This is a genomic window from Bacillus sp. FSL M7-1020 (genome assembly GCF_038050415.1).
Taxonomy (GTDB): Bacteria; Bacillota; Bacilli; order Bacillales; family Bacillaceae_G; genus Bacillus_A; species Bacillus_A toyonensis.
In genome coordinates, this window is sequence record NZ_JBBOTW010000001.1 from 4,621,822 (window position 1) to 4,852,507 (window position 230,686).

Below are 230,686 nucleotides of genomic sequence, written 5' to 3' on the forward strand. Positions count from 1 at the left end.
TAACTGAACGTTAGAAATTAATTGATTCCAGTCCCCGCCCATTATTACGTAATCACCATTTTTATAATGTTTGTTCATATATTCTTTTAAATACTCCACTTGTTGCTTTCTAATTTTTCCGCCTTCATCATAAGCAGACAAATGTAAATTTACGAGTCTAACAAATTTTCCATTATTAACAGGAATTTTATGTTCAACAATCGCTCGGTCTAAATCAAATAAACGCTTTGGCCACGGCTCCATTCCTGGTAATTGGAACCTCTTCGCTGTTTGAACTGTATATTTAGAAAACGTACTTAGTCCAGCATCAGCATATCCCATTGGACTTGTGATTGGCACCGGAACCCATTTTGTATCATAGTTCTTTCCGAACGAAGAAGCATAATCAGGCAGTCCTTTTTTCAAAAATTCATGCCCATTTATATCAAATGATCTCATTGATTTTATATCTACTTCTTGTAATAGCGTAAAATCACTATTCTCATTTTGTAAAAACGAAAGCATATTCTTTAAATTCGTTTCCGTTTGTTCTTTACTACTTGAACCAGACCCTTTTCCCCCATCCATAAAGAAGTCTTGATCCTTATCTAGTCCAGCATATCCAATATTAAACGTTGTAACTTTAAATTCATTTCCCTGCGCAATTACGCGCTCCTTATTGTTTTCCACCTTCAAGCTTATAACATCAGCTGGCTGTTCTTTTGTAAGTGTCATATACGCTAAAAACCCACCTACAACTCCCACACCTACTAAAATACATATAAGTACTATTTTTAATAACTTTTTCAAACAAACGACTCCTTTTCTAAAACATACGATTTTACTTTTCTTTATTTTCAGTCAAATAAAAAATGACAGATATACGAAACATTTTATCACACTGAAAACCTTATATCACTATATTTAGTTTATAAGTAATGATTCCCTATCTTAAACGATTAGAGAACTACAAAATACACCAACTTCTTCACTGGAAATCAAACGCAATCTTTAGTACACTATATGTAATAATTATAGGCGATGGAGTTCGCCATAACCGCTGCTTAGCTAATGACTCCTACCAGTATAACTACTGGTAGGAGTCTATTTTTTTGAGCAAGCTATTTAAAGAGGTGAGGAATTTGATTTATATTATCGTCGGTATAGCTGGTATATTAGGAGCCCTTTCTCGTTATTATTTAGGTCTTACTATTCATGAATTTTGGCATCATTCATTTCCATTAGCTACATTACTCATTAACTTAATCGGCTGCTTCTTATTAGCATGGCTGACTACATATGTTGCACGGCTAAACATCTTACCTTCGGAGGTTATCACAGGCATCGGTACTGGATTCATCGGTTCTTTTACGACGTTTTCAACATTTAGTGTAGAAACCATGCAATTAATTAATCATTCTGAATGGAGCATGGCTTTCTTATATGTATCATGTAGCATACTTGGCGGTCTCATTATGTCTGGACTTGGCTATACACTAGGTGATTTCTTAATTAAGAAATCAGTTACGGAAGGTGATCACTTATGATGGAAGCTTTATTAGTGGCAACTGGAGGTTTTTTCGGTGCGATTACACGATTTGCAATTAGCAATTGGTTTAAAAAAAGAAATAAAACATCCTTTCCAATTGCTACATTCCTTATTAATATAACAGGAGCATTTTTACTCGGATATATAATTGGCAACGGAGTCACTACAGGCTGGCAATTATTATTAGGAACTGGATTTATGGGCGCATTCACAACGTTTTCGACGTTTAAATTAGAATCCATTCAGCTTCTCAATCGCAAAAAAATTTACACATCCCTTTTATATGTAAGTACTACTTACATAATCGGTATCCTCTTCGCATTCCTTGGAATGAAGCTCGGTGGAATATAAAAAAGCGACTCTATTGAGTCGCTTTCTTTCATAAGAAGTAAGTCCCGCCATATGGAATGGAAAGTAAACCCGCTGGATACACATCATAATGCACACTTTGCATTGGAAATTGTGAGTATTGCATATACTGTCCTTGCATCATTTGTGCAAAATATGCTTGTTGCTGCATTTGAATCACTTGATTCACAGCATGAATTGTCCCCTGTGCCCCGGCTAGGGTTATAGCCGCACCTACTTGTCTACCATTATAAAAATAATGATTCATCATTATTCAGCTCACTTATTATTTTTCTTCCATATGGTATGTTTCTATTTCATAGTGAGTATTTTGTCCGGATTGGGGAATCCATCACTAATTAAGCTTCACTTTATCTATTACTTTTTCTCAGCTTTGAAGTAATACATCCAAATAGTAATACACCAATACCACTAAAGAACAATACATAACTTACCGGTACTAGGAAAAAGAAAGGTTCTTCAAGAAATCCATCCGCTCCAACTTTACTGTTTGAAGCATGTATAGTTAAAGAAATAATCGCTAAGATCATGAAAGAAATAGCTACTACGTATTTATTTTTCATTTTACATTCTCCTCTATTCATATAATTCTTCTTAATTAACATCATATTATCCAAAACAAAATCATTAGTCAATAATATTTTATCGTTTTACAATAAATTATTATTGAATAGAATGGAAATAAAAGGTTTATGAAGCATCTTAAATTGCCTCACAAACCTTTTATAGACAATAAATATTTACACTTCAAACTTCCTGCTTAATACAACATACATTGCGCAAAATAGTACGAATATCCCAGCATAAATTAACAAAACCTCTACACTAAACACATCAGCCAAAGGACCAAATATAATCATCCCTAAAGGTAAAGCACATGAATTTGCAATCTGTACGAGGCTAAACATTCTGCCATGCATAACTGGATCTACTTTCTCCTGCAATAACACAGTAACTGGCGTATTAAAACATGGCATTGTTATACCAATTAAAAAATTAAAGACTAAATACATAATAAATACCGGTGCAATTCCTAGTCCTACCATAAGCAGACCATATAACGCACAGGCCAACGCTGTTGTATGCATACGATTACGGAAACCACCCCATGCTGCAATCAGTACGCCACCAGCTGCTGCACCAGCACTAAAGGTCATCTCACTAGCAGTAAGTCTCCACATTTCCGCCCCGAAGGAACGAGTCACCATTAAAGGTGTTAAAAAGGCGGCTGGACTTATTAAAATCATAATAATGATTAATAAAACGAGTAGCCTTTTCATACATACATTTTCTTTTAAATAAGCAAACCCTTCTTTTATACCTTGTAGATTAGATTTTTGCTTAACCCCTACATTCGCATGTCCTTCCACTTGAATGATAAACATAATACTAATTCCGATTATAGCTGTAATAACATCAATAAAAAATGTCGTTTCAATGCTAGTAACAGAAAGAATTACGGCACTTACCGCCGGTGAAAGAAACATAATTAAAGATGTAATACTACTATTTATCCCATTTACTTTCATAAGATAATCTTTCGGAACAATTTGTGGAATTAACGCATTCACAGCCGGCGTTTGTACACCTGTACCAGCTGAGCGAATGAGTAATACTATAAACAGCATCCAAATACTTTTATATCCTGTTAAAAATAAAATTGCCAAAATTAACGTAGCAATCGCTATAATTCCATCCGATAACATAATCATCTTTTTACGGTCATAACGATCAATCCACACACCAGCAAATAAAGATATCGCAATTTGTGGTAGAAAACCGCAAACAGTTGAAATGGTCAACATCGCCCCTGATGATGTTGTAAGGGTGATATACCATATAATCGCGTATTGCACGAGAGATGAACCGAACAACGAAATAGTTTGAGCGGTTAAAAATAATATAATGTTCATTCTCCAATTATTTTCATTCATATATTTCACACCCCCTTAACTAATCCCGTCTCTATATTGAAAATACTATCCGCCCAATCAAGATAAAAACTCGCTTCATGAGATACGAGTATAATGCTGCCCTTAAACTGTATTAGCGCCTTTTGCAAAGCTTCCTTCGCTTCTGCATCTAAATGATTTGTCGGCTCATCTAAAATTAAGAAGTTACAAGGTGATAGTAATAATCCACACAGTTTCACCTTCGATTGTTCACCACCACTTAACGTACGAATTTCTTGCGAGACATGAGTATCTTTCACACCACACGCAGCTAAATGATGACGTATTTCCTTCATATTCAATGTAGGAAACTGTTCCGAAATAATTTGAAGCGGAGTTAAAGAATCATTGCTCCAATTTAAATCTTGCTCATAATATCCAATCTTTATTTGCTCTGAGAAGTGAAATTCTCCAGCAATACTAGCAATAGTGCCAACAATTGTTTTTAATAAAGTAGATTTCCCTACTCCATTGAATCCTATAATAACAAGTTTTTTCCCACCCATTACTGAAAAATTCAATTTTGGTAAGAGAGCAAAGTCATAACCAACTTCGAGATTATTTACCTCAAGAACTGTTTGAACTGAAATAGGAAGTTCCCGAAAATGAATAGACGGTTTATGGGTAAAACTTGGTGGCACAATTCTTTCCATACGTTGCAACTGCTTTCTACGTCCTTGTGCTATTTTTGAATTCACTCCAGCAATATTTCTACGAATATACTCTTCCGTTTTTTCAATTTTCTTCTGTTGTGCATGGTATTGGCGAATATAATCTTTTCGCAAATGCTCCTTTTGTCTTACAAAATCTGAGTATTTTCCGTAATACTTCTTAACTGTTCCAAACTCTACATCACATATGCAAGAAGTCACCTTTTCCAGAAAATCAAAATCATGTGACACTACAATAAACGCCCCTTCAAAATTCATTAAATAATTAGCAAGCCACTCCACATGCTCCTTATCAAGAAAATTCGTCGGTTCATCTAGTAATAAAATAGTCGGCTCTTCTAATAAAAGCTTCGCTAAAATTACCTTTGCACGTTGTCCTCCGCTTAATTCACCAATAATACGATCCATCCCGATAGCATCAATACCTAAACCAGCTGCCACCTTATTCGTTATACTGTCTACCGAATAAAAATCACGAGCCTCAAGCTGTTCTTGAATCTCTGCCGCTTTTAATAGTTGATTCTCATCTCCAGTCCTAGCACTTTCTTCATATAACTTGTTCATTCTATCTTCCATTTCATACAAATCATAAAAAGCTTTCTTTACATATTGTGAAATGGTATAGCCCCCATCAATTTCTGCGTATTGATCCAGATGTCCAATTTGAATATTAGGTTGCCACTTTATATCTCCTTTATCAGGAATGATTTCTCCAATCAATATTTTCATTAACGTGCTTTTTCCTGCACCATTCTGTCCAACAATTCCCATATGTTCTCCTTTATGCAAACTAAAAGAAGCATTTTCATATAAGGCTTTATCTATAAAACTATGTGATAAACTTTCAACTTTAAGTAAACTCATTCGTATTCCTCTTTTCCTGAAATTTAAAAAAACAGAGAGATAGCGTCATTCGACACTAGCCCTCTGCTTCGTGGTTTTTCCTATACTACTCCAATTTATAGTAAAAGCTCATTGGAATAATATACACAAAGGGCCATAGACAAAGCATTGTCTATGGCCCTTAATCTATTTTATACATCGACTTACAAACCGTAACCAAATAAGCATAGATAAACTATACTTTTTTAGAAAAGTTATTCAGCCGATGAATATAGGGAATTTATGCCCCTTGATTAGGCTCCGTACAACGCTTCACCGTATACATTTGTGCGGAGCAAAGTTTTCTAATGAGTTTTACAAATTTTATATAAAGCATGTTCTACACCTTCCTTAATACTTAAAAGGGATTTTAGCATACGGTTTTGCGAAGCGTCAACATTACTTCCAAATCATTCAACTACTTACTTTCAAAATATTGCTTCTGAAACATACACATTCTTATCGCATTATGATAGTTACCATCAACGAAAAACTCGTCGAGAAGCTCACCTTCTACCATAAATCCAACCTTTTTATAAACATGCACAGCCTTTTCGTTTTCTTTATCGACAACTAAATATATCTTATGCATATTTAAGACAGCAAAGGCATAACCCATCGCTAAACGCGTCGCTTCTGCTGCGTAACCATGCCCCTGATAATTTGGATCAATAATAATTTGGAATTCTGTTCTTCGGTGAATATAATCAATCTCCACTAACTCAACCAATCCAACCATTTCATTATCTTTCTCAACGATAAATCGGCGTTCACTTTGATCGTGTATATGTTTATCATACAAGTCCTGCAATTCTACAAAGGCCTCATAAGGTTCTTCAAACCAATACGACATAATATGCGCGTTATTATTCAGTTCGTGTACAAACTTTAAATCTTCTCGTTCTAATGGACGTAACTTCAATTCCTGACTCATTTCTATAACCTCCAAGTAAAAGAAACCTCTTCACTTAATTTCTCAATTTTTTTCAATTTCAAACGCCCTAATTTCATTGTAAACTTTCAAGTAACTTGAAGGTCAAGGTGAAAAAAGTAGTGCAAACTTATGTCTGCACTACTACTCTTTTCTCAAATCTCTCATATTCGATATGTATAAAGCAATGACTAAAACAAGAATGGATCCCGCATATAATAACGTCTCCATCGGTTCCTCATGAGATACAATAATTAACCGAATTAATGCCGTAATTCCGATATAAATAAAATAACGTAACGGGAAATGATAGTTCGATTTAAAATACTTAATAATTAATGCAATAAACTCGAAGTATAAGAAATATACGATGATACTTTCAACCAATTTATACGATGTATATTTCTTTGTTGAAAAGATGTATTGAATAAATGTGATTGTCTCATTAATTAAAAAGATAGATAAGACAATGGATAATATAATTAGCGCTATATTTAATATCCATTGCAAAACACTAGCTATAAGATGATCGATATTAAATGACTTCATTTTCTCTTTAAACTCCCCTTCGTATACGTACGTATTTATTATAGCAAAATTACGATTGGAAAGAAGTTAAATCATATATTCGTCCTTTGTTGTTGCCAGTGTAGGGAAGATTTAGTGTGTGGAGAATTCTGTTTACAACCATACCCGACGAAACATGGAGAAACTCTTTCAAATTACCGTTTGTACATGTCGTACTAATGAGCAATGCATAATCTCGTATAGCATCCTCATGTGCCACTTTTGAAAAATCTTTACAACTTGTACAACACCAACCCTTCTTCACTTTAACCATTGGAATAACTAAGCATTTCTCACATTGTACTCCCTTTAACAACTCCTCTTTTTCTATTTTATATTGCTCAAGTATATTTTGTTGAAGTGGAGAATGCTCCGTTATTATTTGATGAATGAGCCTATCTACATTATCTATAACTTTTCTTTTATATTTACTTTCAAACCACTTTATTTTATGAGGTAAATTTGCACTATGAATAATTGTATGAAGAAGATTGTCATCTGAAGATTTTATAATGGTACGAGGCGAGCTAATAACAACAAGGGACTCAATTGGAAGACTAGAAGAAAATCCATGTAAGCTTAACCATCTCTTTATTTGTATTTCTTGCCTTTTTATTTGTAAAACCGGATCTGGAAATCCCTCTGAATTTCCTTCTGTTATTCGGATAAGTTGATTAAACTTTGTATCAAATATTAATGTACCTGCTATATTTTTTATCTCAAGAAAAAGAAGAAACTTTGTGGAAAGGATAATAGTATCAATTTGAAAGTATTTATCATAATTAGATAAACGAATATCATGTAAAATACTATACTCTTTCTCAGAAATAAAACTAAGTGGATAATCAATCGATTGCTCCCCTTTATATCCCGCCATGTGTTTTGCCAAGTTTTCTCCAATTAAATTTCGTTTCGGATGATGTACAGGTAACCTTCTAAGAAGTGCTTCTAACTGCCTTATATAAATCGGCATTTTTCTTTCTTTCACAATCACCTCAAACACCCCTTTACAAATATATCAACGATTTTTTCAATATATCTATCATAACTCACAATATATCAACGATTTTTCCAATATATCTATCATAACTCACAATATATCAACGATTTTTCCAATATATCTATCACAACTCACAATATATCAACGATTTTTCCAATATATCGATTGGTCGACAATATCCGACACTACCTCACTCCAATCACTCACAGCATATCCTAGAAAAACACCTTCAGCAAAAACTTAAAATCGCATTTCCGCATAAAAAAACATAACCTGCTCCTCCAGCAAAGTTATGGTTTTTACCTTATAATGCCACTCTACCTATAACTTTACCGTGAATTCCACAAAATCCATTTGTACTTATACCAACTTTCACTTTTTTCACACTGAAACTATATACCTCAAAATCGTTTCATAATGTTATTACTTCAGCATAGCTACAATTTATATAATAACGGTACAGTACAAATAACGTGCTGAATCACTAAGTATGGGGGAATAACGATGAACGAAGCATTACTATTAGTCGACATACAAAATGATTACTTTAAAGGCGGCAATATGGAATTACATCTACCTGAAAAAGCCATCCAAAAAGCGAAAGAAGTATTGAGAGTGTTTCGTGAAAAACATAAAACAATTATTCATGTACAACATATTGCGAACAATGAAGGAGCTACCTTCTTCCTCCCCGAGACAGTAGGTGCTCAAATTCATGATGATGTACAACCGATCGCTAATGAAAGAGTCATACAAAAACACCACCCTAACAGTTTTTTAAGAACAAATTTATTACAAACATTAAAAGAAGAGAAAATAGACCAACTAGTCATTTGCGGTATGATGACTCATGTATGTATTGATGCAACAGTACGGGCTGCCAGTGATTTAGGATTTCAATGTATTGTAATTGAAGATGCTTGTACAACAAAAGATTTAGAATTCCAAGGAAATCTAATCCCAGCAGTACACGCTCATCAATCGTTCATGAGCGCATTAGAGTTTGGTGATATTTACGCAAAAGTCATGTCAGCAAGCTGTTTTATAAATAAAAACAAATAAAGAATTACAGTTCCATATGAAAAAAGAAAGGATAAATATCTTATTCTTTCTTTTTTTCCATTGTCTTAATGACAGTATTTATACGATAATCACCATAATGTAAAACATCTGCAAGCGTCTCTTCTAATTGCTGATGCGAAGATGTGTGAAGAATCATGATATAACACCCATCGCCACTTATACGATACATTTCAGTGATTACGTCTGTTTTTTCGAAAAAACTTTGAATTTGATTATGATAATGTGGTGCATGCAAAAATAGCGTAACAAACGTCATAATGGATCCTTCCAGCTTAGCTCTGTCGATATCTATCGTATATTTTTGAATGACACCTGCCTCTTCTAATTTGTTAATTCGTTTTCCAACGGCTTGGCCAGTCAAATGTACTATCTCTCCAATTTCCCTCCAGTTCATTCTAGCGTTTTCTTGTAGTAACTGTATAATTTTAAAATCTGTTGAATCAAACATGGACATCCCCTTCCTATATGAAGCGACTTCTATAAAATCTTCATTTCCCATACAGTTCAGCTCAAAAATTTTGCACTACAATCGATTAACTCTATTAGGAATTACATTATTGTTAACGGCTTTCCTTCTTCTTTACAATGTATTTTTTTGATTACTCGTAGGCATCAGAAACAACTTTGGTAAATATTCGAAAGATCCCTGCTGCAAGCTAGCGATTGCTTTTTTATAAATATGAAAATTTTTTAGGAATTAGTTTATCTTTTTTTAATGTTTTATTTAGAGGGAGTTTATACTCTGAGATTAACATAATAAACGTAGCAACTAAGTTCATTGATTCAACCTAAATCTTTTCATATAACAAAGATTCAGAAGGATGAACTACTACTATAATCACAAACCGCACTACTTAAAACCATGTGAATAACATGAAAATCATACAATGAGGAGACGATAAAAAATGAACAAAAAAACGAAAGCACTATCATCAATACTGCTCGGATTCACATTAGCATTAACAGGGTGTGCTGGTACTAAAGCCGAAGAAAATCATGGTAAACAAAAACAAGAACAAGCTGCTAAAGAGACGAAAAAGGAACACAAGTTAACGAAAGGCCAAAAAATGGCTAACATTCTTAGCGATACTAATTGGCAAGGTACAAGAGTATATGACAAAGATAAGAATGACTTAACAAAAGAGAATGCAAACTTCATTGGCCTTGCAAAATATGATGCGAAGTCCGGCAGATATGAATTCTTTGATGCTAAGACAGGTGCAAGTCGTGGCGATAAAGGAACTTTCTTTGTCACAAATGATGGGAAGAAGAGAATATTAATTTCAGAATCAATGAAGTATCAAGCTGTTGTTGACATGACAAAACTAAATAAAAATGTATTTACTTATAAACGAATGGGGAAAGACGCTAACGGTAAAGATGTAGAAGTTTTCGTTGAACATGTTCCATATAAAGAAAAAGAACTTTCTTTCACTGATCCGGACAAGCAACTGAACACTACTACAGGCGATATTGTTAAAAATGGTGATGGAGATAAAATTTTAGGCGGCACCCTTTGGCATGGAACAAAGGTATTAGATGAAGCTGGTAATGATGTAACACAGTTTAATTCTAATTTTATAAGTCTAGCAAAATTTGATGACAAGTCTAATAAATACGAGTTCTTCAATAGCGAAACAGGTCAAAGCCGCGGTGACTATGGTTACTTCGATGTTGTACACGAAAATAAAATAAGAGCTCATGTATCAATTGGAAATAATAAATATGGTGCGGCTCTTGAACTTACTGAACTGAACAATAAGAAATTTACGTATAAAAGAACTGGTAAAGACCAATCTGGTAAAGACATAACTATATTCGTTGAACATGAACCTTATAAAGGTAATGTTAAACCACAATTTAGTTTTTAATTAGTTTGATTAAAAATCCTGTACTGAACTACAGGATTTTTCTTATGAGTCTACTTTTTATATTCGAAACATGAATTAGCTGTAAAATGAAATAGGATCATGCCCTCAAATAAGTAATAATAGAACCCCCTGTTGCATACAGCGCAGGGGTTTTGATGTTAAAAAATTCCCCTTCACTAGTCAAAGGCAAATAATGAAAAAAGAAAAATCAGATGTAAAATAATCAATAATTATTAAAAACAAATAAAAGGAGTATCTCTTATTTAATAAGAGATACTCCTTTTATTTTTGGAAACATGTCTTAGCCACAAGCAAAAGGAACCATAAACTTACATAAAGTTTATTTTAACTTCCCTATTGATAGGTTAACACGGTAATTCCCATACTTTAATAGTCGTCCTAGAAAGTTATCCAATTCTTCATTGGAAGCAAAATGTGTTTTTAATAAATAACATCCGTCACCACTTATACGATGTACTTCAGAAATCCCTTCTTCTCCTTGAAAGAAATTCATAAACTCTTGATGGTTAGCTGTTGTTACGAACAAAGTAACAAACGCAGTCACTACTTGTCCTAATTTGATTCGGTTTATTGCGATTGTGTATTGCTCAATAATCCCTAAATCCTCTAACCTTCGAATTCGATTTCCTACCGCCTGTCCCGTCATATGTATTTTTTGACCAAGTTCTTTCCATTGTATTCTTGAGTTTTCTCCTAATAATTTCAGTATCTCAAAATCTGTTTGATCAATGATATAAACCAATCCTTTCACCGTGAAAGTAGAAAGCCAGAAAGTGTTTCGCCAGCTTATTCTGCTTATCGATACAATTCACTATACTTAGTTTATCCTCTTACATCACATTGTTTATCAGTTATATTCACTTATAACATAGAGGACGCAACAAAAAATACATCTAGATTTAAAGGAGGTTACAAATATGTTATTACAAGAAATCCTATCGTTCAATGAACAATTTGTAGAAAATAAGGAATACGCTCCTTTTGAAGCGACAAAAATGCCTAAAAAACGTATGGTTGTTGTTTCTTGCATGGATGCTCGTTTAATTGAGCTACTTCCAAAAGCTTTAGATATACACGATGGTGATGCAAAAGTTATCAGAAATGCAGGTGGTAAAATTGCTTCTCCTTTCGATAGCGTTATGCAAAGTGTTATAGCATCAGTATATGATCTAAATGCAGATGAAATCTTTCTTATCGGACACCATAAATGTGGTGCAAGCCAAACTAATCCAAAAGGAACACTTCAAAAAATATTAGATCGTGGAGTAGCTTCATCCGAAATTTTATCAGCAATTGAATATGCTGGTGTTGATCTTGAAAATTGGTTATTTGGATTCGATGATGTCTGCGACTCAACTCAAGCTAATGTTGATTTAGTAAGAAATCATCCACTTATTCCAAAAGATGTTCCTGTACATGGTTTAGTCATTGATCCCCACACAGGTAAATTAGATTTAGTAGTTGATGGATATAAAACATTAAATGGTATGAAAAATTAATTATTACTCAAATGAAGGGAAGTTATTAAGTATGAATAGACAAGAAGCTACACAAAAAATTATGGAAGCAAAAATTGCAAAAGGTTTAACATGGGAAGAAATTTCAAAAGTAAGCGAAAACTCCGAGACTTGGGTTGTAACAGCATTATTAGGACAAGCTACAATGACACGTCCGGAAGCAGAAAAAATCGGTAAACTATTAGAATTAGATGAGGAAGTGGTTCAGGCATTAACAGTAGTTCCACTTAGAGGTCAAGTAATGCAAATGCCTCCTACTGACCCAATCTTATATCGATTATATGAAATGATGTTACAATACGCACCAACTCTTAGAGAATTAATCTTAGAAAAAGCTGGCGAAGGTGTAATGAGTGCAATTAACTTCAATCTAGGTGTGAATACACAAGAAGATCCAAAAGGTGGCGATCCTCGTATCGTTATTACACTTAACGGTAAATTCTTACCATTCCGTACATGGTAATTAATTTTAAATCTATATATATAATTAAAATAATTTTATAGATTTACAAAATCCATCCTTTTTAATCTAACTGTATAGAAAGGATGGATTTTTACTATGAGATTCTTTTTCGACAAAGGAGAATAATATGAACAAAAAATACTTTAATACGAGCTTTAGTATTCTACAGTGGTTTGTGTTTCTATTAGCAAATGCAATTGCATTGCCTATCATTATTGGTGGCATATTTCATTTATCAATAGAAGATATCTCAACATTAATGCAGCGAACTTTTTTAGTCGTGGGAGTAAGTTCATTTATACAAGCATGGTTTGGGCATCGCTATCCCATAGCAGATGGTCCAGCAGGTTCATGGGTAAGTATATTTGTCATACTGGGACAAGTATCTATGCATCAGGGACAAAGTGCAAAAGACGTGTTGCAAATTTTAGAAGGCGGGTTAATTATTGCAGGTATATTACTCTTCGTACTTGGTATAACAGGGCTTGTACATCGAATCTTACGTTTATTTACCCCTTTAGTTACAGGAACTTTTCTTTTAATCTTAGCACTTCAGCTTAGTGGTGTGTTACTAAAAGGAATGATGGGATTACAAGGATCTGTAACTCACCCTGATTATACAACAACTACTATTGCACTCTTTGTTTTTACCATGATTACCTTCTTATCAATTAAAGGGAAAGGCTGGATGAAAAGTTACGCTGTGTTACTTGCCATTTCATTTGGTTGGCTTTTGTATGCTTTATTAGAAAAATCGTCTCATATGCCTTCACACACACCGTTAGTTAAGTTACCACAGATATTTGCTTGGGGCATGCCTAGATTCGATATTGGAATGACTCTAACTGCAATTTTATTTACATTTCTTTTAGTTGCAAATACGATTGCTGCTATTTCGGCTGTAAAACAAGTGGCTCCATTATCTAAAGAAAATGAAAAGCAAACACTGAACCGTGGTATATGGGTCGGAGGTATATCACATATTATCTCGTCGTTGTTTTCTACAATTGGAATTGTACCATTACCTGCATCAGCTGGATTTATTCAACTAACAGGACAAAGAAAAGTGAAGTCATTCCTTATAGCAAGTCTCATATTAGCAGGAATTTCTTTTATCCCCTCAATTGTAAGCTTTATATCCTTACTTCCAGGCCCTATTGCTAATGCTGCACTTTTAGCAACATTTGTCCAAGTAATAGGCATTTCATTTCAATCGATTTTACGTGAAGAATTAAATCAACGCCGATTAACTATATTAGGAATTACATTATTAATCAGTTTAGGAATAATGTTCCTTCCAGAAGGTGCATTTAGCGGTATTCCTTCTTCCTTACAATATGTTTTAAGTAACGGATTACTCGTAGGCACTATGATCAGTATTCTGCTAGAACAGTTTTGGAAAGAGTAAAGGGTTTATACAATGCAATAATACTCCTTGCTCAGTCCTAACAAAAAGGGATCACACCAGACGGTTGATCCCTTTTGTTTTATAATAATCTCTCTTATTTTCCTACAATATCTTTTGCTTATAAAGCTTTATGTTAACACAGCTATTGGTTAGCTTGTCCTGACATATTATGAATTTCCGTTCAATTTATCTAAGATACTCTTATCTATTTTTGTTTGATCCACTTTAGCTATTTTAGAAACAATCCCACGGCGATCTTCCCAATCAATCAAATAATATTGATTTTTTTCCAATTTATTTTGCACGGAAATTTTCAGTTTTCTTTCTTCCCCTTTTTTATCGTACACCTTCTCATCGTAAACATGATACGTAAGAATTTCTCCATTACTCAATTTTTCGTTTTCTACTGTAGAATCAGTCATTACCTTTACATAATATTCTTTAGTTGAATAGTACCCATTACCTGATTTCAGATAGTAGAAAGCACCTCCTATTATAGCTAATAACACAAAAATCCTAATGATCCATTTCATATGATAATACCTAACCTTTCTATCCTACTTGTAAAATTTATATTCATTCACATATAAATCTTCCTTACTTTAAGTATGCTTTATCTAAAAAGAGGGTACAATCCAGTTTCCTTACACCCACATTACACTTTTGTAATCCTATCATTTTGGATTAAAACATTTTTATCATTTTACAAAGCAAGCATAATTTTTTCGCAAACAAAAGAACCATACCCCTGCCAACCTGGAAAAGTTATGGTTCTTATCATATAAAATTGTAATTTGAATATTATTGCCGTAAACGCCAATCTCACAGGATTATTTGCATAAGGTGTTCAGCAATTTTGTCTCCACTTATCTTTTTATTTTTTTCTTTTCTACCAGGGCTGCCGCCCACATTTTAACGAAAATATACGCTAAGGATTATCTTGCAGCGTAACAAGCTACTTCTCCCTTACATGTAGACACACTATACCGAATCCTAACTACATCACAACTTCTTATATGAGAACGGACGAGACCTACTTTGTCTAACACAATTGTGTTAGCTTATGAGTGGATAACCAAACCAGAATATAATGATTCCCTTACATTCACCGTCCGAGTGTTCAACACGTCGCAGGACTGGGAGTAATGACATATCTGTGGAGCTATTACCAACAGCCAGAAAAATTAAGAGTTATCACGATGGGCAATCGCATAAAAAAAGCTGCTGCCCATAAAATACAGACAGCAACTTCAACTAGAGTAGCTAGCATAATTTACGCAAGCTACAGTATACATTTTGTAACTAATAAACAGCGATTGGCCCATAAGGACCCTTGATAATTTCTATTTTTGTTTCAAAAATATCTGTCAAAAGTGTTGGATCCATTACCTCTTCTACTGTTCCAAAAGCAGCAATTTGACCATCTTTCATAGCACAAATTTTGTCAGAGTACTTAGCCGCAAAATTTATATCATGCATAACTGTCAAAATTGTTCTTCCAAATTCATTAGCTGCACGTCTCAAATGCTCCATCATTTGAACAGAACGAGCAACATCAAGGTTGTTCAGAGGCTCGTCCAAAAGTACATATTCCGTCTCTTGGCACAATACCATCGCTACATATGCCCTTTGTCTTTGACCACCAGAAAGTTCATCTAAATATCTATTCTCTAAATTAGTTAAATCCAAAAAATCGATATATTTAGAAATAATAGATTCATCCTCTTTCGTTAATCTTCCTTTTGAATAAGGAAAGCGCCCAAATCCAACTAGTTGTCTAACAGTAAGCCTAGTTACAAAATGATTTTCTTGTCGCAATATAGTCAAAACTTTTGCTAAGTCTTTTGATTTGGATTCAGAAACATCCATATTTGCTACTTGAATGTGACCTTCATCCATATCTAAGAGTCTTCCAATCATCAAAAGTGTCGTGGACTTTCCAGCGCCATTTGGTCCAATTAAAGAAGTAAAGCCTGCTTTTGGTATTTCAATATCCAAAGGTCCTATTTTTACCTTATCACTATAGAACTTTTTAACGTTATCAATTTTTATCATAAAGCCCTCTTCCTTAAAACTATAGTTAAGAATATGATTCCACCAAATAATTCAATAATAACTGAAACTACACCTTGAGCATGGAATACATGATACATTAAAAAGTATGCACTCGTCATTATCAAAAATCCTATTGCAAAAGCCATTGGAAAAATATATCTATGATCATAAGTTGACGCCGCCTGATAACTCAAAGTTGCTACTAAAAAGCCATAGAAAGTAAGTGGCCCAATTAGAGCTGTTGAGATGGACATTAAAATAGCTACTAATACAAGCGTATAAATTACACTAGGTTGATATTTAACCCCGAAAGAAGTAGCAACATCCTTTCCTAGTGACAAAACATTCAAATTCTTAGAATGAGCAAAAATTAATACTGCTACAATTATGATCATAGGAATTACAATAGGAAAATATGCAGGATCTGCATGATTAACAGAACCAAATAATCTTGCTTGTAAAATATCAAATTCTGAAGGCGCAAGTAGTTTTCTCATAAAAGTTGACACAGAATTTAGCCCGGTACCAATAATAATTCCAACTAAAAGCATAAGTTGTAAATTCCCGTATTTACCGGAAAGTAACCATCCATAAAGTATCAAACTCATGAAGACCATAACAACAACTTGGAATAAAAATGATCCAATTCCATTAAAATTTATTAACGCACTAGCACCAAAGAAGAATACTGTACTCGTTTGAATTGCTGAATAAAGTGATTCGAAACCTAAAAGTGAAGGAGTAATAATTTTATTATTCGTAATAGATTGGAAAGCAACTGTCGACAAGCTATGGCAAACCGCAGCAATAATCATTGCAACAATAGCTACTATCCTTCTCTTAACAACTGGGATAAAAGATGGTGAATCTATCGGAACTGGATTGTTATACACTAAAAGTCCATATGAAGAAAGGAGACCTAAACCAATCAATGTTATCAGTAAAATCCAATAACGTCTTGCTTCCTTCTTAGAACGAAAAGCGCTAGCTGATCTACTTTCATTATGAAGGCTAGAATCGATTTCGACATTTTCTTTTTTTCTATATTCTAATGTGATCATCGTAGCCTCCTTGGTTTTCTTTGTCTCAATAAAATAGTAATAAACACGACTGCTCCCACTGTTGCAAGTATTAAAGAAACAGGTAATTCAAAAGGCTGTATAATTGTTCGAGAAATGATGTCACAGGCAGTTATTGATCCCATTCCGATCACACAAACCCAAGGTAAATTACTCCTAAGATCATCACCTCTAAACATTGAAACGATATTTGGCACAATTAATCCTAAGAAAGGTAAGTGTCCAATAACAGCTGCAACAATTCCAACTGCAACAGAGATAAGACCAGTCCCAAAAAGAACAATTCTATTGTAATTAACTCCAAGGCTTGTTGCGACATCTTCTCCTAGTCCAGCTAAAGTCAATCTATTAGCATACATAAAAATAAGAAAAGTAATGATAACAATCAGCCATAAATATTCATATCTTCCCACCTGAATGTTAGCAAATGAACCTACGAACCAAGTTTCAATACTTTGTGTCTTTTGAAAAAGGAGTCCCAAAAAAGTAGACACTGCAGAAATAACTGCTCCAAGCATCAATCCAATAATCGGGACAATTAAAGACGAACGAAGTTTAACTCTTCTTAAAAATAAAAAGAAAATCATAGTTCCTATAAAAGAAAAAATGATTGCACCAGTCATTCTTTGCACTAAAGTCGGGGCAGGGAATAATAAATATACAAAAAGCAGGCCTAAGCCTGACCATTCAATAGTCCCCGTTGTAGTAGGTTCAACAAAACGATTCTGTGTAATAAGTTGCATGACGAGCCCTGCCATCGCCATTGCAGCTCCAGTAAGCATTAATGCAACTGTTCTCGGAACACGAGTTATGAAAAACATCTCCATTCCGTCCTCTTGTCCACGTATATCATAAACTCCAGTAAACAGTGATATAATCCCTAAAATTATAACAACTATAATCGCTATTATAAAAGATTTTGTCCATAATTTATTGTGATTATAAAACTGGGGTTGAGAAATATTCTCAACCCTAGAAATTATATTTTTTGACACTGTTTCGTACTCCTTTACACTACTTAGCTAAAGTTTTTGCAAGATTTCCAAACAACTCTATATAAGTCTGAATTGATTCATTTGTGTAAGTATCTTCTGGTGCATAAACAACTTGTTTTTTAGAAACAGCAGTTGTGTTTTGAAGAGCTGGTGATTTAGAAATAACATCCTTAGCAGGTGTTGAAGTAGCTGCATCAGATGTTGCAGCATCACGATCTAATACGAAAAGCCAATCAGGATTTGTTTGTGCAATAGCTTCAACAGAAACGTCATCACCTTTATGACCTGCAGTAGAATTTGAAACTTCTAGTGCTGGAACCCAACCGAAAATTTCATACATTGGTCCCCAAACACGACCAGAATGTGGAGCAGCAAAACCAATATTCCCACCAGTAACGATAACACTCATAACTTTATCTTTCCCGTTATAAGCAGATTTTGCAGTTTCAATAGATTTATCAAAATCAGCCACTAATTTTTTAGCTTCTTTATCTTTATCAAAGATTTTCCCTAAAGTAATTGTAGAATCTTTAAGTCCTTTTACTAAGTTTTTCCCAGGCGTAGTAGATTTCTCAGAAACATCAAAATTAAGATCAATAACAGCTGCTTTTGGCACTAATTTTTTGATCTCTTCGTAATGATCAGCAAATCTTTGACCAACGATTACAAGGTCAGGGTTTGCAGCTGCAATAATTTCTAGATTTGGTTCACGGTGATTCCCAATATTTTGAACTTTTTCATCCTTTTTATATGCTGAATCAGCAGGCATGATATCCTTTGGAGCAGCCGCTAATTTAATTCCCCAATCAGATAAAGTTTCAAAAGTTCTGTTATCCAAAGCAACTACATTCTTTGGGTTTACAGGGACTTTAACAGTTCCATGAGCATCAGTGATTTCAACCGTTTTTGGCTTATCACTACCATTATCTTTATTATTAGCCTTCGAAGTTTCTTTACTTGAATCTGAGCAAGCTACTAACATTAAAGTGAAAACTGCTAGAATACTCACTAATTTTAAAAGCATAGATTTTTTCATATGTATACTCCTTATAGTGTGATTTATTTCGAAAATGATGACATCCATAGATTGAATTAGAAGGTAACTTTTATTCAATTGAATCGCTATTGATAATCATTTTCATTTGAACATCCTGTTAATTAGTATAGTCATTAATTCTGTGAAAATCTTGTGAATGGTGTGAATTCATAAAATCAGGCATAAAAAGTAATATGTGACGTCAGGCGTGTTGATTAACCATGATTTCCTCTACAAAACACGCTCATTAATAGCTAATATTTTCATAATCCATTTTTTTACGTCTTTTAATACTTCTAAGAAACTATTTGATTATCACATTTAATAAAAAAACGAGTAAAACGGAATGAAATAGTTTTACTCGTTTTTTATTATCTTATTTTTATCAGTCAATCATTGAATAGCCTCTGCCATGTATCGTTTGAATATATCTGTCTTTCTTCTCGCACTTTAACTTTTTTCTTACATACCCAATATATAAATCTACTACATTTGGATTTACTACTACGTTATATCCCCAAACTTGATTCAAAAGCATCTCACGGCTCAATATTGTGTTTTTGTTTTTAATTAAAAATACAAGTAAATCATACTCGCGCTTAGTAAGTGAGAGATTTTCGCCACCTTTTTTCACAATATTGCTAGATGCATCAACAAAGAGATCTTTAAACTGAAAAAAATTCATCTCATTTTGCTGGATATAGTCACTTCTCCTTAAAATTGCTTGAACCCTTGCTACTAATTCTTCTTTCACAAATGGTTTTCTTATATAATCATCTGCTCCTGCTTGTAGCCCTGCTATGCAATCCTTACTAGAAATATTGTCGGTCACAATAATGATCGGTGTCGTTTTAACAAGTCGTATTTGTCTGCAAATTTCTGGTCCCGATATACTTAATGAGTCCCAATCCAATATGATAATATCCCAATCTTGTTCATATATTATATTTAAACCTTGGTTTTCATTGTGAAGTTTTAAAATGAAATAGCCTTCTTGCGTTAGACCGCTTACAATTTTCTTTGCTGAAGACCGTTCATTTTTAATCACCAACACCTGCTTCACCGATGGTTCACCTCTACTTCAATATAACTTATTTAGATAAAAAATTATCCCCAAAAAACAATTTAAGATTTATAAATTTAAAACCCCTAATTAATCCACTAAAACAGTTTATTAGGAGAACTCTATATAATCTTACAATAGGTATGGATAAAAACACAAAACATATGAAGATTCAAATAAAGCGAAGTGTTAATTAAATAGAGATGTTCATCCCCCACTGCTTATGAGTCCTCACCAATCAGGCTTTTACTGGATAAAATTGTGATAGTTAAGGGATAACACACAAGATGCATTGATGATGTAATTGAAAGAACCAAGAAATTAGATACATTCTATTTTTAGAACCATAACTTTGCCACAAACAAAAAGAACCATAACCTCGCCAACCTGGCAAAATTATGGTTCATATCACAAAAATAAAAAAACCACCAAATATGTATTGGTGGAGACGGTGGGAGTCGAACCCACGTCCAAAAATATCGGCACTTAAGCTTCTACGAGTGTAGTCGATATATTAGCATTTCGCAAACTCTTCGGCCTATCGACAGGCTTCCAAGTTGCTAGTCTGATTGTTCTCTTCCTTCGCCCTCAGACGGCGAACTCCGGCGTAGTCCACTTAGTTTGAGTCCCTTATCCTACCACATGGACGATGGAGGGAGGAACCTTTAGTGCAATTAAGCAGCTAAAGAAAGATTGTTTTGTTTGCCAATTATAGGCTTTGACGTTTTAACGAGGCCGATCCCCTCGACTCGCAACCTAAGCTCGAACTATCCCTGTCGAATCCGTAACGTCCCCATGATAAAAATGGAGCATACGAAGAAAATATCGTGATAGCTACTAAGAGCTGTTTTTCAATGTGCAATAACCTTACATAAGTTATTATATCATACGCGCGCCGTTTTACAAATGTAAATATCTGTATTACATCTTTTGGCGATCACGGAACACGCGTGCAATTTCACGTTTCGCTTCTTTCTCTTTTAAATCATGACGTTTATCATATTGTTTCTTACCTTTTGCTAAACCAAGTGCCATCTTTGCAAATCCATTTTTCAAATAGATTCTAAGTGGAACTAATGCGTAACCTGTTTCTTTTGCAGCTCCCGCTAGTTTATCAATTTCTTTTTTATGAAGAAGTAATTTTCTCGTGCGAAGCGGATCATGGTTGAAACGATTCCCTTGCTCGTACGTATTAATATGCATATTATGAACCCATACTTCACCATTATGTATACGTGCAAACGCATCTTTCAAGTTCACGCGACCAGCGCGAATCGACTTAATTTCCGTTCCTTGAAGGACAAGCCCTGCTTCGTATGTTTCTTCGATGAAATAATCATGAAATGCTTTTTTATTTTGTGCAATAACCTTACCTGTACCTTTTGGCATATAACGTCCCTCCTCTATTTTTACTATTGTAACAAATGTAAACAAAAAGCGAAAGTGGCTCGTTCAGAATGTGAGGTGGATGGAGCTTCTGACCTTGAGGCGCCCTTTGCCTCTGGGGAAGAAGCGAAGTCGCCAAACATTCTAGCCACTGTAGCTGGATTACACAAAAAGCGAAAGTAGCTCGCTCAGAATCTTTGGACATTGGAACTCCCGACAGAGAAGCGCTTTTTGCTTCGTTCGAGGGAGTGAAATGACCAATAAAAAGAAAAACGGCCCCGCTTTTCATCAAAGCGAAGCCACTCTTTTCTTACTTACGCTTTTTCTTTTTCTTCTTGAATCCTGGTACGTTTTCAAAAAATCCTTTTTTCTTCTTGCCATTACCATCTTTTTTCCCTGGCTGACTAGCGGACGTGGATGCTGATGCGGATCCTCTTCCTGTGCTGTTACCTTTGCCACCACGGTCAAATTTTCTACCTGTACCGCGTTCGCCGCCGCGCTCATTACTGCGCTCGCTACGTCCACCCCGTTTCTTTCTGCCTGTTCTTGGCTGTTCGATAACGACTGGACGATCTTTGAACTTACGGCGAGGTGTACCTTTCATGCCAACGATTTCAAAGTCAATTGCGCGCTCGTCTTTGTTTACGTTAATAACACGAATTGTAATTTCGTCACCGATGCGGAATACGTTACCTGTACGTTCTCCGATCATTGCGAAATGCTTCTCGTCGTAACGGTAGTAATCATCCGTTAAGTAACTAACATGTACAAGACCTTCAATTGTATTTGGAAGCTCTACGAATAAACCGAAGTTTGTTACAGAGCTAATCATACCGTCATACTCTTCACCGATCTTATCGACCATATACTCTGCTTTTTTCATTTCGTCTGTTTCACGCTCTGCTTCAACAGCACGACGTTCCATATTAGAAGAGTGCTCTGCAATCTCTGGTAAGTTTTCACGCCATTTCGCTTGTGTTTCACTGTCGACTTTACCGTTAATGACGTATTCACGAATCAATCTATGAACGATCGTATCTGGATAACGACGAATCGGCGATGTGAAATGCGTGTAGAACTCAGTTGATAAGCCGAAATGTCCTAAGCTTTCCGAATCGTAACGTGCTTGCTTCATAGAACGAAGCATAACCGTTGAAATTACTACTTCTTCAGGCTGTCCTTGAACCATTTCAAGAATTTGTTGCAATGCACGAGGATGTACTTCATTCGCACGTCCTTTTACCGCATATCCGAAGTTCGTTACAAACTCGAAGAATCGCTCTAACTTATCTTCTTTCGGATCTTCATGGACACGGTACATGAATGGTACGTTCATCCAGTGGAAGTGTTCTGCTACGGTTTCGTTCGCAACAAGCATAAATTCTTCAATTAACTTTTCTGATACAGAACGATCACGCATTACAACATCAGTCGGTTTTCCTTCTTCATCTACTAATACTTTTGCTTCTTTAAAGTCAAAGTCGATTGCACCACGGCGCATACGCTTTTCACGTAAAATTTGTGCCAATTGGCCCATCTCTTTAAACATTGGTACTAACGGTTCATAGCGCTTGATTAACTCTTCGTCCTCATCTTCTAAAATGCTTCTTACGTCAGCATATGTCATACGCTCTGTCGTTTTAATCACACTTTGGAAAATCTCGTGTTTGACAACATCACCTAAGTTGTTGATTTCCATTTCACAAGACAGTGTCAGACGGTCTACTTTCGGATTTAATGAACAAATACCGTTAGATAGACGATGTGGAATCATTGGAATTACACGATCAACAAGATATACACTCGTCGCTCTTTCCGCTGCTTCAACATCAATTGGAGAACCTTCTTCAACGTAATGACTTACATCCGCAATATGAACACCAAGCTTGTAATTACCGTTCTCAAGCTTCGTTACTGTAACAGCATCATCTAAGTCCTTCGCGTCTGCACCATCAATCGTTACAATCATTTGGTCACGTAAATCACGGCGATCTTTCAAGTCTTCTTCTGAAATCGTTTCTGGTACACTGTTTGCATGCTCCATCACTTCCTCAGGAAATGCTAAAGGTAAATGATGTTTATGGATGACCGATAAAATATCTACTCCTGGATCATTTTTATGACCTAAAATTTGAATAACTTCACCTTCCGCACTTAAACGATTCTCTGGATAGCTCGTAATTTTAACAACTACTTTATGGCCTTCTACAGCACCCATGGATGCGCTTTTCAAGATGAAAATATCACTTGTCCAACGCTTATTGTCAGGTATAACAAACCCAAAGTTTTTCGATTCTGTATATGTACCAACTAGTTCTTTCGTTCCACGTTCTAAAATGCGTACAATTGAACCTTCTTGACGTGAACCACTTGATTGTGAACTTAGGCGTGCTAATACTGTATCACCGTGAAGTGCACCGTTTAATTCTGTAGGAGGAATGAAAAGATCATCATCTCCCGTTTTCTTCTCTTCTGGCACAACGAAAGCAAAGCCACGCGCATGTCCAATTAACTTACCACGCACTAAATTCATCTTTTCAGGAAGACCATAACGATTGCTACGTGTACGAATAACAAGTCCCTTCTCTTCCATCATTACAAGTGCCTTTACAAAATCTTTAAAGCCCTCAGAACCTTCAATTCCAAATGCCTCTTCTAACTCTTGTATCGTTAACGGTTTATACGCTTCTTCTCTCATAAATAATAACAACTTATCAATATTTTCTTGTATGATTTCTTCCAAGCAAAAATACCTCCTTTAAACCCTTATATTATTTAGTGTATCCGAAAGATGGGGGATGTATAAAGCGAAAATTCAATACTCCCCTAATGATTTTTTTACAGTTTCCATAAAAATTTCCTTATGAAAAAAAGAGGCAACTAGATCTTACCAATCTAGTTGCTCCAAGAAGTTATATACATCCTCATGTAGCTCGTCACGTTGCTTATCAAGTGTAATGACATGCGTAGAGTCTTCATACCATTTAATGTCCTTTAACGTTGATTCTACACCGTTATAAATAATGTTAGCACTATCCGTATTAATCATTTCATCATGACGCGCTTGTACAACAAACGTCGGTGCATAAATCATATCAACATTATTACGTACATCAGCAATTAGCTCTTGTAATGCTTTTAATGTATTCATCGGTGTCTGTTGGAATTCCAACATTTCTTGTTCAATTTGCTCTGGTGATTTTTGCTCACGCTTTTTATATTCGCGAGCATATGCCAATATACCTTGGTACATTGTTTCTTCACTCTTAATATACATCGGTGCACACATTGGTACCACACCTAAAACAGGGATTGTATATGCTAATTTCAGAGAAAATACTCCGCCTAGTGACAAACCAACGACAGCAATTTTCTCAAAGCCTTTATCTTTTAAAAGCTGATATGCCTCCGTTACATCTTGCCACCAATCTGTAGGACCTGTATGAACAAGTTCTTCTGGTGGTACGCCGTGTCCTTTATAAATTGGCGCATGACAAGTATAGCCTTTCTTTTCTAAGAAACGCCCTAACATACGTACATCAGCTGAGTTTCCTGTGAATCCATGTAGTAATAAAACAGCGCGGTCTCCACCCTCAAATGTAAATGGTTTCGGAGATGCTAATTTCATCATGTACTTCTCCTCTTTCTCTTCTGTAATCTAGTCGTATTCTTTCTATATCTTAGTGTACCATATTTATATTTCTATAATCTAATTAGAAACTTTTTTCAAATAACAAAATAAAAAAAGAAGAACCATTAGTACAAACTACTAACGCTTCTTCTTTCAATTCTATAAGTTTAAGTACGTAACAGCAATTGTTAATACAAAGAACAATACAGCTAAAACAATTGTAATACGGTTTAATACCGCTTCAATTCCACGTGCTTTTTGCTTACCAAATAATTGCTCTGCACCGCCGGAAATTGCACCTGAAAGGCCTGAGCTATTACTAGACTGCATAAGTACCATAACAATCATTAAAATCGATACAATAATAAGTAAAACGGATAATAACGTATGCACTTGGCGTACCTCCTACAAAGATTCAGTTATTTTAACTGTAGCATAAATCCTATAGAAAAGCGAGAGCTATAGAGTCGCTCTCGCTTTTCTTCTATTACATAAACATCATTGCAAATAACGGTCCGAGCAAACATGTCAAAATTGCTGTTAATGTCATTGTTACCGATCCAATAACACCTTCATGTTCGTTATTTTTCATTGCTCTCATAACACCCATAATATGAGAAGCACATCCAAATCCGATACCTTTACCAACCGAGTTTGTAACGCGGCTCCATTTTAATAAAATTGGACCTGTAATCGTTCCAGTAATACCTGCGATAACTACGAATGCCGCTGTTAAGGATGGAACACCACCAACTTGTTCAGAAACGCTCATCGCAACCGGCATTGTCACTGATTTTGGTAATGAAGATAAAATTAAACTTTTATCTGTTCCCATAAGTGAGGCAATAGCAAAATCACTCGCAATCGCAACTGTTGTACCTACTAATACTCCGCCCGCAATCGGTACAACATATTTTTGCAGCACATGACGTTGTTTGTAAAGCGGGATTGCAAATGCTACAACACCTGGTCCAAGTAACTTCGCAATCCAGCCACCACCACTTTCCATATAATGTTGATATGGTATATCAAGCACAATAAATAAGAAAGCCATTAATCCTGTCGCTACAAGCATTGGAATAGTAAATGGTGTTGGAAATAATTGATAGATTTTTTTAGATAATTGATATAATAGCACCGTAAAAAGAACCCAACCGATTCCGATTAATATTTGACTCATCACGACTCCCTTTCCTTTCTATTCGCAAGATATTGCCCTGTATGTCCTGCGACAATGATAATTAAAAACGTACTCGCTACAACTGTAATGAAAAGAGAAATTCCTTTACTCATAAAAAAAGCACCGTAATTCATTAAGCCAAGCGTTGGCGGAATTAATAAAAACGGCATAATAGCGACGAGTGTTTCCGCTCCTAAATCAAACCATTTCACTGGAAGTACTTTTAGGCTAAGTAAAAAAAGTAAAAGAAACATCCCAATCAAGCTTCCTGGAATTGGAATATTCAACATTTCTTGCACCCAAGTTCCAACCATATAAAACACATAAAGAGCAGCAATTTGGACAAGGATCTTTGTAAATTTCATGTTCATCATCCCTCATGTTTATACGATCTTCTGTTAATATCTTTATCATAGTATAAATTGTAAAAAGCTGCAATTTATCAACTTGACAGCAAAAACAGCCTATGTTATACGCTTACAACCTTGATATGACTGCATTTCCAAACAAAAATTACGTCAAAAACATTGACCTAATATAAAAAGTTTTTATTTTCTGAATTTACGATACTATTATTTCAATAAAATAATCTTTTTATCCTTAAACTTACATATATATAAAGTGAAACTTTAATCAATGAGGGTGTCCTCATCCCTATTGATTATTAGCCCTCACCAAGCAAGTTTGTACGGGATAAACAAGATAGGTGGTGAACATATGCCCAAAAAAGTTCTCATTTTTTGTGATCCTGGGATTGATGATACGATGGCTCTCCTCTTAGCATTCTTTATCGATGAAATAGAAATAGTCGGTATCGTTGCTGATTACGGCAATGTTCCAAAAAAAATGGCCGTAGAAAATGCTCATTTTCTTACAAACGAAGTAGAGGGTAGAAATATCAAAATCTTTGGTGGATCAGAACGGCCAATTACTGGTGCCCCTCCTGCTTTTTTTACAGATGTACACGGGAAACAGGGACTCGGCCCAATTATTCCAAAGGAGAATGTGACTAACGAAGAAATGGAGAATTTTTTTGAAGTTATTCCTCTTATTGAACAGTATAAAGATGAATTAATCATCGTAAGTTTAGGAAGGCTTACCTCCCTAGCAATTTTATTTATCGTATGTAAACAATTAATGGAGCAAATTAAATCTTTCTACGTAATGGGCGGTGCTTTTCTCCATCCTGGTAATGTTACCCCTATTTCCGAAGCAAACTTTTATGGCGATCCTACTGCCGCTAATATAGTCCTTCAATCCGCAGCTAACATGTACATATACCCATTAAACGTCACCCAATACTCCATCATTACACCAGAAATGGCCGAATACATCGAGGCAAAAGGAAAAGCTCCACTTGTCAAACCGTTATTCGATCACTATTACTACGGATATTATAAAGACGCCCTACCACATTTAAAGGGCAGCCCCTTCCATGACACAATACCAATACTCGCTTTACTTGATAACGCTATGTTTACATATCACAAATCACCTATCGTTGTCATGACAGAATCTTATGCACAGGGGGCAAGTATTGGAGAATTTCGCTCTTTAGGAGAATCTAAACCATTTATTGATTGGCCGAGTCATCAAATAGCAATTGATTTTGATTATAATCGCTTCTTCAAACATTTCATGTCACTTATGACGGGCGAACAATTTTAGCATAAAAAAACAGACCGTGATTTCTCACGGTCTGTCGTTTATTTTCTACAATTATCGTTTGATGTTATAGAAAGATTTGATGCCATCGTAAACAGCGATTTCGCCTAATTCGTCTTCGATGCGTAATAATTGGTTGTACTTAGCAATACGGTCAGTACGGCTCATAGAACCAGTTTTGATTTGGCCAGCGTTAGTTGCAACTGCGATGTCAGCGATTGTAGCATCTTCAGTTTCACCAGAACGGTGAGATACAACTGCTGTGTAACCAGCACGTTTAGCCATTTCGATAGCTTCGAAAGTCTCAGTTAAAGTACCGATTTGGTTAACTTTAATTAAGATTGAGTTAGAGATACCTTTTTCGATACCTTCAGCAAGTTTTTGAGTGTTAGTTACGAATAAATCGTCACCAACTAATTGTACTTTATCACCGATACGCTCAGTTAATAATTTGTGACCATCCCAGTCGTTTTCGTCTAAACCATCTTCGATAGAGATGATTGGGAAGTCTTTGCAAAGCTCTTCGTAGAAATCAACCATTTCTGCAGAAGTTAAGCCAGTACGGCCTTCGCCTGCAAGGTCATATTTACCAGTTTCTTTGTTGTAGAACTCAGAAGAAGCAACGTCCATTCCTAAGAATACGTTCTCGCCAGCTTTGTAACCAGCTTTTTCGATAGCTTCGATGATTACTTCTAGAGCTTCACGGTTAGAACCAAGGTTTGGAGCGAATCCACCTTCGTCACCTACTGCAGTATTAAGACCTTTGTCATGTAATACAGCTTTAAGTGCATGGAATACTTCAGCACCCATACGGATTGATTCTTTGAATGTTGGAGCACCAACTGGTAAGATCATGAACTCTTGGAAGTCTACGTTGTTATCAGCGTGAGAACCACCGTTGATGATGTTCATCATTGGAGTTGGTAATTGTTTTGCATTGAATCCACCAAGGTAACGGTATAATGGAAGACCTACGAAGTCAGCTGCTGCATGAGCTACTGCCATAGATACACCAAGGATAGCGTTAGCGCCTAGTTTACCTTTGTTTGGAGTGCCATCTAATTCGATCATAGCACGGTCGATACCAGCTTGGTCAGTTACATCGAAACCAGCGATTTCTGGAGCGATAATTTCGTTAACGTTGTTTACTGCGTTAATAACACCTTTACCAAGGTAACGAGATTTGTCACCGTCACGTAATTCTACTGCTTCGTGCTCACCAGTAGATGCACCACTTGGTACGATAGCGCGTCCGAAAGCGCCGCTTTCTGTGTAAACTTCTACTTCTACAGTTGGGTTACCACGAGAGTCAAGGACTTCGCGAGCATAAACATCAATAATTGTTGACATAATAAATTCTCTCCTTTTTATATAAGCAAATTATTTAATAATTGTTTTACCTGTCATTTCTTTCGGTTGTTCCACATTTAAAAGTGTAAGCATTGTTGGGGCGATATCTCCTAAAATACCACCTTCACGAAGCTCTACATCATTTTTTGTAACGATGAAAGGAACCGGGTTAGTTGTATGAGCTGTCATAGGCCCGCCATCAGCAGTTAACTCCTGATCAGCATTACCATGGTCAGCAGTAATAAGTGCTACACCATCTTTTGCAAGAATCGCTTCTACAACTTTTCCTAAACATTCGTCAGTTGCTTCTACTGCTTTAATTGTTGGTTCCATCATCCCAGAATGGCCAACCATATCACAGTTCGCAAAGTTAAGAATGATAACATCATGTTTATCATTTTCGATTTCATTTACTAAAGCGTCCGTTACTTCGTAAATGCTCATTTCAGGTTTCAAATCATACGTTGCAACCTTTGGTGAGTTAATTAAGATACGCTCTTCTCCTGGGAATTCAGCCTCACGACCACCGCTAAAGAAGAATGTAACGTGCGGATACTTTTCAGTTTCCGCGATGCGAAGTTGCTTTAATCCCGCTTGCGCAACAACTTCACCTAAAGTGTTATCAAGGTTCATTGGCTTAAATGCCACGTAACCATCTACAGTTTCACTGAAGTGTGTCATACAAACGAATTCAGGAATGTGAGGTACTTTTTCACCACGATCGAACTCACGGAAGTCTTCGTTTGTAAATACACGAGCAATTTGAATTGCACGGTCTGGACGGAAGTTATAGAAAATAACTGCATCATCATCATTGATTGTTGCAACTGGCGTGTTATCTTCGTTAACAATTACAGACGGCAATACGAATTCATCATAGATACCGTTCGCATAAGAGTCTTCTACACACTCTTCTGCTGATTTATAAGTAGGGCCTTCACCATTCACCATAGCACTGTAACATTTTTCTACGCGATCCCAACGCTTGTCACGGTCCATGGAGTAATAACGACCAGAGATAGTCGCGAATTGTCCTACACCTGTTTCTTTAATTACTTCATTTGTTGCATCGATATAACCTTTTGCTGTTTGTGGTCCAACATCGCGGCCATCTAAGAACGCATGGATATAAACTTTCTCCACGCCTTCTTTTGCTGCTAAGCGAAGAAGAGCAAACATATGGTTCATGTGACTGTGCACACCACCGTCAGAAAGTAAACCGAATAAATGAAGAGCAGTACCTTTTTCTTTCACGCTTTTAATTGCATTTTGGAATGTTTCGTTCTGATCGAACTCACCTTCACGAATTGCAACGTTTACGCGTGTTAAGCTTTGGTATACGATGCGGCCAGCACCGATATTTAAGTGACCAACCTCAGAGTTACCCATTTGACCTTCTGGAAGACCTACTTCCTCACCACAAGCTGTAAGCGTTGTATGAGGGAATTTGTTCCAGTAACCATCAAAATTAGGTTTCTTAGCTTGTGCTACAGCATTCCCATGAGTTTCTTCACGAAGTCCGAAACCGTCAAGAATGATTAAAGCTGTTGGCTTTCTCATTTTACCGCCCCCAGAAGACCTAAGAACGAAGCAGGCTCTAAGCTAGCACCGCCAACTAAAGCGCCGTCGATGTCAGATTGTGCCATATACTCTTTAATGTTTTCTGGTTTTACGCTACCGCCGTATTGAATACGAACAGCTTCTGCAGCTTCTGGAGAAACAGCTTCTGCAACAACTTTACGGATGTGCGCACATACTTCGTTTGCATCTGCAGAAGAAGATGATTTACCTGTACCGATAGCCCATATTGGCTCATAAGCGATAACAGTTGCTTTAACTTGCTCTTCTGTTAAACCTGCAAGTGCTTTTGTCACTTGACCTGCTACTAGATCAAATGTTTTTCCGCTTTCGCGCTCTTCTAAAGTCTCACCACAACATACGATTGGTGTTAAACCATGTTCAAATGCTGCAAGAGTCTTTTTGTTTACTGATTCGTCTGTTTCAGCAAACATTTCACGACGCTCAGAGTGGCCAAGTACTACGTAGCCTACTTTTAAGTCGCTAAGTGCTACTGGGCTAATTTCGCCAGTGAATGCACCATTTTTTTCGAAGTGCATGTTTTGTGCACCTACTTGTAAGTCAGTTCCTTCAGTTGCTGCTACTAAGCGCTCTAAGAATAGAGCTGGAGAGCAAACTACTGCATCAACAGCTGAAGCTGCTGGGATTTGACCTTTAACTTCCTCTACGAAGCTAACTGCTTCAGATAGAGTTTTATTCATTTTCCAGTTACCTGCGATAATTGGTTTACGCATGCTTTGCACCGTCCTTTTTCTTTGGCTGCTACTTATTTGTCGTTAAGACAAACTACACCTGGAAGCTCTTTACCTTCCATGAATTCTAATGACGCACCGCCGCCAGTAGAAATGTGGCTCATTTTATCAGCCATACCGAATTTTTCAACAGCTGCTGCAGAGTCACCACCGCCGATAACAGAGTATGTATCTTCTGCATCTGCTAATGCTTGTCCTACTGCTTTTGTACCTTCTGCGAATGGAGTCATTTCGAATACACCCATTGGTCCATTCCATACAACAAGCTTAGAGTTTTTAATTACATCTGCATAAATTTCACGTGTTTTAGGACCGATGTCCACACCTTCCCATGTAGAAGGAATAGAGTCGATACCAACGATTTGAGTTGTTGCAGTTTCAGAGAATTCCTCTGTGATTACAACATCAACTGGCATGTAGAAGTTTACGCCTTTTTCTTTTGCAAGTTGCATAAATTCTTTAGCTAGTTCAATCTTGTCGTCTTCACATAGAGATAGACCAATTTCATGACCTAAAGCTTTAACGAATGTGTAAGCAAGTCCGCCACCGATGATTAAGTTATCTACTTTGTCTAATAGATGACGAATTACACCGATTTTATCTTTTACTTTCGCACCACCAATGATAGCTGTGAATGGACGTTCTGGGTTAGAAAGTGCTTTACCAAGTACATCTAACTCTTTTTCCATTAATAAACCAGATACTGCTGGTAGGTAGTCTGCGATTCCTGCTGTAGAAGCGTGAGCACGGTGAGCTGCACCGAATGCATCGTTTACGAAGATGTCAGCAAGAGCTGCAAATTCTTTCGCAAGTTCTGCATCGTTCTTTTCTTCGCCCGCATAGAAACGTACGTTTTCAAGAACTAATACGTCGCCTTCGTTCATTGCTGCAACCATTTCTTGTGCAACTGGTCCGAATGCTTCGTCTGCTTTTTTAACATCTTTACCAAGAAGCTCGCCTAAACGTGCTGCTACTGGAGTAAGACGTAATTCTTCTACTGCTTGACCTTTTGGACGGCCTAAGTGGCTTGCTAAAATAACTTTCGCACCTTGCTCTACTAAATATTGAATTGTAGGAAGAGCTGCACGGATACGAGTTTCATCTGTAATTTTACCTTCTTTCATAGGTACGTTGAAATCAACGCGGCAAAATACACGCTTACCTTTTAAATCTACGTCACGAATTGATTTTTTGTTCATTGGATTTCCCTCCGACTACTAGTTAGGATTGACAAAACCCATTCAAAAGCTTAACACATTTGCTTCTAAAACGAAAGAAGAGAGAGAGGGAACAAACCCTCTCCCTCGTTTTGTCATTGATTGCTTATATACTTAAGAATTAAAGACCTTTAGAAGTCATGTATGCAGCTAGGTCTACTACGCGGTTAGAGTAACCAGTTTCGTTATCGTACCAAGAAAGTACTTTAACCATGTTACCTTCCATTACCATTGTAGATAATGCATCGATTGTAGAAGAAGCTGTACATCCGTTATAGTCGATAGATACTAATGGCTCTTCGCTGTATCCAAGGATACCTTTTAATTCGCCTTCAGCTGCTGCTTTGAATGCTGCGTTTACATCTTCAACTGTTACTTCTTTGTCAAGTTCAACAACTAAGTCAACAAGAGAAACGTTAGCAGTTGGAACACGTACAGCGCCACCGTTTAATTTACCTTTAAGTTCTGGTAATACTAATGCTACAGCTTTAGCAGCACCAGTAGATGTTGGGATCATGTTTTCAGCTGCTGCACGAGCACGACGTAAATCTTTGTGTGGTAAGTCTAAGATTTGTTGGTCGTTAGTGTAAGAGTGAATTGTTGTCATCATTCCGCGTTTTACGCCGAATTTTTCGTTTAATACTTTAGCGAATGGAGCTAGACAGTTTGTAGTACAAGAAGCGTTAGATACTACATTGTGGTTAGCTGCATCGTATTGTTCGTGGTTAACACCCATAACTACAGTGATATCTTCGTCAGAAGCTGGAGCTGAGATGATAACTTTCTTAACTGATCCACCTAAGTGTTTCTCAGCGTCTGATTTTTTAGTGAAACGGCCAGTAGATTCTACTACTACTTCTACTCCGTAGTCGCTCCATGGTAATTGAGCTGGGTCACGCTCAGCGATAACTTTAATTTCTTTACCGTTAACAACGATGCTGTTTTCGTTAGCAGATACTTCTGCATTTAAAGTTCCGTGAACTGTGTCATATTTTAAAAGGTGAGCTAATGTTTTAGCATCTGTTAAGTCGTTGATTGCTACTACTTCTACCTCAGAGTTGTTAAGAGCTGCGCGGAATACGTTACGTCCGATACGTCCAAATCCATTAATACCAATTTTAGTCATTTGAATTTCCTCCTTGGGGGATTATATTAAAGGGTAATACCCTTTGTTAATTGTTTTGCTGCACCTTCATCTGTAATTAGAATTGAAGTGTGCCCTTGCTTTATTACAGCTTGTATTGCCTTTGCCTTTGAAGAACCTCCAGCGACTGCAACAACGTGAGATACATTTTGTAAATCTTCAAGTTGCATACCAACTGTTCTTACTTTATGAACAACATTTCCTTGTTCATTAAAGTAGTAACCGAAAGCTTCGCCAACTGCTTCGTTTGCTTGAATCTTTAACCAATCTGCTTCCGAAGTACTTCTGCGACGTGCCATTGTTAACGCATCACCGATTCCATGAATGACGATATTGGAAGATCGAATCAACTCAAGAACTTCTTTCACGGAGGGCTCTGTCACAATAGACGCATATGCTTCGCTACTAACATGGTCTGGAACATACAATAAGCGATAATTACTCATCGTATTTTGCGCCATCTTGGCACAAATGGTATTGGCTTCTAATTCAACACCTTCTCCAATTCCACCACGTGCTGGGACAAATAGCATATGTAAATCTTTGCAATCAAGTTGCATCATGTCCGCAGCAGCAGCTAGCGTAGTTCCTCCAGCCACAGCAACGATATTATTCGCTGTCAGACGGTCTTTTATACAAGTCACACAAGCACGGCCCATCTCCAGTTTGACCCACGGCGATTCATCACTATCACCAGGAACAACGAAAACTTCATCCAAGTCTAATGTTTCCTTAAGTTGCTTTTCTAAAACCTTTAACCCGGAAATTTCTTTCATAAAGTCTTCCAAAGCAAGAACTAAAGCTGTTCCTTCTTCTGTCAAAGTCATTCCAGAAGAAGCGACGTGAACTAAGTTTTGTTCTTTCAAAACTTGAACTTCACTTCGCAATACTCGTTCTGTCATACCGAGACTTGCTGATAAGTTTCTTCTTCCAATCGGCTGCATGAGCCTAATGTATTGAAGAATTTGCATTCTCGTTTGCATAACAGGTAGCAGATCAGGTAATAATTTTTTTGTGTTCTGAATCCATGAGCGCATATCTTTTCTCCTCACTACATTGGTTCATTTTTCCTTTGTGGTCACTTTACGTCCCGTAGTGACATTTTGTGTCCCACATAGGTTAAAAAAATAATCCCTGCTACGTGTATTATTGTAACAGGAGATAGAAACTTATTCAACTCTTAACTGCATTCTTTATATAGTTTATTATGACACCTTTGTGAATGTTACCATATTCTACTTGTTTTCCGCCTATTTCTACAACCGGAATCATTAAATGATATTTTTCTAAAAAGTCATTATCTTCATATATATCTATTTCCTCGATTTGAAAAGAATATTCACATTGTACTTCTTGTAAAACTTGTTTCGCCTGCACGCAAAGACCACAATCTACTTTTGTATATAATACAACTTTCATCTTCTTCACCTATCCGATCGTTTTTCGTAATGATGAAGCTGGGATATGCATTTGTTCTCTATACTTCGCCACTGTTCTTCGAGAAATAACAATTTCATGCTCTTCTTCTAATAATTTTGAAATCTTTTGATCTGAGAGTGGCTTTTTCTTGTTCTCTGCTTCCACAAGCGTTTGAATAAACTGTTTCACTCGCTTCGTTGAAACTGCCTCATCCTCTGTCGTCGAAACTGCATTACTAAAGAACGATTTCATCTCAAATAAACCGTGTGGTGTTTGCACATACTTATTTCTTGTTGCACGACTAATCGTAGACTCATGCACACTTAGCTCTTCCGCCACCTCTTTTAAAGCGAGTGGCTTCAAATACGCTGGACCTTCCCAAAAGAAATCACGTTGTTTTTCCATAATAATCGTCATCACTTGCAGAAGTGTTTGTTTTCTCTGTTTCAAACTGCGCATAATCCATTGCACATGCTGATACTTTTCTGAAACGTAAGATGCTACTTCACTTTCACTATTATTAAGAAGTGCACTGTACTCAGAGTGAATTTCAATTCTCGGCATATTTCTCTCATTCATCTGTAAAACGAGGCGATCGCCTTCTTTTTTCACTGCCATGTCAGGCACAATATACAGTGGTTTATCCGAAGAATACGCAAGGCCTGGTTTCGGCTGCAATGATGTAATACAGTTCACCGCCGATTGTAATTCTTCATTACTACACTTCAGCACATGAACGAGCTTTCGCCAATCCTTCTTCACGAAATAAGCAAAGTGCTCCTCTACAATATCTTCCGCTAATCCATCCCTTCTTTGTAAGCGCTTCAATTGTAAAATTAGACATTCCTGAATATTACGTGCTCCTACCCCTGCCGGCTCAAGTGATTGGACAATCTCTACAGAGCGATCGACTACATGAAGCGGTGCAGAAAGGAGATCTGCTAACTCTTCATTCGTTTCTTGTAAATACCCATTTCCATCCATGTTCATAATAATGAAAGAAGCTACTTTTCGCTCTTCTTCTTCTATTTTATAATACTGTATTTGATTTAATAAATGTTGCTGAATCGTCATGGAATCCACACTGTAGATTTCCATCTGATTATCGACTTGTTTGCTGGTACTTTTACTTTTGTTAGAGCTCTTCTTCTTCTTCTCCCTCTCAAAACCACCTAACTCAATAAGGGGATTCTCTAACGATTGCTCATACAAAAACTCCGATAATTCTTGTACATTATACTGAAGCATTGTAATCGCTTGCCTTAACTCTTGTGTCATTGCCAAACGTAAGCTTTGTTCTTGTAAAAGACTTGCCTTCAAACTAATCTCCCCCTTGTTTCTATTGTACAATAAGTTTGGTAAAAGGAGAATCCTATCGCAGACACCCGTTCCAAAATATTATTAATTTATATGTATTAATGAGATTTACAACTTACAACCGAAATTTGAATAATATTGAAAGAAAATAATAGTGCACAAAAATTAGAACCACATACTAATAGTAAATCTTATCACTAGATATAACAATAGGGAAATAAAAAAAGAAGATAGAATACAACTCTATCTTCTCGTGTATAAAACAATAAAATTTCATAGAAAACAACAAATCTTTAACTATAAATATTGAAAGAACTAAATTTATAACGTAAAATTTTCCATTATATACAACAATTAGAACGGGAGATGAATCATGCAAAAAATACTTCGAAGTATACCTTCATTAGGAGTTAACCTGGCATCATGTATCATTCTGCTAATCATGTGTTGGAGTATCTTTCAACAACAAGATTTGGCATTTAGTCCTTTTATCATCTTTGGGATATGTGCTTTCATCATTTTCATATATGCCCTCGTTTTCTTAACAAGAAATATAAGCACAAAAAAATACGTCTATACGATAAGCATCGTTTATCTACTGATATCTATCATAATTATTAAATTAGTCCCTTCGTCTCCAATTTCTGATTTTCAGTACATGTTGGATGGAGCTAAAGAATTAGCCGCTGGCAACATGAAAGCCATTAAGGATAATCAGTACTTCTTTTGGAATACTACTCAGTTGGGCTTTACAATTTACGAGGCACTTGTTCTTACATTAACCTCACATAGTTACTTTGCCTTACAGTTCTTAAATATTGTGTATACATTGCTAACAGGTTTAGCTATTTTTCACATAGCTAAACACCGATTAAACAATGAAACCTTCGGGCGATTTGGTTTCATTTTATACGTAACATCTATTAACTTATTTTTACTAGTCCCTGTGCTCACAAATCAGCATCTTTCTATGATGTTGTTTTCTTGGGGAACGTATCACCTATTAGCACGCGATGAAAATAAAAATTACATAAATATGGTTTTTGGTGGTCTGCTATTCGCTTTAGGAAATATTATTTATCCTATTGGGATCCTATTTTTAATAGCTGCCGGGCTTTTCCTTTTATTCTTTCACAGCAATATTTTAAAAAGGAATTTTATTTCTTCTATAACATTTATTTCTACATACTTAGTTATCTTATATACTTTAGCCTATATTCCTGTAATGCTTAATATTTCACATAACCCAATAACCAATGCGGATTCTGGCTGGAAATTTGTTATAGGCTTGAATAAAGAATCTAACGGCCAATATTCCTTAGAGGACTTCGCTAAATTAAGACAAAGTATTGTCGATTTTGATATAGAGGAACATAATCGAATTCAAAAACAATTAATTAAAGAAAGAACCGAAAATTTAACCGACCTTATCCCTCTTATGAACAAAAAAAATATTATTATGTGGGGTAGTCCAACAGATTCTTATGCATATATCCCTATAAATGATATCGCCAGAAATACTATCAACGATGTTTCATTTATAAAACTAGACTTTATACACTATGTATCGATTATGTTGCTGAGCATGGGTTCTGTCTTTATTTTTCTTTTCAGTTCTCCATTTAAAAATTTAAACATGAAGTATTTTCAAATTCTGATTATCGGTGCTTTTCTCATTTACTTAGTGACTGAAGTTCAAATTCGTTATCGCTATTTCTTCTTCCCGATCTTCATTATACTTGCAGCCTTTACTTTGCAATATATAATGAATTTATCATTATTTAAAATGAATAAAGCGCAATCTGGTTCAACGGCATCCACTGATTCATAACCCTTACCAATCTGGTATTTACGGGACAAACAATACAATTATGAATAAAAAAACCCCTAACTTACAACGATGTAAGTTAGGGATTTTTAACGCGCCCAGAGGGATTCGAACCCCCGGCAGACGTGGTACCGGAAACCACCGCTCTATCCGACTGAGCTATGGGCGCATGATTATAAAATATACTTCATTTTCTCTTCATAATAATAGCAATAAAAACCATTTAAATCAATAAAAACTCTTTGATAACACATTGTACATACGCTTTTTCCTGCATAAAAACGCCCCCTAATTTCTACATTTAGGAGGCAATTCTTAACCATCTTATTTATCTAGTTTCTTTTTAATCCCTTTTGGAATTTCATTTGGCTGTACTTCTTAGTATGTTTCAATATATTCACCTTTTGTTTTAACCTTTACATATGCCCCTTCTCTAAGTCCACGCGGCGCATAAAACTTAACATCTCTTTCTTCACCCGAAGCGGATTAACCAGTAAATTTATAGTCTCCAGCTACCTCTCCAACTGTGGATAATCGGCCGGATTCTTTCGCTTTTACATATACAAAGTCTTCTTTCACAAGCGGATTATATCTATCAATCACCTCATTATGAGAAAAGCTTGCCACACCAATAACTAATATAAAAATTCCAATTAAACCCGTTTTCCTCTCCTTAACATATCCTTTTAACTTGCTTTACATTCTTTATTCTATGAGAAAAAGTTTTTCCACTATCGCTTACCCTTACGTATTCATTACAAAATTGTAATCTACACGTGTAATACACCTAAATTTTCCAATCATAAATTCACCTCAACTCACAAATTATAAACTTTGAATTGATATTCCAAAGGGGGCTTCATTCAATGACTGTAATTACAAAACTAAAGCAAACTGTTTCTGGATTAAAAAGTGCACAAGCTAGCTTAGAGGGATTCGCTCTTGATACGGATAACCAACAAGCAAAGCAACTTTTCCAAACAGCTGCAGAGCAAACGCAAACTATTATTGATTCTTTAAACCCACGCGTTGAAGAAGTCCAACAAGAAGAACCACAATATTCACAGCAATAACCGAAAGTACCATTTCATCTAATGGTACACAATTTGAGAAAAAGGGTGATATGCAATCATCCTTTTTCTCACATTACATAATGCAGATAGAAATGGAATGATTATAATGCGAAAACTCGGAATCATAACCGCGTTATTTATGCTGCTATTCGGTTCACTTACCGGATGTGATAATAGCCCGTTAGATAAAAAGGTAAAGAAAGAAGAAGCGAAGCGAACAGATGAGAAAAAAGGTCCTAAATTAACAAAAATGAGTACAGAATCCTTTAATCAATCTATATCGCAAGACGCTAAGAAAAGAGCTCTTGCTATGGAGGGAATTATAGAAGCTACCGCAGTTAATACAAATTTAGATCTTTACATAGCCATCAAACCTGAACATCACGAAAGATTTGGTTTAAAACCTTTACGAAGTAAATTAAAAAAGAAACTAAGTGATGAAAATCCTACTTTTGATATTCATGTAAGTACAGACAAAAAGATCTTTATGCTCATAGAAGAACTTGAAAACAAAATTAAGAAAAAGAAAGTAAGTAACGACGGCATCAAAAAACAATTGAAGCTCATTCAATCAGAAATGGGATCTAATATTTAAGCTTTCTAATAGAGAAGGAAGGATTCAAATGTCTAGTAAAGATAAAAACTTAACACCTGTACAACAAGAATATAAAAAATTCGAACAACAGCGCGAACCGAAGCGCCCCGTTTTAAAAAATTGTATAAAAGCTTTTTTCGTCGGCGGATTCATTTGTCTAATAGGCCAACTGATTTCTACCTTTTATATTACGTATTTTGATTTCACTGAGCGCTCTGCCGGGAACCCTACCGTTGCAACTCTTATTTTTATCTCCATGCTACTTACGGGATTTGGCGTCTACGATCGCCTTGGACAATTTGCTGGTGCTGGTACCGCAGTTCCCGTCACTGGATTTGGTAATTCTGTTATTGCCGCATGTATTGAACACCGTACAGAAGGATTCGTTCTCGGCGTTGGTGGTAACATGTTTAAACTAGCAGGATCAGTCATCTTATTTGGCGTATTTTCCGCTTTCGTCATCGCACTTATTAAAACGATTCTCGTTCAATGGGGAGGGTTATAAATGTTACAAGGACACCGAACATGGGTATTCGAAAACAAGCCAGTTATTATTTCAACAGGTGTAATCGGTGGCCCCTTTGAGGCAAAGGGAAAAATCCCTGAAGACTTCGATACCCTTCATGAAGATTTATGGCTCGGACAAGATTCCTACGAAAAAGCACATAAAATTTTGTTTGAAGAAGCTTGTAGCCGTGCTACAGAAAAAGCGAGACTTAGGAAAGATGATATTCAATTCGTTCTCGCTGGAGATTTAATTAACCAAATTACGCCTACTAGCTTTGCATGCCGCACACTTGGCACACCTTATCTCGGATTATTTGGCGCTTGCTCTACTTCTATGGAAGGTTTAGCGCTCGGTGCAAGTATCGTAAATGCAAAAGGCGCAAAATATTTATTAACTGGAGCTTCAAGCCATAACGCTGCCGTGGAAAAACAATTTCGTTATCCAACTGAATATGGTGGTCAAAAACCTCCTACGGCCCAGTGGACAGTAACTGGTGCGGGCGCAGCTATTTTAAGCGATACAGGACATGGCCCAAGAGTAACTTCCGCCACAATTGGGCGCATTGTTGATATGGGATTAACTGATCCATTTAATATGGGAGGTGCAATGGCCCCTGCTGCTGTCGATACAATTGAAGCTCATTTAAGAGAAAGAAATCTTGATGCATCTCACTATGATTTAATCGTAACAGGCGACCTCGGACATGTTGGACGCGAAATTGCTTATGACTTACTACATAAACATGGAACAGAAGTAACGAGTGAACAATTTCAAGACTGCGGACTACTCATTTATAGAGAAGGTGAACCTGTAATAGCCGGCGGAAGTGGTCCAGGCTGTTCAGCGACAGTCGTATACGGTCACTTATTAAACCGAATGAAAAGAGGAGAATTCAAAAAAATACTTGTCGTTGCGACAGGCGCTTTACTATCTCCACTTACATTCCAACAAGAAGAAACGATTCCGTGTATCGCCCACGCCGTTTCGATTGAATTTGGAGGTGCAACGCAATGATTTTCTTCTGGGCTTTTGTAATCGGTGGACTTATATGTGTAATTGGACAACTTATGTTTGATGTCGGCAAACTAACACCAGCTCATACAATGGCAACACTCGTTGTTGCTGGAGCTATATTAGACGGATTCAATTTGTATGAACCACTAATTGATTTCGCCGGAGCTGGGGCAACTGTACCTATTACAAGTTTTGGAAATGCCCTCGTTCACGGCGCGATGGAAGAAGCTGCAAAACATGGAATCGTCGGCGTAATTACTGGTATGTTTAAAGTAACGAGCGCAGGTGTATCCGCAGCGATTATTTTCGGCTTCATTGGAGCATTACTATTTAAACCGAAAGGATAAGAGGTGTTTGCATGACTGTTATCGCTAGCGTAAAAACTTGTCTTGCTAGTTTAAGGGGTGCTCAAGCAAGTTTAAGTTCCCTTTCATTAAATTCACAGGATGAAGAATCAAAACGCGTATTTCATGAATGTATGTTAGAAATGGACAGCGTCATCGCTGATGTTAAGGATAGAGTTTCAGTATTAGAACGTGAAGAACCTCAATATAAAGGGTTTTAAGCAGACTGGAGGAAATCGCTATGTCTCACCTACCTGAATGGACACTTGTCATTCTCCGTTCTGTTTTTATATTAATCATGTTATTCGCTATTACAAAATGGTTAGGGAAAAGACAAATCTCCCAACTTTCCTTTTTTGAATACATAGCTGGAATGACGATTGGTGACATCGCTGCCCAAGTATCTACAGGGCTCGATCAAAAATTTTTCCATGGCGTCTTTGCGATACTCATTTTTGCTGCGGTACCCTTTTTCACAGGAATCCTCTCTTTAAAGAACAAAACAGCTCGAGATTTTTTTGAAGGGAAGTCTACCGTATTAATAAAAGATGGAAAAATACTTGAAGATAACTTAAAGAAAGAAAAATATACAAGTGACGAATTACTTGAACTACTCCGAGGAAAAAATGCATTCAGCGTAGCGGATGTTGAATTTGCTGTACTAGAACCGAGCGGTGAATTAAATGTATTATTAAAGAAAGATCGCCAACCACTTACAGCAAAAGACGTAGGTTTAAAAGTACCAAACGAGAAGGAACCACAAACTGTTATTATGGATGGAAATGTACTAGATGAACCTCTGTCATCAAGCGGGCATAACCGCGCTTGGCTACATTCAGAATTAGAAAAGCTCGGCGTTGTCATTGAAAATGTTTTTCTCGGTCAAGTTGACTCGTACGGGCAACTTACTATCGACATTTATAATGACAAACTCCAAATGCCTTCTCCTCAAAACAAACCTTTATTATTGGCATCTTTAAAAAAATGTCATGCTGATCTTGAGCTATTTTCTTTAGAAACAAAATCGAAATCAGCAAGCGAAATGTATAGTAAAAACGCGAAACAAATCGAAAAGATTTTAAATAGAGTAACCTATCTTTTAAAAGAATAAATATCGAAAGAACGCTTCAATCAAAAGGCGTTCTTTTCTTTTTTTCTACAGTTTTCATGACGTTTAAATTTATGTAATTCGGTTATGATGTTGAAGATACATAAGCAGGGAATTTCAAAAACATAGCGAATATTTCATGGTACAACTACATATTTTTTTGATTTAAAGTGGTTTCGTTTGACCTTTATTGACCATAATTGTATTATAAGACTAAGAAAGCTTTAGAAGGAGGAAATAACAGATGAATTTAATTCCTACAGTAATTGAACAAACAAATCGTGGAGAACGCGCTTACGATATTTACTCTCGACTATTAAAAGACCGCATCATTATGCTTGGTAGTGCAATTGATGACAACGTAGCTAACTCAATTGTTTCCCAGCTTTTATTCTTGGAATCTCAAGATCCAGAAAAAGATATTCACATCTACATCAATAGCCCTGGTGGTTCTATCACAGCAGGTATGGCAATTTACGATACAATGCAGTTTATTAAACCACAAGTATCAACAATCTGTATCGGTATGGCTGCATCTATGGGTGCATTCTTACTTGCAGCAGGTGAAAAAGGAAAACGTTTCGCTCTTCCTAACAGTGAAGTAATGATTCACCAACCACTTGGCGGAGCACAAGGTCAAGCGACTGAAATCGAAATCGCTGCAAAACGTATCCTATTCTTACGTGAAAAATTAAACCAAATTCTTGCTGACCGCACAGGTCAACCACTTGAAGTACTACAACGCGACACAGACCGCGACAACTTCATGACAGCAGAAAGAGCTTTAGAATACGGCTTAATTGATAAGATCTTTACAAATCGTTAATAGATTTAAAGCGGAAGCGGCTCGTTTAGCTCTGACTGGCTAAGGTTCTTTCGCGTAAAAGGCGCTTTTTGCCTTCTTATGCGGAAGGTTCTTAGACACGAAGAGCTAGCCGCCGGAGCTGGATACACTTAAAAGCAGAAGCGCCCTATTACAGGGCGCTTTTTTATTATCATGCCCTCCGTCTGTATACCCATCCTGGTATCCCCCTAAATATATCAACGATTTTTCAATTATATCGAACAAAACTCAAATTATATCAACGATTTTTTTAATATATCAACGGTTCGACACAACATATCGATTTACCGACAATCTACGACAAGGACAAACCAGCTACATACCCCCTATCCCGCAAACTCCCCTTAAGTAAACAGCAAAAACAAAAAAGCTATCGCACATGCGCGATAGCCATTTTATTGTACATATGCAGCTAATGCTTCTAAAGCCTCTTCTGCATCTGAACCTTCTGTTGTAATTGTTATCATGCTACCAGTTCCGATTGCTAAGCTCATAATCCCCATTATGCTCTTTGCATTTACTGTCTTTCCATCTTTCTCGATAAAGATATCTGCATGAAAGCGATTTGCCTCTTGTACAAACAACGCAGCCGGACGTGCTTGCAAGCCGTTTTTTAATGAAACTTTAACCTGTTTTTGAACCACAGCTCCATTTCCCCTTTAACCTCTTATTTTTTTGCTATCGTTTCCCCCGCGCGTAATTTCTCTGCAATATCATCGATTTTACGCAAACGATGATTAATACCCGATTTACTAATTTTCCCCCCGGATACCATCTCACCTAACTCTTTCAATGTTACATCTTGATAATCTCTTCGTAGTTGCGCAATTTCTCTTAGTTTATCTGGCAAAATATCTAGACCAACTGACTCATCAATATAGCGGATATTTTCAATCTGCCTTAGCGCTGCACCAATTGTTTTATTTAAATTAGCTGTTTCGCAGTTCACTAGTCGATTCACTGAATTACGCATATCACGAACAATTCGAATATCTTCAAATCTTAAAAGTGCGTTATGAGCACCTATAATATTTAAAAATTCCGTAATTTTTTCTGCTTCTTTCAAATACGTAATGTACCCTTTTCTTCTTTCCAACGTCTTACTATTTAAATCAAATCCGTTCATCAGTTCACATATAGCATCATTATGTTCCTTATATAACGAAAAGATTTCTAAATGATAAGATGATGTTTCTGGGTTATTTACTGAACCACCTGCTAAAAATGCACCTCGTAAATACGATCGTTTACAACATTTCTTCTCAATTAATTCTTGTGATATATTTCGAATAAATGAAAAGTCGTCCCGGACAATATGGAGATCTGCTAATATTTCACGAGACTTCTCAACAAGCCGCACAATATATACATTATTTTTCTTCAATCGCATTTTTTTACGAACAAGTAATTCTACCGTTACGTCATATCCTTTTTTCAAAAGCGTATAAATCCTTCTTGCAATTGCCGCATTTTCCGTTTGAATATCGATAGATAGACGACGATTTGAAAAAGAAAGCGACCCGTTCATTCGAAGTAATGCTGATAATTCTACTTTCTCACAGCATTCCTTCACCTCAAGATTCGTCAACTCTTTCTTTGTTTCCGATGCAAATGACACAGTCAACACCTCCTTATACGATTATTATGGAACAAAAATCTTGTCCTATATGAATGAGGAGCGTTACCTCAAAACGAGGTAACGCACATTTATAACAGTGAATATAAAATAGAAGCTAACTTTAACGTATCATGCCTTACAACACGCTCATCATACTTCGCTAATCTATCTTGAATGACATCAATATTATTTTCAGTAAAACGCTCTTCATCCACTACAACTGGTGTCGACATTTCTTCCTCATATAACTTGCGTAATTCACAAGGAATATCACGATTATTTACAATTGCAGTATCGATAAATGGTTGCCCTAAATGATCATGTAACGCCTGCACATGATCAAACGCAGTATACCCCATCGTTTCACCCGCTTGTGTCATAACATTACATACATATACCTTCTTTGCTTTTGCAGCAAGAACAGCGTCCCCAATTTTATTAACAACTAAATTCGGCAATATACTCGTATACAAACTTCCTGGACCGAAAACAAGTAAATCAGCTCGTTTAATCTCAGCTAACGTTTCATGTAACGGCTCTACATCTTCTGGAGTTAAAAAGACACGGTTAATCTTCTTTCCGAAATACGGAATCTTTGATTCACCTGTTACAATTTCTCCATCCTCTAGTTCCGCATGCAGTACTGCACTTTGATTCGCTGCTGGTAATACACGTCCTCTGACATTTAATACTTTACTCGTTTCTGTAATTGCATGGAAAAAGTCTCCTGTAATCGAGGTCATACCTGCCAATAACAGATTTCCTAACGCATGACCTTTCAGTCCGTCTCCCGTTGTGAAACGATGCTGAAATAAAGCTTCCACCAGGGGCTCTACATCCGACAGTGCAACAAGTACGTTACGAATGTCACCTGGGGGTGGAATTTCTAGCTCATCACGTAATCTACCTGAACTGCCACCATCATCAGCGATTGTAACAACTGCTGTAATATCAACAGGATATTGCTTTAATCCTCTTAATAAAACAGAGAGTCCAGTTCCTCCTCCCATGATGACAATTTTAGGTTTTCTCTCTTTTTTCATCCCCTAATGGCCCTTTCTCTTCTCCACATCACGATGAGATACATGAACGCTATACTCTGGTTTCAAATGTTTCCCAAGGTACTCTGTAAGCGTAACAGAACGATGCTGTCCACCTGTACATCCAATTGCAATTACAAGTTGACTTTTGCCTTCTCTTTTATAATGAGGCAGCATGAAAGTAATGAGATCTATCAGTTTCTCTAAAAACTTATGTGTCTCATTAAATTTCAGTACATACGACGAAACTTCTTCATCTAGTCCTGTTAATGGCTTCATATGTGGAATGTAATATGGATTTGGTAAAAAACGAACATCAAATACTAAATCTGCATCAATTGGAATACCGTACTTAAATCCAAAGGACATAACATTTACACGAAATGCTTGCTCAGTTTCAGTAGAAAACAAATGAACAATTTTTTCACGTAATTCTTTCGGTTTTAAATCCGATGTATCAAGCACAATATTCGCTCGTGCCTTCATATCTGTTAATAAACTACGCTCCGCTTCGATTCCCTTTAACGGCAAACCAGTCGGCGCAAGCGGATGCGAACGTCTCGTTTCTTTATAACGAGTTACAAGCGTACTATCTTTCGCATCTAAAAATAAAATATGAGGAATAATCCATGTACGTTCTGATAAATCATCAAGCGCTCCCCATAAATGTTCGAAAAACTCTCGGCCACGTAAATCAACGCCAAGCGCTACTTTATTCATTTTCCCTTTTGAATCCGACATAAGCTCAATAAACTTCGGCAATAACATCGGCGGTAAATTATCTACACAAAAATATCCTAAATCTTCAAAACTTTGTAAAGCTACTGTTTTTCCGGCTCCAGACATTCCTGTAATAATCACCATTTTTATATCATTATTCTCTGTCATCGTATCCTCTCCTTGGCAATTTAACTCGGATCTAATCGATATGAAAGCAGCTCAAAATCTGGGGTATATACAAATGTACCGTAGATTATACCATTCCCTTTAATTAAATAATCAATAATGTGATAATCTCCTGGCGCCATTGCTAAATCATCAATCTTATCAAATGTATGCCAACCAATGATGCCTTCTTCGCTCTCTAGTTTGTTTTCTCCTGCAAAATCTGTCGCTAAAAAGGAGAACATCATCCATTCAGAAACAACTTTATCACCTTCTTGGATGACAAAGGTGAAGACCCCTTTTAACGCTGGGTTCTTTAAATAAATACCTGTTTCTTCACGATACTCGCGAACAACGGAATCTCTTACTGTCTCACCACGCTCCATCTTCCCGCCTGGTGCAACCCACCAATTTCGGCGAGGTTTTTGGAGTAAGAGTACTTCATTATCTCTAATTAACACACAGTTTGTCACTCTTTGCATGTTTCTTCACCTCAGCTACTTGCAGCAAAATTTATCACTGCATACTCATTTCATTATACTATCAAAAACAGTTTGCTACAACGAAGGAGCCAGTCCTCTTTCGCTAAACACATAGTCCTCAACAATTGTAAAAAAGCTTTCTATAACAAGCAATCTAAATGCTTGCAATTACAATGAATCACACATAAAAATCCCCTTAACGATTTTTATCGCTAAGGGGATTACATTCTTTATTTCTTACCGAAATAAGTAACAATCGTAAATCCTAAAATGAAGGTAATGATCGAACTTACAATTGAAAATCCGCCAGTTGGAATACCAGGGAAAACAATTACAATCGAACCGATAACAAGTCCAATAATTACTGCAAATGTCATATTTTTATAACGATCTAATAAAAAGCTAATTCCTTTACTACTTACAACAAATCCGACCATAACACCAGCACCAATAACCATAATTAATGGTAAATTAAGTGTAGTTAAAGCGTTAATTGCCGTTGGATAAACACCAATAATTAATAAAATAAACGATCCGCTAATTCCAGGAAGGAGCATAGCCATACTAGCCATCCATCCTGCGAAAAATAAACCGATTGCATTTAAAATTGTTAACGTCGTAATTGGATCTGCTGCCTTATCTGGCTTAAAGAACGCTGTTATCGCAACAAGAATAGCTGCAATTATTAATAAAGCGATGTGCTTACCTTTAAACGTCGCCTTTGCATCAGCTTCTCTCATTAACATCGGTAATATACTAATAATTAAACCGAGGAAGAAAAATTGAGTCGGTTCATAATGATTTGCAAGTAAATATTTAATAACGTGACTTAACGTTAAAAACGCTGCCGCCACACCAGCTGCAAGGGGAATTAAAAATCCTAAATGTTTTTTCCATTCACGACTAAAGAACCCGCTAATTGCCGCAAGCAATTGTTCATAAATCCCTAACACTACAGCGATTGTACCGCCGCTCACACCAGGAATTAAATCACTAACTCCCATACAAAATCCACGATATATATTACGCCATTCCATACTGAATAAATTCCTCATTTCTTATAGTGATTTTTTCCGTAAAGTCCAGTATATCAATAAGAAAGCTTATAATCCTAATTGTTTTTGACAAAACTTTGACATTTTTACATAAAAAAAGAAAGCTCCTATCGGTAGCTTTCTTCTCAAAAGGAGTATTACCCCTTATTTTTCTGTTACAGTTTTTAATTCCTCTAATAATTCTTCTACGTAATGTTGTGCACTTTGTGCAGCAATACTACCGTCACCTGTTGCCGTTACAATTTGACGAAGCATTTTTTCACGAACATCACCTGCTGCGAAAATACCAGGAACTTTCGTTTCCATACGCTCGTTCGTTTCAAGGTAACCATTTTCATTTGTAATACCTAGTTCAACAAATGGTTTTGATAAAGGTAACATACCGATGTATACGAAAACGCCATCAGTTTTTACTTCTTTCTCTTCTCCACTATTTACGTCTACAAGTGTTACACTTCCTACTTTACCATTTGCATCATTAATTTCTTTTATAGTGTGATTCCAAATGAAATCCACTTTCTCGTTTTGGAATGCACGATCTTGTAAAATTTTCTGTGCACGAAGAGTATCACGACGGTGAACGATTGTTACTTTTGATGCGAAGCGCGTTAAGAACACACCCTCTTCAACAGCTGAATCTCCGCCTCCAATAACAACGAGTTCTTTTCCTTTAAAGAATGCCCCATCACATACTGCACAATATGATACACCGCGGCCGCCAAGCTCTGTTTCACCTGGCACACCAATTTTTTTATATTCTGCACCGCTTGCAACGATAATTGCACGTGCTTTATATTCTTTTTTACCAGCAATAATTGTTTTATATTCTTTACCATCGATGACTGCTTTCACATCACCATATGCATATTCAGCACCAAATTTCTTCGCATGCTCGAACATTTTATTTGATAAGTCCGGTCCTAAAATAGACTCATAACCTGGATAATTTTCTACATCTTCTGTGTTTGCCATTTGGCCACCTGGAATACCACGCTCAAGCATTAATGTGCTTAAATTCGCACGAGATGTATATACTGCAGCTGTCATACCAGCTGGTCCTGCACCAATAATAATGACATCATAAATTTTTTCTTCTGACACACCATTCACTCCTATCCATTCCTACACAATTAAGTTACCCTCATTATACTGTTAGCATCATTTTTTTCCCAATGATTTGCTTATACTATGTGTGCGTACGCTTAACAGCTTGCACATACTTTCGAACAGTCGCTACAGATACATTATATACATCTCCAAGCTCCGACTGTGTCATCTTATTTCCTTGTTCGCCGCGCACAATATATTCAATTGCCGCCGACCAACCGTACACGTTTGTAAAAACAGACCCGGATGTATATAAACGTATGAACGTACAAAACCAAAAGTGTAAACACTCTTCGATTAGTTCATCGTCCTTTTTCGTATAATTATATAATGCGTCCGCGATTCGCGCGCATTGTTCAAATTGCTGTAAATCAGCAGGAATACCTTTATGACTATTAAGTAAAAAGAAATACTTTGCAAGTTGCGATACAATTGGAACACCATTTTTCACTTGCGTTACATCAAAAAAGAATCCGACCTTCTCTGGTGTTGACAATTCATTCATTAAATATAAAGCTAGCATTTGCTCCTCTAGCGTCGCACTTTGCTGAAATGACTTTTGTAATTCTTCAAACAACACGTTTTGCCCTTCATCCGCTAAATTTAGTGCGTTCCACGGCTCTTTTCCTTTTTTATCAGGGTGCAATTCTACTACATGTTGCCACATTTTTTCAGCTACTTGCTGATTTTTCACCATATACGCAGAATACGCAAACCAATAATAAAAACTTACGTCTCCCTCATATCCTTGACGCTTTAATACTTTGAACCACTTATATGCATGCTCGAAATAACCAATTGTTGCAAGGGTCGTTCCAAGTTTCAAACGATGTTCAAATGAAATCGGATATACTGAAACTAGCTGTCCCGCTAATGCTTCTACTTGTTTATGTTCCCCAATTGAATATAGAAAAATAAGCGTATTACAAAGCGCATGTATATTACCAGGATTTTTCTCTAAAATCATTTCCGTTAATTTCAACGCTTTGTCTACATTACCAGATTGAAAATGTGCGATGGCTAAATTATTATGACCCGACCAAAATTCCGGATAATCTTTCGTAACAATTTCTAATGTAGCAATTGCTTCTTCTAATTGTCCATTACGAATATAACGATTTGCCTCTTCTTGCATAACAATTAAATCATCTTCATCCTCAATCTCTTCCGCACCCATTGCTTCTTCTTCCATAATCTCAAGCAATTCTAATGTATCTTCTACAAATTCCTTCTCTTTCGCAACTTCTAAATATCGATCCGCATACTTCTTCGCTTGTTGAAATAAACCCATATATGCATAATTATTTGCAATAAAATAATAGCATTGTTCAAGTTCAGGGTTGGATCTAGCAAGCTTTAGAAATATCTGATTCGACTCTTGGTATTCACCAGCCTCAGATAACGCTATTGCTAATTGGCATAAAATAAACGGCTCCTTCTCGCTTTGTGCCGCTCTTCGAAAATATTTAATTGCATCTTGCAATTTTTGCCCTTTGTAAGCCCTCATCCCTTTTTTATAAAAGAAGTCCGCTAATTGGTTAAAAGAGATAACTTGTCCGTTCTCCTTATATATCCTTTGATTTTTCCCCATATATCCTCCAGTTTTTTGTTTTCTTCGCTCACACATTCTTCTATCTATAAGTATAAACGATTCCGTAAAAAACAAAACAGTATATTATACTCAATTATTTCCTTTTTATTCATAAAAAAAGAAAAGAAATGTTACATTTTTAGCATCAACCTTCTCGAGCCGCCATTTCCTCTTTCGTATAAATAATACGCATTGGATTTCCACCTACGAAAGCGCCGCTCGGTACATCTTTATGGACAAGTGTTCCAGCCGAAACAATGGCGCTATCTCCAATCCTTACCCCCGGTAAGATTGTCGTGTTCGCTCCAATCATCACTTCATTTCCTATGACAATCTCTCCAAGTCGATATTCACGAATCAAATATTCATGCGCTAAAAGCGTTGTATTGTATCCGATAATTGAATTGTCACCCACAGTGATTTTTTCGGGAAACATAATATCGGGCATAACCATAAGTGCAAATGATGTTTTTTCTCCTACTTTCATTCCTAAAAACGTACGATATAACCAATTCTTCACAGATAAAAATGGTGTGTAACGTGCAATTTGAATAATAATAAAGTTTTTCATTACCTTCCAAAAAGACACGGTTTTATACACATTCCATAATGAATTCTCTCCTGAAACAGGATAGCGCGTTGTCCGTCGCACTTAATCCTCTCCTCTACTTATGATCGGTTAATACCGGACAAAATCGGCAGTAAATCACTCATTTTATCTAGCATAAAGTCTGGTTTGTAAGATTCTAGATACGCTCTACCTTTCAACGTCCATGAAACCGCAGCTGTTTTCGTACCCGCATTTTGTCCGCCGACAATATCATGGTGATTATCCCCAACCATCACTGTTTCTCCTGGTTTCGCATTTAATAACTCGAGCGCTTTTTGAAGTGGTTCTGGATGTGGCTTCACATGTTCCACATCATCAATTGTCACGACAACATCAAAAAACTCATCAAGCTTTGACAACTTTAATCCCATCTCAACGGTTTGTCTCGCTTTCGTTGTAACAATACCAACTTTATAACCTTGTTTTTTCAACTCTTGAACTGTTTCGTATACAGTTTCATATTCTTCTACTAATTCATCATGATGCTCATGGTTAAATTGACGATAACATGTAATCATCTCTTCAACTTTATTTTCATCAATCTTGCTGAAAGTATCATGCAAAGATGGACCGATAAATGGCAGCACATCTTCACGCTTATATTGATCTGGATAATATGTATTTAAAGTGTGTAAAAAAGAAGAAATAATAAGTTCGTTTGTATTAATTAAAGTTCCATCTAAATCAAATAACACTGTATTTATTTGCATCGCCCTAGTCCTTTCGCTTTCCTGAATATGAAAGAAGCAGCATCTTATAATAAGATGCTACTTGTCTCTAATTTTCTGAATATCTTTTATCAGCTTGCCCCATTTTTCGTCTCACAATAATGAAAATAATAGAAATAACAACAAGTCCAATTGACATTACTTGTGCAATACGAAGTGGTCCTAGCATTAAACTATCTGTACGTAAGCCTTCTACGAAGAAGCGCCCTACTGAATACCAAATTAAATATGTAAAGAATAATTCCCCGCGTCGTAAATTCACTTTTCGTAGTGCGAGTAATAAAATGACACCTGCAAAATTCCATAATGATTCATATAAAAACGTCGGGTGATAATACACACCCTCGATATACATTTGATTAATAATGAAATCTGGTAAATGAAGACCTTCTAAAAACTGTCTCGTTACTTCATCACCATGCGCCTCTTGGTTCATAAAGTTTCCCCATCGGCCAATTGCTTGTCCTAATAAAATACTCGGCGCAGCAATATCCGCCAACTTCCAGAATGAAAGCCCGCGTCGTTTTGCAAAAAGAATACCTGTAATAACAGCCCCGATTAAACCACCATGAATCGCCAAGCCACCTTGACGAATATTAATAATTTGACTCGGATTTTGCGCGTAATATTCCCATTCAAAAATAACATAGTACATTCTCGCAAATAGAATAGCGATCGGTACTGCAATTAATACAAGGTCAACAAATGTATCTTTTGGAATACCTAGCCTTTCTCCCTCACGAGTTGCTAGCCAAAGACCTAATAGCACACCTGTACCGATAATAATCCCATACCAATAAACAGGAAACGGCCCAAGTTGGATGGCTACGCGGTCAAGCTGTGGTACAGAACCTAACAGCATATGTATGACCTCCCTCTCCAATGTTTACTCCTGATTCCCTAACTCAATCGCACTCATTAATCGTTCAGAAAACTGTTGTGCCGCATTCACTCCCATACGTTTTAAACGGAAGTTCATTGCTGCTACTTCAATAATAACAGCCAAGTTTCGACCAGGGCGAACTGGAAGTGTAATCTTCGTAAGTTCTGTATCAATAATCTTCATCTTCTCTTCATCAAGACCTAAGCGATCATAATTTTTCTTTTGATCCCAAATTTCAAGATTAATAACAAGTGTAATACGCTTATAATTTCGCACTGCCCCTGCACCGAATAACGTCATAACGTTAATAATGCCTAGACCACGAATTTCTAATAAATGCTCAATTAAATCTGGTGAGCTTCCTACTAATGTGTCTTCATCTTCTTGGCGAATTTCTACACTATCATCCGCAACAAGGCGATGGCCACGCTTCACAAGTTCAAGAGCTGTCTCACTTTTACCAACACCACTTTGACCTGTAATTAAAACACCAACACCGTAAATATCTACTAATACACCATGAACAGCAGTTGTTGGTGCTAACTTACCTTCTAAATAATTTGTTAAACGACTTGATAATCTCGTTGTCGTTTGAGAAGAACGTAATAAAGGCATGCCTGATTCACGTGATGCTTGTAATAACTCATCTGGTACATCTTGATTACGAGTTATAATAATACATGGCGTCTCCTCGGTACAAAGCGCTTTCATTCTCTCTTGTTTTTGCTCTGTCGTTAACGTATCAAAGAACGTAAGCTCCGTTTTTCCAAGAAGCTGCACGCGATCAGCTGGATAATATGTAAAGAATCCTGCCATTTCAATTCCAGGTCGTGATAAATCACTTGTATCAATCGGACGATGAATTCCTTCTTCACCACTTATTAACTCCAATTGAAATTGTTCAATTAAATCTTTTGTCCTTACTTTTGGCATATGTATAAACCTCCACTCCGCTGCGGGTTCAGTCTCGTTTGATGTAAAATTCCATTCTACCGGATATTGTACCATTTTTTTCTGGAAACAAGAAATACGGTTTCTCATAAATAGAAAAAAACATTTCATACGAATGATGAAATGTTTTTCTTTTTGTCATTTTCTCTTTTTTTCATATAACGGTTCAACAATTGCCTTTTCAATTATCATATTAAAAATAGAAATACAAATTGCCGCAATAATTGCTACGCCAAACCCTGTTATATTAAAAGCATCTCCTAATAATGAATCTGTTATTTTTAACGTAATCGCATTAATAACAATTAAGAAGAACCCGAACGTTACAACAGTAATTGGTAGCGTAATTAAAATTAAAAATGGTTTTACAAACACATTTAAAACCGCCAATATAATACTCGCAATAATTGCAGTTTGTATATTTGCTACGTAAAACGCGTCTGGTGCAATCCCTTTTAAAAGTCCCGATACAGCGATTAACACAACGCTATTTACAAGAAGTGATACAATCCATCTCATTTTCTTACACATCCTTTTGACATATATATTTCATCATACGCTAATAGACAATAAACGCAAGTATCATACAAACACGTATATCAACTTATTCTCCCCTTCATGCTTGTATACCTACTAACATCTCCTAGTAAAATAAGGACCACACCATCTATGTTCATGAGTTTTTACAAAAGTCCAAGTGAAATCTTTATCTACAATATATATATCACCTTTATACATATCATCTGTTTCACGTAATATATCATCCATACTTAATAAACTCGCATCTTTTATTAGTAGTACATCATTACAGTGTTGATAGAAGATACAGCACTCCTTTTTCACTTCATTATGAAACGCGTTCTCCGCTTCTTTCCCCTCTAAACACTTCTTCTTCTCATAACTAAATATGTGCCAAGATACCCACAGCCATACTTATCTCCATAAAGGAAAATGTCTTCTTTTTCTTCATCACTTAAATGGTTTGCAAAATGCTCCTCCCAGCGCTTGCGAAAATAAACACCCCAATTTTGAAACTCTCTTACCTTCATATTTTTCTTTCTTAAAATATCTATAAACTCCATTTTCTCCCCCTATGAACGAAAAACCGAGTGTCATTTCCACTCGGTTTTTCGTAATAAACTTATTGCGATAGCTCTACTTCTTTTATTTTCTCTTTCATTCTTGCTTTATCACGATTTAAAATCTCTTTTAAATACTTACCTGTATACGAGCGTTCTTCTTTTACTACTTGCTCTGGCGTTCCAGAAGCGACGATTTGTCCACCTTTGTCCCCGCCCTCTGGTCCAAGGTCAACGATATAATCAGCTGTTTTAATTACATCTAAATTATGTTCAATTACAAGTACCGTCTCACCACTCTCTACAAGACGTTGCAACACTTCTAGAAGACGTGCAATATCATGTGCATGTAAACCCGTCGTTGGTTCGTCTAAAATGTATAACGTACGCCCTGTAGAACGACGGTGTAATTCAGAGGCTAATTTCACGCGCTGTGCTTCACCACCTGATAACGTCGTTGCCGGCTGTCCTAATTTCATATAACCTAGCCCAACGTCTACAAGCGTTTGAAGTTTACGCTTAATTTTTGGGATATTAGCGAAGAACTCTACCCCATCTTCAATTGTCATTCCTAATACTTCAGAAATGTTCTTATCTTTATATTTCACTTCTAACGTTTCACGGTTGTAACGTTTACCATGACAAACTTCACACGGCACGTATACGTCTGGTAAGAAGTGCATTTCGATTTTAATAATTCCATCACCACGGCACGCTTCACAACGTCCGCCTTTCACATTAAAGCTAAAACGTCCTTTTTGATATCCGCGCACTTTCGCTTCATTCGTTTGAGCAAACACATCACGAATATCATCGAATACACCTGTATACGTCGCTGGGTTAGAACGTGGTGTACGACCGATTGGCGATTGATCAATATCAATTACTTTATCTAAATGCTCAAGACCTTTAATCTCTTTATGAGCACCTGGCTTCGCTTTCGCTTTATATAACTTTTGCGCTAACGATTTATATAATACTTCATTAATCATCGTACTTTTACCTGATCCAGATACACCCGTTACCGCTACAAACGTACCAAGTGGGAATGACATCTTCGCATTCTTTAAGTTATTCTCTTTTGCACCGACAATCTCCACTTTACGTCCGTCACCTTTACGTCTTTCAAGTGGAACTGGAATAAACTCTTTACCGCTTAAATATTTTCCTGTTAACGAATTCTCATCTTGCATAACTTCAGCTGGTGTACCTGCTGATACAACTTGACCACCATGAATACCTGCACCAGGTCCGATATCAAGTAAATAATCAGCAGCCATCATCGTATCTTCATCATGCTCAACAACAATTAACGTATTTCCTAAGTCACGCATTTCCTGCAATGTACGAATAAGACGATCATTATCGCGCTGATGTAAACCGATAGAAGGCTCATCAAGGATGTAAAGTACGCCAGTGAGTCGAGAACCAATTTGTGTTGCTAGGCGAATACGTTGTGCCTCACCACCTGATAAAGTACCAGCCGCACGACTTAACGTTAAATAATCTAAGCCAACGTTTACTAAGAAACCTACACGTTCTTGAATTTCTCTTAAAATTAAATGAGCAATTTTTTGTTGTTTCTCCGTTAACTCAACATTTGAGAAGAATTCCTGTACTTCTTGAACAGAATATTTCGTTACGTCAGCAATCGTTTTATCACCAACGAAAACAGCTAAACTCTCAGGCTTTAAGCGTCCGCCTTTACACTTCGGACAAGCTTGCTCCGCCATATATTTCTCCATTTGTTCACGAACATAATCAGAACTCGTCTCACGATAACGACGCTCTATATTCGGAATAACACCTTCAAATAAAATCTCATTTTCCTTTACTTGACCAAATTCATTTACATAGCGGAAATAAACTTTCTCTTCACCGCTCCCGTACAACACTTTATCAAATAAATCTTTCGGTATATCTTTCACAGACATATCCATGTCAACGCCGTAATGATTACACACAGATTGTAAAAGTTGTGGGTAATATTGTGAACTTGTCGGTTCCCAAGGAGCAATCGCATGTTCATTTAATGTTAAATCCCAGTTCGGAATGACAAGCTCTAAATCTACCTCTAACTTTGAGCCAAGTCCATCACAAGAAGGACATGCACCGAACGGACTGTTGAATGAGAACATACGTGGCTCTAATTCACCAATTGAAAAACCACAATGCGGACATGCATGATGTTCACTAAATAGAAGTTCCTCTTCTCCCATAACATCGATTAACACTCGTCCCCCGCCAAGCTTTAATGCACTTTCAAGAGAATCCGCAAGACGACTCGCAATTCCTTCCTTTACAACAATACGGTCAATTACAACTTCAATAGAATGCTTTTTATTTTTATCTAACGTAATCTCTTCTGACACATCTAGCATTTCACCATCAACACGTACACGAACATACCCTTGCTTCTTAATATCTTCAAGTACTTTCACATGTGCACCTTTACGTCCAGACACGATAGGAGCTAACACTTGTAATTTCGTACGTTCAGGATATTCAAGAACACGGTCTACCATCTGTTCCACTGTTTGTGATGTAATTTCAATTCCGTGATTTGGACAAATCGGCGTACCAATTCGTGCGAATAATAAACGTAAATAATCATAAATCTCCGTCACTGTCCCGACAGTTGAACGTGGATTACGACTCGTTGTTTTTTGATCAATCGAAATCGCTGGTGACAACCCTTCAATCGTATCGACATCCGGTTTATCCATTTGTCCTAAAAATTGGCGTGCATACGCAGATAACGATTCTACATATCTGCGCTGCCCTTCTGCATAAATTGTATCAAACGCTAATGATGATTTCCCTGAACCAGACAATCCCGTTACAACAACAAGCTGATTTCTCGGAATGGTTACATCAATATTTTTTAAGTTATGTGCTCTAGCACCTTTTACAACGATAAAATCCTTGCTCATGCTCACTCTTTTCACCCTTCCGCTTTTAATTCTAATAGTAAATCTCTTAATTCAGCTGCACGCTCGAAGTCTAACGCTTTTGCTGCTTCTTTCATCTCTGCTTCGATCTTAGCGATTGTTTTCTCACGTTCTTTCTTCGTCATCTTCTTAGCAGGAGTTGCTTCATATGTTTCCGGTTCTTCGGCCGCTGTCGTTGCACGGATTACATCACGAACGCCTTTTTGAATCGTTTTCGGCGTGATACCATGCTCTTCATTGTAAGCTTCTTGTATAGTACGACGACGCTGCGTTTCTTCAATTGCAATTCCCATCGATCTCGTTATGCGATCTGCGTACATAATAACGCGGCCGTTTTCATTACGCGCCGCACGACCAATCGTTTGAATTAACGAACGTTCTGAACGCAAGAATCCTTCCTTATCTGCATCTAAAATAGCTACAAGTGATACTTCTGGAATATCTAATCCTTCTCGTAATAAGTTAATACCGACAAGTACATCAAACTTACCAAGGCGAAGGTCACGGATAATTTCAATACGTTCTAACGTTTTAATTTCAGAGTGAAGATAGTTCACTTTAATTCCTACATCTTTTAAGTAATCCGTTAAATCCTCTGACATTTTTTTCGTTAAAGTCGTAATTAATACACGTTCATTTTTTGCAATGCGATCTTGAATTTCTCCTAATAAATCGTCAATTTGACCTTCAATTGGTCGTATATCAATTGGTGGATCTAAAAGCCCTGTTGGACGAATAATTTGTTCTATTACCTCCGGTGACTGCTCTAATTCGTATGGTCCTGGCGTTGCCGAAACGTAAATAACTTGATTCGTTTTCTCTTCAAACTCATCGAACGTGAGCGGTCTATTATCTAAAGCTGATGGCAGACGGAATCCATGATCCACAAGTACTTGCTTACGTGCTTGGTCCCCGTTATACATTGCTCTTACTTGCGGCACTGATACGTGCGACTCATCCATAACAATTAAGAAATCCTTCGGAAAATAGTCTAATAACGTATACGGCGTTGCACCCGCTGGACGAAGTGTTAAATGACGGGAATAGTTTTCAATCCCTGAACAAAAGCCCATCTCGCGCATCATTTCTAAATCATAACGTGTACGTTGCTCTATACGCTGCGCTTCTAACAACTTACCATTATCATTTAATTCTTTTAAACGCTCTTCTAATTCTTTTTCTATATTTTCAATAGCAACCTTCATTTTTTCTTCACGTGTAACGAAGTGAGATGCTGGGAAGATTGCTACATGATCACGTTCTGCTAATACTTCACCTGTTAACGCATTTACTTCACGAATACGATCGATTTCATCACCGAAAAATTCAATTCGAATACAATGCTCGTCAAGTGATGCCGGGAAGATTTCAACTACATCTCCGCGCACACGGAATGTCCCACGCTTGAAATCAATATCATTACGTCCGTACTGTACATCAACAAGTTCACGAAGCAATTGATTGCGGTCCTTTTCCATACCAACTCGAAGTGAAACAACTAACTCGCGGTATTCTTCCGGAGAACCTAAACCATATATACACGAAACACTCGCAACGATAATTACATCGTCCCGTTCAAATAATGCAGACGTTGCTGAGTGACGCAATTTATCGATTTCATCATTAATTTGCGCATCCTTTTCTATAAAAGTATCCGTTTGCGGTACATACGCTTCTGGCTGATAATAATCGTAATAACTAACAAAATATTCAACTGCATTATTCGGAAAAAAATCTTTCAGCTCACTATATAATTGTCCTGCTAACGTTTTATTATGAGCCATCACAAGTGTTGGCTTCTGTACTTCTTTAATGACATTTGAAATCGTAAATGTCTTACCCGTCCCTGTCGCTCCAAGCAACACTTGCTTTTTCTTTCCACTATCAAGTCCCTCTACAAGCTTCTCTATAGCTACCGGCTGATCACCTTGCGGGGAATACGCTGAGATAATTTCAAATTGATGTTCCAAGTAAAATCCGACCTCCTCATAAAAATCTGTATTATTATTTTACCACGAATGCCCATAAAAAACCTAAAAAAACGAACGGACATTCGGTAAAATTTTCGACAATATATATGGAAAAAGGAAGGATTTACACTAACTCCCTCATTAAAACCTCATTTTAAAGAGACATATAAAACTAGCTCTTTTCCTACTGTCATCCTCTCCTATACAAACTATTGGTATACCAGAAAAAGCTACCTTCCTCTATGAAAGTAGCTTTTCTTTCCCTTCCTCCTTCTTCGGAAAAATAACATATGAAAATGAAATTGCTGTATCAACTAAAAATATAATTGCCCACACTTGGCTCACTCGACTCGCAGTTTTATTTAAAACGATTCCTGACTCTAACCAATTGCCCCATTGTTCAAATGGAATAAGCCCATACGCGAAGAAAAAGAAAGTATGCACAACAACGAATAAAACAAGATGTAATACCCAATTTTTTATTTCCTGCTTTGCATAGGCCATACCTGTTAATTCTATATGTTCTTCAATAACAGGCGCTGGTTCATTCCGCCATTTCGCAGCTAACTTTTGCACAAATATATCAAGCTTCTTCAAATCCTTTTTCCCGTAGAAGACCGCATACAATAAAATGATCACGGTAATAATCTGAAAGTTAGAAAACTTTCCTGTTTGATAATAGTCCACTACCCCTAAGGTTAAAATGAACACTTCATTTACGAGTAGTACAATCCCCATAATAAAGCTTGCCTTCTTCAAACGGAATCCGTAACGAAGTAAAAAGAAACCGATAGCCGATAACCAAAATACAATCTCTGCCCCAATTAAAAAGTACCAACGATATTCTGCGAGTATACTCATTTATCCTTCTCCTTTTCATCATATATACGAAAAGCTTCATCCATATATAATAAAAATTCTTCTTCGATTGGATACATGCTCATTTTCTGTGAATCTTCCTTCGATTTTCTAACTTCCCATAACTTATCTAAAAACGCTTCATCACCATTGGCCATTTCTAAACACTTCTGCATTAATCTCTTCATTGCCCCTTGCACCTCATCACTTGCAGTTTCTTTACCGTCTTTCATAAAAGTGCGTAATTGCTTTAATAAATCTACCCACTCTAACACATTGGGATCTTCCTCACTCATATTTGGCAAATTATGAAGCAACTTTTGTTCTTCCTTTGAAAATACTTCATTTTGAAATATTTCACGTATACGAGAAGACTGTTTCGAAAGCTGGATCAGTTCAAACATAACTTTCCAATCGAGCTCTCCCTCCACATCCACCGAATAAACAACTGCTTGTAAAACGCGCTCCATTCGATTGAATTTCTTTTGTTCTTCCTGTACAAACCGAAGTTGTTTTTCAAGCGAATCCTTTAAGTTAAGCTCACCTTTTACTAACATATTCGCAGACTCTTTTAGTGAAAATCCCATTTCTTTTAAAAATAAAATTTGTTGGAGACGTATTACGTCAGCTTCACTATATAAACGATGCCCGCCTTCTGTTTTCCCGCTCGGCTTTAATAAATCTATTTGATCATAATAACGTAATGTACGTACTGTTACCCCTGTCTCTCTCGTCAATTCTTGTATTGAAATCACTGCCATCACCTCTTCCCCTTCATTATAAAAGATGACGTTACGTAACTTTCAAGACTTTTGTAAAAAAATACAAAAAGCTGTTTATACTCATTGTATAAACAGCTTTTACGGAAATAATCCTTTTTGTACAGCGCGCCCACAAAATAAAATAAGCGCTCCAACAACAACAACAACAACAACAACAACACTTGTTGCTGTTTTATGGTAATGAGTTGAAACTAATAAATAATACGATAAACCAACAGTACCAATCATAATACAAATACTTGGCACTGGATTACGAGAGAAATTTTGCATTCCCCAAAGAAGTGCAAAAATAGCTGTAGCGACACATAACACCGGTAATCCCATTCCGCTTCCCCTTTATATATCTATTTGCTAGTCTTTGTTAATACGCTCATTGATAACATACTAATTAATACCCCAAAACCAGTCCTTATATATTTAAACGTTTAATCTAATTGAAATCTCTCAAACTTATCATGTATTTCCTCTCCCCTTACTCCAGCGTAAAGATTTCCTCCACCTTCATCCCAAAATATTTGGCGATTTTTAGGGATAACTCTAGACTCGGATTGTAATGGTGATTTTCAATCGCTATAATCGTCTGACGCGTTACCTGCATCACCTTTGCCATTTCAACTTGTGTTATATGATTTTGCTTTCTTAATTCTTTAATTTTATTTTTCACACCCATAGGATCCACCTTCAAAAGTAAAGATATCTTTACTTGAATTATAAATATTTTCCAATTACAAGTAAAGATTATTTTACAAATTTTAGAAAAACATTCCACTGAACACCTTCTCTAACAAAGTACGATAGTAGTTAAGTTTATATCGGCGATTTTCTAAATATATCAGCGCAACTCCATTTATATCGGCGATTCTCCCAATATATCGACTTACTAACAAATACTGAAATCCATAGCGCTATAATCATAAGAAAAAGCTGTCCCAAAATATCTTTTGGAACAGCTTTCTCCTCTACTACATAAATCCTAATACCCATACAAGAACATATCCAAGAATAGAAAGACAAACCGAGCCAATCAGCCCCGCCACGAATGCTTTGCTTCCTAACTTACGGAACGTTTTAAACTCTACATTTAAACCGAGACCTGCCATCGCCATTGCGATAAGCATGTACGCAATTATTACAATATAGCCGGCAACAACTTCGGGGATAATCCCGAGTGAATGCACCGCACTCATCGCTAAAAATCCGAATATAAACCAAGGAATCGGAAGCTCCTTCCACGATTTCTTTTCTTCGCTTCCCTCGCTCTTACCAAACCATAACCCAATTAAAATCGCTACTGGTACAAGCATCGCAACGCGCGTTAATTTCACGATAACTGCGATGTCGACAGCCGTGCTACCGCCTGGTGCCGCAGCCGCAATTACGTGAGCAATTTCATGCAGCGTCGCTCCCGAGAATACACCGTAACCGTACGGAGATAAGCCAAGCACTGGATATAATAATGTATAAATAAGCGTAAATATCGTGCCTAAAATAGCAATAATTGCGGCACCAACCGCCGTTTCATCGTCCTTTGCTTTCACTTGTGGTGCAATTGCCACGACCGCTGCCGCACCACAAATCGCCGTTCCACACGCCGTTAAAATCCCAAGTTTCTTTTCTACTTTAAATACTTTTGTCAATCCATATACAACGAAAATGGTGAATGTAATAACTACCGCTGCGATGACCAATACTTTCGGCCCAGCCTTCGCAATATCAACCAGATTTAATCGCATTCCAAGTAAGATAATCCCAAAGCGAAGCAACTTCTTACTCGCAAAGTTCGTTCCCGCTATCGCTTCTGGAGGGACTCCAATCGCTGCGCGCCAAATCATCCCAATTAGAATAGCAATTACTAATTGTCCCATAATATTTAAAAATGGAAGCTCCGCTAAATATTTCGCAGCAATGGCGATTAATAATGTAATCCCAATACCTTGCGAAAATCCAAAGCCCTTTTTCTTTTGTATAACAAGTGTTTGTTCCACCTTGTACCACCCCAATAATCGTATTGGAACATGCATGTTCTTTCTACTTACATTATAAGAGAGTTTTTATAATAAGTTTAATATCAATATTCAATCTCTATCATCAGAAATACTTATGATAGAATAAAAACAAAAATAAAGGGGCCTAACAAATGAACGTCGACATTTTGAAAATCTTTGTGACTGTCGTTGAACAGAAACATTTCTCTCGTGCAGCAGAACTTTTAAACCTTTCACAACCCGGTGTAAGCATGCACATTCGCAACCTGGAAAATGAATTTGGAACTACACTCATTCAGCGCTCCCCAAAGCATGTACAAGTTACGGAAGCTGGAAACATATTATACATACATGCAAAGCAAATGCTCTCTCTTTATGATGATGCAAAACAGGAAATTAACGAATTACATAACGTTGTAACAGGAACACTTCGCATCGGTGCTAGTTTTACAATTGGCGAATACTTACTTCCCAAAATACTCGCTAACTATGCCAATGAAAATCCGCACGTCGAAGTTCATACCCTTATCTCTAATACAGAAGAAGTTTTGCAAAGCCTTCGCTCTAATCAAATTGATATCGGCTTAGTAGAGGGGCAAGTCGTATATGCTGACGTAGAAGTTGAAGCGTTTATGCAAGATGAAATGAAGCTCGTCGTCCCTCCAAATCACCCATTACTTCACATCAAGGATATAAACGAAGCTACTCTCCAAGACCAAGTATGGGTATTAAGAGAAAGTGGCTCTGGGACACGTGCCTATAGCGATCGTTTTATTCATCAACATCATTTAAAAATGAAACGATTCTTTACATTTAGTAGCATTCAAAGTGTAAAGGAAGCCGTCGCTGCCGGGCTTGGCATCGCTATACTTTCTGATTGGACCGTGCGGAAAGAACTACTAGCCCAAGAACTATTCCACGTCGAAGTTCCAACTGAAAAACTAATTCGTCCATTCTCCATCGTGCGTGGCAAATATTTCATTCCATCTAAAGCCATTCAAGTGTTTTTAAATCATGTAGATTCTTTTGCGAAAAAACAGAGTTGACCTTCACATTAGTGTGAAGGTTTACAATACATGTAAAAGGAGTGAAATGCAGTGCGAATTGGAGAGTTATCAAAAGAAACTGGCGTTAGCGAAAGATCACTAAGACATTATGAAGAAAAGGGATTGCTCCCTTCAAATCGCCTCACAAACGGCTATCGTGATTTCGATAAAAGTGCCATTGAAAAAGTAGAGCTTATCCAAATGTACTTACAGCTCGGCTTAAATTTAGAAGAAACCGCAAGAATGCTGCGCTGCCTCGAAATCGAACCACATCTATACGAAAATCCATGCAGCAGTATCCTTGCACTTTACGAAGATAAGCTCAATGAAGTAACAAGGCAAATCTCATTACTTTCCAACATTCAAACGAATTTACAAAAACACGTTTCACTCCTAAAACAAGAAAAAGAAAAGGGATGATTGCATGTTTGTTATACACGGCAGTTCAAGACAAAATGGGAATACGGAAGCCTTAACATATATGATGATTGATGGAATGAAAGCAGAACAAATTTATTTACGTGACCATACCATTTACCCTATTACAGACCAACGCCATGATACTGAAGGATTTCAACCTGTAAATGATGACTACGAGCAATTAACCAAACGCATGCTAGAGCACGACACGATTATCTTTGCTACACCACTATACTGGTACGGAATGAGCGGCCATATGAAAAACTTCGTTGATCGCTGGTCACAAAGCTTACGTGATACCTCTCTTCATTTCAAAGAGAAAATGAAAGGTAAAAAAATGTACGTCGTCATCGTTGGCGGAGACAATCCGAAACTGAAAGCATTGCCACTTATTTCTCAATTCCAGTATATCTTTGATTTTGTTGGTTCATCATTTGAAGGGTATATTATCGGGGATGGGAATGGATTGGATGAAATCAAAAATGATGCTGAAGCACTTACAAAGGCACAACTGTATAATAGCAAATTTAAAAATAGCCAACAGAAATAAGTTTGACAAACCCATTTGTATGCGCATACAATAAAAATAATATTATGAAAGGAAGGTACTTTGACCAATGAAGTTCTAATTCTCTTATTTATTTCATCCATCACAAATAGTGAACAAAAATGATGAAAACTAGCAGGGGATTAGTCTGTCCATTTGTCGATACTTTCTTTCGAGACGATCATGTGAAAAATCGTTTATTTATGTACGATTTTTACATTGAAGGGCGACGTTTATCCTCTCTAGTGAAACTAGGGAGGTTTTTTTATGACTATTTTATTCGCACGTAATATTGAAAAGAGCTTTGGTGACCGTACCATATTTACGTTACCATCACTAGAAATTCACGCACACGATCGCATAGGAATCGTTGGAGTCAACGGAGCTGGAAAATCTACGTTGTTGCAAATATTAAGTAAAGAAATAGAAGCTGACAAAGGGACAGTAACTCATCATAGTTCTATCGCCATCATTCCACAGCTTAGCGATACAATACTGGAAACCGCTTCTTCTCTTGCAAAAGGAAAATGGAGTATTTCAAACGTCGCAAATTCAATGAGCGGCGGCGAACGAATGCGCCTAAAGATTGCCCATGCTCTCGAACAAGATGCAGGCATTTTATTCGCTGATGAACCAACGAGCCACTTAGATATGGCTGGTACAGAGCAATTAGAAAAAGCACTTTTATCTTATAAAGGGGCACTTGTTTTAATATCGCACGATCGTGATTTTTTAGATAATATATGCACAAAAATCATTGAAATTGAAGACGGCATGATTCAAGAGTATAAAGGAAACTATTCCAACTATCGAAAGCAAAAAGAACGTGAACGAATACAAAAGCAAGCAGAGTATGAGCAATATATACAAGAAAAAAATCGTTTAGAGCAATCAATTTCACAAAAAAAACAACGTGCTTCTAGCATGACAAAAATCCCAACTCGGTTCAGTTCATCTGAATCTAAACTTTATAAGTTAAGCGGGGCTCATGGGCAAGAACAGGTTAGCAAAGCAGCCAAAGCATTAGAAACACGTCTCGAAAAACTAGAAAAGAAAGAAAAGCCAAAAGATCTTTCTCAGGCTCAGTTTGACGTGCAATACCATACACCCATTCATAGTAAAGTGGCAGTACAGTTCAATAAAGCAACAAAGAAAATAGGCGACCGCACACTATTTAAAAATATGAATGGAACTATTGCCCCTGGTGCAAAATTAGCTATTTTAGGAGCAAACGGAAGTGGCAAAACAACTTTGTTCAATATGCTTCTCACAAACGAACGTGGCATTCAGCTTTCAAAAAGTTGTAAAATTGGATACTTTGAACAAGCACTATCCATTTTAAAAACAGATAAAACCATTTTAGAGAACGTTCTAGAAGAAACCAACTATACAGAAGCATTCGTTCGCACAATACTTGCCCGGCTTCTATTCCGTCGTGAAGATGTTCATAAACCTGTGCACGTTCTAAGCGGGGGTGAACGAATGAAGGTTGCACTCGCAAAAGTATTTTTAGGAAACTATAATATGCTCCTGCTCGATGAACCGACGAACTATTTAGATTTAACAACACAGGAAGAATTAGAAAACATGTTACAAGAGTATCCTGGCACTATACTCTTCATTAGCCATGACCGTGCCTTTATTCGTTCTGTTGCAGACCATATTCTACAAGTAGATGAGAGCGAACCAAGAATATTCTATGGCAATTACGAGCAATACATTAAAAGAACCACTCAAGCTTCCGTAAACGTTACTGAACAAGAATTATTGCGATTACAAACGAAATTAACAGAAGTCATCAGCCGGATTTCTATACCCAATCATCAGGATGACATCACATTTCTTGAACAAGAATATGAAAAATTATTAGTTCAAATTCAGCGGTGTAAAGAAGCGCTCTAATGTCTTCCCTATATATCGACGGGGCCTTCCACATTTCCCAAGAAATATCGCGGCTTCGACATAAAGATAATATTAGACATCACAATAACAAAAAGCCGTGCACCAGCACGGCTTTTCACTTTATCTTGCTACTTGTGGGCATTAAATGCCCAGTTTGTGATGGCTAATAACTAGCCGGGATGCCCCCACTGATTAAAGTTTCACTTTATATACGGACAGCAGTCCCACTCACCGCAACCATTAGCATTCCTTCGCGAACTACTTCGTAATCCACGTCAATACCAACGATGGCATTCGCATTTTTTTGCCTTGCGAATGTTTTCATCTCTTCCATTGCGATGTCGCGCGCTTCTTTTAGTTTGCTTTCATAAGCGCCTGCACGGCCGCCGACAACGTCACGGACAGATGCGAAAAGGTCACGAACAATATTCGCACCCATAATCGCTTCTCCATTCACGATATCAATATACTCAATAATTTCTTTCCCTTGAATTGTAGATGTTGTTGTTACAATCATGCTTTATAGCCTCCCATATAAGATTTCCACTTACTTATGGTGCACGAATTCAGCAGAAATTATATTTACGAACTAAACTGTGCTTCGTATAATCGGCTATACCCTCCGCCTCGCTCAATTAATTCCTCATGCGAACCTTGTTCTGCAATACCATCTTTATTTACAACGACGATACGATCCGCATTTTTAATAGTTGCAAGCCTGTGAGCAATAACTAATGTTGTACGACCGACAGCTAGTTCTGCAAGTGATTTTTGAATAGCAAGTTCCGTCTCTGTATCTAATGCAGAAGTCGCTTCATCTAATATTAAAATTGGCGGGTTTTTCAAGAACATACGAGCAATTGCTAGACGCTGCTTCTGTCCCCCGGAAAGTTTCACACCACGCTCACCGATAACTGTATCTAAACCGTCTGGTTGCGAGTAAATTAAATCCTCCAACTGGGCACGTTTTACCGCCTGCCAAATTGCAGCCTCTGAAGCCTGTAAATTTCCATAAGCGATATTTTCGCGAATCGTTCCTGAGAATAAGAATACATCTTGCTGTACAATTCCAATTTGTTTACGAAGTGACGATAAAGTCATCTCTTTCGTATCAATGCCATCAATTTGGATTGACCCAGATTCCTGCTCATAAAAGCGTGGTAATAAACTACATAACGTTGTTTTCCCTGCCCCTGATGGCCCAACGAACGCAACTGTTTCACCTGCGTGTATTTTCAAGCTAATATCATTTAAAATCGGTTCTTTATTTTCATATCCGAACGTAATGTTGTTATAGTGAATATCACCGTGTACATGCTTTACTTCTATCGCATCTTTAGAATCCACAATATCAGGCTCTGTTTCAAGAAGTTCTACATACCTTTTAAAACCTGCGATTCCTTTCGGATAACTTTCAATAACTGCATTAATTTTCTCAATTGGTCGGAAGAAAATATTCGTTAATAAGACGAATCCGATAAATCCACCATACGTTAACTCACCTTGCAGAACAAACCATGTGCCACATATTAATACGAAGAGCGTTACGAGACGCATGAGCATATAACTAATGGATGAGTTTAGCGCCATAATTTTATACGCCATTAATTTCGTTGTACGGAAACGAGCGTTGTTCACAGCGAATTGGTCTTTCTCAAACTTTTCATTTCCGAATGCTTGTACAACGCGAATACCACCGACGTTATTTTCGATACATGCATTAAAATCAGCAACATCTGAGAATAAACGTCTAAACGTACCCGTCATTTTTTTATTGAAGTAAAGCGCCAACCATAATAGGAATGGAATTACAAAGAATGTTAGAAGTGCTAACTTCCAGTTAATCATCATCATAAATGAAAATGCCCCAACTAAAGTCATTACGGCGATGAATAAATCTTCTGGCCCGTGGTGAGCAATTTCTCCAATTTCCATTAAATCGTTCGTAAGACGTGAAATTAGATGACCTGTTTTATTATTATCAAAAAATCTGAATGATAGCTTTTGAATATGATCAAATAATTTCTGCCTCATATCTGTTTCAATGTTAACTCCTAGCATATGCCCCCAGTAGGTAACAACATATTGTAAACCTGCATTTAACATATAAACTGCAAGTAAACCAAAACAAGCCCATAAAATAAGCGTCCAGTTTTGTCCTGGTAATAACTTATCAATAAATTGATTTACGATAAGCGGGAAACCAAGTTCCAGTAATCCTGCGATAACCGCGCAAGAAAAATCGAGTATAAATAAACCTTTATACGGTTTATAGTAAGAAAAAAATTTACGTAGCATATATTTCCTCCCTTTTCCAAATTAAAAGACTCCCTAAATGATAACCATTATCAAATAATTATTCAAGTTATTCGACTACGAAACTGCAAATAAGGTTTGCGATATTTGTTGTTTTTTTCCAGAAAGTCGATATATTTTAATAATCGCCGATATAAATTTCATGTACTGCTGCTCCCAATCAAACAAAAAGGGTGTCACCTAGTGGTAACACCCTCATTTTTATTACATCGCTTCCGAATCCCACTCGTGCTCTTGCTGAACAAATACAACGCCTAACTCATGATGTCCTCCAGCATATAATGCTGTTTGAGCAAGACGAAGCTCACCATTTGTATCTACCACTTCTAATTTACAAAAAGCTCCTGTTGTTTTGGTTTGAAGTGCATCATAAAATTCTTCGGCACTCCTTGGAACGACTCCATTTACTTTCGTAATTATTTCTCCAGGCAGTAAATTCAGCTCGGCCCCAATTGTATTTGGAATTGTATCTAACACAACAAGTCCATCATTGCGTGCAGCGAAATATGCTGGTCTTGTCTCATCTACAATTTTTTCTTGCATCGAAATCGTAAAACGTCCAAGCATTGCGACTCCCATTGCAATAATAGCAAGTACGTGCCACCAATAACTCGCGACCCCTAAAACAAGTACAAGACCAGCTAATCCATAAACACGTCTTCCTGTAAAGAGTAAAGCTTCCGTCGGCTCATAACTTCTAATCTTTCGCATAAATCCAATTAAAAATGGAACGAGGAATAAAGAATATGTATTTGCCCCTATTGAAACGACAGGCCACCATGAAATAAACTGGGTTACCGCATCACCTGGTACAAGAATAAAAATCGGCACGATCCATAAACGCTTCGATTCGTGTAAACCAATCTTGAGCCCACGTTTCCCCTTCCTAATCCTCGGTGTAGAATATCTTACCGCGTTTTTAGAAATCAATAAGCCCTCCACAACAAGCATGATGCCTAGTAAAATAGCAAGAGATACAATCGTACCCTCTTCACCTTCTCCAAGCTGTAAGAAGGAAACTGGCAGCTTAGAAGATAATAAAACACATACAATTGCGATACTGAACGTATAAGCTGCCGATAAATATCGATACATAGCAGTTAATCCAAATAATAATGTCCAAAATAAAATGGCCCATAAGCTCGCCTTGGAAACAACAAGTCCAAGCCCAATCGTAATAATAGATACGATTAATCCATATCCAAGCCCTGCAAATAGAGATGTTCGCAATTCAAACCAAATATCATAAACTTTAAAAGAAAAATCTTTTCGTTCTCGTAATATACGTAAATATCCAACGAAGATACTACTTATTAAAAATACATAGACAGCAGGGTGCAAGAAAAAACGTCCAACTGCCCGCATTATTTCAAAAATCCATGCCTCCACGAACTCATTCACCACCATTTATATCATTCTTTCTTTTTATATTATCATAACTGGACAAACGTTTGTTTAACACAAAAAAATACAGGCAATAAAATGCCTGTATTTCTTCTTATTTCGCTATTAATTTTAATGCTGCCTGTAATTGTAGATCATTTTCTCCAGAACGGATTTTTTCAATGATTTTAGTTTGAATTGCCTCGGCTGTCTTTTTATCAAGCTGTCCTGTCGCTTCCATCTCATTCGCATTTTGGAATGCTTTCAGTGCTGATTCTGTCTCTTTACTAAAGTAGCCATCTTCACGCCCCGGTACATAACCTAAGCTTTTCAGCATCTCTTGTGCATGCTTCACTTGCACATCATTTGAATTGTATGAAAGTGTTTTTTCAATTTGAATTGGCGTCGCATGGTAGTAATCTGGTTGTTTCACTTCTACAGTTGGCTTGATTCCCTTTTTATGAATCCAGTTTCCATCTGGAGTTAACCATTTGAACATCGTTAATTTAATGTTACTGCCATCTTTAAACGGAACGGCTTGCTGAACAGTTCCTTTACCAAATGTTGTTTCACCAATTAGATCGTAACCTTCTCCTTCTTTCAATGCGCCAGCTAAAATTTCCGAAGCAGAAGCACTTCCTTTATCAATCAATACTGAAATTGGATATGGCTTCCTCTCTTTCAGCTCTGTAGAGATTTGCTTTTTCTCACCATTTCGCTGCTCTACTTGTAGCATCGGCTTTTTGTTCGTCATAATTTCTCCTAGTATATCTTCTACACTATTTAAATAGCCACCAGGATTACCACGAACGTCAATAACTAAACCTTTTATGTTTTTCTTCTCTAACTCTTTTAACTGATCCTTAAATTCTTTCGCTGTATTTTCAGCAAAAGAAGTAATTTGCATATAACCGATATCTTTTCCATTCTCTTGTTTCACAGTACTAACTACCGTGAAGATTGGGATTTTTTCACGCTTAATTTTGAATACAATCGGATCAGTTACTCCTGCACGTTTAATTTCAATCGCGACAGTCGTTCCCTTTTTACCACGAATTTTTAATACAGCTTCTTCACGCGATAAGTCTTTTACACTGTTTCCATCTACAGATAAAATTTGGTCATTCGGCTTAATTCCAATCTTTTCTGCTGGTGAACCTTTAATTGGCGATACGATAATAAGCTTACCGTCTGTTTTGTTCACCTCAGCCCCAATCCCCTCTAACTCAGGATCAAGTGATTCACTAAACTGTTTGGCTGTTTCTTTATCCATATACGTGGAATAAGGGTCCTTCAGCGTAGACAACATGCCTTGTATTGCACCTTCAACTAACTTGTCATCTTTCACGTCTTCCACATAACGTGAATCAATTAGTCCATATGCCTCATTAATTTTTGCCAAATTCCCTTGCGTCGTGCTAGCGTTCCCACTCGAAATTGTTTGCGTTACTTCTGCTGGGTTAACCCCAAATACAGACATTCCTGCAAACATTCCGCCAGCACCAATTAAAAATGCAACAACCATTCCAATAATTGCAACTCTACGTTTCAATGCGGAATTCCCCTTTCCAAAACACACAGGTGGTGTAGCAAAAGGCATCACACAGCGTGTGATGCCTTTACCTATTTCTACTATATGATAAGCTTGTACGAATTATGTTTGCAACTTTTTATACTTTTAAGAAGCGACGAATTGACATTACACTTCCCCACATACCGATTAACGCACCGATTAACACTAATAAACCAGCTAATTGGAATACGAATGGGCTGTATGGTAAAAGCTCGAAAATTGTTCCGCCAAGTTTTTCATTAAACACACTTTGCAGTGAATTATACGTAACTAGAATTAGACCAATTGGAATAATTGATCCTAATACTCCTAGGAATAATCCTTCTAGCAAGAACGGCCAACGAATAAACCAGTTTGTTGCACCTACAAGTTTCATAATTTCAATCTCAGTACTACGAGCATAAATTGTAATTTTAATTGTATTAGAGATTAAGAACATCGCTGTGAATAAAAGACCTGCAATTAATGCAATCCCGATATTACGTCCTGTTTTTACAGTATCAAATAATTTTTCAACTTGACCTTTACCGTATTGAACGTTACTTACAAACTGCATTTTTTCAATCTTTTTCGCAATTTGTGCTGTATCAGTTGGCTCTTTCGCTTTTACAATAAATACGTTTTTCAGTGGGTTATCTTGCTCAAATAACTCGAACGTTTTTCCACTATCGCCTAAACTTTTAATTAAACGTTTCAATTCTTCTTCTTTAGAAGAGTATTTAATAGAATCTACTTTCGCGACCTTACTCATATCTTCTTCTAATTTCTTTTGATCAGCTTCTTTTGCTGCTGGATCAATGTGTACACGAATTTCTACATCTTGCTCTACTTTTGTAGCAAAATGGTTCATATTCATAATCGCTGTTAAAAAGACACCTACAAGTAATAATGTAACTGTTACTGCACTTACAGAAGCAAATGTCATCCATCCGTTACGGGATAGATTTTTTACACCTTCTCGCAAATGTCGACTAAGGGTTTTAGCCTTCATATCCGTATCCTCCCTCAATCTCGTCTCGAACAATTTTTCCGCCTTCAATCGCGATTACACGATGACGGATTGTATTTACGATATCTGCATTATGCGTCGCCATAACAATCGTTGTACCACGCTCATTAATGCGTGTAAAGATCTTCATAATATCAAGAGCTGTTTCAATATCTAAATTACCAGTTGGCTCATCGGCAATTACAACCTTTGGTCTATTAACAATCGCTCTTGCAATAGCCACACGTTGCTGCTCTCCACCTGAAAGTTCACTTGGAAGTGCGTCTGCACGATCGTCTAGACCTACTAGTCCTAACACTTCAGTAACACGCTCACGAATCGCATCTGGTTCTTCTTCAATTACTTCTAAAGCAAACGCAACATTCTCATATACCGTTAATTTAGGTAATAATTTAAAATCTTGGAAAATCACGCCTAATTGACGACGGAAATATGGAACATCTCTTTCTGCCAATGATTCGATAGTAAGTCCATTTACATTAATAGATCCTGTAGTTGGCTTTTCTTCACGATACATCATTTTAATAAATGTAGATTTTCCGGCTCCACTCGGTCCAACTACGTATACGAATTCACCTTGTTTAATGTTAACTGTGAGACCAGCAACGGCTTTCATACCATTCGGGTACTCCTTATAAACATTCGTCATTTTTATCATTATTTATCACCCAATGCTTAATGATTTTTTTTTCGAAATACTTTTCTGTACATGTGAAAATAAAAAGGAATCCTTTATTTTCATTTAACCATTCTTGTTGAAGGCAGCTTACTTACATGCTTTTTATTCGCACCGCTACTCTATGTAATATATTTCAGCAAAATTCTACAAACCTCATTGTAACATCAAACGGTTTCCAGTTCGGATACATTTTTGTTACAGTTATGTTACATCCCAGAAAAAGGAGACGAGTTGTTATAACTCTTATCCAAAGTCATTTTTAGATAAGATTATATAATCAACTCGCCCATTTTTCTCTTTTTATTTATGTTCAGCTAACCACTCAGCTACTTTTTTCGCATCTTCACCTTGAATAATTCCCGGTGACATTGAACCGCGACCTTTTTCAATAATCTTTTCAATCTCTGCTGCATCATATTTCTGCCCTACTTTTCGTAAATCCGGTCCAGTTGCTCCTGATAAATCTTTCGCATGGCAGCCTATACAACTTTTTTGATAAATTTGCTCTGGGCTATCTGTGCTTGCAGATTGTTTCGAAGGCTTACTCTCTTCTTTATTTCCACATGCTCCTAAAGCAAAAACGACTGATGTACCTAGTGCAATAGCCAACAATTTCTTTTTCAATTCTATCGCTCCCCATTGTTGATATTCTTTTCATTCCTAACACACTCATTTTTATTATAAGCATTATCTTTATATAGAAAAACTAAGGTATATTTCATATTCTTGAAAAATACAGTGAGAACCCTGATAAAATAAAGCTTCCATAATTTGTTTCAATTCTGTGAACAACGTAAAAACTTCTATAAAGAATCTTTTTAAAAGGCAAATCAAAAAAGTTCTTTATAAAATCTTACTCTATTGCCGCTCTGTTTTACTATTCTCTACTTTTTACAAAACAATATACAACATTGTATTCTGCATATAACCCCATCAAAAAGAGAAGTTGTCGTTTCCAACTTCTCTTCCCCTGTACTTCATCCATATAAATAAAACGTTGTATATCCTCTATTTTCTCAGCATGGGCCAACAATTTTGTTGGCTTTTTCTCTTATCCCACTATTTACTGGGTAGTAAGACCCCTACCTCAAAATTCAACAAAAGCAAAGAAGTTAGGTGAGGGTCGGGCTGCCCGTAAAAGTCAGATTTGTTAAAGCTAATAATCAGTGGGGATTCCCCCACTGGTTATTAGATGCGAGAACGTAAGTAAGCATCAATAAATGGATCAATTTCTCCATCCATAACTGCTTGTACGTTACCAACTTCTGTATTTGTACGATGGTCTTTTACAAGAGAATACGGGTGGAATACGTAAGAACGAATTTGGCTGCCCCATCCAATTTCTTTTTGTTCCCCGCGGATTTCATCTAATTGTGCTTGTTGCTCTTCTAATTTCTTTTGATATAATTTTGCTTTTAACATTTTCATCGCATGCTCACGGTTTTTAATTTGAGAACGCTCCGACTGACACGTTACAACCGTATTTGTCGGTGTATGTGTAATACGAACTGCTGAATCTGTCGTATTAATGTGCTGTCCACCAGCTCCACTTGCACGGTACGTATCAATTTTTAAGTCTTCTGTACGCACTTCAATTTCAACTTCATCATTGAACTCAGGTACAACTTCACAAGATACAAATGATGTATGACGACGGCCTGAAGAATCGAACGGTGAAATACGTACAAGACGATGTACACCTTTCTCTGCTTTTAAATAACCGTAAGCGTTATGACCTTTAATTAATAAAGTAACACTCTTAATACCAGCTTCATCACCTGGTAAGTAGTCAACTGTTTCTACTTTAAATCCACGTTTTTCAGCCCAGCGTGTATACATACGTAATAACATAGAACCCCAGTCTTGTGACTCTGTTCCACCTGCACCTGGGTGTAATTCTAAAATCGCATTATTTTTATCATAAGGATCACTTAATAGTAATTGAAGCTCATACTCATTCATTTCTTGAATTAAGCCTTTTACTTCCGATTCTAATTCCTCATGTAAATCTTCATCATATTCTTCTTTTAAGAGTTCATGCGTTACTTCTAAGTTTTCGAACGTCTCGTCTAACTGACGGAACTTTCCAACCATATCTTTTAACGCATTTGCTTCGTTAATTACAGTTTGAGCGCCTTGTTGGTCATCCCAAAATCCTGCGCCCATCATTTTTTCTTCTAATTCTGCAATTTGTTTCTCCTTAGTAGGGAGGTCAAAGAGACCCCCTAAAAGCCGCTAATCTCTTAGCCATTTTCTCTAATTCCTGTCTAATTTCTACTAATTCCATTTCCTTCACCTCTATGTAATTGCTATTACTTTCGTATGAAAACAAGGGAAACTCTCTCCACTTATTAGGGAGAGAGTTTAATCCTTTTTATTATAATTTGCAAAACAAGCTGAATTCAACAGCCGCAGTTTTTATTAGCTTACAATGCCACAGCAGTTTTTATATTTCTTGCCACTACCACATTTGCATAAATCGTTACGGCCCACTTGATCACCTTTTACAACAGGCTTTTTCTTCGCTTCTTCGCCATCGCTAGATGGATGAACAGCTTCACCTTGAACAACTTCTTGACGCTCTAAGTTTTGTTCAATTTCAGCTTTCATAATGTAACGAGAGATTTCCTCTTCAATAGAAGCAATCATTGACTCGAACATTGCGAATCCTTCCATTTGATACTCACGAAGTGGATCGATTTGACCGTAAGCACGTAAATGAATACCTTCACGAAGGTGGTCCATCGCATCAATATGCTCTGTCCATTTCGTATCTACTACACGGAATACAACAACTTTTTCGAACTCACGCATTTGCTCTTCTGGCATAAGCTTTTCTTTGTCGTTGTAACGCTCTATTAATTTCGCGATAATCGGCTCGCTCATTTCTTCTGGAGCAAGACGACGTAATTCTTCTTCTTTTATATCGCCTTCTTGCAGAAGGTTTGTATTTAAGTAGTCAACAAGACCTTTAATATTCCAATCTTCTTCAATTTCCTCTTGTGTATGAAGCGCAACAGCACGTTCTACTGTAGATTTCATCATACCTTCAATAATACTACGTAAGTTCTCAGAATCCATTACTTCTTGACGCTGTTTGTAAATAACTTCACGTTGCTGACGAAGCACATCATCGTATTGTAATAACTGCTTACGTGCATCATAGTTATTTCCTTCTACACGTTTTTGCGCAGATTCTACTGCACGAGAAACCATTTTACTTTCAATCGGCTGTGAATCATCCATACCAAGACGATCCATCATCGCTTTCATATTGTCAGAGCCGAAGCGGCGCATTAGTTCATCTTCCATTGATAAATAGAACTGCGTTACACCAGGGTCCCCTTGACGACCAGCACGACCACGTAACTGATTATCAATACGACGGCTTTCGTGACGCTCTGTACCGATAACCGCTAGACCGATATTTTTAATATCATCGCCTAATTTAATATCCGTACCACGACCAGCCATATTCGTCGCAATTGTTACAGCACCTTTAATACCAGCTTCTGCAATGATATCTGCTTCACGCGCATGGTTTTTCGCGTTTAAAATATTATGGCGTACACCTTTACGTGTTAACATTTTTGAAATAAGCTCTGACGTTTCAATTGCAACTGTACCAACAAGTACAGGTTGTCCTTGTTTATGACGATTTACAATATCCTCAACAACTGCATTGAATTTACCTTCCATTGATTTGAAGATTAAATCAGCACGGTCATCACGAATAATATCTTTGTTCGTTGGAATTACGATAACATTCATATTATAAATATTACGGAATTCTTCTTCTTCCGTTTTCGCTGTACCAGTCATACCAGATAACTTTTCGTACATACGGAAGTAGTTCTGGAACGTAATTGTCGCAAGCGTCATGCTTTCATTTTGAATTTCTACGCCTTCTTTTGCTTCAATCGCTTGGTGTAAACCTTCGCTATAACGACGCCCTTTCATAAGACGACCAGTGAATTGGTCTACAATTACGATTTCACCTTCTTGTACAACATAGTCTGTATCACGGTGCATAACAACATGCGCACGAAGTGCCTGATTAATATGATGAAGAAGTGCAACATGTTTTAAATCAAATAAGTTTTCAATATGGAAAGCTTTCTCTGCTTTCGTAATACCATCTTCAGTTAACATTACATTTTTCGTTTTCACATCGAATGAATACTCTTTTTCATTTTCTAATGTACGAACGAATGCATTTGCAAACATGTATAGCTCTGTTGATTTTTGAGCTTGTCCCGAAATAATAAGCGGCGTACGTGCTTCATCGACTAAAATAGAATCGACTTCATCGATAATAGCAAAATGAAGTGGACGCTGAACGCACTGCTCTCTATATAAAACCATATTGTCACGTAAGTAATCGAATCCAAGCTCATTATTTGTGCTATACGTAATATCAGCAGCATAAGCCTCTTGCTTCTCTTCGCGTGACATACTATTTAAGTTAATTCCTACTGTTAAGCCAAGGAACTCATGAAGTTGTCCCATTTCGCTCGCATCACGTTGTGCTAAGTATTCATTGACTGTAACAACGTGAACACCTTTTCCTGTTAAAGCATTTAAATATACAGGTAATGTAGATGTTAACGTTTTACCTTCACCCGTTTTCATCTCAGAGATATTCCCTTCATGTAAAGCAATACCACCCATTAACTGCACGCCATACGGACGCATTCCAAGAACACGAGTCGCAGCTTCGCGAACAACCGCAAAAGCTTCAGGAAGTAGATCATCTACTGTCTCACCTTTTGTTAGACGTTCTTTAAACTCAAGCGTCTTTCCTTTTAATTGTTCATCTGTTAGTGGCTTAATAGATGATTCTAATGCATCAATTTGCTCAACTGTCTTCTGCATACGTTTAATTTGGCGTTGATTTACATCAAATACCTTTTTTAAAATACCGATCATAGGAAATACGCTCCTCTTTTTTATTAAAATAAAACTTCCGATTGTTTTTTCTTTTTCTATTACAATCAGTCGTTATAAAAATCAAATGTATGTTATGCCAATTTTTCTCCTAATTAAAAAAACTAAAATGTATATACCTAATGATAATTGTAACACTTGTCTTATAACTATGACAACAATCGGCCGAATGTCTCGTTCTAAATTAGGAAAAGTTTTTTAAAAATCTATTTTCAGCAAAAAAAGCGCAGCCTCTTTCGGCTGCGCTTTCGAATTATTATTTAGTTTCGATTAAACCATATTTTCCGTCTTTACGGCCATATACAACATTAGTTTCATTTGTATCAGCATTTGTGAAGACGAAGAAATTATGCCCTAGCATATCCATTTGCAAGATCGCTTCTTCAACGTCCATCGGTTTTAAATCGAATCGTTTTGTACGTACAAGTTCTAATTCATCCTCTTCTACCTCATCCAGAACAGCTACTGCTTCTGGAAGAATAAAGTTAGTTTTCACAGAACCTTTCTCACGTAACTTACGATTTACTTTTGTTTTATGTTTACGAATTTGTCGCTCAATTTTATCAACTACTAAATCGATAGCAGCGTACATATCGCTATTAGTTTCTTCTGCACGAAGTAATAAATCAGTAAACGGAATTGTTACCTCGACACGTTGCTTGTCAGAGTATACTTTTAAATTAACTTTAATCTCTGGGAATGTATCAAAATAACGCTCTAACTTACTTAGTTTTTTCTCTACATATTCCTTTAATGCTGGAGTTACTTCAATATTTTCACCACGAATGTTGAATTTCATAGATGAATTCCTCCTTTCAAGCCTATGTACTATAATTTCGACATCGGCTTAAAAACTCCTTCTAACTTTTTTAAAAAAATTAGTGGAATTGCGATTTTTTTATCGTTTTTTGTTGAAATGAAAAGATGCATCGTTTCTACCTTTATTTTATCCTATTAACATCGTGAGTAACGAATATAACTGTGGACAATTCGTTACAGAAAAGAAACAACTTTTTGACAATTCACCCCATAACAAAAACCTCTTGCGAAAAACAAGAGGTTCTACTATATATAACGTTGCCACAAACGCAGCTTTCTCTTCCCAAAAACAATATCCCTACAGTTTCACAACATTAGCTGCTTGTGGTCCACGTGCTCCATCTACAATATCAAACTCCACTTGTTGCCCTTCTTCTAATGACTTATACCCATCTTGTTGAATAGCAGAAAAATGAACAAACACATCCTCACCATCTTCACGCTCAATAAACCCAAATCCCTTTTCTGCATTGAACCATTTCACTTTTCCTTGCATGTTCATTCCATTCCCTTCACTCTAAAAATCAGGGCATTCGCCCCATATTCTGACTATAACGAATGACAACTTACGAAGTCAAAGAAGACTTATCGTCTTTTTATTATCTCTTTCGACAGTTACAGATTAACTTCTACAGAGCGTCAAACTAGAAACTTCATTTGCCCCTCTATCATATAAAAGACTCCCAATTTGCCTAACTGTAATACCTGTCGTATACACATCATCAACGAGTAAAATATGTTGCCCATGAAACATCTCTTCACCCTGAAAATAAAAAGGATTGCTTCCCAACATCCTTTCTTTGCGCGTCTTCTTACTTTGTTTTTCTGTTTCCCTTCTTCTTAATGACGGATAAGAAAGACCAACAGGCAAACAAGCTGCTAATAGCTCAGCTTGATTAAAACCACGTTCATATTCCCTTTCCTTACTAAGCGGAACAGCGATAACGGTTGAAACGTTAGCAAAATACTGTTGAAATAAACTTCGAAAAGGAAGATGAAAAATACGAACTAACTCAGCATCACCACGAAACTTAAACTGCGCTAGTATTCCTTTCATCTCATTATCGTACATGTATAATGAACGATTTTTTAAAGGTCGATAACTCTCCACATTCATCCATCGTACACAATCCTTGCAAATGTCACCTTCTTTATATTCAGCTGGCAATGGATCTAAAGACCGTCCGCACTCTCTACAAATCTCTCCTATAATATAGGAAATCTTTTGCTCACATCTCTCACATATATACTTTTTGTGAGCCTTAACAAAAAAATTGCACCAACTAATCGCGTATGAAATATCCTCATCACAAAGTAAGCAATGCATTAATCGATCAACCCTTGTTCTTTCGCATTTTTGTTCATACTTCGAATGTGTTTTTTCGCGCGCACCATCGCCTCTGTCTTACCATAATGAAAATAAATGACCTCTCCATACGGCTCTTCAAAACTACGACCTACCCGGCCTGCAATTTGTACGAGTGCACTTTCTGAAAATATTTCTTCTTCCGTCCCTAAAACCGCAACTTGCAAATTTTTCACCGTTACTCCTCTCTCCAAAATCGTCGTTGTAACTAATAAAGGAATTTCTCCCTTTCTGAAAGCTGCAACTTTTTCTTTTCTCATTGGATCTTCTGCATGCACACCGGCAACTCTATCGTCTAACAGCTTCAATAACCGACTCATTTTTTCTATATATCGCACATGGGGAACAAATAAAAAAATGGGGTGCTTTTTATTTAAGTATACTTTTAACCATTGTAGTAAAACTTGAGGAATTCTTTTATTGATGAGGCTTTTCTTCCAGTTTCCGCACCAGCAAAATTTGGGGACTGGCAACGGATGACGGTGATACCGTCCAGAAACAACGATACCTTTTTGTTTCCCCTTTCTAAGGTTACGCTTCCACTCTTCATCTGGAGTTGCAGTTAAATAAATACATGCCGCCTTCTCTTTCATCGCTTGTTTTACCGCATACTGCAACATTTGATCTGCATGGTATGGAAAGGCATCTATTTCATCTACAATCATGACATGAAACGCTCTATAATAACGCAATAGCTGATGGGTGGTCGCAACGACTAACGCTGCATCTTTTTCCCGATCTAAACTTCCACCGTATAAAGCAGCTACATTTATATTCGGAAATACTTCTTTCAATCTCGGTGCTAATTCAAGTACAACATCCGTTCTCGGCGTTGCGATACAAACTCTTTCTCCTTTTTGAAGTGCCTCTGCAATACCATAAAACAACATTTCTGTTTTTCCAGCGCCGCACACAGCCCAAATAAAAAACGATTCTTTCTGTTTAACAGCCTCCATAACACCTTGCGCAGCCAACTCCTGGCCAGTAGATAAATTTCCTTTCCACTGTAACGGATTTACATCCATTTCTCCTTCTTTTTCGGCAATTCCGCGAACAAGTACAGCACATTCACTAACTCTCCCCATCGTTATGCACTTCCGGCAATATGTGCAGACTTTACTACACCTTTTACACAAAAATGACGAAAAGAGTCTTTGTGCTATATTTCCGCAACGCTGACACATATATGTAGAAGCCTTATTTTTTACACCTTGTACACATACGACCTCTCCCTTCTTCTTCAAATCATCTAAATTATCCCGTACGTCTGTAGAGAGTTCTTCTAATAATAACTGTTTCCCAGATAACATGGACCATCACCTCTAGCACACTATAAACCTTTCCCGTAATTTCGTAAAAACACAAAAAAGCCGATAACCTACTTATAAAATAGTAAGCTATCGACTTTATACACGTGTTTTATTCGTTTATAAATCCTAGAATCGACCGTATCCTAAGAAATGTTTTTTGTTGTATGAACTGTTAATATCACCGTACGCAATTCCTTTATCACTAGCATGAATCATTTGGCCATTACCAACGTAAATACCGATGTGAGATGGACCTGCTTTATAAGTACCTTGGAAGAATACTAAATCTCCAGGTTGTGGGCTACTTACTTTAGAAACTGAGTTCCAGTAACCGTTAACGTCTTGACGACCTACACCAAAGATGTAAGAAATGAATCCACTACAATCAAAACCACCTTTTGATGGAGATGCACTTCCCCAAACATATGGCATACCTAAGTATTGTTGTGCTTTACCAATTACGCCACCCGCATTTGAAGCTGGAGCTGGCTCTGGTTGTTTCTTCTCTTGTTTAGGTGTTTCTTGTTTAGGTGTTTCTTGTTTAGGTGCTTCTTGTTTAGGCTCTTCTTTTTGAGCTTGTCCACCGTTGTTCGCTGGTGCAACTTGTTGAGCAGGCGCTTGCACTTCTTTAGCAGCTTGTTCTGCTTGTTTTTGAGCAGCGGCTTCTTGTGCAGCTTTTGCTTGTGCTTCCTGTTCAGCCATACGTTGTAATTGTAATGCTTGTTTTTCAAGCTCTTTCAATTGATCTTCCGTACTTGTCATCGTCGTTACAACTGTATCCATTTTACCACTTAAATCGTTTACTGCTGTTTCTTTTTTCGCTTTTTCAGCGTCAAGTTCTTTCTTAGCAGTTTCAATTTGAGCTTGTGCTTCTTTTAATTCTTTTTGTTTTTCTTTTACTGTTGCAACATCCTTTTTCACGTTCGCTTGATCTTCTTGTTGTGTTTTCATGATATCTTCGTCAGACTCAAGAATTTTAGAAACAGAAGTTAAACGATCAACTAAATCTGCAACGTTTTTAGAGTTTACAAGAACTTCTGTTACAACGTTCGTATTCGGCTGTTCTTGAAGCGCAACTAAACGTTTTCTTAATAAGTCTTCACGTTTTGCGATTTTCGTTTGTAGTTCCGCAATGTCTTTATTTTTCTTTTCGATTAATTGCTCAGTATCAGCAACTTTTTTCGTTGTTTCATCAAGCTTTGAAGAATTTTCTTGAACAGACTTATCTAAACCTTGAATTGTTTTATTTAATTCGTTCATTTGTTTTTGTAATTCATCACGTTCTTGTTGTTGTTTATGTAAAGTGTCATTTTGTGTATTAATTTGTGATTTCACGTCAGAAATATTATCTTCTGCAAATGCATTTGGTGTTAATCCTGAAAACATTAACCCTGCAACTAATGCGCAAGACGCCATTTTTAGCTTTTTCATTTTATTTTTTACACCGCTTTCTTTTTCTTTTTTCCGTATATAACCTATAAAATTTATACCATAATTCGGGATTTTTTTTGCCAATGTTACGTTTTTGTAAAACAAATGTAATATTATATGTGCATCTAGCGCAAAATACGTATATTTTTGTATGTATGTGTAGAATTTTTTAATTTTTCCTCAATGTTATAAACAAAGAAAAAACGCAAGGTGTCCCTTACGTTTTATTAAATATGCAAATGCAAATATAAATGAAATTGAAACGCTATTTCATCCATTTCTCAGCCCAATTTTGGACTTCATCCATAACACTTTCTAACGCTTTTCCTTTGTCAGTTAAGCCATACTCGATTCGAACTGGTACTTCTGGATAAACATTACGAACTACAATGCCTTCGCTTTCCAATTCCTTTAAACGCTCTGACAACATACGATCGCTCATATTCGGTATAATATCTGCGATTTCTCTAAAACGTTTCGGCTCTTCTAGCAAAGATTTAATGATTAAGCCAGTCCATTTTTTACTAAGCAAAGTAAAAGCTGACTCAAACTTTGGACATAAACAAGAATTATGCTCCATATGTTTCACCTCTCTTCTATTATAATATAGTTTCTTGTAAAAAGTAAGTTATAAAACTTTCCTCATATTTTATTTTACGTACATTTTATCATTTCCAAATATTAACTTGTCAACTATACGTAACATTTCCGTAAAAAAACCCTCTTCAAAAAGAGAGCCTTTTCTATCTTATTACTTCGTATACCATCCAAGACCAAGTGCACCTTCACCTAAATGTGTACCAATTACAGCACCAAAATAACCCGTGCGAATTGCGACATGAGGATATTTTGCTTCTAATTCTTGCTTCCATTCATTCGCTTCCTCTTCACGTTGCGCATGAATGATAACTGCTTCCATAGGTACACCTTTACTTGCTTGTTCATCAAAAATTTCAACGATACGTTTTAGCGCTTTTTTACGTGTACGAATCTTTTCAAATGGAATAATGACTTTCTCTCTAAAATATAAAACTGGCTTCACTTGTAGCAAGCTACCGATGAAAGCTTGCGCACTATTTAATCTTCCACCACGTTGTAAATGATGTAAATCATCCACTACAAAATATGCGTCCATCGTTTGCTTCATTTCATCAAAACGAGCGGTAATTTCTTCTGGTGTTTTTCCTTCACTTGCTAATTTCGCGCCTTCACGTACATAAAATCCTTGTACTTCACAACTAATTTCAGAGTCATACGTATATACTTCAATACCCTCTACCATCTGTCCAGCTGTCGTCGCTGTTTGGTATGTACCACTAATTCCACTTGAAAGATGAATACTAATAACTGCATCATATTCTTTAGATAATTCTTCGTATAACTCTAAAAACTTTCCAATCGCTGGCTGCGAAGTTTTCGGAAGTTCTTCCTGCTCACGTACTTTTACATAAAAATCATCTACTGAAATTTCAGCTTCTTCTTGATAAGATTCTGTTCCAAATACAACGTTTAATGGAATCATATATATATTTAGTTCGTCACGAATATGCTTCGGTATATATGCTGTACTATCAGTAACAATAGCTGTTTTCATTCTCGTACCTGCCTTATAAAAAATTTTTATCCCCTAATTTTACACGAAAACTAAAAAAGGTGCATCCATACATAAAAATACCGGTTGAAAATTATACTCAGCATCTCGACAAATTACAACAAAAAGATAAAATACCCATCAAAAATTTCAGCTTATTTATAAAAAATGTTTGAATATAAAAACGCCCGCTTTTAAAATGTAAAGTACTAGTCATTTTGACAGATAGGGGCGTATACCATTGTTATTACAATATTTAACAATAAAAGACTATGGCGAACACGAAATTGTCATTCAAAAATCAAGATTTATTTGTTATGTAAATAGAGCTACAACTGAAGAAGAAGCGCAAGCGTTTATACAAAAAATAAAAAAACAGCATTGGAATGCAACACATAACTGTTCAGCGTATTTAATTGGCGAACAAGATCAAATTCAAAAAGCGAACGATGACGGTGAACCGAGCGGCACAGCTGGTGTACCTATGTTAGAGGTATTAAAAAAACGAGGTTTAAAAGATACTGTTGTTGTCGTTACACGCTATTTTGGTGGCATTAAACTCGGTGCAGGTGGATTAATTCGCGCATACGGAAAATGTACAAGCGAAGGTATTAATCACGTCGGCATTGTCGAACGAAAACTAGTGCGGGTTATACAAACCGGGATTGATTACACTTTACTTGGCAAGTTAGAAAATGAATTACGCCATTCAAAATATGTCATTAAAGATATACATTATTTAGAAAATGTCACATTTGATACGTTTGTAGAAGAAGATGGGAAACAAGCATTCACAGATTGGATGATTGAATTAACAAATGGGAAATGTACAATTACAGAAGGAGATATGTTGTACTTAGAGCAAGATCTTATCTAAGAATAATGAAATTATCACCTTTAAAGATTAATGTAGTGAAGAACTTCTCTACAATGAACTAAGGAGATTATATATGGAAGAACGTTATCATCATCTCCAAAATCGCAGAATAAAAAAGAAGCGAAGAAGAAAACTTTTCTACTTCTTTATTTTCGCATTTTTATTTGGCAGTGTAGGAGTCTATATATTAAATTCCTACACTTCTCTTATGGGGATGTATAGTGGATTTAGTCGTGAAAAATCAGATTTAAGAACTAAAGATGTAGAAATTACAAAGGAACCTTTTACAATCCTCATTATGGGTATAGAAGATTATGCAACAGATGGTCAAAATGGGCGTACAGACTCATTAATGTTTGCGACAGTCAATCCGAAAACTCAAAGGATTTCACTTATGAGTATTCCTCGGGATAGTCGCGTTCCAATTGTCGGAAAGGACAAAGAAGATAAGATTAACGCTGCGCATGCTTATGGTGGAGAACAAATGGCAATCAAAACTGTCGAAGGTTTTCTAAAAGTTCCTGTAGACCATTATATTAAAATTGATTTCCAAGGCTTTAAAGGTATCGTTGATGCTGTTGGCGGTGTTACCGTTGATGTCCCTTTCGATTTTTGGGAGCGCTCTGACGTGGATTACTACAAAAAAATCCAATTTAAGCAAGGGCAACAAAACTTAAACGGTGAAGAGGCACTCGCTTACGTCCGTATGCGAAAGCAGGATCCAAACGGCGATTATGGCCGAGCCGCTAGACAAAGACAATTGCTAGCCGCTGTTGCTCAAAAACTGAATTCTGCCTCTACTGTATTTAAAATTAAAGATTTAACGACTGTCGTTGGAAAATATATAAAAACCGACATTCCTATTTCAGACGGACTTGCTCTTTACAATAAACTTTCTGGTTTTGATCCTTCTACAATACAAACGTTAAAACTTGAAGGAGAAGACAAAAAAATAGGCGGTATTTATTACTTCCTTCCGGATCCAATCGGTGTAGAGACGGTACGTAATGAAATAGAAAAAGAACTAGGGGAAAAAGCAAAAACTCCAACAAATCCAAATACAAAAACCGATTCATCAAATCCTGACTCAAATTCTAACTCTAACGAAAAAGCAAAGAAAGAAACAAACCCGAACAAAACACCAACTGAGCCGCCCCCTTCCACAAATGCTCATGCAGAGTGGATTATGAGAAATCAGGAATAACAAAAAGAGCCAACTCTTATACGATTTGGCTCTTTTTTATTTACTTATTAAAGTGTTGTAAAATTGATTCAACAATACGCTCTGATGCACGACCATCACCGTAAGGGTTAGATGCTTGCGCCATCTTATCATGAGCTTCTTTATCAGATAGTAACTCATCAGCAAGATTAAAGATTGTCTCTTCATCTGTTCCTGCTAATTTTAACGTACCTGCTTCAATACCTTCTGGGCGCTCTGTTGTATCACGTAGAACAAGAACTGGCACGCCAAGTGATGGTGCTTCTTCTTGAACACCGCCAGAATCAGTTAACATTAAGTATGAACGAGCTGCAACATTATGGAAATCAATCACATCTAGCGGCTCGATTAAATGAATACGGCTATGTTCTCCTAAAATATCATTTGCTGTTTCACGAACAACAGGGTTCATGTGAACAGGGTACACAACTTGCACATCTTCATGTTTATCAACAAGGCGCTTAATTGCACGGAACATATTACGCATTGGTTCACCTAAGTTTTCACGGCGATGCGCTGTCATCAGTACAAGGCGATTATTTCCAAGCTTCTCTAGTACCGGATGACTATATGTTTCTTTTACAGTCGTTTTCAGTGCGTCAATCGCTGTATTTCCTGTTATGAAAATGCGTGACTCATCTTTATTTTCTCTCTGTAAGTTCGTTGCTGATTTCGCTGTCGGTGAGAAATGAAGGTCTGCCATTACACCTGTTAATTGACGATTCATCTCTTCTGGATATGGAGAATACTTATCCCATGTACGAAGTCCAGCTTCAACATGACCTACTGGAATTTGATTATAAAAAGCAGCTAAGCTAGCAATAAATGTTGTTGTTGTATCACCATGTACAAGGACGATATCAGGCTTTGCTTCTTTCATTACTTTGTCTAAACCTTCTAAACCGCGCGTTGTAATATCAATTAAAGTTTGACGATCTTTCATAATATTCAAATCGAAATCTGGCGTAATTCCAAAGATGCTTAATACTTGATCTAACATTTGACGATGTTGTGCTGTTACAGTCACAATTGATTCGATTTTTTCTGGATGCTTTTGCAACTCTAATACAAGAGGTGCCATTTTAATTGCTTCTGGACGTGTCCCGAAAATTGTCATTACTTTTAAACGTTCAGTCATTTTATTGCCTCTTTTCTCTCACTAGTTACAGTTTCTATTATGACGTATAAGAATAAACAAGGAACTTGCTCTTTTTATCGAATAGTAGCAACATGATTATTACAAACATTCTTTCGTCCCACTGAGTAGTAATCTATCCCTTGCTTTCTAGCATCCTCATTAGTATAACAATTTCTCCCATCAAATAGAATAGCCTCCCCCATAAGTTGTACATACTTTTCTAATGGATATGTTCGAATAGATTCCCATTCCGTTACGATAAAAACTGCACTCGCGCCTCTAATCGATTCATCTATACATTCAGCATATTGTATCGTCTTTCCAAATGTTTGTTGTACATGCTGAATTGCTTTCGGATCGTATACAACTACATCCGCACCTATATCAATCAATTCTTGTATGATAATAAGAGATGGTGCTTCTCTAATATCGTCTGTATTCGGTTTAAATGCTGCTCCAAGAACTGCAACCCGTTTCTTATTCATATTTATTACTTTTTTCGCTTTTTCAACTAATAACAACTGCTGCTTATTATTCACTTCAATGACCGCTTTTAACAAACGAAAATCATGAGAAACATTTCCTGCCATTTGCACAAGTGCTTTCGTATCTTTCGGAAAACACGATCCCCCATATCCAATGCCCGCCTGTAAAAAATGGGTACCAATTCTCTTATCCATCCCCATTCCTTTTGCTACATCTAATACATTTGCTCCTACCTTCTCACATATATTTGAAATTTCATTAATAAAGCTAATTTTTGTAGCCAAGAATGCATTAGACGCGTATTTAATCATCTCTGCACTCTTAATATCTGTAATATACGTTTGCAAGCATAATGCGCTATACAAATCCTCTACTTTCCGTGCAACTTTCTCATCATCCGCTCCAATTACAATACGATCACCATGGAAGAAATCATAAATACCGGAACCTTCTCGTAAAAACTCTGGATTCGATACGACATGTAATTTGTGCCTCCCTTGTAACTTCGCCTCAATCCATCCCTGCATCGCTTCATTTGTACCTACAGGAACTGTACTTTTCGTAACAACAATAATATCGTTATGCACGTATGTCCCAATATCCTCACACGCACGCTTAATATACGTTAAATCAGCTCTCCCATTTGCTAATGATGGTGTTCCAACCGCAATAAATATAAATTCAGCATTTTTAAAAGCTTTTAATTTACTTGTTGTAAAAGTTAACTTTGCACACTTATACGCATCATGTATTAATTCATGTAAGCCACATTCATAAATAGGTAAATCCCCTTGTTTTATCCGTTCAATTTTTTCATAATCTATATCAAAACATGTGACCGAATGTCCCAGTTTTGCCAAACCTACTCCTGTAATTAATCCAACATATCCAGTACCAATTATCGTAATTTTCATTTCCCCTTCGCACAGGAATATACAATAGAAAATATACGAATACATAGAATTCCCCTGTGCTTCCTCCTCTCATATTAAAAATGAGAAAACATTTTACTTCTCTATTATATGAATTACCTTTTCCATACTTTTTTAAGTTTTTGTAAAATTACATAAGAGAATATAAATTACCATATTTTAACACGAGACTTACTCATTTCTACGTGTAACACTTATAATACTGAAATAAAAATACTCACTATAGGAGAGGCGCGAAAATGGTCTATTATAAATACCAACAAACGCAACCTTCTTAAATGAGCTAACATTCCATATACAATTGTCATATCTTCTATTCACTTCCACTTACTACAAAAAGAAAAAAAGATTGAATTCTAATCTTTTTGTGATACCATATGTTATGAGCCTGCAAATAAACATCATAATTTTCAGATAAATAAACTAAAAAATTATGTTAGACTATAAAAAGGTGGGGTATTAATGGACTCACAAGTGATTTATGCCATTTTGGCATCTTTCATCACTGTACTCGTCGTTACTCCTTTAGTTATTAAATTAGCTTTTAAAATAGGAGCAACAGATAAGCCAAATGCGCGTAAAGTACACCAAAAGATTATGCCTCGTCTTGGCGGATTAGCAATATTTATCGGTGTAGCTGTAGGATTTGTTGTTGGCGGGTTATATGAACAAAGAATGTTATCGATAACATTAGGTGCGATTATCATTGTAATCATCGGGATTTTAGATGATATGTACGAACTATCTGCGAAGGTAAAATTCGGTGGACAACTATTAGTTGCAGCTATGATTGTAAAAAGTGGATTATTAGTGCAAGTATTATATATTCCAATCCTCGGGGATACTGAACTTGGATGGCTTGCTTATCCAATTACAGTGTTTTGGATTGTAGGTATTACAAATGCAATCAACTTAATTGACGGATTAGATGGATTGTCCGCTGGAATTTCATCTATCGTACTTGCAACGCTGGCATATATGGCCTTCACTAGCCCATGGGGTACTGGAACAGCTATCATTTTGCCTCTAGCACTAATTGCACTTGCAAGTACACTTGGATTTTTATTCTATAACTTCCATCCAGCAAAAATTTTCATGGGAGATACAGGAGCACTATTTTTAGGATACTGTATTTCTGTCATATCGTTACTTGGATTATACAAAAGTGTAACGTTATTCAGCTTCATCGTTCCAGTTATCATTTTAGGTGTACCTGTATTTGATACGGCATTCGCAATTATCCGCCGTATCGTAAATAAAAAACCTATTTCAGCACCAGATAAATCGCATTTACATCACCGTTTGCTTGCAATGGGATTCTCTCATCGTAAAACGGTACTAATTATATACGCATTCGGTATCTTCTTTAGTGTAAATGCCATTATTTTCACTAGTGCAACATTATGGTTATCCATTATTCTTCTTTTCATTTTAATCTTCTTCACAGAAATCATTGCTGAAATAATCGGCCTTGTACACGAACGTTACAAACCAATTATTTCCTTCTATAAAAAAATGAAAAAACGCGAAGACTAATTGTAGTATAGCCTTTACAATTATGAAATATTCAAATAGCATCCTCTTTCTTTGAAGAGGATGCTATTTTTTATTTTTTTACTCCTTATTTGACATTTCCAAAATATAGATTGTTTGAGAGTCCCTTTATTGGAGAAAGATATACATAATAAAAAAAGTATCAAATTTTATTTTTTACATCTTGATTGTCAAACTGAGGGTGAATGTTATGATCAAGCGAGTATTTCAATGTATCATTTTATTTTTCACAATTACTATATACACGTCATCTAATCCTGAAGCAACTACAATTATTCCTGCTGAACATCATCCAAATGCTGAAACGACCTCTCCTACACAAAAGATTGCGTATTTAACATTTGATGACGGACCAAACAAATATACGATGCAAATTTTAAACATTTTAAAAGAAAAGAATGGAAAAGCAACCTTCTTTGTTATTGGCGGAAAAGTACCGCATTACCAAAAGACGATGCAGCGATTAATTAAAGACGGACATTATATTGGACTTCATAGTATGTCACACGATGTAAAACGCCTTTATACTGGCGATCCTTCCACTTTAATTACAGAAATGGAACAAACTCAAAACATTGTCCAGCAAGTTACAAAATTAAATACACACCTCGTCCGCGTTCCATACGGTAGCATGCCTTACTTAAAAAAAAATTATCGTGATGCTCTTGTATCAGCTCGATATAAAATGTGGGATTGGACAATTGATACATATGATTGGAAAAGCTATGACAATCCTTCTGCCATACTAGAAAGAGTACGTAATCAAAGTGATGAACAAGTCGAAGTTATTTTAATGCATGATTCAAGTGTCACTGTACAAATACTGCCAAAAGTAATCGATTATTTACAGTCACAAGGATACAAACTTCTTCCTTATAATCCCTCTTCCCATCTCGAAGTTAATTTTTGGAAAGACACAAGATTGTAACAGCTTTAGTTCCTATATGCTAAAGCTGTTTTATTTTTCTCTTCCCACCCTTCTCATTTTTGTGTAAAATTTTAAATAGTGATGAAGTTTCGAGGTGAATAGAAATGAAACGAATAGATCTCATTTTTAACGCAATACAAGAAGGAAATTATACAGAAGGTATAACCGCATTAGAACTCGCTACCCTGTTGCAACTAGATCGTGCCAATGTAAGTAGCGATTTAAACAAACTTGTAAAAGATAAACGTTTATTAAAAACAAATACGCGCCCTGTTCGTTTTTATATAGAAACGAACACTTCGTTGGAAACGCATTCAAAAGACGTGACTTCACTAGATACATTTGCAATTGAAAATACGAGCCTTAAAATCGCAATTGAAAAGGCGAAAGCTTCTATTCTCTATCCTCCAAACGGTATGCATACTTTACTGCTAGGAGAAACAGGAGTCGGAAAATCTATGTTTGCTTCTTTAATGCACGAATATGCAATTGAAGTTGAGCAGCTTCCAAAAAAGGCACCATTTATCGTCTTTAACTGTGCTGATTATGCAAACAATCCACAGCTACTACTTGGACAGTTATTTGGGATCAAAAAAGGAGCTTACACAGGTGCGAATGATCAAAAAGGGTTAATTGAAAAAGCACATGAAGGAATTCTTTTCTTAGATGAAGTACACCGCCTTCCTCCAGAAGGACAGGAAATGCTCTTCACTTTTATTGACCGCGGAGTATATCGCCGCCTAGGAGAAACAGAAAACGAGCGTAAAGCACAAGTATTAATCATTACTGCAACAACAGAAGAACCAAATTCATTTTTATTAAAAACATTTACAAGACGTATACCGATGACTGTCACGCTTCCACCACTTCGTGAGCGTACACATAAAGAACGCTTTGCTTTACTACAACTATTTTTCACAAACGAAGCAATTCGGCTAAGGAAAGAAATTCATGTTAGCCCGAACGCAATGCGTGCTTTCGTCTTTTACAATTGTCCCAATAACATCGGTCAATTAAAAACAGATGTACAAATCGCCTGTGCGAAAGCTTATTCTGATTTTGTAACAAAGAAACGTGATTCTGTCTATGTTTCAAGTACAGATTTACCTTGGTATATGAAAGAAGGGCTATTTATTGAAAGAAAGAGCCGTCATCTATACCAAATACCAAATGAAACATTTGTATTTACGGGAGATGAAGGTTGGAGTAAACATAAAGCAGAAGATGAAAAACGGTCTTCTATTTACGACTATATTGATTATAAATATGAAGAACTTCAAGCACGCGGTATTGAAGAGGAAGAATTAGAATTACTAATAGAAAATGATATTCAAAGCTTTTTCGTACAATATTTTAACCAAATGTCCAAAAAGACAAGTCATGAAAATGTTTTTAAAATTGTTGATCGTAACATCGTTTCCGTATGTGAAAAAATTGCGGAGCTCGCTGAAAAACATTTATCTAAGACGTTTGATGAAAAAGTCTTTCTCGCATTAAGTTTACATGTACAGACAACTCTACAACGTTTACAAAGCGGGAAGCAAATTCATCACCCACAATTGAATCAAATTCGTACGAAATATAAAGAAGCTTTTTCCGTAGCTATGCAATGCATTCAACTACTGGAAGAAGAATTACAAATAACCATGCCCATGGATGAAGCTGGCTTCTTAACAATGTTCTTCGTTGTTGATCCAATTCCTGCTTCCCAAACAGAAGTAAAAGTATTAATATTAGCGCACGGTAATGGCATCGCAACAGAAATGGCAAACGTTGCAAATGAACTCCTCGGTATTGATGAATTGACCGGTATTGATATGCCGCTACATGAATCACCGAAAGATTTTTTAGAACGGGTTAAAGTGTATATGAAAACACTTCAAAATGTAAACGGGCTTCTCTTACTTGTTGATATGGGGTCTCTTGCCTATATCGGTGATATATTAGAAACTGAATTCAAAATTCCTGTACGTGTCCTTTCCATGACAAGTACTCCACACGCACTAGAAGCAGCTCGAAAAGCTCAGCTCGGCTATTCATTAGATGCACTATATGAAACAGTAAAGAACTTAACGCCGTTCTATTTAAACGTACAAGAAGAAAAGAAAAAGCCACTATCACCAATGAAGTCTGTTATTTTAACAGCTTGTTTAACTGGTGAAGGAAGTGCCTTAGCTATTCAAAAAATGTTAGAGAACTATTTACGATTTGATAAAGACTTAATTGAGATTATTCCAATTAGTATCGTCCATGAAAAAGATTTAACGAAAATGATTGAGAACATAAAAAAAGAGCGTAATATCATTTGTATCGTTACAAATTTCGATGTGCAAGTTCCATGTTTAACATATCATTTCCAAGATATTGTGAACTACACAGCGATTCAGCCAATTCAAGAATTAATTACGTATGAAGAAACATATGCGAAAATGGCCGATATTCTTGAACAACAAATGCAGCGTAACGACGGGGCATTACTAATTAAAACAATTCGTTACGCACTAAATACAATTCAAGAATTAATTTCCTTGCAGCTAACTCCTGATAGCTTAATGGGTGTTATTTTGCATATGAGCTGTATGGTTGATCGTCTTCAAAAAGGAGAAAAACTTCTTCCTCATCCTGATAAAGAAAAAAGAAGACAAGATGAGTACTGGATGTATATGAAAGTGAAAAAAGCATTACAACCAATTGAAAATACATTTGAAATACAAATACCAGATGATGAAGTATTTTATATCATGGACTTCTTTATTAAAAATCAGCCTGTTAAAAGTTAAACAAGTAACCTTTAGCGACACTCCTTCGAATAAAGTGAAGGCTTTTACGGGCAGTTAATGCAGGATAAATTTATATCGACGATTTTCAAAATATATGAATGTATCGTCAATACACATCATCCTATCTAATTCGAAAAGGCTGTTCCAATTTTTTGGAGCAGCCTTTTCATTTACTTCTTTACCTTTCTAATCCGCCCTCTTATTTCTCCTTTTTTATGTGATTTCGTATGAATATTTACATATACATTAGCTTGAATAATTTCTTGGAGAAAATGAACAAGGGATTTTCCTTGTAAAGGCCCTTCGAATTCCTCCACATTTACGGCACCAGTAATGCTTCCCTCATTCAAACTAATCCCTTGCTCTAGCGGACCGTATAAATAGAAAACAACGGGACCAATCTGACTGGACTTCCCTAAATGAATTTGACACGATGTGACCTTTTCTATATTTTTTAATATTACCCTGTAATGCAACTTCGTTAAATCATCACTAAAAATAAACTCTGCTACCCCAAAAGCTTCTGTATTTACAGGAGGCAATTCCCTCTTCCCTGTTAACCTAGCAAAAAAGTGTGTTGTCATAGGGCATTCTCCTTATATCAATTTCCCAGCACTTCTTTTACTACTTTATGGTTTACACATAATCATTTATGACTTTTTCAACTTTTAATTACGAAGAAAAGATTCACAAAATCTTTACATAAGAATCATTTCTTTTGCTTTACCGCCTCTTGTATAATGCACATAGAAAAAACTTTCTAGGAGGTTACTTTGAAAAATAACAACTATTCTTTTCGATTATTAGTCGAGATTTTTCTCGTCTCATTTAAATTAGGACTTACTTCATTCGGCGGTCCTGTCGCTCATCTTGGTTATTTTCATCATGAATACGTGCAAAAAAGAAAATGGATGGATGAAAAAAGTTACGGAGACTTAGTAGCACTGTGTCAATTCCTTCCTGGTCCCGCTAGTAGTCAAGTCGGTATGGGCGTTGGATTATTAAGGGGCGGGCTATTAGGAGCAATTATCTCTTGGATTGGTTTCACCCTTCCCTCTGTTCTCGTTTTAGTCTTTTTTGCTTCATTCCTTAATCAATTCGAAATTGGAAGTACAGGATGGATTCATGGACTCAAACTTGTAGCAGTCGCAATTGTCGCTCATGCAATATGGGGAATGGCTCAAAAGCTAACTCCGGACCGAAACCGTGCAACAATCGCCATTGTAACTGCCGCGATTGCCTTGTTATGGCCAAGTAGCTGGACACAAATCATTCTCATTTTACTTTCAGGGCTGATCGGCTGGCTTTTATATAAAACTCCTCAAAACGCCCAAGTCTATAAAATACAAATTTCTATTTCAAAAACGATGGCTAGTTCTTGTCTCATTTTATTTTTCGGACTATTACTATTGCTACCAATACTGCGACCGCTCTCTCCTCATATCGCATTATTTGATAGCTTTTACCGTTCTGGTTCTCTCGTATTTGGCGGAGGGCACGTCGTACTCCCTCTTCTTGAAAGTGAGTTTGTACAGAACGGGCTGATGACAAAAGAACAATTTTTAGCTGGATACGGATTAACACAAGCGGTGCCAGGGCCTCTCTTTACATTTGCTTCTTATATAGGGGCAGTGCTAAACGGAACCACTGGAGCAGTAATCGCAACAATCGCTATCTTCCTTCCTGCCTTTTTGCTCGTTATTGGTGTTTTACCATTTTGGGACAGTGTAAGAAAGGTACCCGCTATACAAGGCACATTACTCGGTGTTAACGCCGCAGTTGTCGGTATTTTAATTGCCGCTTTTTACGATCCAATTTGGACGAGTACAATTATGAATGCTTCAGATTTTGTCTTTGCATCTCTTCTTTTTGGCTTACTAACTTTTTGGAAAACACCGCCTTGGATTATCGTTATACTCGGGGCTTTTGGTGGATATGTTATATCTATTTTATAAATATAAAAAACGACGGCCACTTAGCCGTCGTTTTCCTATTAAAACTTCACAAGCTCTATTCCTTCAGGTAACTCACTCTCCGTTAAAATACGCAATTCTTTCACACGATCCATTACGTAAGAAGAACGTTTCACAAGCTCTGGATCAATATACGCTGGATGTACCATAATTTCTATCGTTTGTTCATCCTTCACTCTTCCTTTTAACTTGGAAAAGTAATCTTCCGTCACACCATCCGCGTAAAAATCGCTATAAAACACATCAGAAAATGGGCGCACTGCTCTATCTTCCTCACAACGACGAATCGGAACGTTATATTTACTTGCTAACATCTCAAGAACATCGTGTAAAACCTTTAATCCATGCACATGATGATGACTATCTAAATGAGTTGGTGTTAATCCGTAAGATAAAAATTTCTCAATTTGAGCAGTCCATTCTCTCTCAACTTCTTCAGGATTTATATTCCCTTCCCTTACAACACGTTGTTTATGGAACGCCCCATCTTTCCCTACAAGGGATGGTACATCCTTTAAAAGTGGTTCTCCTGCCGTTAATACGAGATGCACACCTACTCCTAACGTTTTATAATCTTTCGCTAAGCGTACGGCATGTTCTGTTCCTGGCATATTCATCATCATTGTCGTTGAATTTACAAGTCCATTTATATGTCCATCAATAATACCATAATTTGTACCTTCTGTAAGACCGAAATCATCTGCATTTACAATCAACTTAATCATCATAATACCTCCTAATAGAATAAAAAAAGCGGGCTAAATAGCGCCGCTTTTTACTTCTCTACCTTTTTAAAGAACTGTGGAAGATATTCTTTATGTGCTTCCAACATTTCATCTAAAATTTGTTTTGCAACTTTATCTGACGGTACAAGTGGATTAATTGTCATAGCAAGCAGCGCCTTATGATAATCCCCTGTAACAGCAGCTTCAATTGTTGTGCGCTCGAATGATTTAATTTGTTGTACTAAACCGCGAACTGGTACTGGAAGATCTCCCACTGCAATTGGTTTTGGACCTTCTTTCGTAATAATACAGTTCACTTCAACAGCAGAATCATGTGGTAAACTTGCAATTGTTCCGTTGTTTCTTGTATTAACAGGCTGGATATCGCCTTTATTATTGTAAATAGATGTAATTAAGCTACATGCTGCATCACTGTAATAAGCTCCGCCACGTTTTTCTAATTGTGGTGGCTTAATATCTAAATTCGGGTCTTTATATAACTCGAATAAATCATTTTCTAATTGTTTTACTACTTCTGCACGTGTACCTTTTTCAATTGAAGCTTCTTTCTCTTCTTCTAACATTTCACGTGTTTTGTAGTAATAACGATGATATGGACATGGAATTGCGCGAAGACCGCGAATAAAGTCTGGCTCCCAATTAAGAGCAGCGATATTTTCCATCGTAATTTGCTTTTCTGGATCTGTTACAAGCTCTAACACTCGATCCATTACACTTACGCCATCTAAATATACGTCTAATCCGTATACCATATGGTTTAAACCTGCGAAATCAACATGTACACGACTTGCATCTACTTCAAGTAATCTCGCAAGACCCATGCGAATTCCGATTGGAACGTTACATAGACCAACTACTCTTTGAATATTTGTATAGCGAAGGACAGCTTCTGTTACCATACCTGCTGGGTTAGCAAAGTTAATTAGCCATGCATTTGGACAAAGTTCCTCCATATCTTTACAAATATCTAAAATAACAGGAATCGTTCTCAGCGCTTTAAATAAACCACCAGGACCATTCGTTTCCTGACCGATTACATCATATTTTAACGGAATTGCTTCATCTTTTGCACGTGCTTCTAATAAACCAACGCGAAGTTGTGTTGTTACGAAGTCAGCATCTTTTAATGCCTCACGGCGATCAAGTGTTAAATGCACTTCGATTGGTAAACCTGATTTTTTCACCATACGTTTCGCTAAATTACCAACGATTTCTAACTTTTCTTTTCCTGCCTCAATATCTACTAACCAAATTTCACGAACAGGAAGCTCATCATAACGTTTAATAAATCCTTCAATTAACTCTGGTGTATAACTAGATCCACCGCCGATTGTAGCAATTTTAATTCCAGTCATGCTTTATTCCCCTTTCGCTTCAAGCTTTTTATAAAGATCGATAAACTCTGCTGCTAATTCTTTCACTGTAATCGCATTCATTAAATGATCTTGTGCGTGAATTAAAAGAACACTAATCTCTGTTTTTTCTCCTCTTGCTTCTGATTGTATGAGCTCTGTTTGGAAATGATGCGCTTCATTGATCGCTTCTTTCGCCTTTACCATCGCTTCATCTGCTTCTGCCATTTTCCCCTGTTTGGCAAATTGAAGTGCCTCCATCGCAAAGCTGCGTGCGTTACCACTATTTAAAATCAATTGGAATGGAATTTGTTCTGCTGTAGTCATCATAATTACCGCCCTCTCTATAAGGTTCAACCGATTTAAATACCCCTTCAGTTCGAACATGTCTATTAAATTATTATTTTATTAATGATAGTTTGGTGTTCATATAGATGTTTTTCATCTTTTTGAACATGATATAAAGGTAATTGTTCTGACGAGCTATACAAACTCGTCAGAACAACACTTTTTAAAGTGATACTGAATTGTCGTTTCCTTTTGTTTCAGCTTTCGCAGCTTGTACATACGTACGGTCACACATTAATACGAATGGATAGTAAATAACTACCGCAATTGCAAAGTTTACAAGCTGTAGTACAGCACCAGCAATACTTCCGCCCGCTACAAGATAACCACTAAAGATTGGTGGCATTGTCCATGGAACTAAAGCAACTGTTTTTGGTACCCATCCTAAAGAAATTGCTGTATAAGAAGTAATTACTAATACAACTGGTGTAAGTACGAATGGAATGATTAACGCTGGGTTTAATACAATTGGTGTACCGAAAATAACTGGTTCGTTAATATTGAAGAAACCAGGACCGATAGATACGCGACCTACACCACGAAGTTGCGCACTTTTTGCAACAAGCATTACCGCTACTAAGAATGCTAATGTTGCACCTGATCCACCGATGTATACGTATACATCAAAGAATGGCTTTGTGAAAATGTGCGGTACATCATATGCAGACATACCATCGTTAAATAATTTAATGTTCTTTTCTAGTGCTGGTAAATAGATTGGGTCGATAATACCACCGATAATATTAGGACCATGTAATCCGAAGAACCATAATACGTGAATAAGTAATGCGATAATAATTGCACTTGGTAACGTACCTGCTAAACCTTGTAATGGTAATTGAATTGTTTCAAATACGATTTTATGAATACTTGTTCCCGCTAATTTCACAGCTAATTGAATACTTGCTGTTGCGATTAAAATAACGAATGCTGGAACTAATGCTGCGAAGGATTTCATTACTGCTGGTGGAACACCATCTGGCATCTTAATTGTAATATCTCTTTGAACAAAGAACCTGAATACCTCGGTTACAAGAAGAGCTACAATGATAGAAACGAATAAACCTTGTGATCCTGTCCAAGCTAAATCAATACCGCCTTCTTTTGGCGTTGTCGGAGATATAATAATTAATGCACCGAATGTAATAATTGCTGCTGACAACGCGTCTACACCGTAAGATTTCGCTAAATTATAACTTATTCCAACTGCGGCTATGAGAGCTAATATTGCAAAGGACCCTGTCCACATACCACCGCCGATATCTTTCCAAACATCCCCAAATGCACCCTTCATAAGTTTTTGGAATGCATCAACTGGTAGATTATTTATAAGTACTGCAAACGATCCAACTAAAATAAGAGGCATAACTGCGATAAAACCATCACGGATTGCAACTAAATGACGCTGCGATCCGATTCTTCCTGCGACTGGAACTAAATATTTCTCCATAAATGCAATAAATTTTTGCATTTCGCTTCCCCCCTAATTATTTTTTAAGTGTTAGTGCGTGATCTAAAACTGCTTCTCCATTCATCATGCCGTAGTGCATTGGATTAATAACATCAATTCCAACGTTTTTCTCATCAGCAAGCGTTTTCATTGAAGAGAGCATGTAACGAACTTGTGGTCCTAATAATAGTACATCTGCTTGATCGATATTGTTTTTTACTGCATCCCCAGATACAGCCCAAATCTTTCCTTCTAAACCGCGAGCTTTTGCAGCCGCTTCCATTTTTGTAACTAGTAAACTTGTAGACATCCCTGCTGAGCAACATAATAAAATATTCATTTGAAAATCCCCCTTGTGTAGTATAAAAAGTTTATGTTATTTATTTTTCTTTACGCTATTTATTAATGCAATTAGCGTGCCAACTTTTTAAAATCACTAAAATCAGCGCTTTTTCGAGCATTTTCTTTGTGTGTTAACGCTTTCAATTAGTGTGTCCCCCAAAATAACACACAGTGTGTTATAAAACAACACACTTTTAACACATAACTGTATGAAAATAGATTAGTGTTTAGTTGTCTAGTTGTATTTAAAATAAAAAACACTAAAAAATTTTTTCAGCTTGAAAATCCAGTAAAAAAATAAACCTCTCTTGAACACACTCTTCTATCTATTGTCCAAGCAAACTCTACTAAATTACATAGAATAAAATAAAATAACACAATTCGAAAGGGGATTCCTATGCCAAAACATAGAAAACAAAGCAAAATAAAGATTTATAGAATAACAAGCTATAAAAAAGACGAGCGCTCTGAATTAGACTCTGACAAATTTGAACTAGAACAGCAGGAAATAGAAAATAAGCAGGACAAGCACGACAAACAAGACAAACAAGACAAACAGGACAAACAGGACAAACAGGACAAACAGGACAAACAAGACAAACAGGACAAACAGGACAAACAAGACAAACAGGACAAACAGGACAAACAGGACAAACAAGACAAACAGGACAAACAGGACAAACAGACAAACAGGACAAACAGGACAAACAGGACAAACAAGATAAACCAGGTAAACCAGATAAGCACGACAAGCAGGATAAACAAGACAAACAGGACAAGCACGACAAACAGGACAAACAGGACAAACAGGACAAACAAGACAAACAGGACAAACAAGACAAACAGGACAAACAAGACAAACAAGACAAACAGGACAAACAAGACAAACAAGACAAGCAGGACAAACAAGACAAACAAGACAAACAGGACAAACAAGATAAACCAGGTAAACCAGGTAAACCAGGTAAACCAGATAAGCACGACAAACAGGACAAACAGGACAAACAGGACAAACAGGACAAACAGGACAAACAGGACAAACAGGACAAACAGGACAAACAGGACAAACAGGACAAACAGGACAAACAGGACAAACAAGATAAACAAGATAAACAAGATAAACAAGATAAACAAGATAAACAAGATAAACAAGATAAACAAGATAAACAAGATAAACAAGATAAACAAGATAAACAAGATAAACAAGATAAACAAGATAAACAAGATAAACAAGATAAACAAGATAAACAAGATAAACAAGATAAACAAGATAAACAAGATAAACAAGATAAACAAGATAAACAAGATAAACAAGATAAACAAGATAAACAAGATAAACAAGATAAACAAGATAAACAAGATAAACAAGATAAACAAGATAAACCAGATAAACAAGATAAACAAGATAAACCAGATAAGCCAGATAAGCAAGACAAGCACGTACAATCGGAAAATGTAGTCATAGTACCCACAGATTCACACAGCTTAGATATATGGGATGAAATTTCTCTAAAAGAAATACAAGCTGGGGAACACACAAATTTATTTGAAGAAAAAAGTAATTATCAAAATATTAATTTAGTACAAGTCAGCGATGTTCGCCTCTATTTGGACAAACAACTACAATTTAGTTCCGTTGATGAGCAAATTTATCATGAAGCACTTGTGCATCCGATTATGTCAAAGGTAATTGATCCAAAACGTGTTCTCATATTAGGCGGTGGCGATGGTCTTGCCTTACGAGAGGTATTGAAATATGAAACAGTACTACATGTAGACCTTGTTGATCTAGACGAGGCAATGATTAATATGGCGCGTAACGTTCCTGAATTAGTTTCTTTGAACAAAAGCGCATTTTTTGATAATCGTGTGAATGCACACGTATGCGATGCAAAAGAGTTTTTGAATTCTCCTTCCTCTTTATACGATGTAATCATCATTGATTTCCCTGATCCAGCGACAGAGTTATTAAGTACTTTATATACAAGCGAACTTTTTGCTCGTATAGCTACATTCTTAACAGAAGATGGTGCTTTCGTCTGCCAATCTAATTCACCTGCTGATGCACCTCTTGTATATTGGAGTATCGGTAATACAATTGAAAATGCCGGCTTAATTATAAAAAGCTATCATATAATTGTTCCTTCTTTCGGAACTGACTGGGGATTTCATATTGCAGCTAATTCTGCCTATGTACTCGATCAAATTGAGCAATTATACGTAGTACCAACTCCTCGAACATTACCTTCTCTTCTTTTTCCTTTATTTCAATTTAAAGAAGAACATTTAGATCACCGTAATCTCGTTCTTCTAAACTCAGAATCCAATCTTATCCTACATCAATGTTACAAAAAGGAAATGGAGTTTTGACGATATTATAGTAAGGAGTGCTAACCTATGGAATATTCTACTTTCGGTAAACATATAATAGTAGATTTGTGGGGAGTGGATTTTTCCCTCTTAGATGATATTCACTTTTTAGAACGCCATTTAGTTGTCGCTGCCGACCATTCTGGCGCACATGTTTTAAATGTAAGTACAAAAGAATTCCATCCTTATGGCGTTACAGTATTAGTGTTACTATCAGAGAGCCATCTTTCTATTCACACTTATCCAGAAAAAAACTTTGCAGCAATTGATTGCTATACATGCGGTACAACTGTTGAACCACAAATGGCGATTGATTATATCGTAAATATATTAAAACCGGAGCAGATACAAATAAAAAAATTGATTCGTGGTATAGGAGAAATTGTTACTATCGATTAACTATTTCTCTTACTCATCCGTAAAAAGGAGGATTGCAACTACCATCAGTGGGATGAACACCCACTGATGGTGCGGGCAAATACATAAAAAAACCTTGCATACGCAAGGTTCATTCATTCACTGACATCTTCCTATATAACTCTACAAATTCACTCGCTAATTCCTTTACTGTAATCGCATTCATTAAATGATCTTGCGCGTGCACCATCAGTAAGGTAACCTCTGTCTTTTCGCCACCAGCCTCTTTTTGTATAAGCTCCGTTTGTACACGATGCGCCTCTTTTAATTCTTCTAGTGCTTCTTGTAATTTGGCTTCCGCTTCTGTAAACGCCCCACGCTTCGCGCAATCAATTGCTTCCATTGAACAACTTCTTGCATTTCCCCCATGCAAGATTAGATGAAAAGCTTTCGTCTCTATCGTATCCATTTTAGTTCTTTACTCCCCCTTTTCTTCTGCTAATTTTTGTTTATCCCATATTTTTAAGAATGGTAAGTAAATAAAGAATGCTAGTGCAAAGTTAACAAGTTGCAAAATAACCCCTGAAATTTTCCCACCCGATCCTAAATATCCACTAAAAAGAATAGGTGTCGTCCAAGGTACAGCCGCTCCGCTCGGACGAGCAACTAATCCCCATTCCATCGCAAAGTAAGAAACAAGCGTTAACACAACTGGAACTAATATAAATGGAATAAGTAAAAGTGGATTCATTACAATCGGCATGCCGAACGTCACCATTTCATTAATATTAAAAATACCAGGTGCAATGGACAATCGACCAATACTTTTTAATTGCTGACTTCGTGCAAACAATAACATTCCTACAACTAAAGCAAGTGTTGCACCGGAACCGCCCATATAAATCCATAAATCAAAAAACTGTGCGGTAATCGTATTTGGTACATCTTGCCCTGCTTGAAAAGCAACTCGGTTTTGATCCATTAACGATAACCAAATCGGGCTCATTACACCACCAACAATTGCAGCACCATGAATTCCGCACGCCCAAAGAACATGGACAATAATAACTGCAATTACAGCGCCCCAAAGACTAGCACCAAGTACACTAAGTGGCTCTTGTAGCAGCTTCCCTACAACATTATGAATACTTCCGAAAGTTGTGTGTTCAAAAATCAATCTAATGATCCAAACAACTGTCACAACAATAAATCCTGGAATAAGAGCAGCAAATGAACGTGTTACTGCAGGTGGAATTGTCTCAGGCATCTTTATAATCATTTTTTTCTGTACAATAAATCGGTATATTTCAGTAGATATAATTGCAATAATCATCGCTACAAATAAACCTTGGCTTCCCATTAACGCCGCTGGGATTGCTCCATCTACAATCACACTTTCCTTCGTGCTTGGTATAATATATGCAACTTGAAATGGAGTCGCAAGTAAAAATGTCACAAGCGACAATGCCCCGGATGCTAAAGCATCCACTTTATAATACTCTCCAAGTCTGTAAGCGATTCCAAAAACAGCTATTAAAGCCATTATATTAAAAGTTGCACTAACTGGATACCCCAAAGCTTTCTGCCAACTCTCACCAAACAACCCTGCCATAAAATCATTATAACCTGGTATTGGTAATGCACTAATAATAAGAAAAAATGATCCAATAATTAAGAAAGGCATCGTTAAAATAATTCCATCACGTATAGCTTGCAAATGCCTCTGCTCTGCTACCTTTCCTGCTATTGGCATTACATATTTTTCTAAAAACCGTATCATCTATCCCACTCTCCTCATGGTTTCATTGACAAAGCTGCTTGCAAGATAGCCTCCCCATTACAAAGTCCGTAATGGACGGATTGAATGACATCAACAGGTATCCCTTTCCCCTTACATAGTTCTTTCATTTTCGGTAATAAATAACGTACTTGCGGTCCAAGTAAAAGTACATCTGCTTCATCGATGTGACTATTCACTTCAGAACCTGATACAGCCCAAATCTTTACCTCTATCCCTTTTGCCTGTGCTGCTTTCTCCATTTTTGTAACAATCAAACTGGAAGACATTCCCGCTGCACAGCAAAGCAAAATATTCATCCCGCATCCCTCCCCTTTTTTCTAAACCTAAGTTATGGTACATCCCTTGCTACCACTAGGTTACAAATATATATGTCTAGATTTCTAACTGTATGCCGAGCTTAAAAACAAAAATTTCTCGGTTTTCACGCTATTCCATCTATCGGTATTTTCCTAGTAAAGGGGACTCTAACTCGCTATAATAATTCAGTATGATTTTTTTAATTGATAGGAGGATATATTTATGAAGGCATATCGCTTTCCACTTATTTTATTATCTTCTATCCTAATTGGTGGTTTCATTGGTTATTTCATGGGTGCCGATGCAGTTGCTTTAAAGCCGCTTGGTGACATTTTCTTAAACTTAATGTTTACGATTGTTGTACCGTTAGTGTTCTTTAGCATCGCGTCATCTATTGCTAATATGGATGGATTAAAACGTTTCGGTAAAATTATGTCTAGTATGGCTGGGACTTTCTTATTTACGAGTATTTTAGCTGCTATTTTTATGATTATTGTCGTGAAAGTATTCCCGCCAGCACAAGGTGTTGTATTAGAATTAACACAACCTGACAAAGCTGAAAAAGCAGTTAGTGTTGCAGATCAAATCGTCGGTATTCTAACAGTATCTGACTTCTCGAAGTTACTATCTCGTGAAAATATGTTAGCTCTTATTTTCTTCTCTATTTTAATGGGGATTGCAACTTCAGCAGTTGGTGAAAAAGGAAAACCATTCGCTACATTCTTACAAGCTGGTGCAGAAATTTCAATGAAAGTCGTATCTTTCATTATGTACTACGCTCCAATCGGACTTGCTGCTTACTTCGCAGCATTAGTTGGCGAATTCGGACCACAACTTCTTGGAACTTACTTCCGAGCAGCAATGGTATACTATCCAGCATCTCTAATTTATTTCTTTGTATTCTTCACTTTCTATGCATACCTTGCAGGTCGCAAACAAGGTGTTCAAATATTTTGGAAGAACATGGTCTCTCCTACAGTTACATCTCTTGCAACTTGTAGCAGTGCCGCAAGTATTCCAGCGAACTTAGAAGCAACGAAAAAAATGGGTATTTCTTCAGACGTTCGTGAAACAGTTGTCCTTCTTGGATCTACACTTCATAAAGACGGCTCTGTTTTAGGCGGGGTATTAAAGATTGCTTTCTTATTCGGTATTTTCAACATGGAATTTGAAGGACCAAAAACATTAGCAATCGCACTTGTCGTTTCTCTATTAGTAGGAACAGTAATGGGTGCTATTCCAGGCGGAGGTATGATTGGGGAAATGTTAATCGTTTCTCTATATGGATTCCCGCCAGAAGCACTGCCAATTATCGCAGCAATTAGTACAATTATTGATCCTCCTGCAACGATGTTAAACGTAACCGCAGATAATGCTTGTGCCGTAATGACAGCTCGCCTTGTAGAAGGTAAAAACTGGATCAAAAATAAATTTGCTTAATAAATAAAAAGAGGATGCTCTAAACGAGCATCCTCTTTTTGTCGTTATTTGTTGATAAGTCGATATCCCTTGTCGAAACGTCGATATATTGAAAAAATCGTTGATATATTTGAAGTTATGATAGATATATTCGAAGAATCGTTGATATATTTGAGGTTATAATAGATATATTCGAAAAATCGTTGATATCTCCTCTTGCCACAAATTTGTTAAAATCTTCACAAATATTCCACACCTCTCATCCTTACTCCGTACTATAATCATGTATGGAAAAGGAGATGGAAACAATGACACAAAGCGCACCGGAATTTAAAGTTTTGCAAAGCATTGCATTTCTTGCTGTCGTTTTGCAAAGTTCCTTATTATATACAATGAATCAAGGAAATGTCTTACTTGAACAATCCCTCATTATGGGTATGCTATTTAATCTCGCAAAGTTTTCAGCACCTGCATTCATATTTATCGTTGGGTTTCACCTAATTCGTCACTATACAAAGCAATTAGTATACAAAGAATATATTTCTGAAAAAGCCACACACCTACTCATTCCTTATTTCTTTTGGTCTATTCTTTACTTATTAACAACAAACGATATTATGACATTACAAGGCGGGATAAAAAGTTTACTACTCGGAACAGCCGCACCGCATCTTTGGTACGTTATTATGATGTTCCAAATTCATTTATTATTCCCTTTACTATGCACACTATTTTATTGGTTTCAAAAACGAACAGAAAATAAAAAAGACATATATAAATATATGACCATCTTTGCTTGTCTATATTTCCTTTTAATGTGGTACTCCTCTCACTACATTTTTAATGGAGAGAAATTGACTAGTTCAACCATTTTACATTATACAGATCGTTCCTTCTTCTTCTACTCGTTCTATTTCGTTATGGGCGGAATCGCTGCTGTATCATTAAAAACTTGGCGTATATTTGTCATGAAACATATCCCGCTTATCACAATATTATTTTTCATCTTATTTTTATTCATCAATTATGAGTTATTTAGTTTTTACGGAGCAAACTCTATTCATTTAACCGTTTCTACTTATTTAAAACCGTCTATGTTTTTATATATCGTTTGTGAAATTATGATACTGTACGTGCTATCTATTACAATCGTACAGCGACGCGGTTTCTTATATAAAGCTTTACAATTTATCGGAAATTACACGTATGGTGCTTATTTAGCTCACTTTTTCTTCTTGCAACTATGTACAAAATTCCTTTCTTTATTCACACTGCAAGAAAACACAATATTATATAGCCTATTATTATTTACAATAACGGCTACAATCTCGATTTCAGCAATGGCCATTTGCAGTACACTACCACTTCATACGTGGATTACAGGACCTTCTCCTACAACAAATATAAAGTGGGCGAAGATCATACTTCGGAAAAATCACGAAAAAGTATGCAAACCATATCTTTGATATAATAGAATTCCATACAAGAAAAGAAAGTAGGATACACCTATGATTAATCAAATTGGACAAATTATGTTATATGTAAATAATCAAGATGAAGCCGTACAATTTTGGACTGAGACAGTAGGATTCCAAATTATTGCGGAAGAAAATAACGGAAAAGGATTCCGCTGGATTGAAATTGCACCGGCGAAAGAAGCAGGAACAAGCATCGTCCTTCACGATAAAGCGTTAATCGCGAAGATGCAACCTGAACTAAATCTTAATACACCTTCACTTATGTTCTTCTCAAATAACTTAGACCGTCTATATAAAGACCTTTCTAAGAAAAATGTCACAGTTGGACAAGTTGTAAATTTACCTACTGGTAAAGCATTTAATTTTGCTGATAATGAAAATAATTACTTTGCGGTAATGGAACGAAAATAAAAAAGAAGCTATCCGAAAAAATCGGATAGCTTCTTTCATTTTAAGAAACTTGTTCTGTATTCGTTTCTCTATGCTGTATATGACTCGTAATCCAAGCAATTCCACCAGCAACAACGAGGTAACATAACAATATTAAAATTTGTATTCGTAATTGCGACCAATCCCCTAAAGAAATAACATCTTGTAATCCTCTAAGAGAATGTGACATTGGAAGAAACTGTCCGATTTTGCTAAGAACAGCTACGTTTAATTCTCCTGGGAAAGTCCCCCCACTCGTCGCTAATTGCAAGACGAGAAGTGTTACTGCCGCGAATTTCCCAACAAGACCAAATACCGTTACTAACATAAGAATAAACGTCATGAACGTAAAGGAAATAACAATACTTGATAAAACAAAGAGCGGTACACTTGCAACTTCTAATTTCATGGCTCCTAGCACAACAACATCTACAAGTAGCGCTTGAATGAGCCCAATTAAATATACTAATCCTAGTTTATTAATAAAGTGTACCGTTCCACTTACCTTCATATTTTGTCTACGGCCAAGCGGTAAAATATTTGATGCCATAATTCCGCCGACATAAAATGCAAGTGATAAGAAATATGGTGCAATACCTGAACCGTAGTTAGGTACGTCAGAAACTGTTGACTTCACTAATTGAACTGGCTCCGAGAACATCGTATTGCGTGCATCATCATTGCGAACATCCGCTATCTTCTCTGCGCCCTCTCCTAATTTCATAGCAAGTTCTTTCGCACCGTCGTCAAGTTTAACAAGGCCATTCACTAACTTGCCAGCGCCATTATTCAGCTCTGTTCCACCACTCGCAAGCTGATTTACACCTTCTTGTAATGATGTAAATCCATTGCCCCACTTCGTAAATCCATCAGCTAGATTTGCCGCACCATCTGCTATCTTTTTCGTTCCAGCAGTAGCTTCATTTAACTTAACTCCGAATGTATTCATGCCTTCTTCAACTTTAAGCTGACCGTCAGCAAGCTTCTTCGCGCCTTGTGTCAATTGTTGTTGGCCATTATTTAAAGTATTTGTTGCTTTAGCTAACCCATTAGAAGTAGCAACGATTTTTTGAAAAGCAGGATCTTGCTGTGCTTCTGGATGACTTTTCATGTACTCCTCTAATTGCTTCTTCACACTACTTGCCGCATCATCCGCTTTCACTTGTCCCTCAGCAAGTTTCTCGCTTCCGTTCACCCATTCATTTGTACCAACACTTAATTCACTAACTCCTGATTGTAAAGTTCCTTCACCTTGCGCTAGTAATTCCAAACCACTATGAAGTGATGTCGCTCCTTGACTTAGCTCATTTGCTCCCCCGGTTAAAGCAGATTGACTGGATGCAAGCTTGTCACTTCCCTCTTTCAATTTCGATGTCCCGTCACTTAAACGATCAATACCATCCGCAAGCCGATTTGCTCCATTTTTTGCATCGGTCGTTCCTTCATGTAACTTCTCAGCCCCATTACTTGCATCACTCAATCCTTGTGCCAAATCTTGAAACTTTGAAAAGACACCTTCTGTATAAGATTTCGTAATACTGTTTGAGATTTTTGTTTTCATATTTTCCACAGCTGTCGTTCCAATTTGAGCTGCTACAAAGTTTTTACCTGGATTTACTTTGTAATGCAATTGTGCCGGTTCTGGTTTCTCATCCATAAGTGTACTTACTTTTTTAGAGAAATCTTCCGGAATCGTAACAACCATATAATACTTATCTTCTTTTAACCCTTCATCAGCATTTTTTTCTGATACGAAATGAAAAGCCAGTTCCTTATTCTCTTTTAAATTTTTAACAAAGTCGTCTCCTGCATGAATTGTTTTTTCATCCATTGCAGCACCTTTATCTAAATTCACAACTGCAACAGGTAATTTATCTAATCGTCCGTATGGATCCCAATATCCAGCTAAAAAGAATCCCGAATAAATTAAAGGAACGATTAACAAAAAAATTAAAGCGATACGTCCATGTTTATGGTGCCACATCGCTTTCCAATCTTTAAATACAAGTTGAATTCCCTTCATGAAACATACTCCTTCTCCGAATTTAACACCATTAGAATGGTTTAACAGATTTACTATACACGTCCATTTTCATACTGTATAATACATCTTTAATTATCAATCCATTCCTTTTGGTCTATAGAAAGGAGAGTCAAAATGGAACTTCTTCAACTAAAATACTTTCAAACAGTTGCACGATTAGAACATATGACAAAAGCCGCTGAAGAATTGCATATCGCACAGCCTTCGCTCAGCAAAACAATTGCTAGACTAGAAAAAGACTTAGGCGTCCCGTTATTTGATCGCCAAGGTCGACAAATTACATTAAACTCTTTCGGGAAAGTATTCTTAAAACGAGTAGAGCGCATTTTTCATGAATTAAGTGAAGGCGAACGAGAAATTAAAGATTTAGCTAACTTACAACAAAGCTCTATTACGCTGGCCGTTTCTATTCCAAGAATATTACCAGAACTACTCGGTTCTTTTTTACTAGAACATCCTAACGTTCGGTTCCAACAATTTCTCGCATCTACTCCTTCTATGAAACGACAACTAGATAATATAGAAATTGACTTTTGCATTTCTTCTGTGCCAATTGAAGGCGAGGAGATTATTTGGGAACCACTTATTACAGAAGAAATTTTCTTAGTCGTCCCTTCAGGCCACCGTTTATCAGGACGTGAAAATATCTATCTTCATGAAGTAAAGAACGAACCGTTTATTAGTATGAACACTGGTTATGGATTTCGACACTTAACAGATGAATTTTGTAAAGAAGCTGGCTTCACTCCACATATCGCTTTTGAAGTAGATGAACCAACCGTGATTAGCGACCTTATTAAGCAAGGTCTCGGCATCGCTTTTGTACCAAGTTTAACTTTATTAAAAAACTCTACTTTAGCATTAAATAAATTACGTATTATTGAACCGAATTGCGAGCGAACCATCGGCTTAAGTTGGTCGAAGAAACGCTATCTATCAAAAACTGCCCAGCAATTCCGTGAATTCGTGATTGACTACTTCTCCAATATTAGGTCATAAAATTATATCGATCATAACTTCAAATATATCGACGTTTCGCCAAGAAATATTGATTTATCAACAAATAACGACACAAATAGAAGGTGCCACCCCCATAGGGTGGCACCTTCTATTTCTTACTCTTCTCTAATTCCATTTCAGCTAAAAGTGGTAGTACATTATCAAAAATATGCGTATTATTATTTTCGCCTGTTACGTACCCACCGTAATATCTACTAAATACATTATCATTTCGGAATGTGGCCATATGTTCATACAATTCCGTCGCAAACTTTGTATCACCTGTTTGTAGTACGTACAAAATCGTTAATCCGTAAGCAGCTGGTGATTCATAATCCACAGTTTGTTTTCCCGTTTCTAAATTATAACGGCCGTATAACTTTCCGTCCTTCTGGAACTTCTTCTTTATGAATTCCAAATAAGCATCTGATGAAAGCCCCCCTAAACTACGATGATATGCAACGTATGATTGGTCAATAAGATTCACTTCTTTATCGTACGTAAATGTACCATCTTCCTTATACTCTTTCGGGAATACCCAGCCATGCCTTGGATAATTCGCTAGAAATTGAACCACTTCTTGATACTGCTCAGCAGAAACTTTTCCATACTTTTTCATGTACGAGAATGCATGCGGATTTATGTATGATGTTGTTGCAAAACCACTTTGCTTCCCTGCATCCGCGTCATAATAATCAACGTAATAATTATCTTTCTTATTGTAACGAAGTACAGCATCACTCAATTGATCTGCAAGGTTTTTATAACGATCTTCCTTATACATTTCATAAGCACGATATAATTGTTCTATAATACGAAGATCATCTATAAGTGCATTTGTAGCTGACTGCATTTCTCCCTTTTCAGAGACTTTCCATAAAACGATACGATCCTTATGTACAAAGTTATTTTGAACGACCTTTACTTGTTCATCAAATAACGCTTGATCATCTTTATCCAATGTATATTGTAGCCATAGCCCTGCCGATTCTGATAAAGCTTCACGGCCTTTCGCTTCCCCAGTACCTGCCTTTGTATCTTCTAAACGGTAGGTGGCAAGTGTCCCATTTTCATTCACCATATGTCTTAAAATAAAATGTTCCGTACGGTTTCCTTGTAAGGCTGACCAAAATACAATTCCACCTAAGGCGATTAAGAGAATAACTCCAATCCCTATATATAAACGTTTCCGCAATCTTTTCACCTCCCTAATAAGGCTAACCTTAATTTTACCAGAACATACGTAAATTAAAAAAGACAATCTATTAGATTGTCTCCCGCATTTCTACCCCTCACAAACCTCTTTAGAAGGTCTATATAGTGATTCCACAAGTCGGTCATATTCACGACGTGTAATTTCTTTATTATACAACTTCAATAATAAATCTCTATGCTCTTTTGAAAACGCCATCTTTTTAATGACTTCAGGATACATAAAACACCCTCTCCATTTCACATAAACTTCTCCAACCACAAAATGGAACTTATGTTCGCATAAAAGATTATAAAATATTCCTAGATAAAAAACAAACAAAATATTATTAAACGTTAATTTCTTTCTATTTATAATATTCAAACATCATATTACCATATTCACTTTTTAAATACATATATATTTTTGGCAGTTTATTGAATAAATCTTCCAATTCAATCAGAAAATAATGGCAAAAAAGAAGAGGAGTATATATATGGATACCGTAACATTAGCAAGAGCGTTTTTTGGTTCTTCATTAGCATTCCACATTATCTTTGCAACACTTGGAGTCGGGCTATCTTTGATGATTTTTATAAGTGAGATACTCTATCACTGGAAGAAAGATTCCGACTATGCCATTATGGCAAAAAGATGGACAAAGGCTTTTGCTATTCTTCTCGGTGTAGCAATTCCAACTGGAACAATTGTTGGTGTACAAATCTCACTTCTTTGGCCTGGTTTCGCCAAAATTGTTGGGCAAGTTATTTCTGTTCCCTTTCAAATTGAAATTTTCGCCTTCTTTTTAGAAGCTTTATTCATGTCTATTTATGTATATGCGGCTGATAAATTACCTCCATTCATGAGATTAATCTCACTCTTTTTCGTCATGATTGGTGCCACGGCATCCGCCGTGCTTATTACATCAGCAAATACATGGATGAATACACCCGCAGGCTTTTCCATGGGGCCAGATGGATCGGTTTTTAACGTTGATCCGTGGAAAGCTTTCTTTAATCCGAGCTTTGGCACAAGCGCATTCCACGTCGTTATTACAGCCTATGCGACTGGAGCAGCCGTCATTGCCTCTATCGCTGGATTTAAATTATTAAAGAAGAATGTAAGTGAGCGTGAAGTGGCTTATCATAAAAAGGGACTACTGTTAGGACTCGTCGTGACATTTATTACAGGTGCTACGATGTGGCTTTCGGGGCACGAATCAGCAATCGCCTTACATAAGCATTCACCTGAAAAACTTGCATCTGCTGAAGCTTTATTTGAAACGACATCACATGCTCCCTTATCAATTGGCGGGGTTGTGGATCCTAACACACTTGAACTAAACTATGCGCTGGAAATTCCGAACATGCTTAGCCTTTTAGTGGGACTAGACCCTAGCACCGTCGTAAAAGGTTTAAAGGAATTCCCACAAGAAACATGGCCACCATTTTACACACATACGCTGTTCAACTTAATGGTCGGCACCGCTGCCTTTACCTTTGCAGTTGCAGCAATCGCTCTCTTATATTGGTACTTCGTTTACCGAAAAAAAGGAACCGAGTTACCGAAGTGGCTTCTTTTGGGAGCTGCCGCATGTGGACCAGTTATGATGCTCGGTATTGAATTCGGATGGATTTTCAGCTGTAGCGGTCGTCAGCCGTGGACAATTTATGGTATGCAGCGTACAGTCGATGCTTCTACACGCGCTGATTTCGTCGGTCCTTTATTTATTCTATTCATTATTTTATATATCGGACTCGGTATTTTAACAGTCTTTGTACTACGGACATTCTTTAAGAGACATCCGCTAAAGAATGATTTACATCACCAAGGAGGCGATTCTCGTGCATGAGGAAAGCATTGCAATCATCATCTTATGGGCTCTTATTTTCGTATACAGTATATTAGGGTCCATTGATTTTGGAGCGGGTTTTTGGGGCATGGTATATGCGAAACATCCAACACTTGCTGCCAAGCTTGCCAATCGATACTTATCACCAACTTGGGAAGTAACAAATACGTTTCTTGTCTTTGTCGTTGTCGCTTTCCTTGGTTTCTTTCCGAAAGCAGCCTTTACCCTTGCAACCGTTATGTTCGTACCAGTCATGCTAATTCTAGTACTCGTTGCAATTCGTAGTACATTTATGGTATTTGCTTACTCTCTGCCGAAGTACCAACATCTTCTTCGGATTATTTCAGGTATTACAGGGCTCTTAATTCCAGCCCTATTAATTACCGTTTTACCTGTTACAGAGGGTGCCTACATTACAATGGCTGAAGGAAAAGAAGTACTCCTTTACGGAAAACTTCTTTCTAGTCCTGTTATTTATTGTTATATGCTATTCGGACTAACTTCGGAACTGTTTCTATCTTCTCTCTTTCTCGCGGATTTTGCGAGAGAGCAAGGTTCAGAAGATGCATATAGAATTTATAGAAGAAATGCCATCATACTTGGTCCTGCAACGCTCGTTACGGCAATTATAGCTCTCGTTGTAATGGACCCACAAACACACTGGCTAATGCAAGGATTAATAAAGCAATTCCCATGGTTTACAGTCTCTATCATTTTATTTGTTATCGGCTATTCCTCCCTTTGGTGGACAAATAAGAAATATAGCACACTAGGGTTTCCTCGCATTGCAGTTTTAGCTGTCGTCGCTCAATATGCATTTGCAAGCTACGCTTACGGCGTCGCTCATTTACCGTATATCATTTACCCGGACGTAACTGTATTTACAAGCTTTACAACGGTCGAAACATTCTATGCGCTTCTTATCCTCTACGCAATCGGGATTGCAATTTTACTACCCGGATTCATTTTCTTCTGGAATTTATTCTTGAAGGATCGAACTTTTTTGAAGGAAAAATAACAAAGTAAAACTTTAATCAGTAAGGGTTTTGTTCATCCCCACTGATTATTAACCTTCACCAATCAGGCGTTTACGGGCAGCAGGACTTCCACCTAACTTCTTTGCTCCAGCCGAATTTTGAGGTAGGAGTCTTACTGCCCACAAATAGCGGAATAAATGAGGGGCATTCGTACATAGAATGCCCCTCATTTATTAGACTCCTCTCCTAATAGTTATTTCACTAGTATGTATACTTGTCCTATAGCTTGAAAAACACATATTCACTTTCTTCTATTATACGTCTAGTTCCTCTTATTCTTTTTCGAATATACTACCAATACAGACCTTGAGACAAGCTACATTGATTCAAGGAAAAATAGAAAGGTAGGTAAAATATGAGCATTGAGATATGGATTACTATTATTGTATTCTTCTTAACGATGATTGTTATCTTTTGGCGACCTCGTGGCTTAAATGAGGCATGGCCAGCAGCAATTGGCGCTGGTATTATCCTCATTACTGGACTTGTCTCAAGGCCAGATGTCATAGACATTATAAGTAAAATCGGAGGCGCTTCCATAACGATATTGGCGACCATCGTTATGGCAGTTATATTAGAAAGCTTCGGCTTCTTCCATTGGGCTGCAGCAAAACTCGCAAATTTAGCGAAAGGTTCTGGACGCCGCCTATACTGGTATATTCAATTACTATGCTTTCTTATGACTCTTTTATTTAATAATGACGGTAGTATTTTGATTACAACCCCAATTCTAATCCTTCTTCTGAAAAATCTTCAATTAAAGCCTCATCAACAAATTCCTTATTTATTAAGCGGTGCTTTAATCGCCACTGCTTCTAGTGCACCAATCGGTGTAAGTAATATCGTAAACTTAATCGCATTAAATATCGTTAATATGACTCTTTATATGCATACTGCTATGATGTTTGTACCTGCAACATTAGGATTATTGTTTATGTCATGGCTCATGTACACTGTTTTAAAGAAAAAATTACCAGAGAAATTACCGGTTTCTTCATATGATATTGAAGAAATTTTCTTCACGAAAAACTTCCATCCGTTAAAAGGAAACAATTCTGTTGATACGAAACAAAAACGTACAAAATTCATGTTAAAAGTATTAGGTTTTGTCTTCCTTATGCGCTGTCTTCTGTTCGTTGCATCCTTCTTATCTATCCCAATCGAAATCGTTGCAGTGCTAGGTTCCCTCGTTCTTCTTATCTGGAGATGGTACTACTTACGAACAAACCCTGTCGATATTTTAAAAAAGACACCGTGGCACATTTTAATCTTCGCCTTCTCTATGTACGTCATTATTTACGGGCTTCACAACGCAGGATTAACAGCCGCACTTGTGCAATGGCTCGAGCCACTTGTAAGTCAGCATTTACTCTATGCTAGCTTTGCAATGGGCGGACTTGTATCCATCCTCTCTAACGTCTTCAATAACCACCCTGCCCTTATGATTGGTACAATCACATTAACAGAAATGGGGCTAGATCCAGTCACATTAAAAACAATCTACCTCGCAAACATTATTGGTAGTGACATCGGTTCACTATTATTACCAATCGGTACACTAGCTTCCCTCATCTGGATGTATATTCTGAAACAAAACAAAATTAAAGTAAAATGGAAAGATTATTTAAGCGTATCTCTCATCGTTATTCCTCTCACAACAGTCGTCACATTATTCCTCTTATACTACTGGGTACACCTCTTCTTTGCCTTATAAAGAAAACAGAAGCCCCCTTTGCTACCGTCTTAGCAAAGGGGGCTTTTTCTATAATTAAGTTAGGTACTACAGTGTGATCAATCAAGTAAAGAGGTGTAACGTGTTATTGGTATAAATGACTACCAGTATCTTTAAATTCTTTCGCCTTCTCTTTCATTCCTTTTTCAATTGCTTCTGTCGTTTCTAAGTCATTTTCTTTCGCATATTCACGAATATCATGTGAAATTCTCATACTACAAAACTTCGGTCCACACATTGAACAAAAATGAGCTGTTTTCGCTCCTTCTGCTGGTAACGTTTCATCGTGATACTCCATCGCACGTTCAGGATCTAAAGACAAATTAAATTGATCGCGCCAACGAAATTCGAAACGTGCTTTTGAAAGTGCGTCATCACGCTGATGAGCCGTTTTATGCCCTTTCGCAAGATCAGCCGCATGTGCTGCAATTTTATACGTAATAACCCCTTCTCGAACATCATCTTTATTTGGTAAACCTAAATGTTCTTTCGGCGTTACATAACAAAGCATCGCCGTTCCAAACCAGCCGATCATTGCTGCTCCAATTGCGGATGTAATATGGTCATATCCTGGTGCAATATCTGTCGTTAGCGGCCCAAGTGTATAAAATGGCGCGCCCTGACAAATATCAAGTTCTTTCTCCATATTTTCTTTAATTAAGTGCATCGGTACATGTCCAGGTCCTTCAATCATAACTTGCACATCATGTTTCCAAGCGATTTTCGTCAATTCACCAAGCGTTTCAAGCTCCGAGAACTGCGCTTCGTCATTTGCATCTGCAATCGAACCTGGACGTAATCCATCTCCAAGCGAGAATGAAACATCGTACTGCTTCATAATTTCACAAATCTCTTCAAAATGAGTATATAGGAAGTTTTCTTTATGATGGAATAAACACCACTGCGCCATAATCGAACCACCGCGTGAAACGATACCTGTCGTACGTTTTGCAGTAATTGGAATGTAACGAAGTAATACACCAGCGTGAATCGTAAAGTAATCAACGCCTTGCTCCGCTTGCTCAATTAACGTATCACGGTACACTTCCCACGTTAAATCTTCTGCAATTCCGTTTACTTTCTCAAGCGCTTGATAAATGGGCACAGTTCCAACCGGTACAGGAGCATTACGAATAATCCATTCGCGCGTCGTATGAATATTTTTACCTGTAGATAAATCCATAATCGTATCTGCACCCCAGCGCGTTGCCCATGTCATCTTCTCTACTTCTTCTGCAATAGAAGAAGATACAGCAGAGTTTCCGATATTTGCATTTACCTTCACATGAAAGTTACGTCCGATAATCATCGGTTCTGCTTCCGGATGGTTAATATTCGCTGGTAAAATCGCACGACCTTCTGCAATTTCCTTACGAACAAACTCAGGCTCCACTCCTTCACGAATCGCAACATACTCCATCTCAGACGTAATAATGCCATTACGCGCATAGTGCATTTGCGTAACATTTGCACCTTCCTTCGCTCTAAGCGGCTTACGATCCATTTGCGGGAAAACAGGTGTATGTTTCGAAGCCACTTTCACACCGTCATCCTCTGGTTTTACTTCACGCCCTTCGTATGCCTCTACATCCCCGCGCTCCATGACCCAAGAATGACGCGGCGTTGGAATCCCCTTTTCCAGCTCCACTTTATAGGCCGGATCCGTATAAGGACCACTCGTATCATACACACGGATGGGCGGATTTTGGACACCATTCGTATCGCTTTGTGCAATCTCACGCATCGGTACTTTCATACCTTCCCGTGGTCCATCTACATACACTTTCTTACTTCCTGGTAAACTCGATTTCAATTCAATTTGTTCAGCTGAAACAGATTGTTTCATAACCTTTGTTGCCCCCCTGTACGTGACAAGGACGAGATATGGCCAGCGTATGCCAAAACAAAAAGAGCCAGGTCCATAAAAAAATAAGGACCTGGCTCATAAAAGACATCATTATGTAAAGCCGCTAACTTCCCTACGCTGGTACGAGCCAGATCAGGTCCAAAGGGTTAAGAAGTTCACGCGCTTCTCTCTCAGCCTACGCATACGTTAGGCACCCCTAGTTTATCACTGATTTAATTTTCAATACTTTCTCATCATACACGATAATCTGAAAAATGAAAAGTTTATTTCTTTTATTGTTTATGGAATCATCCACGTTAAATAATATGCCTGTACATACGTCATAATACCAACGATAATAACGAAGAACAAACTATGCTTCACTGTAAAACGGAACAAATCCGACTCTTTTCCGGCAAGTCCAACTGCAGCACAAGCAATTGCAATCGATTGCGGAGAAATCATCTTACCTGTTACACCACCTGTTGTATTTGCCGCAACGAGAAGTACTTCAGATACGCCAACTTGCTGCGCCGTAATTGCTTGTAAATTCGAGAACAGTGCGTTCGCTGACGTATCGGATCCTGTTAAGAATACACCAATCCAACCTAGGAATGGTGAGAAGAAAGGGAATAGTCCGCCAGTTCCTGCTAGCGCTAGCGCTAATGTAGAAGATAGACCAGAATAGTTTGCGATAAATGCGAATCCTAATACGAATCCGATAGATAGAATTGGCATCTTAAGTTCGTTTAACGTTTCTTTAAATGTCGCTACTGCATCTTTTGCACTCATTTTCAAAATAAAGATAGAAATAATACAAGCAATTAAAATTGCCGTTCCAGTCGCTGATAAAACATCTAATTTCAAAATTGCTTCATAAGGCGTTGGTTTATTTACTATCGGCTCTGCTTTCATTACTAAATTGTGTAAGCCTGGAACTTCAAACTTAAATACAAGACTTTCTAAAGCGCCTCCTGGAGCAAATAAAGATTTAAAGAAGCTTTGGCTCCAAACAACTACCATAACCGTTAAAATAATGAACGGAGACCATGCTTTCACTACTTTTCCTATTGTGAGTTTTGGCATAGATGTCGTCGTTGTTGCCGCTACTTCACTATTTGCTTGTTTAGATTGATAGATTTCTTTCGGCTGCCAAACTTTTAAGAACAGCGCTAAACTCACTAAACTTACAAGTGCTGACGTAATATCCGGAAGCTCCGGCCCTAGAAACGTTGCTGTAATAAACTGTGTAATTGCAAATGAACTACCTGCTACAAGTAACGCAGGCCACGTTTGTTTTACCCCTTTAAACCCATCCATTAAAAATACGATGAAGAACGGAACAAATAATGATAGAAACGGTAACTGATGTCCAGCCATTTGTCCGATTTTATGTGGATCAATACCCGTTACTTGTCCAGCAACTGTAATCGGAATTCCCATCGCTCCAAATGCTACCGGTGCAGTATTTGCGATTAAACAAAGACCAGCCGCATATAAAGGATTTAATCCGAGACCTGCTAGAAGCGCTGCCGTGATTGCTACTGGTGCACCGAATCCCGCAGCCCCTTCTAAAAATGCTCCGAATGAAAAACCAATTAAAATAACGAGTAAACGGTGATCATTTGTAATAGATAATACAGATGCACGAATGACATCGAATTGACCTGTTTTTACGGAAATTTTATACAAAAATACCGACATAATGATAATCCAAGCAATTGGCCATAGTCCGTATAAAAAACCGTATCCGGTTGCTGCCATCGCCATCGTAAACGGCATTTTATAAGCGAATAACGCTACTAAAATTGTAAGTACAACTGTAATAAATCCTGCCACATACCCCTTCATGCGGAAAACTGCTAAAGCTAAGAAAAAAAAGATGATTGGAATAAGTGCGACTGCTGCCGAAATCCAAATGTTACCGAACGGATCATAAACTTGTGTCCATGTGTTCATTGTTCTCTCCCCCTAAAGAATCCCCTTTTAAATAGAATAACCTCATCAATAGACTATCAGGTCATCATACCTTTAAGTCTAAAAATAAAAAACGTTCAAGAAAACGTTTTCATCTAATCCCATTTATACTTTATCACAGCGTTTTCCATAAAAAAAGATTTTTTTGAAAATTTTATTATTTAAAGAAAAAATCTTACAAAATCGTCACGTTCTTGTAATGTTCATCGATAGTAAGCTTGTAAAAATTACTGCATAATAATAGTATAACAACGGAAATTATTTATGAGGTGATATATATGAATGGAAACAAAATACTAGCTGCTTTATCATACTTTAGTGTACTATTTGCCCCTATCTTATTCCCAATCATCGTTTGGATTGTGGGGGATGCTGAAACAAAGCCACATGCAAAACGTGCTCTATGGACACATATCATTCCAAGTATCGCTACATTTATCGGCGTAGCTATTTTAGGAATTATGGGCATCGGATCGGACCAACCAGATGTAACACTTGGAATTGGAGCAATGATTGTCTTAGCTATTTGCGGAATCATCAGCTTATACTACTTCATCTGGAACATTGTAAAAGGAATTAAAGTGCTGAAAGCTTAATTTTAAACAAACGTTTGTTTAAAAAAGGACACTTGCAATTTGCAAGTGTCCTTTTCCCGATTAGTGTGAGCTAATAATTAGCGGGGGATGCCCCTACTGATTAAAGTTTCACTTTATCTTCTTCGTTTCTTCTTTTTTCTCATCATTTTCTTTCGGCGCGTATTCGTTTTATCCGCTATAATGTGAAGCGTGCTCGCCACAACAATTCCCATTAGGAACGTTTTAATTTCCACCTCATGTTTTTTCGCAATTTCTATTAAGTTCCCGTCCAGTGCTATTACATTTAATAGAAATAAAAACGGAGAAAATACGATTAACATGTATGCAATACGAATTACATCACCAAGTATAATCGTATGTGTAAGAAAGGAACGATGTGGCATTACTTTCTTATACGGATACCAAAATATACGCAGGAATCCCCATTTATTATACGCATTACTGTACGTATCTAAATCAGGTGTTAAAAATGAAGTACCTACTAAAAAGCCAATTGCAAAAGTTAATAAAAAATCAAAATTTGTTAATCCATACGAAAAGAGCAGAAACAAAACAACCGGAAGGGATATTAAGTTTATTTTCGTATGCGTTTTTCCTGATGGCATAATGCACTTCCTCGCTTACGTTCGCCCTGTCACTCTATGACAGTTCTCACCTATTGATCTAATTTCTGATCGATAAATGATGTGTCTATATCCGAACCAAACCATTCTGCCAACTTCACTCGTGCCTTATCTTTCACATCTTCATTGACATATAATGACGCCTGTATTAGTGCCGCCGTTAATGCCCCTAAATCGTCCGTATAACCAACTCCAGCAATGAAATCTGGGATGGCATCAATCGGTGCAATAAAATAAGCAAGTGCTCCAATTACAATAATTTTCACCCGCTTTGGAACATCAGGTCTTTGCAAAACGTAAAACAGTAATAAACTGGCATAAATGACCGACTGTCCGGCTTGCTTTGCAACATGTTTTACTTTTTTCCAAAACGCTTCAACTGAAAATTTTTGTTTCATGTAAAAGCCCCCCTATTTTTCAAAAGAAATAAGCTACAATATATTACCAGTAAAAGTTCATCAAAATTACACATAATCTATCAATGAATTTTTATTTTAACAAACAAACCTAAAAAGAACAAGTGTTCGTTAATTTTCATACCCTTTCCTTCATATAATAGTTTTCTAGACAAACCATTACATATTTCCATTTCTTATTTCTCAACCATGAAAATTTTCACTTTCACTTAACATTCTTCTCTATCTTTGTTATATTTTCTAGTTGACGGACATATAAACGAATGATAAAGTTTTCTCTGGTAGTGACAAAACACATACAAAAAATGTAAAATGTTATAGTGTTTCTCAGAAATGAATTTTGTTGTATAATACAGAAATGACGTTATACTTATGAGCAGCAAAAGAAACCAAAAAAGGGTATGCATAGTTAAAGTCGTATATGGGTGAATATAGAAGCTCTAATTATGGCAAAAGAAACTATGTATTTTTTATTTTAGCATTTTTCGCTCCAAAATCGACCAAGCCTGATAGAGAAAGGGTGGAAATGAATGAAAGAAACCTTGAAATCACAATTTCAAAATGTGCGTTTCACTTTATTCGTAGCTTTAGCCGTATGGCTGAAAACCTACATTATTACACGCACAAGCTTTGATTTAAAACTTGAATCTTTCATGCAAGAATTCATTTTATTCATTAGTCCATTAGCAGCATCATTACTGTTTGTGGGACTTGCATTATTTGCAAAAGGAAAAAAACGTAACTATATAGCACTTGGAATTAATTTTGTTTTAACGTTCATTCTTGTTGGTAACGTAATGTTCTACGGATTCTACAATGACTTCGTTACTTTACCAGTACTAGGGCAAACTTCTAACTTTGGAAGCTTAGGTTCTAGTGTGAAAGAATTATTTAACTACAAAATTATCCTTGCATTTGCGGATATTATCGTATTCTTCATCTTACTAAAGAAGAAGAAAAACTTTGCACCGACAGAGCGTGTAGCACGTCCGATGCGTTCTCTATACTTCGTGTCAACAGTTGCTATTTTCTTCGTAAACCTAGGGTTTGCAGAAGCTGAACGTCCAGAACTATTAACACGTTCATTCGACCGCGTTATGCTTGTTAAAAACTTAGGATTATATGTACACCAAGCATACGATCTTGGCTTACAAGCGAAGTCAAGTTCACAAAAGGCATTTGCAGACGGTAGTAAATTACAAGAAACAGAAAACTATGTGAAAACAACACAAAGTAAACCAGATCCAAATATGTTCGGTACTGCAAAAGGAAAAAACGTAATTGTTGTCTCTCTTGAGTCATTACAAACATTCTTAATTGGCGCAACAGTTAACGGACAAGAAGTTACACCATTCTTAAACCAATTTACGAAAGAAAGTTATTACTTTGATAACTTCTTCCATCAAACTGGGCAAGGTAAAACATCTGATGCTGAATTCTTAGTAGATACTTCTTTATATCCACTAGACCGTGGTGCTGTATTCTTCACACACGGTAACAACGAATACACAGCAACTCCAGAAATTTTACGTCAGCAAGGGTACCACACATCGGTATTCCACGCAAACAACGCAACATTCTGGAACCGTAACATTATGTATCCGGCACTTGGTTATGATCGTTACTACAACGAGCTTGACTACAAGATTACGCCAGAAACAAAATTAAATTGGGGATTAAAAGATATCGAATACTTCGATCAATCTATCGATATGTTAAAAGAAGTGAAGCAACCGTTCTACACTCGCTTCCTTACTTTAACAAACCATTACCCATTCACTTATGATGACAACACGAAATTAATCGATGAATATAATTCTGGTGATGGCGTGTTTGACCGTTACATGGTAACTGCTCGCTATTTAGACGAAGCAATGAAACATTTTATTGAGCGTCTAAAAGCAGAAGGCATTTACGACAACTCTGTGATCGTATTCTACGGTGATCACTATGGTATTTCTGAAAACCATAACCGTGCAATGGCACAGTTCTTAGGAAAAGAAGAAATTACTGCATTTGACCATATGAACTTACAAAAAACACCGATGTTTATTCACGTTCCAGGTCAAAAAGAAGGTAAAACAATTTCAAAACCAACTGGTGAAATTGATATTAAACCAACTATTCTAAACTTACTTGGTGTAGATTCTACGAATCAAATTCAATTTGGCCATGACGTATTCTCACCTGATAATAAAGGATTCGTTGTTCTTCGTGACGGTAGCTTCATTACAGATAAGTACATGTACACGAACAGTACATTCTACGACCGTGCTACTGGCGAAGTTGTACAATTACCGAAAGAAGAATCTCAACCACTCATTGATCGTGCCCAAAATGAATTGAACATGTCAGACAAACTCATTGAAGGTGACTTACTTCGCTTCTCTGAAAGTAACAAGATTAAAACTGGTGAAGTAAAAACAGCTATTAAAGAAGAAAAGAAGAGCGCTGAGTAATCTCAGCCTCTTTTTTATTTTCCGCTATCCTTCTTCTCCTATTCATTAACTTTAAAATTACATAACCTTTACCAAATATTCACACCACATTAACGAAACATCTCTATAATAAAATATGTAAACGAGGTTCTACATATTTCTTATCTCTCATCTTCAATAAGATCCCTTAAAGAAATATGCGAACCGTTTGTTTTCTACTTTCTTTTAATTGTCTTTTAAAGTGTTTTGTTCTCATGTACAAAACCTTCAATAAGATGATATCCCTATGAAAGATAGCTACCCTCCTTTTGCAGCATTCCATATGAATGTTGCTTTTTTTTATTTATAGGCAGGATTCTTATTTCTTATTTTCGAATTTGTATATACAAAATGCTATAAATCTCTATTACTTCCCTATTATTTACAAATACATATACGTCATATGTAGAGTATTGCTTACATAAAAATTACTATAGCGATTTTATGCCGCGTTAACTAGCAATAGGAATCCCACTTCAAAATTTGGCCGGATTCAAAAATCATATGGGTGGTCTAACCGTATAAGCTCGATTAATCAAAGTTTCACCTTACTTCAGTACTTACGAAAGGATGGGATGGAAATTGGCATATGAAAGATTTGTACTTTGGAATGATGCAGTTATTGATACAACAAAACAAAAAACATACATAGAACTAGAAGAAAGAGGCTTGCAATTTGGAGATGGTGTCTACGAGGTAATGCGGCTCTACAACGGAAACTTTCACTTATTAGATCCGCACATAACAAGACTATATCGCTCCCTAGAAGAAATAGAATTATCGCTCCCTTTCTCAAAAGCAGAGCTCATCACCTTACTGTACAAACTCATTGAAAGTAATAATTTCTACGAAGATGGAACCATTTATTTGCAAGTATCTCGCGGTGTACAAGCTCGTACTCATGCATTCTCATATGACATTCCCCCGACAATCTATGCCTATATCACAAAAAAGGAAAGACCGGCTTTATGGATTGAATATGGTGTACGTGCTATATCAGAACCAGATACTCGCTGGCTTCGCTGTGATATTAAATCATTAAATTTACTACCAAATGTATTAGCTGCTACGAAAGCTGAACGCAAAGGTTGTAAAGAAGCCCTTCTCGTACGAAATGGTATTGTAACTGAAGGTAGCCGTTCCAACTTCTTTTTAATTAAAAATGGAACACTCTACACACATCCAGCCAATCATCTTATTTTAAATGGAATTATTCGTCAGTATGTCCTTTCTTTAGCTAATACTCTTCACATTCCTGTACAAGAAGAACTTTTTAGCATTCGTGACGTTTACCAAGCTGATGAATGTTTCTTTACAGGAACAACGATTGAAATCTTACCGATGACTCACCTTGATGGAGCTGCGATTCGAGATGGTCAAGTTGGCCCCATTACAAAAACAATACAAAAATCCTTTTCTCAAAGCCTTTTAAAATCAAACACACCATCTTCTTAAATACGAATAATTACCATTTCCTATAATGTTAATATATGTATTTAAATCAAAATCAAGGTAGAAATTCATACCTTGATTTTTTCTTGTAATCTTTTTGTCACATTCAGTTTCCCGCATAAGTCTTGACAGTAATCGACATGCCTTTTAGAATTTTTAATAGTTGGTAAATTTTTCTTCACTACATTACAGACAGAAAGGAATCGACAAACTATGAAAAAATACCTTGCCGGTCTTGCCGCAGTGTCTGTAGCAGGAGGAGCAGCACCTACACTTGATAGTGTGCAAGCTGCCCCGGAACAAAATACACAAAAAGCTGCTACACAAACTGTACAAGCTTCTGCACCTAACACTTCATCTTACACGGTAAATGCTGATGTATTACATGTTCGTGCAGGATCAAGCACTTCTCAAGATATCATCTCTCGTGTTTATAACGGTCAATCATTAAACGTGATTGGCGAAGAAAATGGTTGGTTCAAAATTAACCATAATGGAAAAACTGGCTTTGTCAGTGGCGAATTTGTATCAAAAAAGGGAGCAACTAATTCCAATGTAAGTACAACAGGTGGAAAGAATAAAGTTACTGCCGATGTATTACGTGTACGTACAGCTCCTAACACTTCCAGTTCCGTTTCAGGACGTGTGTATGAAGGACAAACATTAAACGTAATTGGTCAAGAAAATGGTTGGGTGAAAATCAATCACAATGGACAAACTGGTTATGTTAGTGGTCAGTTCGTATCAGGCGTTTCTGCAAATACAGGAGCTACAAACGATACGAATCAACAAACTGTACAACCAGCAAGCGGAAACTATACAGTAAATGTATCTTCCCTTCGTGTTCGTACAGGCCCTAGCACTTCTCATACAACTGTAGCTTCTATTACAAAAGGACAAGTAGTACAAGTCGTTGGCGAAGTTCAAGATTGGTTCAAAATCAATTATGCAGGACAAGCTGCCTACATAAGTAAAGACTACGTAACAAAGGGCGGTTCTAACGAAAACGGTTCACAAGGCAACAATCAAAATAATAATCAAAACAATAACGTAACTGTTCAAACTGGTGGTACTTACGTTGTTAACGCAACGTCTCTACGTGTTCGTACAGGCCCTGCTGCTTACCATAGTGTAATTGGCGGCGTGTTAAATGGTACAACATTAAACGTAGTTGGATCTGAAGGTAGCTGGTTTAAAGTTAATTACCAAGGAAAAACTGGTTTTGTGAGTGGCGAGTTTGTAAAATTCGTTAAAGGTGGCACTGCTACTCCTGAACAACCGAAACAACCTGAAAAGCCTAACCAAGGTGCAATTGGTGATTACTACATTAATGCTTCTGCACTAAATGTACGTAGTGGCGAAGGTACAAATTATAGAATCATAGGGGCACTTTCGCAAGGACAGAAGGTGCAAGTAATCTCTGAAAACTCTGGATGGAGTAAAATTAACTACAATGGCCAAAATGGTTATATCGGAACACGTTTCCTATCTAAAACACCAGTTGGTGGTGCAGTAGATAAGCCTAACAACAACAATAATAATCAAAATAACAACAATCAAAACAACAACAATACAGGCAACAACAATACAGGCAACAACAGCGGTGACACTTCTTCTCTACTTGCATACGCGAAATCTATGCAAGGTGTACCATACGTTTGGGGCGGTACTTCTGCTAACGGTGTTGACTGCAGTGGTTACATCTACCACGTATTTAAGAAATTTGGTCATAACATTAGCCGTCAAAGTGTTGCGGGATATTGGAGCAGCTTACCGAAAACTTCAAGTCCACAACCAGGCGACTTAATTTATTTCCAAAACACTTATAAAGCAGGTCCTTCTCATATGGGAATTTACCTTGGGGGCGGATCATTTATCCAATCTGGAGATAAAGGGGTAGCAATCGCTTCATTAAGTAACTCTTATTGGAAGAGCCACTTCTTAGGTTATACGAAAGCACCTTAAGTTATAGTTTCAGAGCCTTCTAGATTACTAGAAGGCTCTTTTTTAAAGAACTCAATATAGTAATCCCCTTTCGTTCTCTCTCCACACAAAAATTATGCGTTCATTTTCCTATTTCGTACACTATATTCTATAAAAATCACTCAAAACGTTATCACAATGAATATATTCCCACAAAAAACATAACCTATTTCATGTCTATTCATTTCATATGTGTTTTTTTGAAGAATTTTCTTTTTATTTAAACTTTTCGTTAGACGTTTGACCTCCGATGTCCATTATGATAAGTTACTTAAGATGTTATATTCGCAAAAGTATAGACAACTGGTTTATACACTTTTTTACTATGAGGAAGGAGCATACACTGCATGAATCTTTTATGGGGAATTGGCGGCGTGATTGGAGTATTAGCAATTGCTTTTTTACTATCTTCCAACCGCAAAGCTATTAATTGGCGCACAATTTTAATCGCGCTAGCATTACAAATGTCATTTTCATTTATCGTATTACGCTGGGATGCTGGTAAAGCAGGTTTAAAACACGCTGCTGATGGTGTTCAAGGATTAATTAATTTTTCTTACGAGGGAATTAAGTTCGTTGCTGGGGATTTAGTCAACGCAAAAGGCCCTTGGGGATTTGTCTTCTTTATTCAAGCACTACTTCCAATTGTATTTATTAGTTCATTAGTAGCAATCTTATATCATTTCGGTATTATGCAGAAATTTGTTAGTGTCGTTGGTGGTGCATTAAGTAAACTTCTTGGAACTTCTAAAGCAGAAAGTTTAAACTCAGTAACAACTGTATTTTTAGGACAAACTGAGGCACCAATCTTAATCAAACCTTACTTAGCACGCTTAACAAATAGTGAGTTCTTCACTATTATGGTAAGTGGTATGACGGCTGTTGCCGGGTCAGTTCTTGTCGGCTATGCAGCGATGGGAATTCCGTTAGAACACTTATTAGCAGCAGCAATTATGGCAGCTCCATCAAGTTTATTAATTGCAAAACTAATTATGCCAGAAACAGAAGAAGTAGATAATAACGTTGAGCTTTCTACAGAACGTGAAGACGCAAACGTTATTGATGCAGCTGCACGTGGTGCATCTGAAGGTATGCAACTTGTTATTAACGTAGCAGCAATGTTAATGGCTTTCATCGCATTAATCGCTTTATTAAATGGATTATTAGGATGGGTTGGTTCTTGGTTCGATATTAAACTTAGCCTAGATTTAATCTTCGGTTACTTATTATCACCATTTGCAATCTTAATTGGGGTTTCTCCAGGTGAAGCTATACAAGCAGCAAGCTTTATCGGTCAAAAACTTGCAATCAACGAATTCGTTGCATATGCAAACTTAGGACCACATATGGCAGATTTCTCTGCAAAAACAAATCTGATTTTAACATTCGCAATCTGTGGATTCGCAAACTTCTCTTCTATTGCAATTCAATTAGGTGTAACTGGAACGTTAGCTCCTACTCGCCGTAAACAAATTGCACAATTAGGGATTAAAGCAGTTATCGCTGGTACACTAGCGAACTTCTTAAACGCAGCAGTTGCAGGTATGATGTTCCTATAAATTTATATCAACCCTCCTCTTTCCATAGAGGAGGGTTTTTTGTATGTGTAAATGTATTTTTTATATATACGAAATACTTTATGCTTAAATATCAAAACATTATGATACAATAATTAGTAAGTCTGTTTATTTTTTCTTGTGCAAGGGAGATACTACTTCATTTTGTTCTATTAAAAAAGAATTGCAGTTACATGGTCTAATTCTTATTAATTGCGCATACTACAAGTATCCTTGCCTGAATTACCTTTAAGGAGGAAAGTTTTGTGAAAAATAATTTCTATAAAGTCTTCTCTATGTGGATTTTACAAATTTTATTTTATTTTACAACTGTACATGTGACGCATTATGAGCATGCTCTCATTTTTACAATTATATATGTAATCGTTAATGTACTATTTCTATTTTTGCCTGATAAAACCGCATTTGTTTTCTTCATATTGGGAACCATTATTTCGGTATTCTATTTATTCTATCAAGCGTGGCTTTACTTATGGAGTACATCAGATCAATGGGAGTACATTATTACTCACTTCCTGATGGTAGCAAACTTCTTCATTGTTTATATCTCAACACATCTATTAAAGAAAGTTATTCATGAGAATAAAGAATTAACTGAGCGTGTGAGAACGCTAGAACAATACATTGGAGAATCAAAATTATTAACGAGACAAGAATTCGAAAGAAGACAAGCATTATTAATAACTGCAATGAATCGTCGCAATGAATCAGGTATTATCATATACTTCGATTTCGCTTCCTTTAGTAAATACACGAAAGAAAGCGTCATGGACCGTGTAGCTTCATTATTAGTTGAAACGGTAAGAAATGACTTTGACCTTGCTGCTGAATACGATAGCAATACACTGGTTATTTTACTACAAAACACAAATGAAGCCGGTGCTAACATTGTAATGAACCGCCTACAGCCAAAAATGGGGCAATGGCTTGCTGCTGAAGCAATTCAAGATATAAAAATTTCGCGAGAGCAAATCGGAAGTAAAGGACCGACATTATTATGATGACGCTTGTTATACTCCTTTTATTTCTTTTATTCTGTGTACTCGTTTTTTGGATTAGCATCGCATTTTCAATTAAATACGTACTTATTTTTACAGCCTTTCTATTCTCTGGCTTACTCGTTTATTATTCTTTCTTAACACTCGCAGGCTTAATTCACCGAAATAGTAAACGAAAAGATCGTACGCTAGAACATTATCCGAGCGTTGATATTTTAATACCCGCCCATAATGAAGGGGTCGTTATTAAAGATACATTAGAGGCGATGGCAAAGATTGAATATCCAGGCAAACTAACTGTTTATTTATTAAACGATAATTCTCAGGATGAAACACCTGAAATTGGTGATGACTTTGACAAAGCTTATGCTCATATCCGTCACATTCGTGTCCCGCCTGGTGAACCAAAAGGAAAATCACGTGTATTAAACTATGGGCTTAGTATTTCGAATGGTGAATATTTCTGCGTTTACGATGCGGACAATCAACCTGAACCACATGCTCTGCGAATGCTTGTCGAACATGCTGAAACAACCAAAGATGCCGTTGGGGCTGTTGGACACGTTCGTACAGTCAATGAAAACAGAAACTGGCTGACACGAATGATTTCACTAGAGTTTCAAATCTTCCAGCTCCTTATGCAATCTGGACGCTGGTTACTATTCCAAACAGGTTCACTAACAGGAACGAACATGCTTCTTCGTCGCTCTGCCTTAGAAGAGCTTGGTGGCTATGATCCTTATGCAATTGCAGAAGACGCTGAATTAACATTACGAATTACACAAAAAGGCTATCTCTTACCAATCGTTCCAGAATCGATTACATGGGAACAAGAACCTGAGCATTTAAAAATTCTTATTAAACAACGTACACGTTGGCTCCAAGGAAATCTCTATATTTTAGAAAAGATGTTTTCTTCATTAAGTTTCTTTAAAGGGAAACTTCTTGTCCATTCCTTACAGCAAGTGTTAGTGTATGTCGTATTTTGGCTATTTTTAATCATTTCAAACGTTTGGTTTGTCATTGGACTACTCGGGATATTCCAGATTCAATATAGTATTCCGTTACTATTTATGTGGTATGTTGCATATATTACATATGTTTCGCAATTATTTAGTGCCCAGAGCGTCGAACGAACCTTTACACCGACGAATATTTTTATTAGCGTCATCATGTACTTTACGTACGCACAGCTCTTCACGTATTTATTTATTCGCAGTCTAATCTTATACTTACGTGCAAAGAGCAAGAAACAAGTCATCGGCTGGGATAAAACCGTTCGATTCAAAAAAGATAAATAATAAAAATAAGCACAGAGCGCCGTATGCTCTGTGCTTATTTATTGCCGTATAAATTATATATCAGACAATACCCCTTAGCTGAAAGTAATTTCACGTCCATCCCCCAACGAACGATCGACCTTCATTTATATACGAAAAAGTGATTGCTATTTTTGTAGAACCAATTGCTTCTCTTGCTGATCTTTGCGCGTTTCAGTCTTAGGTTCCGTGCTTTCTTGCACATTTCGATGTGCCACACGTTTCAAACAAATATGCTTCCACTTTCTTTCGTAACGTTTCATTATTCTAGATGTCCCCCTTGAATGCGCTTTAAAACTATTTGAAATCGCTTACAGGAAATAATATAGCACATATACATAAAAGTGACAACACATTTCCGACATATTTTTGACAAAAATATGAATAGAATTCATAAAATATCGAATGTTGTCGAAAGTTATCATTTTTTCTTCGTATAAAAGGCATACTACTTATATAGTACAGTATTTTATTTCCCTGATTTGTATTTAAAATCTCTTCTATATAAAATGAAACTTTAATCAGTGGGGCTTTATTCATCCCCCACTTAACTTCTTTGCTTTTGCTGAATTTTGAGGTGGGTGTCTTACTGCCACAAATAGAGGGATAAAAAAGGGCTGATATGAAATCAGCCCTTTTCCTTCTATTATTTATGTTGCTTCATACGTCCTTCTTTTTGCAATTCTTTAAATAATGCTGCCATCATAAAGAAAATAACAAAGACGAATGGGAATGCCGCAATAATAGCTGCCGTTTGCAATGCTTCTAATCCACCAACATATAATAAGGTAGAAGCTATCGCGGCTAGAACGATACCCCAAACCATTTTAATGCGGTTCGGTGGATTTAAACTACCATGCGTCGTTAACATTCCTAAAACAAACGTCGCAGAATCTGCTGATGTAATAAAGAATGTTGCAATAAGTAGAATACCTAAAACTGATAAAGCTGATCCAAAGCTACCCATCTGATCGAACATAGCGAATAATCCTACTTCTGTTCCCATCTCTTTCACTTTGTCGAAGATATGCGCATCACCAAACAGCTCCATATGAATACCAGTCCCGCCGAAAACAGAGAACCAAAGTGCACCAATTACGGTCGGAACAAGTAACACACCAATAACAAACTCACGAATCGTACGCCCTCGTGACACACGAGCAATAAATGTACCTACGAATGGTGACCATGCAATCCACCATGCCCAATAGAAAATTGTCCAAGACTGGATCCATTGATTTCCGCCTTCATCCAATGGACTTAAACGGAAACTCATGCCTGGCAATTCCTGAATGTAAGAACCAATCGTTGAAGTGAAGTAATTCATAATAAAGTTTGTTGGACCTGCAAATAATACAATTATCATAAGTGCAAATGCCAAAATAATGTTCGTATTACTTAAATATTTAATTCCTTTATCAAGACCGGTTTGCGCAGATAACATGAAAAGAACTGTTACGATTGCGATAATAACTAACTGTGTCGTTAATGAATTAGGGATAGATGTTAAATAGCTAACACCACCTGCAATTTGTTTTGCCCCTAGACCTAATGATGTCGCAACACCAAACACAGTCGCGAACACAGCTAACACATCAAATGAATGAGCAATACGCCCATGTTCCCCGCCCTTAAATAACGGACCTACTGTCGCACTAATTGTACTTGCTTTTCCTTTTCTAAAAGTGAAGTACGCAATACATAACGCTACAAACGCATATAGTCCCCAAGGATGTAATCCCCAATGGAAAAATGAAAAACGCAGTGCAAGACGCGCACTTTCCTCAGTTGCACCATCTCCAAACGGAGGTGCGTATAAATGGTTTAATGGTTCCGCAACACCCCAGAAAACTAAACCGATACCCATACCAGCACTAAATAACATAGCAAACCATGTCATATAACTATAATCAGGTTCGTCATCATCTTTACCTAAACGAATAGAACCGTATTTCGAGACAATTAAAAAGATGGACACACCTAAAACGATAGAAACAGAAATAATATAAAACCATCCAAACTTACTAACTAGTGCAGTTTGAATTGCAGTTGTTACATTTCCTAGGCTACCTTGTCCAATAATAGATTCGGGAATAATCCCCCAAATTGTAAATGCAATACATAATGTTAATGAAACGATGAATGTCTTTGTCAGTTTCCTCATCAAATCCCCCTTCGTAGGTTTCACTTTTGTAAATAACATAAATTCCGATATGTTAAATCGGATAGAAAACTATAATTTTTGCGGTGATTTTCTTTCAAATCTCTTACTTTCACCTTCACCAATTAGAATTCTTATAGACAGCCTTACCTTCCGTATAACCTTTTCACTCTGCAAGAGCTACAAGGTAGAAATACTGCTGCCAAATTGTGCGAGAAAAATGCGGATGGGAATGTATTTTCCCAAAAAAGGATGTGTTACATATGTAAAAAAGGGCAAATTCCTTCCTTGCAACCTTTTCTTCTTGTAACAATTATGCGGTTTTTTTACTAGTATATAGCACATGTTTATAGCTTCACAAACGAAATGTTTATGTTTATATAACTATATTACCCATAAAACGGTAAAATACTCAAGGAATGTAACTGTATAGTAAACGTTTTGTAATACTGTCGTAACATTTTTATTTACGACGAAAAAAATATGTTGTATTAAATATTTTGAATATAACTAGAAACCTACTAATCATATAGAATGAAAAACGCTTTCCTATATTTTTTGTTATATTACAGGATGTTAACGACTGATTACGAATGGTTTGTAATTGTGTGTTTTCCCCAAATCCGAAAAAATCTGTTGCTATAATGAGGACACGAAAACAAACGCAATGGAGGCTATCATGAAAAAATTAATTGGTATAGCAACAGCAGCAGTTTTTGGTCTTGGGATTTTCACATCATCTGCCAATGCAGAAACTGTTGTAACAACAGACGTACTAAACGTACGCGAAAACCCTACTACTGAATCAAAAGTTGTCGGTAAATTACTAAACGGTAATAAAATAGATGTTCTAAATACAGAGAACGGATGGTCAAAAATCACTTTAGATGGTAAAGACGCATTCGTAAGTGCAGAGTTCACAAAAAGCATCTACTACGTAACAGCTAACGTATTAAACGTACGTGCTGAAGCGAACACAAACTCAGAAATTCTTGGAACGTTGAAGAAGGACGATATGATCGAAACAACGAACCAAGTACAAAATGAGTGGTTACAATTTGAATATAACGGGAAAACAGCTTATGTTCATGTTCCTTTCTTAACAGGTACAGCACCTGTTATTGAGAAACAAGAAACACCAGCTCCTGCTAAAGCTGCAGCACCAGCTAAAGCTCAAGCACCTGTAGCACAAGCAAAACCAGCTGCTAAGCCTGCTGTGAAAGCTGCTGAAACTAGCGAACCTTCTGGTGGTCGTGAGTTAACAGTTGTAGCTACAGCATATACAGCTCACCCGAGCGAAAACGGTGGCACATATGGCGGCCGTGTATTAACTGCAATGGGTCATGATTTAACTGCGAATCCAAACATGAAAATGATCGCTGTTGATCCGAAAGTAATCCCATTAGGATCTAAAGTATGGGTTGAAGGTTATGGAGAAGCTATCGCTGGAGATACTGGCGGTGCAATTAAAGGTAACCGTATCGACATTCTACTTGGATCAGATAGCGCTGCCCAAAAATGGGGACGCAAAACTGTTAAAGTGAAAATTTTAAAATAACCAATGAATGCTAAATTACAGCCGGTTCTCTTTGTTGAGAGCTGGCTTTTATTTATTTATAATAGCTATGAGGAGGCTATTATCATGAATGTACAAGCAAAAGTAGACTGGATTGGCACACCAAAACCTTATATATATAAAGACGAAGTAACATATGATGCTACTTCCATTGATTTTTCACTCGCCGGCGATGACAATCGCTATAAATTAATTGTGCTCGGCCATGAAGGAAATATACATTACAAAATTGTACAATACGGGATAAAACCAGGCTCACAAAAGCCATTTCCTATCGATATTCCATTCGAACAAGCAATGCTACCGCTAGTCGAACAAATAGTAAAGGATCCGTATGTACAAGCGACATTAAAGCAGACACACTTCTGACCGCAAAAAGACTATCTCAATTACAAGAGATAGTCTTTCTTACGTTAACGAGTCGGACCAGATACTTCCCCTGGTTTCAACGTATTATTTGTACCAAGAGAATGATACAGCATCTTCCCATTCACAGTTACGATATGATAATCTAAATTTCATTTTTTCTGTTTTGAGCATTTTTTGTTTATAATGGTAAAGGAAAGAAATATGTGTACGGAGGAATATTATGCTGCAACACTCAATTACGAAAGATGAAATTATGATGATTGCGAATGAGTTCGTTCAAGGACTAGATCCACAGCAAACAGCTGATCAGGAACATGTCGCTACAGCTCGGCACCTATATCGTAGTGGTGTTGTCTACAACGTTGACTTTGATGGTTACACGCTATCAGGAACTGTAGATGCTGAAGGCAGCGTATATAGCGTTCATATCCCGATTCGTAACGTCGCTGAAAGCTATTGCGATTGCTTCGCACCAACGCAATGTGAGCATATGCTCGCTGTGTTACTATCTGCAGCGTCTAGTTTCGGGCAAGTAGGAGATGTATTAACTTTATTTAAAAATAATACGAAACCTTCTCTTCCTCCTATTCGAACTGCAAGACAAGTATTGCAATCATCAGCTTTTGAAGAAACGGATTATAAAAGTTGGCAATCATATTTTGACAACGAATATGAATCATTTAAAAAAGAACAAGCTCGGCTTACTTATAAACAAATGTATTTTCTTATGAGTATTTTTACAGACTTCTATACGAAACTCGAGCGGAAAGCTCCGCGTATCATTGCGATACATGAATTGTTCAGACTACACGCGGCACTTTATTGCTTTCAAAAATTATTAGAAGAAATTCAGGCATTCGAAGTAAATAAAACGTATTCTTATCACCAACCTGTTAACGTCGTTCGCCTATTTGTGGATAAAGTGGAATCCATCGTTCGGGACCTACAATCAGAAGCGATTCCTTTAGAGTCTGAATCAATTTTACAAGAAACTGCTCGTCTCGTTCACGAAGTATTCTTCTCCACTGATGCCTATACACAGGAGAGATTTTTTATTTATCGTCACATATGGAGTGAACTGTTAAACAATAAAAATCAACTGCAAGAAGAAGAAAAACGAATTGACACGAAAATAAATCCACTTTCCAAAGCATTAGCATCTTCTCATCTATTCTTTTTAAATGACGAAGACCTACTAGCAATGGACTTACTAAAAAAACAGCCTGCTTCTGTTGTAAGTCTTTATTTCTATTGGTTAGAAGAGCTATTAAGCGCCATGCAGTGGGATCGCGGAAAAAACTGGCTTTCGTTTACGTATAAACAAGTAAAGAAAACCATACATGAGCACGAGGATACAATCTTCATAAAAGATATCGTTCGGTTATTTGTAATCATGTACGAAACATATGCAACGCATACAAATGAACAAGCTGGATTCGAAATGATTTTACAAGAACTATTACCGTATAGTTTCACAAACTACGAACAATACGTACTCGCGAAGAAGCAGTATCGTACATGGTCCGAACTTCATCTCTTATATGGATTTGAAGCAATTGAACTATTGAAAGAGCCATTGAAAGATATTGAAAAAGAAGCGCCAGAAGCGGCACTTCCTCTTTATCATCTTGCTGCTGTAGAGGCCATTGAAGAACGAAACCGTAAATCATATAGACGTGCAGTTCGCTACTTAAAGAAATTACGTACATTATATAAACGTTTAAAACGCACCAATGAATGGGATGCTTTCATTATTCATATCGCCAATCTACATTCACGCCTTCGTGCACTACAAGAGGAATTACGGAAAGGAAAATTAATCGATGATCAATCAAACTGAAGTAACAATTAGGCTCCAGCATGTTAGTCAAGGTTGGTTCCTTTGGGGCGAAGATGACAGCGGTACTCCATTATCCGTAACAAGTTGGAAACGAAATGCATTTACATGGCACGCCACTTCCTTCTATGGCACGTTTCTAAAAGAAGCAACCTTTGAAGGGAAACAAGGTGTTATGCTAACAAACGCACAAGCATTTGAATACATCGCAAACAAACCGATGAACTCCTTTGCACATATTCAAATGAACGATCCTATTACAGCACTTACGAAAGATGCAAATGAATTATGGGATGCCTTCGTAAGCGGTAGCTTCGTACCCGATATGGAACGTTGGTCCAAACAACCATCTTGGAAAGTTCAAAATACACCAATCGAAGATGACACATTAGCAACGCTTTTCTCAACCTCGGTAAATGAAAGTATATTGCAAGATAACCGATCAAATGACGGATGGGAAGATGCAAAGAGACTATACGAACATTACGACTTTACGAAAAGACAGCTGGAAACAGCGCTACATGAAGAAGATTGGCTTCGAAAAATCGGTTACATTGAAGATGACCTTCCCTTTACAATTGGACTAAGACTGCAAGAACCACAAGAGGAATTTGAAATGTGGAAGCTTGAAACGATTGTGGCACCAAAGCGCGGGGCACATCGCATATATGTATATGAAAACATCGATTCCTTACCGAAAAGATGGCACGATTACGAAGAGCGTATTACGGAAACGCAAGAAGGCTTTAGTAAGCTCGTACCGTGGCTAAAAGAAGAGGATACGTTCAGAAAAGAACTGTTTGAAACGGAAGCATGGAATTTCTTAACAGAAGCAAGTGACGAGTTACTTGCAGCTGGTATTACAATTTTATTACCATCATGGTGGCAAAATTTAAAAGCAGCAAAACCGAAGCTGCGTGTACAGCTGAAGCAAAGTACAGCACAAACACAATCTTTCTTCGGCATGAATACGCTCGTTAACTTTGATTGGCGCATTTCAACGAACGGAATTGATTTATCGGAAAGCGAATTTTTCGAACTCATTGAACAAAACAAACGATTATTCAATATAAATGGTCAATGGATGCGACTGGATCCAGCCTTTATTGAAGAAGTAAGAAAACTAATGAACCGTGCCGATAAATACGGACTAGAAATGAAAGATGTCCTCCAGCAACATTTATCAAACACTGCTGAAACAGAAATTGTGGAAGAAGATAGTCCGTTTACTGATATTGAAATCGAACTAGACGGATATTATGAAGAGCTATTCCAAAAGCTACTCCATATTGGAGATATTCCAAAAGTAGATGTCCCTACTTCACTAAACGCAACACTTCGTCCGTATCAGCAACACGGCATTGAATGGTTATTATATTTACGACAACTTGGATTTGGGGCATTATTAGCGGACGATATGGGACTTGGGAAAAGTATTCAAACGATCTCTTACTTACTATATGTAAAAGAAAACAAGCTCAAAACAGGTCCTGCATTAATCGTGGCGCCGACATCCGTTCTTGGAAATTGGCAAAAAGAATTTGAGCGTTTCGCACCAAATTTACGCGTTCAATTACATTATGGAAGTAACCGCGATAAGGGAGATTCATTTAAAGATTTTCTTCAATCAGCAGATGTTGTATTAACGTCTTATGCGTTAGCTCAACTTGACGAGGAAGAACTTACTTCGTTATGCTGGGACGCTGTTATTTTGGATGAAGCACAAAATATTAAGAACCCACATACGAAACAGTCGAAAGCAGTACGCAACTTGCAGGCAAATCATAAAATTGCTTTAACTGGTACACCGATGGAAAACCGACTTGCCGAGCTTTGGTCCATTTTCGACTTTATTAATCATGGATATCTTGGCAGTTTAGGACAATTCCAACGCCGCTTCGTCACACCGATTGAAAAAGACCGTGATGAAAGAAAAATCCAACAAGTCCAACGCTTTATCTCACCATTTTTACTGCGTCGAACGAAGAAAGATCAAACAGTCGCATTAAACTTACCAGATAAACAGGAACAGAAAGCTTACTGCCCACTAACTGGTGAACAGGCTTCCTTATACGAGCAACTTGTTCAAGATACATTACAAAATGTTGAAGGGCTAAGCGGGATTGAACGTCGCGGGTTCATATTACTAATGTTGAATAAACTAAAACAAATTTGCAATCACCCTGCTCTTTATTTAAAAGAAACAGAACCGAAAGATATCGTTGAACGTTCTATGAAAACAAAAACGGTAATGGAACTAATCGAAAATATTAAAGATCAGAATGAGAGCTGTTTAATCTTTACCCAATACATCAGCATGGGAAACATGCTAAAGAGCATATTAGAGGAAACATTTGGTCAGCGCGTCCTCTTCTTAAACGGCAGTGTGCCGAAGAAAGAGCGTGATAAGATGATCGAACAGTTCCAAAACGGAACGTATGACATTTTCATCTTATCCTTAAAAGCTGGCGGAACAGGCTTAAACTTAACTGCCGCTAATCATGTCATTCACTACGATCGTTGGTGGAATCCAGCTGTAGAAAATCAAGCAACGGACCGTGCATATCGTATTGGTCAAAAACGATTCGTTCATGTTCACAAACTTATTACAACAGGAACATTAGAAGAGAAAATTGATGAAATGTTAGAACGAAAACAATCTCTAAACAATGCGGTCATTACAAGTGATAGTTGGATGACTGAACTATCAACAGACGAATTAAAAGAATTACTTGGTGTATAAACAAAAGGAGCAAATCTCGAAATGAGATTAGCTCCTTTTTCTATTCCAAAACCAATTACTTATTATAATTCCTGTCAATCCGCCGCACGTATCAAGTAATGTATCTTGCCACATCGGTGTACGGTCTCCCGTAAACCATTGATGGATTTCATCCAATGTTGCATACCCTGCAACGAAAAGAAGGGCATATATAAAGCATCTTTTTCTCGAACAACCCGATCGATGAAAAGCATAATACGTCAAAGAACCGAGCATGAAGAACACCATAAAATGAGCACCTTTACGAAGGAAAAATTCAACAAATCCGCCCACACCTTTATTTGCAATACTAACAGGTGTACCTCCACCATAATCGATAGATACCCATGAAAAATGCTCTTTCACAAACTCAACATTTACATATTGTTCAATATCCGAGCGCATATCCTGTTTTTTATATGGTTGTGCTGAGGAATAGAAGATAAGCCCCATCCATAGTAATACAGGAATCCAAAATAACCATTTACGATTCATTCTTCCGAAACCCCTCTCTTAGTCTTTTAAGAGTACCAAAAAAAAGAAAAAATTTCACGCCAAAACATGACATTTGCCCCCTATTTATAAAGTGAAAGGGGGTGATAAACATGGCAGTTGAAACAATCGTAATGGATTTAACTCTACGTCTTGTATTAAACAATGGATTAGATAAGAATGGAAAAACAACTTTGAAGAACAAACAATTTAAACGCGTTAAAACAAATGCAAACTTAGAGCAAGTACACAACGTAGCCCGTGCCCTTGCTTCCTTACAAGAATCATCACTTCACGCTGTACAACTTGTAAGTACTTCAGATCTTGCTAACGTATAAATAATAAGGAGGGAATAAAGCATGCAAGTACTCGAATTGATTTTCACGAAAGAAGATGGAAAAACAGTTGTTTTTTCTATCGATAAGCCCATCACACCCGTCGATGCACAAGTCGTAAATCAAGTAATGGATACCATTCTTGCGTCATCTATATTTTCATCAATTGATGAAAATACCCGAAAAAAAGGAGCCCGTCTCGTAGAAAAAAATATATCCGAAGTTCCAATTACTCTATAAAGTAAAACTTTAATCAGTGGGGATTTTGTTCATCCCTACTGATTATTAACCTTCACCAATCGGGCATTTACAGGCAGTAAGGCTCCCAACTAACTTCTTCTCTCCAGCCGAATTTTGAGATAGGAGTCTGACTGCCCACAAACAGCGGAATAAACGAAAAAGACGAATCTGCATTATTTTGCAGATTCGTCTTTTTTCTTCGGCATTTCAATCGGAATAAAAATCTTTGAAAAACCGATGCATACATATTTATAATTTTCTCCACCTAAATCGAAATCAGTCGTATATGTTGAGAAGAAAATATAATCATTTCGCTTTGTATAATGGTCGATTAATAATCCAACTTGTGGCTCAACATACTTTTTCGCCAACTTCTTACCTGCCGATGCTAAATCGCCAAGAAGACCCTCTTCATTTTCTTTTTGAACCTCATCTAGCTTCTTACTTACATCATTACGTTTCATAAACTGCTTCGCTGCCCAATCCGTATATTCTCCTTTACTCGGATTACTATTCGCTAAATAAACTAGGAGAACAACAGCTAGCACTATAATAATATACTTTTTCTTCATGCTATATCACCGCCTATTCTTTTCTATTTTCATATATATGTACAAGCGATGCAAATTAGAAAGACTATCATCTGTTGATTGTAAACGAATAACTAAAATTTACAATATAAAACAGAATATTAATAGTGACTTTACAAAATTTATATATAATTATATTCAGAATAAAGATTACAAGGGAGGCATTATACTAATGAACAATGAAAATGATATTTTTATTTCTAGTTCTACAATGATGTTAGAGCCATGTAAGCACCCCTCTTACCGTACAAAAATTATCGACAGTAGCGGGAAGCACCTTTACTCCCGCCAAACCGCTCTCCAGCTCATACAGAAATCTTGTCTAACAGATGTTTATTCTACTTATCAGGGCAGACGTAATGCAGTCCAAGCAAACTTTAAATTCAAACAAAACGTTCCGATTCCAATTAATCATAAGGAATATATTTGCGCTTTTCCAACAGAATCTCCTGCTTCTCCAAACTGTATTTGGTTGTTCTACAAGCATATCCATACAATAGAGTTTTTCAAAAAAACTAAAAAAGCTAAAATTTTTTTCTCAAACGGATTTACCGTAACGATACAAATTAGTTCCCATAAGTTAAGTCAGCAATTATGGAAAGCTGGATATGTTTTATCCCAAATGAACATGCAAGATTCACTACACTCATAAAACCTCATGCCACATTTACTATCTTAAAACAAATAGAATGGAAGGTGATCTTTCTCTTATCTTCCATTCTATTTATTCTCTTTATCCCTTTACACTATCTCGCATTTTCTCAAGTGCCTGCCGGTATATCCACCTCACTTGATAATATGTCATTCCCATTTCACAGGCTATCTCACCCATCTTTTTCCCTACAAAAAATCGTTCCGAAATAATGTGTCTCTCCCTCTTATTTAACACACTCATAAAATCCTGTGCTCTCATTCCCGTTTCTTCAGACTCAAATTGTTCATCGTACTCTCCGACGCACACATACCTCTCCTGCATTACACATTCTTTCTTTAGTCTTTCCAATATATAACCACGTACCGTTATCACCGCATAAGCAGGAAAACTTCCTTTCCCCTCCTCATATCTTTCATACGCATACCAAAGACCAATTAAACCACATTGATAATACTCTTCATGATCTTGATAAATACTTAACTTCTTTATTTGATTTACAATCATTCCTTCATACAAAACAACCGTCTCTGTAAAAGTCGCTGGCTTCACATAGTACCTATTTCTAAAAGGTATACCTCTTTGTTATTCCGCGGTACCTTTACAATATAAAAATAAAGAAGAGACTTCACTTTGAGTAATTTCAAATACTACCGAAGGAATTTGAAATTACACTAGGCAGTATTTGAAATTTTGTTGGTGGTATTTGAGGTAAGGGTAAAAATAAAAAAGGTGACTCTAAAGAGCCACCTTTTTTATTTTATTATTATTGGAACATGCCTTTTACTGCGCCAAATCCAATAGTTAAGATAAAGAAGACAACCATAAGAATTGTTGCTTTCTTTTTACTTAAACCAGCCGTAATTTGAAGACCTAACCATGTAATAACAAATCCCCAAATTGTGAACACTTCAATGTTATTTGCAATACCTTTTGCAACACCACCACTTGAAGCGAAAATCGGTCCTAAGCCAGTATACATTTCTTGTCCTGATCCGCCTAAAACAAGTGCTAAAACTGTATTAATTAATAAACCAAGTAATGAAATAATGCTTGAATACACACTAATTGTTAATAATTTCTTATAAGAAGTATCATTGCTCATTAACATCATTAATACTTTATACACTGCTGCGCTAATAAAGAAACCTATCGCCATACCAATAGCACCGAATACTGCACCCGTACCAAACGACATTACAGGCGTAACAGTAATACCTAAATCCTTATTAACCTTAATCGCCTCCGGAGTTAAAGAGTAAACATAAGAAGCAAGTCCTCCTATGATCCCCGCTAATAAAACCAGTAACCAAAAAGCACCCCAAACCGCATTACTAGTCTTCATTCTCTCAAACTGCACACCAGGAGAAGTAATCATTCCAAATAATGATGGCTTCTCTCCGCCAACCTTTTGCGTATTCAAATTCGCTTCCATTATAACGCCTCCTTCTATTTATATAACCCGTTCTAACGGGCGGTTCACTTCCTCATTGTAAGAGGCTACGAACCGCCCACTAGAACGGTAATGTGTAGTTCTACTACACTATTAATTACTCATAACGTAATGCTTCAATTGGATCTAATTTCGCAGCTTTGTTTGCTGGAATTAATCCAAAAACAATACCAAGTGTCATAGAGAATAGCACTCCTCCAACGACAACTTCCCATGAAACGAGCGGTGGCCACTTCGCAAATGTGGAAACGATATATGCCCCGCCATATCCAAGACCAATTCCGATTAAACCACCTAGAAGCGTTAACATAACTGCTTCAATTAAAAACTGTAATAAAATTTTACTACGCGTCGCTCCAAGTGCTTTACGTACTCCAATTTCGCGCGTACGTTCTGTTACAGATACGAGCATAATGTTCATAACACCAATACCACCAACGACTAGTGAAATACCAGCGATACCGCCGATGATCATCGTCATAATGCCGGTCATCTTTGAAATACCTTCTTGAAGTTCTTTTAAATTCATAACTTCGTATTTACCAGTTGCATCACTCGGTTTACGACTGTTTAAGACATCTGCAGCTTTTTTACCTGCTTTTTCTAAGTTATCTACATTTTTTGCTTGAACAGAAATATTTTGAATTTCATCTTTTCCATACAGTGTCGGCCATAATGAAATTGGAATTAATGCTTCTGATGGTCCCATTCCCATAAACTCGTTATCTGATTTGTAGACACCAATAATTTGCATCGGTTGACCCTTCATTTCAATAATTTTACCGACTGGATTGGCATCCTTAAATACCTTTTCCTCCATTTGTTTACTAATCATGACAACGTTATTACCTTGATCCACATCTGATTCTTGTAAAGAACGTCCCTTTAACAACTTTACTTTATTTACTGAAAAATACTCACTGTCTAATCCAGTAATACTCACCATTTCTACTTTATCTTCAATATCAAGTGGTTCCATACTTGAATTTGTTGTTACAACATGTGAGATTTCTGGGATTTTTTTAATTTCAAAAATATCTTCTTCAGTTATTTTCGGTGCTTCTACCATCCCCATACCAAAAGGATCATTCATATCAGCACTATAATGAATCGGAACCGTTTGATTACCTGATCCAACAAATTGAGATTTCAATGCAGCTTCCCCACCTTGCCCAATCGCAACGACGGTAATAATAGAGCCTACACCGATAATAATCCCAAGCATCGTCAAAGCCGAGCGTAGTTTATGAGCTAAAATAGACGATAAGGCAATTTTCATACTATCTAGTAAACTCATACTGCACACCTTCTATCTTCTGTAACTTTCCCGTCTCGCAGTACAATGCGGCGAGACGAATAAGCCGCTACTTCCTCTTCATGCGTAACCATAACAATTGTCGTACCTTCTGCATTAAGCTTCGTAAAAATATCCATAACTTGCTCACCAGACTTCGTATCTAGCGCACCAGTCGGCTCATCGGCCATAATGAACGTTGGGTTATTCGCAATTGCCCTTGCAATCGCTACACGTTGCTTCTGTCCACCTGATAATTCATTCGGTAAATGATGTACGCGGTCCGCTAATCCCACTTTACCTAACGCCTCTAAGGCACGCTTACGACGTTCTGCTTTCTTCACGCCACCGTATACGAGCGGAAGTTCAACATTTTCCACCGCAGAGAGACGCGGCAGTAAATTAAAATGCTGGAATACAAAGCCGATATATTCATTACGAATTAAAGCGAGCTTTGACTCGTCTGCTGTTAAGATATTCACATCATTCAGCATATATTCGCCTTCTGTTGGACGATCTAAACAACCAATAATGTTCATAAGCGTTGACTTACCAGAACCAGAAGGCCCCATAATCGAAACAAACTCACCACTCTGAATCGTTAAACTAATACCATGCAAAATCGGTACCGCAAGCTTCCCTTGATAATACGTCTTAGCAATATTATTTAGCGTAATCATTTCTCTTTCACTTCCATTCCGTCATACACGTTGTCGGAAGGATTTTTAACCACCTTTTGCCCCACTGTTACGCCTTCAGTAATCTCTGTCCAATCTCCATCAGTAGCACCTTTTTTCACATTTTGTTTACGGAGCTTTCCTTTTTCTTCCATATAAACAAATGCATCATCGTCTTTTTCTACAATGCTCTTACTTGGAACAGCAATCATCGTCTTATTCTCTAAGTTTACTTGTAATGAAACATGGTAACCTGGAGATAAACCGTCTTGGCTATCAAGACTTGCTTTATATGTATATTGGGACATATTTTGAGTTGCTTCACCTACACCACCAGCTTGCCCCATCTCTGCACTCGTTGGGAATTCACTTACCTCTGTAATCTTACCTGTCCACTTCTTCTTATTATTTGCTTTCGCAGTTACAGTGAATGTTTGATCCTTTTGGATTTGTGACTTCTGAAGCTCTGTTAAAGTCCCTTGAACTTGGAACGGGTCTTTAGAAGCAACTTGTAAAAATGCCTTCCCTTGTCCACCTAACGCTTGAGATGAACTTTGCGCCGCATCTTTATCTAACTTTTGAACAACACCAGCAAAATTACTATAAATCGTAAGCTCTTTCTGCTTTTTATTTAACTCTTCTTTCTGTAACTTCCCTTTCTCTTTCTCAAGGTCAGTTGTTTTTTGCGCTATTTCTAACTCACTTACTTGCTCTTCCATCGGATCTGTTACTTCTTTCCCAGCTCCGCTATCTTTCACCTTCTTAATTTCTTTCTTGAGCGAATCAATCTTCTTTTTCCCTTGATCATAACGCATATCTGCCATCTTCTGATCAAGCTCAGCTTGCTTCATTTGAAGATTAATCTCTTCATTATCATAAGAGAATAACTTCGTACCTTTCTCTACCTCTTGTCCCTCTTTTACCTCAATATCTTTCACTTTTCCTTTGGCCGGATCCGCATAGAAACTTTCAATATTCCCAGGCTTCACCTGACCAGAAACTAACTTCGTATTATTCAGCTTACGCTCTGTCACTTTCTCAAAACTTACAGCATCAGCCGTTGTTGATGCGCCCTTCTTCTTACCTTGCATAATAAAAATATTAACTGCTGCTACAATAACAATTAGTGCAATAACTCCGATAATAATCCATTTTTTCTTCTTATTTGGAGTACGAACCGTATTTGGTAACATATTCTCTCTCCCTTTATAAATTAATAGTTTAATAAACATCACAATTGTATAAAACTTTCTGAAAAATAATCATATATTATTACAATCATTTTACAAAGTTTTACACATTCATTTATATTGTAACAAAAATTCCAATGATTAGAAATATGACATCGTATCTTTTAAGATAGTTTTAAGGAAATATTATATTATATAGAAAAAGCCATCCAAAATTATAATTGGATAGCTTTCCTAATAAACGATTATGCTACTTTAGAACTTTTTCTCTCATGTCCCATTTGAACAATCAGTAAGAAAATTGTTGATAAAATACCGCCTGCCAACAGTAACATGAAACAACCATCCCAGCCCGAACGATCAACAATAATACCAATTGCTGCGTTTGCTACGAAGCTTCCTCCAACATACCCGAACAGACCACACATACCAACTGTCGTACCTACTGCAAATTTCGGTACTAATTCCATTGCACTTAAACCAATTAAAAACTGTGGTACATAAATTAAACAACCGATAACAGAAACTGCAATACTCACAACAAGTATGCTAGTCGCTTGCCAATATACAACCGTACCAACAACAACCCCGGCCATACTCATAACACATAATGGCATACGTTTCCCTTTAAATAATTTATCGCTTAAAAATCCAACAATTAAAGAACTTGGAATCGCTGCTGCCTCAAATATTGAATACGCCGCATGCGCTTCTGTTTTTGTAAAACCTTTAACTGTTGTTAAGTAAATTGGTACCCAGTTAATAACACCAAAGCGAATTAAGTAAACAAATGCATTGGCAATACATAAGAACCAAACAAATTTATTTTTCACTACATATTTCATTAAAATTTCTTTTGATGACATCTTATTAGCATTATCTGCTTTTTCAAGATTTTCATAGTCATTACGATACTCATCAATTGGAGGAAGACCTTCAGATTCTGGTGTATCCTTCGCATTAATCCATACTAGAACTGAAATTACCATAGCGATAATCGCTGGGAAAATAAATACGCCACCTTGCCAATGACTTTCACCAAAAATGCCTACACCAATTCCAATGAATGGCGGAACAAGTAATCCACCAACGTTATGTGAAATATTCCAAAGACCTGTTTTCGTACCACGTTCTTTCTTTGAGAACCATTTCGTCATAACAATACTACAAGGTGGTGCTCCCATACCTTGCACAATACCGTTTAGAACAAGTAAAGTTAAAATCATCCCAAAGGAAGATGCATAGCCGAAACAAATATTAACAAGCCCAGATAAAAATAAACCTACTGCAATAAATCGTTGAGCAAATGCCTTATCCGATAAATTCCCCATGAAGAATTTACTAAGTCCATAAACAACAGCCATTACTGCCCCTAATAAACCGATTTGTGTCGTGCTAAATCCGAACTCGTCTACTAAATACGTAGTAGATAAATTAAAGTTACTACGAACTAAATAATAAGCAGCATATCCAACTGAAATCCCGATCAACACACGAATACGTAGTAATTTATATACACGGTCGATCATATCCGCTGGTAATCTCTCAATTGCAGGTGCTGGCTTAAGCCATTTAAACATATACTCTCGTCTCCTTTTCTCACTTTTGAGAGAGACGCTGTCTATTCCATATCTCGATTATTCCACTATTTGATATATTTTGGTTCGTCCTTCTAACCGGCTGCCCTTCTATTTCTTTCTCATTCTTCGCAAACATCGTTGGTACGCCAAACGAAACTTTTTCTAAAATGTGACCCGCTTCTTCTGATAAACAATAATCAATAAATAAATCCGCAATAATACCACTCGGTGCACGTTTTAGTTTCGAAATCGCATTGACAGACAAACCTGTTTGCTCAGGTTCGTTACTTAAAATAGGAAAGCCTCGTTTTTGAAGCATTCTCTGATCTCCCATAAAATTGATGCCTATCATATATTCACCACTTGCCACAAGTTCCGCTGGTATGTAACCATTCACTGTTACTTCTCCAACCTGTCCTGCAAGATGCTTCACATACACCTTCGCTTCCTCTTCACCTAAAGTATCAATAAGTGATTGAAAAAACGTATATGCAGTACCCGAAACATTTGGATCTGGCATAACAATCTTTCCTGTGTACGCAGAGTTTAATAAATCTTGCCACCTGGATGGATACGGTAGGCCAAGCGGTGCTATTTCTTCGTTCCACCGCTCTTTATTAATTGCGATTGCCAATTTCTCTACTTCGTAACCGTACCAATAACCATCTTTATCTTTAACAGTTTTTGAAATACGATTCGCATGCCGGCTCGTCACAGGAATAGACAGATCTTTTTGCTTCATCATTTGATGTGCATCTACTGTACCGCCAATAATAATATCCGCTTTCGGATTTCCAGATTCTTCTTCCACTCTTCGAAGAAGTTCTTCTGTCGAAAGACGAATAAATTCATACGTACATCCACGCGGTTTACAAAATGATGAAAGCAATGCCTCACCAACTTCCTCACGGGCCGCTACATATGCAACAAGATGACGATCATCCAAAATAGGGAGACCACTTTTATTATATTTAATAGAGGTTGTATCTCGAGAGCAACTAGACATCGCTCCTCCAATTACTAGCAAAAAGAAGAAAAAGGCTATCTTTCTCATGACGCATTCTCCTTTACGAATAACTCTGCTAAAGAGCCTTTCATATACATGACATTCCCGTTATTATCACCGAGGTATTGCACAACAAAGTACGATGGATACACAGAAATCGTAAGAATATCTTCACGCTCATTCTTTACATGCTTACCTGATTTATAAGCTGTAATATAAGCAATCGGTTCATTCTGTGATTGTAATAATTTCTGAATTTCTCCGTAATCTGTAATTTGTTTTGCGTACCGAATAGAATCAAGCATGTGCGTAAGATTGATAGTACGTACTACATTCCCTTGACGTACTATGACATCCTTTGCTGAAGCGAAGAAATCACTAATACGCTCGGGCGTGTAATACAGGCTTAACAAATACGTTTGAAATGCCGAGATCATCGGATCAGTGCCCTTCTTTCCGTATACGTTCGCCTCATACTGGAACAAGTCACCTACTGCAAAAGTACGCCTATGTCCATTCAAGTACGTTACTTCTCCAGTAAATACTTGTTCTTGGCTCTCTGCCTCTCTCGGTTCTATTCGAATTCGGTCAAAGAATGAAACAATTGTATGTAAACGAACTTCATCCGTTACAACAATTTCTCCCCACTTTTCATGTCTTACTTTCACTTCAATTGGAAGAGATTCGTTCACTCTTTGTAAAACGGCTTGTTTGTCATTCACAATTGTGATTCGATTATATGTTTGTTTCTCCACAACATAAAACAAAACAAGAGAAACAATGATACAAAAGACAAACATAAGAATTTGAAATGATAGCCTTTTCATTTCTGCCTACCTCCAAGATAAAAAAACGTTGTTTCGAAAATACCGCATAATTGTTTCATAAATGTATCATTTAACCGCTTTCAGGTTTTTTATGTCTTCCATTCGTCTTGGAAGCAAAAATGTAATAAATATCGTAGTACCAATCTCTTCACTGCTCTCAATTCGCATACTTCCACCTTGCTTATTCATAATCTCCTGACAAATATACAAACCATAGCCGTTCCCATAACTAGAAGGAAGCATTTTCCCTCCTGGAGACCCATTCCACTCGGCAAGTACATCCTCATCTATACCGATACCATCATCATGAACAAAAACCTTCGCCTCATGCTCACTTACAATTACATTCATGCGAATTTGCGTAGCATCACTATATTTAATCGCATTATCAAGCACATTTAAGAAAATTTGCTTCGTCTTATCAAAATCCGCAACGACATGCACATCCGTTAACTCATTTATCACTTCAATCTCAAATTGCTGCAGACGAGGTTTCACAATTGAAACTGCTTCTTCTGCTAATTCTTTTATATTCACAACTGTAGGTGACACTTCAAACGTACTCGTCCCGTACTTTGAAGACTTAAGTAATTCCTCTACAAGTGATAATAGACGCTCACTTTCTACAGCTACATACCGGAGACTCTCTTTCACATCTTCCTTCGAGTGTAACTTCGGAATTAAATCAACATAACCGATAATTGCCGTAAGTGGTGTCTTCAACTCATGCGTAATACGGTCCAAGAAATCTTTCTGTTTCTCTTTTTCTTCCTTCAATTGCTTAATATGCAGTTCAATTCCATCAGCCATCGCATTAAAGGATGCTGAAAGCTGTGCAATTTCCACATACTCATTTAGCTCAATCTTACTTTCATAATCGCCATTCGCAAGCCGCTTTGCCATTTGTCTCAACTGATCAATTGGCCTATGAAGAGACCTAGCTAAACGAACCGCAAAGAAAATACCTGCAGCCACTAAACAAAGAGATGTCATTAAAAAAGTCCAGCTCACATTTGTTAAAACTTCCTTCTCACCCGTTAACTCATCTATAAAACGAATACTCCCAATGACATCGTTTCCATAATAAACCGGGCTTGAAAACAAAAGAATGGGTGCTGGCTCTCCTTCCGCAAAAACATAAGCTTTCTTACCCTTCAAAGAACTCTCAATATCAATATTTCGATGAAGTAACGCTCCTTTTTGTGTATCTGCAACAACATCTCCATTCTTTCCTATCATCTGTACACGGACATCCATCCGCTTCGCTAAGTACGAAGCAATTAAAAGCGAATTCGGACCTAACGTCTCGATTTCTGCTTCTTTCTCTAAATAATTCATCGTATAAATTTGTGCCTCTACACTTAACTTCTCAAGAGAATCTGCTGCATTATGATACATATTCTTCTCTAGTGAAATATAAACAACCGTATACAAAAGAAAAAGAATTGGAATCAACAATCCAACTATTCCAAATACCATATTCCGTTTTAACGACATATCATCACCACTTAACAATCCAGCTTATAGCCAACGCCATAAATTGTTTTAATATATTCTCCGCTCGTACCAAGCTTCTTACGCAATCTTTGCACCATAATATCAACCGCTCTCGTATTTCCGATATACTCAAAGCCCCATACTTTCTCAAGTAACTCATCTCTCATAAATACACGCTGTGGATTTGAAACAAACAGCTGACATAAATTAAATTCTCGGTACGTTAACTGAATCTCTTGTCCACTAACATGTAATTTTCTTTCCTTAGGACAAATTATTAACTCTCCAGCTCGAATTACTTCGTGGCTTGTAGTGACCCCCTCCTTCTTCACACGCCGACTCATATTCTTCACACGAAGAATGAGCTCCGCATAATTGAAAGGCTTCGTTACATAATCATCCGCACCGAGTTGCAAGCCGAGCAGTTTATCATTCATCTGACTCTTTGCAGTTAACATGAGTACTGGAATATCTCTATCCTTTTCACGGAACAAGCGAAGTAACTCATACCCATCTGTATCTGGAAGCATAACATCCAAAATCAATACATCCGGCCCTTCATTCCACTTCTCTAGCGCTTCTCTACCATCAGCCGCTACTAATACTTCATATCCTTCCATCTCTAACTGCATTCGAATCAAATTACGAATACTCGATTCATCATCAACTACAAGTATTTTCATCCTTATCCTCCTTCCATCCTGTATTATAGTACAGTTTAGTATAGCAAAAATCATACAAAAAAAGAGAGGATATTGTCGAACATATGTTGAACGACAATACCCTCTCTTTCACTTATTATATTTACTTAGCATATCCATTCGGTTGTTTTTGATGCCAATTCCAAGCATGCTCAATGATTGTTTTCACATTTACATACTTAGGATCCCATCCTAACTTCTCTTTTGCCTTCTGAGAAGAAGCAACTAAACGTGCTGGATCTCCCGCACGACGCGGTGCTACCTCAGCAGGAATTTCATGATTTGTAACTTCACGAACTGCATCAACGATTTCTTTTACACTGAAACCATTACCGTTTCCTAAGTTATAGAAATCACTTTCTCCGCCGTTTTGTAGGTTTTTAAGTCCTAAGAAATGAGCTGCTACTAAATCTTCAACATGAATATAATCACGAATACAAGTACCATCTGGTGTATTATAATCTTCACCAAACATCATAATCTTCTCACGTTGACCTAACGCCACTTGCAATACAAGAGGAATTAAATGTGTCTCTGGACGATGATCTTCCCCAATAATACCATTTGGAGTTGCACCAGCTACGTTAAAGTATCTGAAGACCTTATATTTTAAGTTTGACGCTTGGCTATACCAATGAAGCATTTTTTCAATTGCTAATTTTGTCTCGCCATACGTATTCGTTGGATTTGTTACAGTTTCCTCAGTAATAAGATCCACATCTACTTCGCCGTAAGTTGCCGCAGTAGAAGAGAAAATGAACTTATCTACTTTAAACTCGTCCATTACTTCTAATAAGCAAAGTGCGCCATACACGTTGTTGTTATAATATTGAAGAGGTTTTTCCATACTAACACCAACTAAAGAATCAGCCGCGAAATGCATAACCGCGTCAATATTTTCTTGTGTAAAGACATCTCTTAAGAAACTTTTATCACGAAGGTCTCCTTTATAAAACTTTGCGCCTTCTGTAATGGCATCTTCATGACCTGTTTGTAAATTATCAACTACTACTACAGATAAACCTTCATCTACTAATTTTTTCACAGCGTGTGAACCGATGTAGCCAGCTCCGCCACAAACCAAAATTGAACTCATGTTATTCCTCCTACTATACTCAATACAACAAATATATAGTTTCTCTCATACATTTTATGCTTACCTATATTTTACCATAAACATTCATTTAAAATAATATAATGTGAACCGTAACGACAACTAACTTCTTAAAGTGGCAAGCTTCTCTTCAACCTTCTCTAAATCCTCGACAGAATCTATTTCAAAGCTGTCATTGCTATCAATTTCATATAAATGAACATTCAGATGACCAATATTATCTTTCACAATATTATCCCAATACAGCTCACTAAAGTCTTCTTGCTCCACTGCTTTTTCTAACTCTTTTACGATATAATCCGCATCGTCCTTACACCAATAGGAAAGGCCACATAAAATGTAATCATCATGACCGTCACCAATTTCAATATCGTACACTTTCTTGCTCTCATCGTGCTTAATAATCCATTCATTGCGGAAGTCTTCTTTTCTTGCACTAAAGTATAAAGATGACTCTGGTTTTTCAATAAATATATTACGATGTAAATACACATCAGCATCTACCACATACGCATCTGCCAAATATTCACGCACTACATACATCGTATAAATATTGTTATACACATTATATTTATCGTTATATACAAGACGTATATTTTCATATTTATCAACAAGATAATTAAATTTTTCCGATAAATATCCAGTAACAACAATAATTTCATCTATACCAATCTCTTGTAAATATTCAATTTGTCGTTCTAGCATCGGTTTCCCGTTTACCTCTACTAATGACTTTGGTTTCGTTAATGTTAATGGGCGCAAGCGTGTCCCCATACCAGCTGCTAATAAAATCGCTCTCATGCTACCTCTCCTCTATATTTCTTTCTCTTAATAAATTCATTTGCATCCGCGACTGTTAAAACAGCCCCTACAATAATGAATAAACAACAAATAATTAATTTCCAAGAAAATGGTGTTCCCATTACTAATATAGAAATCCAAATCGCCCAAGCTGAATATGTAATATTCAGCCCCATAGCTTTCGTTGGGCCCAGTTCATGGATTGCTTTATAGTAAAAAATGTACGAAGCCGTCCCAATTAACGCCACAAAGATAATTAAGATAAATTCACTACTTACCATAACTTCTTTCGTTAAAAAATGCCCGCCTAATGTCGGTAAAATGATCAGTCCATATGTTACAGACGAAACAAGTTGGCGAATTTGCAACGCCTCTTCTGGCGAGACTTCCCCATCCTTCATACCGTAGGCACAAATAACACATTCTAATCCCCAACCTATAATACAAATCAAAACAAAAATAAAACCTAACATGTAGTTTTGTGTTGCAAATCCATCACCGGTAAAGCCAAGAATAATAATACTACTAATGCTTATTACAAGCCCTAACCAATTCCAAGAGCGTAAACGTTCTTTTAAAAACATAAATGCAAAAAATGCTCCAACGGCTGGATATATGGCTGAAATTGCTGCCGTATACGAAGCCCCTATATACTTTACAGCTAATACATAAAACGTCATCCCTAAAGGTCCGCCCATTAAAGCACCTAACATTACGAAACGACCACTTCTTGTTTTTAATTTAGAAAGCGCTGTTCGTAATTGACCTTTAAGTCCCATATAGACCATCATCCACAATGTCGACATAAAATCATGTAAAAATGTGCTAACAAGCGGCGCAAGGAATATAACTTGCTCCGTTTCCAACATAACTGTCGAGGATAATATAATTCCAATTAAAACCGTATCTATAGCCCAAGCAAATCCGGAGAACACACCATAAAAAACCCCTCTACTTTGCTTTCGATTCATACTGGTATCCTCCATAGTACTCTAAAAATAACTGTAAATTTTCTTTTGCCCGCGTATAACGATCCATTCCATATGTTCCGAAATCACTACCCGCTGCTTCTTTAATCTTTGTCCAAATACTCCATAAAAAGTCTTGGAAAATTTTATTTAATAAGATTCTTTGTCGATGCATTTCTTCTACTTTTCCATTAAAATAGTAATCTAAAAATAACTCTTCATCTTCAGCTGAGAATTCACACTCTAAACTATGCGCTGCAATATCCCACATCGGATCATTCAAGCCGCCATACTCCCAGTCGATTAAATACATCTTGTTTTCTCCGTTTTTCACAAAGTTTTCAGCAACAGTATCATTATGGCAAGGTGTTAACTGAACATCCATTTTCTCATACATTGCTTTTAATCGCATAACTTGCTTCTTTACCTTTTTATAATCAGCAAAGTTTGAACCATTTGATTTACTTAATAAACCTTCATAATGCTCAATTTTCTCAAATACATTAAACGTATTACTCATCGCTGCACTTGATTCATGTAATTCCTTCAAAATAGCTGCCGTTAACTGCATGTTATCACTACGTCGCGCCGTTTTCGGATTCAATGTTTCTGCATTTGAAATAAGCTCTGCTAACTTAACACCTGTTTCTTCATTAAAGTATAGAAGCTCAGCGTCAATTCCTAGCTCACTTGCCAAATTAGAATTCACCATTTCATCATGACGACTAATCATTTCTTCCGTACCGCTTCCTGGAATACGAAGTACATATTCTGAATCCCCGACACTTACCTTGAAATTCGTATTTGTCATACCACCAAATGGTTGAATATTTGTAATAGCATCTTCTGGAATATTTAAAGCCTCCATAACGTGGCCTTTAATTTGTTTTTCTTTAAACTCTGCTTCTTTTCTCAATAAACGAGGGTAAATTTTATTCCTCACAACTTCATATTGCTGTTTTGTATCAATTTCTGCCCACACAATATTTTGTAATTTGATATGCCCAATATCATATGTTCTTGCAACATCAAGAAGTAAATATTCATAATTCACATACGGATTTTGATTATGATTAAACAACTCCAACATATTAAGAAAAACATCATAAGAAAGTTTTGAAATTCCAATCATCTCGCCATCAATACGATTTAATTGATGAACATCTTTCGAGATTTTATACAAATTCCCGTTTTGAATCTCTACAAATGCCTCATCACCAGAACCACTTTCATTCGTAATCAATACACAGTCCCGTTCCGGATATTGTAGCAATTGAGAAATCGCATCTTCTTCTATTAAAATATCATCTTCAATTAATAGAAAATCATCTGTAATTAAACTTTGAACACTTGAAAGTGAAGCCATAGAGCCTGTCCATTTATATTTCGGATTTTCTACAAAGTATACTCCTTGCTCTTTATTCCAAGAAGCAAATTTTTCTTTTTTATATCCAGAAACAATAACAACTTTTTCAATTCCGTTATTGTGTAATATCTCTAAATTTCGATTTAAAAGTATTTTATCACCAATGGATAATAACCCAGATGGTTTACCTAATTCCTTACGATTTCCTGCCGCAAGAATAACAGCTTGCTTAACTTTTTTATACTCTCGCTGATGAATACGAATCTTTTTTTGCTGCAGTGTAGCTAACTCGCTCTGCAAAAATTTAAGACCCTGTTCTTTCACATAATAGCTTATATGTTTTCCATTTTTTTCACTAACAACATAATTTTTTTTCGTCAAATCATTTATAATATAATTCACTTTTCCGGTAGATATCCCACTACGTTCTGCAATTTTCTTCTGACTTAAATGTGGTTCTTTATTAATAATTTCTAATATATCAATCACATGTTGCATATGTGGTCCCCCATAACATCGATAATACATTCAAAATTTGAACGCAACATTAATATTATCACTAATAAGGTGCAATGTAAATTTGTTGTAAAATTTCAGTAAATACATTTTTACATTTCTCCTATCATCTAAAATAAAAAGAAGTGCCCCTGCTTATTTTGCACAGGGGCACTCCTTTTTATTTATAAATAGCCTCAACGTTATTGGCTGACACAACCTTAATATTACTAGCAGAATTTGCAAAATCCCAATTCTCATCCTTAATCATATAATTAGGACCATAGTTTTCAATAAGATACTCTTCAACATTTGAAGGAACAGGGAATTCTTCGCCCTTGAATGGCAATAATTTCGTTCCTAACAATGTAGAACTTGCTGTTTTCGTTTTCCACCCTGTAAGGATCTTTTCAGTTCCTCTTTCCTGCGTCGACATCTCATCCGTTCCTTCAAAGAAGTAACACCATACTTTATTAGGATCTTCCGAAAAATAATAGAAAAGATCGATATGAGTTCCTTTATAAGTGAAAGTTTGCTCTACAACATGACCATCAACTGTGAACTCCCTAAACGTCTTAACACCTTTATCATTTAACGTTTTCTCTAGTGCTCTTTTCTTCTCTTCACTTATATTAAAAGTACCAATATCCATATCTAAATCATGGCTTATGAAATCTTTTTCTCGCACAGCTCCAAGTAACGTGCCATAATCTAACCAAAATTCTTGTTCATGCTCTTTAAAAGCTTCTTGCACTAATAGTAAACACTCTACTCCATATTGTTTAATATTGTTTCGTACTAATTGCAATTGCTTATTCGCACGATATTCTAAAGGCTTTTTTAACAATGTACGAACTAGCTTATTTCCTTCAATAAATTTTCTAACTTCTTGTTTAAATCCCATATGAAAATCCTCGCAATAACATCTATTTAAAATAATATAACGGAATAAAATCACTCACACATCTCCCGTTATTTTCTCCGTTTCCTACACCATCATACTATTTGGCACCACATTTTTCAAAGGGAAAGTCAGATTTTTGGAGTGTTCGTGTTGTATAAATGAAAACAAATTACTTATGCTATAATAAATAACCATTAAGTTTGGAAAGTAACCCTGTACTTACATAAATAAAAGGCATACGATTTCTCGTATACCTTTTGTGTACTTTTCATTACTTAGCCACGAAATAATCCGTTACATATTGTGCCCAAACTTCATGTCCTTTAGCACTTGGGAAACCAAACTCTTCTTGTAAGTACGGTAAAATAGCCTTTGTTGCTGCATCAGGCCATGCTCCCCAGTGATCAACATATGTATAACCATTTTGCGTCACAAATTGCTTTAATGCCTCAATTGCTTTCGGGTAATTCTTCGCACCATACACTGGATTTGATGGTTGAATCATAATTGTAGCGCCTTTTGCACTAGTAGAAAGTGCTTGAACAAACTTCTGTGTACTCGCAACAGAGTTCCCATTACCAGTTTTACCGTTATCAGTAATAAATGGTGGCTCAAATAAAATCACATCTGGCTTTTCTTTCGCAATCTCTTTATCACGCTTATTTGCGATTAACTCTTCTGTGCTTTCACCCTTATATTCCTTTACTGTCACATTCCATAAACCTTTACCGTAAGCAGTTTCTAAATTAGCTGTTAACTTAGCTGCCCAAGCATCTTTTTCAGATGAAGAAGCTTCATCACCAACGATAACAAGATTCACTGCCTTTTTCTCTTTAGCAGCTTTCTTCAACTTCTCTTTCACTTCATCTGGCAAATTCTTCGCATATGCTTCATTAAAAGATGACTTCGCATCTTGCTTTTTCTCTGCTTTTTTCTCTTCTTTCTTCACTCCGCTATCTTTCACTTCAGCCTTTGTTTTTGTCACTTCACTCGTCTGTCCTGTTGCATTTGCAACTTTCTTATTCCAGTACAATTTACCGCTCACAATCGAAGCAATAAACAATACAAAAACAACAAGAACAAGTACTGCTTTCTTATTCATCGATTCACCTCATCTATTAATCTCACAACATATAATATTAATATAAATCCATGCAAAAATAAACCCAACTCCTTCCAAAGGAGTTGGGTTATTACATATTACTTAGTCACTTCAAGATGCGCTCTTAACTTATTCGTTATATCTTGTTTCGCTGCATCTGGAACATAGTAATACCAAATGCCATCAGCGGCTTTGTGACCGTCGCCTGAGATTTGGATATCTTCACTGTTTTGCAGACAATTTTTATAATTCTTTTGCATATCAAACATTTGATCTTGTGTTAAGTTTGTCTTCACATTCTTTTGAATTGCTGTTAACACATCACCATAGCTTGATAAAGAAGAGAAGCTTGCACCTTTCTTAATAACAGCCTGCATTACTTGACGTTGGCGCATTTGGCGACCGAAGTCACCGCGTGGGTCTTCTTTACGCATACGTGTGAATGCTAGAGCTTGGTCACCTGTTAAATGAATATTGCCTTTTTGAAAGTGTTTTCCTTCTAGAGAGAACTCTAAATCATTATTAACATCTACACCGCCTACTGCATCGACAATATCTTTAAATCCTTCCATGTTCACTTCAATGTAGTAATTGATAGGAACATTTAAGAATTTTTCTACCGTCGCTACAGACATATCAACGCCGCCAAATGCATAAGCATGATTGATTTTATCGCTTTTACCTTTTCCAACAATTTCTGTATATGTATCACGAGGGATACTTACTGTTTTCATTGAATTATTTTTAGGGTTTAACGTAATGACCATTAAAGAATCTGAACGACCTTTATCATCACCGCGTTCATCTGCACCTAATAATAGAATTGAAACCGGTTCAGATTTATTGATTTTTTCTTCTTGTTTATTATTTTCATCACGCTTTAATGGTTTATGGACTTCATCTAATGTTTTTGAAACCGAAGAATAAATATTATAAGCGTAAATTCCTCCACCTATAACTAGTACACCTACGATTCCTAATATCCAAAATAAGATCTTCTTTTTCATGCTTTTAACCTTCCTTCTTCAGGTACTGCTATCAAATTATTATGACTACAAAATATAAAGTACATTATACATGTAATTCGATTTTTAAGCCAAACTATATTGATAACTCAATGAAAGTTTTAGCACCTTATAACGAATTTCCTAGTTAATAACTTTTTGATACCCATTCTTATTCTCAGACTGCCACCTCCAAGAATCTGCACACATCTCTTCCAATCCACGTGTTGCCTCCCAGCCTAATTCACGCTTTGCTTTTGCTACATCAGCAAAACATACTGCCACATCTCCAGGACGACGCTCCGTAATTTTATAAGGAACTTCCTTTCCCGAAACTTTTTCAAAAGCTTCAACCATCCCTAGCACACTATACCCCGTACCTGTGCCCAGATTATAAGCATCTACTCCTGTTGTATGAATTACTTTCTCAAGTGCTTTTACGTGACCATTTGCTAAGTCTACAACATGAATGTAATCACGGACGCCTGTTCCATCTTTAGTTGGGTAGTCGTTTCCAAATACACTTAATTCCTTTAGCTTGCCTACTGCTACTTGTGTTACATATGGCATTAAGTTATTTGGAATTCCATTTGGATCTTCCCCAATACGCCCACTTTCATGCGCACCAAATGGATTGAAATAGCGAAGTAATGCGATACTCCATTCTGTATCTGCAAATGCTACATCACGCATAATTTGTTCAATCATTAATTTCGTTTGACCGTATGGATTTGTTGCACTTAACGGAAACTCCTCCGTAATTGGCGATGTTTCTGGGATACCGTATACCGTTGCAGACGAACTGAAGATTATCTTCTTCACATTATGCTTCTGCATTACTTCACATAGCACTAATGTGCTTGTAATGTTGTTATGATAATATGTTAATGGAATTGCTACTGATTCTCCTACGGCCTTAAAGCCTGCAAAGTGAATGACAGCTTCAATTGTATTTTCTTTAAAAACCGTATCAAGTGCTTCGCGATTTAAAATGTCTTCTTTATAAAACTTAAATTGTTTTCCTGTTATCTCTTTCACTCGATTTATAGACTCTACCGAGCTATTCGAAAGATTATCCACTACTATAATTTCGTAACCGCTTTTCAGTAATTCTACGCATGTATGACTACCAATATATCCTGCTCCACCTGTTACAAGTATTGCCATGATTCCAAACCTCCCTGTCACTACATATCCTTATAATAAGCGTATAAAAATTAACCTAGCTACAATTTAAAATAACTAGGTTAATAAAATGACTTTTAAATTTATAAAAATTAGTCTTACAGATTCTCATTCCTGTAAATTATTTTATAATTATAAAGAAACTTTTTCACGAACTATAGCTGGTCTTCCCACTGAATAGTAGTCTACATTAAATTTCTTCATATATTCTAAACCATGGCAATTACGCCCATCAAAAATAATAGGTTGTTTCATTAATTCGATATACTGTTCAATAGGGAACTCCTTTATATCATTCCATTCAGTTACAATAAGTGCTACATCTGCATTTTCAACTGCATCTTCAACTGAAGATACATATTGAACTTCATTAGGTAATATTTTCTTTGCATTTTCAGTAGCGATTGGATCATAAGCTATGATTCTCGCACCCACTTTTACTAAATCATTTGCAATAACAATAGATGCTGCTTCTCTCATATCATCAGTATTTGGTTTAAAAGCTAAACCAAGCATAGCCACTTGTTTTCCTTCCATATCGCCTAATACACTTTTCACTTTTTCAACGAGTGATGCCTGTTGGTTATTATTTACTGTAATAACTGATTTCAACAGATCGAAATTATGCTCTACATTACCAGCAATTTGTATTAAAGCATGTGTATCTTTCGGGAAACAAGAGCCACCATATCCAATACCTGCTTTTAAAAATTGTGTACCGATTCTTTTATCTAATCCCATTCCGTTTGCTACATGCTCTACATCTGCACCTAATTTTTCACAAATATTAGCAATTTCATTAATAAAGCTAATCTTTGTAGCTAAAAATGCATTTGCCGCATATTTGATCATTTCAGAACTTCTAATTGATGTTTTAAAAACTGGTACGTTAAATGGTCTGTTTACTTCTTCCATAATATTTGCAGTTTCTGCATCATCTGTGCCAATAACTATTCGATCTCCATAAAAACTATCATGAATAGCAGATCCTTCTCGTAGGAACTCTGGATTAGACACCATGTTGATTTTCACATCTGCTTTTAAGTTTTGTTGAATTAGATTTTTAACATAATCATTTGTTCCGACTGGAACTGTACTTTTCACTACTACGATTACATCCTTTGTAAGATTATGAGCAATATCTAGTGCAACTTGCTCTATATATTGTAGATCAGCTGAGCCATTCTGTTTTTGTGGCGTGCCTACCGCAATATAAATAACATCAGCTCCATCAATCCCTGAACGGCAATCTGTAGTAAATAAAAGTCTCTTCTCTTCAATATTTTTACTCATTAACTCATCTAAACCTGGTTCATATATCGGTGAAATACCTTGTTTCATTCTTGCGACTTTATTTTCATCGATATCAATACAAGTCACACGATGCCCAATATCCGATAAACAAACCCCTGTTACTAATCCTACATAACCTGTACCGAAAATAGCAATATTCATTTTTTATCCTCCTTAATTATGAACAATAAAAAGCCCTTTGAAGAAAAAGGGCTTTTAAAGCTTATTTAATAAAATGTTTTACAACTCCATTTAAGGCATAATTTATAAAACACCATGCAGATTTCGGGACACTTAACCCCTCAATTTCTCTATATAATTTCCAATTCATTTTAGCCATTTTAAATTTTTTACTGGATATAGAATTTTCAACTTTTCTATATTTAGATAAAACTTCATCCAAACCATAAGCATAATGCCCTTGTTTTAAGATTTTCAACCATGTTGCAGTATCCTGACGTGTTCTAATATTAGGCATTTGTATCTTCCCTAGTTTTTCGATATCAATCATAACTGTTAAACATCCAATTATAGTGTTTTTTAACAAGCCATTATAATTTATTTTCTCCGGTACATGAACAAACTTATCCGTAGGATTACCGTCTTGATTCATAATTTGATAACTCGTAAATGAAAAGGCTATATCATTATTCTGCATAAAAGCTAATTGTTTTTCTAGTTTTTCTGGTAGCCATAAATCATCACTATCCAAGAAAGCTACATATTTTGCTTTAGCATTATTAATACCAGTATTTCTCGCTATTGCCGCCCCACCATTTTCTTGCAATTCAATTAACCGAATGCGATTGTCTTTTTTAATTTCTTCTTTTATTAATTCACAAGTATTATCTTTTGAAACATCATCTATAATAATCATTTCCCAATTTTTATAAGTTTGGGATTGAACTGATTGAATCGTTTCTTTAATAAAGGAACTTGCGTTATACGATGGGGTAACAATTGAAACAAGCGGTTGAAACTCTCTTTCAATCCCTCTTGAATTTACTTCCATTTTAATAATGCTCCTTTAAATCTTTTTTTGATATTATCATTTAAAATTCAACAATTCTTTTAAACTTTTTCTAAATGAAGACATGGGTTTTTCAGTTAAATAAAATTTTTTCAAGAAAAAGACAGTTAACATACATATAGCAGGTATGGTCCCTCTCATTCTTTTAAATAACGGCCCTTTCCCTATAAACGTCCTAGAATTAATTAACTTAGTTTCTGATGTTTTCTTTTTATGGAAAACAATAATTTGATTAATATAAGACACCTTATATTTCTTTTGTAACAGATCCACCAATAATATATTCTCTTCTCCTGATGGATATTGTGCACCTAATCCAAATCGTTCATCAAAATTCAAGTCCTCTTTTTTAACCTTATTCAGATTGATGAAAAATTCGATAGACGAGATTTTTAAAACCCCACGTAAGTCTAAGGCATCTACTGGATTCTGTCGGTAGACTTTATAATATTGCTTACTCTTTGGATCAAAAATTTGAAAACTTAGCGCCTCAACATCTCTATTTTTAAATTCTTTCACAACCAATTCAAGTGCATTTTCAGGATACCAACAGTCATCATCTGAAAAAGTTACAATTTCTCCTGTAATATGCTTTATCCCTTCATTTCTAGCTAAGGATAAACCTTTTCTATTTAATCTAATTTGTGTGTATTTAAAGTTACTTAGTTTAAGAACTTTTTCTAATTCATTATGATTACCTTGTGTGACAAAAACTACCTCAAATTCTTTATATACTTGCTTATTCAAACTAGCAATTAGTCTTTTTAACTCTTCTTCTCTTTCCCCTAATGTTGGAAGTATTAAACTAATTTTCTTGTTCACCGGCTACTGTACACCTCTACTTAATAATAGGTTTATTATTTTTATTATTTTTATTATCAATATTTTCCATCTTCAAACACTTCCATAGTATAGCTAAGTATAAAAAGAATGCTTCATTAATTATTACTGATAAAGTCATCATAAGAATAAAGTATCCCACTAATGTCGTAAGTAAATATGGATATTTTTTATACAAACTCTTTTTTAATACTGTAAACATTATGGAGAGGCAAAAGATTGTATACAACATGATACCCATTAATCCTGATTCCGTAAGAACTTCTAAAAAGGTATTATGCATATACATTTCTTTACCATAAAAATACAAATTATATTGTGGGAAGTTAAAAGCTCCAATCCCCCAAAATGGTGAATCTAACATATAACCTAATCCCCTTGACCATAAATCTAATCTTCCACTTCCCCCATCACTTGTTGTAGAGTTTGCACGCTCAAGTATAATTGACACTAAATCGATGGAGAACCAATTTTCTACTATATAAAAAATAATAGGCGTTATTAACAACGTAATAAAAGATAACTTAAATAGTACTTTCGGTTTACTTGTTAACACATAAATAATCCCTACAAAAAACAGTGCTAAAAATGCTCCTCTTGAAAAAGTCAAAAGGCACGCGGTAATAGCTAGCATTAATCCTACCTTGTTCTTCAAACCTTCTAAATTATGGAGATAAAAGCATACAAAAAGCATATTATAAAAAACAAAAAGATTCGGATCACTTAAAAGTCCAATTAATCGGGGACTATTACGATCCATTAATAACCCATATACTTCAATTTGATTACCAACAAGATGAAAACCTAAACTCACAATTCCAATTAAGTATAAAATTATACTTATAAGATTAAATAAAATCCCTGCACTAGCTATACTTGATTGAATCTCATTTATGGAATAACCATCCAAAATAAATTTAAACATAAAATAACTTCCAAATATAATTATAACTCCCAGTATCATTCTGAAACTGGCATTTGGAAATTTAGCAATTATCGCAGTACTACTATAATACAAATAAAACAAAAACATTATTATTTCATATGTATATAATTTATGAAGATAAAATCGATGTAAACTAAAGACCAGTACAAAAGCTATAAAAATCATATACGGTTTTAGTGAAAATCCAATATCTAAACTATACCTGCCTAGCATAACTGAAAAAATTAGTAAAGAAAGGAGAACTGTACTTCTTTTTTTATCAACAACTTTCATAATCAAACCTCTACATTTCTTTTCTTTTGAATATACTTCATTAATCTAAATCTTAGTTCCTTATCTAGTAATACAATTAATGCTACTACTAATAATAGATTGATCAAAGCTGCTATTATAGGAAACGTATTTAAATAAAAAGCTGATGTTAATGTAAAAGCTATAAATACCGAAAAATAAGGTACCATAATTTTTATTATCAATTCTTTTTTATTAGGATTAAATATAATAAACCCTAATAACATAATTACTTCTATAAAAACTGCAGCAGTAGCACCACCCACCACTCCAAATTTAAGGCTAAAAACATAATATAAAACTATTCCTAATAACACAGCTAAAAATTGTGTAATAGTACGTTTTGATTGAAGATTCCTTGTGGTTAAACCATCTGCTAAAGGAAAATTAAAACTTTGTAAAAATAACATAAGGGATAAAATTTTCAATCCAATTGCAGCTGCATCCCATTCTTCACCGAATACAATCTCTACTATAATGTTAGATAAATGAAATAATGGAATACAAAGGCATATTCCCATTAAACCCATTATCTTTACCTGTAAAAAGTTTAATTCCTTATGTTTTATTAAATCCTTTGAATTATAATATCTAAATAAAACTGGATAAAAAGCCCCTGCGACTACCCCTGGGATCTGATATAATGCTGCTGGAATCCTATAAGCAACTGAAAAATTACCTAGTTCATTTAATGATACTGTTTTCTCTAATACTAACGGTCCCAATTGGGGCAATATCATAATTAATAATCCACTAATAATAAATGCAGGTACCCCAGTTAATAAACTCTTATCAAATTCACTCGAAAAACGTAGGGAATTTTTAGTAAATAACATATATAATCCATATATTCCAGCTATAACATAAGAACAGCCATATAAAAACGCGATACTATTAATATCAAACTTGCATAGCATTCCTAACACAACAAAGAAAACTGATAATATCGCTGATAATGTCCTAATTTTGGCAATTTGCTTCATTTGCTCTTTCAGCTGAAAATATACTACTGATATACTTTGCATAGATAAACCAATAACGGTTGGCAGTACTAGTAGAAACATTACTTTTGAAAGATTACCTTTACTATAAAGAAAATATATGATAATAGTTGATGCTAATAAAGTGATAACTAGTAACATCAACCTCATTTTAATATAAGTTGACATCACTATGGAATCATCTTTTTTTCCTTTTGAACCTTCTCTTAAAACCACATTACTTAATCCTACATCGGTAAAGTACCCTGCAACCATAGAAAAGGCAACTGCTACACTAAATGCACCATATTCTTTCGCACCTAAATAGCTTGCTAAAATAATTATTGAAAAAGCATTAACTGCCCTAGTAAATGCTGTGCTAAAAAATAAGTAAAATATATTTTTTATAATTGAACTATTCAAGCATCTTCACCACAATCTTTGTTCTTTTTAAATCGATATAATACTTATTACCTTGCGCCATCACCTGTAATAACAACTCTAACCGTTTTAATAATAATTTTAAAATCTAAGATTATACTTGCGTGATTGATATAATAAATATCTAATTTTAATTTTTCCTTTGGTGTAATTTCATAACCACCATTTACTTGCGCCCATCCTGTCAATCCAGGTTTTACATTTAGTCTCTTTTTAAATCCTGGAATTTCATGTTCGAATTTTTCAGTAAACATGGGCCTCTCCGGCCTTGGGCCTACAAGGGACATCTCACCCTTTAAAATATTAAATAATTGCGGTAACTCATCAATTCTTGTTTTACGGATAAACAATCCTATCTTTGTAATACGTGGATCGTTCTTCTCTGCCCATTTTGCACCATTTTTCTCTGCATCATTTCTCATAGAACGTAGTTTAATAACCTTGAACTTTTTCCCATATAACCCTAATCTTTCTTGTAAATAGAAAGGAGAGCCTGGGGATTCTAAAATAATGAGTAAACTAAATATCAAAATAACGGGTGCCAATATAATCAAGCCTAATAAGGCGAATATAACATCTAATATATACTTACTCCCTAAATATAACTTAGATTGTCTATTTTCAACTTGAACGATTTGATCATCTGATGTAACTTGATATTCTCTCGCTATATTTTCACCAATCTTCATATTCCCTCTCCCTTATAATCTTATTGAATTATTTCTTTGTGCACTATATCATTCATATATTTTAATAATTGTTCTTTTAATTCCTTATGTTGTAATGCCATTTCAATCGTCGTTTTAATAAACCCCAGCTTCTCCCCAACATCATAACGCGTTCCTTCAAAATCATACGCAAACACTCGCTGAATTTCATTTAAACGTTGAATCGCATCTGTTAATTGAATCTCTCCACCCGCACCTGTTTGTTGATTCTCAAGAAACGTAAAGATTTCCGGTGTTAATACGTAACGACCCATAATTGCTAAATTTGATGGTGCTGTTCCTTGAGCTGGTTTCTCCACAAATTGAAGCACTTGATAACGACGATCGTTTTGATCAACTGGATCAATAATACCATAGCGATGCGTTTCATTTTCTGCCACTGTTTGTACGCCAATAACGGATGATTGTGTACCTTCATATTGATCTATCAATTGACGTAAACATGGTATTTCTGCTTGTACAATATCATCACCAAGTAATACCGCAAATGGTTCATTTCCAATAAACTTTCGTGCACACCATACTGCATGCCCTAACCCTTTTGGTTCTTTCTGTCTTATGTAATGAATATTAATTCTTGAAGAAGCTTGTACTTTCTCAAGCATTTCATATTTCCCTTTTTCTAAAAGGTTTTGTTCTAATTCAAAGGAATGATCAAAATGATCTTCAATTGCGCGCTTTCCTTTTCCAGTAACAATAATAATATCTTCAATTCCTGATTCAATCGCTTCTTCTATTATGTATTGAATTGTCGGCTTATCAACGATTGGCAACATTTCTTTCGGCATCGCTTTCGTGGCTGGTAAAAATCTTGTCCCAAGACCAGCTGCTGGGATAATCGCTTTTTTTACTTTTTTCAAATCTAGCCCCCCTATATTTATATATTTATATGTAACAATAACAAAAACCCTACCTATAGAGTCATTTTTATAACTCCATAGGTAGAGTTTCTATTAGAAATAAATTATGGGCATCCAACCCATCCTCACGTCATACTCCCGACGACAAGCGTCTAAGGTAGGCACGAAATAAAATTTCTACCCACAGCACGACCGAGTGCCTCCGTTGATAACGGTTAGGAGACATCACCTTTTCTTTATTTAAAAAATACCGAACAATTTTTTACGACGAATTTGTTCTGGATCTTCTTTATAAATTGATTTCCCGCTAATTATTAAGTACGGATTTTCTTTCAAATCACTCATAACATTCATTCCGAATTCTTTCTCAATTAATTCGTAGCTTTCCGCTAAATGAAATCCTCTTGATGTTGTGTTATGTGCATCTGATGCGACCATATGCGTTAAATTATGTTCTACAAGTTGTAGTGAAAACTTTTTAATTTTTTTACCGAATTTCCCTAATAAACTACCCGCGGTTACTTGCGTTAATGCCCCTTTATTTACAAGGTTATATAGCTTATCTGGCCGCTCGATTAACTCGGCATTACGTTCTGGGTGAACGATAATTGGAATCATTCCCTTTACACGTAGCTCATATAATAGTTGTTCTGCATAACGTGGTACGTGATTAGATGGAAATTCAATGAATATATATTTATTTGTTTCGTTTAAAGTAACGATTTTGCCAGCTTCATAGTCTTCTAATAAATCACCATATAACCTGACCTCTTGCCCGGGTAAAATGGTAAGTGGAATACTATGTTGTTGTAGTTCATCATTTAGTTGTTTTACCCCATGAATAATTGAGGTACGTTCATTTATATATTTCCCATTTTGATGGTGCGGGGTTGCGACAATTGTATGTATTCCTTCTACTACGGCTTGTTGCGCCATCGCTAAACTATCGGTTACGGTTTGTGCGCCATCATCGATGCCATATAAAATGTGACAATGTAAATCAATCATTTGCTTCATCCTCCCTTTCTCATATAAATTTTTTTCCCTTGAATATGAGACATCTCATATTCAAGGGAAAAAAGGAGATATGTTTTCCCATATCTCGCTCTTTTAATTAGTTTGCACCGTAATAATAATATAAGCCTTGATCACGTTCACGATCGTTCAAGACAACGCCTAACAGTTTACCTTTAGCCGATTCTAACAACCCTTTTGCCTTTACTGCTGTTTCTTTTTCTGTTGCTTCACTACGAACAACAAGAATAGACGCATCACATACATTTGCCATAATTTGCGCGTCTGTCACAGCTAAAATAGGTGGCATATCAAAAATAACTAAATCGTACATGCTGTATGCTTGTCCAAGAAGCTCTTTCATTGATTTTGAACCTAATAATTCTGCTGGGTTTGGTGGGATTGGACCACAAGCTAAAAAGCTTAGATTTTCTACAGATGTCGGTTGTACACATTTTTCTAAACGTTCACTATGTGTTAGTACGTTCGTTAGGCCAAAGATATTATCTACTTGGAACATTTGATGCATCGCTGGTTTACGCATATCCGCATCAATTAATAATACTTTCTTACCTTGTTGAGCAAACACGACTGCCATATTAGCTGTCGTTGTCGTTTTCCCTTCACTTGGGTTCGCAGATGTTACCATTAACGAATGTAAATTCGTATCAACAGCTGCAAATTCGATATTCGTTCGAATATTACGATATTGCTCTGAAATAGGTGATTTCGGTTGTTGATGAGCAATTAATTGACGACGCTGACGATGATTCTTTTTCTTTTTAAATAAATTAAGAGCCAATTGTTTGTCCCCTCACTTTTCTTGATGATGGAGCGTGCGATTTCACGTTCAATGTTTCTTCATCCATACGAGCTACAATACCTAACACCGGTAAACCAAGTAGGCTTTCTACATCTTCCTCTTTTTTCACTGTGTTATCTAAGTATTCTAGTAAGAATGCAAGACCAACTGAAGCCATTAAACCAACAACGAAAACAATTGCTACATTTAACATTGGGCGTGGTTTAATTGGAGATAGATTTTCTGCAACTTCTGCCTTTGATAGTACCGTTACGTTATCGACATTCATAATCTTTGCAACTTCACCTTTAAATACATCTGCTGTTGCATTAGCAATATCACGAGCTACTTTCGGATCTTTATCCTCAGCTGTTACAGAAATTACTTGTGAATCTTTTTCGTTTGCAACATTAACCTTCTCAGTTAAAGCTTGTGCTGTCATATTTAAATTTAATTTTTCATTTACTTGATCTAAGATTACTGGGCTTTTAATAATAACCTTATATGTATTCGTTAATTGAATATTCGTTTGAACTTCACCCGCTTGAATCATTGCACCCTCTTGCTTCTTCTGATTAACAAGAATTTGCGTCGAAGATTGATAGATTGGTGTCATAAAGAAGAAGCTAATGATAGCACTTACAATAGCTGCACCAAATGCGATTACGAGGATCATTGCTAAACGTTTTCTTAAAATATGAAATAACTCTTTCAAACTAATTGTTTCTTCCATAAGTTCCTCCAACTTTCTAAAATTTACACATAGGAAAAATTATAACATATAAATCTTACATTTTTCGTTTTTAATCATTCAGTTCTATATTTGTTCACAAGAAACAAGTTTAATCTTACAAAATAATCTTAAATCTGACAACACATTCCAATCATTTCCCCAAAATTTTATCATATCATGTTTTTTATAGTGTATAACTTGATAAATAATTTTCAGAAAACAATAAAAAGCCAACAATTTTTTTGTTGGCTTTTTATATTTTAGTAATAACCATATTGCTCTTTTTCTTCTTTTTTATCGTTTAAAACAACACCTAGTAGTTTTCCTGATGCTTTATCTAATATTTGTTGCGCTTTTACGATTTTATCTTTTTCTGTCTTTTCGCTGCGTACAACGAGTACGATTCCATCGCATTTATTCGCTAGTATTTGCGCATCAGTAACCGCAAGGACAGGTGGTGTATCGATTAAAATAATATCAAACATGTTATATGCTTCTAGCAACGCTTCGTCCATTGCCCGGCTCCCTAATAATTCTGCTGGGTTTGGCGGGATTGGACCTGCTGCCATTAAATATACGTTCTCTATATCTGTTTTTTGAATGCATTGCATAAGCTTTGCTTGTCCTGATAATAAGTTCGTTAACCCATTTGAACTATGAATGGCAAATAAGTTTTGTATCGTCGGCTTACGCAAATCAGCTCCAATTAATAAAACTTTCTTTCCTTGTTGGCCGAAAACAACTGCTAAGTTTGCGATTGTCGTTGTTTTCCCATCACCTGGATCTGCCGAGGTAACGATAATAGAACGAACATGACTATCCACAGATGTAAATTCAATGTTTGTACGAATGTTACGATATTGTTCTGTAATACGCGATTTAGGTTCTTTATGTGTAATTAATTGTCGTAATGATTTTCTTTTCTTTCTCCCGAACATATTCATAATCTCCTTTTGTGAAATGCGACATTTCTCTTTTCTCTCTCTTATGCTCGATTTCATACGTCTAATTAATATTTTGTATTGCTAATTTCCCCACATCTCATCATAATCAATAACATTCTACTTTGTCTTATATAAGTGCCTTAACAATATGACAATGCCCTTACTTCTTCATTACCTTTATCACTTATCCTATTTTCTAAATAAATGATAAAGTAAATTATATGGTAATTACCAGCTATTTACAAGTAATTTTCTGATTAGTTTGTATTTTATCTCTTCATCGTTATATAACAGAAACAAAAAATCTCCTTGTACGTTCACAAGGAGATTTTTTTATTTGTTCTCTATTCTTTTTTATCACCAATTGCAAATGTGATTTCAGCTTCACATGCAACTTCACCATCTACTGTCGCAATTGCTTTTCCTTTTCCGATCGGGCCACGTACACGTGTCATTTCTACTTCTAGGCGAAGTTGATCACCCGGGCGTACCTGTTTTTTGAAACGACAATTGTCGATACCTGCGAAGAAAGCAAGTCTTCCGCGGTTTTCTTCTTTCTTTAATACAGCAACCGCTCCGACTTGTGCTAACGCTTCTACAATAAGTACGCCAGGCATAACTGCATAGTCAGGGAAGTGTCCATTAAAGAATTCTTCGTTTGCAGATACATTTTTAATTCCAACCGCTCTTTTTCCTTCATCTACTTCTAATATTTTATCAACAAGTAAAAATGGATAGCGGTGAGGAATGATTTCTTTAATTTGTTCTATATTTAGCATGTAATGATCGCCCCTTTTGTAATATTGGTCTTACCACTTGGACATATTGTTATTATCCCATTTTGTTTATCGTTTGTCATTACAAAGTGAATTTTTATATTTAGTATACTTACTTCTCCATATAAAAAAATGCACACACTCTATTCCCTTAAAATAGTTGCACATTCCTGCAACTGACACGGAGGTAGAAAAGAGTGTATGCCCAGATTAGGGAAAGGCAATATGTATTGAAACATTATTTGCCTTAATGTCGTATTCGACTCATTATATTATAAACGTTTTCAAATAAGGAAATATTAAATTTAACCATATATATGAATATTCCACCTGTTTTCTTCGTTTTTCTTTATTTTTCTCTCATTTTCGCAAAAAATCGAAATAAAAAAATAGAAAAATAAAAAAGAACTAAGGTTTACCCCTTAGTTCCTTCTACTTTATCCAGCTATTTTTGAAATAATAATCAGTTGGGTGCCCCACTGATGAAAGTTTCACTTTATTTCAAAGCACGACGTGGTAATTTGTCGATATTCTCTAACATAATACCTGTACCAACCGCAACACATTGCATTGGGTTTTCAGCAATTAATACTGGTACCTTTAATTCTTCTGCTAGCAGCATGTCGATACCGTGTAGTAAAGCTCCGCCGCCTGTTAAAATAACACCACGGTCGATAATGTCCGCAGATAGTTCTGGTGGTGTGCGCTCTAGTACGCCTTTTGCAGCTTGTACAATAATAGCCGCGTCTTCTTTTAGTGCTTCTGTAATTTCTTCAGAGCATACTGTAATTGTACGTGGTAAACCTGTTACCATGTCACGTCCACGAATTTCAAGCTCTTCACTACGTGCACCTGGGAATACTGTACCGACTTTAATTTTAATATTTTCTGAAGTACGTTCTCCAATTAATAACTTATACTTACGTTTAACGTAGTTTAAGATCTCCATATCAAACTTATCGCCAGCCATTTTGATAGAAGAAGAGGTAACAATATCACCCATAGATAGTACAGCGATATCTGTTGTACCTCCACCAATATCAACAACCATGTTACCGCTTGGTTGGAAGATTTCCATACCCGCACCAACTGCGGCTACTTTTGGTTCTTCTTCTAAAAATACTGTTTTACCACCTGAACGTTCAGCAGCTTCACGAATTGCTTTTTGTTCTACTGATGTGATATTTGTTGGACAACAAATTAAAATGCGAGGTTTTGAAAAGAAGCTCTTTACGTCCAACTTGTTAATGAAATACTTTAACATCGCTTCTGTAATTTCGAAATCTGCGATTACACCATCTTTAAGTGGACGAATTGCTACAATATTACCAGGCGTACGTCCCACCATACTTCTTGCTTCTTCACCTACTGCTAATACTTTACCTGTATTACGATCAATTGCCACAACAGATGGCTCATTTAATACAATACCCTTACCTTTAACATGAATTAATACATTAGCCGTACCTAGGTCAATTCCGATATCTCGCGCAAACATTCCCGTCTTTTCCTCCTCGATATTCAAAATCAGGTTACACCCGAATTCTTTTACACCTAATTTCTGATTTTATCATAAATTTAACAGAAACGTAATATTCGCAAAAAGAATTCTTCTGAAAAATATTACCGAATGCACGCGGAATGTTTGCTAACGTATATTTATCTTATATTAACGGAAGGTAAGACTCTCATCTCAAACGAGTTTAGAAGAGTTGAGCGAAAGACCAAAAGCCTGCAAACGCCCGATTACTGAAGACTAATAATCAGTGAGGCACGCCCCACTGATTAAAGTTTCACTTTATTGACGTACAGGCTTTTCTACATCTTCTTTTCTATATTTCTGCTTTGTTGCTTCTCCGCCTCTTAAATGACGAATAGACTTATGATAATCAAGAATTTCTTTCACTTCATTTGCGAGCTCTGGGTTAATTTCTGGTAGACGTTCTGTTAAATCTTTATGAACTGTACTCTTTGATACCCCAAATTCCTTTGCAATTACACGCACTGTTTTTCTTGTCTCCACGATATACTTACCAATCTTGATAGTTCTCTCTTTGATGTAATCGTGCACACCACTCGCCTCCCTAAATTGGATGTGAGAAGTGTGAAATGAGCCTCGCTGCATACGACTAAGAAGTAAGTGTGAGTGCTGTTTGTAAGCGTTAAACATTCTTGGATTTATAATGAAATGATTCACGATTTCTCACCTCAAACACTCTCTTTGCTTTGGTTTATACCATTGTATTGCCCGCACTACTGATATATGCTACATGTTCACTATTTTTGCGGACTAAGTTAAGAAAAATTACGTTTTTTTGTGAGAAATACGTTAACAATGACTATTTTGGCAAAAAAATGACACCTTGTTTAAGAGGTGTCATTCTTCTCGATCATATTCTTCTTCTAACAATTGATGGTGGGGAACTTCCTTCTTACCGGCAATATAATAATACAAAGTAAATAAAACAAACAATAATATAATAGCAATCGACAGAACAAACAAAAACGACACAGTATCCCCTCCCTTTTGTAATATATATTCGAGAATCTCGTCATTTTTCCTTGTTATTGCAACTTTTTTCTCGAAATTGATTATTTTCATATAAAGTTCAACTAATAATCGGGCTTTTACGGGCAGTTAATCAACCCTAACTTCTTTGCTTTCGCTGAATTTTGAGATCGGGGTCTTACCGCCCGTAAATAGCAGGATAAAAATAAAAAAATCAGTTCTCTTAATGAGAACTGATTTTTCCACTTTCTTATTCTTGTGAAGAAGAATCGTTAGATGATTCTGTAGAACCATTTGTTGATTTTTCTTCTTTCTTCGGTTCTTCTTTTTTGTCACCAGTCGAACCGCTTGTTGATTTCTCTTCTTTTTGAGACTTATCTTCTGTTTTACTTTCTGGTTTCGTGCTCGTTGACTTCTCTTCTTTTTGAGATTTGTCATCAGCTTTTTTACCAGAAGCATTCGTTGCCTTTGTAGCACCTGCATCAGCTTTAATTTCTGCTACTGATTTATTTAAGTAGCGCTCAGGGTTCACAGCCACATTGTCTTTACGTACTTCAAAGTGAACGTGAGAACCTGCTTCTTTATTCATTGCACTTAGACCGGATTTTCCTAATACTTCACCTTGTGCAACTCTTGCACCTTTTTCTACTTTCACACTGCCTAAGCTTTGATAAGAAACTGCTACACCATTTCCACTATCAACTGTTACAACATAACCAAGAAGTGAATCTTTTTCAGCTTTTGTTACTGTGCCACTTAAAGCAGCAGCAACATTGAACTCTTTTCCATTTTTCGCAGCAATGTCAATTCCTTTATTCGGGGAATATGTGTTGTTATAAAAGACAAGTGCTTTTTCTTGTTCCGCCTCAGTTGCTGCATCTTCATAAAATTTCTTCTGTACGACTACTTCCGCATTAGCGGCTGCTGGCATTTTCACTACTTCTGAAGATTTCGTTACTGGTATTGCTGGATCTTCCGATTGTGTATACGGTGTTGCTTGATCGTGGTTCGGAGTCTTCTTTGGATTAGCTCCTTGGAACCATAGCGCAACCACTAGGATTACCGCTGCACAAGCAATGTATAGTGCCGGAAACACCCATCTTTTTTGAAATAAATGTACTACCTTTTGCGACTTTTTATTATTTCTTCCTCGCATTCCATCATCACCTCAGCAATCATTTTGAACAATATTCATGTATCCTATACAACGTATAACTAATTACTTTTCGACAAATTATGTAAAAATATGTATAGAAATTGTAAAATTTCCGAGGAAATGATGAAAAAAGAAAAAACTGAGCATTTTCAGCTCAGTTTTTAGTCCATTTGTTTCTTTTTATATACGATTAAACATGCAACAACCGAAAGAATAAGCCACACTCCAACATTCAAGACATGTCCGCTAATACTACTAAATCCCGCTCCCTCTACTAAGCTGTTAATCGCTTTGGCAATATGAGATGTTGGAAGATACTCGATCATCGTTTTAATTACTTTATTTTCAACCATTGGCTCAAATTGTACAGCTAAATACATCGTCATTAATATCGGCATTCCAATAAGTGATGTTTGCGGTACAGACTCAGCTAACAATCCAATCATTGTTCCAATCACAATAAATAGAATTGTTCCACATAAGAAAATAAATCCTAGTAATAAAAGATTTCCACCGAATTGATCCAAAATGAATAAGTTCACAATACAAATGCCCAACGTCAAACATGCTGTTAATATACTTTTCCCAAGAAGAACTTCAACAGAAGAAGCTGGTGATAGCATTAGCACACGTAACGTATGTTTTTCTTTTTCTTCTGCAATTACCATTGATTGAACAAACCCTGCAACAAATAGAAAAGCCATTAAAGTAATAATGCCAACCCCCATGCGCCCTTCTCCAAATCTGCTAAATATAAATGCAAATATAATTGGTAAAGATGCCATTAATAACACTTGTGAATTTGTCTTAAAATCTTGTACTTCTTTTCTAAAAATAGCTGATACACGTCTCATTGAAAATGTCATTATAATCCCCTCCCAGTAACTTCAATAAAGATATCGCCTAATGTTGGCTCGTGTGAATGAATAGATAGTAATTCACCTTTTCTCATCCATTCTGAAATACGTTTTGCACCTAATTCATCTTTTTGCACTACTTCTTTTTGCTTATCTTTTAATACGACTTGTATTTGATCTTTCGCGTATTGTAAGCGAAGGTTTTCTGGTGTATCAAGCGCTACAATTTCTCCGCCGCACAGAAAGGCGATACGGTTACAAAGCGTTTCTGCTTCTTCCATATTGTGCGTCGTTAAGAAAATCGTCGTTCCTTCTTTATTTAAGTCTTTTAAGATTTTATGAATGTTTTGTACGTTAACTGGATCGAGTGCGGATGTTGGTTCGTCTAAGAAGAGGATATCTGGTTTATGAAGGATCGCTCTCGCTAGTGTGACGCGCTGCTTCATTCCCTTTGATAGTTTCTTTACTAATGTTTTTTTATCATCTAATAGATTCACTTGTGCTAGCACTTCATCGATTCGTTCTTTTTTGCAATCGTATAAGTCGCAAAATAATAGTAAGTTATCATAAATGCTAAGTCTTTCATATAAGCCACTGTTGTCTGTTAAAATACCAATTCGTTTATAATCGATGCTACTTGGTCCTGTAATGTCTTTCCCTAGTACTCTTACTGTTCCAACACTATGAAGTAATTGAGAAGTTAATATTTTTACTGTTGTTGTTTTACCAGATCCACTCGGTCCGAGGAATCCGAAAATTTCTCCTTGCTTCACCTCAATATTTACATTTCGAAGTGCCGTTTTTTCGTTGAAACTTTTCATTACATCTTTCATTTCAATTGCCAATGTCATTTCGTCATCCCCTTTGTTTTTCTTTATAGATGAAATTTGCTTTCGCAAGTTTCGATTTGTATGTTTCGCTTTTCTTGACTCAATCATATGAAAAACAAAGGGTAGGCGCAGTAAAATACCGGTAAAAGGAGTATTTTTACCGGTGAATGAATCATATTTCGATCCTATTGGAGCACTTTTTATAGCCCAATTACACCTTTTAATTCATCCATTCGTCCTTTTGAAAGCGGAATTGAACTTTTTCTTTCGTCATCCAAAATTAAACTAAAACTGTTCCGTGTCCAAGTAATAACTTCTCGTACTCGTTGTAAATTAACGAGGTACGAGCGATGACATCTAAAGAACCCGAATCCTGTTAATCTCGATTCTAGTTCACTTAACGTTAATGCACATACGAAATCACCTTCACGCACATGAATATGTGTCACTCCATTTTGTGTTTCAATGAAATGAATTTCCATCGGATCAAGTAAAATGATTTTATCGTTCACTTTCGCTGGTATTCTTTCTAATTTCATCTGCGGAATCATTTGAACGACTTTTTCTTCATCGACTTCTTCCGCCTCTTCTTGCTCGATTTCGACCTTTTTCACACCATCGTTGTTTAATATGTATACATCTTCTGTTAACGAAAGAGCGTCTGACAGGAAAGAGGACGTAATAAAAATCGCCTTTCCTTTCTCTTTCATTTTCATAATTGCTTTTCGAATAATAATCGTACTTTCTGTATCTACATTTTGCTCTGGTTCTTCCAAAATAACTAAATCCGGATTATGAATCATTACTCGTCCAATATGAAGGCGACGTTTCTCTGAAAATGACAATTTTTCTACTTTCACGTTTAACTTATCTAGGAGACCAACACATTGTACAACTTCTTCTATACTTATCTTTGATTCATAAAGCCCTAACAAAAATTTAAAATATTCCTTCACCTTCAAACGATCATATGCTTCATCTTTCAAAAAACAAAAACCGATGCTGGAATAATTTTTCTTTCCAATCGCTTCGCCTCCAAATAGCACATTGCCAGTTGAGGCTTCTTCCTCACCAATAATGATGCGATGCAACACTTTAGCTGTATGGTTATTACATTGCAAAACAACACATTGTCCTTTCTCAACCTCTAGCTCAATTACTGGTAACTGGTTCGTCTTCCCTAATTGTTTCAACTCCAGTAGCGCCATTTCGTCTCCCCCAAATGCTTTTTATCCTATTATACCAAACAATTAATGGAAAATTTTGATATTTTTATGAAACACATAAAAATAAGGCTATCCAAATGAACAGATAGCCTTATTCTCTATTTTTGTTCTACCATATAAGTTTTGAGTAAATCACGAAGTGCTCTTTTTAAAAACTTACCTACAAATAATGAAAAAAGGAGCTAATCTTAATTAGCTCCTTTCACGTTCTACTTCTTCACCATCAGTTTTCCCTCATAATCATTCATCGTTTTTATTTCAACGCCTTTATAATAATGAGCGACGATATCTGTATATTTCTTACCTTCCGCTGCCATACCATTCGCACCGTATTGACTCATGCCAACACCATGACCGAAGCCTTTCGTCGTGACAATGATTTTATTGCCCTCTTGTTTCCATGTAAAATCAGAAGAGCGCAAATCTAACTTTTCACGAACTTGTTTTCCTGTTAATGTTTTCCCTTGGAACGCTACATCCTTTACTCTTTTACCCTCCGTAAGATCTTTAATATTTCCAACCTTTCCATCCGCCAGCACTTTCACACCGAGACGTTTTTGAAAATCAGCTACTGTGAACGTTTGCTCGCTTGTAAACTTTGGAGAGGCTTGATCCCACGGGCTATCTACACTTTTCAAATACGGATAATCATTTCCCCAATAATCAGCTGCATTCTCTGTTCGGCCGTTACTCGTTGAGAAGAAAGACGCTGAAATCGGTTTTCCCTCATACGTTAAAACTTGTCCTGCGGTTTTAGAAACGGCTTCCTCGATTTTCTTTAAATTGTTTTCGTAGTTATTGCCCCATTGTTTTTTCAATTCCTCTTTGCTTTTGTACACTTGATCTTTCACCGTATCTACCACATCTGCATTGTTTTTCTTTTCTCCACTTAGCATACGCTGCACCACGAATGTTCTTGCTGCTAATGCCTGTGCCTTTAGCGCCTCTATTTCAAAACTGGCATTCATCTCAGAAGCTACTACACCGGTCACATATTCCTCCACAGGTAATGTTTCTACCTTCTTCTGTTGGTCGCGATATACAGCAACTTGAACTGCTGTATCCACTTTCCCTGGAGCTGGTATACTTTCTATCGCTGGAGGAGTTTTAGAAGCTGCTTCTTCTCCTATTTTTGCTTTCGCAAACGGAATTACAAGAGCAGCGGGTACAATGATAACGAGCGCTATTAAAAGCACTACTATAATGAAAAATGGCTTTGAAAATTTCATCCTATTCCCCCAATATAAAGTTGGCTTCCTTTCATTCTTATGGAACTACGGAATTTTTTAGAACATACTTGGGGGTATCGGTATAGACTGAAGTTTTAATGCGTTGGAGTCTTACTGCCCGCTAATGCGAGATAAAACGAAAATTTTCTAAATATTTTTACTGGTACGTGCATAAGTATAGAGTTTATTGACTATAACAGTAATAACCCAAAAAAAATAGTCTCTATATCAAAAGACATAGAGACTACTTCAATTAAGCGTGAAGATCAGAAACTTCTTGTTCTTTCACTTCTTCTACTTTTTCGTTTACACGTTCAATAGTTGCACCTAATGCAGCTAATTTCTTATGGAAGTCTACATAACCACGGTCAAGATGCTTTAATTCAGTTACACGAGTGTAACCTTCTGATACTAAACCAGCTAAGATTAATGCTGCAGCTGCACGTAAATCAGTTGCACCTACTTCAGCACCTTGTAAGCTGTTTGGACCGTTCATAATAACAGAACGACCTTCGATTTTAATATCAGCATTCATACGACGGAATTCTTCAACGTGCATAAAGCGGTTTTCGAATACCGTTTCTGTAATCATACTTGTTCCATCAGCTTGTAGTAATAATGCCATCATTTGTGATTGCATGTCTGTTGGGAAACCTGGGTGAGGCATAGTTTTAATATCAACCGCTTTTAACTTATCTGGGCCGATAACACGTACACCTTCATTTTCCTCAATAATTTTAACACCCATTTCTTCCATCTTCGCTGTAATTGAGCGTAAATGTTCAGGAACAGCATTTTCAATTAAGATGTCTCCACCAGTAATTGCTGCTGCAACCATGAATGTTCCCGCTTCAATACGGTCAGGAATAATAGAGTGGTTTCCACCATATAATTTCTCAACGCCTTCGATACGAATCGTTCCAGTTCCAGCTCCGCGTACTTTCGCTCCCATCGCATTTAAGAAGTTAGCTAAGTCAACGATTTCTGGTTCTTTCGCTGCATTTTCAAGGATTGTTGTCCCTTTTGCTAATGTAGCTGCAGACATAATGTTTTCTGTCGCGCCCACGCTTGGGAAGTCTAAATAAATTTTAGCTCCTTTTAGTTCTCCCTCAACGTATGCCTCAACAAAACCGTTACCAACCTGTACTTTTGCTCCCATTGCTTCGAAGCCTTTTAAATGTTGGTCAATTGGACGTGAACCAATTGCACATCCACCTGGAAGTGCAATACGAGCACGACCGTTACGTGCTAATAATGGTCCCATTACTTGAACAGATGCACGCATTTTGCGTACATATTCAAATGGTGCTTCAATGTTTAGTTCTTTAGAAGCATCGATTGTTACTTGGTTATTTTCAAATACGACTTCAGCATTTAAATGACGTAATACCTCATTAATTGTGTATACATCAGACAAAACTGGTACTTCAGATAGTACATTCTTTCCATCACTCGCTAATAGGGCTGCAGCGATTATAGGTAATACAGCATTTTTTGCGCCCTCAACACGCACTGTGCCGTTTAACCGCTTTCCGCCACGGACGATGATCTTTTCCAAATTATTCCCCTCCGTGTCCTTTTTTCAGTATCTATTCACTCAATACTCAGAAGTTATGATCGGTGTGCCAACCACAATTGTATCTTTGTTGTTTGTAGAACGTATTGCTATTTGCACATTTATTTTCTCTCTATTTGTTGAAAGAGCGTCATCCCACTTTTTATTGTATGCGGAGACTGACACAAATGCTCTTTCTTCTACTTGTTCGATCGCTCTTGCTGAAAGATCTTTCAAAACCTGATTGGTTTTATTTTGCAAAACACCTTCAATCTTATCATTCAGTACACCTTGAACACAAGTGTAAATTATAGGTTTTTCATTAAAAATTTTATTCATTTTCTGAACATGCTTCGGGTCCCATTTCGCCCCACTTACTTCAAAAATAATGAAAGTGTTTTCTTTAGTATTTTCCTTACTCCAAGTTACTACTACTCGTTCTTCATATGAAGCAAACTTTTTATAGGATGTAGCTTTATATCCATCTGGAGATTGCTCTAAGTCCCATTTTTGAATATTTGCCTTCCCCTTCACATCGTTTAACAATTTTTGAAACGTATGTATGTTAGAAATTGTTTTTGTTTCTCGCGCTAACCATGACCATTTCTCCACTTTAGCATCATTTTTCTCTAAAGCCTTAATCATGTTCTCCATTTTCTGTTCATCGCTTATCGGTTTCATCTCTCTATATCCAACCAAAAAGAAAACAACACTCAAGGCAACAATAAGAATGGCTTTAAGCTTCAATTTCATCCCCTCCTATCCCCATTGTTAACGGAGATATGAGGTTCTATACACTTACTTTACTAAATACGTTAAACTCTTCGAATAGCCTAAATAATCAAGGAAAAAGTTACTTACAGATGTCCCAATTGCAATTGTAATTAGGATGAGTAATACCCTCGTCTGCAACACTTTTCCAGCTTTCATTAAACGCTCGATGTGAATACCTTGTAAGGCCCACCACGTAATGGTAATAAACAATAAATGCGAAACGATGGCAATCAGTGCTTGTTGCCCTAAAAGTTGTGCCAAAAAATCGACCCCTTTTTACTCGGCTACTACTTACGAAAGAATATAAAAACGATACCATAATAAGTAGGAGCCACACTTTTTCAAATGCAAATAAGCATCTTACATTTTACATCGTAAACTTCTCTCGAAAAAACGTATACCTATATGCATTTTCATTTGCGGCTAACACAAAATAAAAAGCGCAGAGTACCGACTCCACACCTTTTATTTTCACTATTGTACCACGTTCCCCAAGAAGAAGAAATCTTTCATTAATGGAAAATATTCATAAAAGAAATTGTATCCAATCATCGGCATAATCCCTAGTATTACAATCGAAATTGCACAAAGACTCATAACAACCTTTATATTTAATGGCAAACGAATTTTCTCTTCTACTTCTCCCGTCCGGAAAAACATTTGCTGTAAAATACGGAAATAATATACGAATGAAATGACTGTCGTACCCATCATAATAGAAGCTAGTACGTAATGAGCTGGCTCTACATGAAGTGCACCTAAAAAGATGTTAATCTTTCCGATGAAACCAGCTGTTCCTGGTATCCCGGCCAACGATAAAATAAAAATCGTCATTACTATCGCTGTAAATGGCGACCTGTTATATAATCCGGTGAAAATAGTGATATTTTCTTTGTCGCTTTGTAAGATTAAACCGTGGATAATTGCAAACGCGCCTATATTCATAAGCATATAGGCGAGCATGTAAAACCACATGCTATCCATCGTAAATGGTGATAATGCCACAAGTGGAACGAGTAAATACCCCGCATGCGCGATTCCTGAATAAGCAAATAGGCGTTTTACGTTATATTGCTTTAGTGCGACTACATTTCCGATAATCATCGTAATACTTGCTAGAACCGCAATATATATACTCATACGCCCGTATAAAGATTGCATGTCTCCTTGCACCGATACACTTGCAAAAATCATAAGGAACAGACGAATAATGAGTAGGAACCCAGCAATTTTAGAAATCGTTCCAAGGAAAGCAGTAACAGGTGTAGCCGCCCCTTCATACACATCGGGTGCCCACATATGAAACGGTACTGTTGCAATTTTAAACGAGAGCCCAACGAGCAATAGTAGAAATGCGAGAGCTAACAATAACTGAATACCACTAGTTAGCTCCCCGGTGAATACTTTTTGCATATCCACAATATTGGTTGAGCCTGTAATACCGTATAAATAACTCATTCCAAAGAGCGTAATCGCCGTTCCAATTCCTCCATTAATGACATATTTCATTGCCGCTTCATTTGATGCACGGTTCCTTTTTCGTATTCCTACTAAAACATAGGAAGAAAGTGATAGTAGCTCTAAACCGACGAAAAGTGTAATAAAATCAACACTAGAAGCCATGAACATCGCCCCAAGAAGGGCCATTAAAAATAAGTAATAATATTCTCCCTTATCTTCAATTGGATTTTTCTTGTCATCGCTCATTGCGGTGCATAAGATGAGGGCCGCTCCGCCTAATAACAACGTTTTAAACCCTTTTGAAAATCCATCTAACACAAACGATCCATTTAAAATATCTCCTGCTGGTTCGCCGTATAGCGTAATTAATGACACAATTGCTAATATGACAGCAGCGATTGCACTAAGCGCCACATACCTATGGTTCAGCTTAAAAAACAAATCACCTATGGAAAGAAGGATGGCAAACCCGAGAATAATGAATTCTGGCAACATGAGATGCCATGATAAGCTCAGTAACGTATCCATATCCATCCTACTTCACCCCCAATGTTTTCAATGTATTTTGAAGCGGATCCCCTAGTATTTCTGGCATTACTCCAATGGCAATAATACAGAAGATAAGCAATAGGACCGGGACGTACTCCCATCCGTGTATATCAGTTTTCGCTTCCCACTCTTTCTTACCAAATGTTACTTGGAGTGTCGCTCTTAATACGTACACAGCGGTTAAAATAATCCCAAGTACACCGACTGCAGCAATGACTGGCTCTCCTTGGAATAAGCCGAGAAAGGCAAGAAACTCACTCACAAATCCAGACATCCCCGGTAGTCCAAGCGATGCCATTCCTCCTGCTAGGAAGAAGCCGCTAAGTATTGGGACACTTTTTGCGAGTCCACCAAGCGCTGTAATATCCGACGTGCCAAAGCGCTGTTCTATAACACCAAGCAAGAAGAAGAGCAAGGCTGCAATTAAACCGTGCGAAACAACTTGGAATAGCGCCCCTTGTGTACCTGGTGCATTAAGTGCCGCAAGCCCCATTAAAACAATTCCCATATGCGAAATACTAGAGTAGGCAAGCACCTTCCTAAAATCCGTTTGGATGAGCGCTAAAAAGGCACCGTACAATAAGTTGATTACTCCTAAAATCGCAATTAGCGTGGCAAACTCGCGAAAGTATTCTGGGAATAGCCCCTTCCCGAAGCGAATCATCCCGTACGCTCCAATCTTTAGCAAAACGCCTGCATGAAGCATAACTACAGCAGGGTGCGCTTCAATATGCACATTGACCATCCAGCGATGCAACGGGAAAATAGGTAGTTTAATTGCAAAGGCAATCATTATAGCAATAAATACACCAAGCTGTATGCTACTCGGGACGATCTGTCCTCCCCCAGCACTTACACCTGTTAATATCTCTTTCAATTCCGCAATATTTGTCGTACCTGTTTTCGCGAACAAAATCGAGAAAACGATGAGCAAAATAGCTGATCCAATGCCGTTATATATTAAATAACTATATGCAGCCTTTTCACTCGACAATTTCCCCCACTTGCCAATTAATAAAAACATTGGTGGCAGTGTAATTTCAAAGAAAATAAAGAACAACATTAAATTTTTAGCAGCGAAGACACCGAGCATCCCTATTTCTAGCATGAGCAATAGCATATAAAATGCTTTTAAATTTCTTTTAATGGAAAACGCTGCAATTGCTGCAAGCATCGCTAGAAGGGCTGTCAGCACCATCATTACAAGTGACAAACCATCAATTCCAAGCTCGTAATAAATAGAAAACCATCTTTTATCCACCGCTGCAAAATCACCAAATTTAATCCATTTCACTTTTTCATCAAATAGCGATAGACTCTTTCCAGAAGCATATGTACAAGCGAGGACGGTAGCTATCCCAAATGGAAGCGCCGTCCCAAATAAACCGAGCGCTCGTACTGTACGCGATTCTTTTTTCGGTGTTAATACAAGTAATAGAATCCCTAAAAGTGGGGAGAAAATGAAGAACGTCAACAACAAATCATTCATCGTAAATCCCCTCCCGTATATAGCAAAATAATGACGAGGACCGCGAGCGAAACTGCTGTTACAGTGCCGTACACTTGTACATTCCCGTTTTGAAGCCTCGACAATGTGCCACTTACCCCTTTAACCAAACTTGCGATTAAAACAGCAATCCCTTCCACGACATATACTTCAAATAAGCGAAGCACATGAGCGATTCCCTTCGTAATAGGAATCACTGTCATATTGTATAGTTCATCCACATAATATTTTTCTTTCAAGAGCTTATGAAGAAATGACCTTTCTCCTCCTGCCCAATTTTTTGAGATAGTTTTCTTTCCATATATGAAATACGCAAGGGCAATCCCCCCAAATGAAACGAGCGTCGCAACAATCATAATCCAAACTGGTCCATGTGCTTCTTCCACTTTAAATTGTATATCCTTCGTCAGCCAATCTCCGAGAAACGTTCCAAACCACGGTGTATTTATATATCCTGCTACTACCGCGAGAACGCCGAGAACAATCATCGGATACGTCATAATACGCGGCGAGTCATGCACGTCTTCCTTCGTCTTCGCTTCCCCAGTAAAGACAAGAAAGTATAGGCGGAACATGTAGAATGCTGTTAGGAATGCCGCAAAGACTGCTAGAACAAATAGAAAGTAATTGCCACTCATCCAAGTTGCTGCCAAAATTTCATCTTTACTAAAAAAACCCGAAAGAAGCGGAACTCCACTAATTGCAAGTGTACCTATTAAAAATAACGTACCCGTTACTTTCATCTTCTTCTGTAAACCGCCCATTTTATTAATGTTTTGCGTATGCACAGCATGAATTACACTTCCTGCTGCCAAGAATAGTAACGCTTTAAAAAAGGCATGTGTCGTTAGATGGAATATACCCGCTACATAACCAGCAGAACCTAAGGCGAGCATCATATACCCGAGCTGGCTAACTGTAGAATAAGCAAGTACCCTCTTTATATCCGTCTGTACAAGACCGATAGAGGCTGCAAATATTGCGGTGAAAGCCCCAACAATTGCCACCGTCTGCATTGCCACCGCACTTGCCGAAAATAGCGGGAACATCGTTGCTACTAAATATACACCGGCTGCGACCATCGTCGCCGCATGAATAAGTGCCGAAACAGGCGTTGGCCCCTCCATCGCATCAGGCAACCACGTATGAAGCGGAAATTGACCTGATTTCCCCATCGCCCCGATAAAAATTAATATCGCCGTTATCGTTATCATAGTCGGGGACAGATCGCCTGTATGAATCGCTCTAAAAATTGCTTCATACTCAAAACTACCTGCATGCCAAAAGATTAAAATCATCCCAATAAATAAACCAACATCCCCAATACGAGTCATAATAAAAGCCTTTTTCGCAGCAGCCTTTGCTTCCTCCTTAAAGAAATAAAAACCGATGAGTAAAAATGAACCGAGGCCTACTAACTCCCAAAATATATAAAGCTGTAACAAATTCGTCGATATAACAAGCCCAAGCATCGCAAATGTAAAGAGTCCTAAATATGCATAAAAAGTTGGTAATCTTGCGTCACCTTTCATATAACCTTTTGAATACACATGTACAAGTAAGCTCACAAGTGTAACGATAAATAACATCAAAGCCCCTAATGCAGTCACTTCAAAGCCAAATGATATATCAATATCTCCAGTTCTAAGCCATACCCATTTATGCTTCACTGTGACCTTCGAAAATCTTTCTATTAATACAAGTACCGCGAGTATAAAGGAGAGAGAGACGAAGAAAATACTAAGTACGCTGCTTCCTTCTCTAATTTTCTTCCCGAACATAATAAGTAAAAAAAACGAAACAAGCGGGAAAAGCGGTATGAGCCATGCATAATCGATCATTGTTTCCTTCCCCCTTTTCGGTCACAATGCTATCCTTTAAGCGTATCCATTTCATCTACATGAACTGTCGTGCGATTACGATACAAAGCAATTAAAATGGCGAGCCCTACCGCCGCCTCCGCTGCCGCTACAGCCATCGTAAACAGCGAGAAGATTTGCCCTGTTAAATTCGGGAACAAACCTAATTTACTAAACGCCACTAAATTTAAATTGGAAGCATTTAGCATTAATTCGATACAAACTAATACGATTACTGTGTTTCGCTTCGTTAAAGCTCCAAATAAACCGATGCAAAACAAAATAATCGCAAGTGTTAAATACGCAGAAGCTGGAACGCTACTCATTGGAATCCTCCTCTTTCTCATCCTTCTTCGCAAGTATAATCGCGCCAACAAGTGCTACAAGTAAAATAACCGAGGTTAACTCAAATGGAATAATGTATTTCGAATAGAGAAGTGTACCGATTTGAAGTGTGTTTTTTTCATGGAGAGGTAAACTTCCTTGTGTGCTTTCATTTGAAAAATCGATACTATTAACAGCGAAATACATAACTGCCCCAAATGCTACAACTGCAAAGAAGATAATCCATTTTCGAAGAGTAAGACGTGATTCATTTTCCGCATTATGTTTCGTTAACATAATGCCAAAAATCATAATAATTGTGATTGCACCAGAGTAAAGTAAAATTTGTGCAACTCCGATAAACTCGGCCGATAAAAGAAAGTACAAACCTGCAATGCTGAGAAATGTCAGAACGAGAGCTAGCATCATATGCATTACTTTCGTTAAGTTCAACATGAGAACACCACCGATAATTGCAGATAAGGATAGTATAAAGAATGCTACAAACTCGCCATTCATGCTTTATTCTCCTTCCTGACGTTTTCATCGTTTTCGTCGAGCCACTGCAAATTTTTAAATAAATCATCACGTGAATATGCTGCGAGTTCAAAGTTATTTGTCATAACAATTGCCTCTGTCGGGCAAACTTCTGTACATAAATCGCAAAGTATACAAATTTCAAAATTAATATCATACGTATCAATAATTTTCCCTTTTTTCGTAGGGTCAGGATGTTTCTTTCCCGTCAATTGAATGCAATCTGTCGGACAAATGTTAGAACACTGATTACAAACAATACATTTCTCAGGATAAAACTTTTGAATCCCTCTAAAGCGATCTGGCAATGGCAACGGCTGATTTGGATAATCATACGTCACCTTTTTCTTACTCAAATTACTCAGCGTATATTTTAAACCTTTAAATAACCCTTTCATCTCTTACTGGCACCCCCTTCATAGATTAGAAGAATAGCTCCTTAATCAATGCCGTTAAGAAAATATTTGCAAGTGCGATTGGTAATAATACTTTCCAGCCAAACTCCATTAACTGGTCACCCCTTATACGCGGGAACGTAACGCGGAACCAAATTAATAGAAAGACTACACTGCTAAATTTCAAAGCAAACCATACAGCACCTGGAATAAATCCAAGAAACATAACTGGGTTCCAGCCGCCTAAAAAAAGTACTGTAATTAAAGAGGCCATTCCGAAGAAATATACATACTCTGAAAGCATGAAAAACGCCCAGCGAAAACCTGAGTATTCCGTATGATATCCAGAAACAAGTTCTGACTCCGCTTCTGGTAAATCAAACGGCGTCCTATTTAACTCTGCTACTGCTGCGATTAAGAAAACGACGAATCCAATTGGCTGTACGAAAATGTACCAAACTTTCTCCTGCGCCGCTACAATTTCATTTAGATTCAAGCTACCAGCTAACAAAACGATACCAATTACGCTCATTACGAGCGGAATTTCATAAGAAATCATTTGCGCCGCCGCGCGCATCCCTCCTAAAAGGGAATATTTATTATTTGATGCCCATCCCCCAGTTACGACACCAATTGTCGTAATCCCAGAAACAGCAATGTAATACAGCAATCCGACACCAATATCCGCGAACTGAAATTTATCGGTAAACGGGATAACCGCAAGTACCATAAATGCTGGCGCAAATGCAATGACAGGTGCTAATATGAACAACGGTTTATCTGCAGCTTTCGGAATACTATCTTCTTTCAATAATAGTTTCAAAACATCAGCTACCGTTTGCAGTAAACCGAACCGCCCTCCAACTTGGTTTGGCCCAATCCGGCCTTGCATAAATCCCATCACTTTCCGTTCTGCCAAAATACCATATGTAACGAAGCCAAGGACTGCAAATAGTAGAAGCACTGCTAATCCGAAAAAAATGAAGAAATTCGTCCAGCTTGAAGGTGATTGTAAGAGCGTCTCAATCATTAGCCATCGACCTCCCCAAGTACAATATCGACTCCACCTAAAATCGTAATTAAATTGGCGATGTTTTCACCCTTCAATAACTTCGGTAAAATTTGCAAGTTATAAAAAGAAGGCCTGCGGAATTTCAGACGATATGGCTCTTTCTTTCCGTCACTAGCGATATAGCAACCAATCTCTCCGCGTGGTGATTCTATACGGACAAACGCTTCCCCCTTAGGCGCCTTAATAATTTTCGGCACTTTCGCCAGTACGGCTCCGTCCTTTGGAAACTGCTGGACTGCTTGCTCTACAATTTTTAACGACTCTTCAATTTCCTCCATTCGGCAAACGTAGCGATCCCAAGCATCTCCCACGCTTCCAACAGGAATATCAAAATTAAAACGATCATAAATCGAATACGGCTCATCTTTGCGAAGATCCCAGTTTACTCCGGTGCACCGCAAATTCGCTCCGCTTAAAGAATACGAAATTGCTTCTTCCGCGCTATATATGCCAACGCCCTTCACGCGATTCAAGAAAATCTCATTACCACTAACAAGGTCGTGATAACCTGCCAATTGCTCTCTCATGTATGGAACAAACTCTTCCACTTTTTCAATCCAACCATCCGGCGCATCCCACTTCACACCGCCAACTCTCATATAGTTAAAAGTAAGCCGTGCCCCACATAATTCATTTAATAAATTTATAATCATCTCTCGTTCACGAAACGCGTACAAAAACGGGCTGACCGCTCCTATATCAAGAAGATTTGTCCCCCACCAAACGAGATGGCTCGCAATTCTTCCCAGCTCCATCGCAAGTACTCGCAAGTATTCGGCACGTTCCGGAATTTCAAGTCCCATCATCGTCTCTACAGCATGGCAAATGACGTAATTATTCGTCATTGCTGATAAATAGTCCATTCGATCTGTATAAGGGATAATTTGCGTATACTGTAAGCTCTCAGCGATCTTTTCAGTCCCGCGATGCAAATACCCAATAACCGGTGTAGCTTCTTTAATAATTTCACCGTCAATCTTAATAACAAGCCTGAAAACACCGTGTGTACTCGGATGCTGAGGTCCTACATTCAAAAGCATTTCTTCCGTACGAATCATAAGTTACACCTCCACATCATACGGTTCATAATCTTTCCTAAGCGGATACCCTACCCAATCATCAGGCATTAAAATACGCGATAAATTCGGATGTCCCTTAAATGCAATGCCTAGCAGATCATACGCTTCTCGCTCCGGCCAATCAGCCCCTTTCCACAGCGCTGTTACCGATTCAACTTGCGGCTCTTCTCTATCCAGCTTTACCTTCACCGCTACAGACTGTTTCTTTCCATATGAAAATAAATGAACATACACTTCCATATGAGTCACAAAATCTGTCGCGTGTAGCTCTGACATATAATCAAAAGCAAGTCCCTCATGGAATCGTAGTAACTCCATCACCTCATAATATTTTGAAGGATCCACCACAAGAGTTGGTACATCTTTTGAAAGTTTATTAATATAGGAATCTACTAATGTGCTACCTCCTAATTTACCCCTAATAACCTCAACATACTGATTGAGATACGGCTGATTAACGGACGGCTCTTCTTGCTTCGGTACATCTTCCTTTTCACTTTCAGCATCCTTCGTCTTCGCCCTTGCCGCCGCAGCCGCTTTCGCCTTCGCTGCTGCAATTGCCTTCGCCTTTTCATCTCCCAAATTTCCATCACCTTGCGAAGCTTTCTGTTTCGCTAGCGCCGCTGCTTTTGCTTTCGCAGCTGCCACGGCCTTCGCCTTCGCTTTAGCCTTTTCTTCTTCCGTTACCTCTTCTGTTCCTTCTCTTTTTTGCTTCGCTAGCGCCGCCGCTTTTGCTTTCGCAGCTGCGGCTGCCTTCGCTTTGGCCTTTTCTTCTTCCGTTACCTCTTCTGTTCCTTCTCTTTTTTGCTTCGCTAGCGCCGCCGCTTTTGCTTTCGCAGCTGCGGCTGCCTTCGCCTTCGCTTTGGCCTTTTCTTCTTCCGTTACCTCTTCTGTTCCTTCTTTTTTTTGCTTTGCTAATGCTGCCGCTTTTGCTTTCGCAGCTGCGGTTGCCTTCACTTTGGCCTTTTCTTCTTCTGTTCCTTCTTCTGTTCCTTCTCTTTTTCGCTTCGCTAATGCTGCCGCTTTTGCTTTCGCAGCTGCGGCTGCACGTTGTTTTGCTTCTTCTACAGTCATTCCATCAATTTTTGGTAGCGCTTTCTCTTTTTCTTGATTTTCTCCCTCAAGCTTACTTATTTCCGCATCATGTTTCGCAACAAGACGTTTTCTCGCTTCCTCTTTCGCGCGCCTAGCAGCTTCTCTTTTCAGATCCTCTAAATCTTTATTTGGATTACTCATTTATTCGTCACCTGCTTCCCCGTCTTTGCCTCGTAACGAATTTTCTCTTTCAACTTATTAATTCCATAAATTAAAGCTGCAGGGTTTGGTGGGCATCCAGGAATATACACATCAACTGGTACAATTTGATCTACACCTTTCACAACAGCGTATGAATTCACATACGGACCACCAGCAGTCGCACAAGATCCCATCGCAATAACCCATTTCGGTTCAGGCATTTGATCATATAAACGCCTAACAATAGGAGCCATCTTCTTCGTTACCGTTCCCGACACAATCATGACATCTGATTGCCTTGGTGAAGTCCGAAAAAATGACCCAAATCGATCTAAATCGTAATGTGATGAACCTACTCCCATCATTTCAATCGCACAGCATGCCAGTCCGAATGTCATCGGCCATAAAGAATTACTCCTCGCCCACCCTTTTAACTGCTCCAATGTAGAAAAAAAGATATTTCTCTCTAATTCCGCTCGCTCATTTGGATGTAGTGCCTCAAAATTTATAACCATTGTAACACCTTCTTTTTCCAAGCATAAGCTAATCCAACTAGCAACATTACAACAAAGATGAGCATTTCAATTAATGCAAATAAACCTAGCTTGTCATATGCAACAGCCCATGGATATAGAAATAAAGTTTCTACATCAAAGATGACAAACAATAAAGCGAAAATATAGTAACGAGCATGAAACCGAATATTTGCATCATGAAAAGGCTCAATTCCACTCTCATACGTCGTCGCTTTTGCTGCACTTGGTTTGTTTGGGCGCAGCATCCTTCCTAATATAAGAGCCACTACCGGCAGTAATATGCCTACTAGCAAGAAAATCAAAACGATCATATAACTATTTTCATATACACTTGCCATTGTGAAACCCTCCCCCCTAAATTAAGAACAAGTTCACTTAGTAAACAATATGTCCCAGTTGCGACAAATATTATTTTTAAATTTTTCTAAATAATTAAACTATTTTATTTATTATAGCAAACTTCAAATTCCTATGTCGATATGTTGAGGACAGAAACAAGAATTATTAAAATCTATTTTTATAACTCGCTATACCTGTGCAAAATAAGTATAGAATTTATATATATTTTTTAGGCAATCACAAAAAATAAAAAGGGAAGTTTATATGTATATACCGTAGGTGATATAAATGAAAAAACAAACACATGTAAGTATTCTTATAATCATTTTATTGTTTTCTATCGCAATTCATTACGTAGCCATGCTCTTTCTATATGAATACTCATTTCCCTTTCAAATATTAATTGGAATGAGTACCCTATTAATTGATATTATCGCTTGTAGTTATATATTTTATTTTACAAATACGAAACAAGGGTTATCCCGTTTATTTTGGATCATATTATCTGTTGGGGCTCTCTCTTATTTCATTGGTGATATAGTTGTTTCCTATCAACGTTTAATTTTAAAGGACTACTATACGTTTGTTGATCCGTCTGACTTTTTTTACCTACTTTTTTTAATTAGCTTTGCACTTGTCTTTCTATACGAGATCATTTATAACCGGGACTTATTAGAAAAGCTTTTTATGATATGTGATATTTGTATTATCGTTACAGCCCAATTTACTTTAAGTTACTACTTACTTATTGAGCAAACCATTCACGTTTTCACAACATCCTATATCGATATATTTGTTCAACTTACCTATCCAATGGCTGATTTACTCTTTCTTTTAATTGGAATCAACCTTTTATTCAGACCATTATCCTTATTACCAAAACAAGTTGGTGCACTTCTTGGTAGTGCTTTAATTTTGTATGCTACTACAGATGCTATTTATGCTTATATAAAATATTTCACACCAGCGTATTCTATGTTTACAGTTACTCCGTTCTATCAAGTTGTTTTAGTGCTAGCAGCAATCGCCTGTATTCTTCATACGAAAGAGCCTGAAAAACAAGAGCAGGTACTATTAACGCCTAAATTTTGGGAATCAATCCGATTATTATTACCTTATATTTCTGTAGTAATGCTTATTATTTTTATATTGGCCGAATATGTTTTTGCCCCCATTGTAGTAATCGGGCTTATAATAACTTTCACTTTCGTTCTCATACGCCATAGTTTAGTTCGAAAACAAAATAAAATATTATTACTAGCCCAAATGCAATTCAACTTGGAACTCGAGAAACAAATTGAACTACGTACAGAAGATTTAGTAGAACAAAAAAATGAGCTCTATCATAACCAACAAATGTTTAAATCTTTATACGAGCACCATCCAGATCCAATCTTCACATTAGATTTGTACGGCAATTTTCTTAAAGTTAATAACGCTGGTACTACTTTACTAGGGTATCAAACGAATGAATTATTAAATCAACCTTACTACTCACTCATATACGAAGAAGATTTAGAAGAAATTATTAACGCCTTTCATCGCGTAAAAAAGGGGAATTCTATCTCTTTAGAAATACGAGCGTATCACAAAAACAGAGATATTTACTACTTGCATGTTACAGCTGTTCCCATCTTTTTAAAGGATCATATTTCAGGGGTCTACTTAATGATTAAAGATATTACGGAAAGCAAACAACAACAAGAACAAATTAATTTCCTAGCATATCATGATACTTTAACTGAACTTGCAAATCGCCGTGCATTTCATCAATATTTAGAAAAGGCGATTGCACGAGCAAAAATATCGAAAAGCTCCTTTGCTGTTATGTTTCTCGATTTAGACCGCTTTAAGGTTATTAATGATACTCTCGGGCATCGGGTGGGAGACCTCCTATTAATTGCAGTAGCCAAAAGGCTCGAACGATTATCAACACAGCATATGAAACTTGCTCGACTAGCTGGGGATGAGTTCACAATCCTCATCGAAAATTATAAAAAAAGGACAGATGTAAAAAAAATAGCTGATATGATTGTAGTGGCCATGAACAAACCATTCGAAATCGAAAATCAGCATTTACGAATCTCACCGAGTATCGGGATTGCAATATACCCTGAAGCAGGCGAAGACCCACTTTCTATTTTACAACATGCCGATATGGCCATGTACGAAGCAAAAAATAAAGGAAAAAATCGTAGTTCTCTTTATACGAAAGAACTATATAAGAAAATAGAACGAAAAGCTCGAATCGAAAAGGATTTGCCACTCGCTTTAGTAAACAAGGAATTTTATCTCGTCTATCAGCCACAAATTGATACGACAACAAATAAAATTATCGGCGCTGAAGCATTAATACGTTGGAAACATCCACTATTAGGTGACATTTCACCATGTGAGTTCATTCCAATTGTAGAAGAAACGCCACAAGTCGTTCCACTTGGACATTGGGTATTAAAAGAAGCCTGTCTCCAATTAAAAATATGGCATACCTTTGGCTATCAAAATTTAAAAATAAGCGTTAATTTATCAGCAAAAGAGTTCCAACAAAATCAATTAATCGAAAACATTTCACAAATATTAAACGACGTGCAGGTCGATCCAAAACATGTCACACTTGAGTTAACAGAACGAATTGCGATGATTAATGAAAAAGAAACACTATCGAGACTGAAGCAATTAAAAGAATACGGCATTCAAACGGCCATTGATGACTTCGGTACTGGCTATTCTTCTCTCGCTTATTTATCAATTTTCCCTATCGATACATTAAAGGTACCAAGAGAATTTACACAACTAGCCGATCATCGCCCTGAAGAAAGAGCCATCTTTTCCACTATCCTTTCTCTTGCAAATACTTTAAATCTCTCTATCATTGCTGAAGGAATTGAAACGGAAAAACAACTTAAGTTTCTACAAAAAAACAACTGTAAATATATGCAAGGTTACTATTTCAGTAAACCTTTAACAAGTAAACAGTTTATAAAATTTCTACAAAAAACACCCAGTATGAACAATTAGTTCACACTGGGTGTTTTTATCCCGCTATTTGCGAGAGTGAAAGTTCATTATCATTTTGGGATGAACAAAGCCCCCAATGATAACAGTTTCACTTTATATTGTTGTGGTTTTTTTCTCGTAATATTCTTCTGCAATCTCTTCGTAAAATGCTGAAGCTGTCGTATAGAAATATGGAATTAACCAGAGGAATCCAATCCCTAATGTAATACAACTTAATATAAACCAACCAATAAAACTTAAACATAAAATGAAATACTCCATTTTATGCCCATCCATCATACGACGACTTTCTGTAATAGCTTGATTCAATGAATACTCGGGATGATCGTTTATAATAAAATACGTCATCGCATAAGAAAATGATTTAATAATGCCTGGAATAATGAAAAGTAAAGTCCATAAAAGAAGATAAAGATTCACTAGTAAATATACTAAAAATGATTTTAAAAATCTTTTCCCCTCTGTAAACCAAACAAATATATTGCCGATACTAGCTTGTTTTTCACGAATGATATTTAAAGCCAGATAATACCCCCCTAAAGTTAATGGTCCGGTAACAAAAAGTGTAAGAATATCTATCGAAAATGAACCAGTTGTATCTTGCCAACCGAAAGTTGAAGAAAATCCCCACTTAACACTAAAACTAAACATCGTGATAAGAATTGAAATTAATAATGTTGCCCCAACAGCTAAGCCCCATTTTCCTTCTAGAGAGTCTAACGCTTCTCCTTTTAAATCACTAATCATAATTAGCCTCCTATACGTAACAATTCTATTAGTATAGCATGTTCTTACCGCAATTCATCTTTTGAAATATAACGATAAAAATGAGATGTCGTTGTACCCATATACGGACTAAGCCAAAGAAAACCTATTCCAAATGTCAAAATCGCTAAAATAACCCACCCTATAAAACTAAGCCATAAAAGAAACAAATCTAACTTATGTCCCTTCATAAGACTCTTACTTTCTTTCATTGCTTGTGACACACTATATTCTGGATTTCCAATCATTACATAGTACGTCATTGCATAAGAAAAATACATCACAATCATGCCAACGATTGAAATAGCTAATAGTACGAAGAAAGCAATTGCAAATGACGTATTCCCTTCTTCACCTAACAATGCAAATAAGCCTATTAACAACATCGGAATCCATGTACCTGTATATAACAAAATCGCAAGCATTGCCCACATTGTTTTCATCATTCTTTTAAAACCACGAAATCCTTCGAATAAGTAATCTACTTTAGCACCTTCTCGTTTACTAATCTGTAGACATACATTCGTATAACCGTATGATGTAATACCATACGATGCGTTACTCAAAATTATCATGATACAATAAAATACCCCAAATGTAATAGCTGCTCCAATTGATATTGTTTCCCCTTCAATTGAACCAGCGAAGCTAACAATTAAAAAAAATAGAATAAGTCCTGGAATTAAAAGTATAAGCATTGCAGCCATTGAAACAACATAACTTAAAATAAAATATAAAATCGTTGATCCAACACCTAGTCCCCAATTCCCCTTTAAAGAGTGCAACGCTTCTCGTTTCATTTCACCGATCATTGATTCATCCCCTTTATGAAATATAAATTGTTGTACATTCTCTACTTATACAACCATCAATGCAATTATACCATTTTTGTAAAATTATCCATAAAATACAATAAAAAAATCCGTAAAGGTTTTACCTTTACGGATTTTTTTATTTCATATCGGAAACGTTTAAACGGTTCACAGCACGTTGTAATGCCATTTCTGCACGTTTAAAGTCAACATGTGCTTGTTTGTCTTGCATACGTTGCTCAGCGCGACGCTTCGCTTCATTTGCACGATGGATATCGATATGGTTTGCTTCTTCAGCAGATGATGATAATACAGTTACTTTATCTGGACGAACTTCGATAAAGCCACCGCTAACTGCTACATAATCAGTGTGTCCACCATTTTTCAGACGAACTGCACTAATTTTTAATGGTGCAACAGTTGGAATGTGACCTGGTAAGATCCCCATTTCCCCACTCTCTGCTTTTACACTTACCATCTCTACTTCTTTTTCGTAAACCGGTCCATCAGGAGTTACAATACTGACTGGAAATGTCTTCATACTTCGTCCCTCCTAAGGCCTTACGCCATCATTTTCTTCGCGTTTTCAATAACTTCTTCAATGCCACCAACAAGGCGGAATGCATCTTCTGGAAGGTCATCATATTTTCCTTCTAGAATTTCTTTGAAACCACTAACTGTATTTTTTACAGGTACATAAGAACCTTTTTGACCTGTAAACTGCTCAGCTACGTGGAAGTTTTGAGATAAGAAGAATTGAATACGACGAGCACGATGTACAACTAACTTATCTTCTTCAGATAACTCATCCATACCTAAGATAGCGATGATGTCTTGAAGCTCTTTATAACGTTGTAAAGTTTGCTGTACTTGACGAGCTACTTCATAATGCTCTTCTCCTACGATTTCTGGAGAAAGTGCACGAGATGTAGATGCTAATGGATCTACGGCTGGGTAAATACCCATTTGCGTTAAACGACGCTCTAAGTTTGTTGTTGCATCTAAGTGAGCGAACGTTGTAGCTGGTGCTGGGTCAGTATAGTCATCGGCTGGTACATATACCGCTTGGATAGACGTGATAGACCCTTTATTTGTAGATGTAATACGCTCTTGTAATTGACCCATTTCTGTTGCAAGTGTTGGTTGGTAACCTACCGCAGATGGCATACGACCAAGAAGGGCAGATACTTCAGAACCCGCTTGCGTGAAACGGAAGATGTTATCGATGAACAATAGTACGTCTTGTCCTTGCTCATCACGGAAATGCTCAGCCATTGTTAAACCTGTTAATGCAACACGTTGACGTGCTCCAGGTGGCTCGTTCATTTGTCCGAATACCATCGCAGTTTTCTTGATTACGCCAGAATCACTCATTTCGTGGTATAAGTCATTACCCTCACGAGTACGCTCACCTACACCAGCGAATACAGAGATACCACCGTGCTCTTGTGCGATGTTGTTAATTAATTCCTGAATTAATACTGTTTTACCTACGCCGGCACCACCGAATAGACCGATTTTACCACCCTTAATGTAAGGAGCAAGTAAGTCTACTACTTTAATACCAGTTTCAAGAATTTCTACTTTAGTAGATAACTCTTCGAATGCAGGTGCTTGACGGTGAATTGGATCACGGTGTACATCCGCAGGAAGTTCACCATCTAAGTCAATTGCATCACCTAATACGTTAAATACACGACCAAGTGTTACATCACCAACTGGTACAGAGATTGCTTTACCAGTATCTTCTACTTCTGTGCCACGAACAAGTCCATCTGTGGAAGACATTGCAACTGTACGAACTGTGTCATCACCTAAATGAAGTGCAACTTCAAATGTTAAGTTAATGTTTGCTCCGTTTTCGTTGCTTTGTTTTACCGTAAGGGCGTTGTAGATTTCTGGTAGCTTTCCGCCATCAAACTTAACGTCTACAACCGGACCCATGATTTGCGTAACGCGCCCTTTATTCATCGGGTTCCCTCCTAGCTTTCTTTTAATTAGCCAGCTTTCTAAGAGAAGTCGGCTTTTAATTTTTTATTAGTTTATAGCTTATGCGACTCTTTTGACAGAGCCGCTTCCACTTTTTATTGAATCTAGTTCCAGCGGCTAGAACAGTCGGTCATTTCGCGCCTTCCTGCGAGGCAAATTACGCCTCTTCGTCAGGAGCTCCAATGCCCTCCTGTTCTGGACGAGCCGCTTCCACTTTTTATTACTATTCTAACGCTGCTGCTCCACCAACGATTTCCGTAATTTCTTGCGTAATCGCTGCTTGACGTGCACGGTTGAATGAAAGTGTAAGTGAATCGATAACTTCCATTGCGTTGTCTGTAGCACTCTTCATTGCTGTCATACGCGCCGCGTGCTCACTTGCTTTACCGTCTAGTAATGCACCGTACACTAAGCTTTCTGCGTATTGTGGCAATAATACTTTTAATATTTCTTCTTCAGAAGGTTCGAATTCATAAGCTGTCGTCGGTTTGTCAGACGCCACATCAGTAAGCGGTAAAATTTTATTTTCCGTTACTTCTTGTGAAATTTTACTTACGTAATGGTTGTAGTAAATATACAGCTCATCATAAGCACCATCTGCGAACATCGCAATTGCTCGAGAAGCAAGATCTTTAATATCAGTAAATGATGGGTGGTCAGATAATCCAACTACTTCATCAATGATGTTAAATCCGCGACGTTTTAAATAATCACGTCCTAGTCGGCCAAGCACAATAATTGAATATTGGTTTGAATCCATATTATGACGTTCACGAATCACGTTACTAACTGTACGTAATACGTTACTGTTATAACCACCTGCTAGTCCGCGATCAGATGTAATAACGATGTATCCTGTACGCTTTACAGGACGCGCATTTAGCATTGGATGATTAATTCCTTTACTTCCTTGCGCAATGCTCGCTACTACTTCTTGAATCTTTTCCATATACGGAACGAAAGATTTAGCATTTTGCTCTGCACGGTTTAACTTAGATGCAGATACCATCTCCATCGCTTTCGTAATTTGACTCGTTTTCTTTGTCGAGGTAATCTTCGCTTTTATATCGCGTAAAGATGCCACAGGTTTTCACCACCTTTTTTCCGGAAGTTGGCACGATTAGTAAGAATCCTCTTCCTAATCTACGTTGCAAGATATTCTTGCTCATGATTGAAGGAAAAGAATAGGTGCACCTACTCTTTTCCTCTACATAACCGTCAGCAATCTCAGAACCTGAGATGCCTTTTATATATACTATCTAGCTCCAGCGGCTTGAATGCTCGGTGGCTTCACTTCACATTCAAATCGAGCCGCTTCCGCTTTTATTAATTACTCAGAAGCTACGAATACTTTTTTAAATCCGTTAATTGCTGCTGCAAATTTGTCGTCATCCGCAAGTTTCTTAGTTGTGCGGATTTCGCTTAATAAGTCAGCTGCATTTGAATCTAACCAAGCATGGAATTCTTCTTCGAAACGAGTGATATCGACTACTGGGATATCATCTAGGAATCCACGTGTTAAAGCGTAAAGAATGATAACTTGTTTCTCTACACGTAACGGTTTGTGTAATCCTTGTTTTAATACCTCAACTGTACGAGCACCACGGTTTAGTTTCGCTTGCGTTGCTTTATCAAGGTCAGAACCGAACTGAGCGAACGCTTCTAACTCACGGTAAGATGCAAGGTCAAGACGAAGTGTACCTGATACTTTACTCATTGCTTTAATCTGAGCAGATCCACCTACACGTGATACAGAAGTACCCGCATCGATCGCTGGACGTACGCCAGAGAAGAATAGGTCAGATTGTAAGAAGATTTGTCCATCCGTAATCGAGATTACGTTTGTTGGGATGTAAGCTGATACGTCCCCTGCTTGTGTTTCGATGAAAGGTAGTGCAGTTAAAGAACCGCCGCCTCTTGCATCACTTAATTTTGCTGCACGCTCTAATAAGCGAGAATGTAAGTAGAATACATCCCCTGGATATGCTTCACGACCTGGAGGACGACGTAATAGTAATGAAAGCTCACGGTAAGCCGCTGCTTGTTTTGATAAGTCATCATATACTACTAATACGTGTTTACCATTGTACATGAACTCTTCACCCATTGTTACACCAGCGTAAGGAGCTAAGTATAATAATGGAGCTGGTTGAGAAGCTGATGCAGTTACAACGATTGTGTAATCTAATGCGCCGTGCTTACGTAGTGTTTCTACTACGTTACGTACAGTTGATTCTTTTTGTCCGATAGCTACATAGATACAAATCATATCTTCATCTTTTTGATTAATGATTGTATCAAGTGCAACTGCTGTTTTACCTGTTTGACGGTCACCGATGATTAACTCACGTTGACCACGGCCAATTGGTACAAGAGCATCGATCGCTTTAATACCTGTTTGAAGTGGCTCATGAACAGATTTACGATCCATTACACCTGGTGCTGGACTTTCGATTGGACGAGTGTTTGTTGTATTGATTGGGCCTAAACCATCAACTGGTTGACCTAATGGGTTTACAACACGACCGATTAGTTCTTTCCCTACTGGTACTTGCATGATGCGACCAGTACGACGAACTTCGTCACCTTCACGGATTTCTGTGTAAGGTCCTAAAATAATGATACCTACATTGTTTTCTTCTAAGTTTTGTGCTAGCCCCATAACGCCGTTAGAGAACTCTACAAGTTCACCAGCCATAACGTTATCAAGACCATGAGCACGCGCGATACCGTCACCAACTTGGATAACTGTACCAACATCACTAACTTCGATTTCAGACTGATAGTTCTCGATTTGTTGCTTTATCAGTGCGCTAATTTCTTCAGCTCTGATGCTCATGTGCTTCACCCCTATCTATTCTTCATTAATTCACGTTGAATACGTGCTAATTTTCCTTGTAAACTTCCATCATAAATGCGATTTCCAATACGTACTTTAATGCCGCCTAGTAAATCTTCATCTACAACATTTTTTACGCGAATTGCATCTTTTCCCGTTCTCTTTGCAAATGCTTCTGCAACGTTAAGCTTCTCTTCTTCAGATAGAAGACGAGTAGAATACACAGTTGCATCCGCTACGTTACGTTCTTCATTAGCAAGAACAACATATTCATCTGCAATTTCAGGTAAGATTTCAATGCGCTTGTTATCAATTAAAATATATAACGTATTTAAAATAGATTCAGAAACAGATCCGAATACGTTTGCAAGAAACGTTTTCTTCTGCTCTTTTGAAATGTTCGGTTGCGTTAAAAAGCTATGTAGTTCTCCGTTCTTTACATAAACGTTTTGTACAAGGCGTAATTCCTCTTCAAACATTTCTAATACGTGTTTTTCTTTTGCAATTTTAAAAAGAGCGACAGCATAACGTTTTGCTACAATCCCATTGCTCATCGCGCTTCTCCTACTTCTTTAATATAATCGCGAATTAACTTCACTTGATCTTCTTCTTTTAACTCTTTTTCAATTACTTTAGAAGCAATTTGAACAGATAAAGAAGCGACTTGTTCTTGTAAAGCAGCAATCGCTTGCTCTTTTTCGCGTTGAATTTCTTGTACAGCAGATGCTTTAATTGATTCTGCTTCTTCTTTCGCAGCAGCAACAATCACATCTTTTTGATCTACAGCTTGTTTTTTCGCTCTTTCGATTAACTCTTGTGCTTCAACACGCGATTGTTTTAACATTTCACGTTGTTCTTCTACTAATTTCTTCGCTTCAGCGTTACTTCTTTCTGCAGCGTCGATTTCACTAGTAACATGCTCTTCACGTTCTTTCATAATTCCCATTAAAGGACCCCACGCAAATTTGCGTAGCATTACTAATAGAAGTAAGAAAATGAACAATGTATAAGCAATCGTTCCAAATGGAATGGCAGCCCCTAATAATAAAGTTGGCACAAGGATTCACTCCCTTCAAAATATCTAAATTGATCATATGAAAAAAAAAGACATACGTTTCGTTCATAAAGCAATGGCGAAGAAAGTTCAAAAAACACTCTTCGCCATCTATGTAAGGGGAGTCTCCCTTATTTGTTCATTACGATGAAAGCAATAACTACACCGATGATTGGAAGTGCCTCAACTAAAGCAACCCCGATGAACATAATTGTTTGAAGTGCGCCTTTTAATTCTGGTTGACGAGCAACACCTTCGATTGTACGTGATACGATAAGACCGTTACCAATACCTGCACCTAATGCTGATAAACCAATTGCAATTGCAGCTGCGATTACACCTAAACTCATTTAATTTGTCCTCCTTTGTATTATAAAAAAATAAATTTTTTCTTACTTAAATTATATTAATGGTCATGGCTTACTTTATGAGCCATATAAACCATCGTTAACATAACGAAAATAAATGACTGGATTGATCCAACGAATACACTGAATCCCATCCATGCTAACATCGGTACAAGCGCACCTAATGCTCCAAGAACTGATGCTCCGCCTAACTTAGCAAGTAATCCTAACAGGATTTCACCTGCATAAATGTTACCGAACAAACGAAGACCTAACGTTAATGTGTTAGCAAACTCCTCAATAACCTTTAATGGGAATAAGAATTTCATAGGTTGGAAATAACCTTTAACGTATTCTTTCGTACCCTTCATCTTAATTCCATAATAATGGGTGAGGGTAACTACCATCACGGCTAATGTTAATGTAACTGCTGGATCAGACGTTGGTGATCTCCACCATGCAATATGTTCGCCAGCCTCAACTGTTGAATACATGAATGGTAAACCAAGGAAGTTCGATACGATGATAAACATGATAAGCGTAACGCCAAGCGTTAAGAAACGTCCACCTGTTTTCCAGTCCATCGTACTATTGATAATCCCTTTCACGAAGTCAAACACCCATTCCATGAAATTTTGCATTCCTGTTGGGCGAAGAGCTAAGCTGCGAGTTCCTATAACTGCGATTAAGAAAACAATAACTGCTGCTACAGTAACCATCATAACTGATGACAAATCGAACGTTAAACCTAGAAATTCAACTAATTTACCGTGTTCCACTAGTAATTCACCTCTCTTCCCTGCTCTTATACTCTAAATAAAGAAAATCTATGATCATGACAAGATATCCTGTCAGCAATCCTACACCTAAGCCCCACATCGCAATTAACTCTTGATATTTGGCTGCAAATAAAATTAATAACCCAATTGTCGCGAATCTCGAATATGTACTTACCGCTGTTGCCTTAAACTTCACGTTTTCTCCATTCGTTACGCGATCTAACAGCTTGTCTGTTCTACGTGCAATGATGCGCAAACTAAGAAAACTGAAAATCGTTCCGATAATCAGCCCAAGAAATACATCCTTGTAAGAGGTGAATCCCCATCCTAGCACTAGAAGCGCAAGCAAGTAGTACATATATTTCTTTTGTCTTTGGACAAGTCCATGTACGTCTATCATCATTGCTCTCCCGAATAGTAATGTCGAATGAGTCGAATCATTGCGTATACCCCTGTTCCTAATCCTAGTAATAAACCTATAATAAGAAACAATGGAAACGTTCCAACCTTATTATCAATCCACTGCCCACCAAAGATTCCAATAAGAATAGAACCGACTAATTGAGCAAGAATTCCTGACATTAAAGCATAAGCTTTTATATGGCTGCGGTCGTTTTTTTGCAAGGATTCATCCCTCCAATATGTAACCCTCATTCACGATGTGTTAATAATAACTCATTTTTTTGCATAAATCCTATACAAAATAAAAAGTTTACATTTTCGTCACGGAATAGATGTATTTTTGTCACTGAAAGCCCTACCATCTATCCCCGTTGTTAGCATACAATAGGGTATTAACAGTGTCAACGAGAAATCGTAAAAAATCAAAAAATTTGAGTATTAGGCATTTCCTCCCAAAAATGAAAACGTTCCCCTTCTAAATACTGGTTAGAGATATGCAATTTCTAACAGTTTTCTCTTTATAATAGAAGGAAATGTTCACAAGTTTGTCACTATTATATTTTTAAGATATAACGCTTTCCTTCCATAATATAGTGCTCCTTAGACGTAAGACTTCTATATTATATGTGTTGTGTATGCAACTTATGTTGTATACACGTTGCATATTTATCCCCCTCCCCTGCCTGCATACCCGGGACAAAAAAAGACGAGTAGGGAATTCCCTCTCGTCAGTTGTCTTACTTCGTTCCGAATAAACGGTCACCAGCATCACCAAGACCTGGCACTACATAACCGTGGTCATTTAACTTTTCATCTAATGCTGCTACATAAATATCAACATCAGGATGCTCTTCTTGTACTACTTTTACTCCTTCTGGAGCAGCTACGATACACATTAATTTAATTTGTTTCGCACCGCGTTTTTTCAGAGAGTTAATTGCTTCAGCTGCAGAACCACCTGTTGCTAGCATCGGATCTAGTACGATAAAGTCACGCTCTTCTACATCCGTTGGAAGTTTCACATAGTATTCTACCGGTTGCAATGTTTCAGGGTCACGGTATAAACCAACGTGTCCTACTTTTGCTGCTGGAATTAATTTCAGAATTCCATCAACCATTCCTAAACCTGCACGTAAAATCGGAATTAAACCAAGTTTTTTACCAGCGATCACTTTTGTTGTCGCTTTACTTACAGGCGTTTCAATTTCAATGTCTTTAAGTGGAAGGTCGCGAGTAATTTCGAAAGCCATTAAGCTTGCTACTTCGTCCACTAATTCACGAAAATCTTTCGTACCTGTATTCTTATCGCGAATATATGTAATCTTATGTTGAATTAACGGGTGATCAAATACATACAGTTTTCCCATGTGAATCTCTCCTTTAGATGATATTCATGCGTTTGCACGCTTTTTTACACTATTTACGATTGTAAAGAAAACGCTACTAATATTCAAGGGCAAATTTGGCAAAATCATGATTTTACGATGAATCTATCTAGTATCTTTACCAATAATGGGAGCTGTATCCTTCATTATATCGCCAAAATTTATTCATCATTTGTATACATACTTTAAAAACAATATATGTCCTCAAAAAAAACTGCTAAAACAAGTACGTTTCAGCAGTCTTTTTCAATCTATTATAGATCTGTATACATTGGGAATTTGCTCGTTAACGCTTCTACACGCTTACGTGCTTCTTCTAATGCAGCTTCATTTTCATGATTTTTTAATGTATAAGCAATAAGTGCAGCAATTTCATCCATGTCTTCTAAACCGAAACCACGAGATGTTACAGCTGCCGTACCGATACGTACGCCACTTGTTACAAATGGGCTTGCTGTTTCAAATGGGATTGTATTTTTGTTCACTGTAATACCAACTTCATCTAATACGTGCTCCGCTACTTTACCTGTGATTTCTAAATTACGAACATCAATCAAGATTAAGTGATTGTCTGTTCCACCAGAAACAAGTGTAAGTCCTTCTTTTTGAAGGCCTTCAGCTAAGCGGTTCGCATTATTAATGATATTTTGTGCATATGTTTTAAAGTCATCTTGAAGCACCTCACCAAATGCAACAGCTTTTGCAGCGATTACATGCATAAGTGGGCCACCTTGAATACCAGGGAAGATTGATTTATCAATTTGTTTTGCAAATTGCTCTTCACATAAAATCATACCACCACGCGGGCCACGTAATGTTTTATGTGTTGTTGTTGTAACGAAATGTGCATGTGGTACTGGGTTTGGATGTAAACCAGCAGCTACTAAACCAGCGATATGTGCCATATCAACCATTAAGTATGCGCCCACTTCATCTGCAATCTCACGGAATCGTTTGAAATCGATAACACGAGGGTATGCACTTGCACCTGCTACGATTAATTTTGGTTTATGTTCTTTCGCTTTTGCTAATACATCATCGTAATTAATACGGTGAGAGTCAGCATCCACGCCATATTCTACGAAATTATATTGTACTCCACTGAAGTTAACAGGGCTTCCGTGTGTTAAGTGACCACCATGAGATAAATTCATACCAAGTACTGTATCGCCTTGCTCTAGAATTGTGAAATATACTGCCATGTTCGCTTGTGCACCAGAATGTGGTTGAACATTTACGTGCTCTGCACCGAAAATTTCTTTTACGCGATCACGTGCGATATCTTCTACTACGTCTACGTGTTCACAACCACCGTAGTAACGTTTTCCAGGATATCCTTCAGCATACTTATTCGTTAAAACAGAACCTTGCGCCTCCATTACTGCTTCACTTACGAAGTTCTCCGAAGCGATTAACTCAATCTTTGAACGCTGTCTTCCTAGTTCTGCCTCAATTGCAGCAAATACCTTTTCATCTTGACGTTTTAAATGATCCACCAAAATCCCCCTTTTCTGAACGAATTACATCAATTCCCAACAGTTTTTTCTTATTTATTCAGAAAAAACGAAAATTCAGGTTGTAATTCTTTCGAACCTTCATGTTTTCAACTACATTCTAACATGACTTTCTATATCATAAAAGAAAAAAAAGACCGAAAATCGGTCTTTTCTTTCTTCTATTATAAAGTCAGACAACATACCTTTTATCCTATGATGAAAAGCTGCTATATGACTTCCTCATTTTTCGCATTTAACGGCAAGTAATCGTTTCTTCCTCCGCTGCATAAACAGCACGTGCTCCACCTATTAGTTTTCCACGTGTTTTCGCCATCGTTACATGTGCATTTCCAATTTCCTTCACACTTGTACGAACTGGAACAGCTACATGCTTTAAATGCATACCAATAAATGTATCACCAATATCCATTCCAGCATCCGCTTTAATAAATTCAACTACTACCGGATCTTTCAAATTGTGATACGCATATGTCCCCAATGCACCACCTGCTGATCTAACAGGCGTAACTGTTACAATTTCAAATTGATATTTTATCGCTACTTCTCTCTCAACTACTAAAGCACGGTTTAAATGCTCGCAACATTGGAACGCTAACGCAATACCTGTTTGCTCTTGAAATTGTTTTAACTCAGAAAAAATCGCCTCTGCTACTTCCATCGTTCCTGATGTTCCAATTCTTTCTCCTAGCACTTCGCTCGTGCTACACCCCACTACAAAAATTTGACCACTTTGCAATGAAGCTTGTTCTTGGAAATCAGAAAGCGATATTTGTAGCTGTTCTCTTACCTTTACGATTTCTGTCATTACGCCTCTTCCTTTCACAGGTTGGTTCACCAAATTATATTTCACACTACTGATAGTTAGAATCTATTACTTTGTTTCGTATGTTTTAATTTTTCCTACGCGGTTTTCGTGACGGCCACCTTCATAGTCAGTTGTTAACCAAATTTTTGCGATATCACGCGCTAGACCAGCACCAATTACACGCTCGCCCATTGCTAGCATGTTAGTGTCATTATGCTCTCTCGTTGCTTTCGCACTGAAAGTATCATGAACTAACGCACAACGAATACCGTTTACTTTGTTTGCCGCGATTGACATACCGATGCCTGTCCCACAAACTAAAATACCACGATCCACTTCACCATTTGCTACCATTTCCGCTGCTGGAAATGCAAAATCAGGGTAATCAACTGAACCAGCTTCACATTCACAACCTAAATCAATATATTCAATATTTAATTCTTCTAATAAACTTACAAGTTCTTTACGGATATTCATACCGCCGTGATCAGATGCTATTACTACTTTCATTTTTACCCCTCCAAAGTTTCAATCAATTATCTTCATTTCACATTCGCTACCTCAATAGGACGAAGTGATCTCCAATATCGTATTATACACGAAACATCAACCCTCTGAATGTTTTTTCAGTAAAGTTTGTACAAGTTTTTCCATCTCATCTAACGTTTCTTTATAAATAGAAAGCGATCCTCCAAAAGGATCTGAAATGTCTTTACCTATACCTTCAGTTAGTCCATATAATGTATTCAACTTCTTTTCAACACTCGGATAGTGACCAAGTACAATTTGCTTATGATTTTCCGTCATCGTTACGACAATATCAGCCCAATCAAGCAAAGCTTCATTTACCTGCTGCGCGGCATGATCGATTGAAATTCCTTTTTCAGCTAAAGCTTCCTTCGCATATATCGATGCATCGCTTCCAGGATAGGCGAAAACACCAGCAGATTGCACTTCAAACTTATCTCCTCCATGATGACGAAGTAATGCCTCAGCCATCGGACTACGACATGTATTGCCAGTGCAAACAAATAACACTCGTTTCATCCAAACCCACCCCTTATATTGTATCTTTTCCCTTTAATAATAGCTTACATTAGGATGGAACAAAAGAAATGTGAATATACAAAAGGCGCATTTTTCTAAGAAAAATGCGCCTATCCACATATATGTGAAACCCTATTTCCAAGTGCCTAGAGTATTTTAACATACCTACTAAACATACAACAAAAAATAAGGAATCCATTTCATATGAAACGGATTCCTTTTATACAACAATTATTTCATTGTAACTTTCATTACTTCTGTTGAACCTTTTGTAGCTGTTACACCTACAGTTGTCTTAATAGACTCAGCTGCATCTGTGTTTGTAATAACGATTGGAGTAATCGTGCTTTTCGCTTTTTCACGGATTAATTCTAAGTCGAATGAGATTAATTTATCTCCAGCTTTTACAGCTTGTCCTTCAGAAACGTGAGCTTCGAAACCTTCACCTTCCATTTTTACAGTTTCTAATCCAACGTGGATTAAAATTTCTGTACCGTTTTTCGCTTTAATTCCGATAGCATGTTTCGTGTGGAATAATTGTACGATTTCACCATCAACTGGAGATACAACTACACCTTCAGTAGGATCGATTGCAACACCGTCACCCATCATACGACCAGCGAATACTGGATCTGGTACTTCTTCAATATTTTTCACTGCTCCAGTTAATGGAGCTACAATTGTTTCTTCATTTGTTTTTGAACCAAGACCGAATAATTTTTTAAACATAGGATAGTCCTCCTTATAATTTACCTAAAAGTTTATAGGGCAATCCCTAGTAAAGCTCGGGATACATGTAAGACTTCATACTTCGAATATTATACTGTAAAAACGCTTTCGAAATAAATTACGTCATTACTAATAGACTCTTATTGTAGCGCTTCACAAAATTCCAGTCAATTCTGATTGTCTGAATAACAATAAGAAGTTAACTTCTACTTATATTTTCTCTTTTTTCGCCCAACTTGTCTAGAGGTCTTTACTACATTTTATTTTTTGTCGTTAATTTGTAAAATTTAATTCAAACTTTTTTCGAAATTCACTTGACTAAAGTAAGTAACTATTTTATTATTACTTACATAAGGTAAGTTAATAAACTTTCAGGAGGTTTTCAAAAATGATGGATTTCGGTCTTCTTATTATTCGTCTTATTATAGGAATTACATTCATGGGTCATGGTGCTCAAAAATTATTCGGTTGGTTCGGTGGTTATGGCTTAAAAGGAACAGGCGGTTGGATGGAATCAATCGGTTTACGCCCTGGTGTATTTATGGCATTTATGGCTGGTGCAACTGAATTACTAGGTGGTTTCTTATTCGCATCAGGTATTTTCACTGTAATTGGTTCATTATTTATCGTTGGAACAATGTTAATGGCAATCTTCACTGTTCACGGAAAAAATGGTTACTGGGTAACACAAGACGGATTTGAATATAATTTAATGTTAATCGCTGTCGCTGTTGGTGTCGCTTTAATCGGGCCTGGCGCATACGTTTTACTTTAATATTTATCTCAATTTCAAGATGTTTACTTAAAAAGAGATTACTTCAGTATAATTGAGGTAATCTCTTTTTTACATCATTAAAAAAATATTATTTCCAGCAGGAGTTTCCCACTAACATCTTGTAAACAAACAATAAGTCGTCATATTCAGAAGGGAGATTTTAAACATGTTATCAATTAATCCAAATGAACAAACGGAAAAAGAGAATTACAAATTATTAACGGGCAGCATTATTCCACGTCCCGTCGCATTCGTTACTTCTATAACAAAAGACGGTGTATTAAATGGAGCGCCTTATAGTTATTTCAATATTGTTGCTGCTAATCCACCACTTATTTCAGTTTCTGTACAACGAAAAGCAGGAACACCGAAAGATACTTCCCGAAACGCAATGGAACAAGGAGAGTTTGTTGTACATATTTCTGACGAATCTTACATAGAAGCGATTAATGAAACAGCAGCTAACCTTCCGCCAAACGAGAGTGAAATCGAACTAGCAAAACTAACACCAATTAAAAGTGACGTCATCTCTGTTCCAGGTGTGAAAGAAGCGAACATTCGAATGGAATGCGTACTAGAACGCGCAATCCCTCTTGGCGGAACGGAAGACTCACCAGCTTGCGATCTACTAATCGGACGCATCGTTCGTTTCCACGTCGCAGAACACCTATACGAAAAAGGCCGCATTCACGCAGAAGGACTAAAACCAGTAAGCCGTCTAGCAGGACACAACTACGCAAAACTAGGAGAACAATTTGAATTAGTGCGGCCAGTTTAAAAGCAGAAGCGGCTCGCTCAGAATGGGAGGGGGATGGAGCTTCTGACGTAGAGGCGCTTTTTGCCTCGTAGGAAGACGCGAAGCCACCGACCATTCTAGCCGCTGGAGCTGGATATATTTTAAAGCGAAGGTAACTTAATTACTTCCATCAATCAATGATAAAATCCCCCGCTAAGAAGCGGGGGATTTTATTTTTATAATTCTTCCTTCTTTTCCTCTAAAGTAGGCAATTTCTCTTTTTTCGGTTTCCCAAGCTTAATTACTAAGAAATATAGGGAAAGCAATGTAATAAGAAAAACAATTAAAAAAGGGTATGGAGAATAAAAAGTACGCGCTGCCTCAGTCTTTCCGGCAACAAACTTCAATGACTCAATATCTAAAAACTCAGCAAACATTTGTACACCGAGCATACTAAACCAAAAAACAAAAAAACTAATAATAATACCAAAAACTTGCTTCAATCTCGTCATTCATCTCATCCTTTCTATATCTGTAATTTTTAGTGCAATAAATATAGTACAAACAAAATATGCACAGAAAGGAACCATCTCACCATTCACGAATTAACTTAATCCAACCTAACATCGAAATTTGCAAAATAATACCCCAAATTATAAGTCTTCTTAGCCACCGAGGAAAGAAGGTTAAAAACTTAACATACCATTCCAATAGCGTGTTCATAATTCCCTCCTACATAAAATTATATAGGAAAAAGGATATATAATCCAAATCCAACCAGAATGATACCACCTACTATCTCACCATATGTACCGAGTATACCTTTCGCATGTCTACCAATTAATAAACCAAACCACGCTAATAACATGCTAATAAATCCAAAAAGTAATATTGTAATAATCGTCTGTGCTCCGTAAATACCAAGACTAAGGCCTACCGAAAAGCTATCTATACTGACGCCAAATGCAAATACAAATAAACTAATTCCAATAGGAGCTGTTCTAGTCTCTTCGTTTTCTAAAATAGACGAATATACGATATAAAACCCTAGACCAATTAATAAAATAGCACCTGCAAAATGTGCAATGTCCCCATACTTCTCTGATAAAAAACGACCTAATACCATTCCTATAAATGGCATGATTATATGAAAAATCCCTATCGTCATACCGATATACAGGATTTGTCTTAACTTTAAGGTCATCATCCCCATACCAAGACTCACCGAGAACGCATCCATCCCTAAGGCGAATGCCATAATTATTAAAGGTATTAGCTGTTCAAACGTCATTCATGTCCCTCCTCGGACGTGCTACTTCAAAATATGCTTATCCGAGGAGAAATATTCTGTTTGCTAATCGTACATTATCATTCAGTAATAATATGATGTCCTGCTGCTTTTGTTAAGCGATTCATTATTGCATTCCCTATTCCGTCATTCGGGAACGACTCACTAAAAATAACATCCACTTCACTTGCATCGAACGTTCTAAGTACATCATATAATTTGGTCGCAACACTAGCTAAATCACTTCGCATACCACAAGATAATACGACATCTGCACTATATACATGCTGATATTCTTCTGTCGTTAATACACCTACTTTAAATCCTTCATCCTTCTTCTTATCCACAAGACGCTGAATAAACTCACGTGATCCTTCAACAATACTAAGTGGCGCTTTCGGTGCATAATGTGTATATTTCATTCCAGGTGATTTCGGTTTTTCCTTCTCGTCCTTTAAAGCTGGATCTAAAGAAACAGTACCTATTACTGCTTCCAATTGTTCTTTCGTAATCCCGCCTGGACGTAAAATTGTTGGAATCTCACTTGTACAATCGATTACAGTTGATTCAACGCCTACTCCCGTTGCCCCACCATCAACAATACCTGCAATCTTTCCATTTAAATCTTCATATACGTGAGAAGCTAACGTTGGGCTTGGACGCCCTGAACGATTCGCACTCGGTGCTGCAACCGGTACATTCGCCTCCTCAATAAGAGCGAGCGCTACTGGATGATCCGGCATTCTTACTCCAACCGTATTAAGACCTGCCGTCACCTTCTCAGAAATACCTTCTTTTCTTGGCAAAATAATCGTTAATGGTCCTGGCCAAAAGTGTTCCATTAACTTCTCCGCAACCGGCGGAATTTCATTTACAATCCCATCTAACTGAGATTTTGTACCTATGTGAACAATAAGTGGATTATCACTTGGTCTCCCTTTTGCTTCAAAAATTTTCGCAATTGCTTCATCATTCATCGCGTTTGCACCTAGCCCATATACCGTTTCCGTAGGGAAGGCAACCGCTTCGTTTTCTCTTAATAGTCTTGCTGCTTCTTGTAACTGTGGATAATATTTTTTTCTTTCCACAACATTATCCACAACCCACATATTTGTGTGCATTTTTTTCCACGTCCTTTTCTACCCTGAAATACTTGTCTATTTTTAGTTTACTATGAGATTTATCCAAAAGACAAACAAGGTTTATCCACAAAATGTGGATAAACCTAATTAATCCGTGGATAACTTTGTGAATAGCTGACAATTTAGTATTATTGCATTCGGCTCTTTTATATTTTTACAAAAGTGTTCTAGCTGTCGAATTCCCTCTGGCACTTTCTCTCTCTCTATAGTGACAAAGTCAAAAAACTGAAAGATTGTTATAGATTGTGGATGATTTGTTAGTAAGTACAATTGTCGAATATTTTTTTCTTTCATATACTGCAAAAACATTTCGAAAAAATATAAGAAAGTCTGTTTATCCACATGAGGTGTGAATAAACAAGAACGAATAAGTGCATTTTCTTCACTTTGTTCATATCCAATTACAGCTCGTATTTCTTCCGCCTCTTCCAAAATCATAAATTGTGCGTATAACTCATTTATTTTATCATCTTTTTTATTAGCTTGTCCGAAAAAAGAATGTAATCTTTCTACATCCTCTTTCGTAGCAAAATACACTTTCTTCATAATAAATCCCTCCTCATCTTTATATATGAGAAGGGACTTGTTAATAGTACTATTTAGAAAATAAAGATGTAAAAGCTTCTACAATAAATAATTTAACTTCTGGCTTTTTTTCTTCCTCTTCTACTTGTACATACTCATTTTGTTTTTCTTGCTTTTTCTCCACAGGATTCTCTACTTTTTCCACTGTTTTTGTTTCTTCTTTACTTACAGGCTGTTCTTCTACTTTTATTTCATTTTTTACTACTTTCTTTTCAGAAGCTGTTACCTTTTTTGCTACTTCCTGTTTTACAACTTTCTTTTCCTTCACCTTATCCTCTTCTATCTTTGGTGAATCGACTATATCCCCTTCAGCTTGTTCCACTTGATCTTCTTCAGGAGATTCAGCCTTCACAACATGCTCTTCTTTTCTTACAGCTGTACCACTTGAAAAATCTAAGAAACACATTGGAGGAAATAACACACACCACCAATTCGCCCCTTCACCTTTTCCAATTGTAATGAGTACCGCTTCATATTCTCCTGCTGGATAAATAAAATTCCCATATACCTTTGTAGGAAACTTTACATTCTTACCAAATTTCACTTGGAATGACTCTGTACTGCCTTCCTTTTTCAGCGTGTTTTTCACTGTTTTTTCGATTTCTGGAATATGACTTTGAATTACCTTTCGCGCCTCTTCAAATGACGTTAAATCTGCTACCCATCCATCAATTTGCGCTTTTACTTCATCGCGTACTTTACGCTTTAACGCCTGATCTTTATCTGAATCACTATTTGCTAAAATTCTTAATCGAACGGCCTCTTTCGGAATAACAGAAGGCCCTTTCGCATCAGCTTTCATATATCCAAACTGCACAAGTAACTGTGCACCAATTAATAATAGAAGAAGATAAGCAATAACTTGTTTTTTCATTTCCTCCACCGTCCCCTCTACAAACAGTGTGGACAGACTTTCATCTTTCTAAACTATTAAATTCAAAATCTATATGAATTTTCCCCACAAAAAAATAGAGTAAGGTGTGAACCTTACTCCATCTCTGCAAATACCATACGATCTTTTCCGTTAATATCAAAAACAACTTCAACATGAGCATGCGGAAAGGCTTGTTGTAACAATTCCTTTACATCCTCACCTTGCCCTACTCCAATTTCAAATGCCACAATTGCTTTCTTCTGCAACACGTTCGGCAATTCTTCCATAAAACGGCGATAGAAATCTAATCCATCTTCACCGCCAACAAGTGCTCTCTTTGGTTCATGCTCTTTCACAACAGGAGAAAGACCACGCCAATCCTCTTCTGGTATATATGGAGGGTTTGAAACAACAACATCTAACTTTTGATCTATTTTATAAAATGGTGACAATAAATCACCGTGATAGAACGTTACTTCTGCACCCAAAGATTTTGCATTTTCTTTTGCAACTTCAATCGATTCTCGTGCAATATCTACCGTATACACATGAAGATTTTTATTTTCTAAAGCGAGCGTAATAGAAATTGCTCCACTACCTGTACCAATATCCGCTACATGAAGTTTCTCATTACCAAAGTGACGCTCAATTCTCTCTAGCACTCCTACTATAAGCTCTTCCGTTTCAGGCCTTGGTATTAATACCTCTTCATTCACAAAAAACGAGCGTCCATAAAACATTTCATAACCGAGCATATATTGGATTGGAATACCTTCCACGTGCTTGTGGATAAATTCTGCAAAACTTTTCTCTTGTTCCGCGGTTATCTCTTCACGCATATTCATGAGCATTCCTGTTCTGTTCGTCTTTAATACATGACAAAGGACAAGCTCTCCCGCATTTTCATCTCGTCCATTTTCCTGTAAAAAAGAAGAAGCCCATTTCAGGGCTTCATAGACACGCATTACTCAGCTGCCTCCATCTTTTGCGCCTGATCTTCCATCACTAAGGCATTGATGAAATCATCTAACTTACCTTGTAGGATTTGATCTAGCTTTTGAATCGTTAAGCCGATTCGATGGTCAGTAACACGGTTTTGCGGGAAGTTATACGTACGAATACGCTCTGAACGGTCTCCCGTACCAACAGCTTGTTTACGGTTTTGATCGTACTCAGCTTGCGCTTCTTGTCTGAATTTATCATAAACACGTGCACGTAATACTTTCATTGCTTTTTCTTTATTCTTAATCTGTGATTTCTCATCCTGACAAGATACAACTACACCAGTCGGTAAATGCGTTAAACGTACCGCTGACATCGTTGTATTAACGCTCTGTCCACCAGGACCACTAGAAGCAAATGTATCAACACGAACATCTTTTTCATGAATAGTAATTTCTACTTCTTCTGCCTCTGGTAATACAGCTACAGTTGCTGTAGATGTATGAATACGTCCACCAGATTCCGTTTCAGGAACACGTTGTACACGGTGAGCACCATTCTCGAATTTCAGCTTCGCGAAAGCACCTTTACCGTTAATCATAAAGATAATCTCTTTATATCCACCTAACTCTGTATAGCTCGCTTCGATAATTTCAGTTTTCCAACCTTGCACCTCAGCATAACGGCTATACATACGATATAAATCACCAGCAAATAAAGCTGCCTCATCACCACCAGCAGCACCACGAACCTCCACGATAACGTTTTTATCATCATTAGGGTCTTTTGGAACAAGTAAAATTTTCAGACGTTCTGATAATGTTTTCTCTTGTCCTTCTAATTCAGAGACTTCTTCCTTAACCATTTCACGCATATCAGCGTCTAACTTATCTTCTAACATTGCTTTTGCATCTCGTAATTGCTCACGAACATCTTTATACTCGCGGTACACCTCTACCGTTTCTTGCATATCAGATTGTTCTTTTGAATACTCACGAAGCTTATTTGTATCGCTAATAACCTCTGGGTCACTTAACAATTCATTTAACTTCTCATAACGATCTTCTACAGCTTGCAAACGATCTAACACATCATTCACCTCTACATCCTAGTATCTAATACAAATAGTATATGGTACTTACTCAAAAAAACGCAAATTATATTTAAAAGCGCAAGCGGCTTACACCACTCATTCTCTCTATTTTGAAAAAAACCCGCCCTACAAAGCGAGTTTTACTTATTTTTGTTTTCAGGAACTGCATGACAATGACGACAACGTGGTTCGTACGATTCTGAAGCTCCAACTAAAATAATCGGATCATTAAATGCCGCCGGCTCTCCATCAATTAATCGTTGTGTACGACTTGCCGGAGATCCACATGTAGAACATACTGCTTGCAGTTTTGTTACGTGTTCAGCAATCGCCATCAGCTGAGGAACTTGTCCAAATGGTAGACCACGGAAATCTTGGTCTAAACCAGCTACAATGACACGATAGCCACGATTTGCCAATACTTGCACCACTTCCACAATGTCCCCATCAAAAAATTGCACCTCATCGATTGCAATAACATCCAACTCTTCTGTAATATGTTCAAATATATCCTTTGAAGCTGAAACAGGAACTGCTTTTACCTTTAATCCGTTATGTGATACAACATCTTCTTCACTATAACGATTATCAATACATGGTTTAAATACAATTGCATGTTGTTTCGCAAATTGCGTGCGGCGCACACGGCGGATTAGCTCTTCTGATTTACCAGAAAACATACTACCGCAAATCACTTCAATCCAGCCATTTTGATTTATTAAGTACATGAAGCTCTCCTTTCATCTACTTTTTAGTTAAAAGTAGGGTAAAGGTATAATATTTTCGCAAAAAAAACAGACAAGCGAATACATACACTTGCCTGTTTTATGTTTTTATTACTTGATACCGTATTTCTTATTGAAGCGATCAACGCGTCCGTCTGCAGTAGCAAACTTCTGACGTCCAGTGTAGAATGGGTGAGAATCAGAACTGATCTCAACTTTTAGTAATGGATAAGTGTTACCATCTTCCCACTCAACAGTTTCGCTAGAGCCTTTAGTAGACCCGCTTAAGAATTTGAAGCCTGTGTTTGTGTCCATGAATACAACTTTCTTGTAATCTGGGTGAATTCCTGCTTTCATTCTTTTCATCTCCTTCCGCCCTGAATCATTTTCGAAACAGAGTTTTTCATCTTCAGCTGCATACACAACTATATTGATGAAACACATATGATGAAATTATAACAAGGCTAACTTCATTTTGCAACTACCTGTTTTTGTCTTTTTAAATTAAAAGTGGAGACGGCTCGTTCAGCTCTGACTGGCTAAGGTTCTCTCGCACAAAAGGTGCTCTTTACCTTTAGTGCGGGAGGTTCTTAGACACGAAGAGCTAGCCGTCGGAACTAGATACAATTTAAAAGCATAAGCGGCTCGTTCAGAATCCAGGACACTTCAAACTCTCGACCTTGAAGCGCCTTTTGCTTCGAGAGAGTGAAATGACCGGAGATTCTAGCCGCTGGAGCTGGATATTATCTTAAAGTGGAGGTGGCTTGCTTAGCTCTGGCTAAGGTTCTTTCGCCCTAAAGGTGCTTTTTACCTTTCGGGCGGAAGGTTCTTAGATGCGAAGAGCTAGCCGCCCGAACTGGATACAATTTAAAAGCGCAAGCGGCTCGTTCAGCTCTGACTGGCTAAGGTTCTCCCACTTACTTCTCCCTTTAACATCACCTAAAAAACATAAAAAAACTCGCTTACTACGAAATAAGCGAGTCCCAATCTTTTCCCTTTACTTAGTTGTTACATACCTTTTCGAGTCTGCAACAATGTTTTGTAAAAATTCTTCATTTGTCTTTGTTTGACGAAGTTTACGTAAGAAACCTTCAACGAAGTCTGGTGTATCACGCATTGTTTTACGAATACCCCACAACTTGTCTAAATGCTCTTTCGGAATTAATAGATCTTCTTTACGCGTACCAGAGCGACGAATATCAATCGCTGGGAAGATACGACGCTCAGCTAATGAGCGATCTAAGTGAAGTTCCATATTTCCAGTTCCTTTAAATTCCTCGTAAATTACATCGTCCATACGAGACCCTGTATCAACGAGCGCTGTTGCTAAAATCGTTAAGCTACCGCCCTCTTCAATATTACGCGCAGCCCCAAAGAAACGCTTCGGTCTATGGAAAGCCGCTGGGTCGATACCACCCGATAATGTTCTACCACTTGGCGGAATAACGAGGTTGTAAGCTCGCGCTAAACGGGTAATACTATCCATTAAAATGATAACGTCTTTTTTGTGCTCTACAAGACGCATTGCACGTTCTAACACAAGTTCAGCTACTTTAATATGATTTTCTGGTACTTCATCAAAAGTAGAACTTACAACATCGCCCTTAACAGAACGTTCAATGTCTGTTACTTCCTCTGGACGCTCATCAATTAGAAGCACAATTAATTCTGCTTCTGGATGATTTGTTGTAACACTGTGTGCAATTTCTTTTAATAGACTTGTTTTACCCGCCTTTGGAGGCGCAACAATTAAACCACGTTGTCCAAATCCAACTGGTGCGATTAAATCCATGATGCGTGTCGGTAACTTTTTCGGTTCCGTTTCCAATTTCATTTGGCGATCTGGGTATAATGGTGTTAATGCAGGGAAATGCACACGCTCTTTTGCTGACTCTGGATCATCTCCGTTTACAGCTTCAACTTGTAATAATCCAAAATAGCGTTCATTTTCTTTCGGAGGTCGTACTTTACCAGAAACCTTATCTCCATTACGTAAATCGAAACGACGAATTTGCGAAGCTGAGATATAAATATCTTCTGAGCTTGGAGAATAGTTGATAGGACGTAGGAATCCAAATCCTTCTGATTGAATAATTTCTAATACGCCTTCCATGAAAAAGAAACCTTCTTTTTCTGCTCGAGCTTTTAAAATGGCGAAGATTAATTCTTTTTTCGTTAATTTGCTATAATACGAAATCTTAAATTCTTTCGCAAGCTCGTATAACTCTTTTAATTTCATGTTTTCTAATGCTGCAATTGACAAATTCATTCAGACACCACACTTTAACGTTATTCTCTTTTCACATGGGTAAAGGGAAAAAATACGGAAGGCAAATAATTAATAATGAAAGGCAATAAGTTCAAGTAGGGTAATATTCACTATTGTAACCCTTTTATCTAGTTTTAATCAATACGTTGGGACACAAATACAATAAGCGAAGACAAGAAAATTTGTCTTCGCTTATTATTTAATCTAGTTTTAACAACTAGAATGGTCGGTAGCTTTGCTTCTTCCATTCTGAACGAGCCGCTTGCACTTTTTATTTAATAACCAAGTTCGGTTTTTTATTTAAACTATGGCGTCCGTCTACGAAACGTACTGTACCTGATTTTGCACGCATAACAAGAGATTGTGTTGTTCCAACGCTACCTTTAAATTGAACGCCTCGTAACAACTCTCCGTCTGTTACACCTGTTGCTGCAAAGATTGCATCGTCACCCTTTACTAAGTCTTCCATACGAAGGATACGATTTATATCTTCAATACCCATTTTTTTACAACGAGCTAATTCAGCTTCATTTTGAGGAAGAAGCTTTCCGTGGATTTCTCCACCTAAACATTTTAATGCGACAGCTGCTAATACTCCTTCAGGAGCCCCACCAGAACCGAATAAAATATCTACACCTGTACGGTCAAATGCTGTATTGATTGCTCCAGCTACATCTCCATCGTTAATCAATTTAATACGAGCACCAGCTTTACGAATTTCTTCGATAATTGCTTGATGACGTGGACGGTTTAAAACTGTTGCTACAACATCTTCAATATCCTTGTTTTTTGCTTTCGCAACTGCACGTAAGTTATCAATAATAGGTGCATCAATATCAACGGCTCCAACTGCTTCTGGACCAACCGCGATTTTATCCATGTACATGTCAGGAGCATGTAACAAATTACCATGATCTGCAATTGCAATAACGGCAAGTGCATTCCATCCGCCAGCTGCTACAATGTTTGTCCCTTCTAAAGGATCAACTGCAACGTCTACGCGCGGGCCATACCCTGTACCTAATTTCTCTCCGATATACAGCATTGGCGCTTCATCCATCTCACCTTCACCAATTACAACTGTACCTTTCATCGGAATTGTATCAAATACATCACGCATAGCTGACGTTGCTGCACCGTCTGCTTCATCCTTTTTCCCGCGTCCCATCCAACGCGCTGATGATAATGCTGCAGCCTCTGTTACACGTACTAACTCCATAGATAAACTTCTTTCCACGATAATCCCTCTCCTTTAAGCCTTTATATTTCTGCCGTATTTTGTGAACTTTATTTTTCTATAAAGTGTACTTCCGCAAATAGTGATACTTCGCTCCCCACTTGCGGAAGCATCACTTATGCGTTCTTCATCTCTTCAATTTCTTGCTCTGTCATTTGTTCTCGCCAAATGTTTGCACCAAGCCCTTTAAGCTTGTCTACTATATTTTCATAACCTCGATCAATATGCTCAAGTCCGGTTACTTCTGTAATTCCATCCGCCATTAATCCTGCAATAACAAGCGAAGCCCCAGCTCGTAAGTCACTCGCCTTTACTTTTGCACCTTGTAATAAAACAGGACCAGTTACAATTGCCGAACGACCTTCTACTTTAATTTGTGCATTCATACGACGTAATTCATCAATATGTTTGAAACGAGCGCCGTAAATTGTATCCGTTACAACTCCCGTCCCGTGCGCCTTTGTTAAAAGCGTCGTAAACGGCTGTTGTAAATCTGTTGCGAAACCTGGATATACAAGCGTTTTTATATCAACTACTTTTAACCTTCTATTACCGTTCACTTTAATTTGATCATCGTTCGTTTCAACTTGAACACCAGCTTCTCTTAGCTTTGCAGTAACTGACTCTAAATGCTGAGGAATAACATTATCAACTGTTACTTCTCCTCCTGATGCCGCTCCTAAAATCATATACGTACCAGCCTCAATACGATCTGGAATGATAGTATGGTGACAACCATGCAGTGAGTCCACACCATCAATTCGGATTACATCTGTACCAGCACCTTTAATGCGTGCTCCCATACTTGTTAACAATGTAGCTACATCAATAATCTCGGGTTCTTTCGCTGCATTTTCAATAACAGTTCTACCTTTTGCTCGGACAGCTGCTAGCATAATATTAATCGTAGCCCCTACACTAACAACGTCTAAATAAATACGCGCCCCGCGCAATTCATCTGCTCTTAAATAGATAGCACCTTGTTCATTCGTAACATGTGCACCTAACGCTTCAAACCCTTTAATATGCTGATCAATCGGCCTCGGTCCTAAATGACATCCACCTGGAAGCCCAATAACAGCTTTTTTAAAACGACCAAGCATCGCACCCATTAAATAATAAGAAGCACGCAACTTTTTCACTTTTCCATTTGGTAAAGGCATCGCAACCATGTTAGAAGGATCGACTACCATCTCTTCCTCCTGCCCATATGTTACTTTCCCTCCAATTTCCTCTAGTAAGTCTCCTAACATTTTCACGTCCGAAATATTAGGAACTCCACCAATGGTTACTGGAGTATCTGCTAAAATTGTCGCTGGAATTAGTGCAACAGCGCTGTTTTTCGCACCACTCACTCGAATTGTTCCATTTAAAGCTCTTCCGCCTTCAATTAGCAATTTTTCCATATTGAGCTCCCTTCTTGTGAATGTATTTACCTTCTAAATTCTTTATAAAAAGAATTAGAAGATTCCCCTTAAGAATCTCAATCACTCTTTCCATCCCAAAACTCAATAAATAGGAAACCATTATCTCCATTTCTCCTATATTCCGAATAGATAAAGATTAACTATTCATCGAGCAAAATTTATCAATTTAGATACGTTATCACATTTATTAATAGGACTATGCACATTATTTTCTATTTCAAAAACGAAATGATAAAAATCTTTAGACTTGTTCACGCTTTCATTATACAACGAAAGGAAACCGTCTAAAAGACTAGACGGTTTCCAAAACGGAATTTTATTCTTACGCTTTACCGTTAGAACCGAATTCGCGAATTTTACCAGCAACAGTTGCTTTGATAGCTTCGCGGCCAGGTCCAATATATTTACGAGGATCGTAAACTTCTTGATCTTTGTTTAATGCTTCACGAACAGCTTTTGTAAACTCAATTTGGTTCTCAGTGTTTACGTTAATTTTTGAAGTACCTAAAGAAATAGCTTTTACGATATCAGCAGTTGGGATACCAGTACCACCGTGTAATACTAAAGGTACGCCAGTGAAGTTGCGAACTTGCTCCATTTCTGCGAATCCTAAGTTAGGCTCACCTTTGTAAGGACCGTGTACAGAACCTAAAGCTGGAGCTAGGCAGTCGATGCCAGTTGCTTCAACAAGGTGCTTACACTCTGCAGGATCAGCGTAAATTACGCCTTCAGCGATGATATCATCTTCTTGTCCGCCAACTGTTCCAAGCTCAGCTTCAACAGATACGTTACGAGCGTGTGCGTATTCTACCACTTTTTTAGTAGTTTCAACGTTTTCTTCGAATGGGTGGTGAGAAGCGTCAATCATTACAGATGTGAAACCTGCATCGATTGCTTCTTTACATTTTTCGAAGCTTGAACCATGGTCAAGGTGAATCGCTACAGGAACAGTAATGTTCATTTCTTCGATTAAAGCTTTAACCATAGCTACAACTGTTTTGAAACCAGTCATATGACGAGCTGCACCCTCAGATACACCTAGGATTACAGGAGATTTTTCTTCTTCCGCAGCAGCTAAGATAGCTTGAGTCCACTCTAAGTTGTTCATGTTGAATTGACCAACTGCGTATTTTCCTTCTAGTGCTTTGTTTAGCATTTCTTTCATAGAAACTAAAGGCATGGTGAATCCTCCTAAAAAACGTTTTTTGTATCCGATAAATTCTTATCGCTGGTAGTATGACCAGAATAAGGTAAAATATGTATATTTACATACCGGACTTTTTTCTACACTCAATAGGATAACAACTTGTACTCAAAAACTCAACTGTATTCACCTGCTCAATAGTCCATGTAAACGCTTTTTTCCATATTTTTTATAAAAAATTCATTTTTTACGCCTCTACAGCAAGCTCATTTCTCACCGCTTGACGAATTTCATCAATATCAAATGGTTTAGCAAAGTG

General features: G+C 36.9%; 228 protein-coding genes, 1 tRNA gene, 1 other RNA gene, 4 pseudogenes and 2 riboswitches (2 of these 236 running past the window's edge). Of the genes and pseudogenes, 54 read left to right on the top strand and 180 right to left on the bottom strand.

The annotated features are described in order from the left end of the window. Positions 1 to 789 carry the 5' portion of an endonuclease/exonuclease/phosphatase family protein gene (locus tag MHB70_RS23895; protein WP_061530586.1) on the bottom strand. Its footprint begins 270 nt before the window's first position, so 789 of the gene's 1,059 nt are visible here — the first part of the coding sequence; the start codon lies at positions 787 to 789; the stop codon falls past the left edge of the window. A gap of 218 nt (positions 790 to 1,007) precedes the next feature. Beyond that, positions 1,008 to 1,067, top strand: a riboswitch (Fluoride riboswitch). 54 nt (positions 1,068 to 1,121) lie between these two features. On the opposite strand from MHB70_RS23895, the gene crcB (MHB70_RS23900) reads away from it, so the two are divergent. Beyond that, positions 1,122 to 1,526 (top strand): fluoride efflux transporter CrcB, encoded by a 405-nt coding sequence (crcB, locus tag MHB70_RS23900; protein ID WP_016107221.1) that lies wholly within the window; start codon positions 1,122 to 1,124, stop codon positions 1,524 to 1,526. Continuing rightward, positions 1,523 to 1,879: a fluoride efflux transporter CrcB gene (crcB, locus tag MHB70_RS23905; protein ID WP_000969609.1), complete on the top strand. Its 357-nt coding sequence runs from the start codon at positions 1,523 to 1,525 to the stop codon at positions 1,877 to 1,879. Before crcB (MHB70_RS23900) ends, crcB (MHB70_RS23905) begins: the two co-directional genes overlap by 4 nt. 28 nt (positions 1,880 to 1,907) lie before the next feature. Here crcB (MHB70_RS23905) and MHB70_RS23910 read toward each other — a convergent pair whose 3' ends face one another. The 7 genes from MHB70_RS23910 to MHB70_RS23940 all read right to left on the bottom strand — a co-directional run bounded on the left by MHB70_RS23910 (position 1,908) and on the right by MHB70_RS23940 (position 7,888). Beyond that, positions 1,908 to 2,147 carry a DUF3947 family protein gene (locus tag MHB70_RS23910; RefSeq protein WP_000980960.1) on the bottom strand — a complete coding sequence of 80 codons (240 nt, stop codon included), beginning with the start codon at positions 2,145 to 2,147 and terminating at the stop codon, positions 1,908 to 1,910. Positions 2,148 to 2,247: 100 nt separating this feature from the next. After that, positions 2,248 to 2,460, bottom strand: coding sequence for a DUF3955 domain-containing protein (locus MHB70_RS23915; RefSeq protein ID WP_000792613.1), 213 nt, complete (start codon positions 2,458 to 2,460; stop codon positions 2,248 to 2,250). Between the two features lie 177 nt (positions 2,461 to 2,637). Further along, positions 2,638 to 3,831, bottom strand: coding sequence for an MFS transporter (locus MHB70_RS23920; protein ID WP_053446240.1), 1,194 nt, complete (start codon positions 3,829 to 3,831; stop codon positions 2,638 to 2,640). Positions 3,832 to 3,836: 5 nt separating this feature from the next. After that, a complete protein-coding gene (locus MHB70_RS23925) occupies positions 3,837 to 5,384 on the bottom strand; it encodes an ABC-F family ATP-binding cassette domain-containing protein (RefSeq protein ID WP_061530587.1) in 1,548 nt (515 codons plus the stop codon). Positions 5,385 to 5,820: 436 nt separating this feature from the next. After that, on the bottom strand, positions 5,821 to 6,336 hold the full coding sequence (gene speG, locus MHB70_RS23930; protein WP_000076822.1) for a spermidine N1-acetyltransferase: 516 nt from the start codon (positions 6,334 to 6,336) through the stop codon (positions 5,821 to 5,823). A gap of 141 nt (positions 6,337 to 6,477) precedes the next feature. Beyond that, positions 6,478 to 6,882, bottom strand: a complete 405-nt coding sequence (psiE, locus tag MHB70_RS23935; RefSeq protein ID WP_000834705.1) for a phosphate-starvation-inducible protein PsiE — start codon at positions 6,880 to 6,882, stop codon at positions 6,478 to 6,480. A 49-nt stretch (positions 6,883 to 6,931) separates the two neighbouring features. Beyond that, positions 6,932 to 7,888 (bottom strand): nuclease-related domain-containing protein, encoded by a 957-nt coding sequence (locus MHB70_RS23940; protein ID WP_002104392.1) that lies wholly within the window; start codon positions 7,886 to 7,888, stop codon positions 6,932 to 6,934. Positions 7,889 to 8,404: 516 nt separating this feature from the next. On the opposite strand from MHB70_RS23940, the gene MHB70_RS23945 reads away from it, so the two are divergent. Continuing rightward, positions 8,405 to 8,962: a cysteine hydrolase family protein gene (locus MHB70_RS23945; protein WP_001001101.1), complete on the top strand. Its 558-nt coding sequence runs from the start codon at positions 8,405 to 8,407 to the stop codon at positions 8,960 to 8,962. Positions 8,963 to 9,002: 40 nt separating this feature from the next. Here MHB70_RS23945 and MHB70_RS23950 read toward each other — a convergent pair whose 3' ends face one another. Further along, positions 9,003 to 9,437: an Lrp/AsnC family transcriptional regulator gene (locus tag MHB70_RS23950; protein WP_033657330.1), complete on the bottom strand. Its 435-nt coding sequence runs from the start codon at positions 9,435 to 9,437 to the stop codon at positions 9,003 to 9,005. 451 nt (positions 9,438 to 9,888) lie between these two features. Here MHB70_RS23950 and MHB70_RS23955 point away from each other — a divergent pair, with 451 nt between their 5' ends. Next, the gene (locus tag MHB70_RS23955; protein ID WP_061530588.1) at positions 9,889 to 10,854 is read left to right on the top strand and encodes a DUF4822 domain-containing protein; all 966 of its coding nucleotides are present in this window, start codon (positions 9,889 to 9,891) and stop codon (positions 10,852 to 10,854) included. Between the two features lie 340 nt (positions 10,855 to 11,194). On the opposite strand, the gene MHB70_RS23960 is transcribed toward MHB70_RS23955, so the two are convergent. Beyond that, entirely contained in the window at positions 11,195 to 11,626 is a 432-nt protein-coding gene (locus MHB70_RS23960; protein WP_002039967.1) for an Lrp/AsnC family transcriptional regulator, read from the bottom strand. A 166-nt stretch (positions 11,627 to 11,792) separates the two neighbouring features. On the opposite strand from MHB70_RS23960, the gene MHB70_RS23965 reads away from it, so the two are divergent. The 3 genes from MHB70_RS23965 to MHB70_RS23975 all read left to right on the top strand — a co-directional run bounded on the left by MHB70_RS23965 (position 11,793) and on the right by MHB70_RS23975 (position 14,263). Beyond that, positions 11,793 to 12,374, top strand: a complete 582-nt coding sequence (locus tag MHB70_RS23965; protein ID WP_000926486.1) for a beta-class carbonic anhydrase — start codon at positions 11,793 to 11,795, stop codon at positions 12,372 to 12,374. Positions 12,375 to 12,405: 31 nt separating this feature from the next. Next, positions 12,406 to 12,855 carry a cyanase gene (gene cynS / locus MHB70_RS23970; RefSeq protein ID WP_001081568.1) on the top strand — a complete coding sequence of 150 codons (450 nt, stop codon included), beginning with the start codon at positions 12,406 to 12,408 and terminating at the stop codon, positions 12,853 to 12,855. 127 nt (positions 12,856 to 12,982) lie between these two features. After that, on the top strand, positions 12,983 to 14,263 hold the full coding sequence (locus MHB70_RS23975; protein ID WP_001037032.1) for a purine/pyrimidine permease: 1,281 nt from the start codon (positions 12,983 to 12,985) through the stop codon (positions 14,261 to 14,263). 167 nt (positions 14,264 to 14,430) lie between these two features. On the opposite strand, the gene MHB70_RS23980 is transcribed toward MHB70_RS23975, so the two are convergent. From MHB70_RS23980 to MHB70_RS24040, 13 genes are all read right to left on the bottom strand, one after another. After that, positions 14,431 to 14,796, bottom strand: a complete 366-nt coding sequence (locus tag MHB70_RS23980) for a YxeA family protein (protein ID WP_000871137.1) — start codon at positions 14,794 to 14,796, stop codon at positions 14,431 to 14,433. A 769-nt stretch (positions 14,797 to 15,565) separates the two neighbouring features. Continuing rightward, entirely contained in the window at positions 15,566 to 16,318 is a 753-nt protein-coding gene (locus MHB70_RS23985) for an iron ABC transporter ATP-binding protein (protein ID WP_000590045.1), read from the bottom strand. Continuing rightward, positions 16,315 to 17,379: an iron chelate uptake ABC transporter family permease subunit gene (locus MHB70_RS23990; protein WP_000631247.1), complete on the bottom strand. Its 1,065-nt coding sequence runs from the start codon at positions 17,377 to 17,379 to the stop codon at positions 16,315 to 16,317. The genes MHB70_RS23985 and MHB70_RS23990 overlap by 4 nt, the downstream gene beginning before the upstream one ends. After that, positions 17,376 to 18,392, bottom strand: coding sequence for an ABC transporter permease (locus MHB70_RS23995; protein WP_000041828.1), 1,017 nt, complete (start codon positions 18,390 to 18,392; stop codon positions 17,376 to 17,378). Before MHB70_RS23995 ends, MHB70_RS23990 begins: the two co-directional genes overlap by 4 nt. Before the next feature lie 19 nt (positions 18,393 to 18,411). After that, positions 18,412 to 19,428: a siderophore ABC transporter substrate-binding protein gene (locus MHB70_RS24000; protein WP_000749444.1), complete on the bottom strand. Its 1,017-nt coding sequence runs from the start codon at positions 19,426 to 19,428 to the stop codon at positions 18,412 to 18,414. A 385-nt stretch (positions 19,429 to 19,813) separates the two neighbouring features. Beyond that, entirely contained in the window at positions 19,814 to 20,491 is a 678-nt protein-coding gene (locus MHB70_RS24005; protein WP_000815822.1) for a response regulator transcription factor, read from the bottom strand. A 440-nt stretch (positions 20,492 to 20,931) separates the two neighbouring features. Further along, positions 20,932 to 21,286: a transfer-messenger RNA gene (gene ssrA, locus MHB70_RS24010) on the bottom strand. A gap of 126 nt (positions 21,287 to 21,412) precedes the next feature. Beyond that, a complete protein-coding gene (smpB, locus tag MHB70_RS24015; RefSeq protein ID WP_001123917.1) occupies positions 21,413 to 21,880 on the bottom strand; it encodes an SsrA-binding protein in 468 nt (155 codons plus the stop codon). 307 nt (positions 21,881 to 22,187) lie between these two features. Then, entirely contained in the window at positions 22,188 to 24,620 is a 2,433-nt protein-coding gene (gene rnr, locus MHB70_RS24020) for a ribonuclease R (RefSeq protein WP_000391116.1), read from the bottom strand. Between the two features lie 144 nt (positions 24,621 to 24,764). Continuing rightward, a complete protein-coding gene (gene estA / locus MHB70_RS24025; protein ID WP_000761983.1) occupies positions 24,765 to 25,505 on the bottom strand; it encodes a carboxylesterase in 741 nt (246 codons plus the stop codon). Between the two features lie 162 nt (positions 25,506 to 25,667). Then, on the bottom strand, positions 25,668 to 25,901 hold the full coding sequence (secG, locus tag MHB70_RS24030) for a preprotein translocase subunit SecG (RefSeq protein WP_000557263.1): 234 nt from the start codon (positions 25,899 to 25,901) through the stop codon (positions 25,668 to 25,670). Between the two features lie 94 nt (positions 25,902 to 25,995). Next, complete coding sequence (locus MHB70_RS24035; RefSeq protein WP_000078307.1) at positions 25,996 to 26,688, bottom strand: LrgB family protein; 693 nt, start codon at positions 26,686 to 26,688, stop codon at positions 25,996 to 25,998. Then, positions 26,688 to 27,053, bottom strand: a complete 366-nt coding sequence (locus MHB70_RS24040; protein WP_000673219.1) for a CidA/LrgA family holin-like protein — start codon at positions 27,051 to 27,053, stop codon at positions 26,688 to 26,690. Before MHB70_RS24040 ends, MHB70_RS24035 begins: the two co-directional genes overlap by 1 nt. Before the next feature lie 352 nt (positions 27,054 to 27,405). Between MHB70_RS24040 and MHB70_RS24045 the strand changes: the two genes are divergently transcribed. Continuing rightward, positions 27,406 to 28,356: a nucleoside hydrolase gene (locus MHB70_RS24045; RefSeq protein WP_001125059.1), complete on the top strand. Its 951-nt coding sequence runs from the start codon at positions 27,406 to 27,408 to the stop codon at positions 28,354 to 28,356. 51 nt (positions 28,357 to 28,407) lie between these two features. Here the strand turns inward: MHB70_RS24045 and eno are convergent, their stop codons facing one another. The 8 genes from eno to rpoN form a co-directional block, all read right to left on the bottom strand. After that, positions 28,408 to 29,703, bottom strand: coding sequence for a phosphopyruvate hydratase (eno, locus tag MHB70_RS24050; RefSeq protein ID WP_000103945.1), 1,296 nt, complete (start codon positions 29,701 to 29,703; stop codon positions 28,408 to 28,410). 30 nt (positions 29,704 to 29,733) lie between these two features. Next, positions 29,734 to 31,263 carry a 2,3-bisphosphoglycerate-independent phosphoglycerate mutase gene (gpmI, locus tag MHB70_RS24055; protein ID WP_001231145.1) on the bottom strand — a complete coding sequence of 510 codons (1,530 nt, stop codon included), beginning with the start codon at positions 31,261 to 31,263 and terminating at the stop codon, positions 29,734 to 29,736. Continuing rightward, positions 31,260 to 32,015 carry a triose-phosphate isomerase gene (gene tpiA / locus MHB70_RS24060; protein ID WP_001231042.1) on the bottom strand — a complete coding sequence of 252 codons (756 nt, stop codon included), beginning with the start codon at positions 32,013 to 32,015 and terminating at the stop codon, positions 31,260 to 31,262. Before tpiA ends, gpmI begins: the two co-directional genes overlap by 4 nt. Positions 32,016 to 32,047: 32 nt before the next feature. After that, on the bottom strand, positions 32,048 to 33,232 hold the full coding sequence (locus MHB70_RS24065; protein WP_001036333.1) for a phosphoglycerate kinase: 1,185 nt from the start codon (positions 33,230 to 33,232) through the stop codon (positions 32,048 to 32,050). Between the two features lie 139 nt (positions 33,233 to 33,371). After that, positions 33,372 to 34,376 carry a type I glyceraldehyde-3-phosphate dehydrogenase gene (gene gap, locus MHB70_RS24070; protein ID WP_000161234.1) on the bottom strand — a complete coding sequence of 335 codons (1,005 nt, stop codon included), beginning with the start codon at positions 34,374 to 34,376 and terminating at the stop codon, positions 33,372 to 33,374. 26 nt (positions 34,377 to 34,402) lie between these two features. Continuing rightward, a complete protein-coding gene (gene cggR / locus MHB70_RS24075) occupies positions 34,403 to 35,431 on the bottom strand; it encodes a gapA transcriptional regulator CggR (RefSeq protein ID WP_001258184.1) in 1,029 nt (342 codons plus the stop codon). Between the two features lie 136 nt (positions 35,432 to 35,567). After that, on the bottom strand, positions 35,568 to 35,813 hold the full coding sequence (locus MHB70_RS24080) for a glutaredoxin family protein (RefSeq protein ID WP_000869743.1): 246 nt from the start codon (positions 35,811 to 35,813) through the stop codon (positions 35,568 to 35,570). A gap of 9 nt (positions 35,814 to 35,822) precedes the next feature. Then, the gene (rpoN, locus tag MHB70_RS24085) at positions 35,823 to 37,133 is read right to left on the bottom strand and encodes an RNA polymerase factor sigma-54 (RefSeq protein ID WP_061530589.1); all 1,311 of its coding nucleotides are present in this window, start codon (positions 37,131 to 37,133) and stop codon (positions 35,823 to 35,825) included. Positions 37,134 to 37,503: 370 nt separating this feature from the next. On the opposite strand from rpoN, the gene MHB70_RS24090 reads away from it, so the two are divergent. Continuing rightward, positions 37,504 to 38,961, top strand: a complete 1,458-nt coding sequence (locus MHB70_RS24090; RefSeq protein ID WP_061530590.1) for a glycosyltransferase family 39 protein — start codon at positions 37,504 to 37,506, stop codon at positions 38,959 to 38,961. Between the two features lie 90 nt (positions 38,962 to 39,051). Here the strand turns inward: MHB70_RS24090 and MHB70_RS24095 are convergent. From MHB70_RS24095 to MHB70_RS24105, 3 genes and pseudogenes are all read right to left on the bottom strand, one after another. Beyond that, positions 39,052 to 39,127 (bottom strand) — tRNA-Arg (locus MHB70_RS24095). A gap of 209 nt (positions 39,128 to 39,336) precedes the next feature. Further along, positions 39,337 to 39,429 (bottom strand): annotated as a pseudogene (locus tag MHB70_RS24100) (YxeA family protein); the annotation flags it as partial. Between the two features lie 15 nt (positions 39,430 to 39,444). Then, positions 39,445 to 39,612, bottom strand: a complete 168-nt coding sequence (locus MHB70_RS24105) for an ABC transporter ATP-binding protein (protein ID WP_306472767.1) — start codon at positions 39,610 to 39,612, stop codon at positions 39,445 to 39,447. 212 nt (positions 39,613 to 39,824) lie between these two features. On the opposite strand from MHB70_RS24105, the gene MHB70_RS24110 reads away from it, so the two are divergent. The 8 genes from MHB70_RS24110 to clpP all read left to right on the top strand — a co-directional run bounded on the left by MHB70_RS24110 (position 39,825) and on the right by clpP (position 44,426). After that, positions 39,825 to 40,031, top strand: coding sequence for a DUF1657 domain-containing protein (locus MHB70_RS24110; RefSeq protein ID WP_000216160.1), 207 nt, complete (start codon positions 39,825 to 39,827; stop codon positions 40,029 to 40,031). Positions 40,032 to 40,137: 106 nt separating this feature from the next. After that, on the top strand, positions 40,138 to 40,626 hold the full coding sequence (locus MHB70_RS24115; RefSeq protein ID WP_001228529.1) for a YhcN/YlaJ family sporulation lipoprotein: 489 nt from the start codon (positions 40,138 to 40,140) through the stop codon (positions 40,624 to 40,626). 28 nt (positions 40,627 to 40,654) lie between these two features. Continuing rightward, positions 40,655 to 41,131 (top strand): stage V sporulation protein AC, encoded by a 477-nt coding sequence (spoVAC, locus tag MHB70_RS24120; protein ID WP_000095411.1) that lies wholly within the window; start codon positions 40,655 to 40,657, stop codon positions 41,129 to 41,131. Beyond that, a complete protein-coding gene (gene spoVAD, locus MHB70_RS24125) occupies positions 41,132 to 42,148 on the top strand; it encodes a stage V sporulation protein AD (RefSeq protein WP_061530591.1) in 1,017 nt (338 codons plus the stop codon). It abuts the gene before it with no gap. Beyond that, the gene (gene spoVAE / locus MHB70_RS24130) at positions 42,145 to 42,495 is read left to right on the top strand and encodes a stage V sporulation protein AE (RefSeq protein WP_000575919.1); all 351 of its coding nucleotides are present in this window, start codon (positions 42,145 to 42,147) and stop codon (positions 42,493 to 42,495) included. Before spoVAD ends, spoVAE begins: the two co-directional genes overlap by 4 nt. Positions 42,496 to 42,506: 11 nt before the next feature. After that, complete coding sequence (locus MHB70_RS24135; RefSeq protein ID WP_000215895.1) at positions 42,507 to 42,713, top strand: DUF1657 domain-containing protein; 207 nt, start codon at positions 42,507 to 42,509, stop codon at positions 42,711 to 42,713. A 20-nt stretch (positions 42,714 to 42,733) separates the two neighbouring features. After that, on the top strand, positions 42,734 to 43,603 hold the full coding sequence (locus tag MHB70_RS24140; RefSeq protein ID WP_000018941.1) for a DUF421 domain-containing protein: 870 nt from the start codon (positions 42,734 to 42,736) through the stop codon (positions 43,601 to 43,603). A 241-nt stretch (positions 43,604 to 43,844) separates the two neighbouring features. Beyond that, on the top strand, positions 43,845 to 44,426 hold the full coding sequence (gene clpP / locus MHB70_RS24145) for an ATP-dependent Clp endopeptidase proteolytic subunit ClpP (RefSeq protein ID WP_001049156.1): 582 nt from the start codon (positions 43,845 to 43,847) through the stop codon (positions 44,424 to 44,426). A gap of 413 nt (positions 44,427 to 44,839) precedes the next feature. Here the strand turns inward: clpP and MHB70_RS24150 are convergent, their stop codons facing one another. From MHB70_RS24150 to MHB70_RS24250, 21 genes and pseudogenes are all read right to left on the bottom strand, one after another. Next, a complete protein-coding gene (locus tag MHB70_RS24150; RefSeq protein WP_000250298.1) occupies positions 44,840 to 45,088 on the bottom strand; it encodes an HPr family phosphocarrier protein in 249 nt (82 codons plus the stop codon). Positions 45,089 to 45,111: 23 nt separating this feature from the next. Further along, entirely contained in the window at positions 45,112 to 46,062 is a 951-nt protein-coding gene (gene whiA, locus MHB70_RS24155; protein WP_000006570.1) for a DNA-binding protein WhiA, read from the bottom strand. An 89-nt stretch (positions 46,063 to 46,151) separates the two neighbouring features. Then, the gene (locus tag MHB70_RS24160; protein ID WP_000712174.1) at positions 46,152 to 47,105 is read right to left on the bottom strand and encodes a gluconeogenesis factor YvcK family protein; all 954 of its coding nucleotides are present in this window, start codon (positions 47,103 to 47,105) and stop codon (positions 46,152 to 46,154) included. A 3-nt stretch (positions 47,106 to 47,108) separates the two neighbouring features. Continuing rightward, the gene (gene rapZ / locus MHB70_RS24165) at positions 47,109 to 47,990 is read right to left on the bottom strand and encodes an RNase adapter RapZ (RefSeq protein ID WP_000138467.1); all 882 of its coding nucleotides are present in this window, start codon (positions 47,988 to 47,990) and stop codon (positions 47,109 to 47,111) included. A gap of 20 nt (positions 47,991 to 48,010) precedes the next feature. Continuing rightward, the gene (locus tag MHB70_RS24170; RefSeq protein WP_001190080.1) at positions 48,011 to 48,469 is read right to left on the bottom strand and encodes an NUDIX hydrolase; all 459 of its coding nucleotides are present in this window, start codon (positions 48,467 to 48,469) and stop codon (positions 48,011 to 48,013) included. A gap of 230 nt (positions 48,470 to 48,699) precedes the next feature. Beyond that, entirely contained in the window at positions 48,700 to 49,506 is an 807-nt protein-coding gene (locus MHB70_RS24175) for a DUF368 domain-containing protein (protein ID WP_000455191.1), read from the bottom strand. Between the two features lie 162 nt (positions 49,507 to 49,668). Continuing rightward, positions 49,669 to 50,625, bottom strand: coding sequence for a thioredoxin-disulfide reductase (trxB, locus tag MHB70_RS24180; RefSeq protein ID WP_001288066.1), 957 nt, complete (start codon positions 50,623 to 50,625; stop codon positions 49,669 to 49,671). Between the two features lie 85 nt (positions 50,626 to 50,710). Next, positions 50,711 to 52,222, bottom strand: coding sequence for a tetratricopeptide repeat protein (locus tag MHB70_RS24185; protein ID WP_000517711.1), 1,512 nt, complete (start codon positions 52,220 to 52,222; stop codon positions 50,711 to 50,713). A gap of 145 nt (positions 52,223 to 52,367) precedes the next feature. Next, on the bottom strand, positions 52,368 to 52,874 hold the full coding sequence (locus MHB70_RS24190; protein WP_001255056.1) for an acyltransferase: 507 nt from the start codon (positions 52,872 to 52,874) through the stop codon (positions 52,368 to 52,370). 17 nt (positions 52,875 to 52,891) lie between these two features. Next, the gene (ppaX, locus tag MHB70_RS24195) at positions 52,892 to 53,542 is read right to left on the bottom strand and encodes a pyrophosphatase PpaX (RefSeq protein WP_001166732.1); all 651 of its coding nucleotides are present in this window, start codon (positions 53,540 to 53,542) and stop codon (positions 52,892 to 52,894) included. A gap of 67 nt (positions 53,543 to 53,609) precedes the next feature. Next, entirely contained in the window at positions 53,610 to 54,422 is an 813-nt protein-coding gene (gene lgt, locus MHB70_RS24200) for a prolipoprotein diacylglyceryl transferase (RefSeq protein WP_000924230.1), read from the bottom strand. A 24-nt stretch (positions 54,423 to 54,446) separates the two neighbouring features. Then, positions 54,447 to 55,376: an HPr(Ser) kinase/phosphatase gene (gene hprK / locus MHB70_RS24205; RefSeq protein WP_001127251.1), complete on the bottom strand. Its 930-nt coding sequence runs from the start codon at positions 55,374 to 55,376 to the stop codon at positions 54,447 to 54,449. A 156-nt stretch (positions 55,377 to 55,532) separates the two neighbouring features. Further along, positions 55,533 to 55,913 (bottom strand): phage holin family protein, encoded by a 381-nt coding sequence (locus MHB70_RS24210; RefSeq protein ID WP_001267312.1) that lies wholly within the window; start codon positions 55,911 to 55,913, stop codon positions 55,533 to 55,535. Positions 55,914 to 56,027: 114 nt separating this feature from the next. After that, positions 56,028 to 56,476, bottom strand: a pseudogene (locus MHB70_RS24215) (DUF4275 family protein). Between the two features lie 59 nt (positions 56,477 to 56,535). Next, positions 56,536 to 59,406: an excinuclease ABC subunit UvrA gene (gene uvrA, locus MHB70_RS24220; protein WP_000030985.1), complete on the bottom strand. Its 2,871-nt coding sequence runs from the start codon at positions 59,404 to 59,406 to the stop codon at positions 56,536 to 56,538. An 11-nt stretch (positions 59,407 to 59,417) separates the two neighbouring features. After that, positions 59,418 to 61,394, bottom strand: a complete 1,977-nt coding sequence (uvrB, locus tag MHB70_RS24225; protein WP_000401002.1) for an excinuclease ABC subunit B — start codon at positions 61,392 to 61,394, stop codon at positions 59,418 to 59,420. Positions 61,395 to 61,634: 240 nt separating this feature from the next. Beyond that, the gene (locus tag MHB70_RS24230; protein ID WP_000025214.1) at positions 61,635 to 62,255 is read right to left on the bottom strand and encodes a hypothetical protein; all 621 of its coding nucleotides are present in this window, start codon (positions 62,253 to 62,255) and stop codon (positions 61,635 to 61,637) included. Beyond that, on the bottom strand, positions 62,252 to 63,013 hold the full coding sequence (locus MHB70_RS24235) for a MerR family transcriptional regulator (protein ID WP_000268449.1): 762 nt from the start codon (positions 63,011 to 63,013) through the stop codon (positions 62,252 to 62,254). The genes MHB70_RS24230 and MHB70_RS24235 overlap by 4 nt, the downstream gene beginning before the upstream one ends. Positions 63,014 to 63,112: 99 nt before the next feature. Then, positions 63,113 to 63,358 carry a hypothetical protein gene (locus tag MHB70_RS24240; RefSeq protein WP_061530592.1) on the bottom strand — a complete coding sequence of 82 codons (246 nt, stop codon included), beginning with the start codon at positions 63,356 to 63,358 and terminating at the stop codon, positions 63,113 to 63,115. A 148-nt stretch (positions 63,359 to 63,506) separates the two neighbouring features. Continuing rightward, positions 63,507 to 63,704: a helix-turn-helix transcriptional regulator gene (locus MHB70_RS24245; protein WP_000538368.1), complete on the bottom strand. Its 198-nt coding sequence runs from the start codon at positions 63,702 to 63,704 to the stop codon at positions 63,507 to 63,509. 292 nt (positions 63,705 to 63,996) lie between these two features. Further along, a complete protein-coding gene (locus MHB70_RS24250) occupies positions 63,997 to 65,019 on the bottom strand; it encodes a YeiH family protein (RefSeq protein ID WP_000438410.1) in 1,023 nt (340 codons plus the stop codon). Positions 65,020 to 65,171: 152 nt separating this feature from the next. Here MHB70_RS24250 and MHB70_RS24255 point away from each other — a divergent pair, with 152 nt between their 5' ends. The 4 genes from MHB70_RS24255 to abc-f all read left to right on the top strand — a co-directional run bounded on the left by MHB70_RS24255 (position 65,172) and on the right by abc-f (position 68,934). After that, complete coding sequence (locus MHB70_RS24255) at positions 65,172 to 66,065, top strand: LysR family transcriptional regulator (protein ID WP_001099968.1); 894 nt, start codon at positions 65,172 to 65,174, stop codon at positions 66,063 to 66,065. A 51-nt stretch (positions 66,066 to 66,116) separates the two neighbouring features. Continuing rightward, positions 66,117 to 66,485 (top strand): MerR family transcriptional regulator, encoded by a 369-nt coding sequence (locus MHB70_RS24260; RefSeq protein WP_001219224.1) that lies wholly within the window; start codon positions 66,117 to 66,119, stop codon positions 66,483 to 66,485. A gap of 4 nt (positions 66,486 to 66,489) precedes the next feature. Beyond that, on the top strand, positions 66,490 to 67,035 hold the full coding sequence (locus tag MHB70_RS24265; protein ID WP_000497644.1) for a flavodoxin family protein: 546 nt from the start codon (positions 66,490 to 66,492) through the stop codon (positions 67,033 to 67,035). A 264-nt stretch (positions 67,036 to 67,299) separates the two neighbouring features. Continuing rightward, positions 67,300 to 68,934, top strand: a complete 1,635-nt coding sequence (gene abc-f / locus MHB70_RS24270) for a ribosomal protection-like ABC-F family protein (RefSeq protein WP_000153742.1) — start codon at positions 67,300 to 67,302, stop codon at positions 68,932 to 68,934. Positions 68,935 to 69,139: 205 nt separating this feature from the next. Here the strand turns inward: abc-f and MHB70_RS24275 are convergent, their stop codons facing one another. The 16 genes from MHB70_RS24275 to MHB70_RS24350 form a co-directional block, all read right to left on the bottom strand. Then, complete coding sequence (locus MHB70_RS24275) at positions 69,140 to 69,451, bottom strand: heavy metal-binding domain-containing protein (RefSeq protein WP_000637523.1); 312 nt, start codon at positions 69,449 to 69,451, stop codon at positions 69,140 to 69,142. A gap of 65 nt (positions 69,452 to 69,516) precedes the next feature. Then, entirely contained in the window at positions 69,517 to 71,232 is a 1,716-nt protein-coding gene (locus MHB70_RS24280; protein ID WP_000944601.1) for an ABC transporter ATP-binding protein, read from the bottom strand. Positions 71,233 to 71,454: 222 nt separating this feature from the next. After that, positions 71,455 to 72,639 carry a PDZ domain-containing protein gene (locus MHB70_RS24285; protein WP_000388628.1) on the bottom strand — a complete coding sequence of 395 codons (1,185 nt, stop codon included), beginning with the start codon at positions 72,637 to 72,639 and terminating at the stop codon, positions 71,455 to 71,457. A gap of 109 nt (positions 72,640 to 72,748) precedes the next feature. Next, positions 72,749 to 74,185, bottom strand: a complete 1,437-nt coding sequence (locus MHB70_RS24290; protein ID WP_000830311.1) for a S41 family peptidase — start codon at positions 74,183 to 74,185, stop codon at positions 72,749 to 72,751. A 118-nt stretch (positions 74,186 to 74,303) separates the two neighbouring features. Next, positions 74,304 to 75,197: a permease-like cell division protein FtsX gene (ftsX, locus tag MHB70_RS24295; protein WP_000645031.1), complete on the bottom strand. Its 894-nt coding sequence runs from the start codon at positions 75,195 to 75,197 to the stop codon at positions 74,304 to 74,306. Further along, positions 75,187 to 75,873: a cell division ATP-binding protein FtsE gene (ftsE, locus tag MHB70_RS24300; protein WP_000594334.1), complete on the bottom strand. Its 687-nt coding sequence runs from the start codon at positions 75,871 to 75,873 to the stop codon at positions 75,187 to 75,189. Before ftsE ends, ftsX begins: the two co-directional genes overlap by 11 nt. Positions 75,874 to 76,194: 321 nt before the next feature. Then, complete coding sequence (cccB, locus tag MHB70_RS24305) at positions 76,195 to 76,518, bottom strand: cytochrome c551 (RefSeq protein ID WP_000727967.1); 324 nt, start codon at positions 76,516 to 76,518, stop codon at positions 76,195 to 76,197. Positions 76,519 to 77,082: 564 nt separating this feature from the next. Further along, a protein-coding gene (gene prfB / locus MHB70_RS24310; protein ID WP_096001583.1) for a peptide chain release factor 2 occupies positions 77,083 to 78,181 on the bottom strand; the annotation gives its coding sequence in 2 pieces (ribosomal slippage) (positions 77,083 to 78,108 and positions 78,110 to 78,181; 1,098 coding nt in all). A 134-nt stretch (positions 78,182 to 78,315) separates the two neighbouring features. Beyond that, on the bottom strand, positions 78,316 to 80,823 hold the full coding sequence (gene secA / locus MHB70_RS24315) for a preprotein translocase subunit SecA (protein WP_000579396.1): 2,508 nt from the start codon (positions 80,821 to 80,823) through the stop codon (positions 78,316 to 78,318). A gap of 274 nt (positions 80,824 to 81,097) precedes the next feature. Further along, positions 81,098 to 81,640 (bottom strand): ribosome hibernation-promoting factor, HPF/YfiA family, encoded by a 543-nt coding sequence (gene hpf / locus MHB70_RS24320; RefSeq protein WP_000671188.1) that lies wholly within the window; start codon positions 81,638 to 81,640, stop codon positions 81,098 to 81,100. Positions 81,641 to 81,958: 318 nt separating this feature from the next. Then, a complete protein-coding gene (gene cspC / locus MHB70_RS24325) occupies positions 81,959 to 82,156 on the bottom strand; it encodes a cold shock protein CspC (RefSeq protein ID WP_002045823.1) in 198 nt (65 codons plus the stop codon). A gap of 126 nt (positions 82,157 to 82,282) precedes the next feature. Beyond that, complete coding sequence (locus MHB70_RS24330; protein ID WP_061530593.1) at positions 82,283 to 82,987, bottom strand: ComF family protein; 705 nt, start codon at positions 82,985 to 82,987, stop codon at positions 82,283 to 82,285. Further along, on the bottom strand, positions 82,987 to 84,336 hold the full coding sequence (gene comFA / locus MHB70_RS24335; protein WP_061530594.1) for an ATP-dependent helicase ComFA: 1,350 nt from the start codon (positions 84,334 to 84,336) through the stop codon (positions 82,987 to 82,989). The genes MHB70_RS24330 and comFA overlap by 1 nt, the downstream gene beginning before the upstream one ends. A 126-nt stretch (positions 84,337 to 84,462) precedes the next feature. Next, entirely contained in the window at positions 84,463 to 85,872 is a 1,410-nt protein-coding gene (locus MHB70_RS24340; protein ID WP_000499464.1) for a C40 family peptidase, read from the bottom strand. A 160-nt stretch (positions 85,873 to 86,032) separates the two neighbouring features. Next, positions 86,033 to 86,347 carry a winged helix-turn-helix transcriptional regulator gene (locus tag MHB70_RS24345; RefSeq protein WP_000400852.1) on the bottom strand — a complete coding sequence of 105 codons (315 nt, stop codon included), beginning with the start codon at positions 86,345 to 86,347 and terminating at the stop codon, positions 86,033 to 86,035. Between the two features lie 171 nt (positions 86,348 to 86,518). After that, positions 86,519 to 87,361 (bottom strand): DegV family protein, encoded by an 843-nt coding sequence (locus MHB70_RS24350; protein ID WP_000844774.1) that lies wholly within the window; start codon positions 87,359 to 87,361, stop codon positions 86,519 to 86,521. Between the two features lie 238 nt (positions 87,362 to 87,599). Here MHB70_RS24350 and MHB70_RS24355 point away from each other — a divergent pair, with 238 nt between their 5' ends. Beyond that, a complete protein-coding gene (locus MHB70_RS24355; RefSeq protein ID WP_000926676.1) occupies positions 87,600 to 88,235 on the top strand; it encodes a YigZ family protein in 636 nt (211 codons plus the stop codon). A gap of 73 nt (positions 88,236 to 88,308) precedes the next feature. Further along, complete coding sequence (locus tag MHB70_RS24360) at positions 88,309 to 89,439, top strand: LCP family protein (protein WP_000392749.1); 1,131 nt, start codon at positions 88,309 to 88,311, stop codon at positions 89,437 to 89,439. 40 nt (positions 89,440 to 89,479) lie between these two features. Here the strand turns inward: MHB70_RS24360 and wecB are convergent, their stop codons facing one another. Together wecB and MHB70_RS24370 are read right to left on the bottom strand one after the other, a co-directional pair. Next, the gene (gene wecB, locus MHB70_RS24365) at positions 89,480 to 90,595 is read right to left on the bottom strand and encodes a non-hydrolyzing UDP-N-acetylglucosamine 2-epimerase (protein WP_000140137.1); all 1,116 of its coding nucleotides are present in this window, start codon (positions 90,593 to 90,595) and stop codon (positions 89,480 to 89,482) included. 74 nt (positions 90,596 to 90,669) lie between these two features. Beyond that, positions 90,670 to 92,040, bottom strand: coding sequence for a UDP-glucose dehydrogenase family protein (locus MHB70_RS24370; RefSeq protein ID WP_061530595.1), 1,371 nt, complete (start codon positions 92,038 to 92,040; stop codon positions 90,670 to 90,672). Between the two features lie 435 nt (positions 92,041 to 92,475). On the opposite strand from MHB70_RS24370, the gene MHB70_RS24375 reads away from it, so the two are divergent. From MHB70_RS24375 to MHB70_RS24385, 3 genes are all read left to right on the top strand, one after another. Further along, positions 92,476 to 93,549, top strand: coding sequence for a glycosyltransferase family 4 protein (locus MHB70_RS24375; protein ID WP_000378305.1), 1,074 nt, complete (start codon positions 92,476 to 92,478; stop codon positions 93,547 to 93,549). A 208-nt stretch (positions 93,550 to 93,757) separates the two neighbouring features. Continuing rightward, on the top strand, positions 93,758 to 94,495 hold the full coding sequence (locus MHB70_RS24380) for a polysaccharide deacetylase family protein (RefSeq protein ID WP_000597144.1): 738 nt from the start codon (positions 93,758 to 93,760) through the stop codon (positions 94,493 to 94,495). Between the two features lie 104 nt (positions 94,496 to 94,599). Next, the gene (locus MHB70_RS24385) at positions 94,600 to 97,275 is read left to right on the top strand and encodes a PRD domain-containing protein (protein ID WP_000820945.1); all 2,676 of its coding nucleotides are present in this window, start codon (positions 94,600 to 94,602) and stop codon (positions 97,273 to 97,275) included. Between the two features lie 170 nt (positions 97,276 to 97,445). On the opposite strand, the gene exsM is transcribed toward MHB70_RS24385, so the two are convergent. After that, positions 97,446 to 97,859 (bottom strand): exosporium regulatory protein ExsM, encoded by a 414-nt coding sequence (gene exsM / locus MHB70_RS24390; protein ID WP_000207040.1) that lies wholly within the window; start codon positions 97,857 to 97,859, stop codon positions 97,446 to 97,448. A 189-nt stretch (positions 97,860 to 98,048) separates the two neighbouring features. On the opposite strand from exsM, the gene MHB70_RS24395 reads away from it, so the two are divergent. Continuing rightward, positions 98,049 to 99,230, top strand: coding sequence for a chromate transporter (locus MHB70_RS24395; protein ID WP_000794692.1), 1,182 nt, complete (start codon positions 98,049 to 98,051; stop codon positions 99,228 to 99,230). Positions 99,231 to 99,268: 38 nt separating this feature from the next. On the opposite strand, the gene chbG is transcribed toward MHB70_RS24395, so the two are convergent. From chbG to MHB70_RS24420, 5 genes are all read right to left on the bottom strand, one after another. Then, a complete protein-coding gene (gene chbG, locus MHB70_RS24400) occupies positions 99,269 to 99,973 on the bottom strand; it encodes a chitin disaccharide deacetylase (protein ID WP_000593458.1) in 705 nt (234 codons plus the stop codon). A 50-nt stretch (positions 99,974 to 100,023) separates the two neighbouring features. Continuing rightward, on the bottom strand, positions 100,024 to 101,349 hold the full coding sequence (gene celF / locus MHB70_RS24405; RefSeq protein ID WP_000145755.1) for a 6-phospho-beta-glucosidase: 1,326 nt from the start codon (positions 101,347 to 101,349) through the stop codon (positions 100,024 to 100,026). Positions 101,350 to 101,352: 3 nt separating this feature from the next. Beyond that, on the bottom strand, positions 101,353 to 101,676 hold the full coding sequence (locus MHB70_RS24410) for a PTS lactose/cellobiose transporter subunit IIA (RefSeq protein ID WP_000989050.1): 324 nt from the start codon (positions 101,674 to 101,676) through the stop codon (positions 101,353 to 101,355). A 181-nt stretch (positions 101,677 to 101,857) separates the two neighbouring features. Further along, entirely contained in the window at positions 101,858 to 103,165 is a 1,308-nt protein-coding gene (gene celB, locus MHB70_RS24415; protein ID WP_001168852.1) for a PTS cellobiose transporter subunit IIC, read from the bottom strand. A gap of 16 nt (positions 103,166 to 103,181) precedes the next feature. Then, positions 103,182 to 103,484, bottom strand: a complete 303-nt coding sequence (locus MHB70_RS24420; RefSeq protein WP_001023563.1) for a PTS sugar transporter subunit IIB — start codon at positions 103,482 to 103,484, stop codon at positions 103,182 to 103,184. 399 nt (positions 103,485 to 103,883) lie between these two features. Here MHB70_RS24420 and MHB70_RS31180 point away from each other — a divergent pair. From MHB70_RS31180 to speD, 3 genes and pseudogenes are all read left to right on the top strand, one after another. After that, positions 103,884 to 104,386 (top strand): annotated as a pseudogene (locus tag MHB70_RS31180) (polyamine aminopropyltransferase); the annotation flags it as partial. Between the two features lie 348 nt (positions 104,387 to 104,734). Continuing rightward, positions 104,735 to 105,856: pseudogene (locus tag MHB70_RS24430) on the top strand (polyamine aminopropyltransferase); the annotation flags it as partial. Between the two features lie 27 nt (positions 105,857 to 105,883). After that, complete coding sequence (gene speD / locus MHB70_RS24435) at positions 105,884 to 106,255, top strand: adenosylmethionine decarboxylase (protein ID WP_000456812.1); 372 nt, start codon at positions 105,884 to 105,886, stop codon at positions 106,253 to 106,255. Positions 106,256 to 106,364: 109 nt separating this feature from the next. On the opposite strand, the gene MHB70_RS24440 is transcribed toward speD, so the two are convergent. Genes MHB70_RS24440 through MHB70_RS24450 form a run of 3 tightly spaced genes read right to left on the bottom strand, consistent with a single transcriptional unit; the run spans position 106,365 to position 108,310 of the window. Beyond that, positions 106,365 to 106,682, bottom strand: coding sequence for a PTS lactose/cellobiose transporter subunit IIA (locus MHB70_RS24440; RefSeq protein ID WP_000379629.1), 318 nt, complete (start codon positions 106,680 to 106,682; stop codon positions 106,365 to 106,367). Between the two features lie 9 nt (positions 106,683 to 106,691). After that, positions 106,692 to 107,993, bottom strand: coding sequence for a PTS cellobiose transporter subunit IIC (celB, locus tag MHB70_RS24445; protein ID WP_061529516.1), 1,302 nt, complete (start codon positions 107,991 to 107,993; stop codon positions 106,692 to 106,694). Positions 107,994 to 108,007: 14 nt separating this feature from the next. After that, positions 108,008 to 108,310: a PTS sugar transporter subunit IIB gene (locus tag MHB70_RS24450; RefSeq protein WP_001023559.1), complete on the bottom strand. Its 303-nt coding sequence runs from the start codon at positions 108,308 to 108,310 to the stop codon at positions 108,008 to 108,010. A 223-nt stretch (positions 108,311 to 108,533) separates the two neighbouring features. Here MHB70_RS24450 and MHB70_RS24455 point away from each other — a divergent pair, with 223 nt between their 5' ends. From MHB70_RS24455 to MHB70_RS24465, 3 genes are all read left to right on the top strand, one after another. Further along, positions 108,534 to 109,751 carry a dicarboxylate/amino acid:cation symporter gene (locus MHB70_RS24455; protein WP_000649369.1) on the top strand — a complete coding sequence of 406 codons (1,218 nt, stop codon included), beginning with the start codon at positions 108,534 to 108,536 and terminating at the stop codon, positions 109,749 to 109,751. A gap of 287 nt (positions 109,752 to 110,038) precedes the next feature. Continuing rightward, positions 110,039 to 111,196 (top strand): acyltransferase, encoded by a 1,158-nt coding sequence (locus tag MHB70_RS24460; protein ID WP_061529515.1) that lies wholly within the window; start codon positions 110,039 to 110,041, stop codon positions 111,194 to 111,196. A 42-nt stretch (positions 111,197 to 111,238) separates the two neighbouring features. Continuing rightward, positions 111,239 to 111,619, top strand: a complete 381-nt coding sequence (locus tag MHB70_RS24465) for a VOC family protein (protein WP_061529514.1) — start codon at positions 111,239 to 111,241, stop codon at positions 111,617 to 111,619. A 40-nt stretch (positions 111,620 to 111,659) separates the two neighbouring features. Here MHB70_RS24465 and MHB70_RS24470 read toward each other — a convergent pair whose 3' ends face one another. Beyond that, positions 111,660 to 113,660, bottom strand: a complete 2,001-nt coding sequence (locus tag MHB70_RS24470; RefSeq protein ID WP_061529513.1) for a YhgE/Pip domain-containing protein — start codon at positions 113,658 to 113,660, stop codon at positions 111,660 to 111,662. Between the two features lie 135 nt (positions 113,661 to 113,795). On the opposite strand from MHB70_RS24470, the gene MHB70_RS24475 reads away from it, so the two are divergent. Beyond that, on the top strand, positions 113,796 to 114,680 hold the full coding sequence (locus MHB70_RS24475; protein ID WP_000421931.1) for a LysR family transcriptional regulator: 885 nt from the start codon (positions 113,796 to 113,798) through the stop codon (positions 114,678 to 114,680). Between the two features lie 109 nt (positions 114,681 to 114,789). On the opposite strand, the gene MHB70_RS24480 is transcribed toward MHB70_RS24475, so the two are convergent. After that, positions 114,790 to 115,875: a hypothetical protein gene (locus MHB70_RS24480; RefSeq protein WP_001231685.1), complete on the bottom strand. Its 1,086-nt coding sequence runs from the start codon at positions 115,873 to 115,875 to the stop codon at positions 114,790 to 114,792. Between the two features lie 90 nt (positions 115,876 to 115,965). Next, positions 115,966 to 116,115: a hypothetical protein gene (locus tag MHB70_RS24485; RefSeq protein ID WP_000283176.1), complete on the bottom strand. Its 150-nt coding sequence runs from the start codon at positions 116,113 to 116,115 to the stop codon at positions 115,966 to 115,968. A 253-nt stretch (positions 116,116 to 116,368) separates the two neighbouring features. On the opposite strand from MHB70_RS24485, the gene cydA reads away from it, so the two are divergent. Together cydA and MHB70_RS24495 are read left to right on the top strand one after the other, a co-directional pair. Beyond that, positions 116,369 to 117,724: a cytochrome ubiquinol oxidase subunit I gene (gene cydA, locus MHB70_RS24490; RefSeq protein ID WP_000381963.1), complete on the top strand. Its 1,356-nt coding sequence runs from the start codon at positions 116,369 to 116,371 to the stop codon at positions 117,722 to 117,724. Next, on the top strand, positions 117,717 to 118,742 hold the full coding sequence (locus MHB70_RS24495; RefSeq protein ID WP_000544171.1) for a cytochrome d ubiquinol oxidase subunit II: 1,026 nt from the start codon (positions 117,717 to 117,719) through the stop codon (positions 118,740 to 118,742). Before cydA ends, MHB70_RS24495 begins: the two co-directional genes overlap by 8 nt. 48 nt (positions 118,743 to 118,790) lie before the next feature. Here the strand turns inward: MHB70_RS24495 and MHB70_RS24500 are convergent, their stop codons facing one another. Next, on the bottom strand, positions 118,791 to 118,931 hold the full coding sequence (locus MHB70_RS24500; RefSeq protein WP_001214071.1) for a hypothetical protein: 141 nt from the start codon (positions 118,929 to 118,931) through the stop codon (positions 118,791 to 118,793). Positions 118,932 to 119,116: 185 nt separating this feature from the next. Between MHB70_RS24500 and MHB70_RS24505 the strand changes: the two genes are divergently transcribed. Then, entirely contained in the window at positions 119,117 to 120,475 is a 1,359-nt protein-coding gene (locus tag MHB70_RS24505; RefSeq protein WP_000021138.1) for an arsenic transporter, read from the top strand. A 103-nt stretch (positions 120,476 to 120,578) separates the two neighbouring features. On the opposite strand, the gene thiC is transcribed toward MHB70_RS24505, so the two are convergent. Beyond that, positions 120,579 to 122,339, bottom strand: coding sequence for a phosphomethylpyrimidine synthase ThiC (gene thiC / locus MHB70_RS24510; protein WP_000814456.1), 1,761 nt, complete (start codon positions 122,337 to 122,339; stop codon positions 120,579 to 120,581). Between the two features lie 113 nt (positions 122,340 to 122,452). Then, a riboswitch (TPP riboswitch) is annotated at positions 122,453 to 122,568 on the bottom strand. A gap of 71 nt (positions 122,569 to 122,639) precedes the next feature. Next, positions 122,640 to 124,298 carry an L-lactate permease gene (lldP, locus tag MHB70_RS24515; protein WP_001099311.1) on the bottom strand — a complete coding sequence of 553 codons (1,659 nt, stop codon included), beginning with the start codon at positions 124,296 to 124,298 and terminating at the stop codon, positions 122,640 to 122,642. Between the two features lie 296 nt (positions 124,299 to 124,594). Here lldP and MHB70_RS24520 point away from each other — a divergent pair, with 296 nt between their 5' ends. Continuing rightward, positions 124,595 to 124,912 (top strand): DUF4870 domain-containing protein, encoded by a 318-nt coding sequence (locus MHB70_RS24520; protein ID WP_001014094.1) that lies wholly within the window; start codon positions 124,595 to 124,597, stop codon positions 124,910 to 124,912. A gap of 113 nt (positions 124,913 to 125,025) precedes the next feature. Here the strand turns inward: MHB70_RS24520 and MHB70_RS24525 are convergent, their stop codons facing one another. Further along, positions 125,026 to 125,517 (bottom strand): metal-binding protein, encoded by a 492-nt coding sequence (locus MHB70_RS24525; protein ID WP_001139015.1) that lies wholly within the window; start codon positions 125,515 to 125,517, stop codon positions 125,026 to 125,028. A 50-nt stretch (positions 125,518 to 125,567) separates the two neighbouring features. Then, a complete protein-coding gene (locus MHB70_RS24530) occupies positions 125,568 to 125,933 on the bottom strand; it encodes a YkvA family protein (protein WP_000810376.1) in 366 nt (121 codons plus the stop codon). Positions 125,934 to 126,481: 548 nt separating this feature from the next. On the opposite strand from MHB70_RS24530, the gene MHB70_RS24535 reads away from it, so the two are divergent. From MHB70_RS24535 to MHB70_RS24560, 6 genes are all read left to right on the top strand, one after another. Continuing rightward, positions 126,482 to 128,410: an LTA synthase family protein gene (locus tag MHB70_RS24535; RefSeq protein ID WP_000665340.1), complete on the top strand. Its 1,929-nt coding sequence runs from the start codon at positions 126,482 to 126,484 to the stop codon at positions 128,408 to 128,410. A 588-nt stretch (positions 128,411 to 128,998) separates the two neighbouring features. Then, positions 128,999 to 129,883: a D-amino-acid transaminase gene (locus tag MHB70_RS24540; protein ID WP_002040014.1), complete on the top strand. Its 885-nt coding sequence runs from the start codon at positions 128,999 to 129,001 to the stop codon at positions 129,881 to 129,883. A 210-nt stretch (positions 129,884 to 130,093) separates the two neighbouring features. Continuing rightward, entirely contained in the window at positions 130,094 to 131,845 is a 1,752-nt protein-coding gene (locus MHB70_RS24545) for a C40 family peptidase (RefSeq protein ID WP_061529512.1), read from the top strand. Between the two features lie 365 nt (positions 131,846 to 132,210). Further along, positions 132,211 to 133,422 (top strand): NupC/NupG family nucleoside CNT transporter, encoded by a 1,212-nt coding sequence (locus tag MHB70_RS24550; RefSeq protein WP_001051016.1) that lies wholly within the window; start codon positions 132,211 to 132,213, stop codon positions 133,420 to 133,422. A 263-nt stretch (positions 133,423 to 133,685) separates the two neighbouring features. Beyond that, positions 133,686 to 134,441 carry a diguanylate cyclase domain-containing protein gene (locus tag MHB70_RS24555; protein ID WP_000794326.1) on the top strand — a complete coding sequence of 252 codons (756 nt, stop codon included), beginning with the start codon at positions 133,686 to 133,688 and terminating at the stop codon, positions 134,439 to 134,441. After that, positions 134,438 to 135,739 carry a glycosyltransferase family 2 protein gene (locus tag MHB70_RS24560; protein ID WP_000988738.1) on the top strand — a complete coding sequence of 434 codons (1,302 nt, stop codon included), beginning with the start codon at positions 134,438 to 134,440 and terminating at the stop codon, positions 135,737 to 135,739. The genes MHB70_RS24555 and MHB70_RS24560 overlap by 4 nt, the downstream gene beginning before the upstream one ends. A gap of 146 nt (positions 135,740 to 135,885) precedes the next feature. On the opposite strand, the gene MHB70_RS24565 is transcribed toward MHB70_RS24560, so the two are convergent. Continuing rightward, positions 135,886 to 136,020, bottom strand: coding sequence for a hypothetical protein (locus MHB70_RS24565; RefSeq protein ID WP_000833064.1), 135 nt, complete (start codon positions 136,018 to 136,020; stop codon positions 135,886 to 135,888). A gap of 383 nt (positions 136,021 to 136,403) precedes the next feature. Beyond that, positions 136,404 to 137,921 carry a glycine betaine transporter OpuD gene (opuD, locus tag MHB70_RS24570; RefSeq protein WP_001230123.1) on the bottom strand — a complete coding sequence of 506 codons (1,518 nt, stop codon included), beginning with the start codon at positions 137,919 to 137,921 and terminating at the stop codon, positions 136,404 to 136,406. Positions 137,922 to 138,597: 676 nt separating this feature from the next. Between opuD and MHB70_RS24575 the strand changes: the two genes are divergently transcribed. From MHB70_RS24575 to MHB70_RS24590, 4 genes are all read left to right on the top strand, one after another. Further along, positions 138,598 to 139,476 carry a cell wall-binding protein EntA gene (locus MHB70_RS24575; RefSeq protein ID WP_000733305.1) on the top strand — a complete coding sequence of 293 codons (879 nt, stop codon included), beginning with the start codon at positions 138,598 to 138,600 and terminating at the stop codon, positions 139,474 to 139,476. A gap of 84 nt (positions 139,477 to 139,560) precedes the next feature. Continuing rightward, the gene (locus MHB70_RS24580; RefSeq protein ID WP_061529511.1) at positions 139,561 to 139,863 is read left to right on the top strand and encodes a DUF3910 family protein; all 303 of its coding nucleotides are present in this window, start codon (positions 139,561 to 139,563) and stop codon (positions 139,861 to 139,863) included. A 220-nt stretch (positions 139,864 to 140,083) separates the two neighbouring features. Beyond that, positions 140,084 to 141,703 carry an SWIM zinc finger family protein gene (locus MHB70_RS24585; RefSeq protein WP_061529510.1) on the top strand — a complete coding sequence of 540 codons (1,620 nt, stop codon included), beginning with the start codon at positions 140,084 to 140,086 and terminating at the stop codon, positions 141,701 to 141,703. Beyond that, a complete protein-coding gene (locus tag MHB70_RS24590) occupies positions 141,687 to 144,443 on the top strand; it encodes a DEAD/DEAH box helicase (RefSeq protein ID WP_061529509.1) in 2,757 nt (918 codons plus the stop codon). The genes MHB70_RS24585 and MHB70_RS24590 overlap by 17 nt, the downstream gene beginning before the upstream one ends. Before the next feature lie 27 nt (positions 144,444 to 144,470). On the opposite strand, the gene MHB70_RS24595 is transcribed toward MHB70_RS24590, so the two are convergent. Continuing rightward, positions 144,471 to 144,956: a VanZ family protein gene (locus MHB70_RS24595; protein WP_001080720.1), complete on the bottom strand. Its 486-nt coding sequence runs from the start codon at positions 144,954 to 144,956 to the stop codon at positions 144,471 to 144,473. A gap of 110 nt (positions 144,957 to 145,066) precedes the next feature. Here MHB70_RS24595 and MHB70_RS24600 point away from each other — a divergent pair, with 110 nt between their 5' ends. After that, positions 145,067 to 145,291 carry a DUF1659 domain-containing protein gene (locus tag MHB70_RS24600; protein ID WP_000257697.1) on the top strand — a complete coding sequence of 75 codons (225 nt, stop codon included), beginning with the start codon at positions 145,067 to 145,069 and terminating at the stop codon, positions 145,289 to 145,291. A 21-nt stretch (positions 145,292 to 145,312) separates the two neighbouring features. Continuing rightward, positions 145,313 to 145,528 (top strand): DUF2922 domain-containing protein, encoded by a 216-nt coding sequence (locus MHB70_RS24605; protein ID WP_001197605.1) that lies wholly within the window; start codon positions 145,313 to 145,315, stop codon positions 145,526 to 145,528. Between the two features lie 173 nt (positions 145,529 to 145,701). Here the strand turns inward: MHB70_RS24605 and MHB70_RS24610 are convergent, their stop codons facing one another. Continuing rightward, complete coding sequence (locus MHB70_RS24610; protein WP_000731397.1) at positions 145,702 to 146,100, bottom strand: DUF4359 domain-containing protein; 399 nt, start codon at positions 146,098 to 146,100, stop codon at positions 145,702 to 145,704. A 190-nt stretch (positions 146,101 to 146,290) separates the two neighbouring features. Here MHB70_RS24610 and MHB70_RS24615 point away from each other — a divergent pair, with 190 nt between their 5' ends. Then, a complete protein-coding gene (locus MHB70_RS24615; RefSeq protein WP_001058457.1) occupies positions 146,291 to 146,770 on the top strand; it encodes a competence protein ComK in 480 nt (159 codons plus the stop codon). 81 nt (positions 146,771 to 146,851) lie between these two features. Here MHB70_RS24615 and MHB70_RS24620 read toward each other — a convergent pair whose 3' ends face one another. From MHB70_RS24620 to nuoA, 52 genes are all read right to left on the bottom strand, one after another. Next, positions 146,852 to 147,322: a sigma-70 family RNA polymerase sigma factor gene (locus tag MHB70_RS24620; protein WP_000801309.1), complete on the bottom strand. Its 471-nt coding sequence runs from the start codon at positions 147,320 to 147,322 to the stop codon at positions 146,852 to 146,854. Between the two features lie 214 nt (positions 147,323 to 147,536). Beyond that, positions 147,537 to 148,205 carry a Yip1 family protein gene (locus MHB70_RS24625; protein WP_053446260.1) on the bottom strand — a complete coding sequence of 223 codons (669 nt, stop codon included), beginning with the start codon at positions 148,203 to 148,205 and terminating at the stop codon, positions 147,537 to 147,539. A 115-nt stretch (positions 148,206 to 148,320) separates the two neighbouring features. After that, positions 148,321 to 149,520, bottom strand: coding sequence for an ABC transporter permease (locus MHB70_RS24630; protein WP_000054399.1), 1,200 nt, complete (start codon positions 149,518 to 149,520; stop codon positions 148,321 to 148,323). Beyond that, a complete protein-coding gene (locus tag MHB70_RS24635; RefSeq protein WP_000631624.1) occupies positions 149,517 to 150,197 on the bottom strand; it encodes an ABC transporter ATP-binding protein in 681 nt (226 codons plus the stop codon). The genes MHB70_RS24630 and MHB70_RS24635 overlap by 4 nt, the downstream gene beginning before the upstream one ends. Continuing rightward, the gene (locus MHB70_RS24640; RefSeq protein ID WP_000937339.1) at positions 150,194 to 151,387 is read right to left on the bottom strand and encodes an efflux RND transporter periplasmic adaptor subunit; all 1,194 of its coding nucleotides are present in this window, start codon (positions 151,385 to 151,387) and stop codon (positions 150,194 to 150,196) included. Before MHB70_RS24640 ends, MHB70_RS24635 begins: the two co-directional genes overlap by 4 nt. A gap of 242 nt (positions 151,388 to 151,629) precedes the next feature. Beyond that, positions 151,630 to 152,964 carry an MFS transporter gene (locus MHB70_RS24645; protein ID WP_000477577.1) on the bottom strand — a complete coding sequence of 445 codons (1,335 nt, stop codon included), beginning with the start codon at positions 152,962 to 152,964 and terminating at the stop codon, positions 151,630 to 151,632. A 19-nt stretch (positions 152,965 to 152,983) separates the two neighbouring features. Further along, on the bottom strand, positions 152,984 to 154,018 hold the full coding sequence (locus MHB70_RS24650; RefSeq protein WP_061529508.1) for an ABC transporter substrate-binding protein: 1,035 nt from the start codon (positions 154,016 to 154,018) through the stop codon (positions 152,984 to 152,986). Then, complete coding sequence (locus MHB70_RS24655; protein WP_061529507.1) at positions 154,015 to 154,797, bottom strand: DUF3919 family protein; 783 nt, start codon at positions 154,795 to 154,797, stop codon at positions 154,015 to 154,017. The genes MHB70_RS24650 and MHB70_RS24655 overlap by 4 nt, the downstream gene beginning before the upstream one ends. 66 nt (positions 154,798 to 154,863) lie before the next feature. Next, the gene (locus MHB70_RS24660; protein ID WP_000054065.1) at positions 154,864 to 156,294 is read right to left on the bottom strand and encodes a sensor histidine kinase; all 1,431 of its coding nucleotides are present in this window, start codon (positions 156,292 to 156,294) and stop codon (positions 154,864 to 154,866) included. Between the two features lie 11 nt (positions 156,295 to 156,305). After that, on the bottom strand, positions 156,306 to 156,977 hold the full coding sequence (locus tag MHB70_RS24665) for a response regulator transcription factor (protein ID WP_000699590.1): 672 nt from the start codon (positions 156,975 to 156,977) through the stop codon (positions 156,306 to 156,308). Between the two features lie 121 nt (positions 156,978 to 157,098). Further along, the gene (gene galE / locus MHB70_RS24670; protein ID WP_061529506.1) at positions 157,099 to 158,091 is read right to left on the bottom strand and encodes a UDP-glucose 4-epimerase GalE; all 993 of its coding nucleotides are present in this window, start codon (positions 158,089 to 158,091) and stop codon (positions 157,099 to 157,101) included. A 120-nt stretch (positions 158,092 to 158,211) separates the two neighbouring features. Then, positions 158,212 to 158,910, bottom strand: coding sequence for a sugar phosphate nucleotidyltransferase (locus tag MHB70_RS24675; protein ID WP_001201617.1), 699 nt, complete (start codon positions 158,908 to 158,910; stop codon positions 158,212 to 158,214). Then, the gene (locus tag MHB70_RS24680; protein WP_061529505.1) at positions 158,907 to 159,881 is read right to left on the bottom strand and encodes a DMT family transporter; all 975 of its coding nucleotides are present in this window, start codon (positions 159,879 to 159,881) and stop codon (positions 158,907 to 158,909) included. The genes MHB70_RS24675 and MHB70_RS24680 overlap by 4 nt, the downstream gene beginning before the upstream one ends. Continuing rightward, positions 159,862 to 161,742, bottom strand: coding sequence for a phosphocholine cytidylyltransferase/choline kinase family protein (locus MHB70_RS24685; protein WP_061529504.1), 1,881 nt, complete (start codon positions 161,740 to 161,742; stop codon positions 159,862 to 159,864). The genes MHB70_RS24680 and MHB70_RS24685 overlap by 20 nt, the downstream gene beginning before the upstream one ends. 178 nt (positions 161,743 to 161,920) lie before the next feature. Continuing rightward, positions 161,921 to 162,643 (bottom strand): LicD family protein, encoded by a 723-nt coding sequence (locus tag MHB70_RS24690; protein WP_061529518.1) that lies wholly within the window; start codon positions 162,641 to 162,643, stop codon positions 161,921 to 161,923. 271 nt (positions 162,644 to 162,914) lie between these two features. Continuing rightward, a complete protein-coding gene (locus tag MHB70_RS24695; RefSeq protein ID WP_061529503.1) occupies positions 162,915 to 163,745 on the bottom strand; it encodes an SGNH/GDSL hydrolase family protein in 831 nt (276 codons plus the stop codon). A gap of 98 nt (positions 163,746 to 163,843) precedes the next feature. Then, the gene (gene tagU / locus MHB70_RS24700) at positions 163,844 to 164,752 is read right to left on the bottom strand and encodes a polyisoprenyl-teichoic acid--peptidoglycan teichoic acid transferase TagU (RefSeq protein WP_000727077.1); all 909 of its coding nucleotides are present in this window, start codon (positions 164,750 to 164,752) and stop codon (positions 163,844 to 163,846) included. Between the two features lie 141 nt (positions 164,753 to 164,893). After that, positions 164,894 to 165,916 (bottom strand): UDP-glucose 4-epimerase GalE, encoded by a 1,023-nt coding sequence (gene galE / locus MHB70_RS24705; RefSeq protein WP_000996521.1) that lies wholly within the window; start codon positions 165,914 to 165,916, stop codon positions 164,894 to 164,896. A 150-nt stretch (positions 165,917 to 166,066) separates the two neighbouring features. Beyond that, a complete protein-coding gene (locus MHB70_RS24710) occupies positions 166,067 to 167,389 on the bottom strand; it encodes a UDP-glucose dehydrogenase family protein (protein WP_061529502.1) in 1,323 nt (440 codons plus the stop codon). Positions 167,390 to 167,450: 61 nt separating this feature from the next. Next, complete coding sequence (locus tag MHB70_RS24715) at positions 167,451 to 168,239, bottom strand: glycosyltransferase family 2 protein (RefSeq protein ID WP_000453646.1); 789 nt, start codon at positions 168,237 to 168,239, stop codon at positions 167,451 to 167,453. Positions 168,240 to 168,275: 36 nt separating this feature from the next. After that, a complete protein-coding gene (locus MHB70_RS24720) occupies positions 168,276 to 169,079 on the bottom strand; it encodes a glycosyltransferase (RefSeq protein ID WP_001035141.1) in 804 nt (267 codons plus the stop codon). A gap of 16 nt (positions 169,080 to 169,095) precedes the next feature. After that, positions 169,096 to 170,316: an O-antigen ligase family protein gene (locus tag MHB70_RS24725; protein ID WP_061529501.1), complete on the bottom strand. Its 1,221-nt coding sequence runs from the start codon at positions 170,314 to 170,316 to the stop codon at positions 169,096 to 169,098. Positions 170,317 to 170,318: 2 nt separating this feature from the next. Next, positions 170,319 to 171,737: a flippase gene (locus tag MHB70_RS24730; protein ID WP_001088870.1), complete on the bottom strand. Its 1,419-nt coding sequence runs from the start codon at positions 171,735 to 171,737 to the stop codon at positions 170,319 to 170,321. A gap of 47 nt (positions 171,738 to 171,784) precedes the next feature. Continuing rightward, positions 171,785 to 172,444 carry a sugar transferase gene (locus MHB70_RS24735; protein WP_000689633.1) on the bottom strand — a complete coding sequence of 220 codons (660 nt, stop codon included), beginning with the start codon at positions 172,442 to 172,444 and terminating at the stop codon, positions 171,785 to 171,787. Positions 172,445 to 172,464: 20 nt separating this feature from the next. After that, on the bottom strand, positions 172,465 to 173,343 hold the full coding sequence (galU, locus tag MHB70_RS24740) for a UTP--glucose-1-phosphate uridylyltransferase GalU (protein WP_000756062.1): 879 nt from the start codon (positions 173,341 to 173,343) through the stop codon (positions 172,465 to 172,467). A 240-nt stretch (positions 173,344 to 173,583) separates the two neighbouring features. Beyond that, a complete protein-coding gene (locus MHB70_RS24745; RefSeq protein ID WP_000566224.1) occupies positions 173,584 to 174,351 on the bottom strand; it encodes a tyrosine-protein phosphatase in 768 nt (255 codons plus the stop codon). A gap of 106 nt (positions 174,352 to 174,457) precedes the next feature. Continuing rightward, positions 174,458 to 175,159, bottom strand: coding sequence for a CpsD/CapB family tyrosine-protein kinase (locus MHB70_RS24750; protein ID WP_001207162.1), 702 nt, complete (start codon positions 175,157 to 175,159; stop codon positions 174,458 to 174,460). After that, a complete protein-coding gene (locus MHB70_RS24755) occupies positions 175,149 to 175,892 on the bottom strand; it encodes a YveK family protein (RefSeq protein ID WP_000393166.1) in 744 nt (247 codons plus the stop codon). The genes MHB70_RS24750 and MHB70_RS24755 overlap by 11 nt, the downstream gene beginning before the upstream one ends. A gap of 260 nt (positions 175,893 to 176,152) precedes the next feature. Next, positions 176,153 to 176,830 (bottom strand): CpsD/CapB family tyrosine-protein kinase, encoded by a 678-nt coding sequence (locus tag MHB70_RS24760; protein WP_061529500.1) that lies wholly within the window; start codon positions 176,828 to 176,830, stop codon positions 176,153 to 176,155. Positions 176,831 to 177,180: 350 nt separating this feature from the next. Beyond that, a complete protein-coding gene (fabZ, locus tag MHB70_RS24765; RefSeq protein ID WP_000931959.1) occupies positions 177,181 to 177,615 on the bottom strand; it encodes a 3-hydroxyacyl-ACP dehydratase FabZ in 435 nt (144 codons plus the stop codon). Between the two features lie 493 nt (positions 177,616 to 178,108). Further along, entirely contained in the window at positions 178,109 to 179,110 is a 1,002-nt protein-coding gene (locus MHB70_RS24770) for a rod shape-determining protein (protein ID WP_000457991.1), read from the bottom strand. Between the two features lie 300 nt (positions 179,111 to 179,410). Next, a complete protein-coding gene (gene spoIIID / locus MHB70_RS24775; protein WP_000544012.1) occupies positions 179,411 to 179,683 on the bottom strand; it encodes a sporulation transcriptional regulator SpoIIID in 273 nt (90 codons plus the stop codon). A 306-nt stretch (positions 179,684 to 179,989) separates the two neighbouring features. Beyond that, positions 179,990 to 180,124: a hypothetical protein gene (locus MHB70_RS24780; protein ID WP_000008898.1), complete on the bottom strand. Its 135-nt coding sequence runs from the start codon at positions 180,122 to 180,124 to the stop codon at positions 179,990 to 179,992. A 247-nt stretch (positions 180,125 to 180,371) separates the two neighbouring features. Continuing rightward, positions 180,372 to 181,277, bottom strand: a complete 906-nt coding sequence (locus MHB70_RS24785) for a M23 family metallopeptidase (RefSeq protein ID WP_061529499.1) — start codon at positions 181,275 to 181,277, stop codon at positions 180,372 to 180,374. Positions 181,278 to 181,438: 161 nt separating this feature from the next. After that, the gene (locus MHB70_RS24790) at positions 181,439 to 182,143 is read right to left on the bottom strand and encodes an ABC transporter permease (RefSeq protein ID WP_000144458.1); all 705 of its coding nucleotides are present in this window, start codon (positions 182,141 to 182,143) and stop codon (positions 181,439 to 181,441) included. Then, on the bottom strand, positions 182,143 to 182,985 hold the full coding sequence (locus MHB70_RS24795; protein WP_061529498.1) for an ABC transporter ATP-binding protein: 843 nt from the start codon (positions 182,983 to 182,985) through the stop codon (positions 182,143 to 182,145). The genes MHB70_RS24790 and MHB70_RS24795 overlap by 1 nt, the downstream gene beginning before the upstream one ends. Positions 182,986 to 183,164: 179 nt before the next feature. Next, positions 183,165 to 184,172 carry a LytTR family transcriptional regulator DNA-binding domain-containing protein gene (locus tag MHB70_RS24800; protein ID WP_061529497.1) on the bottom strand — a complete coding sequence of 336 codons (1,008 nt, stop codon included), beginning with the start codon at positions 184,170 to 184,172 and terminating at the stop codon, positions 183,165 to 183,167. 227 nt (positions 184,173 to 184,399) lie between these two features. After that, positions 184,400 to 185,419: a stage II sporulation protein D gene (gene spoIID, locus MHB70_RS24805; RefSeq protein WP_000672621.1), complete on the bottom strand. Its 1,020-nt coding sequence runs from the start codon at positions 185,417 to 185,419 to the stop codon at positions 184,400 to 184,402. Between the two features lie 253 nt (positions 185,420 to 185,672). Then, the gene (gene murA / locus MHB70_RS24810; RefSeq protein ID WP_000411271.1) at positions 185,673 to 186,977 is read right to left on the bottom strand and encodes a UDP-N-acetylglucosamine 1-carboxyvinyltransferase; all 1,305 of its coding nucleotides are present in this window, start codon (positions 186,975 to 186,977) and stop codon (positions 185,673 to 185,675) included. A gap of 39 nt (positions 186,978 to 187,016) precedes the next feature. Next, positions 187,017 to 187,721, bottom strand: coding sequence for a YwmB family TATA-box binding protein (locus tag MHB70_RS24815; protein WP_000767897.1), 705 nt, complete (start codon positions 187,719 to 187,721; stop codon positions 187,017 to 187,019). A gap of 51 nt (positions 187,722 to 187,772) precedes the next feature. Then, complete coding sequence (locus tag MHB70_RS24820; protein WP_000057885.1) at positions 187,773 to 188,009, bottom strand: DUF1146 family protein; 237 nt, start codon at positions 188,007 to 188,009, stop codon at positions 187,773 to 187,775. A 213-nt stretch (positions 188,010 to 188,222) separates the two neighbouring features. Continuing rightward, positions 188,223 to 189,737 (bottom strand): NADH-quinone oxidoreductase subunit NuoN, encoded by a 1,515-nt coding sequence (gene nuoN, locus MHB70_RS24825; protein WP_002104333.1) that lies wholly within the window; start codon positions 189,735 to 189,737, stop codon positions 188,223 to 188,225. Positions 189,738 to 189,744: 7 nt separating this feature from the next. Beyond that, on the bottom strand, positions 189,745 to 191,247 hold the full coding sequence (locus tag MHB70_RS24830) for an NADH-quinone oxidoreductase subunit M (protein ID WP_000998954.1): 1,503 nt from the start codon (positions 191,245 to 191,247) through the stop codon (positions 189,745 to 189,747). Continuing rightward, positions 191,244 to 193,106 carry an NADH-quinone oxidoreductase subunit L gene (gene nuoL / locus MHB70_RS24835; protein ID WP_000568192.1) on the bottom strand — a complete coding sequence of 621 codons (1,863 nt, stop codon included), beginning with the start codon at positions 193,104 to 193,106 and terminating at the stop codon, positions 191,244 to 191,246. The genes MHB70_RS24830 and nuoL overlap by 4 nt, the downstream gene beginning before the upstream one ends. A gap of 29 nt (positions 193,107 to 193,135) precedes the next feature. Further along, positions 193,136 to 193,450, bottom strand: coding sequence for an NADH-quinone oxidoreductase subunit NuoK (gene nuoK, locus MHB70_RS24840; protein ID WP_000100083.1), 315 nt, complete (start codon positions 193,448 to 193,450; stop codon positions 193,136 to 193,138). Continuing rightward, positions 193,443 to 193,967, bottom strand: a complete 525-nt coding sequence (locus MHB70_RS24845; protein ID WP_001012818.1) for an NADH-quinone oxidoreductase subunit J — start codon at positions 193,965 to 193,967, stop codon at positions 193,443 to 193,445. Before MHB70_RS24845 ends, nuoK begins: the two co-directional genes overlap by 8 nt. Next, a complete protein-coding gene (gene nuoI, locus MHB70_RS24850) occupies positions 193,964 to 194,383 on the bottom strand; it encodes an NADH-quinone oxidoreductase subunit NuoI (protein ID WP_000677189.1) in 420 nt (139 codons plus the stop codon). Before nuoI ends, MHB70_RS24845 begins: the two co-directional genes overlap by 4 nt. Positions 194,384 to 194,408: 25 nt before the next feature. After that, positions 194,409 to 195,410, bottom strand: coding sequence for an NADH-quinone oxidoreductase subunit NuoH (gene nuoH, locus MHB70_RS24855; RefSeq protein ID WP_000573426.1), 1,002 nt, complete (start codon positions 195,408 to 195,410; stop codon positions 194,409 to 194,411). Further along, positions 195,410 to 196,510: an NADH-quinone oxidoreductase subunit NuoD gene (gene nuoD, locus MHB70_RS24860; RefSeq protein ID WP_000621442.1), complete on the bottom strand. Its 1,101-nt coding sequence runs from the start codon at positions 196,508 to 196,510 to the stop codon at positions 195,410 to 195,412. Before nuoD ends, nuoH begins: the two co-directional genes overlap by 1 nt. Before the next feature lie 3 nt (positions 196,511 to 196,513). After that, positions 196,514 to 197,767 (bottom strand): NADH-quinone oxidoreductase subunit C, encoded by a 1,254-nt coding sequence (locus MHB70_RS24865; RefSeq protein WP_341343696.1) that lies wholly within the window; start codon positions 197,765 to 197,767, stop codon positions 196,514 to 196,516. After that, positions 197,764 to 198,282 (bottom strand): NADH-quinone oxidoreductase subunit NuoB, encoded by a 519-nt coding sequence (nuoB, locus tag MHB70_RS24870; RefSeq protein ID WP_000236327.1) that lies wholly within the window; start codon positions 198,280 to 198,282, stop codon positions 197,764 to 197,766. Before nuoB ends, MHB70_RS24865 begins: the two co-directional genes overlap by 4 nt. After that, positions 198,273 to 198,641: an NADH-quinone oxidoreductase subunit NuoA gene (gene nuoA / locus MHB70_RS24875; RefSeq protein WP_061529773.1), complete on the bottom strand. Its 369-nt coding sequence runs from the start codon at positions 198,639 to 198,641 to the stop codon at positions 198,273 to 198,275. Before nuoA ends, nuoB begins: the two co-directional genes overlap by 10 nt. Before the next feature lie 289 nt (positions 198,642 to 198,930). Between nuoA and MHB70_RS24880 the strand changes: the two genes are divergently transcribed. Next, positions 198,931 to 201,660, top strand: a complete 2,730-nt coding sequence (locus tag MHB70_RS24880; RefSeq protein ID WP_061529772.1) for a putative bifunctional diguanylate cyclase/phosphodiesterase — start codon at positions 198,931 to 198,933, stop codon at positions 201,658 to 201,660. A gap of 93 nt (positions 201,661 to 201,753) precedes the next feature. Here MHB70_RS24880 and MHB70_RS24885 read toward each other — a convergent pair whose 3' ends face one another. The 19 genes from MHB70_RS24885 to MHB70_RS24975 all read right to left on the bottom strand — a co-directional run bounded on the left by MHB70_RS24885 (position 201,754) and on the right by MHB70_RS24975 (position 216,130). Next, complete coding sequence (locus MHB70_RS24885) at positions 201,754 to 202,407, bottom strand: DUF975 family protein (RefSeq protein ID WP_000622472.1); 654 nt, start codon at positions 202,405 to 202,407, stop codon at positions 201,754 to 201,756. A 44-nt stretch (positions 202,408 to 202,451) separates the two neighbouring features. Continuing rightward, positions 202,452 to 203,237, bottom strand: coding sequence for a DUF975 family protein (locus MHB70_RS24890; protein WP_000578813.1), 786 nt, complete (start codon positions 203,235 to 203,237; stop codon positions 202,452 to 202,454). A gap of 139 nt (positions 203,238 to 203,376) precedes the next feature. Next, a complete protein-coding gene (gene atpC, locus MHB70_RS24895) occupies positions 203,377 to 203,778 on the bottom strand; it encodes a F0F1 ATP synthase subunit epsilon (RefSeq protein ID WP_000847214.1) in 402 nt (133 codons plus the stop codon). Positions 203,779 to 203,798: 20 nt separating this feature from the next. Then, positions 203,799 to 205,208 (bottom strand): F0F1 ATP synthase subunit beta, encoded by a 1,410-nt coding sequence (atpD, locus tag MHB70_RS24900; protein ID WP_061529771.1) that lies wholly within the window; start codon positions 205,206 to 205,208, stop codon positions 203,799 to 203,801. 241 nt (positions 205,209 to 205,449) lie between these two features. Further along, entirely contained in the window at positions 205,450 to 206,310 is an 861-nt protein-coding gene (gene atpG / locus MHB70_RS24905; RefSeq protein WP_000157703.1) for a F0F1 ATP synthase subunit gamma, read from the bottom strand. Between the two features lie 246 nt (positions 206,311 to 206,556). Next, positions 206,557 to 208,065, bottom strand: a complete 1,509-nt coding sequence (gene atpA / locus MHB70_RS24910) for a F0F1 ATP synthase subunit alpha (protein ID WP_000027515.1) — start codon at positions 208,063 to 208,065, stop codon at positions 206,557 to 206,559. Between the two features lie 11 nt (positions 208,066 to 208,076). After that, the gene (atpH, locus tag MHB70_RS24915) at positions 208,077 to 208,619 is read right to left on the bottom strand and encodes a F0F1 ATP synthase subunit delta (protein WP_000064687.1); all 543 of its coding nucleotides are present in this window, start codon (positions 208,617 to 208,619) and stop codon (positions 208,077 to 208,079) included. Then, entirely contained in the window at positions 208,616 to 209,122 is a 507-nt protein-coding gene (gene atpF / locus MHB70_RS24920) for a F0F1 ATP synthase subunit B (RefSeq protein ID WP_001142619.1), read from the bottom strand. The genes atpH and atpF overlap by 4 nt, the downstream gene beginning before the upstream one ends. Before the next feature lie 128 nt (positions 209,123 to 209,250). Further along, positions 209,251 to 209,469, bottom strand: a complete 219-nt coding sequence (gene atpE, locus MHB70_RS24925) for a F0F1 ATP synthase subunit C (protein ID WP_000052064.1) — start codon at positions 209,467 to 209,469, stop codon at positions 209,251 to 209,253. 56 nt (positions 209,470 to 209,525) lie between these two features. Beyond that, on the bottom strand, positions 209,526 to 210,245 hold the full coding sequence (atpB, locus tag MHB70_RS24930) for a F0F1 ATP synthase subunit A (RefSeq protein ID WP_000399876.1): 720 nt from the start codon (positions 210,243 to 210,245) through the stop codon (positions 209,526 to 209,528). A 7-nt stretch (positions 210,246 to 210,252) separates the two neighbouring features. Next, positions 210,253 to 210,645, bottom strand: coding sequence for an ATP synthase subunit I (locus tag MHB70_RS24935; protein WP_000567600.1), 393 nt, complete (start codon positions 210,643 to 210,645; stop codon positions 210,253 to 210,255). Further along, complete coding sequence (locus MHB70_RS24940) at positions 210,645 to 210,869, bottom strand: AtpZ/AtpI family protein (protein ID WP_001171219.1); 225 nt, start codon at positions 210,867 to 210,869, stop codon at positions 210,645 to 210,647. Before MHB70_RS24940 ends, MHB70_RS24935 begins: the two co-directional genes overlap by 1 nt. Positions 210,870 to 210,895: 26 nt before the next feature. Then, entirely contained in the window at positions 210,896 to 211,009 is a 114-nt protein-coding gene (locus MHB70_RS24945) for a DUF4024 domain-containing protein (protein ID WP_000232961.1), read from the bottom strand. Positions 211,010 to 211,384: 375 nt separating this feature from the next. Beyond that, positions 211,385 to 212,014 carry a uracil phosphoribosyltransferase gene (gene upp / locus MHB70_RS24950; protein ID WP_000517536.1) on the bottom strand — a complete coding sequence of 210 codons (630 nt, stop codon included), beginning with the start codon at positions 212,012 to 212,014 and terminating at the stop codon, positions 211,385 to 211,387. Positions 212,015 to 212,286: 272 nt separating this feature from the next. Further along, positions 212,287 to 213,528: a serine hydroxymethyltransferase gene (gene glyA / locus MHB70_RS24955; protein ID WP_000349812.1), complete on the bottom strand. Its 1,242-nt coding sequence runs from the start codon at positions 213,526 to 213,528 to the stop codon at positions 212,287 to 212,289. A gap of 253 nt (positions 213,529 to 213,781) precedes the next feature. Then, complete coding sequence (locus MHB70_RS24960) at positions 213,782 to 214,354, bottom strand: TIGR01440 family protein (RefSeq protein WP_000136360.1); 573 nt, start codon at positions 214,352 to 214,354, stop codon at positions 213,782 to 213,784. Between the two features lie 66 nt (positions 214,355 to 214,420). Further along, complete coding sequence (rpiB, locus tag MHB70_RS24965) at positions 214,421 to 214,864, bottom strand: ribose 5-phosphate isomerase B (protein WP_000869542.1); 444 nt, start codon at positions 214,862 to 214,864, stop codon at positions 214,421 to 214,423. Positions 214,865 to 214,960: 96 nt separating this feature from the next. Next, complete coding sequence (locus MHB70_RS24970; RefSeq protein ID WP_000832365.1) at positions 214,961 to 215,401, bottom strand: low molecular weight protein arginine phosphatase; 441 nt, start codon at positions 215,399 to 215,401, stop codon at positions 214,961 to 214,963. 231 nt (positions 215,402 to 215,632) lie between these two features. After that, on the bottom strand, positions 215,633 to 216,130 hold the full coding sequence (locus tag MHB70_RS24975; protein ID WP_000473666.1) for a PTS sugar transporter subunit IIA: 498 nt from the start codon (positions 216,128 to 216,130) through the stop codon (positions 215,633 to 215,635). Positions 216,131 to 216,518: 388 nt separating this feature from the next. On the opposite strand from MHB70_RS24975, the gene MHB70_RS24980 reads away from it, so the two are divergent. Next, a complete protein-coding gene (locus MHB70_RS24980; protein ID WP_000968621.1) occupies positions 216,519 to 216,905 on the top strand; it encodes a DoxX family protein in 387 nt (128 codons plus the stop codon). Between the two features lie 166 nt (positions 216,906 to 217,071). Beyond that, a complete protein-coding gene (locus MHB70_RS24985; RefSeq protein ID WP_000949060.1) occupies positions 217,072 to 217,683 on the top strand; it encodes a flavin reductase family protein in 612 nt (203 codons plus the stop codon). 194 nt (positions 217,684 to 217,877) lie between these two features. Here MHB70_RS24985 and MHB70_RS24990 read toward each other — a convergent pair whose 3' ends face one another. The 15 genes from MHB70_RS24990 to spo0F all read right to left on the bottom strand — a co-directional run. Next, complete coding sequence (locus tag MHB70_RS24990) at positions 217,878 to 218,153, bottom strand: DUF3935 domain-containing protein (RefSeq protein WP_000197483.1); 276 nt, start codon at positions 218,151 to 218,153, stop codon at positions 217,878 to 217,880. Positions 218,154 to 218,232: 79 nt separating this feature from the next. After that, a complete protein-coding gene (locus tag MHB70_RS24995; RefSeq protein WP_001094286.1) occupies positions 218,233 to 218,364 on the bottom strand; it encodes a hypothetical protein in 132 nt (43 codons plus the stop codon). A gap of 19 nt (positions 218,365 to 218,383) precedes the next feature. Beyond that, on the bottom strand, positions 218,384 to 218,932 hold the full coding sequence (locus tag MHB70_RS25000) for a manganese efflux pump MntP (RefSeq protein ID WP_000142481.1): 549 nt from the start codon (positions 218,930 to 218,932) through the stop codon (positions 218,384 to 218,386). Between the two features lie 77 nt (positions 218,933 to 219,009). After that, positions 219,010 to 220,050 (bottom strand): L-threonylcarbamoyladenylate synthase, encoded by a 1,041-nt coding sequence (locus MHB70_RS25005; protein ID WP_000557365.1) that lies wholly within the window; start codon positions 220,048 to 220,050, stop codon positions 219,010 to 219,012. 108 nt (positions 220,051 to 220,158) lie between these two features. Beyond that, positions 220,159 to 220,617 (bottom strand): mechanosensitive ion channel protein, encoded by a 459-nt coding sequence (locus MHB70_RS25010; RefSeq protein ID WP_000758449.1) that lies wholly within the window; start codon positions 220,615 to 220,617, stop codon positions 220,159 to 220,161. Positions 220,618 to 220,666: 49 nt separating this feature from the next. Beyond that, positions 220,667 to 221,530, bottom strand: a complete 864-nt coding sequence (gene spoIIR, locus MHB70_RS25015) for a stage II sporulation protein R (protein ID WP_000745080.1) — start codon at positions 221,528 to 221,530, stop codon at positions 220,667 to 220,669. 113 nt (positions 221,531 to 221,643) lie between these two features. After that, positions 221,644 to 222,495: a peptide chain release factor N(5)-glutamine methyltransferase gene (gene prmC / locus MHB70_RS25020; protein ID WP_001267071.1), complete on the bottom strand. Its 852-nt coding sequence runs from the start codon at positions 222,493 to 222,495 to the stop codon at positions 221,644 to 221,646. Then, positions 222,495 to 223,562, bottom strand: coding sequence for a peptide chain release factor 1 (gene prfA / locus MHB70_RS25025; RefSeq protein WP_000887062.1), 1,068 nt, complete (start codon positions 223,560 to 223,562; stop codon positions 222,495 to 222,497). The genes prmC and prfA overlap by 1 nt, the downstream gene beginning before the upstream one ends. A gap of 143 nt (positions 223,563 to 223,705) precedes the next feature. Next, entirely contained in the window at positions 223,706 to 224,293 is a 588-nt protein-coding gene (locus MHB70_RS25030; RefSeq protein ID WP_061529770.1) for a thymidine kinase, read from the bottom strand. A 108-nt stretch (positions 224,294 to 224,401) separates the two neighbouring features. Then, positions 224,402 to 224,647 carry a type B 50S ribosomal protein L31 gene (locus tag MHB70_RS25035; RefSeq protein ID WP_000643435.1) on the bottom strand — a complete coding sequence of 82 codons (246 nt, stop codon included), beginning with the start codon at positions 224,645 to 224,647 and terminating at the stop codon, positions 224,402 to 224,404. A gap of 640 nt (positions 224,648 to 225,287) precedes the next feature. Continuing rightward, positions 225,288 to 226,559, bottom strand: a complete 1,272-nt coding sequence (rho, locus tag MHB70_RS25040; RefSeq protein WP_001053898.1) for a transcription termination factor Rho — start codon at positions 226,557 to 226,559, stop codon at positions 225,288 to 225,290. Between the two features lie 271 nt (positions 226,560 to 226,830). Continuing rightward, complete coding sequence (gene glpX, locus MHB70_RS25045) at positions 226,831 to 227,796, bottom strand: class II fructose-bisphosphatase (RefSeq protein ID WP_000442336.1); 966 nt, start codon at positions 227,794 to 227,796, stop codon at positions 226,831 to 226,833. Positions 227,797 to 227,912: 116 nt separating this feature from the next. Further along, on the bottom strand, positions 227,913 to 229,202 hold the full coding sequence (gene murA / locus MHB70_RS25050) for a UDP-N-acetylglucosamine 1-carboxyvinyltransferase (RefSeq protein ID WP_000413251.1): 1,290 nt from the start codon (positions 229,200 to 229,202) through the stop codon (positions 227,913 to 227,915). Between the two features lie 343 nt (positions 229,203 to 229,545). Then, the gene (locus MHB70_RS25055; protein ID WP_061529769.1) at positions 229,546 to 230,403 is read right to left on the bottom strand and encodes a class II fructose-bisphosphate aldolase; all 858 of its coding nucleotides are present in this window, start codon (positions 230,401 to 230,403) and stop codon (positions 229,546 to 229,548) included. A gap of 211 nt (positions 230,404 to 230,614) precedes the next feature. Beyond that, a protein-coding gene (gene spo0F / locus MHB70_RS25060; protein ID WP_000398594.1) for a sporulation initiation phosphotransferase Spo0F crosses the window boundary here: on the bottom strand, positions 230,615 to 230,686 show its end. 297 nt of this gene lie beyond the right edge of the window; 72 of the gene's 369 nt are visible here — the last part of the coding sequence; its start codon lies beyond the right edge, outside the window; its stop codon occupies positions 230,615 to 230,617.

Coding starts and splice junctions, on each gene's coding strand:
- crcB (WP_000969609.1), top strand. CDS start 1,523: ATGATGGAAGCTTTATTAGTGGCAACTGGAGGTTTTTTCGGTGCGATT.
- MHB70_RS23910 (WP_000980960.1), bottom strand. CDS start 2,147: ATGATGAATCATTATTTTTATAATGGTAGACAAGTAGGTGCGGCTATA.
- MHB70_RS23915 (WP_000792613.1), bottom strand. CDS start 2,460: ATGAAAAATAAATACGTAGTAGCTATTTCTTTCATGATCTTAGCGATT.
- MHB70_RS23920 (WP_053446240.1), bottom strand. CDS start 3,831: ATGAATGAAAATAATTGGAGAATGAACATTATATTATTTTTAACCGCT.
- MHB70_RS23925 (WP_061530587.1), bottom strand. CDS start 5,384: ATGAGTTTACTTAAAGTTGAAAGTTTATCACATAGTTTTATAGATAAA.
- speG (WP_000076822.1), bottom strand. CDS start 6,336: ATGAGTCAGGAATTGAAGTTACGTCCATTAGAACGAGAAGATTTAAAG.
- psiE (WP_000834705.1), bottom strand. CDS start 6,882: ATGAAGTCATTTAATATCGATCATCTTATAGCTAGTGTTTTGCAATGG.
- MHB70_RS23945 (WP_001001101.1), top strand. CDS start 8,405: ATGAACGAAGCATTACTATTAGTCGACATACAAAATGATTACTTTAAA.
- MHB70_RS23950 (WP_033657330.1), bottom strand. CDS start 9,437: ATGTCCATGTTTGATTCAACAGATTTTAAAATTATACAGTTACTACAA.
- MHB70_RS23955 (WP_061530588.1), top strand. CDS start 9,889: ATGAACAAAAAAACGAAAGCACTATCATCAATACTGCTCGGATTCACA.
- MHB70_RS23965 (WP_000926486.1), top strand. CDS start 11,793: ATGTTATTACAAGAAATCCTATCGTTCAATGAACAATTTGTAGAAAAT.
- cynS (WP_001081568.1), top strand. CDS start 12,406: ATGAATAGACAAGAAGCTACACAAAAAATTATGGAAGCAAAAATTGCA.
- MHB70_RS23975 (WP_001037032.1), top strand. CDS start 12,983: ATGAACAAAAAATACTTTAATACGAGCTTTAGTATTCTACAGTGGTTT.
- MHB70_RS23980 (WP_000871137.1), bottom strand. CDS start 14,796: ATGAAATGGATCATTAGGATTTTTGTGTTATTAGCTATAATAGGAGGT.
- MHB70_RS23985 (WP_000590045.1), bottom strand. CDS start 16,318: ATGATAAAAATTGATAACGTTAAAAAGTTCTATAGTGATAAGGTAAAA.
- MHB70_RS23990 (WP_000631247.1), bottom strand. CDS start 17,379: ATGATCACATTAGAATATAGAAAAAAAGAAAATGTCGAAATCGATTCT.
- MHB70_RS24000 (WP_000749444.1), bottom strand. CDS start 19,428: ATGAAAAAATCTATGCTTTTAAAATTAGTGAGTATTCTAGCAGTTTTC.
- smpB (WP_001123917.1), bottom strand. CDS start 21,880: ATGCCAAAAGGTACAGGTAAGGTTATTGCACAAAATAAAAAAGCATTT.
- estA (WP_000761983.1), bottom strand. CDS start 25,505: ATGAAATTAGCATCTCCGAAACCATTTACATTTGAGGGTGGAGACCGC.
- MHB70_RS24035 (WP_000078307.1), bottom strand. CDS start 26,688: ATGAGTCAAATATTAATCGGAATCGGTTGGGTTCTTTTTACGGTGCTA.
- MHB70_RS24040 (WP_000673219.1), bottom strand. CDS start 27,053: ATGAAATTTACAAAGATCCTTGTCCAAATTGCTGCTCTTTATGTGTTT.
- MHB70_RS24045 (WP_001125059.1), top strand. CDS start 27,406: ATGCCCAAAAAAGTTCTCATTTTTTGTGATCCTGGGATTGATGATACG.
- eno (WP_000103945.1), bottom strand. CDS start 29,703: ATGTCAACAATTATTGATGTTTATGCTCGCGAAGTCCTTGACTCTCGT.
- gpmI (WP_001231145.1), bottom strand. CDS start 31,263: ATGAGAAAGCCAACAGCTTTAATCATTCTTGACGGTTTCGGACTTCGT.
- tpiA (WP_001231042.1), bottom strand. CDS start 32,015: ATGCGTAAACCAATTATCGCAGGTAACTGGAAAATGAATAAAACTCTA.
- MHB70_RS24065 (WP_001036333.1), bottom strand. CDS start 33,232: ATGAACAAAAAATCAATTCGTGACGTAGATTTAAAAGGTAAGCGTGTA.
- gap (WP_000161234.1), bottom strand. CDS start 34,376: ATGACTAAAATTGGTATTAATGGATTTGGACGTATCGGACGTAACGTA.
- cggR (WP_001258184.1), bottom strand. CDS start 35,431: ATGCGCTCATGGATTCAGAACACAAAAAAATTATTACCTGATCTGCTA.
- MHB70_RS24080 (WP_000869743.1), bottom strand. CDS start 35,813: ATGAAAGTTGTATTATATACAAAAGTAGATTGTGGTCTTTGCGTGCAG.
- MHB70_RS24090 (WP_061530590.1), top strand. CDS start 37,504: ATGCAAAAAATACTTCGAAGTATACCTTCATTAGGAGTTAACCTGGCA.
- MHB70_RS24110 (WP_000216160.1), top strand. CDS start 39,825: ATGACTGTAATTACAAAACTAAAGCAAACTGTTTCTGGATTAAAAAGT.
- MHB70_RS24115 (WP_001228529.1), top strand. CDS start 40,138: ATGCGAAAACTCGGAATCATAACCGCGTTATTTATGCTGCTATTCGGT.
- spoVAC (WP_000095411.1), top strand. CDS start 40,655: ATGTCTAGTAAAGATAAAAACTTAACACCTGTACAACAAGAATATAAA.
- spoVAD (WP_061530591.1), top strand. CDS start 41,132: ATGTTACAAGGACACCGAACATGGGTATTCGAAAACAAGCCAGTTATT.
- spoVAE (WP_000575919.1), top strand. CDS start 42,145: ATGATTTTCTTCTGGGCTTTTGTAATCGGTGGACTTATATGTGTAATT.
- MHB70_RS24135 (WP_000215895.1), top strand. CDS start 42,507: ATGACTGTTATCGCTAGCGTAAAAACTTGTCTTGCTAGTTTAAGGGGT.
- MHB70_RS24140 (WP_000018941.1), top strand. CDS start 42,734: ATGTCTCACCTACCTGAATGGACACTTGTCATTCTCCGTTCTGTTTTT.
- clpP (WP_001049156.1), top strand. CDS start 43,845: ATGAATTTAATTCCTACAGTAATTGAACAAACAAATCGTGGAGAACGC.
- MHB70_RS24160 (WP_000712174.1), bottom strand. CDS start 47,105: ATGAAAAAAGAGAGAAAACCTAAAATTGTCATCATGGGAGGAGGAACT.
- rapZ (WP_000138467.1), bottom strand. CDS start 47,990: ATGACAGAGAATAATGATATAAAAATGGTGATTATTACAGGAATGTCT.
- MHB70_RS24170 (WP_001190080.1), bottom strand. CDS start 48,469: ATGCAAAGAGTGACAAACTGTGTGTTAATTAGAGATAATGAAGTACTC.
- MHB70_RS24175 (WP_000455191.1), bottom strand. CDS start 49,506: ATGGAATGGCGTAATATATATCGTGGATTTTGTATGGGAGTTAGTGAT.
- MHB70_RS24185 (WP_000517711.1), bottom strand. CDS start 52,222: ATGGGGAAAAATCAAAGGATATATAAGGAGAACGGACAAGTTATCTCT.
- ppaX (WP_001166732.1), bottom strand. CDS start 53,542: ATGCAAATAAATACAGTGTTATTTGATTTAGATGGAACTTTAATTAAT.
- lgt (WP_000924230.1), bottom strand. CDS start 54,422: ATGCTGTTAGGTTCTGTACCACAGCTTGACCGCGTAGCCATCCAACTT.
- hprK (WP_001127251.1), bottom strand. CDS start 55,376: ATGCCAAAAGTAAGGACAAAAGATTTAATTGAACAATTTCAATTGGAG.
- MHB70_RS24210 (WP_001267312.1), bottom strand. CDS start 55,913: ATGAGATGGATTGTATCACTTCTTGTAAATAGCGTTGTGTTAATCGCT.
- uvrA (WP_000030985.1), bottom strand. CDS start 59,406: ATGAGCAAGGATTTTATCGTTGTAAAAGGTGCTAGAGCACATAACTTA.
- MHB70_RS24230 (WP_000025214.1), bottom strand. CDS start 62,255: ATGAGTATACTCGCAGAATATCGTTGGTACTTTTTAATTGGGGCAGAG.
- MHB70_RS24235 (WP_000268449.1), bottom strand. CDS start 63,013: ATGGCAGTGATTTCAATACAAGAATTGACGAGAGAGACAGGGGTAACA.
- MHB70_RS24240 (WP_061530592.1), bottom strand. CDS start 63,358: ATGGGATTACCGGTGTTATGTGTCGCTACAGCTATTTTTGCACTTCTT.
- MHB70_RS24245 (WP_000538368.1), bottom strand. CDS start 63,704: ATGGGTGTGAAAAATAAAATTAAAGAATTAAGAAAGCAAAATCATATA.
- MHB70_RS24255 (WP_001099968.1), top strand. CDS start 65,172: ATGAACGTCGACATTTTGAAAATCTTTGTGACTGTCGTTGAACAGAAA.
- MHB70_RS24265 (WP_000497644.1), top strand. CDS start 66,490: ATGTTTGTTATACACGGCAGTTCAAGACAAAATGGGAATACGGAAGCC.
- abc-f (WP_000153742.1), top strand. CDS start 67,300: ATGACTATTTTATTCGCACGTAATATTGAAAAGAGCTTTGGTGACCGT.
- MHB70_RS24275 (WP_000637523.1), bottom strand. CDS start 69,451: ATGATTGTAACAACAACATCTACAATTCAAGGGAAAGAAATTATTGAG.
- MHB70_RS24280 (WP_000944601.1), bottom strand. CDS start 71,232: ATGCTACGTAAATTTTTTTCTTACTATAAACCGTATAAAGGTTTATTT.
- ftsX (WP_000645031.1), bottom strand. CDS start 75,197: ATGAAGGCTAAAACCCTTAGTCGACATTTGCGAGAAGGTGTAAAAAAT.
- ftsE (WP_000594334.1), bottom strand. CDS start 75,873: ATGATAAAAATGACGAATGTTTATAAGGAGTACCCGAATGGTATGAAA.
- secA (WP_000579396.1), bottom strand. CDS start 80,823: ATGATCGGTATTTTAAAAAAGGTATTTGATGTAAATCAACGCCAAATT.
- hpf (WP_000671188.1), bottom strand. CDS start 81,640: ATGAAATTCAACATTCGTGGTGAAAATATTGAAGTAACTCCAGCATTA.
- cspC (WP_002045823.1), bottom strand. CDS start 82,156: ATGCAAGGAAAAGTGAAATGGTTCAATGCAGAAAAGGGATTTGGGTTT.
- MHB70_RS24330 (WP_061530593.1), bottom strand. CDS start 82,987: ATGCATTGCTTACTTTGTGATGAGGATATTTCATACGCGATTAGTTGG.
- comFA (WP_061530594.1), bottom strand. CDS start 84,336: ATGTTATCTGGGAAACAGTTATTATTAGAAGAACTCTCTACAGACGTA.
- MHB70_RS24345 (WP_000400852.1), bottom strand. CDS start 86,347: ATGGAGCATAATTCTTGTTTATGTCCAAAGTTTGAGTCAGCTTTTACT.
- MHB70_RS24350 (WP_000844774.1), bottom strand. CDS start 87,361: ATGAAAACAGCTATTGTTACTGATAGTACAGCATATATACCGAAGCAT.
- MHB70_RS24360 (WP_000392749.1), top strand. CDS start 88,309: ATGGAAGAACGTTATCATCATCTCCAAAATCGCAGAATAAAAAAGAAG.
- wecB (WP_000140137.1), bottom strand. CDS start 90,595: ATGACTGAACGTTTAAAAGTAATGACAATTTTCGGGACACGTCCAGAA.
- MHB70_RS24370 (WP_061530595.1), bottom strand. CDS start 92,040: ATGTATTCGTATATTTTCTATTGTATATTCCTGTGCGAAGGGGAAATG.
- MHB70_RS24375 (WP_000378305.1), top strand. CDS start 92,476: ATGGACTCACAAGTGATTTATGCCATTTTGGCATCTTTCATCACTGTA.
- MHB70_RS24380 (WP_000597144.1), top strand. CDS start 93,758: ATGATCAAGCGAGTATTTCAATGTATCATTTTATTTTTCACAATTACT.
- MHB70_RS24385 (WP_000820945.1), top strand. CDS start 94,600: ATGAAACGAATAGATCTCATTTTTAACGCAATACAAGAAGGAAATTAT.
- exsM (WP_000207040.1), bottom strand. CDS start 97,859: ATGACAACACACTTTTTTGCTAGGTTAACAGGGAAGAGGGAATTGCCT.
- chbG (WP_000593458.1), bottom strand. CDS start 99,973: ATGATTAAGTTGATTGTAAATGCAGATGATTTCGGTCTTACAGAAGGT.
- celF (WP_000145755.1), bottom strand. CDS start 101,349: ATGACTGGAATTAAAATTGCTACAATCGGCGGTGGATCTAGTTATACA.
- MHB70_RS24410 (WP_000989050.1), bottom strand. CDS start 101,676: ATGATGACTACAGCAGAACAAATTCCATTCCAATTGATTTTAAATAGT.
- celB (WP_001168852.1), bottom strand. CDS start 103,165: ATGCAAAAATTTATTGCATTTATGGAGAAATATTTAGTTCCAGTCGCA.
- MHB70_RS24420 (WP_001023563.1), bottom strand. CDS start 103,484: ATGAATATTTTATTATGTTGCTCAGCAGGGATGTCTACAAGTTTACTA.
- speD (WP_000456812.1), top strand. CDS start 105,884: ATGGAATATTCTACTTTCGGTAAACATATAATAGTAGATTTGTGGGGA.
- MHB70_RS24440 (WP_000379629.1), bottom strand. CDS start 106,682: ATGGATACGATAGAGACGAAAGCTTTTCATCTAATCTTGCATGGGGGA.
- celB (WP_061529516.1), bottom strand. CDS start 107,993: ATGATACGGTTTTTAGAAAAATATGTAATGCCAATAGCAGGAAAGGTA.
- MHB70_RS24450 (WP_001023559.1), bottom strand. CDS start 108,310: ATGAATATTTTGCTTTGCTGTGCAGCGGGAATGTCTTCCAGTTTGATT.
- MHB70_RS24455 (WP_000649369.1), top strand. CDS start 108,534: ATGAAGGCATATCGCTTTCCACTTATTTTATTATCTTCTATCCTAATT.
- MHB70_RS24460 (WP_061529515.1), top strand. CDS start 110,039: ATGACACAAAGCGCACCGGAATTTAAAGTTTTGCAAAGCATTGCATTT.
- MHB70_RS24465 (WP_061529514.1), top strand. CDS start 111,239: ATGATTAATCAAATTGGACAAATTATGTTATATGTAAATAATCAAGAT.
- MHB70_RS24470 (WP_061529513.1), bottom strand. CDS start 113,660: ATGAAGGGAATTCAACTTGTATTTAAAGATTGGAAAGCGATGTGGCAC.
- MHB70_RS24475 (WP_000421931.1), top strand. CDS start 113,796: ATGGAACTTCTTCAACTAAAATACTTTCAAACAGTTGCACGATTAGAA.
- MHB70_RS24485 (WP_000283176.1), bottom strand. CDS start 116,115: ATGTATCCTGAAGTCATTAAAAAGATGGCGTTTTCAAAAGAGCATAGA.
- cydA (WP_000381963.1), top strand. CDS start 116,369: ATGGATACCGTAACATTAGCAAGAGCGTTTTTTGGTTCTTCATTAGCA.
- MHB70_RS24500 (WP_001214071.1), bottom strand. CDS start 118,931: ATGAGGGGCATTCTATGTACGAATGCCCCTCATTTATTCCGCTATTTG.
- MHB70_RS24505 (WP_000021138.1), top strand. CDS start 119,117: ATGAGCATTGAGATATGGATTACTATTATTGTATTCTTCTTAACGATG.
- thiC (WP_000814456.1), bottom strand. CDS start 122,339: ATGAAACAATCTGTTTCAGCTGAACAAATTGAATTGAAATCGAGTTTA.
- lldP (WP_001099311.1), bottom strand. CDS start 124,298: ATGAACACATGGACACAAGTTTATGATCCGTTCGGTAACATTTGGATT.
- MHB70_RS24520 (WP_001014094.1), top strand. CDS start 124,595: ATGAATGGAAACAAAATACTAGCTGCTTTATCATACTTTAGTGTACTA.
- MHB70_RS24525 (WP_001139015.1), bottom strand. CDS start 125,517: ATGCCATCAGGAAAAACGCATACGAAAATAAACTTAATATCCCTTCCG.
- MHB70_RS24530 (WP_000810376.1), bottom strand. CDS start 125,933: ATGAAACAAAAATTTTCAGTTGAAGCGTTTTGGAAAAAAGTAAAACAT.
- MHB70_RS24535 (WP_000665340.1), top strand. CDS start 126,482: ATGAAAGAAACCTTGAAATCACAATTTCAAAATGTGCGTTTCACTTTA.
- MHB70_RS24540 (WP_002040014.1), top strand. CDS start 128,999: ATGGGATGGAAATTGGCATATGAAAGATTTGTACTTTGGAATGATGCA.
- MHB70_RS24545 (WP_061529512.1), top strand. CDS start 130,094: ATGAAAAAATACCTTGCCGGTCTTGCCGCAGTGTCTGTAGCAGGAGGA.
- MHB70_RS24550 (WP_001051016.1), top strand. CDS start 132,211: ATGAATCTTTTATGGGGAATTGGCGGCGTGATTGGAGTATTAGCAATT.
- MHB70_RS24560 (WP_000988738.1), top strand. CDS start 134,438: ATGATGACGCTTGTTATACTCCTTTTATTTCTTTTATTCTGTGTACTC.
- MHB70_RS24565 (WP_000833064.1), bottom strand. CDS start 136,020: ATGAAACGTTACGAAAGAAAGTGGAAGCATATTTGTTTGAAACGTGTG.
- opuD (WP_001230123.1), bottom strand. CDS start 137,921: ATGAGGAAACTGACAAAGACATTCATCGTTTCATTAACATTATGTATT.
- MHB70_RS24575 (WP_000733305.1), top strand. CDS start 138,598: ATGAAAAAATTAATTGGTATAGCAACAGCAGCAGTTTTTGGTCTTGGG.
- MHB70_RS24580 (WP_061529511.1), top strand. CDS start 139,561: ATGAATGTACAAGCAAAAGTAGACTGGATTGGCACACCAAAACCTTAT.
- MHB70_RS24585 (WP_061529510.1), top strand. CDS start 140,084: ATGCTGCAACACTCAATTACGAAAGATGAAATTATGATGATTGCGAAT.
- MHB70_RS24590 (WP_061529509.1), top strand. CDS start 141,687: ATGATCAATCAAACTGAAGTAACAATTAGGCTCCAGCATGTTAGTCAA.
- MHB70_RS24595 (WP_001080720.1), bottom strand. CDS start 144,956: ATGAATCGTAAATGGTTATTTTGGATTCCTGTATTACTATGGATGGGG.
- MHB70_RS24600 (WP_000257697.1), top strand. CDS start 145,067: ATGGCAGTTGAAACAATCGTAATGGATTTAACTCTACGTCTTGTATTA.
- MHB70_RS24605 (WP_001197605.1), top strand. CDS start 145,313: ATGCAAGTACTCGAATTGATTTTCACGAAAGAAGATGGAAAAACAGTT.
- MHB70_RS24610 (WP_000731397.1), bottom strand. CDS start 146,100: ATGAAGAAAAAGTATATTATTATAGTGCTAGCTGTTGTTCTCCTAGTT.
- MHB70_RS24615 (WP_001058457.1), top strand. CDS start 146,291: ATGAACAATGAAAATGATATTTTTATTTCTAGTTCTACAATGATGTTA.
- MHB70_RS24625 (WP_053446260.1), bottom strand. CDS start 148,205: ATGGAAGCGAATTTGAATACGCAAAAGGTTGGCGGAGAGAAGCCATCA.
- MHB70_RS24630 (WP_000054399.1), bottom strand. CDS start 149,520: ATGAGTTTACTAGATAGTATGAAAATTGCCTTATCGTCTATTTTAGCT.
- MHB70_RS24635 (WP_000631624.1), bottom strand. CDS start 150,197: ATGATTACGCTAAATAATATTGCTAAGACGTATTATCAAGGGAAGCTT.
- MHB70_RS24640 (WP_000937339.1), bottom strand. CDS start 151,387: ATGTTACCAAATACGGTTCGTACTCCAAATAAGAAGAAAAAATGGATT.
- MHB70_RS24645 (WP_000477577.1), bottom strand. CDS start 152,964: ATGTTTAAATGGCTTAAGCCAGCACCTGCAATTGAGAGATTACCAGCG.
- MHB70_RS24650 (WP_061529508.1), bottom strand. CDS start 154,018: ATGAGAAAGATAGCCTTTTTCTTCTTTTTGCTAGTAATTGGAGGAGCG.
- MHB70_RS24655 (WP_061529507.1), bottom strand. CDS start 154,797: ATGAAAAGGCTATCATTTCAAATTCTTATGTTTGTCTTTTGTATCATT.
- MHB70_RS24660 (WP_000054065.1), bottom strand. CDS start 156,294: ATGTCGTTAAAACGGAATATGGTATTTGGAATAGTTGGATTGTTGATT.
- MHB70_RS24665 (WP_000699590.1), bottom strand. CDS start 156,977: ATGAAAATACTTGTAGTTGATGATGAATCGAGTATTCGTAATTTGATT.
- galE (WP_061529506.1), bottom strand. CDS start 158,091: ATGAGTTCAATTTTGGTTTGTGGCGGAGCTGGCTACATCGGTTCACAC.
- MHB70_RS24675 (WP_001201617.1), bottom strand. CDS start 158,910: ATGAGAGCGATTTTATTAGCAGCTGGTATGGGGACACGCTTGCGCCCA.
- MHB70_RS24680 (WP_061529505.1), bottom strand. CDS start 159,881: ATGAATCGAAAGCAAAGTAGAGGGGTTTTTTATGGTGTGTTCTCCGGA.
- MHB70_RS24685 (WP_061529504.1), bottom strand. CDS start 161,742: ATGCAACATGTGATTGATATATTAGAAATTATTAATAAAGAACCACAT.
- MHB70_RS24690 (WP_061529518.1), bottom strand. CDS start 162,643: ATGGGATTTAAACAAGAAGTTAGAAAATTTATTGAAGGAAATAAGCTA.
- MHB70_RS24695 (WP_061529503.1), bottom strand. CDS start 163,745: ATGAATAAGAAAGCAGTACTTGTTCTTGTTGTTTTTGTATTGTTTATT.
- tagU (WP_000727077.1), bottom strand. CDS start 164,752: ATGAAAAAGAAGATCTTATTTTGGATATTAGGAATCGTAGGTGTACTA.
- galE (WP_000996521.1), bottom strand. CDS start 165,916: ATGGCAATACTTGTAACAGGTGGAGCAGGATATATTGGTAGTCATACA.
- MHB70_RS24710 (WP_061529502.1), bottom strand. CDS start 167,389: ATGAATATTGCTATTTTCGGTACAGGTTATGTAGGATTAGTAACAGGG.
- MHB70_RS24715 (WP_000453646.1), bottom strand. CDS start 168,239: ATGGAAGTAAATTCAAGAGGGATTGAAAGAGAGTTTCAACCGCTTGTT.
- MHB70_RS24725 (WP_061529501.1), bottom strand. CDS start 170,316: ATGAAAGTTGTTGATAAAAAAAGAAGTACAGTTCTCCTTTCTTTACTA.
- MHB70_RS24735 (WP_000689633.1), bottom strand. CDS start 172,444: ATGAAGATTGGTGAAAATATAGCGAGAGAATATCAAGTTACATCAGAT.
- MHB70_RS24745 (WP_000566224.1), bottom strand. CDS start 174,351: ATGATTGATTTACATTGTCACATTTTATATGGCATCGATGATGGCGCA.
- MHB70_RS24755 (WP_000393166.1), bottom strand. CDS start 175,892: ATGGAAGAAACAATTAGTTTGAAAGAGTTATTTCATATTTTAAGAAAA.
- MHB70_RS24760 (WP_061529500.1), bottom strand. CDS start 176,830: ATGTTCGGGAGAAAGAAAAGAAAATCATTACGACAATTAATTACACAT.
- fabZ (WP_000931959.1), bottom strand. CDS start 177,615: ATGCTAAATATAGAACAAATTAAAGAAATCATTCCTCACCGCTATCCA.
- MHB70_RS24770 (WP_000457991.1), bottom strand. CDS start 179,110: ATGTTTGCGCGAGATATCGGAATTGACCTAGGTACGGCTAATGTATTA.
- MHB70_RS24785 (WP_061529499.1), bottom strand. CDS start 181,277: ATGCGAGGAAGAAATAATAAAAAGTCGCAAAAGGTAGTACATTTATTT.
- MHB70_RS24790 (WP_000144458.1), bottom strand. CDS start 182,143: ATGACATTTTCAATGAGACGTGTATCAGCTATTTTTAGAAAAGAAGTA.
- MHB70_RS24795 (WP_061529498.1), bottom strand. CDS start 182,985: ATGACATTGGCAATTGAAATGAAAGATGTAATGAAAAGTTTCAACGAA.
- MHB70_RS24800 (WP_061529497.1), bottom strand. CDS start 184,172: ATGGCGCTACTGGAGTTGAAACAATTAGGGAAGACGAACCAGTTACCA.
- spoIID (WP_000672621.1), bottom strand. CDS start 185,419: ATGAAATTTTCAAAGCCATTTTTCATTATAGTAGTGCTTTTAATAGCG.
- nuoN (WP_002104333.1), bottom strand. CDS start 189,737: ATGGATACGTTACTGAGCTTATCATGGCATCTCATGTTGCCAGAATTC.
- MHB70_RS24830 (WP_000998954.1), bottom strand. CDS start 191,247: ATGAATGATTTGTTGTTGACGTTCTTCATTTTCTCCCCACTTTTAGGG.
- nuoL (WP_000568192.1), bottom strand. CDS start 193,106: ATGATCGATTATGCATGGCTCATACCGCTTTTCCCGCTTGTTTCGTTT.
- nuoK (WP_000100083.1), bottom strand. CDS start 193,450: ATGAGTAGCGTTCCAGCTTCTGCGTATTTAACACTTGCGATTATTTTG.
- MHB70_RS24845 (WP_001012818.1), bottom strand. CDS start 193,967: ATGAATGGCGAGTTTGTAGCATTCTTTATACTATCCTTATCTGCAATT.
- nuoI (WP_000677189.1), bottom strand. CDS start 194,383: ATGAAAGGGTTATTTAAAGGTTTAAAATATACGCTGAGTAATTTGAGT.
- nuoH (WP_000573426.1), bottom strand. CDS start 195,410: ATGATTGAGACGCTCTTACAATCACCTTCAAGCTGGACGAATTTCTTC.
- nuoD (WP_000621442.1), bottom strand. CDS start 196,510: ATGATTCGTACGGAAGAAATGCTTTTGAATGTAGGACCTCAGCATCCG.
- MHB70_RS24865 (WP_341343696.1), bottom strand. CDS start 197,767: ATGAGTAATCCAAATAAAGATTTAGAGGATCTGAAAAGAGAAGCTGCT.
- nuoB (WP_000236327.1), bottom strand. CDS start 198,282: ATGGTTATAAATTTTGAGGCACTACATCCAAATGAGCGAGCGGAATTA.
- nuoA (WP_061529773.1), bottom strand. CDS start 198,641: ATGGCAAGTGTATATGAAAATAGTTATATGATCGTTTTGATTTTCTTG.
- MHB70_RS24880 (WP_061529772.1), top strand. CDS start 198,931: ATGAAAAAACAAACACATGTAAGTATTCTTATAATCATTTTATTGTTT.
- MHB70_RS24885 (WP_000622472.1), bottom strand. CDS start 202,407: ATGATTAGTGATTTAAAAGGAGAAGCGTTAGACTCTCTAGAAGGAAAA.
- MHB70_RS24890 (WP_000578813.1), bottom strand. CDS start 203,237: ATGATCGGTGAAATGAAACGAGAAGCGTTGCACTCTTTAAAGGGGAAT.
- atpC (WP_000847214.1), bottom strand. CDS start 203,778: ATGAAGACATTTCCAGTCAGTATTGTAACTCCTGATGGACCGGTTTAC.
- atpD (WP_061529771.1), bottom strand. CDS start 205,208: ATGAATAAAGGGCGCGTTACGCAAATCATGGGTCCGGTTGTAGACGTT.
- atpA (WP_000027515.1), bottom strand. CDS start 208,065: ATGAGCATCAGAGCTGAAGAAATTAGCGCACTGATAAAGCAACAAATC.
- atpH (WP_000064687.1), bottom strand. CDS start 208,619: ATGAGCAATGGGATTGTAGCAAAACGTTATGCTGTCGCTCTTTTTAAA.
- atpE (WP_000052064.1), bottom strand. CDS start 209,469: ATGAGTTTAGGTGTAATCGCAGCTGCAATTGCAATTGGTTTATCAGCA.
- MHB70_RS24935 (WP_000567600.1), bottom strand. CDS start 210,645: ATGATAGACGTACATGGACTTGTCCAAAGACAAAAGAAATATATGTAC.
- MHB70_RS24945 (WP_000232961.1), bottom strand. CDS start 211,009: ATGGTAGGGCTTTCAGTGACAAAAATACATCTATTCCGTGACGAAAAT.
- upp (WP_000517536.1), bottom strand. CDS start 212,014: ATGGGAAAACTGTATGTATTTGATCACCCGTTAATTCAACATAAGATT.
- MHB70_RS24960 (WP_000136360.1), bottom strand. CDS start 214,354: ATGACAGAAATCGTAAAGGTAAGAGAACAGCTACAAATATCGCTTTCT.
- rpiB (WP_000869542.1), bottom strand. CDS start 214,864: ATGAAAGTAGTAATAGCATCTGATCACGGCGGTATGAATATCCGTAAA.
- MHB70_RS24970 (WP_000832365.1), bottom strand. CDS start 215,401: ATGAAACGAGTGTTATTTGTTTGCACTGGCAATACATGTCGTAGTCCG.
- MHB70_RS24975 (WP_000473666.1), bottom strand. CDS start 216,130: ATGTTTAAAAAATTATTCGGTCTTGGTTCAAAAACAAATGAAGAAACA.
- MHB70_RS24980 (WP_000968621.1), top strand. CDS start 216,519: ATGATGGATTTCGGTCTTCTTATTATTCGTCTTATTATAGGAATTACA.
- MHB70_RS24985 (WP_000949060.1), top strand. CDS start 217,072: ATGTTATCAATTAATCCAAATGAACAAACGGAAAAAGAGAATTACAAA.
- MHB70_RS24990 (WP_000197483.1), bottom strand. CDS start 218,153: ATGACGAGATTGAAGCAAGTTTTTGGTATTATTATTAGTTTTTTTGTT.
- MHB70_RS24995 (WP_001094286.1), bottom strand. CDS start 218,364: ATGAACACGCTATTGGAATGGTATGTTAAGTTTTTAACCTTCTTTCCT.
- MHB70_RS25000 (WP_000142481.1), bottom strand. CDS start 218,932: ATGACGTTTGAACAGCTAATACCTTTAATAATTATGGCATTCGCCTTA.
- MHB70_RS25005 (WP_000557365.1), bottom strand. CDS start 220,050: ATGCACACAAATATGTGGGTTGTGGATAATGTTGTGGAAAGAAAAAAA.
- MHB70_RS25010 (WP_000758449.1), bottom strand. CDS start 220,617: ATGAAGAAAGTGTATTTTGCTACGAAAGAGGATGTAGAAAGATTACAT.
- spoIIR (WP_000745080.1), bottom strand. CDS start 221,530: ATGAAAAAACAAGTTATTGCTTATCTTCTTCTATTATTAATTGGTGCA.
- prmC (WP_001267071.1), bottom strand. CDS start 222,495: ATGCGTGTCTATGAAGCCCTGAAATGGGCTTCTTCTTTTTTACAGGAA.
- MHB70_RS25030 (WP_061529770.1), bottom strand. CDS start 224,293: ATGTACTTAATAAATCAAAATGGCTGGATTGAAGTGATTTGCGGTAGT.
- MHB70_RS25035 (WP_000643435.1), bottom strand. CDS start 224,647: ATGAAAGCAGGAATTCACCCAGATTACAAGAAAGTTGTATTCATGGAC.
- rho (WP_001053898.1), bottom strand. CDS start 226,559: ATGAATTTGTCAATTGCAGCATTAGAAAACATGAAATTAAAAGAGTTA.
- murA (WP_000413251.1), bottom strand. CDS start 229,202: ATGGAAAAATTGCTAATTGAAGGCGGAAGAGCTTTAAATGGAACAATT.
- MHB70_RS25055 (WP_061529769.1), bottom strand. CDS start 230,403: ATGCCTTTAGTTTCTATGAAAGAAATGCTAAACAAAGCACTAGAAGGA.